At 53.5% G+C, this 230,686-nt stretch carries 198 protein-coding genes, 1 tRNA gene, 5 pseudogenes and 1 riboswitch (2 of these 205 only partly in view); of the genes and pseudogenes, 99 read left to right on the top strand and 105 right to left on the bottom strand.

Annotation, left to right across the window (positions count from 1 at the left end; all coding sequences use genetic code 11):
- The 4 genes from moeB to pyk all read right to left on the bottom strand — a co-directional run.
- Nucleotides 1–373, bottom strand: partial view of a molybdopterin-synthase adenylyltransferase MoeB gene (moeB, locus tag M0646_RS09470; RefSeq protein WP_286625487.1) — the beginning only. Its footprint begins 800 nt before the window's first position; only the first 373 of its 1,173 coding nucleotides appear in the window; its start codon is at nt 371–373; its stop codon lies off the left edge, out of view.
- Between the two features lie 70 nt (nt 374–443).
- Nucleotides 444–1,796 (bottom strand): DUF3370 domain-containing protein, encoded by a 1,353-nt coding sequence (locus M0646_RS09465; RefSeq protein ID WP_286625486.1) that lies wholly within the window; start codon nt 1,794–1,796, stop codon nt 444–446.
- Nucleotides 1,797–1,805: 9 nt separating this feature from the next.
- Nucleotides 1,806–2,525, bottom strand: coding sequence for an SIMPL domain-containing protein (locus M0646_RS09460; protein WP_399374380.1), 720 nt, complete (start codon nt 2,523–2,525; stop codon nt 1,806–1,808).
- A 70-nt stretch (nt 2,526–2,595) separates the two neighbouring features.
- On the bottom strand, nt 2,596–4,029 hold the full coding sequence (pyk, locus tag M0646_RS09455) for a pyruvate kinase (protein WP_149820273.1): 1,434 nt from the start codon (nt 4,027–4,029) through the stop codon (nt 2,596–2,598).
- Between the two features lie 127 nt (nt 4,030–4,156).
- Here pyk and M0646_RS09450 point away from each other — a divergent pair, with 127 nt between their 5' ends.
- The 3 genes from M0646_RS09450 to M0646_RS09440 are packed head-to-tail and all read left to right on the top strand — an operon-like array spanning nt 4,157 to nt 8,529.
- Entirely contained in the window at nt 4,157–5,881 is a 1,725-nt protein-coding gene (locus tag M0646_RS09450) for an ABC transporter permease subunit (RefSeq protein ID WP_286649579.1), read from the top strand.
- Between the two features lie 9 nt (nt 5,882–5,890).
- Complete coding sequence (locus M0646_RS09445; RefSeq protein WP_286649578.1) at nt 5,891–7,027, top strand: anhydro-N-acetylmuramic acid kinase; 1,137 nt, start codon at nt 5,891–5,893, stop codon at nt 7,025–7,027.
- Nucleotides 7,024–8,529: an NAD(P)H-hydrate dehydratase gene (locus M0646_RS09440; RefSeq protein WP_286649577.1), complete on the top strand. Its 1,506-nt coding sequence runs from the start codon at nt 7,024–7,026 to the stop codon at nt 8,527–8,529. Before M0646_RS09445 ends, M0646_RS09440 begins: the two co-directional genes overlap by 4 nt.
- Here M0646_RS09440 and gatB read toward each other — a convergent pair.
- Both gatB and M0646_RS09430 read right to left on the bottom strand, forming a co-directional pair.
- Nucleotides 8,512–10,014 (bottom strand): Asp-tRNA(Asn)/Glu-tRNA(Gln) amidotransferase subunit GatB, encoded by a 1,503-nt coding sequence (gene gatB / locus M0646_RS09435; RefSeq protein WP_286627182.1) that lies wholly within the window; start codon nt 10,012–10,014, stop codon nt 8,512–8,514. The genes M0646_RS09440 and gatB overlap by 18 nt on opposite strands.
- A gap of 271 nt (nt 10,015–10,285) precedes the next feature.
- Nucleotides 10,286–11,434: a citrate synthase gene (locus M0646_RS09430; protein ID WP_149820265.1), complete on the bottom strand. Its 1,149-nt coding sequence runs from the start codon at nt 11,432–11,434 to the stop codon at nt 10,286–10,288.
- 245 nt (nt 11,435–11,679) lie between these two features.
- Between M0646_RS09430 and bchB the strand changes: the two genes are divergently transcribed.
- From bchB to M0646_RS09380, 10 genes are all read left to right on the top strand, one after another.
- Complete coding sequence (gene bchB, locus M0646_RS09425) at nt 11,680–13,206, top strand: ferredoxin:protochlorophyllide reductase (ATP-dependent) subunit B (RefSeq protein ID WP_286625481.1); 1,527 nt, start codon at nt 11,680–11,682, stop codon at nt 13,204–13,206.
- 72 nt (nt 13,207–13,278) lie between these two features.
- A complete protein-coding gene (locus tag M0646_RS09420) occupies nt 13,279–13,662 on the top strand; it encodes a hypothetical protein (protein ID WP_149820263.1) in 384 nt (127 codons plus the stop codon).
- 44 nt (nt 13,663–13,706) lie between these two features.
- Nucleotides 13,707–14,996, top strand: a complete 1,290-nt coding sequence (gene ahcY / locus M0646_RS09415) for an adenosylhomocysteinase (protein WP_149820261.1) — start codon at nt 13,707–13,709, stop codon at nt 14,994–14,996.
- A 354-nt stretch (nt 14,997–15,350) separates the two neighbouring features.
- On the top strand, nt 15,351–16,913 hold the full coding sequence (locus M0646_RS09410; RefSeq protein ID WP_286625478.1) for a ferredoxin--nitrite reductase: 1,563 nt from the start codon (nt 15,351–15,353) through the stop codon (nt 16,911–16,913).
- 22 nt (nt 16,914–16,935) lie between these two features.
- Nucleotides 16,936–18,255 (top strand): CmpA/NrtA family ABC transporter substrate-binding protein, encoded by a 1,320-nt coding sequence (locus M0646_RS09405; RefSeq protein ID WP_286625477.1) that lies wholly within the window; start codon nt 16,936–16,938, stop codon nt 18,253–18,255.
- Nucleotides 18,256–18,267: 12 nt separating this feature from the next.
- Nucleotides 18,268–19,113, top strand: a complete 846-nt coding sequence (gene ntrB / locus M0646_RS09400) for a nitrate ABC transporter permease (RefSeq protein ID WP_149820255.1) — start codon at nt 18,268–18,270, stop codon at nt 19,111–19,113.
- Nucleotides 19,114–19,178: 65 nt separating this feature from the next.
- Nucleotides 19,179–21,173 carry a nitrate ABC transporter ATP-binding protein gene (locus M0646_RS09395; protein WP_286625476.1) on the top strand — a complete coding sequence of 665 codons (1,995 nt, stop codon included), beginning with the start codon at nt 19,179–19,181 and terminating at the stop codon, nt 21,171–21,173.
- Nucleotides 21,174–21,192: 19 nt separating this feature from the next.
- Nucleotides 21,193–22,008, top strand: coding sequence for an ABC transporter ATP-binding protein (locus M0646_RS09390; protein WP_149820251.1), 816 nt, complete (start codon nt 21,193–21,195; stop codon nt 22,006–22,008).
- A gap of 7 nt (nt 22,009–22,015) precedes the next feature.
- Nucleotides 22,016–24,439, top strand: a complete 2,424-nt coding sequence (locus M0646_RS09385; RefSeq protein ID WP_286649576.1) for a molybdopterin oxidoreductase family protein — start codon at nt 22,016–22,018, stop codon at nt 24,437–24,439.
- Nucleotides 24,440–24,475: 36 nt separating this feature from the next.
- Entirely contained in the window at nt 24,476–24,931 is a 456-nt protein-coding gene (locus tag M0646_RS09380) for a nitrate reductase associated protein (RefSeq protein ID WP_286649575.1), read from the top strand.
- Nucleotides 24,932–24,935: 4 nt separating this feature from the next.
- Here the strand turns inward: M0646_RS09380 and M0646_RS09375 are convergent, their stop codons facing one another.
- The 14 genes from M0646_RS09375 to M0646_RS09310 form a co-directional block, all read right to left on the bottom strand.
- Nucleotides 24,936–26,075 (bottom strand): putative sulfate/molybdate transporter, encoded by a 1,140-nt coding sequence (locus tag M0646_RS09375; protein WP_286649574.1) that lies wholly within the window; start codon nt 26,073–26,075, stop codon nt 24,936–24,938.
- Nucleotides 26,076–27,128, bottom strand: coding sequence for an anthranilate phosphoribosyltransferase family protein (locus tag M0646_RS09370; protein ID WP_286649573.1), 1,053 nt, complete (start codon nt 27,126–27,128; stop codon nt 26,076–26,078).
- Complete coding sequence (locus M0646_RS09365; protein ID WP_286649572.1) at nt 27,109–28,017, bottom strand: LysR family transcriptional regulator; 909 nt, start codon at nt 28,015–28,017, stop codon at nt 27,109–27,111. Before M0646_RS09365 ends, M0646_RS09370 begins: the two co-directional genes overlap by 20 nt.
- A gap of 350 nt (nt 28,018–28,367) precedes the next feature.
- The gene (locus M0646_RS09360; RefSeq protein ID WP_149820239.1) at nt 28,368–28,553 is read right to left on the bottom strand and encodes a DUF2283 domain-containing protein; all 186 of its coding nucleotides are present in this window, start codon (nt 28,551–28,553) and stop codon (nt 28,368–28,370) included.
- Nucleotides 28,541–28,876, bottom strand: coding sequence for a DUF4258 domain-containing protein (locus M0646_RS09355; protein WP_286649571.1), 336 nt, complete (start codon nt 28,874–28,876; stop codon nt 28,541–28,543). Before M0646_RS09355 ends, M0646_RS09360 begins: the two co-directional genes overlap by 13 nt.
- Before the next feature lie 89 nt (nt 28,877–28,965).
- Nucleotides 28,966–29,412, bottom strand: a complete 447-nt coding sequence (locus M0646_RS09350) for a molybdenum cofactor biosynthesis protein MoaE (protein ID WP_286625473.1) — start codon at nt 29,410–29,412, stop codon at nt 28,966–28,968.
- 7 nt (nt 29,413–29,419) lie between these two features.
- A complete protein-coding gene (locus tag M0646_RS09345; protein ID WP_149820235.1) occupies nt 29,420–29,674 on the bottom strand; it encodes a MoaD/ThiS family protein in 255 nt (84 codons plus the stop codon).
- A complete protein-coding gene (moaC, locus tag M0646_RS09340; protein ID WP_286625471.1) occupies nt 29,658–30,716 on the bottom strand; it encodes a cyclic pyranopterin monophosphate synthase MoaC in 1,059 nt (352 codons plus the stop codon). Before moaC ends, M0646_RS09345 begins: the two co-directional genes overlap by 17 nt.
- A gap of 4 nt (nt 30,717–30,720) precedes the next feature.
- Entirely contained in the window at nt 30,721–31,686 is a 966-nt protein-coding gene (gene moaA / locus M0646_RS09335) for a GTP 3',8-cyclase MoaA (protein WP_190278050.1), read from the bottom strand.
- Nucleotides 31,687–31,691: 5 nt separating this feature from the next.
- Nucleotides 31,692–32,867, bottom strand: a complete 1,176-nt coding sequence (locus M0646_RS09330; RefSeq protein WP_286625468.1) for a molybdopterin molybdotransferase MoeA — start codon at nt 32,865–32,867, stop codon at nt 31,692–31,694.
- A gap of 13 nt (nt 32,868–32,880) precedes the next feature.
- Entirely contained in the window at nt 32,881–33,558 is a 678-nt protein-coding gene (locus M0646_RS09325; RefSeq protein WP_149820227.1) for an urease accessory protein UreF, read from the bottom strand.
- Complete coding sequence (ureE, locus tag M0646_RS09320) at nt 33,548–33,982, bottom strand: urease accessory protein UreE (protein WP_149820225.1); 435 nt, start codon at nt 33,980–33,982, stop codon at nt 33,548–33,550. The genes M0646_RS09325 and ureE overlap by 11 nt, the downstream gene beginning before the upstream one ends.
- Entirely contained in the window at nt 33,982–37,164 is a 3,183-nt protein-coding gene (locus M0646_RS09315) for an ATP-binding protein (RefSeq protein ID WP_286625466.1), read from the bottom strand. The genes ureE and M0646_RS09315 overlap by 1 nt, the downstream gene beginning before the upstream one ends.
- 59 nt (nt 37,165–37,223) lie before the next feature.
- Entirely contained in the window at nt 37,224–41,849 is a 4,626-nt protein-coding gene (locus M0646_RS09310) for a glutamate synthase-related protein (protein WP_286649570.1), read from the bottom strand.
- 379 nt (nt 41,850–42,228) lie between these two features.
- Between M0646_RS09310 and gyrA the strand changes: the two genes are divergently transcribed.
- From gyrA to M0646_RS09290, 4 genes are all read left to right on the top strand, one after another.
- Nucleotides 42,229–44,790, top strand: coding sequence for a DNA gyrase subunit A (gene gyrA / locus M0646_RS09305; protein ID WP_286649569.1), 2,562 nt, complete (start codon nt 42,229–42,231; stop codon nt 44,788–44,790).
- Nucleotides 44,787–45,776 (top strand): hopanoid-associated sugar epimerase, encoded by a 990-nt coding sequence (gene hpnA, locus M0646_RS09300; protein ID WP_286625462.1) that lies wholly within the window; start codon nt 44,787–44,789, stop codon nt 45,774–45,776. Before gyrA ends, hpnA begins: the two co-directional genes overlap by 4 nt.
- A 49-nt stretch (nt 45,777–45,825) precedes the next feature.
- Entirely contained in the window at nt 45,826–46,908 is a 1,083-nt protein-coding gene (locus tag M0646_RS09295) for a class I SAM-dependent methyltransferase (RefSeq protein ID WP_286625460.1), read from the top strand.
- Nucleotides 46,909–47,027: 119 nt separating this feature from the next.
- On the top strand, nt 47,028–47,477 hold the full coding sequence (locus M0646_RS09290) for a hemerythrin family protein (protein ID WP_286625458.1): 450 nt from the start codon (nt 47,028–47,030) through the stop codon (nt 47,475–47,477).
- A gap of 9 nt (nt 47,478–47,486) precedes the next feature.
- Here M0646_RS09290 and M0646_RS09285 read toward each other — a convergent pair whose 3' ends face one another.
- From M0646_RS09285 to M0646_RS09275, 3 genes are all read right to left on the bottom strand, one after another.
- Complete coding sequence (locus M0646_RS09285; RefSeq protein WP_286625457.1) at nt 47,487–49,223, bottom strand: diflavin flavoprotein; 1,737 nt, start codon at nt 49,221–49,223, stop codon at nt 47,487–47,489.
- A 428-nt stretch (nt 49,224–49,651) separates the two neighbouring features.
- On the bottom strand, nt 49,652–51,022 hold the full coding sequence (dacB, locus tag M0646_RS09280) for a D-alanyl-D-alanine carboxypeptidase/D-alanyl-D-alanine-endopeptidase (RefSeq protein ID WP_286625456.1): 1,371 nt from the start codon (nt 51,020–51,022) through the stop codon (nt 49,652–49,654).
- On the bottom strand, nt 50,988–51,443 hold the full coding sequence (locus M0646_RS09275; protein ID WP_399363233.1) for a GNAT family N-acetyltransferase: 456 nt from the start codon (nt 51,441–51,443) through the stop codon (nt 50,988–50,990). Before M0646_RS09275 ends, dacB begins: the two co-directional genes overlap by 35 nt.
- Before the next feature lie 299 nt (nt 51,444–51,742).
- Between M0646_RS09275 and M0646_RS09270 the strand changes: the two genes are divergently transcribed.
- Genes M0646_RS09270 through M0646_RS09260 form a run of 3 tightly spaced genes read left to right on the top strand, consistent with a single transcriptional unit; the run spans nt 51,743 to nt 55,288 of the window.
- A complete protein-coding gene (locus M0646_RS09270; protein ID WP_310829036.1) occupies nt 51,743–53,470 on the top strand; it encodes a succinate dehydrogenase/fumarate reductase flavoprotein subunit in 1,728 nt (575 codons plus the stop codon).
- A gap of 4 nt (nt 53,471–53,474) precedes the next feature.
- On the top strand, nt 53,475–54,524 hold the full coding sequence (locus tag M0646_RS09265) for a TrkA family potassium uptake protein (protein WP_149820205.1): 1,050 nt from the start codon (nt 53,475–53,477) through the stop codon (nt 54,522–54,524).
- Nucleotides 54,521–55,288: a TrkA family potassium uptake protein gene (locus tag M0646_RS09260; RefSeq protein WP_149820203.1), complete on the top strand. Its 768-nt coding sequence runs from the start codon at nt 54,521–54,523 to the stop codon at nt 55,286–55,288. Before M0646_RS09265 ends, M0646_RS09260 begins: the two co-directional genes overlap by 4 nt.
- Here the strand turns inward: M0646_RS09260 and M0646_RS09255 are convergent.
- The 5 genes from M0646_RS09255 to psbH all read right to left on the bottom strand — a co-directional run bounded on the left by M0646_RS09255 (nt 55,285) and on the right by psbH (nt 58,562).
- A complete protein-coding gene (locus tag M0646_RS09255) occupies nt 55,285–56,103 on the bottom strand; it encodes a carbohydrate ABC transporter permease (RefSeq protein WP_149820201.1) in 819 nt (272 codons plus the stop codon). The genes M0646_RS09260 and M0646_RS09255 overlap by 4 nt on opposite strands.
- Before the next feature lie 120 nt (nt 56,104–56,223).
- Nucleotides 56,224–57,441, bottom strand: a complete 1,218-nt coding sequence (locus M0646_RS09250) for an ABC transporter permease (protein ID WP_149820199.1) — start codon at nt 57,439–57,441, stop codon at nt 56,224–56,226.
- Between the two features lie 60 nt (nt 57,442–57,501).
- Nucleotides 57,502–58,119 (bottom strand): aminoacyl-tRNA hydrolase, encoded by a 618-nt coding sequence (gene pth / locus M0646_RS09245; RefSeq protein ID WP_286625453.1) that lies wholly within the window; start codon nt 58,117–58,119, stop codon nt 57,502–57,504.
- Nucleotides 58,120–58,124: 5 nt separating this feature from the next.
- Nucleotides 58,125–58,358, bottom strand: a complete 234-nt coding sequence (locus M0646_RS09240; protein WP_149820194.1) for a TatA/E family twin arginine-targeting protein translocase — start codon at nt 58,356–58,358, stop codon at nt 58,125–58,127.
- 3 nt (nt 58,359–58,361) lie between these two features.
- A complete protein-coding gene (gene psbH / locus M0646_RS09235) occupies nt 58,362–58,562 on the bottom strand; it encodes a photosystem II reaction center phosphoprotein PsbH (RefSeq protein ID WP_149820192.1) in 201 nt (66 codons plus the stop codon).
- 86 nt (nt 58,563–58,648) lie between these two features.
- Between psbH and psbN the strand changes: the two genes are divergently transcribed.
- Nucleotides 58,649–58,780 (top strand): photosystem II reaction center protein PsbN, encoded by a 132-nt coding sequence (gene psbN, locus M0646_RS09230; protein ID WP_011057227.1) that lies wholly within the window; start codon nt 58,649–58,651, stop codon nt 58,778–58,780.
- A 2-nt stretch (nt 58,781–58,782) separates the two neighbouring features.
- On the opposite strand, the gene M0646_RS09225 is transcribed toward psbN, so the two are convergent.
- Nucleotides 58,783–59,361, bottom strand: a complete 579-nt coding sequence (locus M0646_RS09225; RefSeq protein ID WP_149820191.1) for a photosystem I assembly protein Ycf4 — start codon at nt 59,359–59,361, stop codon at nt 58,783–58,785.
- 226 nt (nt 59,362–59,587) lie between these two features.
- Between M0646_RS09225 and clpB the strand changes: the two genes are divergently transcribed.
- Complete coding sequence (clpB, locus tag M0646_RS09220; RefSeq protein ID WP_149820189.1) at nt 59,588–62,203, top strand: ATP-dependent chaperone ClpB; 2,616 nt, start codon at nt 59,588–59,590, stop codon at nt 62,201–62,203.
- Nucleotides 62,204–62,275: 72 nt separating this feature from the next.
- Here clpB and M0646_RS09215 read toward each other — a convergent pair whose 3' ends face one another.
- A complete protein-coding gene (locus M0646_RS09215; RefSeq protein ID WP_206201141.1) occupies nt 62,276–62,746 on the bottom strand; it encodes a hypothetical protein in 471 nt (156 codons plus the stop codon).
- A gap of 11 nt (nt 62,747–62,757) precedes the next feature.
- On the bottom strand, nt 62,758–63,204 hold the full coding sequence (locus M0646_RS09210) for a hypothetical protein (protein WP_149820185.1): 447 nt from the start codon (nt 63,202–63,204) through the stop codon (nt 62,758–62,760).
- Nucleotides 63,205–63,735: 531 nt separating this feature from the next.
- Here M0646_RS09210 and M0646_RS09205 point away from each other — a divergent pair.
- The 15 genes and pseudogenes from M0646_RS09205 (at nt 63,736) to M0646_RS09135 (ending at nt 80,337) form a co-directional block, all read left to right on the top strand.
- Nucleotides 63,736–64,986, top strand: a complete 1,251-nt coding sequence (locus M0646_RS09205; RefSeq protein WP_149820181.1) for an MFS transporter — start codon at nt 63,736–63,738, stop codon at nt 64,984–64,986.
- 9 nt (nt 64,987–64,995) lie between these two features.
- Nucleotides 64,996–65,745, top strand: coding sequence for a creatininase family protein (locus M0646_RS09200; RefSeq protein ID WP_286625450.1), 750 nt, complete (start codon nt 64,996–64,998; stop codon nt 65,743–65,745).
- Nucleotides 65,746–66,630 (top strand): alpha/beta fold hydrolase, encoded by an 885-nt coding sequence (locus M0646_RS09195; RefSeq protein ID WP_286649567.1) that lies wholly within the window; start codon nt 65,746–65,748, stop codon nt 66,628–66,630.
- Nucleotides 66,631–66,668: 38 nt separating this feature from the next.
- Nucleotides 66,669–66,742, top strand: a tRNA-Pro gene (locus tag M0646_RS09190).
- 103 nt (nt 66,743–66,845) lie between these two features.
- Nucleotides 66,846–67,895, top strand: coding sequence for a hypothetical protein (locus M0646_RS09185; protein WP_286625448.1), 1,050 nt, complete (start codon nt 66,846–66,848; stop codon nt 67,893–67,895).
- Between the two features lie 227 nt (nt 67,896–68,122).
- Nucleotides 68,123–69,337 (top strand): glycosyltransferase, encoded by a 1,215-nt coding sequence (locus M0646_RS09180; RefSeq protein ID WP_286625447.1) that lies wholly within the window; start codon nt 68,123–68,125, stop codon nt 69,335–69,337.
- Between the two features lie 4 nt (nt 69,338–69,341).
- The gene (locus M0646_RS09175; RefSeq protein ID WP_149820152.1) at nt 69,342–70,427 is read left to right on the top strand and encodes a glycosyltransferase family 4 protein; all 1,086 of its coding nucleotides are present in this window, start codon (nt 69,342–69,344) and stop codon (nt 70,425–70,427) included.
- A gap of 5 nt (nt 70,428–70,432) precedes the next feature.
- Complete coding sequence (asnB, locus tag M0646_RS09170) at nt 70,433–72,391, top strand: asparagine synthase (glutamine-hydrolyzing) (protein WP_286625446.1); 1,959 nt, start codon at nt 70,433–70,435, stop codon at nt 72,389–72,391.
- A gap of 17 nt (nt 72,392–72,408) precedes the next feature.
- Nucleotides 72,409–72,981 carry an EpsG family protein gene (locus M0646_RS09165; RefSeq protein WP_286649566.1) on the top strand — a complete coding sequence of 191 codons (573 nt, stop codon included), beginning with the start codon at nt 72,409–72,411 and terminating at the stop codon, nt 72,979–72,981.
- A 75-nt stretch (nt 72,982–73,056) separates the two neighbouring features.
- Nucleotides 73,057–73,904 (top strand): annotated as a pseudogene (locus M0646_RS09160) (IS630 family transposase).
- Nucleotides 73,894–74,421, top strand: a complete 528-nt coding sequence (locus M0646_RS09155) for an EpsG family protein (protein WP_286649565.1) — start codon at nt 73,894–73,896, stop codon at nt 74,419–74,421. Before M0646_RS09160 ends, M0646_RS09155 begins: the two are co-directional and overlap by 11 nt.
- A 1-nt stretch (nt 74,422) precedes the next feature.
- Nucleotides 74,423–75,580: a glycosyltransferase family 4 protein gene (locus tag M0646_RS09150; RefSeq protein ID WP_286649564.1), complete on the top strand. Its 1,158-nt coding sequence runs from the start codon at nt 74,423–74,425 to the stop codon at nt 75,578–75,580.
- Between the two features lie 69 nt (nt 75,581–75,649).
- Nucleotides 75,650–76,927: a Vi polysaccharide biosynthesis UDP-N-acetylglucosamine C-6 dehydrogenase TviB gene (gene tviB, locus M0646_RS09145; protein ID WP_315863185.1), complete on the top strand. Its 1,278-nt coding sequence runs from the start codon at nt 75,650–75,652 to the stop codon at nt 76,925–76,927.
- A gap of 27 nt (nt 76,928–76,954) precedes the next feature.
- Nucleotides 76,955–77,971 carry an NAD-dependent epimerase gene (locus M0646_RS09140; RefSeq protein ID WP_286649562.1) on the top strand — a complete coding sequence of 339 codons (1,017 nt, stop codon included), beginning with the start codon at nt 76,955–76,957 and terminating at the stop codon, nt 77,969–77,971.
- A gap of 17 nt (nt 77,972–77,988) precedes the next feature.
- Nucleotides 77,989–80,337, top strand: a complete 2,349-nt coding sequence (locus M0646_RS09135) for a polysaccharide biosynthesis tyrosine autokinase (RefSeq protein ID WP_286649561.1) — start codon at nt 77,989–77,991, stop codon at nt 80,335–80,337.
- A gap of 4 nt (nt 80,338–80,341) precedes the next feature.
- Here M0646_RS09135 and M0646_RS09130 read toward each other — a convergent pair whose 3' ends face one another.
- The 7 genes from M0646_RS09130 to egtC form a co-directional block, all read right to left on the bottom strand.
- A complete protein-coding gene (locus M0646_RS09130) occupies nt 80,342–80,785 on the bottom strand; it encodes a hypothetical protein (RefSeq protein ID WP_286625441.1) in 444 nt (147 codons plus the stop codon).
- Complete coding sequence (locus M0646_RS09125) at nt 80,766–82,400, bottom strand: 2-isopropylmalate synthase (RefSeq protein WP_149820138.1); 1,635 nt, start codon at nt 82,398–82,400, stop codon at nt 80,766–80,768. Before M0646_RS09125 ends, M0646_RS09130 begins: the two co-directional genes overlap by 20 nt.
- A 73-nt stretch (nt 82,401–82,473) precedes the next feature.
- On the bottom strand, nt 82,474–83,496 hold the full coding sequence (locus tag M0646_RS09120; RefSeq protein ID WP_286649560.1) for a sirohydrochlorin chelatase: 1,023 nt from the start codon (nt 83,494–83,496) through the stop codon (nt 82,474–82,476).
- Between the two features lie 32 nt (nt 83,497–83,528).
- A riboswitch (cobalamin riboswitch) is annotated at nt 83,529–83,670 on the bottom strand.
- 35 nt (nt 83,671–83,705) lie between these two features.
- On the bottom strand, nt 83,706–85,232 hold the full coding sequence (locus M0646_RS09115; RefSeq protein ID WP_286649559.1) for a peptide ligase PGM1-related protein: 1,527 nt from the start codon (nt 85,230–85,232) through the stop codon (nt 83,706–83,708).
- A gap of 130 nt (nt 85,233–85,362) precedes the next feature.
- Nucleotides 85,363–85,779, bottom strand: a complete 417-nt coding sequence (locus tag M0646_RS09110; RefSeq protein ID WP_286649558.1) for a hypothetical protein — start codon at nt 85,777–85,779, stop codon at nt 85,363–85,365.
- A gap of 162 nt (nt 85,780–85,941) precedes the next feature.
- Complete coding sequence (locus M0646_RS09105) at nt 85,942–87,054, bottom strand: SUMF1/EgtB/PvdO family nonheme iron enzyme (protein WP_286649557.1); 1,113 nt, start codon at nt 87,052–87,054, stop codon at nt 85,942–85,944.
- A gap of 7 nt (nt 87,055–87,061) precedes the next feature.
- Nucleotides 87,062–87,844, bottom strand: a complete 783-nt coding sequence (gene egtC / locus M0646_RS09100; RefSeq protein ID WP_149820127.1) for an ergothioneine biosynthesis protein EgtC — start codon at nt 87,842–87,844, stop codon at nt 87,062–87,064.
- Nucleotides 87,845–87,984: 140 nt separating this feature from the next.
- On the opposite strand from egtC, the gene M0646_RS09095 reads away from it, so the two are divergent.
- The gene (locus tag M0646_RS09095; protein WP_149820125.1) at nt 87,985–88,695 is read left to right on the top strand and encodes a DUF2232 domain-containing protein; all 711 of its coding nucleotides are present in this window, start codon (nt 87,985–87,987) and stop codon (nt 88,693–88,695) included.
- On the opposite strand, the gene fni is transcribed toward M0646_RS09095, so the two are convergent.
- The 9 genes from fni to M0646_RS09050 form a co-directional block, all read right to left on the bottom strand.
- Complete coding sequence (gene fni, locus M0646_RS09090) at nt 88,692–89,720, bottom strand: type 2 isopentenyl-diphosphate Delta-isomerase (RefSeq protein WP_286625433.1); 1,029 nt, start codon at nt 89,718–89,720, stop codon at nt 88,692–88,694. The genes M0646_RS09095 and fni overlap by 4 nt on opposite strands.
- 69 nt (nt 89,721–89,789) lie before the next feature.
- A complete protein-coding gene (locus M0646_RS09085; RefSeq protein WP_286649999.1) occupies nt 89,790–90,926 on the bottom strand; it encodes a geranylgeranyl reductase family protein in 1,137 nt (378 codons plus the stop codon).
- A 56-nt stretch (nt 90,927–90,982) separates the two neighbouring features.
- Nucleotides 90,983–91,873, bottom strand: coding sequence for a cation diffusion facilitator family transporter (locus M0646_RS09080; protein ID WP_286649556.1), 891 nt, complete (start codon nt 91,871–91,873; stop codon nt 90,983–90,985).
- Nucleotides 91,874–91,896: 23 nt separating this feature from the next.
- The gene (gene ctpC / locus M0646_RS09075) at nt 91,897–93,198 is read right to left on the bottom strand and encodes a carboxyl-terminal processing protease CtpC (protein ID WP_286625427.1); all 1,302 of its coding nucleotides are present in this window, start codon (nt 93,196–93,198) and stop codon (nt 91,897–91,899) included.
- 117 nt (nt 93,199–93,315) lie between these two features.
- Nucleotides 93,316–93,654, bottom strand: coding sequence for a hypothetical protein (locus tag M0646_RS09070; protein ID WP_190278045.1), 339 nt, complete (start codon nt 93,652–93,654; stop codon nt 93,316–93,318).
- A 68-nt stretch (nt 93,655–93,722) separates the two neighbouring features.
- Entirely contained in the window at nt 93,723–94,610 is an 888-nt protein-coding gene (gene argB / locus M0646_RS09065; protein ID WP_149820119.1) for an acetylglutamate kinase, read from the bottom strand.
- 19 nt (nt 94,611–94,629) lie between these two features.
- Nucleotides 94,630–95,100 (bottom strand): SRPBCC family protein, encoded by a 471-nt coding sequence (locus M0646_RS09060; RefSeq protein ID WP_190278334.1) that lies wholly within the window; start codon nt 95,098–95,100, stop codon nt 94,630–94,632.
- 179 nt (nt 95,101–95,279) lie between these two features.
- Nucleotides 95,280–95,525, bottom strand: coding sequence for a chlororespiratory reduction protein 7 (locus M0646_RS09055; RefSeq protein WP_149820114.1), 246 nt, complete (start codon nt 95,523–95,525; stop codon nt 95,280–95,282).
- 63 nt (nt 95,526–95,588) lie between these two features.
- On the bottom strand, nt 95,589–96,188 hold the full coding sequence (locus M0646_RS09050) for a CAP domain-containing protein (protein WP_286625425.1): 600 nt from the start codon (nt 96,186–96,188) through the stop codon (nt 95,589–95,591).
- Between the two features lie 184 nt (nt 96,189–96,372).
- Here M0646_RS09050 and groL (M0646_RS09045) point away from each other — a divergent pair, with 184 nt between their 5' ends.
- Nucleotides 96,373–98,004 (top strand): chaperonin GroEL, encoded by a 1,632-nt coding sequence (gene groL / locus M0646_RS09045; RefSeq protein ID WP_286625424.1) that lies wholly within the window; start codon nt 96,373–96,375, stop codon nt 98,002–98,004.
- A 67-nt stretch (nt 98,005–98,071) separates the two neighbouring features.
- Here groL (M0646_RS09045) and bchD read toward each other — a convergent pair whose 3' ends face one another.
- Complete coding sequence (bchD, locus tag M0646_RS09040; RefSeq protein WP_286649555.1) at nt 98,072–100,081, bottom strand: magnesium chelatase ATPase subunit D; 2,010 nt, start codon at nt 100,079–100,081, stop codon at nt 98,072–98,074.
- A gap of 114 nt (nt 100,082–100,195) precedes the next feature.
- On the opposite strand from bchD, the gene M0646_RS09035 reads away from it, so the two are divergent.
- The gene (locus M0646_RS09035) at nt 100,196–100,558 is read left to right on the top strand and encodes a hypothetical protein (protein ID WP_149820106.1); all 363 of its coding nucleotides are present in this window, start codon (nt 100,196–100,198) and stop codon (nt 100,556–100,558) included.
- A 51-nt stretch (nt 100,559–100,609) separates the two neighbouring features.
- Complete coding sequence (gene petM / locus M0646_RS13140) at nt 100,610–100,711, top strand: cytochrome b6-f complex subunit PetM (protein WP_011057256.1); 102 nt, start codon at nt 100,610–100,612, stop codon at nt 100,709–100,711.
- 14 nt (nt 100,712–100,725) lie between these two features.
- On the opposite strand, the gene M0646_RS09030 is transcribed toward petM, so the two are convergent.
- Genes M0646_RS09030 through M0646_RS09015 form a run of 4 tightly spaced genes read right to left on the bottom strand, consistent with a single transcriptional unit; the run spans nt 100,726 to nt 103,547 of the window.
- Nucleotides 100,726–101,655: an AEC family transporter gene (locus tag M0646_RS09030; RefSeq protein WP_286625421.1), complete on the bottom strand. Its 930-nt coding sequence runs from the start codon at nt 101,653–101,655 to the stop codon at nt 100,726–100,728.
- On the bottom strand, nt 101,618–102,349 hold the full coding sequence (gene cbiM, locus M0646_RS09025; protein WP_226971935.1) for a cobalt transporter CbiM: 732 nt from the start codon (nt 102,347–102,349) through the stop codon (nt 101,618–101,620). The genes M0646_RS09030 and cbiM overlap by 38 nt, the downstream gene beginning before the upstream one ends.
- Nucleotides 102,307–102,789: a carboxypeptidase-like regulatory domain-containing protein gene (locus tag M0646_RS09020; protein ID WP_286625419.1), complete on the bottom strand. Its 483-nt coding sequence runs from the start codon at nt 102,787–102,789 to the stop codon at nt 102,307–102,309. The genes cbiM and M0646_RS09020 overlap by 43 nt, the downstream gene beginning before the upstream one ends.
- A complete protein-coding gene (locus tag M0646_RS09015) occupies nt 102,786–103,547 on the bottom strand; it encodes a DUF4382 domain-containing protein (protein WP_286625418.1) in 762 nt (253 codons plus the stop codon). The genes M0646_RS09020 and M0646_RS09015 overlap by 4 nt, the downstream gene beginning before the upstream one ends.
- Nucleotides 103,548–103,715: 168 nt before the next feature.
- Between M0646_RS09015 and M0646_RS09010 the strand changes: the two genes are divergently transcribed.
- The 7 genes from M0646_RS09010 (at nt 103,716) to M0646_RS08980 (ending at nt 108,258) form a co-directional block, all read left to right on the top strand.
- Nucleotides 103,716–104,300 (top strand): thylakoid membrane photosystem I accumulation factor, encoded by a 585-nt coding sequence (locus tag M0646_RS09010; RefSeq protein ID WP_286649554.1) that lies wholly within the window; start codon nt 103,716–103,718, stop codon nt 104,298–104,300.
- A gap of 41 nt (nt 104,301–104,341) precedes the next feature.
- Nucleotides 104,342–104,527 (top strand): hypothetical protein, encoded by a 186-nt coding sequence (locus M0646_RS09005; protein ID WP_149820101.1) that lies wholly within the window; start codon nt 104,342–104,344, stop codon nt 104,525–104,527.
- Nucleotides 104,528–104,537: 10 nt separating this feature from the next.
- The gene (locus tag M0646_RS09000; RefSeq protein WP_149820099.1) at nt 104,538–105,281 is read left to right on the top strand and encodes a dienelactone hydrolase family protein; all 744 of its coding nucleotides are present in this window, start codon (nt 104,538–104,540) and stop codon (nt 105,279–105,281) included.
- 172 nt (nt 105,282–105,453) lie between these two features.
- Nucleotides 105,454–106,128, top strand: coding sequence for a hypothetical protein (locus M0646_RS08995; protein WP_149820097.1), 675 nt, complete (start codon nt 105,454–105,456; stop codon nt 106,126–106,128).
- Nucleotides 106,129–106,139: 11 nt separating this feature from the next.
- Entirely contained in the window at nt 106,140–106,508 is a 369-nt protein-coding gene (locus tag M0646_RS08990; protein WP_286649553.1) for an Npun_F0494 family protein, read from the top strand.
- An 86-nt stretch (nt 106,509–106,594) separates the two neighbouring features.
- The gene (gene acsF / locus M0646_RS08985; RefSeq protein ID WP_149820092.1) at nt 106,595–107,737 is read left to right on the top strand and encodes a magnesium-protoporphyrin IX monomethyl ester (oxidative) cyclase; all 1,143 of its coding nucleotides are present in this window, start codon (nt 106,595–106,597) and stop codon (nt 107,735–107,737) included.
- A gap of 272 nt (nt 107,738–108,009) precedes the next feature.
- Nucleotides 108,010–108,258, top strand: a complete 249-nt coding sequence (locus tag M0646_RS08980; protein ID WP_190278043.1) for a hypothetical protein — start codon at nt 108,010–108,012, stop codon at nt 108,256–108,258.
- Here M0646_RS08980 and M0646_RS08975 read toward each other — a convergent pair.
- Nucleotides 108,200–109,189 (bottom strand): carbohydrate kinase, encoded by a 990-nt coding sequence (locus tag M0646_RS08975; protein ID WP_286649552.1) that lies wholly within the window; start codon nt 109,187–109,189, stop codon nt 108,200–108,202. The two genes, M0646_RS08980 and M0646_RS08975, sit on opposite strands and share 59 nt — an antisense overlap.
- Before the next feature lie 114 nt (nt 109,190–109,303).
- Here M0646_RS08975 and ndhC point away from each other — a divergent pair, with 114 nt between their 5' ends.
- The 4 genes from ndhC to M0646_RS08955 are packed head-to-tail and all read left to right on the top strand — an operon-like array spanning nt 109,304 to nt 111,652.
- Nucleotides 109,304–109,666, top strand: coding sequence for a photosynthetic/respiratory NAD(P)H-quinone oxidoreductase subunit C (ndhC, locus tag M0646_RS08970; protein ID WP_149820086.1), 363 nt, complete (start codon nt 109,304–109,306; stop codon nt 109,664–109,666).
- Nucleotides 109,667–109,700: 34 nt separating this feature from the next.
- The gene (locus M0646_RS08965) at nt 109,701–110,207 is read left to right on the top strand and encodes an NAD(P)H-quinone oxidoreductase subunit J (protein ID WP_149820084.1); all 507 of its coding nucleotides are present in this window, start codon (nt 109,701–109,703) and stop codon (nt 110,205–110,207) included.
- A gap of 6 nt (nt 110,208–110,213) precedes the next feature.
- Entirely contained in the window at nt 110,214–111,338 is a 1,125-nt protein-coding gene (gene dprA, locus M0646_RS08960; protein ID WP_399374805.1) for a DNA-processing protein DprA, read from the top strand.
- A 29-nt stretch (nt 111,339–111,367) separates the two neighbouring features.
- Nucleotides 111,368–111,652, top strand: coding sequence for a DUF3288 family protein (locus M0646_RS08955; protein WP_286649551.1), 285 nt, complete (start codon nt 111,368–111,370; stop codon nt 111,650–111,652).
- Here M0646_RS08955 and M0646_RS08950 read toward each other — a convergent pair.
- The gene (locus tag M0646_RS08950; RefSeq protein WP_286649550.1) at nt 111,649–112,215 is read right to left on the bottom strand and encodes a J domain-containing protein; all 567 of its coding nucleotides are present in this window, start codon (nt 112,213–112,215) and stop codon (nt 111,649–111,651) included. The genes M0646_RS08955 and M0646_RS08950 overlap by 4 nt on opposite strands.
- A 108-nt stretch (nt 112,216–112,323) precedes the next feature.
- Here M0646_RS08950 and M0646_RS08945 point away from each other — a divergent pair, with 108 nt between their 5' ends.
- Nucleotides 112,324–113,097 (top strand): WecB/TagA/CpsF family glycosyltransferase, encoded by a 774-nt coding sequence (locus M0646_RS08945; RefSeq protein ID WP_286625409.1) that lies wholly within the window; start codon nt 112,324–112,326, stop codon nt 113,095–113,097.
- Here the strand turns inward: M0646_RS08945 and M0646_RS08940 are convergent.
- On the bottom strand, nt 113,065–114,312 hold the full coding sequence (locus M0646_RS08940; RefSeq protein ID WP_286625408.1) for a YcjF family protein: 1,248 nt from the start codon (nt 114,310–114,312) through the stop codon (nt 113,065–113,067). The genes M0646_RS08945 and M0646_RS08940 overlap by 33 nt on opposite strands.
- A 359-nt stretch (nt 114,313–114,671) precedes the next feature.
- Here M0646_RS08940 and hisA point away from each other — a divergent pair, with 359 nt between their 5' ends.
- Together hisA and M0646_RS08930 are read left to right on the top strand one after the other, a co-directional pair.
- Entirely contained in the window at nt 114,672–115,445 is a 774-nt protein-coding gene (hisA, locus tag M0646_RS08935; RefSeq protein ID WP_286625407.1) for a 1-(5-phosphoribosyl)-5-[(5-phosphoribosylamino)methylideneamino]imidazole-4-carboxamide isomerase, read from the top strand.
- Between the two features lie 38 nt (nt 115,446–115,483).
- Nucleotides 115,484–117,295: an ABC transporter ATP-binding protein gene (locus M0646_RS08930; protein WP_286625406.1), complete on the top strand. Its 1,812-nt coding sequence runs from the start codon at nt 115,484–115,486 to the stop codon at nt 117,293–117,295.
- On the opposite strand, the gene ppk1 is transcribed toward M0646_RS08930, so the two are convergent.
- Entirely contained in the window at nt 117,292–119,490 is a 2,199-nt protein-coding gene (ppk1, locus tag M0646_RS08925; RefSeq protein ID WP_286627179.1) for a polyphosphate kinase 1, read from the bottom strand. The two genes, M0646_RS08930 and ppk1, sit on opposite strands and share 4 nt — an antisense overlap.
- A 132-nt stretch (nt 119,491–119,622) precedes the next feature.
- On the opposite strand from ppk1, the gene lysS reads away from it, so the two are divergent.
- The 3 genes from lysS to M0646_RS08910 all read left to right on the top strand — a co-directional run bounded on the left by lysS (nt 119,623) and on the right by M0646_RS08910 (nt 122,336).
- Nucleotides 119,623–121,143, top strand: coding sequence for a lysine--tRNA ligase (lysS, locus tag M0646_RS08920; protein WP_286625405.1), 1,521 nt, complete (start codon nt 119,623–119,625; stop codon nt 121,141–121,143).
- A 76-nt stretch (nt 121,144–121,219) separates the two neighbouring features.
- Complete coding sequence (gene clpS / locus M0646_RS08915; RefSeq protein ID WP_149820068.1) at nt 121,220–121,501, top strand: ATP-dependent Clp protease adapter ClpS; 282 nt, start codon at nt 121,220–121,222, stop codon at nt 121,499–121,501.
- A 28-nt stretch (nt 121,502–121,529) separates the two neighbouring features.
- Nucleotides 121,530–122,336 (top strand): CPBP family intramembrane glutamic endopeptidase, encoded by an 807-nt coding sequence (locus tag M0646_RS08910; RefSeq protein WP_149820066.1) that lies wholly within the window; start codon nt 121,530–121,532, stop codon nt 122,334–122,336.
- Here the strand turns inward: M0646_RS08910 and M0646_RS08905 are convergent.
- The 5 genes from M0646_RS08905 to M0646_RS08885 form a co-directional block, all read right to left on the bottom strand.
- Complete coding sequence (locus M0646_RS08905; protein WP_286649549.1) at nt 122,308–123,636, bottom strand: 16S rRNA (cytosine(967)-C(5))-methyltransferase; 1,329 nt, start codon at nt 123,634–123,636, stop codon at nt 122,308–122,310. The genes M0646_RS08910 and M0646_RS08905 overlap by 29 nt on opposite strands.
- Nucleotides 123,627–124,085 carry a DUF3531 family protein gene (locus tag M0646_RS08900; RefSeq protein ID WP_286649548.1) on the bottom strand — a complete coding sequence of 153 codons (459 nt, stop codon included), beginning with the start codon at nt 124,083–124,085 and terminating at the stop codon, nt 123,627–123,629. Before M0646_RS08900 ends, M0646_RS08905 begins: the two co-directional genes overlap by 10 nt.
- Nucleotides 124,082–124,642 (bottom strand): glutathione S-transferase family protein, encoded by a 561-nt coding sequence (locus M0646_RS08895; RefSeq protein ID WP_206201204.1) that lies wholly within the window; start codon nt 124,640–124,642, stop codon nt 124,082–124,084. Before M0646_RS08895 ends, M0646_RS08900 begins: the two co-directional genes overlap by 4 nt.
- Nucleotides 124,643–124,735: 93 nt before the next feature.
- On the bottom strand, nt 124,736–125,371 hold the full coding sequence (gene bioD, locus M0646_RS08890) for a dethiobiotin synthase (protein ID WP_286649547.1): 636 nt from the start codon (nt 125,369–125,371) through the stop codon (nt 124,736–124,738).
- A gap of 100 nt (nt 125,372–125,471) precedes the next feature.
- Nucleotides 125,472–126,113 (bottom strand): L-threonylcarbamoyladenylate synthase, encoded by a 642-nt coding sequence (locus M0646_RS08885; RefSeq protein ID WP_149820056.1) that lies wholly within the window; start codon nt 126,111–126,113, stop codon nt 125,472–125,474.
- 183 nt (nt 126,114–126,296) lie between these two features.
- Between M0646_RS08885 and M0646_RS08880 the strand changes: the two genes are divergently transcribed.
- Genes M0646_RS08880 through M0646_RS08855 form a run of 6 tightly spaced genes read left to right on the top strand, consistent with a single transcriptional unit; the run spans nt 126,297 to nt 131,936 of the window.
- Nucleotides 126,297–127,280 carry an alpha-ketoacid dehydrogenase subunit beta gene (locus M0646_RS08880; RefSeq protein ID WP_286649997.1) on the top strand — a complete coding sequence of 328 codons (984 nt, stop codon included), beginning with the start codon at nt 126,297–126,299 and terminating at the stop codon, nt 127,278–127,280.
- A 2-nt stretch (nt 127,281–127,282) separates the two neighbouring features.
- Nucleotides 127,283–128,713 (top strand): protein translocase subunit SecD, encoded by a 1,431-nt coding sequence (secD, locus tag M0646_RS08875; RefSeq protein ID WP_286649546.1) that lies wholly within the window; start codon nt 127,283–127,285, stop codon nt 128,711–128,713.
- Complete coding sequence (secF, locus tag M0646_RS08870) at nt 128,710–129,663, top strand: protein translocase subunit SecF (RefSeq protein ID WP_149820052.1); 954 nt, start codon at nt 128,710–128,712, stop codon at nt 129,661–129,663. Before secD ends, secF begins: the two co-directional genes overlap by 4 nt.
- Before the next feature lie 6 nt (nt 129,664–129,669).
- Entirely contained in the window at nt 129,670–130,356 is a 687-nt protein-coding gene (locus tag M0646_RS08865) for a phosphate ABC transporter permease (RefSeq protein ID WP_286625396.1), read from the top strand.
- Between the two features lie 45 nt (nt 130,357–130,401).
- Complete coding sequence (locus tag M0646_RS08860) at nt 130,402–131,124, top strand: DUF3120 domain-containing protein (protein ID WP_286625395.1); 723 nt, start codon at nt 130,402–130,404, stop codon at nt 131,122–131,124.
- 44 nt (nt 131,125–131,168) lie between these two features.
- The gene (locus M0646_RS08855; RefSeq protein ID WP_149820048.1) at nt 131,169–131,936 is read left to right on the top strand and encodes an E3 ubiquitin ligase family protein; all 768 of its coding nucleotides are present in this window, start codon (nt 131,169–131,171) and stop codon (nt 131,934–131,936) included.
- Between the two features lie 7 nt (nt 131,937–131,943).
- On the opposite strand, the gene M0646_RS08850 is transcribed toward M0646_RS08855, so the two are convergent.
- The 10 genes and pseudogenes from M0646_RS08850 to M0646_RS08805 form a co-directional block, all read right to left on the bottom strand.
- Nucleotides 131,944–132,270: a hypothetical protein gene (locus M0646_RS08850; RefSeq protein ID WP_149820046.1), complete on the bottom strand. Its 327-nt coding sequence runs from the start codon at nt 132,268–132,270 to the stop codon at nt 131,944–131,946.
- A gap of 144 nt (nt 132,271–132,414) precedes the next feature.
- Complete coding sequence (gene psaM / locus M0646_RS08845) at nt 132,415–132,510, bottom strand: photosystem I reaction center subunit XII (protein WP_011056052.1); 96 nt, start codon at nt 132,508–132,510, stop codon at nt 132,415–132,417.
- 105 nt (nt 132,511–132,615) lie between these two features.
- Nucleotides 132,616–133,206, bottom strand: coding sequence for a PepSY domain-containing protein (locus tag M0646_RS08840; RefSeq protein ID WP_286649545.1), 591 nt, complete (start codon nt 133,204–133,206; stop codon nt 132,616–132,618).
- On the bottom strand, nt 133,203–134,360 hold the full coding sequence (locus M0646_RS08835; protein ID WP_149820042.1) for a HAMP domain-containing sensor histidine kinase: 1,158 nt from the start codon (nt 134,358–134,360) through the stop codon (nt 133,203–133,205). The genes M0646_RS08840 and M0646_RS08835 overlap by 4 nt, the downstream gene beginning before the upstream one ends.
- Entirely contained in the window at nt 134,361–134,810 is a 450-nt protein-coding gene (locus tag M0646_RS08830) for a hypothetical protein (RefSeq protein WP_149820040.1), read from the bottom strand.
- A gap of 117 nt (nt 134,811–134,927) precedes the next feature.
- The gene (locus tag M0646_RS08825) at nt 134,928–137,348 is read right to left on the bottom strand and encodes a GH116 family glycosyl hydrolase (RefSeq protein WP_286649544.1); all 2,421 of its coding nucleotides are present in this window, start codon (nt 137,346–137,348) and stop codon (nt 134,928–134,930) included.
- Entirely contained in the window at nt 137,324–137,716 is a 393-nt protein-coding gene (locus M0646_RS08820) for a Fur family transcriptional regulator (RefSeq protein ID WP_149820036.1), read from the bottom strand. Before M0646_RS08820 ends, M0646_RS08825 begins: the two co-directional genes overlap by 25 nt.
- Before the next feature lie 43 nt (nt 137,717–137,759).
- Nucleotides 137,760–137,981, bottom strand: a pseudogene (locus M0646_RS08815) (SAM-dependent methyltransferase); the annotation flags it as partial.
- Between the two features lie 133 nt (nt 137,982–138,114).
- On the bottom strand, nt 138,115–139,425 hold the full coding sequence (locus M0646_RS08810) for a folylpolyglutamate synthase/dihydrofolate synthase family protein (RefSeq protein ID WP_315863166.1): 1,311 nt from the start codon (nt 139,423–139,425) through the stop codon (nt 138,115–138,117).
- On the bottom strand, nt 139,395–140,027 hold the full coding sequence (locus M0646_RS08805; RefSeq protein WP_206201218.1) for an MORN repeat-containing protein: 633 nt from the start codon (nt 140,025–140,027) through the stop codon (nt 139,395–139,397). The genes M0646_RS08810 and M0646_RS08805 overlap by 31 nt, the downstream gene beginning before the upstream one ends.
- A gap of 418 nt (nt 140,028–140,445) precedes the next feature.
- Between M0646_RS08805 and M0646_RS08800 the strand changes: the two genes are divergently transcribed.
- The 5 genes from M0646_RS08800 (at nt 140,446) to purU (ending at nt 147,430) form a co-directional block, all read left to right on the top strand.
- Nucleotides 140,446–141,270: a carbohydrate ABC transporter permease gene (locus tag M0646_RS08800; protein WP_226972052.1), complete on the top strand. Its 825-nt coding sequence runs from the start codon at nt 140,446–140,448 to the stop codon at nt 141,268–141,270.
- A 187-nt stretch (nt 141,271–141,457) separates the two neighbouring features.
- Nucleotides 141,458–141,769, top strand: coding sequence for a co-chaperone GroES (groES, locus tag M0646_RS08795; protein WP_149820030.1), 312 nt, complete (start codon nt 141,458–141,460; stop codon nt 141,767–141,769).
- A 68-nt stretch (nt 141,770–141,837) separates the two neighbouring features.
- Complete coding sequence (groL, locus tag M0646_RS08790; protein ID WP_286649542.1) at nt 141,838–143,475, top strand: chaperonin GroEL; 1,638 nt, start codon at nt 141,838–141,840, stop codon at nt 143,473–143,475.
- Between the two features lie 174 nt (nt 143,476–143,649).
- Nucleotides 143,650–146,511 (top strand): excinuclease ABC subunit UvrA, encoded by a 2,862-nt coding sequence (uvrA, locus tag M0646_RS08785; protein ID WP_286649541.1) that lies wholly within the window; start codon nt 143,650–143,652, stop codon nt 146,509–146,511.
- Nucleotides 146,512–146,554: 43 nt separating this feature from the next.
- Nucleotides 146,555–147,430, top strand: a complete 876-nt coding sequence (purU, locus tag M0646_RS08780) for a formyltetrahydrofolate deformylase (protein ID WP_206201223.1) — start codon at nt 146,555–146,557, stop codon at nt 147,428–147,430.
- 7 nt (nt 147,431–147,437) lie between these two features.
- Here purU and M0646_RS08775 read toward each other — a convergent pair whose 3' ends face one another.
- The 5 genes from M0646_RS08775 to M0646_RS08760 all read right to left on the bottom strand — a co-directional run bounded on the left by M0646_RS08775 (nt 147,438) and on the right by M0646_RS08760 (nt 151,364).
- The gene (locus tag M0646_RS08775; protein WP_226971930.1) at nt 147,438–148,217 is read right to left on the bottom strand and encodes a type ISP restriction/modification enzyme; all 780 of its coding nucleotides are present in this window, start codon (nt 148,215–148,217) and stop codon (nt 147,438–147,440) included.
- The gene (locus M0646_RS13135; protein WP_315863165.1) at nt 148,162–148,389 is read right to left on the bottom strand and encodes a type ISP restriction/modification enzyme; all 228 of its coding nucleotides are present in this window, start codon (nt 148,387–148,389) and stop codon (nt 148,162–148,164) included. Before M0646_RS13135 ends, M0646_RS08775 begins: the two co-directional genes overlap by 56 nt.
- Before the next feature lie 96 nt (nt 148,390–148,485).
- Nucleotides 148,486–149,124, bottom strand: a complete 639-nt coding sequence (locus M0646_RS08770) for an Eco57I restriction-modification methylase domain-containing protein (protein ID WP_286649540.1) — start codon at nt 149,122–149,124, stop codon at nt 148,486–148,488.
- 28 nt (nt 149,125–149,152) lie between these two features.
- A complete protein-coding gene (locus M0646_RS08765; protein ID WP_286649539.1) occupies nt 149,153–149,887 on the bottom strand; it encodes a hypothetical protein in 735 nt (244 codons plus the stop codon).
- Nucleotides 149,820–151,364: a DEAD/DEAH box helicase family protein gene (locus M0646_RS08760; RefSeq protein ID WP_286649538.1), complete on the bottom strand. Its 1,545-nt coding sequence runs from the start codon at nt 151,362–151,364 to the stop codon at nt 149,820–149,822. The genes M0646_RS08765 and M0646_RS08760 overlap by 68 nt, the downstream gene beginning before the upstream one ends.
- A 125-nt stretch (nt 151,365–151,489) precedes the next feature.
- Between M0646_RS08760 and M0646_RS13215 the strand changes: the two are divergent.
- The 4 genes and pseudogenes from M0646_RS13215 to M0646_RS08745 all read left to right on the top strand — a co-directional run.
- Nucleotides 151,490–151,594: pseudogene (locus M0646_RS13215) on the top strand (IS630 family transposase); the annotation flags it as partial.
- Nucleotides 151,595–151,696: 102 nt separating this feature from the next.
- Nucleotides 151,697–153,439 (top strand): M48 family metalloprotease, encoded by a 1,743-nt coding sequence (locus M0646_RS08755; protein ID WP_286649537.1) that lies wholly within the window; start codon nt 151,697–151,699, stop codon nt 153,437–153,439.
- Nucleotides 153,440–153,463: 24 nt separating this feature from the next.
- The gene (locus M0646_RS08750; protein ID WP_286649536.1) at nt 153,464–154,891 is read left to right on the top strand and encodes a YdiU family protein; all 1,428 of its coding nucleotides are present in this window, start codon (nt 153,464–153,466) and stop codon (nt 154,889–154,891) included.
- Entirely contained in the window at nt 154,888–156,081 is a 1,194-nt protein-coding gene (locus M0646_RS08745; protein WP_286649535.1) for a lipid-A-disaccharide synthase-related protein, read from the top strand. Before M0646_RS08750 ends, M0646_RS08745 begins: the two co-directional genes overlap by 4 nt.
- Nucleotides 156,082–156,158: 77 nt before the next feature.
- Here the strand turns inward: M0646_RS08745 and psbC are convergent, their stop codons facing one another.
- The 3 genes from psbC to M0646_RS08730 form a co-directional block, all read right to left on the bottom strand.
- Nucleotides 156,159–157,544, bottom strand: coding sequence for a photosystem II reaction center protein CP43 (gene psbC, locus M0646_RS08740; protein ID WP_190278038.1), 1,386 nt, complete (start codon nt 157,542–157,544; stop codon nt 156,159–156,161).
- Nucleotides 157,528–158,586, bottom strand: coding sequence for a photosystem II D2 protein (photosystem q(a) protein) (psbD, locus tag M0646_RS08735; protein WP_149818344.1), 1,059 nt, complete (start codon nt 158,584–158,586; stop codon nt 157,528–157,530). The genes psbC and psbD overlap by 17 nt, the downstream gene beginning before the upstream one ends.
- Before the next feature lie 400 nt (nt 158,587–158,986).
- Complete coding sequence (locus M0646_RS08730; RefSeq protein WP_255451641.1) at nt 158,987–159,121, bottom strand: hypothetical protein; 135 nt, start codon at nt 159,119–159,121, stop codon at nt 158,987–158,989.
- On the opposite strand from M0646_RS08730, the gene rbfA reads away from it, so the two are divergent.
- Nucleotides 159,120–159,506, top strand: coding sequence for a 30S ribosome-binding factor RbfA (gene rbfA / locus M0646_RS08725; protein ID WP_286625378.1), 387 nt, complete (start codon nt 159,120–159,122; stop codon nt 159,504–159,506). The two genes, M0646_RS08730 and rbfA, sit on opposite strands and share 2 nt — an antisense overlap.
- On the opposite strand, the gene M0646_RS08720 is transcribed toward rbfA, so the two are convergent.
- The 3 genes from M0646_RS08720 to M0646_RS08710 form a co-directional block, all read right to left on the bottom strand.
- Nucleotides 159,503–160,390: a sulfite exporter TauE/SafE family protein gene (locus M0646_RS08720; protein ID WP_149820014.1), complete on the bottom strand. Its 888-nt coding sequence runs from the start codon at nt 160,388–160,390 to the stop codon at nt 159,503–159,505. The two genes, rbfA and M0646_RS08720, sit on opposite strands and share 4 nt — an antisense overlap.
- Before the next feature lie 103 nt (nt 160,391–160,493).
- Nucleotides 160,494–161,036 carry a rhodanese-like domain-containing protein gene (locus M0646_RS08715; protein WP_286625377.1) on the bottom strand — a complete coding sequence of 181 codons (543 nt, stop codon included), beginning with the start codon at nt 161,034–161,036 and terminating at the stop codon, nt 160,494–160,496.
- 63 nt (nt 161,037–161,099) lie between these two features.
- Nucleotides 161,100–161,798, bottom strand: coding sequence for an MBL fold metallo-hydrolase (locus M0646_RS08710; RefSeq protein WP_024124642.1), 699 nt, complete (start codon nt 161,796–161,798; stop codon nt 161,100–161,102).
- Between the two features lie 201 nt (nt 161,799–161,999).
- On the opposite strand from M0646_RS08710, the gene M0646_RS08705 reads away from it, so the two are divergent.
- The 5 genes from M0646_RS08705 (at nt 162,000) to M0646_RS08685 (ending at nt 168,639) form a co-directional block, all read left to right on the top strand.
- Nucleotides 162,000–163,463, top strand: a complete 1,464-nt coding sequence (locus M0646_RS08705) for an FAD-linked oxidase C-terminal domain-containing protein (protein WP_149820010.1) — start codon at nt 162,000–162,002, stop codon at nt 163,461–163,463.
- Complete coding sequence (cobW, locus tag M0646_RS08700; protein WP_286649534.1) at nt 163,463–164,479, top strand: cobalamin biosynthesis protein CobW; 1,017 nt, start codon at nt 163,463–163,465, stop codon at nt 164,477–164,479. Before M0646_RS08705 ends, cobW begins: the two co-directional genes overlap by 1 nt.
- 6 nt (nt 164,480–164,485) lie before the next feature.
- Entirely contained in the window at nt 164,486–166,822 is a 2,337-nt protein-coding gene (locus M0646_RS08695) for an NAD-binding protein (RefSeq protein WP_286649533.1), read from the top strand.
- Between the two features lie 276 nt (nt 166,823–167,098).
- Nucleotides 167,099–167,737 (top strand): FHA domain-containing protein, encoded by a 639-nt coding sequence (locus M0646_RS08690; protein WP_286649532.1) that lies wholly within the window; start codon nt 167,099–167,101, stop codon nt 167,735–167,737.
- Nucleotides 167,737–168,639: a tRNA (5-methylaminomethyl-2-thiouridine)(34)-methyltransferase MnmD gene (locus tag M0646_RS08685; protein WP_286649531.1), complete on the top strand. Its 903-nt coding sequence runs from the start codon at nt 167,737–167,739 to the stop codon at nt 168,637–168,639. Before M0646_RS08690 ends, M0646_RS08685 begins: the two co-directional genes overlap by 1 nt.
- On the opposite strand, the gene M0646_RS08680 is transcribed toward M0646_RS08685, so the two are convergent.
- Nucleotides 168,632–169,375, bottom strand: a complete 744-nt coding sequence (locus tag M0646_RS08680; RefSeq protein WP_149820000.1) for a M50 family metallopeptidase — start codon at nt 169,373–169,375, stop codon at nt 168,632–168,634. The two genes, M0646_RS08685 and M0646_RS08680, sit on opposite strands and share 8 nt — an antisense overlap.
- 17 nt (nt 169,376–169,392) lie before the next feature.
- Nucleotides 169,393–169,887 (bottom strand): translation initiation factor IF-3, encoded by a 495-nt coding sequence (infC, locus tag M0646_RS08675; RefSeq protein WP_220131114.1) that lies wholly within the window; start codon nt 169,885–169,887, stop codon nt 169,393–169,395.
- A gap of 276 nt (nt 169,888–170,163) precedes the next feature.
- Between infC and M0646_RS08670 the strand changes: the two genes are divergently transcribed.
- From M0646_RS08670 to M0646_RS08660, 3 genes are all read left to right on the top strand, one after another.
- Nucleotides 170,164–171,372: an efflux RND transporter periplasmic adaptor subunit gene (locus M0646_RS08670; protein WP_286649530.1), complete on the top strand. Its 1,209-nt coding sequence runs from the start codon at nt 170,164–170,166 to the stop codon at nt 171,370–171,372.
- A gap of 6 nt (nt 171,373–171,378) precedes the next feature.
- Nucleotides 171,379–174,513: an efflux RND transporter permease subunit gene (locus M0646_RS08665; protein WP_286649529.1), complete on the top strand. Its 3,135-nt coding sequence runs from the start codon at nt 171,379–171,381 to the stop codon at nt 174,511–174,513.
- Nucleotides 174,514–174,576: 63 nt separating this feature from the next.
- A complete protein-coding gene (locus M0646_RS08660; protein WP_286625362.1) occupies nt 174,577–177,012 on the top strand; it encodes a DNA topoisomerase (ATP-hydrolyzing) subunit A in 2,436 nt (811 codons plus the stop codon).
- Here M0646_RS08660 and tilS read toward each other — a convergent pair.
- Both tilS and ccsB read right to left on the bottom strand, forming a co-directional pair.
- A complete protein-coding gene (gene tilS, locus M0646_RS08655; RefSeq protein WP_149819992.1) occupies nt 176,933–177,967 on the bottom strand; it encodes a tRNA lysidine(34) synthetase TilS in 1,035 nt (344 codons plus the stop codon). The genes M0646_RS08660 and tilS overlap by 80 nt on opposite strands.
- A 13-nt stretch (nt 177,968–177,980) precedes the next feature.
- A complete protein-coding gene (gene ccsB, locus M0646_RS08650) occupies nt 177,981–178,940 on the bottom strand; it encodes a c-type cytochrome biogenesis protein CcsB (RefSeq protein ID WP_286649528.1) in 960 nt (319 codons plus the stop codon).
- 183 nt (nt 178,941–179,123) lie between these two features.
- On the opposite strand from ccsB, the gene M0646_RS08645 reads away from it, so the two are divergent.
- Nucleotides 179,124–179,906 (top strand): YaaW family protein, encoded by a 783-nt coding sequence (locus tag M0646_RS08645; RefSeq protein WP_190278036.1) that lies wholly within the window; start codon nt 179,124–179,126, stop codon nt 179,904–179,906.
- Here M0646_RS08645 and M0646_RS08640 read toward each other — a convergent pair.
- From M0646_RS08640 to M0646_RS08625, 4 genes are all read right to left on the bottom strand, one after another.
- Nucleotides 179,903–182,902 (bottom strand): DEAD/DEAH box helicase, encoded by a 3,000-nt coding sequence (locus tag M0646_RS08640; protein ID WP_286649527.1) that lies wholly within the window; start codon nt 182,900–182,902, stop codon nt 179,903–179,905. The two genes, M0646_RS08645 and M0646_RS08640, sit on opposite strands and share 4 nt — an antisense overlap.
- Before the next feature lie 9 nt (nt 182,903–182,911).
- Entirely contained in the window at nt 182,912–186,796 is a 3,885-nt protein-coding gene (locus tag M0646_RS08635) for an EAL domain-containing protein (protein WP_286649526.1), read from the bottom strand.
- A 161-nt stretch (nt 186,797–186,957) separates the two neighbouring features.
- Entirely contained in the window at nt 186,958–187,680 is a 723-nt protein-coding gene (gene trmD / locus M0646_RS08630; RefSeq protein WP_149819981.1) for a tRNA (guanosine(37)-N1)-methyltransferase TrmD, read from the bottom strand.
- Nucleotides 187,680–188,789, bottom strand: a complete 1,110-nt coding sequence (locus M0646_RS08625; protein ID WP_286625356.1) for a S49 family peptidase — start codon at nt 188,787–188,789, stop codon at nt 187,680–187,682. The genes trmD and M0646_RS08625 overlap by 1 nt, the downstream gene beginning before the upstream one ends.
- A gap of 171 nt (nt 188,790–188,960) precedes the next feature.
- Here M0646_RS08625 and pipX point away from each other — a divergent pair, with 171 nt between their 5' ends.
- Together pipX and gor are read left to right on the top strand one after the other, a co-directional pair.
- A complete protein-coding gene (gene pipX, locus M0646_RS08620; RefSeq protein WP_190278331.1) occupies nt 188,961–189,230 on the top strand; it encodes a transcriptional coactivator PipX in 270 nt (89 codons plus the stop codon).
- Between the two features lie 47 nt (nt 189,231–189,277).
- Complete coding sequence (gor, locus tag M0646_RS08615) at nt 189,278–190,663, top strand: glutathione-disulfide reductase (protein WP_286625355.1); 1,386 nt, start codon at nt 189,278–189,280, stop codon at nt 190,661–190,663.
- Here gor and ctpA read toward each other — a convergent pair.
- From ctpA to M0646_RS08600, 3 genes are all read right to left on the bottom strand, one after another.
- Nucleotides 190,650–191,888 (bottom strand): carboxyl-terminal processing protease CtpA, encoded by a 1,239-nt coding sequence (ctpA, locus tag M0646_RS08610; RefSeq protein WP_286625354.1) that lies wholly within the window; start codon nt 191,886–191,888, stop codon nt 190,650–190,652. The two genes, gor and ctpA, sit on opposite strands and share 14 nt — an antisense overlap.
- Before the next feature lie 65 nt (nt 191,889–191,953).
- A complete protein-coding gene (truB, locus tag M0646_RS08605) occupies nt 191,954–192,817 on the bottom strand; it encodes a tRNA pseudouridine(55) synthase TruB (RefSeq protein WP_286649525.1) in 864 nt (287 codons plus the stop codon).
- Nucleotides 192,817–194,256 (bottom strand): TolC family protein, encoded by a 1,440-nt coding sequence (locus tag M0646_RS08600; protein WP_286649524.1) that lies wholly within the window; start codon nt 194,254–194,256, stop codon nt 192,817–192,819. Before M0646_RS08600 ends, truB begins: the two co-directional genes overlap by 1 nt.
- 147 nt (nt 194,257–194,403) lie before the next feature.
- Here M0646_RS08600 and M0646_RS08595 point away from each other — a divergent pair, with 147 nt between their 5' ends.
- From M0646_RS08595 to M0646_RS08570, 6 genes are all read left to right on the top strand, one after another.
- Nucleotides 194,404–195,042: a class I SAM-dependent methyltransferase gene (locus tag M0646_RS08595; protein ID WP_286649523.1), complete on the top strand. Its 639-nt coding sequence runs from the start codon at nt 194,404–194,406 to the stop codon at nt 195,040–195,042.
- 164 nt (nt 195,043–195,206) lie between these two features.
- Nucleotides 195,207–196,082, top strand: coding sequence for a class I SAM-dependent methyltransferase (locus M0646_RS08590; RefSeq protein ID WP_286625350.1), 876 nt, complete (start codon nt 195,207–195,209; stop codon nt 196,080–196,082).
- Nucleotides 196,083–196,302: 220 nt separating this feature from the next.
- Nucleotides 196,303–199,173, top strand: a complete 2,871-nt coding sequence (gene gcvP / locus M0646_RS08585; protein ID WP_286649522.1) for an aminomethyl-transferring glycine dehydrogenase — start codon at nt 196,303–196,305, stop codon at nt 199,171–199,173.
- 96 nt (nt 199,174–199,269) lie between these two features.
- A complete protein-coding gene (locus tag M0646_RS08580; RefSeq protein WP_286625347.1) occupies nt 199,270–200,721 on the top strand; it encodes a cytochrome ubiquinol oxidase subunit I in 1,452 nt (483 codons plus the stop codon).
- 11 nt (nt 200,722–200,732) lie between these two features.
- The gene (cydB, locus tag M0646_RS08575) at nt 200,733–201,746 is read left to right on the top strand and encodes a cytochrome d ubiquinol oxidase subunit II (RefSeq protein ID WP_286649521.1); all 1,014 of its coding nucleotides are present in this window, start codon (nt 200,733–200,735) and stop codon (nt 201,744–201,746) included.
- A gap of 176 nt (nt 201,747–201,922) precedes the next feature.
- On the top strand, nt 201,923–202,753 hold the full coding sequence (locus M0646_RS08570) for a Tab2/Atab2 family RNA-binding protein (RefSeq protein ID WP_149819960.1): 831 nt from the start codon (nt 201,923–201,925) through the stop codon (nt 202,751–202,753).
- A 1-nt stretch (nt 202,754) separates the two neighbouring features.
- On the opposite strand, the gene M0646_RS08565 is transcribed toward M0646_RS08570, so the two are convergent.
- From M0646_RS08565 to M0646_RS08550, 4 genes are all read right to left on the bottom strand, one after another.
- Complete coding sequence (locus M0646_RS08565; RefSeq protein ID WP_286649520.1) at nt 202,755–204,245, bottom strand: hypothetical protein; 1,491 nt, start codon at nt 204,243–204,245, stop codon at nt 202,755–202,757.
- 9 nt (nt 204,246–204,254) lie between these two features.
- Nucleotides 204,255–205,301, bottom strand: a complete 1,047-nt coding sequence (locus M0646_RS08560; protein ID WP_286625342.1) for a PstS family phosphate ABC transporter substrate-binding protein — start codon at nt 205,299–205,301, stop codon at nt 204,255–204,257.
- 80 nt (nt 205,302–205,381) lie between these two features.
- Nucleotides 205,382–206,746 carry a glycosyltransferase family 2 protein gene (locus tag M0646_RS08555; protein WP_286649519.1) on the bottom strand — a complete coding sequence of 455 codons (1,365 nt, stop codon included), beginning with the start codon at nt 206,744–206,746 and terminating at the stop codon, nt 205,382–205,384.
- Entirely contained in the window at nt 206,667–207,674 is a 1,008-nt protein-coding gene (locus tag M0646_RS08550; RefSeq protein WP_149819954.1) for a radical SAM protein, read from the bottom strand. The genes M0646_RS08555 and M0646_RS08550 overlap by 80 nt, the downstream gene beginning before the upstream one ends.
- A 256-nt stretch (nt 207,675–207,930) precedes the next feature.
- Here M0646_RS08550 and M0646_RS08545 point away from each other — a divergent pair, with 256 nt between their 5' ends.
- From M0646_RS08545 to M0646_RS08535, 3 genes are all read left to right on the top strand, one after another.
- Nucleotides 207,931–208,242: a Mo-dependent nitrogenase C-terminal domain-containing protein gene (locus M0646_RS08545; protein WP_149819952.1), complete on the top strand. Its 312-nt coding sequence runs from the start codon at nt 207,931–207,933 to the stop codon at nt 208,240–208,242.
- A gap of 66 nt (nt 208,243–208,308) precedes the next feature.
- Nucleotides 208,309–211,086, top strand: a complete 2,778-nt coding sequence (secA, locus tag M0646_RS08540) for a preprotein translocase subunit SecA (protein WP_149819950.1) — start codon at nt 208,309–208,311, stop codon at nt 211,084–211,086.
- A 172-nt stretch (nt 211,087–211,258) separates the two neighbouring features.
- Nucleotides 211,259–212,914: a phosphodiester glycosidase family protein gene (locus tag M0646_RS08535; RefSeq protein WP_286625338.1), complete on the top strand. Its 1,656-nt coding sequence runs from the start codon at nt 211,259–211,261 to the stop codon at nt 212,912–212,914.
- On the opposite strand, the gene M0646_RS08530 is transcribed toward M0646_RS08535, so the two are convergent.
- Nucleotides 212,911–214,065: a M23 family metallopeptidase gene (locus tag M0646_RS08530; protein WP_286625337.1), complete on the bottom strand. Its 1,155-nt coding sequence runs from the start codon at nt 214,063–214,065 to the stop codon at nt 212,911–212,913. The two genes, M0646_RS08535 and M0646_RS08530, sit on opposite strands and share 4 nt — an antisense overlap.
- A 61-nt stretch (nt 214,066–214,126) precedes the next feature.
- A complete protein-coding gene (locus M0646_RS08525) occupies nt 214,127–215,452 on the bottom strand; it encodes a cobyrinate a,c-diamide synthase (protein ID WP_286649518.1) in 1,326 nt (441 codons plus the stop codon).
- Nucleotides 215,453–215,608: 156 nt separating this feature from the next.
- Between M0646_RS08525 and M0646_RS08520 the strand changes: the two genes are divergently transcribed.
- Together M0646_RS08520 and M0646_RS08515 are read left to right on the top strand one after the other, a co-directional pair.
- Nucleotides 215,609–217,807: a phosphoketolase gene (locus M0646_RS08520; protein ID WP_286625335.1), complete on the top strand. Its 2,199-nt coding sequence runs from the start codon at nt 215,609–215,611 to the stop codon at nt 217,805–217,807.
- 6 nt (nt 217,808–217,813) lie between these two features.
- Nucleotides 217,814–219,004: a Coenzyme F420 hydrogenase/dehydrogenase, beta subunit C-terminal domain gene (locus tag M0646_RS08515; protein WP_190278035.1), complete on the top strand. Its 1,191-nt coding sequence runs from the start codon at nt 217,814–217,816 to the stop codon at nt 219,002–219,004.
- A gap of 72 nt (nt 219,005–219,076) precedes the next feature.
- On the opposite strand, the gene psbA (M0646_RS08510) is transcribed toward M0646_RS08515, so the two are convergent.
- Nucleotides 219,077–220,159, bottom strand: coding sequence for a photosystem II q(b) protein (gene psbA, locus M0646_RS08510; RefSeq protein ID WP_149819938.1), 1,083 nt, complete (start codon nt 220,157–220,159; stop codon nt 219,077–219,079).
- Nucleotides 220,160–220,471: 312 nt separating this feature from the next.
- Nucleotides 220,472–221,554, bottom strand: a complete 1,083-nt coding sequence (psbA, locus tag M0646_RS08505; protein ID WP_149819936.1) for a photosystem II q(b) protein — start codon at nt 221,552–221,554, stop codon at nt 220,472–220,474.
- 263 nt (nt 221,555–221,817) lie between these two features.
- On the opposite strand from psbA (M0646_RS08505), the gene M0646_RS08500 reads away from it, so the two are divergent.
- Entirely contained in the window at nt 221,818–223,005 is a 1,188-nt protein-coding gene (locus tag M0646_RS08500) for a TRC40/GET3/ArsA family transport-energizing ATPase (RefSeq protein ID WP_286625334.1), read from the top strand.
- 19 nt (nt 223,006–223,024) lie between these two features.
- Complete coding sequence (locus M0646_RS08495) at nt 223,025–223,726, top strand: ABC transporter ATP-binding protein (protein ID WP_286649517.1); 702 nt, start codon at nt 223,025–223,027, stop codon at nt 223,724–223,726.
- Here the strand turns inward: M0646_RS08495 and M0646_RS08490 are convergent.
- Together M0646_RS08490 and purD are read right to left on the bottom strand one after the other, a co-directional pair.
- Nucleotides 223,723–224,016, bottom strand: coding sequence for a DUF3082 domain-containing protein (locus tag M0646_RS08490; protein ID WP_286625332.1), 294 nt, complete (start codon nt 224,014–224,016; stop codon nt 223,723–223,725). The two genes, M0646_RS08495 and M0646_RS08490, sit on opposite strands and share 4 nt — an antisense overlap.
- The gene (purD, locus tag M0646_RS08485) at nt 224,013–225,317 is read right to left on the bottom strand and encodes a phosphoribosylamine--glycine ligase (RefSeq protein ID WP_286625329.1); all 1,305 of its coding nucleotides are present in this window, start codon (nt 225,315–225,317) and stop codon (nt 224,013–224,015) included. The genes M0646_RS08490 and purD overlap by 4 nt, the downstream gene beginning before the upstream one ends.
- A 589-nt stretch (nt 225,318–225,906) precedes the next feature.
- Here purD and M0646_RS08475 point away from each other — a divergent pair.
- Nucleotides 225,907–226,537, top strand: a pseudogene (locus M0646_RS08475) (transposase).
- On the opposite strand, the pseudogene M0646_RS08470 reads toward M0646_RS08475, so the two are convergent.
- A pseudogene (locus M0646_RS08470) lies at nt 226,490–229,358 on the bottom strand (BPTD_3080 family restriction endonuclease). The pseudogenes M0646_RS08475 and M0646_RS08470 overlap by 48 nt on opposite strands.
- On the bottom strand, nt 229,358–230,686 hold the 3' portion of the coding sequence (locus M0646_RS08450) for an ATP-dependent endonuclease (protein ID WP_286625323.1). The gene runs 609 nt beyond the window's last position; the window shows 1,329 of its 1,938 coding nt (coding positions 610–1,938); its start codon lies beyond the right edge, outside the window — the gene reads right to left on this strand; it ends in the stop codon at nt 229,358–229,360. Before M0646_RS08450 ends, M0646_RS08470 begins: the two are co-directional and overlap by 1 nt.

Raw genomic sequence — 230,686 nt, 5'->3', positions numbered from 1 at the left:
TCTCAAGGGCATTGGCGGCGCTCAAGCGAGTTTCGTAGAGATCCACTTGGCAGTAGGGATTGATCTCAAGGATGCGGTGCTTGGCCGATTGAATTTTCGGCTTGCCCACCCAAGAGGTGCCGTGGATCACCTGCCGTTGCAAATTGGAGCTATCCACCACATCAAAATCTACAATGCCAAGGCGGCCAATACCGGCAGCGGCGAGATAGAGCAGCAGAGGTGATCCCAATCCACCCGTGCCAATGCAAAGCACGCTGGCAGCTTTGAGGCGTTTTTGACCCTCAACACCCACCTCTGGCAAAATCAGATGGCGGGAATAGCGTTCATAGTCGTCTTTCGTGAGTTCAATCGTAGAAAGGTCTGGATTTAGCATGGTAGCCCTTCATAAAAAATGCGGCTGATCTAACCCGATCAGCAAGGGTGAGGGGATTTTCTTATTTTACTTAGGGGCGCGACAGAGGATCTGCCAAGGTTTCAATTGTCAACACTTGGGGGGGGGTCGCATCCGGCGGATAGAGCAGGGTGAACTGTACCCAGCGGATTTCTTGGGGTTGTAGCGTGAGCCGCACGAGATCGTCCCCCTGCTGGCCCTGACGTTGGACAAGGTGAATGATTCGACTTTGGGGGGTGCCTTGATCATCGCGGAAGCGCAATCGGATACTGCCTCGGAAAAAGATGCGGGTGGGTGGTTCAGCAAAGAACCGTAAGCCCCTGGCGGGGGCGTCGAATTTGATGGGGGTTTGGAGGGCAAGGCGCACGGTCTGGGGGCGATCGCTGGTGTTTTGTAGCGGTAGCACCAGATCATATTCAATGCCATAGTTGCCATGGGCAGCATAGGCCGTATCGGGATAGCGCACCACGAGGGGAGCCGTTTGCACTTGTCCTGTGCCCAAGCGCCCTGCCACTAACGAACTAATGGGATAGGAGAAGGCGGTACCCGCGGCGGGAATCGGAATCGGTTGTTGTTGGGGATTGTGCCAGCGGGAGCCAAGGGCGACACCCGCCACTCGGCCATAGATAATGCTGCCCCCTTGATCGGGGGGGGTGGGGGCGCGATCGCGGGGGGTGACCAATTCCCCTGCCGTCAGTGTCTGCTGCCATTGCTCTAGGGTCGGCGGTTCATTGCCAAAGCGGGCTAAACTGGCGAGGTAGAGGTTGCCACTACTGCGGGCACGAATCAGCAGCGAACGGCCATTGAGGGGGGGGTCGAGTCCCTTGACCGGAATCGGTAAATTGGCGATCAGGGCATAACTGCGTGGGGGAATCATGATTTGTGCGGGCCATCCCGATTGCCGCCGTTGTCGCAAAATATCCAGCATGACGCGATCGCCCGGACCAGCAAAAACTTGGCCGAGATCATTGGCCTGCTGATTGGGCAGAGGACGAAAGGGCGCATCCGGCTGACTCAAGTAACTGGCGGCATGGATCAAATTCACCGTTACCGGTTCAGAACTGGGGTTGTAGGCGAGAATCCCTAGGTAGAGGGTCGTGAGATCCTGCGGGTCGCGGGGCTTCGCAATATGGTGGGCAAAAATATCAAAGCGATCGCGAAAAGCAAAGTTCAAGTGGGCACTAGGAGTTGCTTTGCCCTCTGGCGGAAATGTGGACAGGAGAATCCCTGATCGCTGCACCACCTCTGGGCTATTGCTATTCAACACAGGCACCTGATCAAGGGCACCCGGTAAAGGGAGCACTTTTTGCGGTTTTTCAATTGTTGCCGGCGCCTGAGCTAGCACTGGGGAAATGACAACCAAGGCCGCACCGCTCCCCAAAAACCAACGGAAATGAACAGACATTACCGAGACCTAGTAGCTCATTTGCAGCGTTACACTCGCCTCTACCTGTAATTCCCCGGACACCACAGGGGTGCTATCGGCCATGTTTGCTGCGCGAACGGCAAGGGGTCTTGGCGGGGGTGCCGCCTGATTAATTTGAATGCTCACCACTTGGCGCGGTTGGAGATTGAGGGCACTGAGTACCGCTTGGGCTTGACTTTGGGCATCTTGGGTCGCGCGCTGCAGGGCAGTGCGTTGGGCAGCGGCAATCGTCGCCTCTGGTGCGGTGAAGCTAATATTGTCAATCGTGGTTGCGCCAGCTTGGACAGCAGCATCAAGAAGGGGCCCCACGCGATCGCTAGCAATGCGAAAACTCACCGTATTGCGCCCGATATAGCCCACCAGTATCCGCTGATTGTTGGTGTATTGATAATTGGGACTGAGGCTCAGCCCCGTGGTTTGCAGTTGACTGACTTCCCGTGCCCGCAGAACCGCCAAAACGGCATTGGCTCGCCGCGCCACCTCTTGCTGTACCTCTTGAGCCGTGCGACCTTGCACCTCGACCCCTAGGCTGACTTGGGCAAGGGTTGCTGAAATGGCTTCTGTGCCTCGACCTGTAACCGTCAGGGTACGTTGGGCTTCTTGGCTCACGGCGGGTCGCTCAGCAACCACCACAGATCCCCCAACAAGAAGCGCGGCAAGACTGAGGGTATAAAAAGGCGTTAACGGATGTTTCACAGCGGTATTCACCACAGCTCAGCAAAAAACTCATGAACCTTGTTTCTCTCCAGACCGCCTCCCACTGGGATTCTGTTCCCCTTTAGGCGCTAATCGTATGAATTTTAATAAAATTCGTTCCTTGGGGAGTTTGGGCAGGAATGCCGCCCAGAATCAAAATTTTATCGCCCTCAGTGACCATCTGGCGCTCCTTGAGTTGGTTTTCAGCCACGGCAATCATCCCTTCAAACGTCATAGGCAGCGTTTCCAAAAGAATCGGCTTCACACCCCAGAGCAAATTCATCCAGTGATAAACGCGGGGGCGATCGGTAAAGGCGACAATCATGGGTTTCACCCGTTCCCCAGAGGCAATGGTTGCGGTATAGCCCGTTTCCGTAAAGCAGGCGATCGCCCGCAGATCGAGGATTTGAGTAATGGTGGTTAAGGCTTCACCTAGGGCATGGGTCTCATCATTGCGGTAGGCGGGCATATTGTCAAACTCAAGGTGCGGCTCCACATCCGCTGCAATCCGCGCCAACATCTTCACCGCCTGCACAGGAAAAGCCCCCACAGCAGATTCGCCCGACAACATCACCGCATCTGTACCATCAAGAATGGCGTTGGCGACATCACTGGCCTCTGCCCGCGTCGGTCGGGGATTGTGGATCATACTCTCTAGCATTTGGGTTGCCGTAATCACAGGAATACTGCGGTAGTTGCACTCGCGAATAATTTGCTTTTGCAGCAGCGGCACCTTCTCTACCCGCATCTCCACACCGAGATCGCCCCGCGCAACCATGATTGCATCGGCCACCCCTAAAATCGCTGAGAGATTTTCCACTGCTTGGGGTTTCTCAATTTTTGCCAGTACGGGCATATCACTGGCACCGTGGGCCGCTAAGTACTCCCGCAACTCCCAGAGATCCTCAGCTCGGCGCACAAAACTCAGGGAGATAATATCAACCCCCTGCTCAATGCCAAATTGAATATCCTGCTTGTCTTTGTCTGTGAGGGAAGGCAGCCGCAGATTGAGATCCGGCAAGTTTACCCCCTTACGACTTTTGAGCGTGCCCCCCTGCACCACCCGGCAGGTGACCCGATCTCCCGCAATGGCCTCGACCACCAATTCCAAGAGGCCATCATCCAAGAGCACCTGCATCCCCGGCTGCGCCTCTTCGGCAAGATAGGGATAATCAATGCCAATGCCTTGTGTCTCTTCCTCAGTGAGCGGCACGAGGTGGACTTGCTCCCCTTCCACTAATTCAATGCTCCCTTCAGGAAGCTGACCAACGCGAATCTTCGGGCCTTGCAAATCTTGCAGGAGTGTCAGGGGCGTTGCTGCTTCATTGGCCACTTGTCGCAGCAGGGCAATGGTTTCGGCATGATCTTTATAGTCACCATGGGAGAAATTTAACCGTGCCACATTCATGCCGGCGGCGAGCATCTGCTGAATCACTTCCCGCGATCGACTGGCAGGGCCAATGGTGGCGACAATTTTGGTGCGACGAAACAGCATAGGAGAGGGGGATAACTTCATGCTCTCCTAAATCTTAGGCATAGGTCAGGGAATCCGGTGGTGTTCTGGCTTGCATTGGACATTAACTTTTGTGGCTACAGGGATGTGGCTATAATTTGCCTCGTGGAGACTACCGCTGGAGGCCGCGATGGCACGCCCCCTTACCCCCGATAATCAAACGCTGAATCGTGCTTGGACTTGGCAAGATGGCCTGATTATTTTGGCCTTGATTGCCCTGATCTTTTGGATTGTCAACACGGCTGCGCAGTTTACAGGACAGTATGATCCCACGATCACCATTGAGCTGAGTCCAGCGGTCTTGCCAAGTTACACCGCTCAAACGCTGCTGCGGATGCTCATTGCCTATATCATCTCCTTGGTGTTTAGCATCCTCTATTCCTATATTGCCTACTACAATCGCACTGCTGAAAAAATCCTGCTGCCGCTGCTGGATATTCTGCAATCGATTCCCGTGCTGTCGTTTTTGCCGGGGGTGGTGCTGGCACTGATTGCCCTCTTTCCGGGGAGCCGTATTGGCGTGGAATTGGCGGCCATTATCCTCATCTACACGGGGATGGCTTGGAACATGACGTTTAGCTTTTATCAGTCTTTGATTAGCGTGCCTCGGGAGCTGCGGGAGGTGGCAAAAATTTATCGGCTGGGGTGGTGGCAGCAGGTGTGGACGCTGGATTTGCCGGCGGGTGCCATTGGCCTGATCTGGAATAGTGTGATGTCAGTGGCGGGGGGCTGGTTTTTCCTGATGGCGATCGAGTCCTTTACCATTGGCGAGAAAACCTTTACGTTGCCGGGGTTAGGTTCCTATCTGGCGGAAGCAGCCAACCAACAGGACTATGCAGCATTGGCCTACGGTCTGGCGGTATTAATTGGCATCATTATCGTGATTGATATTCTGGTGTGGCGCCCTCTCATTGCTTGGGGCGAAAAATTCAAGATGGAAATGGTCGAGGCGGAGAATGTTCCTAAATCCTTCGTTCTTGATTTCCTGCGGCGATCGCCCACGTTGCGAGCCTTCCACCAAAATATCTTTGCCCCCGTCTGGGAACGACTGGATGAGCAGTTGCGCCCCAAACACCCACGTCAATCTGTTGCCCCCCAGAATGACCAAGGCAACTGGCCGATAACCCCCATCATTTTGCTGATTTTTGCCACCTTCGTGGGTTGGGGAGCGATCGCCTTTTTGCGGCAAATGTTTGGTGTCAGTTGGCAAGATTGGCAGCAAATTGGTCTAGGGGCGGTTCTGACCACGGTGCGGGTAGTGGTGGCACTGGTTCTCTCCCTACTGTGGACAGTTCCAGTGGGGGTGGCGATCGGTCGCAATCCCCGTGCTGCTCAAGTGTTGCAACCCATTGTCCAAATTGCGGCATCGGTACCGGCTACGGCGCTGTTTCCAGTGCTGCTGTTGGCGCTGGCCAATGTGGGTGGGGGTTTGGAGATTGGCTCTGTGGCTCTCATGATGCTGGGAACTATGTGGTACATCCTCTTTAATGTCATTGCCGGTGCCCAGGCGATTCCCACGGAATTATTTGAAGCAGCGGTGGTCTATCAACTCTCTTGGTGGCAGCGGTGGCGCACCCTGATCCTGCCCGGCATTTTTCCCTATTTGATTACGGGCATCATTACGGCGGTAGGCGGCGCTTGGAACTCCAGCATTGTCAGTGAATATGTGGAATTTCAGAATCAAACGGAGCAAACCCTTGGCTTGGGGGCCACGATTTCTGAGGCTAGCGTTCGGGGGGATTTTCCCCTACTGATGGCCGCCACGGCAGTCATGTCACTATTGGTGGTTTTGACCAACCGCTTGGTTTGGCGCCCCCTCTACCGCTTGGCGGAAACGAAATATCAACTGTTGTAGGCGCAGACTATGCGTGTCATTGGCCTGATGAGCGGAACCTCGGTGGATGGGATTGATGCGGCCTTAGTTGCATTGGCGGGGGGCGATCGCGACCTTGAGGTACAGGTGCTGAATTTTTGTACGGTGCCCTATCCCACAGCCCTACGGCAGCAGATTCTCGACATTTGTGGCGCAAAACCCTTGACCCTTGCAGCGTTGGCGGAGTTGGATGAGGCGATCGCCGAGGCCTTTGCCCTTGCAGCACAAACGGTTCAACAGGGATATCCCCGCGCAGATCTCATTGGCTCCCACGGTCAAACGGTCTTTCATCGCCCCCCCACGGGCGATCGCCTCGGCTACAGCCTACAACTGGGACGGGGAGATTGGATTGCTTGGCGCACGGGGATTACCACCATTGCTAACTTTCGTGCTCAGGATATTGCCTCGGGGGGTCAAGGAGCGCCCCTCGTGCCTCGGATCGATTGGTGTCTTCTCAGTCATCCCACGGAAGTCCGCTGTGTGCAAAACATCGGTGGCATCGGCAATGTTACCTACTTGCCGCCTCAACGAGAGGATCCTGAGGGCAAAGGGGTCATGGGTTGGGATACAGGTCCCGGCAATGTGCTGCTTGATCTGGCCGTAACGGAGTTATCGGGGGGTGAATTCACCTACGATGCCGATGGGGCATGGGCGCGGCAGGGCAAAATTATCGATCCACTGGTAGAGCACTGGCTGCAAGACCCCTTCTTTCAGCAGCCGCCGCCAAAGTCCACAGGGCGAGAATACTTTGGTCTGCCCTTTTGGCAGCGATGCCGCACTGAGGCTGCTGGTCTGGCGCCTGCGGATCTTCTGGCCACACTGACGGAATTTACGGCTCGCAGTATGGTTGAGAGCTATCGCCAATTTTTGCCCCAAAAACCGCAGCGGATCTTCCTCTGTGGCGGCGGTGCCCACAATCGTTTTCTCAGGGAGCGCCTTCAGATGCATTTAGGAGACATTCCCGTGGAAACCACTGCGACGGCGGGCGTACCGGTGGATGCCAAAGAGGCGATCGCCTTCGCTATTCTCGCCTACTGGCATGAGTTGGGCTTGCCGGGGAATTTACCCCAAGTCACAGGTGCGCGCCAAGCGGTTCCCTTGGGTCAGTGTTGGATTGGACAGTCATGAAAACAACCTTTCCAGCCATTGTCACCACGGCTGAAATGCAGGCAATCGAGGGGGCGATGTTCAATGCCGGCTTTCCAGTGCCTGCCCTGATGGAAAAGGTGGGACAACGCCTCAGCGACTTTCTCCAGCATCAGTTTCCACGGTATTCCCGTGTTGGGGTTTTGGCCGGTCCGGGGCACAATGGCGGCGATGCTCTGGTGGTGGCGCGGGAACTATGGCACCGCGGCTATGGGGTGCAGGTCTGGCAGCCCTTTGAACGTTTGAAACCCCTGACGGCGGATCATGCCCGCTATGCCCGCTTTCTCGGTCTGCCCTTTGTCGAGACGGTGGACAGCTTGCAAGAGGTTGACCTGATCGTGGATGGTCTTTTTGGCTTTGGCCTAGAGCGGGAACTGACGGGTGAACTTGCCGCTGCCATTGACCAAATCAACACGTGGCGGCAACCACGGGTGAGTATTGATGTCCCCTCGGGACTCCACAGTGATACCGGGGCAGTTTTGGGTACGGCAATTCAGGCTGATCGCACCCTCTGTTTAGGACTGTGGAAGCGGGGGCTACTGGTAGAGGAAGCACAGCCTTGGGTGGGGCAGGGGGTGTTAATCCCCTTTGATATTCCTGCGGTGGTGATTGAAGCGGTGTTGGCGACTGCGCCCCGGCGATATTGCTTAGATGCTTCCTGTTGGCAAGAATTGCCCCTGTCGCGATCGCCCATTACCCACAAGTATCAGCAGGGACAACTGTTACTCATTGGCGGCTCTGCCCAGTTTGGCGGCAGTATTCTCCTCAGTGCCCTCGCCGCCCGCTGTACGGGTGTGGGAATGCTAGTGGTGGCAGTGCCCCAGTCCCTGAAGTCCCTTGTGCTCTCACGAGTCCCCGATGCCATTGTTGTTGGCTGTCCAGAAACAGCGAGGGGGGCGATCGCTGGCTTGCCGGAACCACTAGACTTGAGCAAGTTCTCAGCCATTGCCTGTGGGCCGGGGCTAACCCCTGAGGCGGTGCCCGTTGTGGAAACCGTTCTCGGTGCCGGGCAACCCCTTGTCTTGGATGCCGATGCTCTGAATATCCTAGCGACGCTCTCGCCATGGCCGCTGCCAAGTCCGACCATTTTGACCCCCCACTATGGCGAGTTTCGGCGCCTGTTTCCAGACCTTGTCACCGGCGATCGCCTTGATCAAGTGACCGCCGCTGCGAGCCGCAGTAATGCCATTGTTCTTCTCAAGGGCGCACGGACAGCCATTGCCTCTCCGAAGGGTGACCTCTGGATCAACCCCCACAGTACCCCTGCCCTTGCCCGAGGGGGCAGTGGCGATGTCCTCACAGGGCTTATTGGCGGTCTTTTGGCGCAGCAGGAAGCCCTCAGCGCAACCTATGGTGGGGTTTGGTGGCACGCTCAAGCAGGCCTTCAGGCAGAACGAGAGGCCACTGCCCTAGGGGTCTATCCTGAACAACTGATTGCCCACCTGTTACCGACGCTGCACGCTGCTCTAACTGCTGGGGTTTAGCTTTTTGGCCAAGAGTTGATTGGTCAGCTTCGGGTCGGCTCGCCCTGCTGTTTTCTTCATGATTTGGCCAACAAAGAAGCCCTGAAGTTTTGTCTTGCCCGCGCGGTATTGTTCCAGTTCATTGGGGTGCGCTGCTAGCACTTCATCAATCATTGCCTCTAGGGTAGCGACATCAGAGATTTGACTGAGGCCTTTTTTCTCGACAAGGGCTTTGGGGGAGCCGCCTTGAGCCAGTAACTCCGGCAGCAGATCCTTGGCCATTTTGCTACTGATAGTGCCCGCCTCAATCAGTTGGATCAGTTCCGCCAATTCAGCAGGTTTCAGAGGCAGTGCCTCGATCGCCAGTTTTTGTTCCTTGAGATAGGCGGTAATATCCCCCATGATCCAGTTGGCCGCTAATTTCGGGGGTGCCCCGGCGGCAACGGTGGCCTCAAAGTACTCGGCAACGGCTCGCTCATCGGTGAGGACGCGGGCATCTTGGGGGGGCAGGCCCCACTCGGTCTCGTAGCGGTGCCGCTTTTGCGCTGGCAGTTCAGGTAGAGCCGCACGCCAAGTGGCCAGTTGCTCAGCACTGACTTCAATGGGTCCGAGATCGGGTTCAGGAAAGTAGCGGTAGTCACTGGAGCCTTCCTTGACCCGCATGGTGCGCGTTTGCTGCGTGGCCTCATCCCAGAGGCGGGTTTCTTGAACGATGGCTTCGCCCGCTTTGACGGCAGCGACTTGCCGCTCAATTTCATAGTCAATGGCGCGTTGGATGGCACTAAAGGAGTTCATATTCTTAATCTCGACCTTGGTGCCAAAGGTGGCGCTGCCCACGGGGCGCACGGAGATATTGACATCGCAGCGCAGCGACCCCTCCTGCATATTGCCGTCGCAAACCCCCAAGTAACGGAGAATGCGCCGCAGTTCTTGGGCATATTCGGCAGCTTCTTGACCCGTGCGCAGATCTGGCTCAGAGACAATTTCCACAAGGGGCACCCCTGCCCGATTCAAGTCCACTAGGGAGTAGGTGGAGCCAGACAGGCGATCGCTCCCCGCGTGAACCAGTTTGCCGGCATCTTCCTCCATGTGCAGGCGAGTAATGCCAATTTTTTTACGGTGGGCGGTGCCGTTGTCATCCACCAGTTCAATCTCAAGGTAGCCATGCTGGGCAATGGGCAGGTCGTACTGCGAGATTTGATAGTTTTTCGGCAAGTCGGGATAAAAATACTGCTTGCGATCGAATTTGCTGTAGGGGGCAATCTGACAATTGAGGGCTAAACCCGCCTTCACCGCATACTCGAGCACCTTTTCATTCAACACAGGGAGTGTCCCCGGCAAACCCAAACACACTGGGTCAATGTTGGTATTCGGGGGTGCCCCAAACTGGGTCGAGCTAGACGAGAAAATTTTGGTTTGGGTACTCAGTTGGCAGTGAATCTCTAGGCCAATCACCGCCTCGTAGGTGAGACTGGCGGGATCCACAGGGGTGGGTTCAGGCGCAATGGTTGCTGCCTGCTGCGTCGAGGTTGATGGGGTGGATTTCGCCGTTTTTGATGTTTTTGAGGTTTTCGATGCTTGCTGTTTGCTTGATTTTGCCTTTGCCATCAGAAACTCCACAAGGGTACCGCCACTATAAAGCAGCTTACAGCCCTTTTCCCAAGGATGGAACACGCTAAGGCTGTGAAAGCAAGTACAGGAGAGTATTTGATTGCCCTAGGTCTATATCCATTTTCAGAAAAGGACTGTCTTCAGGGGGGGAATTGAGGATCAAGAGCTAGGGGCGATGATTGCGCTCCTCCATGGGCACATAGGGCTGATTGTGGGCACCCGTATAGACTTGGGTGGGGCGATAGATGCGATTGGCCTCCAGTTGTTCTTTCCAGTGGGCTAGCCAACCGGCCACGCGGGCAATCGCAAACACAGGCGTAAACAGATCACTAGGAATGCCCAACCGCCGATAGACAAGCCCCGAGTAAAAGTCCACATTGGGATAAATCCCCTTGTAACTGAGGTATTCACCCACCACTTCTTCCAGTTTCAGGGCAATGTCGTAGTAGCGATCGCCGCCAAACTTATCAAACAACTGTTCCGCCAACTTCTGTAAAATCGTGGCGCGGGGATCCTTGACCTTATACACGCGGTGGCCAAAGCCGGCAATTTTGATCTTATTCTGGACGCACTTTTCCACATAGGGACGGACATTCTCCACGCTGCCGATTTCTTCGAGCATATTGATCACATCTTCATTGGCGCCCCCGTGGAGTGGCCCTGCCAGTGTACCCACCGCTGAAGCAACCACAGCGTAAGGGTCTGTCAATGTCGAGGCCGTCACCCGCGCCGAGAAGGTAGAGGCATTCATCGTGTGCTCGGCATGGAGAATCAAGCAAATATCAAATACCCGTGCCGCAAAGGGATCGGGACGCCGCTCATTGAGCATGTAGAGAAAGTTGGCCGCATAGTCCAGCTCATCACAGGGCATGACCGGATCATTCCCCTTGCGAATCAGTTGAAACGCCGCCACCATTGTTGGAATTTTGGCCAAGAGGCGGATGACTGCTGCCCGAATGTACTCCGGATCGTCGAGGGCCCGCCGCGAATAGAACAATCCCAAGGCTCCCGCCGAGGCCTGTAGGGCATCCATGGGATGGCCACTGTCGGGAAAGCATTTCATCATGTCGCGAATGCGATATTTCACGCGGCGATGGTAGGTAATATCGTGCTCAAAGGCTGCCAACTCCTCCTTGCTCGGCCAGTAACCCCAAATCAAGAGGAAGGCAGTTTCCAAAAATGTGCTTTTCTCCGCTAGTTCCTCAATCGGGACACCGCGATACTCAAGAACGCCTGCTTGGCCATCCACATAGCTAATGGCCGACTGAGCAACGGGAATACCGTCAAGACCGGGGCTAAATTCGCAAGCAACCATGCGTGGGTGTCCTTAAAAGGGGCAAACTGAATTGGAATTGCAGTATTGATCAATTTTAGGGGAGAGGGGAAAGATGTTGGTATGGTGAACGACCCCACTGCATAGGCGGATAGGGAATTCCGTGAGGTTTGTTAAGGGACATTCCCACTTCATTCAAGTTTTGTAACGTTTTGGCGGGCGAGGGAAAGAGCCTCGCTACGATCGCGATCGGACATCAAAATGCCTTTGCCCAAGGAGTTGACGCGATGAAACTTGCCTACTGGATGTATGCAGGGCCTGCCCACATTGGTACTCTGCGCATTGCCAGTTCCTTCAAAAATGTTCATGGCATTATGCACGCGCCCCTTGGGGATGATTACTTCAACGTCATGCGATCGATGCTCGAGCGAGAGCGCGACTTTACGCCTGTTACGGCCAGTATTGTCGATCGCCATGTCTTGGCACGCGGCTCCCAAGAAAAAGTGGTGGACAATATCACCCGCAAAGACACTGAAGAGCACCCTGATTTAATTGTGCTCACCCCCACCTGCACCTCTAGCATTCTTCAGGAAGACTTACAAAACTTTGTCCAACGCGCCAGCCTCAGCACCACTGCCGATGTCCTCTTGGCGGATGTCAATCACTATCGCGTCAATGAATTGCAAGCCGCCGATCGCACCCTTGAGCAAATCGTGCAGTTTTATATTGACAAAGCCCGCCGCCAAGGCACCTTAGTGACCAGCAAAACCCCCACCCCTAGCGTCAACATTATTGGCATCACCACCCTCGGCTTCCACAATCAGCATGACTGCCGCGAGCTGAAACAACTCATGGCCAACCTTGGCATTCAGGTGAATCTGGTGATTCCTGCGGCGGCCAGCGTCCACGACCTTGCCCGACTGCCCCAAGCATGGTTTAACCTTGTCCCCTATCGGGAAATTGGCGGCCTCACCGCCCAGTACCTAGAAACGGAATTTGGCCAGCCAAGCGTGAAGATGACGCCGATGGGTGTGGTGGAAACCGCCCGCTGTATCCGTGCCATTCAAGCGGTGCTCAATGCCCAAGGAGCCAATGTGGACTACGAAGCCTTTATTGAACAGCAAACACGGGAGGTGTCCCAAGCCGCTTGGTTTTCCCGCTCCATTGACTGCCAAAACCTCACCGGTAAAAAAGCAGTGGTCTTTGGGGACAATACCCATGCAGCGGCAATGACCAAAATTCTCAGTCGGGAAATGGGCATCCACGTTGTTTGGGCGGGGACGTACTGCAAATACGATGCCGATTGGTTCCGCGCAGAGGTGGCGGGCTTTTGTGACGAGGTACTGATTACCGATGACCACACGGTGGTGGGGGACGCGATCGCCCGCGTTGAACCCGCGGCCATCTTTGGCACCCAAATGGAGCGCCATGTGGGCAAACGCCTCAACATTCCCTGTGGTGTTATTGCCGCGCCCATCCACATCCAAGACTTTCCCGTCGGCTATCGACCCTTCCTTGGCTACGAAGGTACCAACCAACTAGTGGATTTAATTTACAACTCCTTCACCTTGGGCATGGAAGACCACCTGCTGGAAATTTTTGGTGGCCACGACACCAAGGAAGTGATTCACAACGGGCTTTCCGCCGACTCGGATTTGACATGGACCGCGGATGGGCTAGCGGAATTAAACAAGATTCCCGGCTTTGTGCGCGGCAAGGTGAAGCGCAACACCGAAAAATTTGCCCGCGAACAGGGGATTAGCGAGATCACCGTAGAAGTGCTCTATGCTGCCAAAGAAGCCGTGGGGGCTTAAGTTTCACCTCTGGAACCTGCATGAACCTGACCCTTGCAGCGTATAGCGATTGGCATTTAACAAGCAATTGCTATGGTATTGCTGAAACGTTTCATTGCCCTTGGTTTACTGGCAGCAGGGGTAGGGTTTGCACCGGCTGCCCTTGCGCAGCGAGTTCCGCGTTTACGCCAAGGGATGAGCTATGCCGATGCCCGCCAACGCCTCCTTGATCGCGGTTGGCAACCCGTAGTTAATTCGGCAATGGTGAATCCGACAACGACAACCCCGATTGTGGCCTATCTCCTCAGTCAAGGCTATAGCGAACTGATGGGTTGTCAACTCATGGTGGGGGTGGATATCTGCACCTTTCAGTTTCGCAATCGCAAGGGGCATCTGTTGGAAATTGGCACCGTGAATTTGCTCATTTTCCCCGGCGGCACGGTGACCAGTTGGGTACTGCGGAAGAATTCCCCTTAGGCGATTATAATGGGGAGCCGTAACCTTTTGTCAGGAACCGCAGTATGGTGTCTTCTCCGATTAAACCTGAAGCCTCTGTTCGTCACGATGTCAAAGATTTGAGCCTTGCGCCCTTAGGGCAGCAACGCATTGAATGGGCCAGTCGGGAGATGCCAGTGCTGCGCCAGATTCGCGATCGCTTTGCAAAAGAAAAGCCCCTTGCCGGTATTCGCTTGGCCGCCTGCTGCCATGTGACCACAGAAACCGCCAATCTAGCGATCGCCCTCAAAGCCGGCGGTGCTGACGCGGTTCTTATTGCCAGTAATCCCCTCTCCACCCAAGACGATGTCGCCGCTAGCCTAGTGGTGAACTACGGCATCCCGGTCTTTGCCCAAAAAGGGGAAGACACCGCCACCTATATGCGCCACGTCAATATTGCCCTTGATCACCGTCCCAACATCATCATTGATGACGGCTGTGATGTGGTTGCCACCCTCGTCAAAGAGCGCCAGCACCAACTCAGTGACATTATTGGCACCACTGAAGAAACCACCACTGGCATTGTCCGCCTCAAGGCCATGTTCCGCGATGGCGTCCTCACCTTCCCCGCCATTAATGTCAACGATGCCGACACCAAACACTTCTTTGACAACCGCTACGGCACCGGTCAATCCACCCTAGATGGCATCATTCGGGCAACGAACATTCTGCTTGCCGGTAAAACCGTTGTCGTGGCTGGCTATGGCTGGTGCGGTAAAGGGACAGCGCTGCGGGCACGGGGCATGGGTGCCAATGTGATTGTGACGGAAATTGATCCCGTGCGGGCCATTGAGGCAGTCATGGATGGCTTCCGGGTGATGCCCATGATCGAAGCCGCGCCCCTTGGGGATATTTTCATTACTGTAACTGGGAATAAGCATGTGATTCGCGCCGAGCACTTTGCCGTCATGAAAGATGGGGCAATGGTAGCCAACTCCGGTCACTTTGACATTGAAATTGACCTTGCCACCCTGAAAACCCTCGCCAAGGAAGTCCGCGTCGTGCGCAACTTCACCGAGGAATACATTCTCCCCAGTGGCAAGTCCATCATTGTTTTGGGGGAAGGGCGACTGATTAACCTTGCGGCTGCTGAAGGCCACCCCGCCAGTGTGATGGATATGAGCTTTGCCAACCAAGCCCTTGGCTGTGAGTATCTTGTCAAAAATAAAGGTCAATTGGCGGCCGGCATCCATCCCATTCCCGCAGCAGTGGATCAAGAAATTGCCCGTTTGAAACTCCAAGCCATGGGCATTGCCATTGATACCCTCACTGCGGAACAGGTGGAGTACATGAACTCTTGGACTTCTGGCACTTAGACCCCCCATCCACCTGCAAAATCATTAGAACGTTGCGTGCTGCGTCCTAGCTAGGGCTAATCTCAGGGTGCAGCTTTTTATTTATTTTTTAATTTATTGTCATCAATAGCCTTTTTCTAAAATAGCGGCTACCGCAACCGGATGTCATCTTTTTATAGAGCAATTTGGGCTGTTTTAGTTGTTTGGGTAGATTAAGTCCCCCGCCCTGAAGTTAAGGTTAGATACAGTTTTGGCATATTTTTAATACGAAAACTGTATAGCGACAAAGAAAATGTAGCAAAATTTACAAATGTTCATGATTGACCTGCCTAAATTGGGTGTTCAAGTAACCCGTTGAAGACAAGGGCAACAACCGTGAGCAACAAAATTGAAGCCATTAAAAAAGAGAAAGATGTCTTAGCGGTTAAACAAGAGCTAGAGAAATTCGCAGCCATGGGCTGGGAAAGCATTCCTGAAGCTGACCGCGATGTTCGCCTCAAGTGGCTTGGGATTTTCTTTCGCCCCGTTACCCCCGGCAGGTTCATGATGCGGCTGCGGGTACCCCATGGGATTCTCACCAGTCAACAACTGCGAACCCTTGGCGAAATTGTGGACCGCTATGGTGAGAACGGCAATGGTGACATCACCACCCGTCAAAACATTCAGATTCGCGGTCTGCCCATTGAGGATATTCCCGAAATCATAGAGCGGCTGCAAGCCTGTGGCCTGACCTCTGTGCAATCCGGCATGGACAATGTGCGCAACCTCACTGGATCGCCAGTGGCGGGCATTGATGCGGCCGAACTCGTTGATACTCGCCCCCTGATTATGAAATTGCAGGCGATGATTACCAACAACGGTCAGGGGAATCCGGAATTTAGCAATCTACCCCGCAAATTCAACATTGCGATCGAGGGGGGGCGGGATAACTCTGTCCATGCCGAAATTAACGATGTTGCCTTTGTGCCTGCCTATCGGCAAGGGCGTTTGGGCTTCAATGTTTTGGTCGGTGGTTTCTTCTCTGCTCGGCGTTGCGCTGCCGCTATCCCCCTCAATGCTTGGGTGCCTCCCGATGATGCTGTGGTGCACCTCTCACGTGCCATCCTTGAAATTTTCCGTGACCATGGCCTACGGGGCAATCGGCAAAAAGCGCGGCTCATGTGGCTGATTGATGAATGGGGTATCGAAAAATTCCGGGCAGCAGTGGCCGCTAAACTCCCCTTTGAACTCCTCAGTGCCGCTCCCAAGGATGAAATTGACTGGGACAAGCGAGATCATCTGGGGGTGCATTGCCAAAAACAGCGGGGGTTGAACTATGTGGGACTGCATGTGCCCGTAGGGCGCCTCTATGCCACCGATTTTTATGAATTGGCACGGCTAGCTCAAGTCTATGGCCAATCGGAAGTGCGGCTGACAGTGGAGCAAAATCTGATCATTCCCCATGTGCCTAGCGCTGTTTTACCAAGCCTGCTGCGCGAACCCCTCCTCACTAAGTTTCGGCCGGAACCACCGCCTTTAGAACGTGCCCTCGTTTCCTGCACGGGTGCTCAGTTTTGCAACTTTGCCCTCATTGAAACCAAAAATCGTGCCCTTGCCCTCGTCCGCTGGCTGAATCAACAACTGGTGCTCCCTCAACCGGTGCGCATTCACTGGACCGGGTGTCCTAACTCCTGTGGTCAACCCCAAGTGGCCGATATTGGCCTGATGGGTACAAAAACCCGTCGTAACGGCGAAACCGTGGATGCCGTGGATTTGTACATGGGTGGCAAGGTCGGTAAGGATGCCAAGCTGGGCACCTGTGTGAAAAAAGCGATTCCCTGTGATGAACTGCCGGAGGTACTGCGCCAACTGTTGATTGATCACTTTGGTGCTCAGCCCATCAGTTCACATACGCTGCAGGTTCCGATACACGCTGAATTAGCCTTGTCGATTGTTTAGGAATTAAAGGATTTGTAAACCAATGGTGACTTTCTCCCGGCGTCACTTTCTCGTGACCGCTGCGGTTACAACGGCCATGACATTGATCTCCCACGGTTGTGGTAATAGCCAGCAAACTAGTGATGTTGCCCAACCCACCACCCTAGCGGAAACTCCAGAAGTGATGGGAGCGAAACTGGGCTTTATTGCTCTGACGGACGCGGCTCCCCTGATTATTGCCAAGGAAAAGGGCTTGTTTGCCAAGTATGGGATGCCCGATGTGGAGGTGATTAAGCAGGCTTCCTGGGGCGTGACCCGCGACAACTTGGTCTTGGGTTCTGCCGGGGGTGGCATTGATGGTGCCCACATTCTTACACCAATGCCCTACCTGATGACCGTGGGAACCATTACCGGTGGCAAACCTGTACCCATGTATATCTTGGCGCGGTTAAACACGAATGGTCAGGGAATTGTCTTGGCCAATGCTTACAAGGATCTCAATATCAGGACTGACAGTAGCCCCCTGAAGGAGGCCTTTGCTAAAACCCGTGCTGAACGGCGTGCCCAGAATCAGCAAGAGCAGATCAAAGTGGCAGTGACATTTCCAGGGGGCACCCATGATCTGTGGATGCGCTACTGGCTGGCTGCCGGCGGCATTGATCCTGAGAAGGACGTTTCTGTGATCGTTGTGCCTCCTCCGCAAATGGTGGCCAATGTGAAAACTGGAACCATGGAAGCTTTCTGTGTGGGTGAGCCATGGCCACAACAAGCGGTGAATCAAAAGGTGGGGGTTGATGCTATTACCACGGGTGAATTTTGGCAGGATCATCCTGAGAAATCGCTGACTTTGCGGGCGGATTGGGTTGATCAGCATCCGAAGGCCACTAAAGCTCTATTGATGGCTGTGATGGAAGCACAACAGTGGTGTGACCAACCTGAAAATAAACCAGAAATGGTCAAGATAATTGCCCAGCGGCAATGGTTGAAGGTACCCGAGAAGAATATTTTGGATCGCTCCCTCGGTAAGTTTGACTTTGGCAATGGCCGTACCTTTGACAACCCCGATCTAGCGATGAAGTTCTGGCGAGACAATGCCTCTTATCCCTACCAAAGTCATGATCTGTGGTTCCTGACGGAGGACATTCGCTGGGGGTATTTGCCGCCGGATATGGACACTAAAGCTCTCATCCAAAAAGTAAACCGTGAGGATCTGTGGCGCGAAGCCGCTCAAGCGATGGGGGTGCCGGCAGCGGAAATTCCCACCACCACCTCTCGGGGCGTGGAGACCTTTTTTGATGGTGTGGCCTTTGATCCCCAAAATCCTCAGGCCTACTTGAGTGGTTTGGATTTGAAAAAAGTTTAGAGGTAAAGAGCAATGGCAAGTTCTTCTATGGGTTTCACTCAATCTCGACGGCGGCGCTGGTTAAAGCATCTCAAGAAGTCAGCGATGTTCCGCAAAGTGGTACTGGGTAGTTTGGGGGTGCTGTGTTTCTTGGTCATTTGGCAGTTTGTCTGCATGGCGGGGCTACTTCGCCTGCCAACGCCCCTCACTGTTATTACTGAAACTTGGGGGTTGATAGTTGATCCCTTTTATCAAGGGAGTGGCACGGATGTGGGGTTGGGGTGGCAAATTCTCTCCAGTCTGCGGCGGGTGGCCGTTGGCTTTTCCTTGGCAGCAGTCATTGGGGTGGGGCTGGGGATGCTGATTGGCTCTAGTCGAGTGCTCTACGATGCAGTGGATCCCATTTTGCAGGTGTTGCGTCCGGTGCCCCCCCTTGCGTGGTTGCCCATTTCCTTGGCGGCTCTGCGGGACAATGAACCGGCAGCGATTTTTGTGATCTTCATTACCGCCATTTGGCCAATTATCATCAACACGATTGTCGGTGTGCAGCAAATTCCCAAGGACTACAAGAATGTGGCACGGGTGTTGCAGCTCTCCCGCAAGGATTATTTCCTGAATATTCTCGTACCAGCAACGGTGCCCTATGTGTTTACGGGGCTGCGCATTGGCATTGGGCTGTCCTGGTTGGCGATTGTGGCAGCGGAGATGCTCATTGGCGGTGTCGGCATTGGCTTCTTTATTTGGGATGCCTGGAACAGTTCTCTGATTAGTGAAATTATTGTTGCCGTGATCTATGTCGGCATTGTTGGCTTGGTCTTGGATCGCTCGGTGGCCTTTGTGGGTTGCCTGCTCAGCCACGGTGAAGAGGTGCATTCCTAGCTCCCTCACGTAACCCATCCTCCCCTCTCTTCCCCTTACTGTCGAACATTAGGTTGTTTAACCCTATGGCCAAGTCTTTACCGTTTATTGAAATTGACCATGTGGATCAGGTTTTTGATCTGCCCGGGGGCGATCGCTACATTGCTCTCAAGAATATCCACCTCGAAATCCAAAAAGGGGAGTTTATTTCCCTTGTCGGTCACTCTGGCTGCGGCAAGTCCACGCTCTTGAATATCATTGCTGGCTTTCAGCGGCCTAGCAGTGGTGGCGTGGTGATGGCAGGACGGCAGGTGACGGAACCGGGTCCCGATCGCATGGTGGTGTTCCAAAACTATTCGCTGTTGCCTTGGAAAACGGTGTACCAGAATGTGGCCTTGGCGGTGGCGGCGGTGCTGGGGCATTTGAGCAAGGCAGAGCAACGACAGCGGGTAGAGGCGGCGCTGGAACAGGTGCACCTCAGTAAAGCCCGCGAGAAGTTCCCTGCCCAACTGTCGGGAGGAATGAAGCAACGGGTGGCGATCGCCCGTGCCTTGGCGATTCAACCGGAGGTACTCCTGCTGGATGAACCCTTTGGTGCCCTTGATGCTTTGACGCGAGGCTCTTTGCAGGATGAGTTGATGCAAGTGTGTCAGGGCAGTCAAACCACCTGCATTATGGTCACCCATGATGTGGATGAGGCACTACTGCTTTCGGATCGCGTGGTGCTGCTCACCAACGGCCCTGAAGCCCACATTGGCCAAATTCTCAAAATTCCCTTTGCCCGTCCCCGCAATCGCCATGACGTGCTCAACCATCCCAGCTACTATGGCCTGCGCAATGAGATGATTGCCTTTCTCAATCAGCAGAAACGCCGCCGTCCCTCCTTGACGGTACCGGCCATTGCGCCAACTACCCCCGTGGAACTGACCCTTGGCTTTATGCCCCTCATGGACAGTGCCCCCCTCATTGTCGCCAAGGAAATGGGCTTCTTTGCTAAGTATGGTTTGGAGTCAGTCACGCTGCATCGCGAAGAAAGCTGGCAGGACTTGGTGATGGGGGTGATCGCGGGTCGCTTGACGGGCGCTCAACTGTTGGCGGCCATGCCCTTAGCCATGACCTTGGGGTTAAACGGTCAGCCTTCACAACCGCTGATGACCTCGTTGGTACTGAGTCGCAATGGCAATGCCATCACCTTTAGTCGCCAGTTGTGGCAGCAGGGGGTGAAGACTGCTGAAGATCTGCGCGCCTATATTCAGCGCACGGGCGATCGCCCCCGGCTGGGAGTGGTTCATGCCGCATCAATGCACAACCTCCTGTTGCGGTACTGGCTGGCCGCCGCTGGCATTGACCCCGATTACGATGTCGAGTTGTTGGTGATTCCCCCCTCCCAAATGATCTATCACCTCAAGGCCGGCCATATCAGTAGCTTTTGTGTCGGTCAACCGTGGAACTCCCATGCAGTGCGCGAGGGTATTGGGGTGATTGTCGCTACGGATTTGGAGATTTGGTCGGGGCACCCGGAAAAAGTTGTGGGCATGCGTTCCGATTGGGTGCAGGCCAACCCGCAGCTACACCAAGCGTTGGTCAAGGCATTGATCGAAGCCTGTGAGTACTGCGATACGATCAAACATCGCCCCGAAATTGCCCAACTGCTTTGTCGGCCAGAGTATGTGGGGTGTACTCCTGAGGATGCCTATGCCGGCTTTGTGGAACCCCTTGATCGGGGGGATGGCATTGTTGCTGCTTTTCAACCCCGGTTTCACCAGTTCTATGTGGATCGCTCTCCCTGTCCTGGGCGGTTGGAAGGGCTGTGGATCATGACCCAATTGGCTCGCTGGCAACTTACGCCCTTCCCGAGAAACTGGCTAGAAATTGTTGAGCAGGTGCGGCGAGTCGATCTCTTTGGGGCGGCAGCGCGGGAACTGAAGGTTGTAGATAATGAGCCAGATCGTTCTGCCTTTGCTCTTTTCGATGGACTGCCCTTTGACCCCGATAATCCCCTTGGCTACATTGAGGCGGCTGCGATTCGCCGTGGCCTTGATATTCGCACTGTTGATCCCCAAGAGGTTGTTGCTGTCTAGGTATTTTTGAGAGAAGTCTATGGAAACCCTCTATCGTCTTGATCCCCATTTAACGGCCACCCAGCATCTACGCATTGATGGGGTGAGCAAAGCCTACCCTACGGCTAATGGCGACCATGTGGTACTTGAGGATATTCACCTTGAGGTGAGCAGCGGCGAATTTGTCTGTTTCATTGGCCATTCCGGCTGCGGCAAAACCACACTCTTGAATATGGTTGCGGGTTTTACAGCACCAACACGAGGGGAAATTACTCTCAATGGCGTGCCCGTGCGCCGTCCGGGGCCGGATCGCATGATGGTGTTTCAAAACTACGCGCTGCTGCCTTGGTTGACGGCCTATCAAAATATTGAGCTAGCAGTGAAGTCCGTCTATCCCCAGAAAACTCGCCAACGCCGGCGCCAAATTGTCGAGGAGCACTTGGAACTGGTGGGGCTAACAGCGGCTGCCCACAAACGCCCTGCTCAACTGTCGGGGGGAATGAAACAACGGGTGGCGATCGCCCGCGCCCTCGCCATTCGCCCTGAAGTGTTGATTTTAGATGAACCCTTTGGTGCCCTCGATGCCATCACGAAGGAGGAGTTACAGGATGAACTCTTAAAGATTTGGCGCAGGCACCGACTGACGGTACTGATGATTACCCACGACATTGATGAGGCGCTGTACCTCGCGGATCGGGTGGTGATGATGACCAATGGCCCTGCCGCCCGCATTGGCGATATTGTGAAGATTCCTTTTCCGCGGCCACGGCAGCGATCGCAACTCCTTGAGGATCCGCAGTACTACGATCTCCGCAACCAAGTGGTTGACTTTCTGTACACGCGGTTTGGGCACTAAGTAGCGTATGAGTACCCCACGGGTTGGCTCGTTAGCCGTTCAGTCCAGTCGTTACCTCTGCTACTACCGCAATACCAGCGAGAGCGTTCAGCAGATTTATTTGTCAAATCAGCCCACTTGGCAACAGGTGGTGTTTCCGAGGCAAGAGCTTTTTTTCTATGGCGATGCTACAGCGGATCTGATCATTTGCTCGGAGCAAGGGGTCAGGTGCTGTTCCTGTGAATTCCTGCGGGTTGAGGAAAAAGGGCGTGCTGTGCCTGAACCAAGTGAGCCAGTGTCCTCGCTGTGTCCCTACTGTGGGGTGGGCTGTGGCTTAGAAGCAGTCCCTCAAGGCAAGGGAGCCTATAAAATTCGGGGCGATCGCCAGCATCCCTCCTCCCAAGGTATGGTCTGTGTCAAGGGGGCAACTATTCTAGAAGCCCTTGATCGCGATCGCTTGGTCTACCCCCTGTGGCGGGAGTGTTTGGATCAGCCCTTTACGGTCATTTCGTGGGACGAGGCCATGACCCGCCTTGTGGAACGCATCCAATGGGTGCGCCGTGAGCGGGGCGCCGATGCCATTTGTATGTACGGTTCCGGTCAATTTCAAACCGAGGACTACTATGTGGCGCAAAAGCTGATCAAGGGCTGTTTGGGTACGAACAACTTTGATGCCAACTCGCGGCTATGTATGTCCTCGGCAGTGTCGGCCTACATGGCCAGCTTCGGTGCTGATGGCCCCCCCTGCTGCTACGACGATTTGGAGGCCACCGATTGTGCGTTCCTCATGGGTACTAATACTGCCGAATGCCATCCCATTGTCTTTAATCGTCTGCGCAACCACCACAAGCGCGATCGCCGCGTCAAGCTGATTGTGGTCGATCCGCGGCGCACCCCGACAGCGGAAGTGGCGGATCTGCACCTTGCCATCCGCCCCGGCACGGATATTGATCTGCTCCACGGCATTGGCCATTTGCTACTGCAATGGGGACAGATCGATGCTGAGTTTATAGAGGAGTGTACCCAAGGCTTTGCCGAGTATGTAAAGCTGCTGGCGGCCTACACCCCAGACTGGGTAGCGAAACGCTGTGGCATTGCTCAAAGTGATCTAGAACAGGCGGCTCGCTATTGGGGGCATGCCCAAGCGGTACTCTCCCTCTGGTCAATGGGCATTAACCAGTCTGCTGAAGGGACGGCCAAAGCTCGTTGTCTCATCAATCTCCACCTGTTGACGGGGCAAATTGGCCGCCCAGGGAGTGGTCCTTTTTCGCTGACGGGGCAACCCAACGCCATGGGGGGGCGCGAAGCCGGCGGCTTGAGCCATCTGTTGCCCGGCTATCGCCAAGTGACGAATCCACAGCATCGCCAAGAGGTAGAGGACTTTTGGGGACTGCCGCGAGGGCAAATAAGCGATCGCCCCGGTCGCACGGCATGGCAAATTGTCGAAGGTCTAGAACAGGGAGAAGTGGGTCTGCTGTGGATTGCGGCCACCAATCCTGCGGTTAGCTTTCCCCATTTAGAACGTGCTAAAGCCGCCTTTCTGCAATCCCCCTTTACGGTCTACCAAGATGCCTACTTTCCCACTGAAACAGCAGCCTATGCCCATCTGATTTTGCCGGCGGCGCAATGGAGTGAGAAAACAGGTGTGATGACCAACTCTGAACGCCGCGTCACCCTTGCCCCCGCCTTTCGATCGCCCCCCGGTCTGGCTCGCCCTGATTGGGAAATTTTTGCTGAGGTGGGGCGCCGCTTGGGATATGGGCATCTCTTCCCATTTGTCGATGCCGCTGCCGTCTATGCTGAATTTGTCCAACTCACTGCCGGTCGCCCCTGCGATCAATCGGGTCTGAGCCACGAACGCCTTGCCCATTTAGGCGCCTTGCAGTGGCCCTGTCCTGCCGGTATGGATGATGAAGAAGCCCGCAAACCCAAACGCCTCTATACTGACTGGCGATTTCACACCCCCAATCAACGGGCATATTTTTGCCTTGCTCATAGTCAAGGGGTGGCTGAACCCACCGATCACATCTATAGCTTTACCCTGACAACGGGTCGTCTCTACGGCCACTGGCACACGCAAACCCGTACCGGTCGCATTGCCAAAATTCAAAAAATGCACCCCGATCCCTTTGTGGAAATGCACCCCGACGATGCCGCAAACTTACATCTCAAAGACGGAGATTGGGTGGAGGTGCGATCGCGCCGCGGTCAAGTGTGCCTGCCGGTCATCCTCACCAAGGCCATTCGTCCGGGCACTCTCTTTGTACCCATGCACTGGGGCTTTCTCTTTGCTGATAGCGGTGAGGCAAACCAACTGACCCATCCCATTGCCTGTCCGGTCTCAAAGCAGCCAGAACTCAAAGCCTGTGCGGTGCAGGTGCTGCCCCTGAAGTTGCGGCAGACGCCCCATACCCCCACCATGCAGGAAAGCGGCACTGCCCTCAAGCAATGATAGAATCTGATTCCCTGTGGAGGGTTATGGCTATTGATGTCCCACTTCTTTGAGTTTGAGGCCGAATTCACGGCTTCGTTACGCTGTATTCCAATGATTGTTCGCTATAAACTAGATTTATGTGGGGTCAAGCTGAAGCTGCTCCACTGGCATCAACTTTCCCAAGAACAGCGACAATGGCTCGTGGTGACTCCCTGCGACACCCCCGAAGCTCAGGCAGACTATCGTCAGCAACTGCGGGATTGGGTGACCCACACCCATGGAACCCCACCGAGTGATATAGAGATTCCCCAACCCTACCCTTGGGACATCACCACTGAACTGCCAGAGACAGTGCAGCAACAACTGACCAAGGTACCTCACCACAGCTTGACGGTGGAAAAATGGTCAGCCCTGACCCCCCTCCAACGCTTTGCCCTTGTGAAGCTCAGCCAGCCCGGCCACGAGAATCGCAATTTTTGGCCAGCATTGCAGGAATTTGGTCTGGCCTAGAGGGCTAGGAGAGTTGTAGTGGCATTTTTCTGCTGAGGTAGTACAGAGTTGTACCAACGAGGGTGCCCACTAAGAAGCCTTGGGGCACACTGAGGGCGATCGCCCCCACTAAGAGGGTAATCATCCAATTTGCGGGCATGGCGGCTTGATCTTTAATAAAGCCCATGAGTACCCACGCTTCAAACAAAAGAATGACCCCCAAAATCGAGAGGGGAAAAATTTCCAGCAGCTTATCCACACTGGAGCCAAAAAAGAGACCCAAGAGAAGGTAGAGACTGCCATAGATCACCACCGCCCCACCTGTGCGGGCACCAAGGGCATAGTGTCCTGCCAAACCGCTACAGCCATGGCAGAGGGGGACGCCACCAAAGAAGGGCAGGATCAAGTTGGTGAGGCTATACGTGAGGCCAATTTGGCGAATCGAGAGGGGGCGATCGGGAAAGAGATCGTGGGCAGTTTGCTGGGTTGCAATCACTGCATTGGCGATCGATAGGGGTAACTGCGGCAGTGCCAATAGCACGAGTCCGGGAATCAAGGCCTGAGGATCTAAAGGCCGCAGGTAGGGAAGCTGCCAAGCAATGGTTAACTGCAATTCGGGCTCAGCCAGAACACGGCTAATCGCTACACCCACCCCCAGCAATACCACCAGTAACCCTGCGGGAACTCCCCGTTCCTTGGGTAAAAGGAGCAAGATCAAAAAGCCCATAACACCCAACAGATAACCAAAGAGGTCACCCGCGGGCAAGTAGGTCTTGAGGGCAACGGCGGCTAGAGACAGTCCCAGTCCCAATTGACAGCCCCGCACCACGGGCTGGGGAATCCAGCGAGCCAGTCGGGTCAGGATTCCGGTGGAGGTTAACACCAACATCATTGCTCCTACCATCAGTCCCCCGGCCCAAAGGATAGATCCAGTGAGTTTTTCCGTGATCACAATTACAGCCATTGCCTTTAGGGGCTGCATCGGCATGGGAAGGCCATAGAATACCCCCGTGAGAATTTGCGCTACGCCAAACAAAGTGAAGACGTTAGCACTATCCAACTGGGCAGCAGTGATCATGCCCACCAACAGGGGCAAGTCCGTACCCAAATCACCAAAACTGCCACTGAGTTCTTGCCAATTAAAGCGCAGTCGCTCCCGCAACACCTATATCTTCTCCAACATGTTTTGCAATTTCTGTAGGTGTTGAGCCACCCGACCACTACGGAGGAGTTCGCTGCTGAGTGCGAGTCCGGAATTGAGACTATCGGCTTTGCCCCCCTGCCACAGGTAAAATCCACTATTCCAGATCACAGAGGTGGTGAGGGGTTGCTCCTCTGCGGCTAAAACAGCAGCCATCATTTTTGTAGCGGTCGTTGTCTCCTCTGACCAAGGCACATTACTGCTGGCCATACCATACTCTTGGGGATGGAGACGCAGGCGTTGCCAAGGAGGGTCTTGATCACGGGCAAGGCCGATAATGGCGGTGCGATCGCGGGGCAAATCACAACTGCCTTCAAGACCTTTGACGGTAGTAAATTCATGAACACCGTGGAGATAGAGGGCATCGCGCATGATCCCTTCCGTCGGCGGATGAACAAACCCTGCTACGAGGTGACTGCGCCCTTGGTAAGGATTCCAGATTAATTCCAATGTGGCAATGGGGGGACGTTTACCAATTTGCTGCCGGTAGGGGACTAGCCCTTGGGCTGCTGGAAAATGACGCGGGAGATAGACAAAACCTAAACCCGTTTGCTCTAGGCAGTGGGCAATTTGCTCTAGGGTTAGGGTTGACCAGTCCACCCCCAAACATCGCCACAGCTCAATGAGGGGAATGCCTTCTTTGGTGGGTATGCGATCGCCCCCGTGTTGAAGTACTGGAATCCCAGCAGCCGCCAAAACCAATGCTGTTAAAGGACTCAGGGGAAACGTGCGATCGCGACCATCGTAGGGCTGACTGAGGATCATCACGGGGCAACTGGTCTCAACCGCTGGAATTTTCGGCCCTAGCTCGTTGTAGGTATCGAGCATACCCGCCATCTCTTCCGAGGTGGGTCGCTTAATCCGATGAGCAATCAAAAACGCCCCAATTTGGGCAGGGGTTGCCACCTGCTCCAGCATGAGTTGCAACGCCAAGGCTGCCTCGGCGCGGCTCAGGTCTTTATGGGTGTGGGCACCACTGCCGACTTTTTTGAGCAGATCACGAAAGAGAAGACTCATGGGCAGCCTGCTGGCGGATCAATGTGAGCAATTGGGCAACGGGGGGTAAGGTCAGGCGATCGTGGGTGGTAATGGCCAACACCTGACGCAGGGGCAGTGGCGTGGATAAATCACGAATCACTAGGGCAGGATCGTGGAGCGCTTCCTTGAGGGCAGAGCGCGGCAGCAAGGCAACCATCTCACTTTCGCGGATCACAGCAATAAACGCATCAGGGGTGTTGAGTTCAAGAGCGGGTTGCCAAGGTAAACCCCGACGGCTAAATTCTTCAGCCACCAAGCGGCGCATGCTATAGCCATCCTTAAATACCACATGGGGAAAGCGAGCTAGTTCTTGCCATGTCAAGGTCTCATTAACAGCGAGGGGATGTTCAGCCGCCATTAGCACTTGCACAGGCTCACTGTACAGCGGTTCAATCACCCATTCCGACTGTTTTAAGAGGTGGCGATCGCCCATGACAATCGCTAGATCTACTAAGCTATCCTGCAAGACTTTGAGGGCGCGATCGCTCCCTAGGGCAGTCACCCGCAACTGCATTTGGGGAAATGCTTGGCAAAACGTCGGTAACAGCATGGGCAAAAAGTAGCGGCAAATGGAGTGAATAGCGGCAATGCAGAGTTCCTGCTGCTGGCCATTTTGCATGGCTTTGAGTTCCGCATTGGCGGCCTGCCACTCTTGCCAGATGCGATGGGCACGGCGCAAAAACAAGTCCCCCGCCACAGTTAACTTGGCGCGATTCGAGCGGTGCACAAGTTGCATTCCCAAACTTTCTTCTAGAGCTTGAATTTGCCGACTAATTGTGGGTTGCGTCACCCCACACCGCCGCGCTGCCGCTTGAAAACTCCCCGTTTCAGCAACTGCTAAAAAAGATTGCAACTGATCAAGTCGCATAATACTTGCTGTGTTCTCCCTCTGCGTCTATTTCTATTGATGCAATTGTGGCTCTTGTGGCTCTTAATCTTATGCAACTTTCGGATAGTAAAGGGTGTTGATTGATACAGTTTCTTGAAAATGTCCTACAGCATACCCTCTTGGTTCCAGCGCTGAATTAGGTAAACTGATTGGTCATACTTGCCCTCCCATACCCATTCTGTTTCTTCTGTGCGCCTTTGAGAGGTGGGAGTTGTGGGATCCGTAGGTAGATTGCTGAGGCATAATCAAGGTAAACAGCAAACGCAAAAAGGTTACTATTGATAATTTTAATTGTTATCTATAGACTTACTAAAGCAAAAACTATGAACTTAGGGGGCTATGGTTTCGAAGGTGATGCGGACAGGACCACTGGAAGGCGGTAAAAAGTTAAGTGTTTCAAACCCAATCACTTGCCCCTGCTGATCCTTCATCAAAATCACCTCATCTTGAGGGTTACCAAACCAAACGACCAAGGTGTTACCTGTGCGGTCATAAAATACTTTTACTTCTGCCATAGTAGTTCTCCTTCTTTAATTACACTAGTTCGATAGGCTGTGATTAGAAACCCTTCTCCATTTAAGCGCTTCGCTACAGTACAGACCCAACGCTTCGCACCATCATCACGATAAAACAAGTAAACCTGAGCATCAGCTTTGCTCAGACGAATTTCATTTGGGTCGCTTAAGGTGTTTTGGACATCGGCTAGACGGTCGCCCATGACTGGATGTTTGATTGTGACAATAAACTGCCAATACTCAGCCGTTGTGCGAACGAAAAAGCCGAGCGGACTAGTCACTTCAAACAAAATTTCAGCATTAGCGATCGCATCATTTTCCATCAATTGCTGTTCCGATCGCCATACTCATTGAAAAATCCGTGCCCACACTCAAGGGTTGGCGATCGCCACCATAGACATCATCTTACGTCCTAAAACGGACTGTTATGGTGATGCTCACGACAGTACACCCAACTGGCTGGTTCATCTAGATAGTATTCCTTTTTCCAAATGGGTAGGCGGTGTTTAATTTCATCAATGATGTAGGCCGCACCAGCAAAGGCTTGTTGGCGATGAGGCGCCGTCACCCCTACCCACACAGCAATCTCGCCAAGAGTTAGCGTTCCATAGCGATGGCTGGCGATCGCCCCCAGCAAGTCAAATTTCCCAATGGCTTCTGCTAGGATCTGTTCTCCTTCTTTAAGAGCCAAGGCGGGATAGACCTCGTATTCTAGGGCAGTGACGATCTTGCCGTGGTTGTGATTGCGCACCCAACCCTCAAAGCTAACAAAGGCACCGGCCCGCAAGTTGGCAAGGGGCTGCCACAACTGAGCTGGCTCTAGGGGAGTATTGGTTAGGGAAAATTGCTTGATCACCATCGCTTAGTTAACCCCCGGCAACAGGGGGAATAAAGACGACCTTATCTCCTGCTCGTAGGGGTTGATCCAGTGTTACAAACGTATCATTAGCCGCCACCTTAACATGGGTGAGATCAAGGGTAAACCCGTACTGGGTCTTTAGCTCTTGGTATAGGTCGCCATAGGTTTGGGCGGTGGTCACTCGCTCCTCCTGTTCCCGTTGGCTTTGCTCCCGCAACTGGGCAAAGTAGCGTAGGTAAATTGTTTTAGGGGCGTCGGACATGGTGGAGGGCTTCAAGATAGTCTTCAGGGGTGTTGATATTGGCAGTAATGGTTGGCTGGGGTGGGGCAATCCGCTGGCAGGGCGATCGCTGGAGAATTTTCACAGGGCAGTAGATCCCTTCTGCATAGGCGGCCTCAAATACCGGCAGAGCTTGGGGGGTATAAATGGCACACAATGGCTCTGGGAAACCCTCTTGGGGATGGTGATAGCAGGTGGCCACCACATCTTCGCGGTAATGGTGCAACAGGGGCGCAAGGGTTTCTGTGGTCAAATAGGGCAAGTCACAGGCCACCACTAACCAGTTCACGTGGGGATAGGCACGTAAAGCTGTTAGGATGCCGGCAATGGGGCCAATCTGAGGCAGGGTATCGGCAAGTGTTGGCAAATCGGCAAGGGGAGTCCCCTGCCATTGATTGGGTTGCGCTGAGAGAAAGACTTGTTCGCAGGATTGAGCCAACAAATTGTAGAGGTACTGGGCATGGGGTTCGCCGTAGTAGTCTAGCAGGGCTTTGGCCTGACCCATGCGCTGACTCTGGCCGCCAGTGAGCACAAGGCCGTAGAGGGGATATTGGCCGAGGGTTTTCTTGCCACCACTTTTCGCCAGCAGGCGCACCTCGCGAATCACAATATGGGGGCTGAGGGCTTTGGCCATGTCGTAGATTGTGAGGGCTGCGATCGCCACCCCATGCAGGCTTTCCATTTCCACGCCGGTGCGATCGCGGGTTTTGACCTCACAGCGCAGGCGAATTCTAAGGCCACTCTCAAGTGACTCGATATCCGTCTCAAAGCGACAACTGGTAATCGGCAGCGAATGGCAAAAGGGAATGACTTCAGCGGTGCGTTTTACCGCCATTGTGCCAGCAATAATCGCCGTTTGCACCACAGGCCCTTTCGTGAGAAAGAGATCTCCCCCTTGCACATAGGCCTGAAAGACCGGTGGCAATTCAATCAGGGCTTCTGCCACCGCTCGGCGATCGCTCACGGCCTTCTCGCTAATATCCACCATCTGGGGTTGTTGGTTCTCATTGATGTGGGAGAGCATCCTCCTAGCCTCCAATCTGGTGCATCGCATGGTGAACTTCTGCTCCGCGCAAGCTGGGTTTCATGCCCAACACTTGCTCATAGGCGGCATACCGTTCCCTTTGACTTAAGCCCCGTAGGGACACCCCCGCCTCCTTAAACAGGCACGCTCGCAGGACACCATCCGCAGACAAGCGCCAACGGGAGCAGTGGCCACAAAAGGGTTGGGATTCTGAAGCGATAAAACCAATCTGCCCGCCACAGGCCGTCTCAAAGTTAAACGAAGTGGAATCCAAAGGACGTGGCACAGGTCGCAGATCATAATGCTGACGCAAGCGCTCAATCATCGTGGCAGCACTAACAAAGCGATCGCCCCCCAAGTGGCAAGCATAGCCAATGCGCATCAGCTCCAAAAAGCGCACCTCAATCCCCAACCCCTTGGCGTACTCCACCATTGGCACCAGTTCGTGATCATTGACACCCGCCATAACCACCATGTTCAGCTTCACCTGAAACCCTTGGTGAACCGCAGTGGCCACCGCCGCCTTCACCGTTTCCAAGTGGTGGCCATGACTAATGGCGGCAAAGGTTTCGGGGTCTAGGCTATCCAGACTGATATTCAAACGCCGTACCCCATATTGTTCCAAGAGGGGCAAAAAGGGCACCAAGCGAATCCCATTCGTGGTTAAGCTTAGCTCTGGTACCCCCACTGCCACCAAGGCTGCGACAATCTCAGCAAACTCGGCTCGCAGGAGCGGTTCACCCCCCGTTAGGCGCACCGACTCAATCCCCAGTGCCACCAGTTCAGCCACAATCGTGGCATACTCTGTGGGGCTTAAATAGGTCTGGGGGGGCATAAAGGCGGCATCCACGGGCATACAGTAAGTACAGCGCAAATTACAGCGATCGGTAACCGACAGGCGCAACTTGCGAATGTGTCGCCCTTGGTTATCCAGCAAACGTTGGCTAGGGATAGCTGTGGTGACAACCATCCGCCCTAACTCCACGGAAAATAGCGATAGCACTCCCCAGCAGCAAATATCCCTTGCGAGGCAGGTAGCTCCAAGAAGCCATCACTGTCAGCCAAGGCCAAAAAATCACCAGAGTTTTGCATCGGACGGGGGTGGGCAATCAGTTCAGCAGTTTTTGTGGTTTCTAGTTTAACGGGTAAAAAGTAGGTTAAGGGCTGCTCAAAAGAGAAGGGAGTGGCCAAGCGGGCATAGAGGCGTGGCATGTCCAAAATATAGCGGTGTAAACACACCAAACTGGAGACGGGGTTCCCCGGCAAGCCAAAGACTGCCGTTTGCTGCATGTGATCCACCCCAAACCAGAGGGGTTTTCCAGGGCGCTGAGCGACACCGTGGATATATTGCTGCACGCCATGATCGCGCCACAGTTGCGGTAAATAGTCAAACTTGCCCTTGGAAACGCCGCCGCAATAAATCAGGAGATCGTACGCTTGGCTCGCTTGGCAATAGTGGGTTGCCAGTTGCAGCGGATCATCGGGTAAATGGGTGATACTGACGTGGTTGTACCATTGGCGCTTGAGGGCAGCCATTAGGGCGTAGGCATTGGAGAGGCGCAGTTGATGGGGTTGAGGTACGTGGTCTGGCGGAATCAGTTCATTGCCGGTGGCAACAATTTGAGTGCGGGGGGTGCGCTGGACACAAACTTCGCTCTGCCCCACAGCGGCAAGAATGCCCCAAGCCGGACTGTGTAGAGGGGTACCTGCCGCCAGCACCTGTTGACCCGCCGGCGCATCACTGCCACAGCGGTGGACAAATTGATAGGGCGACCACAGTTGGGCGTGGCGGATATGGGCAATGCCGTCACGAATTTCCAGAGCCTCGTAGGGAATGACCAGATCGCAGCCCTGGGGCAACGCGGCACCAGTCATCACTTCCAAGCAGGCCTGTGGATCCGTCAACGTGGGGGGTACCTCACCAGCAGGGACAACCCCCAGAATCGGGAAGGCACGCTGACCAGATCCATAGGCGGCCCACCGCAGGGCAATACCATCCATCATGATGCGGTCAATGGGTGGGTAGGGGCGATCGCTAGTAATGGCTCCCGCTAGTCGGCTGTACTGAGGCTCAGTCAAAGAGATGGTCTCTGTGCCCCAATCGGGCAAATGCTGCTGAATCAGGTCAACGGCTGTTTCGACGGAAATCATTTTCTAGACAGGATTAACTGCGAAATAGACGGCAGTAGAGCGTTTTGTGCTGCATACTGGCGAGGGCTAAGCCCAAGGTACAGCTTTCTAAATCATTGTCAGTCACATTTAAGCTCTGCTGCACGGTTTGCTGAATCTGGGGTTGAAGTTGGCGCAGAAGCACTTGACCCGCCGTCTGACCAAGGGGAATCAGTTTCACCGCTGCATTGATCAGAGTAGTGACCCAACTATGGAAATAGGCTAGAAGTGCGGTTTCTAGGGGAATGTCGGCAAGGGCAGCGGCAATGCAAAAGGCAACACTGACATTCCAAGGGTAGGGCTGACCAGTCTGAAGTTCTGGCGGTAGGCGATCGAGGGCAGCGACGAGGTTGATCAATGCTGTTCCCATTTGCCAATTTTGGGCACGCAGTTCGGCGCTTTCGCGGGCAGCCGAGAGCCACGCATTCCACTGGTGAACGGCGTCAAAATCACCCTTGGCGATCGCCCCATAGACCCGCCCCATCACTGCTGTTGCCAAGTGAGCACTGCCAAAAGTCAGTTCAAAGGTGAGCCAGTCCTGTACGGCGGCTGCTGAGGTGATCTTGTCTTGGGCAATCAGGGTCTCCAAGCCCTCGGAGTAGTTAAAGCCGCCAATGGGCAAAGCGGGACTCACCCGCTGCAACAAGGTTAACAGCGCTGACTCAGTGAGCATGGTACGCACCGCGTTCGGGACAAAAGGGCGCGACTTCAAACGTTACTATTAAGCCCCGCTGTTCCAGCATGGTTTGCAACACGGAATCTGCCCTCAAGCGGAGATAATCGGTGTGAATTTCCAAGGGGACGTGGCGATTCCCAAGGTGGTAGGCGGCCTGTAGAAGGTCAAGGGGAGTGGTAGCCATCACCTTTAGCGTGGGTTCGGGTTTGGCGTGAACCGTGACGACTACTGTGCCGTCCTCGTCCTGAAGGCGATCGCCCGGCTGTAACGTAATCCCGCGCGGCAACTTCAGATAGAGAGATTCCCCCTCATCACTGTGGCAATGGAGACGACTGCGACAGCGTTCCTCTGCGGTCAATAAGAGGTGCAACTGACGGGCATTTTCCAATGTTGTAGGGCAAAGTTGCGTCAGCGTGAACATCAAACCAGCGTCAACTCGACAATTTTATCAAAGCGGAATGTTTTCACCAGTTGTTGAAGGCCTGCAATCAAGGCGGCTTCTTCGGGTGGGATTTCAGCAATCAGTTCGCGAATGCGCTTGGCATTGAGCTTTTTGGCCGCTTCTTGGAGTTCAGCAATCCAAGGGCGGGGCATCACCATTAGGGCGGCTGGATCCAGCACCTGAGGACGGGGAGCGCTTGCGGGGGGCAGAGCATCCTCGTAGGCATACTCTAGATTTAACTGGGCGGCGAGTCGTTCAAAAATCGTTTGCGGACGGAAGGGCTTGGCAATGTAGTCATCACAACCGAGAGTCAGCAGTTCCTGTTTGTCCTGCTCAAAGCTACTGGCGGTCACCGCAAGAATTTTCGGGGCGCAGACGGCTTCGCCGCGCCGCAGGCGATCGCCCACTTCTTTCTTGATCTGTCGCGTTGCCGTTTTACCATCCATCACGGGCATGCGAATATCCATGAGAATGGCATGGGGCTGCCATTCTCGCCAGATCTCCACCGCCTCTTGACCATTGCCAGCTTCTCGACACTGAAAGCCGACAGGTTCTAGGAGCTGGGTCAATAATTGCCGATTTTCGGGCAGATCATCCACCACCAGAATGCGCACTGCTGAGGTGGGCGATCGCAGGCCAACAACGGTTTGTGCCCTTTCCTCCTCTAGTGCTTGGGGATCGCCAAGGCCAATGTTGATCTCAAAGTAAAAGTGACTTCCCTGCCCCTTGGTGCTGCGCACCTGAATATCACCCCCCATCAATTGCACAAACTGGCGACTAATGGCCAACCCCAGCCCAGTGCCTTCACTGACTTTTTTACTGCTATCGGTTTGGACAAAGGGCTGGAAGAGCATTTTCAACTCTGCCGGGGTCATGCCAATGCCTGTATCACTAACTTCAAAGGCGAGTCGCGGGGGTTCTTGGGCTTTATAGCTGACCTTGAGGGAGACGCCCCCCTCTTTGGTGAATTTAATGCCATTGCCCAAGAGGTTGACCAGCACTTGGCGCAGCTTCATTTCATCAGTGGTTACCGCCACCGGCAGATTGGCGGGCAAATCAAAGACCAGACGCAACCCTTTAGCTTCAGCTCGCACCTTGAGCATTTCTTCGAGGGTTTGCAGCATCCGCCGCAGATCAAAGGTGGTTTCCTGAAGCGTGATACGCCCAGCTTCAATTTTGGCCATATCCAGCACATCGTTAATCAAACCCAAAAGGTGTTCACCACTGCGGTTGATCTTTTCAAGGGTTTGCCGATGCTGCGGTGCAAGGGTGCGATCGCTGAGCAAAATTTGACTAAAGCCCAAAATGGCATTGAGGGGGGTGCGCAGTTCATGGCTCATATTGGCAAGGAAAATACTCTTGGCTTTGTTAGCAGCTTCTGCAGCTTCCTTGGCCTTGAGCAACTCTCGCTCCGCTTGATGACGTTGATGGGCTGCAAGGGCGATTGTGACAATATCCGCCACATTGGAGACAAAACTGCGTTCCTCCACCAGCCAAACCCGATGCTCGCCAATACTCTCAACACAGATCACCCCCAATAATTGACCATTGAAGATGATCGGCGCATCAATCCGAGAATACACCCTTTGCATCTTGGCATACTCCCGCAGTTCATGGGTGCGCGGATCCGTGAGTAAATCATTGACCACAAGGGGTTCACCGGTGCGCAGCAGCTTCAAGTACTCTGGATAGGGGGGCTGGGTGAGGTAGGTGGATTGAGTAGGGTTGTTGGCAGCAGGGTCGTACTGGACAACACATTTTAGGCGATCGCCCTGGAGTTCCCACGCTGAAGCCCGCTGGACGCGCAGTGTTGTCGCGGTTACTTGGATAATCTCCTGCAACGCCATACGGAAGTGTCCCTGTTGTACATGGGGAGATTGGCTCAGCTGCACCAGAGCCACATTGTGGTCATGAAGTACCCGTTCTTTTTCGGTCAGTTGTTGATTGGCCGCCTCAAGGGCAGCCGTCCGGTGAGTCACTTCTTCTTCGAGGCGTTGATTAAAGCGGTGGAGTTCACTAAAACTTTCCTGTAACTGCCCTGCCATATCCACAAAGGTGCGACCGAGGTTGCCCAACTCATCCTGAGTTGCGGTGTCCACCTCAGCGGCAATGTCTAGATCACCCACTGCAATTTTGTGGGCTGCAGCATTCAGCCGCTTCAGGGGGCGGACGATGTAGCCTGTCACTCCCCAAGTCAGCAAACTAATCAAGCCAAAGGACATCCCCAAAATCCACAGACCCGCCCACGTTTCTTCATGAATAAAGTCAAGCAGTGTGTCTTCATTGATACGAATGGCCAGACTCCAGCGTGCCTCGGGAATCGGCGCATAAAAGACCCACTGGCGCTCTTGGGAAAGCCAATCAGTGACCCATTGCTGTCCCCTTTGACCCGCCACCATTGCTCTGCCTAGGGCGGCAAGATCGCCGTGGTTGTTTTCCTTGGCAATGTAAAAAATAGATTGACCAATGAACTGGACATCGTTATGAAAGATAATCCGTCCCTTGCGATCCAAGACAAAGAACTGGCCTTCTTGGAGGGCTTGAATGTTCATGGTCTGCTGCAGGCTTTCTAGAGCGACATCCACCGTGGCGACGCCCTGAATTTGACCTTGGCGGCGAAAGGGCACCGAATAGGTCACCATCCAACTATCCCCCGCCCCCCGATCAAAATAGGGATCACTCCAGCGGGGCTGACCGCTTTGAATTGGCTCTGTGTACCAGTTCCATTGGGGTTGGGTGTAGTCGTAAATTGTTCCCGTATCCTTTTGCCGCCATGTGCCCTCCTGCCGATAAATATAGGGGCAAAAGAGGCGCTTGCGGGGAGAAAAGCTATAGGGAGTAAAGGCAATCGCCGATCCATAGACCAAGGGATTGACAGTGACATTGCGGCGCAAAAATGCATACAGCTGCTGTTCATCGACCTTGGGGAAGGTTTCTAGGGCATAGGCAGTGGTGGTTGCCAGTTGCGCCACCTGCGCCAGTGAGTCGTTAAATTGATCGGCGTAGAGGGACACCAGCGTTCCCTGCCACTTTTCATAATCGGCAGTACTGCGGCCAATCAGGCGCGCCCGAATGTAGAGGAAAAGGCCGGTGTAGATGACAACAATCGGCAGGAGCGTCCCCAGCAAGAGCTTATGGCGAAAGGATAGCTTGCTGAGCATGGCGATCGCCCTCCGTAGGCCTTCCCCTCAATTTTAGGCTGCCTAAAAAGACCAATCCTCTAGGAAAGGGGACTGAGCACTTTGCTGTCGCTGTCAGTGGCCACTTCACCCACCACTTCCGGGGTATTGGCTTCCGAAGGCGGCACCACCTGCCAGAAGAGGGGTAAATAGTGCTCCCACTGCTCCAGAATCATTGCGGCCTTGGCACTCCCCGTGCGCTCGTGGTGGGCAGTAATCAGTTGTTTGAGTTGGGCGGCACCAATGGCAGAGGTGACCCGCTGGAGTTTGACAATTTCGGGGTTGACCTTGGCGGGGAAGTTGCCGGCTTCATCCAAGATGTAGGCCAAGCCACCGGTCATACCGGCACCCACATTGCGACCCGTAGTTCCCAAGACCACGACCACCCCACCGGTCATGTATTCGCAGCAGTGATCCCCTGTGCCCTCGACAACGGCAGAGGCTTTGGAGTTGCGAACAGCAAATCGCTCACCGGCACGGCCATTGGCAAAGAGGAATCCACCCGTGGCGCCATAGAGACAGGTATTGCCAATAATCACGTTGTCCGCAGCCGCGTAGGGGGCATTGGCCGGGGGCTTGATAATGATTTCACCGCCGTGCATGCCTTTGCCGACATAGTCATTGGCTTCGCCTGTCAGATTGAGGATCATCCCCGGCAGGTTGAAGGCGCCAAAGCTCTGACCCGCACTGCCGCGGAAGTGGAGGGTAATCTGACCTTCAAAACCTGTGTTGCCATACTTTTTGGCAATGGCACCGGCAATGCGTGCCCCGACAGTGCGATCGGTGTTGACAATGGGCAGCTCTAATTCAACGGTTTGCTGCTTCTCAATGGCGGCTTGCACCTCTGGGCGTGCCAAAATTTCATCATCGAGAACGGCACCGTTACTGTGCACTGTTTCGTGCTGCAACCACTGGCGATCGCTACGGGTGTCGGGCAGCTTCGTCAAACAGTCTAGATTCAGGGGTGCAGTTTTCGTCAGGGTGACATCTTGACGAGGCACCAGCAGATCAGCGCGACCAATGATCTCATTGAGGGTGCGGTAGCCCAGTTTAGCCAGAATGGAGCGCACCTCTTCGGCAATAAAGAGGAAGAAGTTCACCACATGCTCAGGGATGCCGGGGAAACGCTTACGCAGTTCCTCTTTTTGGGTGGCCACGCCCACGGGACAGTTATTGGTGTGGCAAATCCGCGCCATGATACAGCCCTCGGCAATCATTGCCACCGAGCCAAAGCCAAATTCCTCGGCACCCATCAGGGCCCCCATAACCACATCCCAGCCACACTTGAGGCCACCATCCACCCGCAGAATCACGCGATCGCGCAGTTGATTTTCCAAAAGAACGCGGTGCACCTCCGTCAGCCCCAATTCCCACGGACTGCCGGCATGCTTAATCGAACTCAGGGGCGAAGCACCGGTGCCACCATCGTGACCGGAAATTTGAATCACGTCGGCGTTGGCTTTTGCCACCCCAGCAGCAATCGTACCAATACCAATTTCGGCCACTAGTTTCACGGAGACTTGCGCTTGAGGATTGATCTGGTGCAGGTCAAAAATCAGTTGCGCCAAATCCTCAATGGAGTAAATGTCGTGGTGGGGCGGCGGCGAAATTAAGGACACGCCCGGCTTCGATCGCCGCAGCATAGCAATGTAGGGGCTGACTTTCGTGCCTGGCAGTTGACCGCCTTCCCCCGGTTTCGCGCCCTGGGCAATCTTGATTTCAATTTGCTGGGCATTGATTAAGTACTCAGGAGTAACACCAAAGCGGCCGGAGGCCACCTGTTTAATCGCTGAGCTGGCGGTGTCGCCGTTGCGCAAGCCCCGCAGATGGGGAAATTGGGGCGAGTGCCCCTCAGCATCCACATCCGTCAGTACTTGGAAGCGAATCGGATCTTCGCCCCCCTCGCCAGAGTTGGATTTGGCACCAAGGCGGTTCATGGCGATCGCCAGCACCTCATGGGCTTCCCGCGAGAGGGCACCCAAGGACATGCCACCAGTGCAGAAGCGCTTGACAATTTCACTGGCGGGTTCAACCTCTTCGAGGGGAATACTGGGACGATCGCTCTGGAAGTCCAGCAGATCCCGCAAGGCTGTGGGGACCCGCTGCCGCAATTGGCGGCGATAGACCTCGTAGTGGTCATAACTGTTGCGGCTCACCGCCCTGTGGAGGGCCTTGGCCATCTCCGGATTATTCATATGGTACTCGCCCCCCGGACGGAACTGGATAAAGCCAAAGTTTTCCAGTTTTTTGGTTGTGAGTTCGGGGAAGGCCTTCTGGTGAAAAGCAATGGTTTCTTGAGCCAGATCCCGTAGCGTCAGGCCGCCCACGCGGGAAGTAGTACCAATAAAGGCCTTGTTGAGCAGGTCATCGCCAATGCCAATGGCCTCAAAAATTTGGGCACCGCGATAGCTAGCAATCAGAGAAATCCCCATTTTGGAGAGGATTTTCAGGAGCCCCTCTTCTACGGCTTTGCGGTAGTTGGCCTGCACCTGTTGCAGCGTCAGTTGGGGCAGCTTGCCCTTGGCCATCAGGCTTTGGGTGCGATCGCTATGCCACCACTGGCGAATCGTTTCCCAAGTCAGGTAGGGACACACTGCCCCCGCGCCATAGCCAATCAGGCAGGCAAAGTGATGGGTACTCCAGCATTGGGCTGTTTCCACGACAAGGGAGACGCGACGGCGAATGCCTTGGGCAATCAAATGGTGGTGCACTGCCCCCACCGCCAATAGGGGTGGGATATAGGACGTGTCGGCATCCAAAAGATGGGGTTCGCCAGCAAGGTTGTGGCGATCGCTGAGCACAAGAATTTCGGCGCCTCCTTTGACGGCGGCAGCAGCCTGTTCACAGAGCCGATTCACAGCGGCCTCAAGCCCCGCAGGCCCTTGGGCGATCGCAAACTGCGTTGAAAGGCGAGTCGTACCAAAGGGTGCTCTGAGAATCTCCTCTAGTTCCGCTTCGTTGATGAGGGGGGAACTGAGTTGCAGCAGGCGGGCATCTGCTGGGCTTTCGCTGAGCAAGTTCCCCCGCTTGCCAAGGCGAGTCACCAGCGACATGACCAGTTTTTCCCGCAGGGGATCAATGGCGGGATTGGTGACTTGAGCAAAGCGCTGCTTGAAGTAGTCGTAGAGTAGGTGGGGTTGTTGCGACAGCACCGCCAAGGGAATGTCATCCCCCATGCAGAAGGTGGGTTCCTTGCCATCCTTGGCCATGGCCTCAATGATCATTTCCACATCTTCGGCGCTGAAGCCAAAGGCCATTTGCTGTTGTAGGCAGGTTTGGCTTTCGAGGGTGGGGGTTTCGCCATAGGGTTGAGGGGCAAGTTCTTGGCGATAGGTTTTCAGCCATTCGCCGTAGGGTTGCTGCTGTGCCACCCGCTGTTTGATTTCCCAGTTGGTGAGGAGTTCTTGGTGTTCCAAGTCAACGGCAATCATCTGCCCGGGGCCAAGGCGGCCCTTTTCAATCACCGTTGCTTCATCAATTTGAATGCTACCCGCCTCAGAAGAGACAATCACAAGATCATCATTGGTGAGGGTGTAGCGGGCGGGGCGTAGGCCATTGCGATCGAGAGTGGCGCCAACAATTTTGCCATCGGCAAAGGCGACCAATGCAGGACCATCCCAAGCCTCTTGAAGGCCACTGTAGTATTCGTAAAAGTCCACCACCTCGGGGTGATCCGCCAAATCGGGCTGGTTTTGATAGGCCTCGGGAATCAGCATCATCATTGCCTGCAGGGGCTGCCGTCCCGATTGCACCAGCAATTCCAGCACATTGTCGAGGTTGGCGGAGTCGCTATTTTCGGCATTGACAATGGGCATGAGATCCGCAAAGGCTTCGCCCCAATAGGGATGGCTCAGTTGGGCGGCTCGTGCCCGCATCCAGTTGATATTTCCCAAGAGGGTATTGATTTCGCCGTTGTGTCCCAGCATCCGCATCGGTTGCGCCAAGGGCCACTTAGGCATGGTGTTGGTGCTAAAGCGGCGGTGATAGAGGGCAAAGGGGGTGATGTAGTTGGGGTTGCGCAGATCGTCATAAAACTGAGCCAGCACCACCGATCGCACCATGCCCTTATAGACAATCGTGCGGGTCGAGAAGGAACAAATATAAAAATCCTGTCGCCAGTCCGCTTTCGTTTGGGCGATCGCCCGCTCAATGCGCTTGCGGGTCAAATAGAGCTGCCGCTCCAGTTTATCGCCACTGGCTTTGCTCGAAGCCACAAAAAGCTGCTCAATCTGGGGCTGATTTTGTTTGGCCTGCACCCCCAACACACTGGGGTTTACGGGCACCGGTCGCCAGCCCAATAGGCGCAGTTCATTTTCACTGAGAACTTTTTCCACAATGGATTTGGCCGCTGCTGTTGCCGCCCCCTGAGGCAAAAAGATCATCGCCACCCCAATCCGCTGGCGGGGAATGCCAAACTCCGGCAACAACTCCCACGGAATCGCCGTCATGATGCCAGCCCCATCCCCAGAGTCGCGATCAGCACTACAGCCCCCCCGGTGTTCAAGGCAGGTCAATCCCTCAAGGGCTTGGGTCAAGATGCGATGACTAGCTACCCCCTTGCGATGGGCAACAAAACCCACACCACAGGCATCTCGCTCGGCCACAAGCCAAGGCTGTCCATGGTAACCAACTTGATGCACGGGAGAAGAAAAGGTGGATTGTTGCATGGGTCTGAAAGCGTTCAATCGACTGAGGGATGAAAACGTTGTCTTGGCAACAGCAACCGGCTCTAGGGACTGAAAAACGCCACGACTCGAACGGGGGAGCCAAGGCGACAGTATAGAGATTAGGGAGTGCTGGTGATGGGGCAACGTATAGGGTCTCTCGCTATTATAGGGGTTTCTCTTGGATCCAGAAACGCCAAAGCAAGAGATTGTTAAGGTTTGGCCATAGGAGCCGGCAAACCAGCGATCGCTGAGGCTGACTTGAGGGCTAGAACGCCGCAGCAGAGAGGGGTTAAGGTTGGCGTTCAGGCTGGCGTGATATCATTAAATTTTCCAACTGAACAACAAGGCTTCCCGATTAATTGCTTGGTAAAACACGCCCATGAGCTTTGCTGCTGATTCTTCTCGGATCATTCCCACTGAGTTGCGGGACGAAATTTCGCGCTCATACCTTGAATATGCCATGAGCGTCATTGTTGGGCGTGCCCTTCCCGATGCCCGCGATGGTCTCAAACCCGTACACCGCCGCATCCTTTATGCCATGCATGAGTTGGGGCTGACCAGCGATCGCCCCTTCCGCAAATGTGCTCGTGTGGTGGGGGAAGTGCTAGGGAAATATCACCCCCACGGCGATTCAGCGGTCTATGATGCCCTCGTGCGGATGGCGCAGGACTTTTCGATGCGTCACCCCCTCATTGAAGGCCACGGCAACTTTGGCTCCATTGACAATGATCCGCCGGCCGCGATGCGCTACACCGAGTGTCGGCTGCAAGCCCTAGCCACAGCAGCCCTCTTGCAGGACATCGAGCAGGAAACCGTTGACTTTGTTGATAACTTTGACGGCTCGCAGCAGGAACCCCTAGTTTTACCGGCGCGGATTCCCCAGTTGCTGCTCAATGGCACCGCCGGCATTGCCGTGGGGATGGCGACGAATATCCCGCCCCATAATTTGGGAGAACTGGTGGATGGGCTGGTGGCCTTAATTCATAACCCCCAGATTAGCGATCGCGAGCTAATGCGCTACATTCCGGGGCCTGATTTTCCCACCGGGGGGCATATCCTCGGCCAAGGGGGCATTGAAGAGGCCTACACCACCGGTCGCGGCTCGATGACGCTGCGGGCAGTGGCCACGATTGAAACCCTTGAAGCACCGGGTCGCCAACCCCGTGAGGCGATTATCGTGACGGAGTTGCCCTACCAAACCAACAAGGCAGCGCTGATGGAAAAAATTGCCGAGTTGGTCAACGAGAAAAAAATTGAGGGCATTGCCGATCTGCGGGACGAAAGCGATCGCGACGGCATTCGGGTGGTGATTGAGCTAAAGCGGGAGGCTTACCCACGGGTGGTGCTCAACAATCTCTACAAGCAAACCCCCCTACAGGTGAATTTTGGCGCCAATATGCTGGCGATCGTCAATGGCGAGCCGCAATTGCTGACCCTCAAACGCAGTTTAGAGGTGTTCCTTAGTTTCCGTGAAGAGGCGATCGCCCGCCGTACCCGCTATGCCCTGCGCAAGGCTGAAGAACGGGATCACCTGCTCCAAGGGTTGCTGGTGGCGCTGGCCAATCTCGATGCCGTGATTCAACTCATTCGCAGTGCCAGTGACACGGCCCTTGCTCGTCAGCAATTGATGCAAACCTATGCCCTCAGTGAAGCCCAAGCCGATGCCATTTTGCAGATGCAACTGCGGCGCCTCACGGCCTTAGAGGCGGAAAAAATTGAGCAGGAGCACGCAGACCTTCAGCGGCAAATAGCCGATTATCGCGATATTTTGGCCAATCGCCAGCGGATACTGGAGATTATTGAAAAAGAAGTCACCGAACTCAAGGCCAAGTTTGCCACGCCCCGCCGATCGCTCATTGTGCAAGCGGATGGGGAGATTAGCGACACCGATTTAATTGCCAACGATAAATCTGTCATTCTCGTTACCCAGCAGGGCTACATCAAGCGCATGCCCGTGGATACCTTTGAAGCCCAAAGTCGCGATGGGCGGGGACGCAAAGGGGCAGAGATTAAAGAGGATGATGCCGTTGAGCACTTCTTTAGCTGTAATGATCACGATCGCATTCTTTTCTTTAGCGATCGCGGTTTAGTCTATGCCTTGCCCGCCTACCAAATTCCCAGTGGCTCGCGCCAAGCCCGCGGCACTCCCATTGTCCAACTGCTGCCCATTCCCCGCGAGGAAAAAATTACCTCCGTCATTGCCGTCCAAGAGTTTAGTGAAGACGAGTATCTGGTGATGCTCACCCGCAAGGGCTTCATTAAGAAAACGGCACTAGCGGCCTTTAGTAATATCCGCACCAATGGCCTGATTGCCATTTCCCTTGAAGAGGGGGATCAACTGCGGTGGGTGCGGCGTACCCGCGAAGAGGACACCATTATCATCGGCTCGCGGCAGGGCATGGCCATTCATTTTCGCGCCAGTCACGATCAACTGCGCCCCCTTGGCCGTGCCACGCGGGGGGTCAAATCCATGAGCCTGCGGCCGGGGGATGAACTAGTGGGGATGGATATTCTGCCGGCGGCGATCGCCAACCGTTTTGCTACCCCCCCGGAGGATGACAGTGCCGAGATGGAAGACGCTGAGGAGACGGTGGCGCACAGTGAAGGCCCTTGGGTACTGGTCATCACCACCAATGGCTACGGCAAGCGGGTACCCGTGCAACAGTTTCGGCTGCAAAACCGCGCCGGCATGGGCATTACCGCCACCAAATTCAAAGCCAAAAGTAACGAGGATCAACTGGCGGCTCTGCGGATTGTCAATGCCGAGGATGAATTGATGATTGTCACCAGTCGCGGCATCATTATTCGCCAAAAGGTAATGGATATTTCCTCGCAGTCGCGATCGGCCACGGGCGTCCGTCTGCAACGCCTAGATGAGGATGATGTGATTGTCACGGCAGCCGTCTTGCCCCCCGGTAGCATGGAGGCCGCGGAAGATTGAGCACCACCGCCTTTCTCACGGGTGCCAGTGGCTTTGTCGGTACCCATGTGGCACAAGTCCTTGCCGAGAGGGGGTATCGTGTCCGTGCCCTTGTGCGCCAACCGCAGCAGGCTGCCCATCTCAAGGCGTGGGGTGTGGAGTTGGTGCAAGGGGATCTCCGCACCAGTGACCTCGTTGCCCCCATGCAGGGGTGCCAAGTGCTCTTCCATGTTGCCGCCCATTACAGTCTGTGGCGGCGCGATCGCCCCCTCCTCTATGCCGTCAATGTGGAGGGCACCCGTCGCATCTTAGCTGCTGCCCGTGAGGCTGGCATTGAGCGCACCGTTTACACCAGTTCCGTGGCCGCCATTGGGGTGGATCCCAGTGGCCAACCCACCACCGAAGCCTACCAAAGCCCCCCCGAAAAGCTGATTAGCGAGTACAAGCGCTCCAAGTACTGGGCAGAGCAGGTGGCTCACGCGGCGATCCGCCAAGGGCAAGATATTGTCATTGTCAATCCCAGTACCCCCATTGGCGCTTGGGATGCGAAGCCCACCCCCACTGGTGAGATGATCCTGCGTTTTTTGCGGCGACAGATGCCCTTTTATGTCAACACGGGGTTGAACCTGATCCATGTGCGGGATGTGGCGATCGGTCATCTCTTGGCCTTGGAAAAAGGCAAAACCGGTGAACGCTACATCCTCGGTCACCAAAACCTAACGCTGGCGGACATTCTAGAACGGTTAGCTGCGATCACTGGGCTGCCGCGCCCCTTGGGTGAAATTCCCGTGGTGATTCCCCTTGTAGTGGCTTGGTTTGATGAAGTGGTGCTGGGGTCTTTGGGCAAACCACCCGCGATTCCTGTGGATGGGGTGCGAATGGCACAGCAAAAAATGTTTTACGATGCCCGCAAAGCCGTGGCCGAATTGGGCTTGCCCCAGACGCCGATTGAGGAGGCGCTCCGAGACGCCGTGACTTGGTACCGCGAACGGGGGTACTGCCCTTAGGGTTTGCGATATAGTGAGGAATGGAAATTATGAAGTTTAGTTAAGAGCTATGTTGGTCGCGCCCTTTGCCTCTCAGTTACCCTTTGTGGAAGAGACGCTGCACAGTGGTTATCAAGCCTTGCAATGGGGCAAAAACATTTTTGCGATCGCCCACAAAACCCTGAGTGCGCGTCTTTTGAATACCTTCTTTCCCACCGAAGAGCGGACGCAACCCCTTAGCCCTGAATTGCAAGCATGGCTCAAGGAACGTTATGAAGCCCTACTCCAGCAGGATTGGCAGGATGCGGCGGCTGGCTTGTATCCCCCCACACTTCTCTTTGATGCCCCTTGGGAAGAGTTTTTGCGCTTTTATCCAGTGCTGTGGCTAGATTTGCCGCAGATGTGGCAGCGGGCGCGATCGCGCCAATTTCAGGAGTTTGCCAAAAACGTGCGCCTTGAAGACTATCCGCAGTATTATCGCCAAAACTTCCACTACCAAACCGACGGCTACCTCAGTGAAACCTCCGCCAACCTCTACGATGTTCAAGTGGAACTGCTCTTTGGCGGCACGGCAGATGCGATGCGGCGGCGCGTGATTGCTCCCATTGCCCAACATTTTGCCACTCATCCTCCTACGCCACCTGTACGCATTCTCGATGTTGCCTGTGGCACCGGTCGCACCCTGAAACAACTGCGCTATGGCTTTCCAAAAGCGGCACTCTTTGGCATTGATCTGTCGCCCACCTATTTGCGCAAGGCCAACTCGCTTCTTGCTACCCAGACCGGGGATTTGCCACAACTCATTCAGGGGAATGCCGAGACCCTACCCTACGTGGACAACTACTTTAGTGCTATCACCTGTGTCTTTCTCTTCCATGAACTGCCCGCCCCAGTGCGCCAAAACGTGATTAATGAATGCGCCCGCGTTCTCCAGCCGGGGGGTGTCTTTGTCATCTGTGACTCGATTCAAGCCTTGGATTCCCCAGAGCAGCGCCCGATGATGGAAAACTTTGCCAACCTTTTCCACGAACCCTTTTACCGCAACTACATCGAAGATGATCTCAACATCCGCTTAGAAAAGGCGGGCCTAGTGGTCAAAGAGGTGCAGCACCACTTTATGAGTAAGTATTGGGTGGCCCTTAAGGCTTCTTAGCCAAAAGTACCAGTCCGCTACACTTTGTAACGGTGCCCACCTCCTGCAATGCGGGACTGCTAGGCTGAACACAGTACGTCAAAATGTCTTTTCCCTGTGGCAGTCTGGAGGGTTAATTGATGGATGGGCTGGCATGGCAAGCGGAGTTTGTCTCTGGCTTGGCGGAAATCGATCAGGAACATCAGGCACTGCTGGAGATGTTGCAGCAGTTACGCTCGGCGATCGCTGAGGGAGCAACCTTTTCGCAAGTGAAGCTGCAATTACCAGAGTGCGCTAGCGAAACGGAACGCCACTTCCAGCACGAAGAAACTCTGATGGCTGCCGCCAACCATCCCCTCTATCTCTCCCACCGTGCGGCTCACCAAAATCTGCTACGGGATTTGAGTGGGGTGCTTGAGGAGGTGCAGGGTCATCCTGAAAAGCTGACGCCAGAGACGATTGAGGCGATTGGTGCCCTCGTGGTGCGCCATATTCGCGAAGAAGATCTGCCAATGCTCTACCTGCTCACCCATCCCGAGGAGCTAGCACAGCAACAAGCGGCTGAATTAACGGCTGAAAATGCGTTTTAGCTCCCTGTGCTAACTGCTGGTTTTGCGATGTTGGATTGCCGTTAAGCCACTGCTTTGCAGCAACTCACCACTCTCGACCACGGCGTAGATGAGCCAGTGGTTGCCACAGTTCATGCGGGATTCTACCGTACATTCCAAATAGGCAAGGGCATCGAGCAAAATCGGGGCACCACTCTCAGCGCTTTTGAGGCCAAGGGTGGCTAACTGTTGCTCACCAAGGCGTTGCGCCTGCTGAAATTGGCGAACGAGGGGACTGCCTTCCTTGAGAATATTCAAGACAAAGCGATCGCCCACCAAGCAGAGGCTTTCTGCCCATTCCTGCGGCAAGGACACTGTGATACCGGGGGGATTAAACGAGGCTTGGGAGACCGACGACACCAAAATCGCTGCCGCTTGGGTAAGGTGAAAACACCCTTCCGGTAGGGTGGTCAGAACACACAGGGAACCCACGACCCGGTTCATGGCTTGTTCGGTGCGATCCACCTGTGCCTCCACGAGACTGGGGGGGCGGACGGTGCGACTCTTGCGCAGTTTCTTCAGGGCTTGGGCAAACTCGTTGGCAGCAATTTGGCATTTTTCAAGATCGCTCGCCGTGGGGGTAAACTTCACCCGCAGCGTTTCAAAGCCAAGGGTATAGCCCGCATCAAGCAACTTTTGCTCAATGTCATCAATGGCCTCGCCACTCCAACCATAGGAGCCAAAGACCCCCGCCAGCTTGGTTTGGCTGCCCTCCGCCAAGATAAACCCCAAAGCGGTTTGCACCTGTGTCGGCATGTGTCCCCCTAGGGTGGGCGAGCCAATGATAAAGCCGTCGCTACTGTGGATCAGAGCTTGCATTTCTGCTGGGGGTGTGGTTTCACAGTTAATGGCTTCCACTTGAACGCCGGCGGCGGTTAAGCCTTGGGCGATCGCGTTGGCTAGAATTGCTGTATTGCCATAGGCAGAGGCATAGAAAAGTGCCACCTTGGTGTCCTGTTCCGTTTGGGCTTGGCACCAGTCGCGATAGTCCTGAAAGAGGCGGCTACGGCTAAACTTGACCATCGGGCCGTGGGCGGGGGCATAGAGGCGCGGTGGCGGTGTCAGTTCTACCAAGCGATCCAAAATACTTTCCACTTGGCGGGTTTGCGCCGCATGCAGACATTCAAAGTAGTAGGCACGATCCGCATCGAGTTTTTTCCACTGCTCATCGTAGAGGCTATCGCCACAGACATGGGCACCAAAGAGCTTATCGGTAAACACAATTTGATTCTGAGGATCAACGGTGATCAAGCCATCGGGCCAGCGGGGCGTAGCAGCAGCAATAAACGCCAGTTGGCGATCGCCCCCTAACTCTAGGGGTGTTTCCGCACGGGGAATCCAGAGATTCAATTGCTCGCCAAGGGTGGAGCGCAAGGTTACTGCCCCTGCTTTAGAGCAGACGATAATGATCTGGGGCGCTTTTTCCAGCAAAACCTTGACGGTCGCCAGACGGTTGGAGTTGACATGACTGAGAATCAGGTACCGCAGTTGACTCAGATCAATGTGCTGCTGGAGTTCCTGCAAATAAATTTGGGTAAAGGATTCCCCTGGCGGATCCAGCAGGGCGGGTTGGGGTGCTCGGATCAGGTAGGAATTGGAGGTGGTTCCCTGCTGACGGCCATACTCCACTTCAAACTTCAGCCGATCCCAAGTGCGCGATCGCAAGACCAAAACCCCAGGCGCAATTTCTGCGACTTGAACATCACGGGGACGAGTTTCCGTGAGCATTGGACACCTCCTGAAGACCTATCTGCGGTACTGCTATCGAAAATATCGAAATAGCACTGCCACTATAACGTAGTTTAATCGCCTAGGGAATTACCAGTAAAAACTTTTATTCTTGATCATTGATGTTTTATTTGATTATTTTTCAAATAGCAAAATCATTATTTCAAATCGCAAGGTTGTTAAGTCATGGGGATTCAAAAAATGGTTAACGCTTAAAAACTTGAATAATTTCCAATCCTATCAAATTAAGAGATTCAATGTTATGGTTTTTGATCTTTGTTTTTATATTTGCTTTATAAGCAGCATCAATAAATACAACCCTTTTTTAGAATATGGGGCACGTGACGGGTATGCAATCCTCTCCCGCCCTGGCAGTTTTGAGCCTGTGTCGGGCTGTAGTTCGAGTTACTGAATGGATGCGTTTTTTTTCAGCGGTGAGGACAGTTCTGCGATTGCGCCAGCAAAACAACTATGCGATCCAAACCAGCACGGAGTTGAGCCGTGGCCTCCCCCCCTTGATTGACCACAAGACTAAAGACGAGGGGGCGATCCTGCACGGGTTCTACATAGCCCGCTAGGGCAACGACGCCCCGCAGTGTGCCGGTTTTCGCCCAGACGCGATCTTGAGCTGCTGTATTACGAAAGCGCTGGCGTAACGTCCCCGATCGCCCAGCAAGGGGGAGCGATCGCCGCCACAGCGAGGCATCCTTTGTTTGCGTTATATGTTGCAGCAGCGTGACTAAACCATTGGGGGTCAGCCAATTTTGCCGCGAGAGTCCCGAACCATCCACTAAAACCGCCCCTTGGACACCGATGCGCTCTAGATAGCGTTGGCGATAGCCGGGTTGTGCTGCCTCCAGAGCGGCAAGGAGCATTTCTGCATAGAAATTGTCACTCTCTTGGAGAACCGGCAAAATTAAGGCTTCTAGGGGGGGTGAGGCATGGCGCACCAACACATCCGGTAGGGGGTCTGCTGTCTCCACTAAGCGAATCTGCCGGATGTGAATGCCCGCTTGGGCAAAGGCCCGCTGCACCTGTTGTTGAAGATAGGGGGCAGGCTGAGGGAGGGGAATGCGCATTTCTGCTGGCTCACTGCCGACGTGGAGTTGACCCCGCACAATGATCTGCTGGCCGCGCACCTCACTTTCTAGAAATTCCGGCTCAGAGGGAGCCACGGTGCGGGTCTCATTCACCACCTGAAAATGAGTCTGCGGCTGCCGTAGTACCAAGGGTTGCCCCAACTGTTGGGGTATGACCTCTAGGTTCAGGGCATTTTGATTGAGACTAAAGCGCGTCACTACGGCGGCATAGCCCATCGTCAGGTCTTCGATCGCCCATGTGGGTTCGATCGTTACGGGTGTGACACCGCCGATTTCCAAGATTGGAATCTGGCGAATCCCCTGCTGAGCAAGACGGCTGGCCATTTGTTGCAGGTCTTGGCTGCTGAAACTGGGGTCAAAACTGCCCTGAAGACGCACCGTTTTTTGGTCGGGCGATCGCGTGCTGAGGGTGGTCTCAAAGAAATGATTAGCTCCCCAATAGTCTAAGGCGGCAGCCACTGTCGTTAGCTTGACATTCGAGGCCACCAGAAAGAGCTTTTTCCCTTGGTAGTCGTAGAGAAGATCCCCCGTGGTTAAATCCCGCACGACCATGCCCCACTGACCCCGTTGCCATTGGGGATTTTGAATTTCCTGTTGCAGGGCACGAGCCAAATCTTGGCGGCAGAGACCGAAGGCGGCAGGTGAAACCAGCAGGACAATCAGACTAGCAGGGGGCAGAAGCCATCGAAGCCATGCCATGAAGCACTACGTCCTTGACATAGACGCGATCGCAACGCTGCGTTTCCACACCCGTCGCCGGCTGATAGCCCGCCTTTTCGTACAAATGGACAGCTGTAGTCATGATTGAGGCCGTTTCAATCCAGATTTTGCGGTAGCCGGCCGCTGCAATGGCTGCCTCCAGATGGTGCAGGAGAAATGTCCCTAGGCCTTGGCCGCGTACGCGGGGATGGAGATACATTTTGCGAATTTCGACAGCCGCTTCGCCCCGCTGAATGGGATAGAAGGCGATCGTGCCCACAACTTCCGAGGCCTGCTCCACTACCCAAAATTGTCCGCCCCGGCAGTGGTAGTAATCTTCAACGTGAACCACATCGGCATCGGCGCCTTCGGGTTGCCAAGAAAGGCCAAACTCACTGAGGACATTAGCAATGAGGTGCATGACCGCTGCGCGATCGCGATCGCACCAATGGCGCACCCCACAATCCCCATAGTGAAGAAAAAATGCACTCAAGGACAGCTGCCTCCCATAAAATTACAGTCCTTTTCACAGAGAGAGAACACGCACAAAAGCATCGAAACCGCTGTGCCCCCAAAAGAACTGTACTGCCACTCTAACGATTCAGCGTGAGGCTCGCAAGATCATTTTGCTACTGTTTTTATCTTTGTTTCATCTTTGCTGCCGCCGCCGCTCTCTTAATCGCCAACTTAGTATAGGAAAAGATGCTGGACAAACGGACGATGCAAGACTTTGGCGTTGTGATTGTCGGTGGTGGCTTAGCAGGCTGTCGTGCTGCTTTGGAAATTTGCCGCCTTGCCCCAGAGACCCCGATTGCCCTTGTGTCCAAAACCCATCCCATTCGTTCCCATTCCGTTGCTGCCCAAGGGGGCATTGCCGCTACGCTGAAAAATGTGGACAGCGAAGACTCTTGGGAAAGCCACGCCTTTGATACCGTCAAGGGGTCAGACTTTCTTGCGGATCAGGATGCCGTCGCCATTCTTGCCCAAGAAGCACCCGATGTGGTGATTGACCTTGAGCACTTGGGGGTGCTCTTCTCTCGTCTGTCCGATGGCCGTATTGCCCAACGTCCCTTTGGTGGTCACACGCACCAGCGCACTTGCTATGCAGCCGACAAAACCGGTCATGCCATTCTCCACGAACTCTACTGCAATCTCCTGAAATACAACGTCACCTTTTTTAGTGAGTGGTATGTGCTGCGGCTGATTGTCGAGGATCAGCAGGCCAAGGGGGTCGTTGCCTACCACATTGAAACGGGTCAACTGGACATTCTGCGGGCACCTGCCATTCTTTTTGCCACAGGGGGCTATGGTCGCGTCTTTAATACCACCTCTAATGATTTTGCCTCCACGGGGGATGGCTTAGCGATGACGGCACGGGCAGGCTTGCCCCTTGAGGATATGGAGTTTGTCCAATTTCACCCCACGGGGTTGTATCCAGCGGGGGTTTTGATTTCTGAGGCGGTGCGCGGTGAAGGGGCTTATTTGGTCAATGCCGAGGGGGAACGCTTTATGGCACGCTATGCCCCCAGTCGCATGGAACTGGCTCCCCGTGATATTACCTCGCGGGCGATCGCCATCGAAATTCGCGAAGGGCGGGGCATCCACAGTGACGGTTCTGCAGGGGGGCCTTTTGTCTATCTCGATGTCCGCCACTTGGGTCGCGAAATAATCATGAGTCGCATTCCCTTCTGTTGGGAGGAAGCCCATCGCTTGGCGGGGGTGGATGCGGTGGTGGAGCCGATTCCTGTACGTCCGACGGTGCACTATTCAATGGGGGGGATTCCGGTCAATGTCAATGGTCAGGTGCGTGCCAATGCCACGGAACTGGTGACCGGGTTTTATGCCGCTGGTGAATGTGCCTGTGTCTCGGTGCATGGTGCCAATCGCTTGGGGAGTAATTCCCTCCTAGAATGTGTGGTCTATGGCCGCCGCACCGGTGGGGCGATCGCCAAAGATTTACCGAGCTTGCCCCAACCCCAATTTGACCCCCAGCCCTATCTACAGGCAGCGGAGCAACAGATTCAGCACCTCTTTAGTCAAGCGGGGGATTTACGCATTGCCCAACTACGGCAGCAGGTTCAAGATTGTATGACCCAATACTGTGGCGTATTTCGCACCGCGGCTCTGATGCAGAGGGGTTTGGAAGAATTGCAGCGACTGAAAGCAGCCTATTCGCGGATTCGTCTCGACGATCGCCAGCGCTATTGGAACACAGAGCTGTTAGAGGCGTTTGAGTTAGCAAATATCCTCGTGGTTGCGGAAGTGATTTTGAGCAGCGCCCTTGCTCGCCAAGAGAGTCGTGGTGCCCACTTCCGTGAAGACTATCCGCAGCGGGATGATGTCAACTTCCTACGCCACACCCTAGCCACCTACCACAGCGACGGCATGAGGATTGACTATCTGCCCGTCACCATCACCATGTTTCCCCCCCAAGAGCGCAAGTATTAAAGCCATGCGACGGTTACCTGCGACCCCTGCCCTCAACCGTTTTATTATTGGCATCACCCTCTTTGTTCTGATCATGTTGGTGGCGGTGGTGGGCTACACCCGCTTTGGCTGGAACTGGCTCGATGCCCTCTACATGTACGTGATCACCGTCTTTGGCATTGGCTACAGTGAAGTGCGACCCCTGATTACGCCGGCGCAACGCTTCTTTAACATGCTGATCATTGTGGCCGGCAGTGCAGCAACGGTTTATACCATCGGTGCGGTGGTGCAACTGTTTACCGAAGGGGAGATCAAACGCCTACTGGATCTTCAGCGGGCAAGCCGCGACATCAACAAACTCAACCGCCATGTCATTGTCTGTGGCTTTGGCCGCATTGGTCAGGTGATGGCTCAGGAATTATCGGCATTAAAAACCCCCTTTGTGATTTTGGATGTCAATGAACAGCGCATTGATCTAGCGATACAGTTGGGCTATTTGGCCTATTTGGGGAGTGCGGCGGAGGAAGAAACGCTGCGCGTGGTGGGGATCGAGCGGGCGATCGCCCTAGCGACAGTGCTGCCCAATGACACGATCAATGTCTTTATTACCCTGACAGCGCGCTCCCTAAATCCGAGCCTGCTGATTGTGGCGCGGGCGAATTTGGCAAGCACAGAAGCAAAGCTACGTATGGCAGGAGCGGATCACATCGTCTTGCCGACAAAAATTGGTGCCAGTCAAATGACTAACCTGATTCGGCGGCCACGCATTGACTTTCTTGAGCAAACGGGCGATCGCGAGACCCTGAATGAACTGTTGAGCCACATTGACGCTTGCCTAGAGGAACTGGAGATTACTGCCGATTACCCTTACGTTGGCACGCGCTTGAGTGGCCTAGAGGTGCGCGGTCAGGGGGCGTTTATTATTGTTGGCCTGCGCAAAAGTGATGGCCAGTTGTTTTCCATCCGTGCCAATCCCCTTGTGGAAGTGGGCGATACATTGATTCTATTGGGGCATGCTCAAGATACCCCCAAGCTCATTCGCAAATATACTGCCCGCCCTCGCCACTCCCAATGACAACCCCCTCACATCTCGCTGGCCTTAAGGATCATGTCATCATCTGCGGCTATGGCTCTTTGGGTCGCAGTTTAGCCATGAACTTGGCCGCCGCTGCAATCCCTTTTGTGGTGATTGACAATCAGCGGCAGCGACTACGGCTTGCCCAGCAGTCCGGCCATCTGTTTTATCGCGGCGATGATCTCATGGATGAAAATGAGCTGTTGGCGGTGGGGGTAGATCGCGCTCGCACCTTGGTGGCTGTTTTGCCCGATGATGCCAGCAATGTCTTTATCACCCTGATTGCCCGTCGTCTGAATCCCAACCTCCAGATCTTGGCCTATGGTGAGTTGCCAGCCACGGAGTCAAAATTGCGCTTTGCCGGTGCCGATCATGTGGTCTTGCCCTCGAGTATCAGTGCCCAACGCATGGTGCAGCTCATTACTCGCCCGACAGTCTTGGATTTTCTTGAGGAAAAGGATGAGCGCAGTCACTTGATTGAGCTACTCAGCCAGCTCGATCTTCAGATTGAGGAGTTTACGCTGCCCTTGGAGTCCTCGCTGGTGGGGCTAGCGATCGCCGATGTGGAAGCGAAAGGCCGAGGCCGCTTTATTATTGTTGCTGTCCGCCATCAGAACGGTGCCTTGGTGACCCACCCCCCCTTAACCTTGCCCCTAGGGCCGGGGGATACCCTGATTGCCCTTGGCCGAGCAGCGGAAATTAAAACCTTCTTTCGCCAATATGCCCACCGCCAGCCAATTCGCTATCGCGGCCTAGGAAGCTAGCCCTTCAGGCCGGCAGTGGTTTGGGAGGGAATAATATATCGTTGCAAGAAAATAAACACAATGAACACGGGCACAATTGAAATCACCGAGCCAGCGGCAATGAGTCGCCAATCCAAAGAAAACGTCCCCGCTAGGGTGACCAGGCCAATGGGCAGGGTATAAAGTTCTGGCTGATCCAAGACCAACAGGGGCCAGAGAAAATCACTCCAAGCACCAATAAACACAAAAATGCCAAGGGTAACAAGGGCAGGGCGAATGGCCGGCAGCATCACAAACCACCACAGCCCCAATTCTGAGCAGCCATCGAGGCGAGCTGCTTCCTCTAGTTCCTTGGGCACCGCCATAAAGGCCTGTCGCAACAGAAAAATACCAAAGGCAGAGGCCAAACTCGGCAGAACCATTCCCAGATAGGTATTCCGCAGCCCCAACTGCACCGCCAAAATAAACAGGGGAATCATGGTGATTTGAAAGGGAATCATGATCGTGGCCAAAATGGCCGTAAAGATCACCTCACGTCCGCGAAAGGACAGCCGTGCCAAGGGATAGGCAGCCAAAGCAGAGGTCAGGAGATTGCAGGCCACCGTTAAGACTGCCACTAGGGTACTGTTGAACAGGTACTGGCCAAAGGGAGTCGTTTGCCAAACCGTGACAAAATTCGCCCAGGTTGGTTCGGCGGGCAGCCAGCGGGGCGGAAAGGCAAAAATATCTTCATTGGCAGACTTGAAGGCGGTACTGGTGAGCCACACCAAAGGGAGCAGCATGACGATCGCGATCGCCACCAACAGCAGGTAGGTCAAGCCTCGCCGCAGGGTCATCGCCGTGTCCAAAGATTGGTAAACATCATCAACAGGCCGCCAATGACAATGGCGATCGCAAGGCCGCCAGCCATCCAGTCTAGGGTTGTCGTTTCCATCGGTAATTTCCCAAGGGTACTTTTAGACACTGCGCAAGGCAACAATCGGATCCAGCCGCGCCGCCCGTTGAGCGGGAACCACCCCAAAGAAGAGGCCAATACTGCCCGAAACGCCCACAGCAAGAGCCACAGCAACGGGAGCAACCCCAGCCTCCAAGGGGGTCAGCATCGCCACTAGCATCACACCACCTACGCCCACTCCCGTGCCAATGAGGCCACCGAGAGCCGAGAGGATCATCGCCTCAATCATAAACTGTGCCAGTATATCCCGCTGTGTGGCACCAATGGCCTTGCGCAGGCCAATTTCTTGGGTGCGTTCGGTTACCGAGACCAGCATAATGTTCATAATGCCAATCCCCCCCACCAGCAGGGAAATGCCGGCGATCGCCGCCAACATCAAGGTCAAGGCATTGCTGATATTGCCAATGATTTGCAGAGCTTCCTTTTGGGTTTGAATCGTAAAATCGTCCTCATCAACAATTTGATGGCGCAGCCGCAGGAGGTTGGTAATCTGAAACTTGGCCGCATCAATGCTTTGCTCATCGCGGGCAGACACGGAGATAAAGGTTAGGGAAATCCCATAGGGGGAGCGCTGCCCCACAATCCGGGAAGACATCGTCGTAATGGGAATATAGGCGGCCTCATCCTGATTGTTGCCAAGGAAAGCACCCTTTTCGGCCATGACGCCAATCACTTCAAAGGAAAGATTCTTGATCCGCACCTGCTGGCCCACAGGATTTTCATTGATGAAGAGCTTCCTCGCCAAATCCGAGCCTAAAATGACGACGCGGCGATGCCGTTCCACATCCTCATCAGAGATAAAGCGCCCCTGCGCCACTGTAAAACTGCGCACAGAGGGAAATGTCGGGGTTGTCCCCACAATCAGGACATTGGTATTGCGCCCTCGATAGGTGACCCGTTGTTGCACTTGGATTTGGGGTGCCACTTCCTTAACGGTGGGCACTTGGGTGGCGATCGCCTTGGCATCCTCAAGGACAAGGGTTTGCGGCACATTAAACGTGCGGTTGCGGGCTTGGGGCGTCCCCGGCACAATAAAAAGCGTATTCGGACCAAGGGATTCAAACTGACTGGCGGCATAGCGCTGTGCCCCCTGACCCACACCGACCATGGCAATCACCGCTGCGTTGCCAATTATAATCCCGAGCATTGTCAGGCCACTGCGGAGCCGATTGGCCTTGAGGGTAGCGATCGCCATGCGTACACTTTCAGCAATGTCCATGATTCAGTGCCGAAAACACCTAATTTTTAATCTAACTTGGGATCTTCTTTCCCCTCAGGTTCAGGATTGCGGCAGGGGAATACTTTTGCCATTGTAGAGATTCATGGCCGCCTCAACCCCAGACTGAATACTTAACTCAATGGCCTCCACGGCAAGGTCGAGCACGGCGGGTAAAATCGCTAGTTCGGCGGCTGAAAAATGTCCCAACACAAAGGGCACGGCATTGCGCGGTCCCGTTTGTTGCTGCAGGCGATCGCCAAAGGCAATGCCCACCTTGAGGCGGGGAAACTGTTGCGAATGACAGTGTTGAATAATTGACTTAATGCCGTTGTGTCCCCCCGTTGAGCCACTCAGGCGCAAGCGCACCCGCCCTAGGGGCAAATCGGCATCATCATAGACGACAAGGGTTCGCTCAAGGGGCAGCTTATAAAAATTCAGCAGGGCATGGAGAGACTGCCCCGAACTATTCATATAGGTAGTGGGTTTGAGGAGGCGTACCTTTTGACCATGAATCAGAACCTCTCCTACCTCTCCCAAGAAGCGCCGCTGCGGGGTCAATTGCACCCTATACCGCTCGGCAAGGGCGTCAAGGACACGAAAGCCAATATTGTGGCGCGTTGTAGCATACTCTATCCCCGGATTCCCAAGGCCGACAATCACACAGGGCTGGAGTGCCATGCCACCTAAGCGGAGGGTTCCCGAGGCGATTCAGATTCTGCCTTGGCCTGCTGTTCCTGCTCGAGGGCAGCGGTCTGCCGCTTCATTTCATCTTGGAATTCGCGGGAGGCTTCCTCAAAAGCACGCTTTGTTTTGCCAAGGCTGCGGCCAATTTCCGGCAGCTTTTTCGGCCCAAAGATGAGCAGCGCCACCACCAAAATGACGATGAGTTCCGGCAGACCGATCCCAAAAACGTTCATGGATTATCCCAGTGCTTTCCAACTCACGTTAACACCATCGAGGATCAGTGTCGAGTTGTAGATTTGCAGAATGATCAGCAAAAAGACCAAAAATAGCCCCATAAAGACCGCCATCAAGGGAGTGGTACCCCAGCCGGGGGCGACTTTACCGTATTCAGAGTTCAAGGGGCGCAGAAGATCCCCGAGCCAAGTCCGTCGTGCCATAAATCCCTTTTTTGAACGAAATGAACAGCGTTTTAATGTTTCGTAATATTATAGAAGCACATCTTGCTCCCATTTAGTACGCTTCTATGGAACCTGCAACAGTTCTTAGCATTGCTCTCGCTGCCGTCTGCATTGGTGTCACTGGCTACTCCATCTATCTTTCCTTTGGCCCCCCCTCGAAGGAGCTAGCGGATCCTTTCGACGATCACGAGGACTAAAATCACAATCCCTCGACGGGAACTCCCAAAAAGCTGGCGATTGTCGCTCCCTGCGTCTCCAATTCCGCCAAGGGCAAGGGCGCACCTACGCGCGTTAGGGGAACTTCACCCCGGCCTTTAATCTTGAGGTAGAGGGCACGCTTGGGGTTGAGTCCCTCTTTAATGACAATTTTCACAGCTTGAACATCGCTGATCGGGCAGCTGACCTCAATGCGGCGGTTCTTACCGGGGAAGCCCCAACGGAAAATGCGCACAAAGCCCGTTTCTTTGTTGAACTCGTTAAAGCCACCGCCAATATCCCAGGCGATCGCCAGCCACAGATACGTTGCCAACAGCAGCGCCGCCACCCCATAAAAGCCAATGGCAATGCCTTGGGGAATAAAGACCAAATCAATTGGTTTCCCAATCGGCAGTAGGTTGCGGTGCAAATAGCTAGAAAGACCAGCCAAAAAGAAGCCCAAGCCACCAATGGAGACCGCTGTTGCCCAAAAGTAGTTACTAGGGCGACGGGAACCCAGCACCCTATAGCGTAGAATCGACTCTTGACGCGGGGATGGCTCAGTTACAGGGGAGTTCGTCATAGCTTGCGTTGCCAAAGTTAAAGCACTTTACATATTAAGAGAAATTGGGGGTATTCCTAAGGGAAGAATTTCTCTGCCCCACAATCCTCTGCATAAAAGCTAGGCTAGAACTACTCTTGGGTGGCTAATTCTACCTGTAGAGTAGGGAAGTCCGAAACAGCGTTTTTCTTGCAATCCATACAATATAAATAGTTAAAAAATGTAAAAAGGGGTCAAAGGGTTAGCTATGCAACCATCCAATCCAAATCAATTTACCGAAAAAGCATGGGCCGCGATCGCCCGCACACCAGATCTAGCCAAGCAGGCACAGCACCAGAATCTCGAAAGTGAACACCTGATGAAATCGCTGCTCGAGCAAGAGGGTCTAGCGACACAAATTTTCCAAAAAGCTGGCTGTTCGGTGCAGCGCATTCGCGATCTCACCGATGAATTCATTAACCGTCAGCCGAAAATCAGTAATCCCAGTGGCGTCTATCTAGGGCAGAGCCTCGATAAGCTGCTTGATCGCGCCGAAGAGGCACGCAAACAGTTTGGGGATGAGTTTATCTCGATTGAGCACTTGGTATTGGCCTTTGCCCAAGACGATCGCTTTGGCAAAAAACTCCTTCAGGAGGTCGGCCTGAGCGAAAAAGCCCTACGGGAAGCGATTCAGCAAATTCGCGGCTCCCAAAGAGTGACGGATCAAAATCCAGAGGGCAAATATGCGGCGCTGGAAAAATATGGCCGTGATCTGACGCTCTTGGCTCGTCAAGGGAAACTGGATCCCGTCATTGGCCGTGATGATGAAATTCGCCGTGTGATTCAGATTCTTTCCCGCCGTACCAAAAATAACCCAGTGCTCATTGGTGAACCCGGCGTTGGTAAAACCGCCATTGCCGAAGGCTTGGCACAGCGGATTGTGGCCGGGGATGTGCCGGATTCCCTGCGCGATCGCCAGTTGATTGCTCTCGACATGGGTGCCTTGATTGCCGGTGCCAAGTATCGCGGTGAATTTGAAGAGCGCCTCAAAGCAGTTCTCAAGGAGGTCACCGACTCCAACGGCCAAATCATCCTCTTTATTGATGAAATCCACACTGTCGTTGGTGCCGGGGCAACCCAAGGGGCGATGGATGCCGGCAACCTGCTCAAACCGATGCTGGCACGGGGGGAACTGCGCTGTATTGGTGCCACCACCCTTGATGAGTACCGCAAGTACATTGAAAAGGATGCAGCCTTAGAGCGGCGCTTCCAGCAGGTCTATGTGGATCAGCCCAGCGTTGAGGACACGATCTCCATCTTGCGGGGTCTCAAGGAACGCTATGAGATCCACCATGGCGTGAAAATTTCCGATACTGCCTTGGTGGCAGCAGCTACGCTCTCAACCCGCTACATTAGCGATCGCTTCTTGCCCGACAAAGCGATTGACCTCGTGGACGAAGCGGCAGCCAAATTAAAAATGGAGATTACCTCGAAACCTGAGGAACTGGATGAGATTGACCGCAAAATCCTGCAGCTGGAAATGGAGCGGCTCTCCTTGCAAAAAGAAACCTCCGCTGCTTCGCGCGATCGCCTTGAGAAACTGGAAAAAGAGCTAGCGGATCTCAAGGAGGAGCAAAGCCGCCTCAATGCCCAGTGGCAAGCAGAAAAAGAGGTCATTGACCGTCTCCAAGCCATCAAAGAGGACATCGAAAAAGTCAATATCGAGATCCAGCAAGCGGAGCGCAACTACGACCTTAACCGTGCTGCTGAACTGAAGTACGGCAAGCTCACAGAACTGCACAAACAACTGGCGGCAGCCGAAGCCAAACTGCGGGAGATTCAAGTGGGCGGGCGATCGCTCCTGCGGGATGAAGTGACCGAGGCCGACATTGCCGAAATCATCTCCAAGTGGACAGGCATCCCCGTGAGCAAACTGGTGGAGTCGGAAGCCCAAAAACTGCTCCACCTTGAAGAAGAGTTGCACAAACGGGTTGTGGGTCAAGATGAGGCGGTCACCGCAGTGGCGGAAGCCATTCAGCGCTCCCGTGCCGGGCTAGCGGATCCCAACCGTCCCATTGCCAGCTTCATCTTCCTTGGGCCAACGGGTGTCGGTAAAACGGAATTGGCCAAAGCCTTGGCGGCCTTCATGTTCGACACCGAAGAGGCGATGGTGCGGATTGATATGTCCGAGTACATGGAGAAACACGCCGTATCGCGGTTGATTGGGGCGCCCCCCGGTTATGTGGGCTATGACGAAGGCGGTCAACTCACGGAAGCCATTCGCCGCCGTCCCTATGCCGTGGTTCTCTTCGATGAGATCGAGAAAGCCCATCCTGATGTCTTCAACGTGTTCCTGCAAATTCTTGATGATGGCCGTGTCACCGACTCCCAAGGGCGGACGGTGGACTTCAAGAACACCATCATCATTATGACCAGCAACATTGGTTCCCAGTACATTCTCGATGTTGCCGGCGATGACAGCCGCTACACGGAAATGTACAACCGCGTCATGGAGGCAATGCGTGCCCACTTCCGCCCCGAGTTCCTCAACCGTGTGGATGAATTTATCATCTTCCACAGCCTGCGTAAGGATCAATTGCGGCAAATTGTTCAATTGCAGGTGCAGCGGTTGCAGCAACGCTTGAGCGATCGCCACATTAACTTGTCCCTCACAGAGAAGGCGATCGACTTCTTGGCCGAAGTGGGTTATGACCCTGTCTATGGTGCCCGCCCGCTGAAACGCGCCATCCAGAAACAACTGGAAACCCCCATTGCCAAAGCTATCCTACGGGGCGACTTCTTCGATGGCGATACGATTCTGGTGGATGTGGGCGAGAACGAACGCCTCAGCTTCCAGCGTCAAGCGGAACTGGTAACCGTTTAGGTGCAACTGAAACTGATTCAAGAGGGTTGGGTTGGGGCTTTCCCCTCAGCCCTCTTTTTTTGACCAAGCGTTTTAGTAGCCTCGGTCAAACAGGGTAATCTTGGCCAACAGTCCTGCCACCATCAAAAAGAGAGCCACTAGCAGTGCCCAGAGGCGGTTTTCCGTCGAGCCTTGACGCTTCCCTAAGTCCACTAACTGCTCACGATTGGTTTGCACCTCCAAGCGCACTGCCTCAATTTTGGCTTCTATAGTGTTGAATTTCTCGTCAATCGTGTTAAACTTTTCGTCAAATTTTGCTTCCAGCGTGTTCAGCTTCTCTTCAAACTTGGCTTCTAGTGTGTTGAACTTTTCTTCAAATCTGACTTCTATAGCATTCAATTTCTCATCTACTATCTGGAACTTTTGATCAATCGTATTGAATTTCTCACGGATTTCCGCGTGACCGACTTTCACCTCAAGGGTAAGTTCCGCCAGTTGGGACTGCATAGCCTTCATGGTCTCGAGGACTTCTGCGAATTGAGACTGGGTGACGGGTTCACTCATGCTGCTCATCCTTAGACTTGGTCAAACAGGGTAATCTTGGCCAATAGTCCCGCCACCATCAAAAAGAGTGCCACTAGCAGTGCCCAAAGGCGATTTTCCGTTGAACCTTGACGCTTCCCTAAGTCCACTAACTGCTCGCGATTGGTTTGCACTTCCAAGCGAACCGCCTCGATTTTGGCTTCTATGGTGTTGAATTTCTCGTCAATCGTGTTAAACTTCTCGTCAAATTTTGCTTCTAGCGTGTTCAGCTTCTCTTCAAACTTGGCTTCCAGCGTGTTCAGTTTCTCTTCAAACTTGGCCTCCAGAGTCTGGAATTTTTGATCAATCGTGTTAAATTTCTCACGGATTTCCGCGTGACCGACTTTCACCTCAAGGGTAAGTTCCGCCAGTTGCGACTGCATGGCTTTCATGGTCTCGAGGACTTCTGTCAGTTGCGATTGGGTGACGGGTTCACTCATGGGTGGAGTTCAAGGGGACTTAAGTTTATTCTAGAGTGACCCAGCAATTTCCGTTTTTAACGTCTCCATAAATGCCGAATAATTTTGGTGGTTGGCTGGGAAGCCGAGTTATAGCCAAGTCTGGGGTAATGTGTCTGCAATAAACTGACGTGCTTCAGTACCATCGTCAGGCTGGCGATCGCCTCCTTGGTATTTCCCAATTGCTCCTCCAGCCAAGCCAGATTGCGACGATGATTTAGTTCTGCTTCTAAAACGATAATTTCTTATTGGCAGAAAATTAAATGGTTATTAACTCTCAGATGGTAGGGTGTTATATGCTACACAGGCAAGGGTGATTTTTCGTATTTTTACTTCCTCCTATCTGGTGATTTTTGCGACCTGTACTCCTCAGAATGCCCAAAACGAACCTCAAAGGATACAGAGACAGGGCAAACGCCGGCAAGGGTCTGACGGTATATTGGATTCAGACTGCCAGCCCCAATCTTTGGTAACGGTGAGGAAACTTGTGTTCATGGTCAGTGAGCAACAGCAATGGTAAGTTCTGGTCCCAAGCCCCGTCCAGAAGGGTTTGCTGCTCTGATGCGGAACAAGAATTTCCTCAAGTTATGGGGCGGTCAAATCATCTCCCAACTGGCGGACAAAATTTTTCTCGTCCTCCTAATTACACTGGCGGTTTCCTATGACGCCAGCTATGAACTGCCCGGCTCTAAGGCCTCAGCCGTAATGATTGCCAATACGCTACCAGCGGTCTTCTTTGGTTCAACGGCGGGCACCTTTGTGGATCGCTACCCGAAGCGGGAGCTAATGAGCATTACCAATATTCTGCGCGGGCTACTGGTTTTTGCTCTGATCTTTATTCCGAAGCGGTTTACGCTGCTGCTCCTGATTGCCTTTTCTGAGTCCATTCTTACGCAATTCTTTGCCCCGGCAGAACAGGCGGCGATTCCCCTGCTAGTGAAGGAGGAAAATCTGCTCTCGGCGAATGCCCTCTTTATCACAACAATGATGGGGTCACTTGTAGTGGGGTTTGCCATCGGTGAGCCATTGCTGAGTGGTGCTGTGGCCATAGGGGGTGTCTATGCCCGTGAAGTCGTTGTCGGTGCGCTGTACGTTATGGCGGGATTGGTTTTAGCCTCGATTCGCTACCGAGAAGCAGTTCATGAGCGCGATCGCCACCTCAATGTATGGCAGGACTTGCAGGAGGGGTTTCACTACGTGCGCAAAAATCGCCTCTTGGGGAATGCCATGCTCCAGTTAACGATCCTCTATTGTGTCTTTGCCGCCTTGACGGTGTTGGCCGTCAGTTTAGCCCAAGAAATTGGCCTGCGTCCTAATCAGTTTGGCTTTCTCTTGGCCGCCGCAGGGCTGGGGTTAATTTTAGGGGCGGGGGTTTTGGGCCAATGGGGGGAAAAATTGCATCATCGACCCCTGCCTTTGATTGGCTTTTTGGTGATGGCAGCCGTCCTGCTGGTCTTTGCCTTTGTGCATCATCTGTGGGTGGGTCTGGGCTTAAGTATTTTGCTGGGAATGGGGGCATCTTTAATTGGTATTCCCATGCAGACCCTCATTCAAGTTCGGACGCCGGCGACGATGCGGGGTAAGGTCTTTGGCTTCCAAAATAACATTGTCAATATTGCCCTCAGTGTGCCCTTGGCGATCGCCGGGATTCTTTCGGACTTCCTTGGCCTCACAGTGGTCATGGTGGGGATGGGGGGCGTGGTGGCGATCGCGGGCATTTGGGCATGGCGGAATACACGAGCCGTTCTTGAGGATGCGATTTAGGAGACAGGAATGCCCCTACTACACTTGAGTACTTGGCCAGAGGTCGAAGCCTATCTCAACACTTCCAAGGGGATGATTATTCCCATTGGCTCCACGGAGCAGCACGGCCCTATGGGTCTCATTGGTACTGATGCCCTCTGTGCCGAGGCGATCGCCAAAGGGGTAGGGGAAGCAACTCATGCCCTTGTTGCCCCGACAGTTTCCGTGGGCATGGCCTTACACCATACGGCTTTCCCCGGCACCATTAGTTTGCGCCCTAGCACGTTGATTCTTGTCATTCGCGACTATTTAGTGAGCTTGGTACGCGCAGGCTTTCAACGCTTCTTTTTCATTAATGGTCATGGCGGCAATATCGCGACAGTGAAGGCGGCCTTTGCGGAAACCTATGCCGTTTTGGCAGATCTGCCCATCCCAGAGGCGGATCAGGTGCGCTGTGAGTTGGCCAACTGGTTTATGTGTAGTTCAGTGATGCAACTAGCACGGGAATTGTATGGCGATCGCGAGGGTTCCCATGCCACCCCCAGTGAAGTGGCGGTGACCCAATTTCTCTATCCAGAGGCCATTAAACGCGTTCCCCTCAATCCCGAAGTCAACACCAGTCATGCCATCTACGGTGCCGCAGATTTTCGCCGCCGCTATCCCGATGGTCGTATGGGGGCAGATTCCAGCTTGGCTACCCCTGAGCATGGACAGCAATTCTATGAGCGGGCTGTTCAGGAGTTGAGCGATCGCTACCGTCAATTTCTGCAAGCCGACTAAATGACTTTCTCTCTCCCAGCTCAAACGTGGCATTGGCACGGTTACCCGATTCTCTATCGGCATCAAGGGACTCAGGGCATCCCCCTACTCCTGATTCACGGCTTTGGTGCCTCTAGCTTGCATTGGCGCAAAAACATCCCTGCCCTTGCGGCTCACCATCAAGTCTATGCCATTGATTTACTGGGCTTTGGTGGCTCCGCCAAACCCGCTCCCTCGGTCATCCCCTATACATTTGAGACGTGGGCAACCTTGGTTCTAGACTTTTGCCGCGAGGTCATTGGTCAGCCCACGGTTTTAATCGGCAACTCCATTGGCTGCGTCGTTGCTTTACAGGCCGCTGTTTTCCAGCCTGCATGGGTCAGTCAACTGATCCTGCTGAACTGCTCTTTGCGTCAGCTCCACGATCGCAAGCGATCGCAACTCCCTTTGTACCGCCGTTGGGGAACCAGCCTACTCCAGCAACTTTTAGGCAATCGCACCCTTGGCACCTACTTTTTCCGCCAAATTGCCCAACGCCGTACTGTGCGCCGTATTCTGCACCAAGCCTATGCCAACACTGCCGCCGTCACCGATGAACTGGTAGAGATATTACTCACCCCTGCCCAAGATAGGGGTGCTGCCGAGGTCTTCTTAGCCTTTGTCCGCTATTCCCAAGGTCCCTTACCCGAAGACCTGCTACCCCAGATTCCCTGCCCCACCTATTTCCTGTGGGGTGCCGCCGACCCTTGGGAACCCATTGATGAAGGGCAGAAGCTAGCTCAATTTCCCTGTGTGCAGGAGTTTGTCGCCTTACCAGAGGTGGGCCATTGCCCTCAAGATGAAGCACCTGAGCAGGTGAATGCCCACATTCTGAAATGGTTGGGCAAAATTTCCATCACTGACTAGGATGTTCTCTGAACTCGTGTTATACTGGTAAAGCTTAACGGGGCGTAGCGCAGCTTGGTAGCGCACCACTTTGGGGTAGTGGGGGTCGTGGGTTCAAATCCCGCCGCTCCGATTTTGAGAAGCCAGCCATGTACCTACTTGACACTAGACTAAGTGTATAATTTTGATATAACTCTAAATTGGAAAGGCTTGACTTCCTGAAGGATGTAAATGCAATGAACATAACTAAGGTAAAAAATGCAATTAAAAGAGTTCCTGTAGCCAGATATCTATATCAGAGGTTATACGGCAATTTCATCAAATTTCTATATCTTCCTAAAATTGAATCTGAAAAAGATACTATCCACTTCCTAGGCATAGATACAAAGCCTACTATTCTACCAGCAGTACTTGCTTACTCGTTGTCTAATGAGAAGTTTAGTCAAAATTCATTCTATGGTGTATCTAAAGTCATAAAGCAGTATGCAAATATTCCTGTAAAGCAAAGATTGATTGCTACGATTGAACATGGTCTTTACTTGAGTAATGATTTTTTTATTGATGATCTGTGTCCAGATACACGTGGAATCATTACATTTAGCCAGTACAGGAAAGAAATACTTTTGAAGTACACAAGCAAAAAAATAGTACCTATTGGCCCCTACATACATTATGCTGATTTGATTAACAGTCAAACTTTATTAGAAATCAAGCAAAATCTAGGAAATACTCTTTTATTTTTCTTGGCGCATTCATCGGGTCACAAAAAAGAAGTTGTAAGAGCAAAGTTTGACCACTTATCAGCATTAAACTATCTCAAACGATTAAAAAATGAATTTAAATCTATTGTGGTCTGTTTCTTCTGGTTAGATTGTAAGCCAGAAATAGTTTCTCTTTACTTAAAAGCTGGTTTTTACTGCACAACAGTAGGCCATAGTCTTGACTGGAATTTTATGAATCGTCTTAAGTCAATTATTTATCTTGCAGACGTTACAGCATCCAATGCTATTGGTACCCATGTGGGTTACTGTATCTATATGGGAAAACCGCACTGGCTATTCAAGCAACAAATAGACTATGATATACCACAAAGTCTCTACATTAGGGAATCTAAAGCTGTAAGTGACTATTACTCATCAATCGAATATCAGCAACTTGCTCGGCTTTTTGAAAAACACTCACAGACAATAACGGATGAGCAATATCAAATGTGTAATTTCTTATGGGGATTTGATCAGGTTAAGAATAAGGAAGAACTACGTTCAATCTTGCACGAATTTATATAAGATTGAGTCGATTATTTCTGCAGATTGTCTTAGTAGTTCTGGTTCCCGTGAGATTCTAGCTGATGGCAAATATGGTACGCTGGTTCCTGTCGGCGATGTCAATGCCTTAGCCAAAGCCATGACTGAAGCCCTAATGAGTTCACCAGAGCCTGAATTCCTAAAGCAACGAGCGGCTGACTTCTCGGTTGAAAAGATTGCCCAGCAGTATCTTAATGTAATGTTTCCCCATGAGCAGTAATGTACTCTATATTACCTATGATGGTTTGCTAGAGCCACTTGGCCAATCCCAAGTATTGCGCTACCTTGAAAAGCTAAGCGATAGTTACACTATCTACCTCATTAGTTTTGAGAAAGCTAAAGATTGGCAGAATGTTCTTGAGCGCCAGAGAATTCAGAAGAAAGTTCACTCCCATCAAATTCATTGGATTCCCTTAAAGTACCATAAATCTCCCTCTGTTCTGGCGACAACCTATGACTTGTTTCAAGGAATTACAGTAGCTTTATTTATTGCTGTTACAAGAAGGATTAAAATTGTCCATGCTCGCAGCTATGTTCCTTCTGTAATTGCCTTAGTCCTCAAAAAGTTACTACGCACTAAATTTATTTTTGACATGCGTGGCTTTTGGGCAGATGAGCGAGTTGATGGGGGTATTTGGCCTGTAAATAGTCAACTTTATCACTTGGCAAAATGGTTTGAAAAGCAATTTTTGCTCAATGCAGATCATACTGTATCACTCACAGAAGCAGCCATTTCTGAAATCAGCAAGTTTGAATATTTGCAAAACAAAAAGCTAAATTTTTCCTGCATTAGAACCTGCACAGATTTAGATATTTTCTCACCTGAAAATGAATCAGTAAATAATCATAAGCAAACGAATAATCTAGTAATTGGCTATATTGGCTCTATAAGTAATTGGTATTTATTCTCTGACGTACTTAAATTTATCTATTTTCTATACTCTATTGATAAAGACTTGGTCTCTAAATTTATCATTGTGACACGAACTGATCATCAAATAGTTCGTGAAATTATTAATCAAAGTAAAGTAAATTTGTTATCTATTGAAATTACTAGCTCTGACTATCAGGGTATTTCAGATATAATCAGGCAAATGAACTTAGGAATTTTTTTTAGGAAGCCAGCTTACTCTAATCTTGCTTGCGCCCCTACCAGATTGGGTGAATTTCTTGCCTGTGGCATCCCATGTGTAACTAATGATGGAGTTGGGGATATGACTCAGATCATTGAGCAAGAAAAAGTTGGGGTTATCTTAAGAAGTTTTGATGAATCCGCTATGCGTAAAGCCGCCGAAGAGATTTTAGAATTACTACAAGACGAACACTTGAGCCAACGATGTCGTGCAGCAGCCATTAAGTATTTCTCTCTTGAAGAAGGCGTAAAGGACTATCAAAATATTTATCAACAACTAGTAAATGAATAAAATAATGAATGTTTTGTTTTTGACTAGATACGATCGCGATGGTGCTAGTAGCCGCTATCGTTTCTTTCAATACATTAATTACTTAAAAGAAAGAGGGTTTAATTGTGAAATACTGCCCTTACTGAATCAGCAATATCTTCACCACCTTTATACTGGAGATTATAGAAAATATATTCACGCCCTAAAAGGTATATTTAACCGCTTAATTAAGCTATTGAGACTTAATCACTACAACTTAGTTATTCTTGAAAAGGAAATATTTCCTTATATGCCTTTCTTTATCGAGAATTATTTCATTCCGAACGTCCCGATTGTTGTTGATTATGATGATGCTATTTTCCATCAATATGACCAGCACAAAAACAAAATTATCAAATCCTTACTCTCTAGTAAGATTGCCTCCATCATGAATTCAGCGACTTTAGTGACCGCTGGCAATAACTATATTGCTGAGTATGCCCGCAATACAGGTGCGAGATGGGTTGAGGTCTTACCTACTGTTGTTGATCTTTCTAAATATACCTTTGTTCAAAATAAAATTAACGCAGAGCTGTCTCGCCTCAAAATTGTCTGGATTGGTACACCCAAAACCCAAAAGTATTTACTTCATATTGCTTCAGTACTGACTCGTTTATCTCAAATTTATAAAATTCAGTTAATCGCGATCGGTACCCATAATCTTCACTTGCCAAAAACTGAAGTTATCTCTGTTCCATGGTCAGAAGAAACAGAAGCTCAAGACATTGCCCAGTGCGATATTGGCATTATGCCCCTTCCCGATGAGCCTTGGGAGCGCGGTAAGTGTGGCCTCAAATTGATTCAGTATATGGCTTGCGGGTTACCTGTTGTTGCTTCTCCTGTCGGAGCCAATCTTGATATTGTTCAGCATGGTGTCCATGGCTTTTTAGCTTCTACAAATGAAGAATGGGCAACTGCCCTTGAAACCTTAATTCAAAATGCTGACTTGCGCACTAGGATGGGTCTTGCAGGCCGTCGCCGAGTTGAGCAGCACTACGCTCTTCAAGTGACAGCACCCAAATTGGCGCATCTGCTAGAGTCTGTAGTAGCCAAAGCTCAAGGAGTCCTCTAAGGCTTATGTGTGGCCTAGTTGGTTTTCTCAACGCTGCCTTTTTAGGTGACTGGGCAGCAACTATCCGCAAGATGAATGGCACCCTTTCCCATCGCGGCCCTGATGATGAGGGAGTCTGGATAGATGAGGCGGCAGGTATCGCCCTAGGCCACCGTCGTCTAGCAATTCTTGATCTTTCCCCCGCAGGACATCAGCCGATGGTTTCTGCTTGTGGCCGTTATGTCCTCGTCTTTAATGGTGAAATTTACAACCACCTTGAACTGCGTCAGGAGTTAACAGCCCTTGGTGCAGCCCCCCCTTGGCGCGGACATTCCGATACCGAGACGCTACTGGCGGCTTTTAGCCATTGGGGCGTGACCACAGCCCTAGAAAAGCTAGTTGGCATGTTTGCCCTTGCCCTTTGGGATCGCAAGACTCGTACATTAACCCTAGCTAGGGATCGCATAGGTGAAAAGCCCCTCTACTACGGTTGGGTCAATGGAGCCTTGGTTTTTGCCTCAGAACTCAAAGCGATTCGGGCTTACCCAGCCTTTGCTAACTTGATTAATCGCGATGCCTTAGCGCTGTATTTCCGCTATAGCTGGATTCCGGCTCCCTACAGCATCTATGAACATATCTGGAAGTTACCAGCAGGTACCTATCTCCAGTGGTCTGCTGAATCTCTCAGACCCAACATTCAAGGGACACCTCAAGCTTACTGGTCACTGCAAACCGTTATTGAAAAAGGGCTGACTCACACCTTTCAGGGGACAGAAGCAGATGCCGCTACTGAATTAGAGTATCTCCTGCGGCAGAGTTTGCAAGGGCAACTGTTGGCAGATGTTCCCCTAGGGGCTTTTCTATCGGGGGGAGTAGATTCTTCAACCGTTGTAGCCTTAATGCAAAGCCTTTCTTCCCAGCCCGTTAAAACATTTAGCATTGGCTTCTATGAAGATGCCTATAACGAAGCCCAATATGCTAAAGCAGTTGCCCAACACTTGGGTACCGATCACACTGAATATTACCTTACAGGTCAAGAGGCGCGGGATGTCATTCCCAAACTTACCCACCTTTACGACGAACCCTTTGCTGATTCCTCTCAAATCCCTACCCATCTTGTGTCAATGATTGCGCGCCAAGAGGTGACAGTTGCTTTGTCCGGTGATGGAGGGGATGAACTATTTGGCGGATACGTACGGTACCTTTTGACCCCTGCAATTTGGGGAAAAATAGAACGCTTGCCGAAACCAGTGCGCCGCACCCTTGCATCTTTGCTGAAAAAACTATCCCCTAGACAATGGGATCAGCTTTTTGGGGGACTCAGTATCTTTCTGCCTCAGAATTTAAGATATACAACCATAGGGGATAAAATCGCTAAGCTGGCTAAGCTCTGTGAAATGACCTCTGACAAAGAAGTCTATCTTTCTTTTCTATCACTGATTGATTTACCTTCTCAGTTCGTCCTTAATAGTCAAGAACCATTATTAATCCAAGAAAAGCTTGACCAACTGAGCCATCAACTGCCTTTTGAATCCTATATGATGGCACTTGATTTGCTGACCTATCTCCCCGATGACATTCTTGTCAAGGTCGATCGCGCCGCCATGGGAGTGAGTCTTGAGACCCGTATTCCTTTTCTAGATCATCGAATTGTTGAGTTTGCTTGGACACTCCCCCTTGAGATGAAAATCAGACAGCGGCAGGGCAAGCAGGTACTCCGTAAACTTTTGTATCGCTATGTCCCGCCGCCTTTGATTGAACGCCCTAAAATGGGGTTTGGTATTCCCCTAGCTCAGTGGTTGCGTTCTGAACTGCGAGACTGGGGAGCAACTTTGTTGAACCCAAACCGTCTTCAGCAGGAGGGCTACCTACACCCTGACCTTGTTTGGCAATACTGGCAGGAGCATCAAACAGGAAAACGCAACTGGGCAGGACAACTATGGGAAGTATTAATGTTTCAGTCATGGTTAGAGCGCTGTTTCTGAATATCTAGCCCTAGCATATGTTTCCCTATTTCTTTGTTTTCTTACTCACGCTAACACCATCGGTTATAGAAATGCCGAAGTGGTATTGGGTATTTCTTTTTAGTATTTATGTCGCTTTTATTGGTCTGAGATTTGAAGTTGGTGGAGACTGGTTTCAGTATATAGATGTACTAGAAGCTTCTAGATATCAGCCATGGGTAGGCTTTGAAGCTCTACTTGGTGACCCTGCCTATCACTGGATTAATAAGATTGCTGCTGCTCTTAATCAGGAAATTTATTTTGTAAACTTATGTGTTGCAGTGATTTACACAAGCTGTTTATTTGCTTTTTGTCAAAAACTGAAAAATCCTTACTTGGGTTTAACAGTTGCTTTCCCATACTTAACGACTGTTGTAGCAATGGGCTATACTCGCCAAGCAGGAGCGATCGCTTTAGAGCTACTAGCGTTAATGGCATTAGAATCCAATAAAAAAATAAATTCAATTCTGTTTTTTATTTTGGCATTACTGTTTCATAAGACAGCAATATTTCTGATATTAGTGCCGATATTAATGTTTTTATTTGACGTACTAAAAACAGGAAAAATATAGCCATTTCGAAAGGAGATGAGATATTTTCAAGAGGGATAAGCTATACTCAAAGAGTCATGAATGTTACTCAAGAATATGAGCTATAGCTTGGACTTACGAGAGCGGGTTGTCTCCTATATCAAGCAAGGTGGCAAAATCAGTGAAGCGACTCAAATTTTTCAGGTGAGCCGCGCCACTATCCATCGCTGGCTGAAGCGAGACGACTTAGCCCCCACAGTTGTCCCCCGTCGTCCTTGGAAGCTGGATTGGGCGGCCTTAGCAGCCGATGTTGCTGCCCATCCCGATGACCGTTTAATCGACCGTGCCCAGCGATTTGGCGTTCAAGTTTCCACCATTAGTTATGCCCTCGCCCAGATGGGCATCACCCGAAAAAAAAACAGATGCGTTACCAAGAACGGTGTGAAGAAGAGCGGCAAGCGTATCAACAGCAGCTCGACACATGGGTAGAGAGCCATGGGGAGGAAACGGTAGTCTATATCGATGAGACGGGGTTTGACTCTCGAGTAGAGTGTGAGTATGGGTGGTCAGCGCGAGGCCAACGAATTGATGGAGAGCGAGCGGGGAAGCGTCAGAAAAGAGAGAGTTTAGTCGCAGGACGGTATAGACACCAGAAAGACTTCATCGCCCCAATGCTGTTTTGCGGATACTTGAATGCGGTAGGGTTTGTGAGCTGGCTGAGTCAGTACTGTTTGCCGGCATTAAAGAGACCTTCGTTGTTGATTATGGATAATGCACCGATTCATCCGAAAGGGGCGATTCAGGAAGCGGTCAAAGCGGCGGGTCACGAGGTGTTATTTTTACCGAAATACTCTCCTGATTTGAATGTAATTGAGCACGACTTCAGTGCGCTGAAGCGAGCGCGGATGTATGCAGGGTCAAACAGTTCGATTGATGAGGTGATTCGCAAGTATTGTGCTGGATAATATCTCATTCTTGATTGGAATAGCTATAATTAATATTCTACTTGTGTTAGCATTATTATTGATAGCTCTATCTGGTGCAATTGCAATTACTAACATCAGCGATAGATTTTTAGTTCACTATATCGGAGCAGGGATGTCATCTTCAGGTGCTTTAATTCGACTATCCATGAATCTCTTACCTGCAACTATTTTTTTAATCGAATACTATACAGGGCATAATTTCTTTAGAACTTCTTCAAAAGTTTATCTTGCTTTATCTTGGCTAGTTATTTTTTCTTTTGCACTCTTGCTGACAGGTTCTTCAACTGCTGCCGATCGCCTTGCGCTGTACCTAATACCTATTCAGATCTATGTTCTAGGAAATCTGCCCTACCTCTTTCTGACTCAAAGCCGAGAAATATTTTATCGATGGATGCTTCTAGTACTTGGTTACAGTTTTTTAGTATTATGGGTATGGCTGCAATTTGCTGATCATGCTTTCGCGTGGTTACCCTATCGCATGTATCCTTTTATTTAAGATGGCAATCAAAGATCACTATAGAATACCCAAGCTAGATGGGTTGTCATTGATATTGCTTTGCAACAATGCTCAGATGTTAATTAATTTCAGAAGAGATTTGATTTTAGAATTAATTCATAGAGGTGCTGAGGTTCATTGTTTAGCTCCAGATTATACAGAAGCAGAAATTTCAAAACTAAATGAAATAGGTGCCAGATGTCATCATTTTTACCTTGTTCGTAATGGCACAAATCCTTGGCAAGAAATTAAATCTCTCTTCTCTATTATTAAAACAATAAAAAAAATTAATGCTGATAGTCTCTTGGCTATTAGCTCGAAGCCAATTATTTGGGGATTACTAGCCTCGAGATTTGTTGGTATAAAACTCCGCTTTGCATTATTCACGGGCTTAGGTTATGCATTTACTCTTGACCATCAATTAAAATCAAGAAAATTGAAGAGTATTCTCGTTTTTTTATACAGGATATGCTTACCTATTGCGGATAAAATTATCTTTCAAAACAAAGATGATTGTCATGAAATTACTCAAGCATGTGGCCTAAATCCTTGTAAAACTTTAATCATTAAAGGGACAGGCGTTAATCTTCAAGAATGGTCGTATTGCGAGCCTTTTTCTCGTCCATTAACATTTACTTTAGTTGCAAGATTACTCATTGAAAAAGGAGTATTAGAGTTTTTAGAGGCATCTAAATACTTAAAAGCTCTGTATCCTCAAGTTCGATTTTGGTTAATTGGTGGACTAGATAGCAATCCGGGGAGCTTATCTGAAGCACAAATTAAGGAATTTACAGAGCTTGGTATAGTTGAGTGGTTTGGCTTTGCTAATGTCAAAGAGTATCTACCCAGTACTAGTGTGTTTGTCTTACCTTCCTACTACCGTGAGGGTGTTCCCCGCAGTACGCAAGAAGCAATGGCTATGGGTCGACCAGTGATTACTACGGACGTGCTAGGCTGCCGTGAAACGGTTATTGACGGCTATAATGGTTACCTTATTCCGCCTCGGGATGTGAATGCTTTGATAACTGCAATGCGGAAATTTATTGAACAACCTAGTTTGATTCCTTCAATGGGGTATCATAGCTATCAAATGGCTTTGGACTTATTTGATGTCAAAAAGATTAATGCTCAATACCTCAAATTGCTCAGTTCATGTTAGTTTTATTAGGATATTGCAACTCTTTTCAAAAAAGTGAAAGATGCCGAAATTAGCGAAGGTGAGTGCATGATGCTTAATTTTTCTGATACTTTTAAGATTGCTGTGATTGGCTTAGGTTATGTTGGTCTTCCTTTGGCCGTTGAATTTGGCAAGAAGTACTATACTATTGGTTATGATGTTAATAGCCAACGTATCGCTGAACTTAAGCAGGGATATGACAGAACAGGAGAAGTCAGTGACACTGATTTGCAAGCGTGTTCCTTGCTAATGTACACAACCGATCTCGAAGATTTAAGAAAATGTAATATTTTTATTATTTCTGTCCCCACTCCAATAGATTATTACAAAGTTCCAGATCTTGAACCTTTAAGAAAAGCTTCCAAGAGTGTTGGTCAGATTTTATCACCTCAGTCTATAGTTATCTATGAATCTACTGTTTATCCGGGTGTAACAGAAGAAGTTTGTGTTCCCATCCTTGAGCAGGAATCCAAACTAAAATTTAATCAAGATTTTTTTGTTGGTTATAGCCCTGAACGAATAAATCCGGGGGATCATAACCATCGTTTAACCACAATTAAAAAAGTTACCTCTGGTTCAACACCTGAAGTTGCTGATTTAGTTGATCGCCTATATGCATCAATTATTCCAGCGGGAACACACAAGGCAAGCTCGATTAGAGTGGCCGAAGCGGCAAAAGTAATTGAAAATATTCAACGAGATATTAATATTGCTTTTGTGAATGAGCTATCTATTATTTTTCACCTATTGGGCATTGATACAGAAGAAGTGTTAGCTGCTGCAAGCACAAAATGGAATTTCTTGCCCTTTCGTCCGGGATTGGTCGGTGGCCACTGTATTGGCGTTGATCCCTACTATCTAACTTACAAAGCAGCAGCTTGCAATTATCACCCTGAACTGATTCTGGCTGGTCGCCGTATCAACGATAACATGGGCTTTTATGTAGCAGCGCAATTTCTGAAGTTACTCGTCAAAAAGGGAATTGACTTACCTAATGCTCGTGTACTTGTTATGGGACTAACCTTTAAGGAAAATTGCCCCGATTTACGCAACACACGTGTCGTTGACATTATCAAAGAACTGCAAAGTTATGGCCTAGAGGTTGATATTTACGATCCTTGGGTAGATCCCCAACAGGCCAAGAGAGAATATGGAATTTCCCTTATTGAAGAGTTATCTCATCAGTGGGACGGAATCATTATTGCTGTTGCCCACCAGCAGTTTCATGAAATGGGTAGTACTGGCATTCGTGCTCTCTTGAAAACACCGGGAGTTCTTTATGATGTGAAGTGGGTATTATCGAAGGAAGATGTGGACGGCCGCCTTTAGCTACTTTTTGTCATTTGAGGAATCAAGATGGATATTTTGGTGACGGGTGTTGCTGGGTTTATTGGCAATGCAGTAGCACTGGAACTACTTAAGCGGGGCGATCGCGTGATTGGTCTCGATAATCTCAACAACTACTACGATGTCAACCTCAAGAAAGCTCGCCTTGAACGCCTCAACCCCTTCACGGCAAGTGAGCAATTTGTATTTAGAAAAATCGACCTTGTAGATCGCGCAGAGTTGAACCAACTCTTTACAGACTTTGCCCCGCAACGGGTCATCCACTTAGCAGCGCAAGCGGGTGTACGCTACTCGATTGAGAATCCCTTGGCCTATATTGACAGTAATATTGTAGGTTTTATCCACATTTTGGAAGCCTGTCGCTACCATCAGGTAGAGCATCTCGTCTATGCCAGCACCTCAAGCGTCTATGGTGCCAATAAAAAACTACCCTTTTCTGTTCACGATAATGTTGATCACCCCTTGAGTCTCTATGCGGCCACCAAGAAAGCCAATGAACTGATGGCACATACCTACAGCCACCTCTATGACCTGCCCACTACTGGACTGCGCTTTTTTACCGTCTATGGCCCATGGGGGCGCCCCGACATGGCACTCTTTAAGTTTACGAAAGCCATTTTGAATAATGAACCGTTGCCTGTCTTTAATTATGGTAAGCATCGCCGCGACTTTACTTACATTGATGACATTGTCGAGGGGATTCTACGGGTGCTGGATCGACCTGCCACACCCAACCCTTCATGGAGTGGCGAAAATCCTGATCCGGCCACTAGTCTCGCACCTTGGCGTGTTTACAACATTGGTGCCCACCGCCCCGTCGAACTCCTACGGTATATTGAACTTTTAGAAACCTATCTTGGGAAGAAAGCGCAGTTAAATCTTCTGCCTCTGCAACCGGGCGATGTCCCCGATACCTACGCGGATGTGCTCGAACTTAGGGCAGACACAGGCTACGAACCCACAACTCCTGTTGAGATAGGTGTACAGCGATTTGTCCACTGGTATCGTGAGTACTATGGTACCTAACGAGTTGAGTTTGCCCTATGTCGAGTGAAAATAACCATCTGTCTTTGCCCTCTGAAGCCGCTCGGCCAAGTTTGTGGCAACCGCAGCCAATTGATAAGGTGACCATTGATCAAGTACTTCGCGGGCTGAAGCGGCGCTCAGCAGTTGGCATCTTGGCAGGTGCACTAGTCTCAATTGGCTTTTTGGGATACTCTTACCTCTTTTTGAGAAGCTATCGACACTCTGTGTTGGTGCAGGTTGAACCTATCCAATCCCCAAGCGCCCGGCCAGGAACATCTTTAGAGTCACTCCGTCAGCTTTCTCCAATATCCCTGCCCCTTTTGTCAGGTGAAACAAAAGGTGATGTGGCAACTTTGGTTCAGGTACTCAATAGCGATATCGTTTTGCGTCCAATTTATGAGAAATTTTTAGTAGCAAATCCTGATCTAGATCCAAAACAATATTCGTATCAATCTTTTATTAGATCCTTAAAAATCCAGCCAGCGAAAGCAACCTCAGGTAAGAGCCTACTAGATCAGTCAGGTCAAAAGATTATAGAAATCCAATTTTCTGCAAAAGAAAAAGAAAAGATAGAATCACTCCTAGGAATTCTTGTTGAAGAATTAAAAAGATTTAGTGAAGAAGAAAAGGAGAACCAAATAGCGGATAATCTGCGCTATGTTAACCAAGAAATTCAGAAGACCCTGAGTCAAATTGACGATCTAGAGGATCAACTTAACCAATTTCGCTTTCAGAATCAGGTAGTACGACCTGACTTAGTTGCTTCCCAGTTGAACTCTGTGAACTCTGGAAGCAGCAATCTTGAAACGTATCTTAGCCTTTTGGATAATTTGATCTCTGCAAGAAATGAAAATAGAGTAAAACTGGAGTCGGCTCAGGCAACGTTTAACTCCCTCGAAGCACAGTTAAGGTTGTCTCCTGCTGAGGCACTTGCTGCCGCCAATCTAGCTGCTTCTCAAAACTATCAGGAGTTGCTAACAAAATTAACAGAAGCAGAAACTAGGCTGGCTGGGGAGCAGGCCAAGCTGAATGAAAACTCACCGACGGTGCAAGCGCTACAGGAAGAAAAGCGACTACTGCTAGAGCAGGCCAGACAGCAAGCTCGACAGATTACGATTAGAAATCAGGATCAAGTTCGTCAACCCGAAACGCTGATTGGTTATCAAAGTGCCGTTTCTGAGTCTCTAATCGCGAAGTACATAGAGACCAGAATTGAGCTTGAAGCGCTGCGGAGGGCGGATGCTGAATTAAGCAACCAAATTCAGACCACTGAGGCAGAGATATCGCGAGTAATACGCCTTGCCAATCCTTACCGCAAGATGGAACAACGTTTTGCAGCAGCACAGGAAGCTCTGAGGTTATTACTGCAAACTCGACAGTCCCTCCAGCTGCAGATTGCGCAACGGGACTTCACATGGCGAGTCCTCTCAGATATTGACAACAAGGAAGAATATCAGGTAACCCCGCGTTTATTACGGGCACTGGTGATAGCCTTAATGCTGGGGGGAGTGTCTGGGCTGCTTTTGGCCCTAATCCTCGATTGGTTGGATGATCGCTTTCTGGAAGTGGAGCAAATTCGCCAACAAACCCCCTTACCGATTCTTGGCGAGATTCCTCTGACGAAGACATTTGATCAATTGGCCTTTAGTCGCCTAGAAACACCGTTGACGCTCTGGGGATTGCAGCACCGTTTGCCGAGTGCCACACCTGCTTTTAGGGAAAGTTTTTACTTCCTGTTGACGCAGCTAGAGTCGTTGGGATTGCCCCGCTCTTTGGCAATAACGGGTACAGTGGGCAAAGAAGGACAAACGACCCTTGCGATTTACCTTGCGGTTGCAGCAGCGGCGATGGGAAAACGGGTCTTACTGGTGGATGCCAATTTGCGTCAGCCCAGCATGCATCAAGGACTTGGCATTCCCAATGTCGCAGGCCTAGGGGAGTTGTTGCAAGGGGAAATGCCTTTTCCCCACTGGTTCAGTCTTTTAGCAAATCGTGCGGAAAGACTCTGGGTACTGACGGCGGGTCAGGTTCAGCAAGAGCCGATGATACTGCTGAGTTCTGCGCGGTGGTTTGATTTCTTGGAGGGCGCTAAGGATACCTTTGACTGCGTGATTCTGGATGTGCCGCCGATTTTGGCTGCTGCGGAGGCGCATCGGGTTCTGGCAGCGGTGGAGCGGGCCCTCTTGGTTGTGCGCTTAAAGAAAACGCGACGCGAAGCCTTTGCTCAGGCCCTGCAGGCTTGCGATCTGAGCTTACAGCAAAAGCTGCTTGGGATTGTCGTCAATGGTGTAGCTGTCAACCACCGAGATTTCAGAGGTTATCAGAACAGTGCTGCTGAGTCAGCGGTGGCACCCCTCTCTATCTAAGGTTTCACATCTCCCTTTCGGGGGACAAAATAGCCATTAAAACAGGCCCAAAGAGTAGGGCATGGGCAGCTAAGGTGAGGCCTGTCCAAAGCAGGGGAAACCAGCGCCAAACTCCTGCTTCTAGGGGCGGAAACAGGGCATAGGCTAGCCCGATGAGTGTCGGCGGTAAAATGATGAGCAAAATAGCTAACACAAGGGCAACAACGGTGACCTGAGAAGAGGGGCGGTGGAGCGATCGCCAGCCTGTACCTGTCCACTGCCAGCGAAAAGCGATCGCCCCATCTTCAAGGCGAGCCGTTTGGCGCTCAGGATCAAGGGTAAAAATGTGGCGGCAAAAGTTACAGGCATGGGTTTCCATGAGCACCATGGGGACAATTTGGCCATGGCGGCAAATAGGGCAGGGGTAGATGCCATGGCGCTCAAGGGGCTTAGGGAGTGGTTCCACCATGAACCTCAGCGGTCTGGGGGTGGAGGCGTTGTTGCTGGAGCCCGCGATAGAGACGATTGAGGGCATTCATATAGGCATGAGCCGAAGCAACAATAATATCCGTATTGGCGGCATGGCCCGAGTAAATGCGATCCCCGTGTTGCAGGCGAATGGTCACCTCGCCGATGGCATCAATTCCCGCAGTCACTGACTGCACGGAATACTCAATGAGGCGATTGGGAATTTGCACCACGCGGTTAATGGCACGATAGACGGCATCCACAGGGCCTGTGCCAATGGCGGCATCTGTCAGCTCCTCACCACTGGGCAGACGGATGGTTACGGTGGCGGTGGGGCGGGCGCGATCGCCACAGGAGACCTGCACAAATTCCAGCTGGTAGCCTTGAACATCAATGGCTTGGGTTTCATCTTTAACAATAGCTTCCAAATCCCAGTCGGTGATTTCTTTTTTCTTATCGGCCAGATCCTTGAAGCGCAAAAACGCCTTGTTGAGTTCCGTTTCACTGAGTTCAAAGCCCAGCTCGCGCAGGCGGGTGGCAAAGGCATTGCGACCAGAGAGTTTGCCCAAAACAATTTGATTGTCGGCTAGGCCAATGAGCTGGGCGTCCATGATTTCATAGGTTTGCTTGTGCTTGAGGACGCCATCTTGGTGAATGCCTGATTGGTGAGCAAAGGCGTTGGCACCGACGATCGCCTTATTGGGCTGAATCAGCATGCCCGTTAGATTTGAAACCAAGCGGGAGGTTTTGTAAATTTCGCGGGTGTTGATATTGGTCAGGGGTGCTTCTGATTCAGGGGGACGGCCAAGGAAGGGGTTAAAATACTGCCGCCGCACATAGAGAGCCATCACCAATTCCTCAAGGGCAGCATTGCCGGCGCGCTCCCCAATGCCGTTAACCGTACACTCCAGTTGCCGTGCCCCATTTTTCACAGCCTCAAGGAAGTTGGCAACGGCCAAGCCTAGGTCGTTGTGACCATGGACTGAAATGACGGCACGATCAATATTCGGCACGTTTTCCTTGATGCCTTTGATCAGGGCACCAAATTCGGCGGGGGTGGTGTACCCCACGGTGTCGGGAATGTTAATTGTTGTGGCACCGGCGTCAATCACCCGCTCCAAAACTTGATAGAGAAACTCAGGATCCGAACGCCCGGCATCCTCAGGGGAAAACTCAACATCATCCACAAAGGACTTGGCATAGGCCACCATTTCGGGGGCAATTTCCAGTACCTCAGCGCGGGTTTTCTTCAGTTTGTACTCTAGGTGAATGTCCGAGGTGGCAATGAAAGTGTGAATGCGGGGATAGTAGGCGGGTTTGAGGGCTTTTGCGGCGGCTTCAATATCTTGGCGGGTGGCACGAGCCAAGCCACAGATCACAGGCCCCGTTTCGGTGCCCACGGTTTCAGCAATCCGCTGTACGGCTTCAAAGTCGCCGGGACTGGCAAAGGGAAAGCCTGCTTCAATAATATCCACCCCCAGTCGGGCCAGTTGACGGGCGATCGTGAGTTTTTCATCCACATTCAGCGAGGCACCCGGAGACTGTTCACCGTCCCGCAGGGTGGTATCAAAAATCAACACCCGATCAACGGTCTGGGGAGGATATTTAATGCGCATAGACAAGCCCCATTCAAGCTTGAGAAAGAGTAGCAATTATTTCTACTCTAACATTTTCGCTGGGAAGCAATGTCTAGGGAACTTGCCAAATGCGTTGGTGATAACTGGGCAAGTGATCCAAGTCCACGGTTGATCCATGGTGATGGTGATGCCCCCCGTGATCATGGCTGTGGGAGGGGTGCTCATGATCCTGATGATGGTGGTGATGATGGCTATGGCCTGCCACCAAGCGGAATTTGCAGGCTTCACAGTTCATGGCCACCTGCCCCGTATGGGTTTCAATTTCCCGCTGCCGCGTGAGATAAAATAGTTGCGGATGCAGGCCAATTTCCGGTAGGTTCACGTATTCAACACTGGGATAGGCAGCTTGGGCTTCTGCGGTAAGGGTATAGATTTTCTTGACTAATGCCCCTGTAAACATGAAGTGGGGCAGGACAATGACGCGGCGGGGCTGGTAAAGATTCGCCCGCCCAAATCCTTCGGGTAGGCGGGGATGGGTAATGCCAATAAAGCAGACCTCAACGGTTTTGTAGCCACTGCCTTCCCAGAGCATGCGGGCTAGCTTAAAGACATCGCCATTGGCATCGGGATCACTGGAGCCGCGTCCCACCACTAGGAGAACGGTTTCTTCGCGGCCAATGCCTTGGGGATTAAATTCTGGTGAGTCCAAGCGTTCAAGGCGCGATCGCCACAGGGTTAAAATTTCGGGGGCAATGCCATAGTGGCGGCCATAGTGATAGCGCAATTGCGGAAACGCCCGCCGTGCCCAATCCAACTCATTGGTGACATCAAACTTATTGTGGCGAGCAGCAAAGAGTAAAACTGGCAGCACTGACAAGTCTGTATGACCTGCAGCAACACACCGGCTGAGCACATCAAAAATCGAGGGTTCCGTTAACTCCAGAAAACAGGGAAAAACAGGCCGGCAGGGATCCAGTTGATAATAGGCTTGGGCAAAGTCCAAAAATGCTTGGCGACCTTCCGGATCGCGCGTCCCATGACCGACGAGTAAAAGCGGTCGAGATTGGGGGAGAGGGGGTAAATCGAGGCTAAAACCGAGGGGATTGAGAATGGAATCGTTGAGCGTAACAACCACGTTGAAACTCCATGCCCGTGCGACGCAGGCAAACAGAGTGAACCACAGCAAGTAGGCATTCTGGCTGAGGGGGGTTCCCCATCACAGCTGCGGCACAGCACCAGACTTGCACTGGATTTTCCCTACAGGCTGCTCTTCACAGTGAACGTTGCCAATTGTAACGAGATTCTCAGACCCCTGTCTATGCGGGGGGTGGGCACATTAGGGACTTATAGCGCCGCAGCATCGAGAACGCCAATGGTCTGGTTGTAGATGGCTTGAGCTTCTTCGGGGGTGTTGCCAATGCTGACGAGTCCCAGCTTACCAAATTCCGAGAGTGCCCCCATGAGGTGAAAGACAGTGCCCGTTTCGGTGCTGGAATCAAAGTGGAGATGGTAGCGGGCAATCATATCTAAGAGATCATTGGGCAGGAGGCCGCGATAGTGGGGTTGGCAGAGGTTATCGGAGGCAATGTAATACTTGGGACGGCGGTGCTTGCTGTAAAACAGTCCAGAGGCTAGCTCATAGTGGCCATCGGTGAGAAACTTTAGGGTCATGAAGGGGTGCGTGGTACCACCCTTGCGCAGGTTAATTTCAATGGCGTAAAGCTCCCACCCTGCTGTTGTCTGGGTGGCAACAACGTCCACACCAAAACAGCCGATCACCCCCTGCTGTGCCAAGTACGTCCCTACCTTTTGCCCCAATTCTTGGAGTTGTTGGCGATAATCGGCATGGGCAGGAAATTCACAGCCAATGAAAATTTGACCTGTGGGGGCATTGAGTAACTGCTCATGGGTGGAGACAATTTCAACACTGCCTTTGGGGGTAATGCAGCCTTGGACACTGGGCGATCGCTTGACAGCACCTTCCACAAAGGCTTCGACAATCCCCCCCAGATCCATAAACCGCTGCCGATAGGAGAGCCAAGTTTCATTAGGCGCCTGAAAGACCATCTCCTCTAGGCTATTTTCAATCCGTTGTAGATGATCGGGGGTGTGTGGGCTGCCAAGGGGGCGCAGTGGGCGCAGATCAAGAAGAGCATTGCCTTCTCCGGAAAAAGCCTCATTGAGTTTCACCACTACCCGTTGCAGTTCAGGAGATTTCTCTTGGAGGTGAGCGATCGCGCGCACCAGTTCCGGTACCCTCTGCAAAAAACCGCTGCCCATCGGATGGGGAATGCCTGCAGCCGCAAAAAGTTCCCGACTGCCCGCCTTGGTTCCCCAGTAGAGGAGGTCGGGATCCGTCGAGTAGAGGGGAATGCCTAAGCGTACCGCCAGTTCCCGCTCCAAAGGGGTGGAGTTAAAACACACCATGTAGGCTTGGTTGGGACGCAGGGCTTGACGAATACGCTCCAAAAGGCGAGGCCGCTCTAAAATTTTCGCAGTCAAGGGTTTATCGGAGCGATCGTAGGTGGCCAGCAGCAGCAGGCGATCGCGGGCATGGGAACTGGGTACGCCGGGGAGTAAATCCAGATAATAGTCAATAATGCTGGGGTGCAGCGGCTGGGACGTCACGTAGATCATGCGGGTACGCGGATTCCGCAACTGGATCAGCGTATAGAGTTGCCGCTCCTCGTAGTGGGTGTAGCCGGTGATCTTGGCCAGCTCCGGTTGGGGAAAGCTCAGGGAAGGCACCACCACAATATCGCGCTCAATACCGCCGGGACCCTTGGGCAGTTCAGGAATAAACGTTTCTGTCCCGTCCCAGCACTCCAAGAGTCGCGTTTGCAGTTGGCGGAATTCCTCAGCAATTGACATCAAAACGCCCCTATGCCCTTGTCCCTAGTTTAGGGAGTTTGAGTCGCACTCATCGCTTGGGGGTCATCTTGTTCAAACTTTCTTTACTGAGGAACGGTACTTCGTTTGCTCAGCTTCAATAGCCAACAAACTAAGGTTTGCCATCAAGTTCAATGTACCTGACATGCACCTGAGCGGGGCGCAGAACAAAGGGATTTTGCCACTTGCCGGCAGGACTGGGGTACGTTTTTTCGGGATAGGAGAGCAAATCGCTGTAAACGGCGCTTAATTCAATGGGAATACCTGCTGGCACATTAGTCATCTTAAAGGTACATTGACCATCCTGAGCACCAGCGGCAGGACCAGTAGCAAATACCTTGATGGGCGGTAAATTTTGCGGTTTAGCAACAACTCGAATCGCTGAGCAGGCAGCCGGTGCAACATTGCCCATTTGATCGCCAAAAAAAATGCGGCCTTGCAGCGTTGCCGTGGGTAGAGCCAAAGCTCCGCTAGTTTGAGTGAGTGTCCCAGTGAGCAGTAGCAAGGTGGAAAGAGATAAGCGTTTCATGATGTGGCTCACGCTCCAGAGAAGGGGTGATGATTCAATCTTGGCGGAGCCTAGGAAGAATCCCAGTGAAGGCGATCACAGGATGGATGAGAACCGCAGCACAAAACATGAAGCTCACACCACCTGCTGACGCGCGGAGGGGAGAGTGCAGGCTAAACATGTTCAAATTTGGGCATCAGTGTCCCTTGGTGTAGAGATTGTTTCTTGGTGAACGTAGCGCGCTCCAGCAAACACCTCACGGGTGGTGCGGCTATACCAATTGCGAAATGAGGGTCGCTTGAGAACGGGGCGCGTCCAGTGACTGCCGCCCTTGAGGACAAAATGCTCGCCATCAAAGTAGGGCGCAGAATACCCCCGGTAGGGATAGCTCTGGAACCCCGGATAGGGGGCAAAGGGACTTTGCGTCCACTCCCAGACGTAGCCCTGATTCAAGAGTCCCTGCTGAGCAGCAATTTCCCATTCCCGTTCACTGGGGAGACGTTTGCCTTGGAAATGGCCATAGGCTTCGGCTTCGTAGAAACTAAGTCCCCACATGGGTAAGTCTAGGTTCTCAGGAATCGGGTAAAACGGTGAGGCAATTTCCTCTGCCTCTCGCCATTCCCAACCACTGCTGGACCACCATTCCCGCCGCTGATAACCACCCGCTTCCACAAAGGTGAGAAATTCCCGCCAGGTCAGCGGTGCCGCATCAATCGTAAAAGGAAGTAGTTCGACACTCTGGACTGGCTGCTCGTTATCAAGGGCTAAGAGGTCTTCACTGCCAATGACATACCCCCCAGCGGGAATCCGTTGGTGATCCTGTGGCAGCGATAGGTTAGGGGGTAATGTGGTCACAATCCCCTGCATCGCCAGCACCATTTGCATCGTTTCACTGTGTTGGGCTTCATGCTGCAAAATCCACCACCAGAGGCGGAGTTCTCGTTGCCACTGCTCGTCGCCAAGGCTGTAGAGGCGATCGCCCGTCTTTTGGCGAATCTCTGCTAAGTAGTCAAGTAGCTGGCCACGCGGCGGTAGATGCTGTCGTTCGGCCTTGGGGCGGCCATCGGCGGCATACCAATAGCGATCGCGATCGCTCACCCCTGAGGATTCTGGCAACAGCCAAAAGGCTTCTGTGTAGCCAATGTGTCCCAAATGCCATCCCACAGGGCTATAGAGGGGATGGGGCTGCGCACAAAGGACGGCCTCGCTCAACTCAGCCACAAGTTGGAGTGTAAATTGCCGCTGGTTCTGAAAGGCTTGCCAAAAAGTTCCCCGATCCAAGGGATTAAAAGGCACTGATATCTCAGAAGGCGTAAATTTCTGGTTCACTCTGCAAACTCATCAACAGCAATTTATTTTCCGGTAAAAGATACCACTCCGTTTGCTGATCTACCGGCTCTGAGGTGAGCTGAATTTTCTCGGCATCCTGACTCCAGTACAGGGTGGGGGGTGGTGTGCCCCGCGCACAGCGGGTGGCGAGAATATAGACGCCATCAGTCAGAATCATGGCGGCACTAACACTGGTACGCGCTGCCTGCGCTAGGGAAAAAACAATTTGCAGTGTTTGCCGCAGTACCATCAACGGTGACAGTTGCGGATTTAAGACCAATTCATTGCAGAAGAGGGCAAACAGGTGCTCAGAGTCTGTAGAGCCTTCAACAATGTTGTAACAAATATCCGACAGGCGATCGCGCATGGGGCGGTAGAGGGTTTGGCGAAAGTTCTCGATAAAGCCATTGTGCACCCCCAGCCAGCGTCCCCAGCGAAAGGGCTGCGTATTCGTCATTTGCACGGGTTGACCCGGTGTGGCACTGCGGACATTGGCCAAAAAACAGGCAGATTCAATGTAGCGGCTTAAATGCTCAGTAAAGTTAATATCATGCCACATGGGCATCGTTTGCCGATAAAGAAAGGGGGGCACATCTTGGCGGGCAGCATACCAGCCCACCCCAAAGCCATCGGCATTTAAGAGTCCCGCCGTCATTTCGCGGGGTTGATAACTTTGCACCAACAGGGAATGGGGAGCATCCACCAAGGCATGGGCAAGGGACGTTTTGCGCCCCATATAGGCATAAAGACGGCACATAAATTAACATGTAAGTTTGATAGGAATACCTTACCCCCGATTCTAACTTTCAGCAAAGGATTTTTCAGGGCGCTATATCCAGTTTGAGAGCTGGCAGTAAAGCTTGCTAGAGTGTAGAGAAAAAAGGTTATCTGCAATCAATGAACCCAACGGATTCCCTAGAGGATGATTTTCCTGACGTCGAAGCCATTGTGCCCCCTGAGCAGTCCCAAGCCTTGGGGCGATCGCAAATTCAGCGCACCCTTGTCATTACGGAAACGGCCTTCCTTGCCAGTACCGCTGCCCTGCTGTGGGTGATTAACTTTTATTTGCCCATTGGTCCAGTCTTGCGCCTGTTTTTTCCGATTCCCATCGCCCTCGTTTATTTACGCTGGAATCGCCGCGCCGCTTGGATGGCGGCCATTGTCAGTGCATTGCTCCTTTCTGTGTTGATGGGGCCACCCCGCAGTCTGCAATTTCTCTTGCCCCACGGCATGATGGGGGTCATTTTTGGCGGCTGTTGGGCCAAAAAAGAAGGCTGGGGACGTTCCATCCTCAGTGGCGCAGTGATTGGCACCGCAGGATTTTTCTTTCAGATTAGCCTTGTGTCCATTCTGCTCGGGGAAAACCTCTGGATTTACTTCAATCAGCAGGTCACGAATTTCATTGATTGGGTACTGGTCAATCTGAATTTGCTGCTGGAGCCAACGGTGACCCTGATCCAAGTTGTGGCACTGCTACTTGTCTTTTTCCAGTCCACGGTGTATGCCTTAGTGGTGCATATTTTGGCATGGACACTGTTGGAGCGATTGGGCAATCCGATTCCAGATCCGCCCCCGTGGCTGCGCACGATCCTTGAAGACCCCCGCTAGATCCTTTCGAGACAGCGGCGCTGATAGAGGGCTTGGGGGGTGGCACTGCCGGTACAAAACAGCACGGTTTTCAATTCCTCAAGGATAAAATCAATGCGTTGCGCAAGTGTCTCCTCTGATTGATGGGCGGCCTGCAAAAAGGGGCGCGCTAAACCGGCAAGACTAGCACCGAGGGCAAGGGCCTTGGCCACATCAATGCCATTTTGAAGTCCGCCAGAGGCAATTAGGGGCGTATCTGGTAGGGCAGGATGAATTTGCTCCAAGCACTGCGCCGTAGGCATGCCCCATTCGGCAAAGGCTGCTCCGAGGTACTGCTGACGCCCATCCTGAGCACGCGCCGCTTCCACCTTGGCCCAAGAGGTTCCCCCTGCCCCCGCCACGTCAATAGCGGCTACACCCACCTCCACGAGTTGCTTGGCCACGTCGGCACTGATACCATTGCCCACTTCCTTCACAATTACAGGCACCGGTAGGGCACGGCAGAGAACACCAATTTTCGTCAACAGTCCCTTGAAGTTGCGATCGCCCCCCGTTTGGACGGCCTCTTGTAGGGGATTGAGGTGCAAAATCAAGGCATTCGCCTCTAGGAGATCAATAATCTTTTGGCATTCATTGACGCCACAGCCATAGTTCAACTGCACCGCGCCAAGATTGGCTAAGAGGGGGATAGTGGGTGCCTCTTGACGAATGGCAAACGTGATCGCCACCTCTGGATGCTCCAGCAGCACTCGCTGGGAACCGACACCCATGGCAATTCCCTTTTGTTGCGCCACCCGGGCTAAGCGGCGATTGATGTCTCCCGCTTGGGGGGTGCCACCGGTCATGGAGGAAATCAGCAGGGGGGCAGCGAGTCGCCAGCCCAAAAACTCGACGCTCAGATCAATCTCGGCAAAGTCCAGTTCGGGCAGGGCACAATGGCGAAAGCGATACTTCTCGAAACCGGTGGTGATTTCTTGATGACTGACATCACCTTGAATACAAAGCTCGAGGTGCTCCGCCTTGCGCTGCTCAATGGGACTGCTCACCACTCGTGTTCCTAAAGTTAGGCTGCACCAACATTATAGAAGGCAGCTCAGGGAGCATCCCTATCGGCATTAACGGAAAACCGTCGGCACTCTCAACCCCGCTGCCAACAATTTCAGGCCATTGGCTGCTGCATCGCGGTAACGCAACTGACCGCAGAGAATTTGCCCCATCCGTTGCAGGGCGCTGGGACGTTTGATGGCCACTTCATAGGCCATGTGGGGCATCTGATAAAAAAGAGTCGCTAGACGTTTTGCCCAGACCATATCTGCTCCCCACGCCTGTTGGACTTGACGGGAATAGTCTGCGAGAGCCTCTGGAACACCATTGAGGGCGCGATCGATGGCTTGGGCAGCCAACATGCCGGTCAACAGCGAGGGACGAATGCCTTCGGCAGTAAACGGATCAACGATACAGGCGGCTTCCCCGGCAAGGAGGGCATTTTGGGTGTGCAGGCGCTGGTGCCGCTGCCAACAGTAGAGGGGGTGGCCATAGACCTTGACTTGACTGAAATCAACGCCAAAGGTTTCAGCATATGCTGCCCCGATCGCCCTCAGATTTTGCTTGCGTTTTAGGGAAAACGTGCCCACACCAATCGAGTAGCCCTCCCGTTTAGGAAAGTTCCAAATGTAGCCATTGTGAACGCGACCAAAGTCAAAGTGGGCTGCCCTCAGGGCATGATTGGGCATGGCTGCTTCAACCTCAATGGCTGCTCCTATACGCTGCTGACGATGTTGGAAGCCCAACCACTTGGCCATTGAACCTTTGGCACCATCACAGCCAATTAAATACTGCGCTGTGAAATCCCCCTTGGGCGTATGCACCTGCCAGCGATCGCCCCCCCACGTTAGACCTATAACGGGAGTTTGAGCCGCTACCTGCGCCCCCTGTTGCTGGGCCTGTTGAATCAGAAAATTATCAAAGACATCGCGGCGCACCATCCACACCGCTTGCTCTGGGGGCAGTTCTAGCACTTGCGCTTCCCCACCCTGCCACGTACAGACCATTTGCGTCAGCTTCAGCGAGATAGCAGGAGTAAAGTCAAAGTCAAACCAAGCTTGCACTTGGGGCGACACACCTCCCCCACAGGGCTTGTAGCGGGGCAGAGCTTCCTTTTCCAGAACCAACACCCGCCGGCCTCGCCTAGCCAAGTGATAGGCAGCTGCACCGCCCGCAGGGCCTGAACCAACAACAATGCAGTCGTACACCACAGGGTCACTCCTCAGTTGCTTTGCACAGATGCTCAAAAAATAACAAAAATCACCTAAGAGAAGCTGATCTGACTGGATTCGTAGTCGGGGGGTTCGACGTGGATGACAATGCGAGCCGGTCCATAGCGGTCTTGGAGCAGAGCTTCAATTTGCTCGGTAATGTCATGGGCCGTGGGAATATCTTCCGCCTCGACAATTAAGTGCATCTCAATAAACACTTGCCGTCCCACCATTCCCCGCGAGCTAATGTCATGGCAATTAACCACACCGGGCACGGTCATCACTAGCTCATGGATGGCTTCGGGGGCGATCGCCATCTCATCCACCAGCCAAGGAATGTTGCTTTTGAGGACTTCCCACGCACTCCAAAACACAAGGGCCGCGACGGGAAATGCCAACACCACATCCAACCAGGCCCAGTTGAAGGTCCACACCCCAATCAGCCCCAAAAGAACAATAATCGTTGTCCAGACATCGCTCAGGGTATGCTTGGCATCAGCAATGAGCACGGAATTATTCAGCTTGCGCCCCATGTGGTGTTCATAGAGAGTAAGGCCGATATTCATGCCAAGGACAAGGACCACAATCCACAGTTCTGCCCCTGTGATCGTCACGGCACTGCTTTTATGCAGCAGGCGCTCAACCGCACTTTGTAAAATCTCAAAGCACACCATGCCCAGAAAGGCGGCAATCCCCAATGCACCGAGGGCTTCAAACTTTTGGTGACCGTAGGGATGGTCGCGATCGGGATGGGGGTTAGCCCACTGCATGGCCACTAAGCCCAGTATGCTACTCCCGGCATCGGTCAAACTATGCAGGGCATCGGCTTGTAAACTCAATGAGTGACTGAGAACACCAACAATGGCTTTAATGGCCGTCAGGGCAACATTGACCCCTAGCGCCAAGAACAATACCCGCTGGGCTTGTCGGCGGTGGTCGGCCACGGTGCTCACCTAACTGAGTGAACTTAAGGATTGGCTGTCTGGGGAGGACGCGCTGATTGGGTGTTGCGTCGCTCCACTAGGATGCGTTCATTGAGAACCGCTAGCGCCCGTGTAAATTGAGGATCACGATCGGTGGCAATGTCATCGCGCGTCAGTTGTTCCCGCTGCTGCTCCGTGAGGGTGACTTCAATATCGGGTTCAATGCCCTTCTTGTTAATATCGCGACCACTGGGGGTAAAGTATTTGGCGATCGTTACCGCAATCCCTGCCCCTTCCCCCACGGGCTGGACGGACTGCACCAAGCCTTTCCCAAAGGTGCGTGTTCCCACCAACACGGCACGGCCATTATCCTGTAGGGCACCTGCGAGGATTTCGCTGGCGCTGGCCGAGCCGCCATCAATGAGAACCACAAGGGGCTTATTGGTCAAGAAGCCGCGACCGGCGCGTAAGCGTTCTGCTTCCCCTTGGCGATTGACCGTAGAGACAATATCGCCCTGCGGTAGAAACATGCGGGCAATTTCAGCACTGGCAAAGAGTAGGCCACCCGGATTGGAGCGTAAATCCAAAACATAGCCTTCAACGCCTTGCTTCTCTAACTCCCGAATGGCGGCGCGCATTTCTGCTGCTGCATTGGAGCTAAAGGTGACAAGGCGAATATAGCCGACAGGGCCTTGGGGAGTTTGGCGTAGGCTGAAGCGAACAGGATGAATTTCAATGCGGGCACGGGTGATCTCATAATTCAAGATTTGATCGCCCCGCTGGATCGTCAGGCGCACTTTTGTATTCACAGGGCCACGGATCATGCTGACAGCTTGGTTGAGATCCATGCCCTTGGTGGATTTGCCATCAATTTTCAGGATCACATCCTTGGCCATTAAACCCATCTCAGCGGCGGGACTCCCTTCAATGGGGGAAACCACGGTGATTTCTTTGGTCTTTTCGTCCTGGGTAATGGTGATACCTACCCCTGTGAGTTCACCAGAGGTTTCAATTTGCATAGAGCGAAACTGCTCCGGATCCATAAAGCGGGTGTAGGGATCATTGAGCTTCTCGAGCATTTCCCGTGCTGCCTTGTAAGCATCCTCGGGTTTGGTGTAGTTTCGAGAGAGAAATTCCCGCCGCACGGCACGCCAGTCATTGCCATTGAAGGTGGCATCAACGTATTCGCGGTCAATGACCTGCCACACTTCATCCACCAGTTCCTTAGGACTTTGGCGAAAACCTGCTAGGCTACGGGACCAGTGCAGACCCGCACCCGTGACAGCAACTAATGCCGTCATAACCACTGTCGTACTGACAACGAGCGTGCGGTGTGTGATGCCCATATGATTCGTCCTAAATTGTCGATCCTTTAGCCTACGCCCAATCTAGCACAAAGACTTGCCTTGGCCGTTGGCGATCGCAGGCTAAATTTTCCGACGCTCAGCAGGCTCCAAAAGTGCCTAGACCCCCAGTTGCTGGCGAATGCAGTAGTTCACACTTTCATCGAGAACCCGCTGTGCCCGCTGTTGGCGAGGAGATTGCGGTTGACCGCCGTTGGGATCAAGGGTTTGAAAATCAGTGTAGCTCAATCGCTGTTGAATGTAGTTGATGGAGCACTGACAAATGTTACCCATCATTGAACGGGGCACAAGGGGAGCCGATCGGCGGCCACGCTCGATGCAGGTATCCATAAAACTATTCACCGCCACTGGGGGGTAGGGTTGGGAAATGGCCCCTGCTGGCAGCGTCAGGCTAGTGGCTAAGCTGCTACTAATTAGGATTAAAGAGAATAATTTCATAAGTAATAGGCGCTTACACTAAAACATCCTCGTCATACCCTAGGACGCCCTTTTTCATGCAAAAAGTTTCAATCAATAAAGGCGCGATCGTAGGCTGCATTGGAACCCACGAGCATTGAGCCAATCCCCGAATCGGTAAAAATTTCCAGTAATAGGGCGTGGGGCACCCGGCCATCAATAATGTGCGCTGCTTTCACCCCTTGAGCGAGCGATCGCACGCAACAGGTGACTTTCGGAATCATCCCCCCAGAGACAACCCCCTCTTTAATGAGTTGCCGCGCTTCGGCAATATCAAGGCGATAAATGAGAGTACTAGGGTCGCGATAATCCCGTAAAATACCTGCGGTATCCGTCAGTAAAATCAGCTTCTCAGCCCCCAAAGCCGCCGCAATCTCGCCAGCAACAGTATCAGCATTGATGTTGTAGGCTTGCCCAGTATCATCGGCAGCCACACTGGAGATGACGGGAATATACCCCTTCTCCACTAGTGCCGTAATCACGCGGGTATCCACCCCCTGTACTTCACCGACAAAGCCGATGCTATCTTCCCCTTGGGCGCGGGCACGAATCAGGTTGCCATCTTTGCCGCACAGCCCCACTGCTTTACCACCCGCCTGATTGATCAGGGTGACAATTTCCTTGTTGACCCGACCCACCAAGACCATCTCCACCACATCCATCGTTGCGGCATCGGTGACGCGCAGCCCATTTTTGAATTGGGGTTCAATGTTGAGTTTGCCAAGCCAAGTATTGATTTCTGGGCCACCGCCATGAACCACCACAGGGCGAATCCCCACATAGGAGAGAAAGACAATATCGCGAATCACGGAATCCTTGAGCTGTTCTTCCTTCATGGCGGCACCGCCGTATTTGACCACAAAGGTGCGCCCGGCAAAGGCTTGGAGATAGGGCAGGGCTTCACTGAGAACACGAACGCGATCGCTATCGCTGAGCATAGAGTTTTCTTTTGTCCGTCTAAAAACCTAAGCAGGGATCAATGGGGGGCTGAGCAGAGGGGGGATCTTTCTCAGCAGCAACTGCTAAGCGGGCAGCCAACCCTGCCGCAGAATCGCGAATCAGCGACCAAATCAATGGCGCCAGCCACCCCCGCAACATCACTGAGCAAGAAATCTGACTCCCACAGACCGTTGATTCTAAACGATAGGTTACCCGTTCCTCTACCCCCGGCAAGACCAAAATGCGAATACTCAACAGTTTTCCCGGTGATACCCGTTCGACAAAAATCTGAATCGGCCACGGAATCCAACGGGTCATGGCTTGGAAAATAAACCCCGGCTTGGGTACGAGTCCGTAGGGCACATTCGTGCGCAAAATCAAGGGATGCCACGACACATCGGCCAAATTCACCACTTTGCGCCAGATCAAATCCACCGATGCAGAGCTAAGGGCTTGATAGGTGCCTGCCAACGGCCAGCTGTAGGTCATTTGCTGTTTTTTCTTTTGTTGACGACGGCGATCGGCCACAGTCTCGTTACCCTGCTATTCCTGACGATTTGGACACCACGAAAGAATAAATAATCGTCTGAACCCTTGATTGATCCAAGAGCCTTATCTATATTAGAACGGAATTTTCCGAGCAGGAGTTTCGTAACTCTGTGTAACGATTATTTTTCTAAACGCACGGCATACCACTGAAGGTAGCCACCATTGGGTAATTGCAGTTCACAACCCGTTGTCAGGAGGTAGTGGGCACGACTTTCCACATCGGGCAAAGCAAGCAGATCCGGCGTTAGGGCAACCTCGGTTCCTGTTAGATACTCCACCAGCTTGGCCTGTAGCTCCATCGGCGTGAGAAAGACTTCATTGCTGGCACTGGATTCGAGGACAACGTACATTTCTTCAGTGAACATAGCGAATGCGGTTAAGTTGACATTGATTACATTGGAAATTATCCGCGCAGCAACGCTCGGCCTTTACTGGGCTGGCAGTGCAAACATCTGTACAGCATAGACTTCTCCGCGTGCTGTATTCAAAGCAATGCCAAAGCCAAAGCGGGTAAATTCAGGCCGCAGGATATTTTGGCGGTGCCCCTCACTATACATCCAGCCTTTTTGGAAGCGCTCAATCAGCTTATAGTTGAGCACCAAGCCGGGGGTGCCCTTCTGCTCCATGATATTTTCACCGACGCCACCGCGTCCCCCCAAGGCGATAAAGCGATCCATTGGGGATTGCCCATCGGGATTGGTATGGCTAAAGTATTGGCGTTTGAGCATATCTTCGGCGTGGCGTTGTGCTGCCTCTGTGAGTAATTCATCGGCAACAAGGGGCGGCAGTCCATTGAGCTGGCGATCGCGATTCACCAATTGCAGGGCAAAGGCTCGTATTTCCGCAAGGGAGCGTTTTGGCTGAGCAGCAATGACATCCACCTGTGGAGCACCAATTTGCCAATCTTGCCCCCCTTGGCCATTGTTCAAGTAAAAATACTCCTTGGCCGCTGCAAGGGCAATGCCGAGCATTAAGGTGACGTACAAGAAGACCTGTAGGCGTTGTTGATTGAGGTGGCGGCCAGCCATGGCTGCGAAGCTTGTTAATCTATTGTCAGTCTATTGCCAGTGTACGCGAGCAAGTGCGGAATCCCCTACATTTTCTGCCATTGCCCTCAGCTGGTTTTCCACAGTACTGTAAACAATGGCTTGAAGCCTGCTAAGTTTGCAGTCCCTCAATCATGACCTCCAAGTTACTAAAGGATAGCCACCCATGGCAAAATTAGTCGCATTTCATGAAGAGTCCCGGCGATCGCTCGAACGCGGAATTAATGCCCTTGCCGATGCCGTGAAAATTACCCTTGGCCCCAAAGGGCGCAACGTGGTGCTTGAGAAAAAGTATGGCGCACCGCAAATTGTTAACGATGGCGTGACGATCGCCAAGGAAATCGAACTGGAAGATGCCTACGAAAATACTGGTGCCCAACTGATTCGGGAAGTGGCCGCCAAAACCAATGATGTCGTCGGCGATGGCACAACAACAGCGACCCTCCTTGCCCAAGCCCTGATCCGTGAAGGCCTGAAAAACGTGGCTGCCGGTGCTAACCCCATTGCCCTCAAGCGCGGTATGGAAAAAGCGATCAAAACCATTGTCGAGGGCATTGCCGAAGTGGCCAAACCTGTTGAAGGGGACATGATTGCCCAAGTGGCCACCGTCTCTGCCGGTAATGACCCCGAAGTGGGAGCCATGATTGGTGAAGCCATGGCCAAAGTCGGCAAAGATGGCGTGATCACCATTGAAGAATCGAAATCCCTGAATACAGAAATGGAAATTGTTGAGGGGATGCAGTTTGATCGCGGCTACATTTCGCCCTACTTTGTCACCGATCCAGAGCGGATGATTGTTCAACTCAACAATGCCTATCTGCTGTTGACGGACAAAAAAATTACCAGCATCCAAGACCTGATTCCCACCCTAGAAAGAGTGGCTCGCAGTGGTCGTCCCCTCGTGATCATTGCTGAAGATGTAGAAGGCGAAGCCCTCGCCACATTGGTGGTGAATAAACTGCGGGGCGTCCTCAATGTGGTTGCCGTGAAAGCCCCAGCCTTTGGCGAACGGCGCAAAGCGATGCTCCAAGACATTGCCATTCTCACGGGCGGTCAAGTCATTTCTGAGGAAGTGGGACTGACCCTAGATGATGTGGAAATCACCATGCTGGGAGAAGCCGCCTCCGTCACTGTGACCAAAGACACGACCACCCTGGTGTCGGAGAAGGGCAATAAAGCCGATATTGAAAAGCGGGTCGAGCAGCTCAAGAAGCAGTTGGCCGAAACCGACTCCGAATACGACAAAGAAAAGCTGCAAGAGCGCATTGCCAAGCTCGTGGGCGGCGTAGCGGTGATCAAAGTAGGAGCTGCCACCGAAACGGAATTGAAGGATCGCAAACTCCGCCTCGAAGATGCCCTCAATGCCACCAAAGCGGCAGTGGCTGAAGGGATTGTGCCCGGCGGTGGTGTGACCTTGCTTCACTTGGCCAGTCGCATTGATGCCCTGCTGCCTAGCCTCAGTCCCGAGGAACAAACAGGGGCACGCATTGTTGCCAGTGCCTTGGCAGCGCCAGTGGCTCAAATTGCTGACAATGCTGGTGTCGAAGGAGCCGTAGTCGTCGAGAATGTCCGTGCCGGTGACTTTAACTATGGCTTTAATGCTGCAACGGGCACCTATGAAGATCTCGTGAGTGCGGGCATTATTGACCCTGCCAAAGTCGTACGCTCTGCCCTGCAAAATGCTGGTTCGATCGCCGGCATGGTACTGACGACAGAAGCCCTTGTGGTCGAAAAACCGGAACCGAAACCGGCAGCTCCTGCGGATGGCGGTATGGGGGGCATGGGCGGCATGATGTAGGCTTACTGCCCCAATAGTTTGCTAGGTTCTCTCCTCTCTAACTGGGGGGAGAGTTTTTTATTGGTGGCTAAAATTGCAGGGCATTCTGTGTCACTTGGGCGATCGCCTGATCGGTGGCCTTGGGCAAATGGTAGTACTTACCCCCCGCTTGCCGTGCCAATTCTTTGCCCATACCCGTGGAAACAAACTTATTCTCGGTGTCAATCACCAAGAGCTTCAGACCCAAGGCTTGAATTTTAGCGGCAATTTCCAGTACTTCCGCTTTGACATCGGGCTTGGTCTCCGGCGGAATGGTTTCGCCAAGGGAACGGCTCAGGGGGATATTGCCTCGACCATCGGTAATGGCCACAATCATCACTTGACCAATTTCACCGCTTTGTTTGGCATTCAAACCCACTCGCACCGCTTGGGTCAGACCGTGGGCAAGGGGAGAGCCACCCCCACAGGGCAGGGTTTCAAGGCGTCGCCGTGCCGCTTCAATGGATCGGGTGGGGGGTAGGAGCACCTCTGCTTGCTCGCCACGAAAGGGAATCAGCGCCACCATATCGCGGTTTTGATAGGCTTGGGTCAATAGGCGTAAAACAGCGCCCTTGGCAGAATTCATGCGGTTCAGTGCCATTGAGCCAGAGGCATCCACGACAAAAATAATCAAGGCACCCGCTTTGCGTACCAAACGTTTAATTCGCAGATCACTGTTTTCAACAATGACGCGGCGTTGGGGTTGGCGTAGGCGACGGGATTTTTGGTAGGGAGCGGCGCTGCGCAGGGTGGCATCCACAGCAATTCGACCCCCTCGGCCACGGGGCAAAATGGGGCGGATATAGCGACCGCGATCTTGGGAATAAATGAGGCTACGGCTCCCCGATTTCCCTTGGCGCTGGGTCAGTTGGGCAAAGTAGAGCACCGACTCATCCAAGACTGTGCCATCGGCCTCAAAGACAAATTCCTCAGGAATGGGTGGCGTTTCCTGCTGCTCTTCCGGTGGTGTCTCTGGTTCATCGGGTTCTTCTTCGGGGTCAGACTGCTCATTCTCCGGCGGGGGCGGCGGTGGTGGTGGGGGCGGTTGATCCGGCGGCGGTTCCAGTTGCGTGGCTCGCGACACAATCACCAGTTCAACAGCGCGGCGTAGATCTTCGGCATTCACTTCACTACGGCCATTCAGGGCAGCATGGGCTTTGGCCACCCGCACCGCAAAGAGTTCTGCTCGATGGCCTTGAACACCGCCCCGTAGGGCTTCGGTGACCAGATAGGCAATTTGCTGCCGTTGAATTTTCACTTCCTTGAGCCATTCCCGCGCCAGAATAATTTGGGTGCGCAGATCCTCTAGCTCAGCATCGTACTGCTGCAAAAAGGCTTGGGGCGAATCAGCAAATTGGGTGGCATGATCCACCGCTGCAACCCGCTCATCTAAGCCCAGAACCGTATCCGCCGATAGGGCGATCGCAAACCGATCCAGCAGATGGGGTGGTACTTCTCCCTCATCGGGATTAAAGGTGGCAATCAACAGGGGACGACAGGGGTGATCCAGACTAATCCCCTCCCGTTCAATTTGGTTGCGCCCAGCACTCAGCACGGCCATCAGGACATTGGCTAGCTGCTCATCCAAGAGATTGATTTCATCCACATAGAGCACGCCGCGGTGGGCTGCCGCCAATAGGCCGGGCTGAAAGACCGCTTCGCCCCGCTGCACCGATTGACTCACATCCACGGCTCCCAAGAGGCGATCTTCGGTGACCCCTAGGGGAATTTGCACAAAGGGGGCTGGAATCACTTTGGTGGTCAAAGCGACATCGGGATGACTTTGGCGCCAAGCCTGCAAGCGGCTATCCCAGTCTTGAGGACGTTCGGGATCGGGGTTGGCAATGATCGGTACTGGGATCTCCCCTTGATCAATGACTTCAATGGGGGGCAATAGGGCATGAATACCCCGCGCAAGGACGGATTTGGCAGTCCCCCGCCGCCCCGCAATGATCACCCCCCCCAAACCGGGATCAACGGCGGCCAACAGCAGCGCCAATTTAATAGCCTCTTGACCAATGATGGCGGTGATGGGAAAGGGGGCGATCGCGAGCGTCATTGCATCCCTGTTGAAGGTAAACAGCAGTCGTCATCATCTATCTTACCGAGGGTGGAAACCCTTTCCCGCCTCCTTGGCTAGACTGGAGTTAGAAACCCATGGAGAACTCTCTTAATGAAATACTTTGGGCAGACAGTTGCTGCTGTAACCTTGTTAATCCTGACACCTCTGTCGGCACTGGCACGCCCCCTCTCCTGTCGCTCCTATGAAAGTACCTTTGTGGCCACGGAGACCCGTAGCTATTGGGTGAATATCTGTGGGGGCGATCGCCCCGCCTACTATATGGCACGACACAAGCAGGATCCGCGCCTATCAATTCGGCTGCCCCTGCGGGATTGGAGTCCTCAAGGGTACTATTTTGAAGCCGTCAATGGTGAGTACACGTATCTATTGACCAAAACACCCCGCGGGATGTTCTTGACCGTGAATCGTGGTACCCATGAGCTGCTGCGGGAACCTGTTTTGGAGCCGTGGTAAGCAAAGGAGCCAAATTGGTTAAAATGAGTTCTTGTTAGCTGAGGCCGCCCTATGGCAGAAGAGATTTTCAATACTGCGGTAATTACGTTTACGCTGGTTCTAGTTGGGTTAGGCGCAGGGTACCTGCTGTTGCGTTTGACCCCAGACGATTAAGCAACCCAATGCCCCTAGCCGGCAAAGAGCACCAGCCACAGGGGCAAGAAAAGAATTAAGGCAAAAAGACTAGTCAAAATTAAGCTGGCGGCAAAGGCGCGGTCTAAGTGATAAACATCCGCCAAGATCAGCGTCATAAAAGCGGGGGGCATGCCTGCTTGCAGCACCATTCCGAGGCGCGGCAGCCCGGTGACCCCAATCAGAGTTAACCCTACCCCCAGCAGCAGCGGCACCAGTAGCATCTTAATCGCCAGACAGGGAATGATGCGTTCCCAGCGGAGTTTGAGGGGAGCCTCACCGAGGCAAATACCCATGTAGATCAATCCAACAATCACCATTAACCATGCCAAGGTTAAGAGTCCCTGTTGAGCGATCGTCGGTAGAGGGTACTGTCGCAACAGCAGCCCCAAGCCCACACACCAGAGGGTTGGATTGCGGCCAATGTGCCACAGCAGTTTTGCGATGGAAATGGCGCGATCGCCAAAACTCGCCGCCACGCCAATGCCAGCACTATAGGAAATGAGGAGCGTCCCCATCAGATCAAAAAACAACGCCCAACTGAAGTGCTCTTGCCCCAGCAGTCGCCAAGTAATGGGAAAGCCAATAAAACCCGTGTTGCCCACCATGGTCGCCAAGAGAAAGCTGCCCTGCTCCTGCCGCGTGTGAGCGGGATATTGCTGCAACCACAGCCACGCCAAGCTGACGCCGATCCCCATTCCTAGCCACGCCAATAGCGGAGCCAACGTACTGTGACCCGTAATCGGGGTGGTGACAATAAAACTAAATGCCGTTAGGGGCGTCCCCACCCAGAACAACCCTTGCGCCAGCCAAGCCCCCGTCGTTGGTGGCAAAAAACGGCTACTGCCATAGCCAATGCCCATGCACAGAAAGATTAATCCGTAGAGTTCAGCGAGGGTCGGCAGTAGGGTAAGGAGAATTTTCACGGGAAAAGCATACGCCTTGGGACAGGAATTCTGGCTTGACTTTGGCCAAAAAGACCAGCAGTGAAGCCGTGACCACTCCCTCCAACATAGCAAGGGGCAAATGGGCAATCCCAATCGCAGCGATCGCTAGCCATTCCCGCTGTTGATCCAAGGGTGCTGGCAGGCTCAGGAGAATCACTGCGCCAAATAAGAGAACAGCCAACAGCACAGCCCCCGCCCCAAGGATAAACCCGAGGAGCGATCGCCCCTTTGACGGACAGCGATGCCACAGCCCCCGAAAAACAGCAGCGGCAAGGAGCGCTGGAATTCCCATGATCAGCGCATTGAGACCCAAGGTCGTCAGCCCGCCATGACCAAACATCACCGCCTGTAGAAATAATCCCACCACCACGGCTATCATTGCCCCTTCCCCCAAAAGAATCCCCAGACTGCCAAGGAACATGAGATGGACACTGGCGGGGGGCAGCGGGATATAAACCGCAGAGGCGGTAAAAAAGGCAGCGGATAATAGAGCCAAACGAGGGACGATCGCTAGCGGATCTACCGTTGCCCGCTGCAAACGGCGGCAAGACCACCACAGGAGACCACCGCTACCGGCATAACCCAGTCCACACCACAGGGGCGGCACTAAACCATCGGGGATGTGCATGACTACGACTCCACTGGCAGCCGCCGCCGCGACCAAGCAAAACAAGCCGTGCCAATGGCACCCCAGAGCACTGCCAAGATCATGACCGTGATTTGTGCGGGAGTGTATTGACTCAGGGAAACCGTTCTTGGCGGTTCGGGAACGGCGGTAAGAGCAACTTCAGCCGTTGCTTGGGCATGGGTCGCTACCGGAATCGTGAGTAGGCCGCCATGTCCCCCTTGGCGTACCTGCACCTGCCACTGACCGCGGCGATCGGGGACAAACTGAAATTCCCCTTGGGCATTGGTGGTACCACTGATGACGGCCTGTTGGGGGCGATCGGGGGCAAAGACTTGTACTGTGGCCCCAGCCATTGGTTGACCACTCTCGTATTGCGCCGTAACACGAATGACCTGCTGTGGCTGGTAGCGCAACTCAACCCCATGGGCAAGGGCTTGGGGAACTATCAGTCCTAAGGTAGCCACACTCGCTAAAACAGTTTTCATGAGGAAACCTCCCGACAGTGACCTTCGCCGACATGACCCAAACTCCGCAAAGCTGTCAGCAGTGTTTGAAATTCTTGGGGGCTGAGTTTTTGCTGTAATCCTGTCCAGTCAACCGTGACTCTCTCAGGGGTAGCGATCGCGGCAAAGGGGTCAAAGCCCAACGCGTCTCGATTGATCTCGGCGGTTGCCGGTTCAGCCCCATCACCGAAAAGATGATCAAAGTGGAGCGTAATCTCTAGCTCAGCGGAACTGTTCGCTGTGACTATTCCCTTGCGTTCATCGCCAATGTAGTCACCACAAACAAAGGCCAAGGGCTGATCCAACGTAATGTCAAAGGGCACCTTGAGATCGCGCCGCTGCGCCGTGCCCACCAGTTGTAAACTGGGTGCGAGGGTCTGCCACTGCAGGGCATTGAAGTGACCCACCGCCGCCGCAGCACTGCCTACAAGGGGACGCTGATCACTCACCAAATCCACCGTCATAGGATCGCTAAACACAACCGTCACTTCACTTGCGGGGCGATCGCCCGCCTCAGGATCGAAGGGAGGATGGGTTTGGTAGGCAGTCACCGTGCCCAACGTCAAATAGACATGGTCAAACTCGAGCTTCCAGCCATCTTTGCTTGTCCATCCCGTTTGCAAGCGCTCTTCACCATTGGCATAGAGTAGGAGAGTGCCCTTTTGCGAGGCGGGCGCACAACTCGCCAGTAGCGCTGTACTTAAAATCGTGACTATCCCTAAACGTTGGTACAGATTCATTCCTTTGATCACGTCGAAAAAAGCCCCAGAAAGAGCACCCCTGTAGCCAGTGGCAAAAGCAACAAAGAGACTTTTCCTACCTTAGAAGGTGTAGCATCGGTTCTACAATCCACAGGAGGGGGATGGCCTAGCGGTATAGTGTCTTTACAGAGCGTGATGGAGCGAAAAATGAAACGGGTTTGGGGCTGGTTAGGACTTGTCCTCCTGCTGTGGGGACTGTGGACAGCGCCGAGTTGGGCGGGGTTACAAGACGATCGCTACGATGGGAATATCTTTGCCCTCTACGCCGGCAATGGCTCTTTGGTACCGCCGAAAGTCACCCTAGAGAAATCGCGTCAGAGCGATCGCGCCACATTGCTGCTGTTTTATGTGAACGATAGCCGCGACTGCAAGCAGTTTGCCTCAACCATCTCCCAATTGCAGGGGTACTATGGTCGCGTCACCGATTTCATCGCCATTGATGTCGATGCCCTACCCTTTGGGGCGCAGTTCTCCGCCAATGAAGCGGGCTACTACTACAAAGGCCGGGTGCCGCAAACCCTGATTTTCGATCGCCAAGGCCAATTGCGGCAGGAATTTATCGGTGTGGTGCCCTTTGAAACCCTCGATGACACGTTTCGGGAAGTGTTTGATTTGCTGCCGCGATCGCAATCTCTGGAACTGCGGCCGCGCCCTGTGAATGAAATCAATGTGGAACTGGTGCCCCCGACACCTGTCAAAGGGAAGAAGCTGGCCAACGAAACGGTAGAGTAATAGTGAGCTTTGCAACGAGGTACAAGATAGCGAGGTACAAGATGGAGTTACCCACCCTACAGGAACGTCTAGCAGTTGTTTTGGCGAAACGGGAGAGCCTTAAAAAGCTCTTGGAACTCCCCGGTCATGGCACCCTTACCATTGACATTGAATCCGCCCTCGCCGAACTCGATGAATTGATTAGCGACTTCAAGCGCACGTTTCCAGACCTCGACATTCCTGCCTAGGAGGTTCACGATGGTGGAGATTACCAGTCGTTGGGTCAAGGTGGTCAATGGCGATCTGCTGATTGATGCCTACTTAGCCGAGCCTGTTGCCCCCGGCCGCTATCCGGCAGTGATTGTCTTTCAGGAAATTTTTGGCGTCAATGCCCATATCCGCGATGTGACCGAACGTATTGCCCGCGAAGGCTATGTGGCGATCGCCCCCGCCATTTACCAACGCTTTGCCCCCGGCTTTGAAACGGGCTACACCGCCGCTGATATTGATTTGGGGCGGCAGTACAAAAACCAAACCAAAGCCGCGGAACTCCTTAGTGACACCCAAGCCACCATTGCCTATCTGCGCGGCCTTGAAAATGTGGATGGGGATGCCATTGGTACGATTGGCTTTTGCTTTGGCGGTCATGTGGCCTATCTGGTGGCTCAGTTACCGGACATTAAAGCCACGGCCTCATTCTATGGCGCCGGGATGACAACCATGACCCCCGGCGGTGGCCTACCCACCATTGAAATCACACCGAAAATTCGCGGCACGCTCTATGCCTTCTTTGGCGATCGCGACCAAAGTATTCCCATGGAACAGGTGAAGCAAATTGAAACGGCGCTGCGCCACCACGGCATTCGCCACCACATCTTCATCTATCCAGCGGATCATGGCTTCTTCTGCGATCAACGGGATAGCTACGATGCAGCAGCAGCACGGGATGCGTGGGAACAAGTCAAAGAACTCTTCAACACCGTCCTACGGCAGCAACAGTAATCCTATCTTTACAGAACCTTTACTTTGACGCAGCTGCAGCGGAATGGGTTCAATACAAAGGGCTATAGTAAAAGTAGATTGCGTGTTCCCCATCGCCTAAACAATGCCAAAGGCAGTTGCCAAGCTTTAATATTCTTTTAAGTCATCTTCTTTATCCCCGCTGTTGCTGTCTATGACTACTCCTACCCACAAAGTCCTGCTGAAGCAGGGATCCCTTGTTCTCAAGCAGTGCAAAAAAGCCCTTCTTGAACGAGATATGGCTGTCCTTCAGCAGCAGGCACGCATTTTACAAGTTGCAGCAGTGGCATCCCGGCAAACGCTGATTGAGGCAGAAGCGCGGCTCTTGGAGCAGGCAGCCCAGCAAAATCAACCCCGGCGAGCAGCGGAAATTCTGATGAAAATCAAAGAATGCTTGGTTGCCCTAGCGGGGGATCAGCGTGACTTTGACAGCCTGCCAGGCGTGGCAGCAGAGACTGAGGCACCCGCGAAAAAGCCCCCCTTTATCCAGCGTCCCCATGATGACAGCTACACGAAACGCTTGGGGAACTATCTGGTTGAAGCAGAATTGGTGACACCCGCACAAATTGAGGTTGCCTTAGCCGATCAGCGAGCCACAGGGGCAAGACTCGGCGATATTTTGGTAGCACGGGGATGGCTGCGCAAGGGCACCATTGAGTTCATTATGGAGCGCGTGGTCTTACCCGATCGCCGTCGTCAGGAGGCAGAAACTCCCTCTTCGCCATCAACCTCTGCCGCAGCTCAATCGCCCCGCACACCCCCCGCCCCTGGTACGTCAGTGAATGACCGGGCAACCTTCATTGATACCAGCCACTTAAATTCTCTGTAGGTTTGGTGGCAGTGGCGATCGCGTATTCTCCGAAGGTTTTGGAACGGGGCGATCGCGCCCTGCGCTGTAGTCCCTTTTTGCCCCTCTTGTTTCAGACAATGCAGCAGCGGAGTGTGGCACTCCTAGAAATTGCGGGCGAAGCGGGTCTTCAATCGGGATTCACGCGATCGCCCTTGCCTGTGCTCCTAGCAGAAGCAGAGTTGGACTGGTTGATCCGCGTCGGTTTACTGCGCCGCGAAGTGGATGGCCAAGGCCTCACCGATCGCTATCGCCTCACTCCCTTGGGGCAACAGTTGATTCAACGTTATAGCCAACCCACATGGGGGGCCTCGTGGGGCGATCGCTGGCGCAATCAACTCAGCCGCTGGTGGAGAATGTAACGGTTCTGTAACGACCTGTAACGCATCGGTGATTTTCGCTACCATGCTTTATGAGTGCCGTTAGCAAGAGCGAGACGCAGCTTTTTATGGTTAATACCGTCGCCAAACCAGAGTTTGAAGAACTGCGGCCGGGCATCAAAGCCCCCGCCAAGGAAACCATCCTCACGCCCCGCTTCTACACCACTGACTTTGAAGCGATGGCCAATATGGACATTACTGAAAACAAAGCAGAACTTCAGGCCATCCTTGAGGAATTCCGCTGCGACTACAACCGCCACCACTTTGTGCGGGATGCAGAATTTGAACAGTCTTGGGATCACATTGATGGCGAAACCCGCCAGTTATTTATTGAATTTTTGGAGCGCTCCTGCACAGCGGAATTTTCTGGCTTTCTCCTCTACAAAGAACTCAGCCGCAAGCTCAAGGATCGCAACCCCCTATTGGCGGAATGCTTTGCCCTCATGTCTCGCGATGAAGCCCGCCACGCTGGCTTCTTGAATAAAGCGATGGCCGACTTTAACCTATCGCTGGATCTCGGCTTTTTGACGCAGCACCGCAGCTACACCTACTTTGAACCAGAATTCATCTTCTACGCCACCTACCTCTCCGAGAAAATTGGTTACTGGCGCTACATTACGATCTATCGCCATCTGGAGAAGCACCCCGAACATCGCATCTACCCCATCTTCCGCTTCTTTGAGAACTGGTGCCAAGATGAAAACCGCCACGGTGACTTCTTTGACGCCGTGATGCGGGCTCAACCGCAAATGCTGGATCGGCCGCGCACCTTCTGGCAAAAGATTAAGGAAATTCCCCTGTCCCTCTCTGGTAAGAAATGGGCACGCTACTTCATGGTCTGCTGGCTGCCACCAAAACTGTGGTGCCGCTTCTTCCTGCTCTCGGTCTTTGCCACAATGTACCTCAACGATTTGCAACGGGCGAAGTTCTATGCTGCGATTGGCCTAGATGCCCGCGAGTATGATCGTGAGGTGATTGCCAAAACCAATGAAACCGCAGGCCGTGTTTTTCCGGTGATTCTCGATGTCGATCATCCAGAATTTTATCAGCGGTTAGAGCGGTGTGTCGAAAACAATGCCAAGCTGACAGAAATTAGCAAGCAAAATGGCGGTTTTCTGAAGAAACTTCCCCTCTATCTCTCGAATGTGTGGCAAATGATCAAGTTGTTCTTGATCCCGGCCAAGGCACCCACGACGGCGGCGGTGCGTTAATTTCCTCTGTGGCTTAAAAATATACTGATCTCCATGGGTTGCGTCTGCGGACGTAACCTTTTTTTCACTTTTCCTACAATTGATGTCCGTATTATTACGGAGTGTTGCGGGAGTATGAAAAGAATCTAAAAGCACTTTTGACCACTGGGGATCGCTAAAACCTGCTTCCTAAGCCTCTTTGACCCTGTGATCGCTGCAAAAGTCGCTGAGGGCAATTTCATAGGATGGAAGGTAGAGAGCCTAAAGATTTTACTTCGGAGTTGATCCCCGCGATGGACAGCCCAATTCTCACTCCCACAACTTGCCGCTTTTGCCGCTTCTATTATTCCGAAGGGCGGCGTGGTGGTACCTGTGAAAAACTGAATGTGCCGGTGCGGGGGTTTTGGCGGGCCTGTCCCTTGGCGGCAGCCATCCCTAGCCGTGAACATCAGCCAGCGATCGCGACAAGCCCATCAACCACTGCTAGGGCGGTGAGTGCGTCCGTATTTTTCTTTGAGGATGATCCCGAAGCCATTGAGTGACCTCAGCAAGGGTGGGTTGACCAGCGATCGCCCCCCGTTTTGTCGTCACGAGCGCCCCCACCACCGTGGCAAATTCTAAACAAGCAGCCTGCCATTGGGGGTCACGGTAGGTTTCCGGGCTGCCCTGTAATAATTGGGCAATCCAACCCGCAACAAAGCCATCGCCGGCACCAGTGGTATCCACAACGGGCATGGTAGGGGGGTGTAATTCCCCTTGATTTCCGTGCCACCAGTAGTGAATAGTTTGATCCCCGTCAGTAATGACCACAGCATGGTCAGGTGCCGTCCCCCAAAGGGCACGATAGACAATTTGGGGATCACTGTCAGAGAAAAATAATTCCGCCTCTTCCTTGGCCAGTTTCAGGAAATGCGCCTGTGCTAAAAAAGGACGAAGGCGTTCAGGAGCAGCACTCGCATCCCGCCAGAAGATTGGTCGCCAGTTGGCATCAATGAGAATAAAGGCACCGTTGTACCGCAGTTGCTGGACTAGATGTTCAAGGGTGGTGGCGGTGGGTTCACTGGCGAGTCCGAGGGTGCCGGTGACGAAAAATCGTGCCCCAGCTAGGAACGATGGCGAGACTTGCTGGCCATAGAACTGCATATCGGCAAAGACAGAAGTTCCCCCTGGCGCAAATCCCACAAACTGGCGATCGCCCCCCACCAATTGAACGCGCACTTGCCGCGTCGGCACCCCAGCGACCCGCTCGACCGCTTCGATATTGACGCCCAAAGCGGCTAATTCGGCACAGGCTTGCTCCCCTAAGGCATCGTCGCCCACAGCCCCCAAAAAGGCCGCACTCACCCCCAACTTCACCAAACCACAGGCCACATTGGCCGGGGCACCCCCCAGAAAACACTGCGGGGGATCAGGGGGCACTTCTAAACAGTCAAAGAGGACTTCGCCAGCACAGAGGACAGTGGGTTGGGACATCGCTAATGATTCGCTATAGGGCAATTTAGTTTTTTCTATTGATCCCTAGCCTAGCGATCGCTAGGGGAGTGTGTCAAAATGGTAGCAATTCCAAGATCGAGGGACACTGCAACCGTGTTTGTTCTCAGTGGTTACGAGTATTTTCTTGGCTTTTTGATTATCTGTGGTCTGGTACCCGTACTGGCTTTAGCTGCCTCTGCGCTATTGCGTCCCAAATCCGGGCGGATGATCCGCTTGACGACCTACGAATCGGGGATGGAACCCATTGGTGGCGCGTGGATTCAGTTCAATGTGCGCTACTACATGTTTGCCCTCGTCTTTGTCATTTTTGATGTGGAGACGGTCTTTTTATATCCTTGGGCGGTGGCTTTCCATCAGTTGGGCTTACTGGCCTTTATTGAAGCCTTGATTTTCATTGCCATTCTGGTCGTGGCTCTAGTTTATGCGTGGCGCAAACGTGCCCTCGAATGGTCTTGAGTGAGTTGATTGCCTTTAGGTTGGAGTAGCGAACATGAGTGACACCCCCGAAGCCCCCATTGTTGAAGCTGGCCCTGTATGCCGCCTTCTCCAGTCTAAAAGCCTGAGTGTGGAATCCCTCGGTACCGATGCCTCTGGTGTAGAAATCATCAAAGTGGATCGCGATCGCCTGCTGGCGGTGTGCCAAGCCCTCTATGCCGATGGCTTTAACTATTTGCAGTGCCAAGCCGCCTATGATTCGGGTCCCGGCCAAGACTTGGTGAGCACGTACCACCTGATCAAGCTCAGTGATAATGCCGATCGCCCCCCAGAGGTGCGGATTAAAGTGTTTGTCCCCCGTGAGGATCCCCGTGTCCCCTCGGTGTATTGGATTTGGAAAACCGCCGACTGGCAAGAGCGGGAATCCTACGATATGTTTGGCATTGTCTATGAGGGGCACCCCAATTTGAAGCGCATCCTTATGCCCGAGGATTGGCTGGGCTGGCCGCTGCGCAAAGACTACATCACCCCTGACTTCTACGAGTTGCAGGAAGCCTACTAAGCTCCCTTGATTCCCGCTGATGCTGCCTATTGGTACAGTTGGTCACAGGTACCCGGCCTTGGCCCGGTGTTACTCAAACGCCTCTGGCAGCACTTTGGGGATTTGAAAACTGCTTGGGAAGCGTCCGTAGAAACCTTAGGAAAAGTAGAGGGGATTGGTGCCAAACTCCAAGGGGCGATCGCCCACTATCGTCAGCAGTGCCAACCCCTAGCTCTCTACGAGCACCACTGCCAGCAAAATCCCCACCATTGGGTGCTGAGTGACCCTCGCTATCCACCACTGCTGCGCGAAATTCCCGATCCGCCGCCCTTGCTCTACTATGGCGGGACTCGCATTTTAGAAATTCTCAGTCAACCCACACCAACTGTTGCCATTGTCGGCACCCGTGATCCTTCAGAATATGCCCAGCGTTGGGCGCACAAGCTGGGGTATGCCCTTGCCCAAGCTGGGTTTATTGTTGTTTCCGGCATGGCCGCAGGCATTGATGGCGCGGCGCATCGCGGCTCTTTAGAAGCTGGAGGTGCCACACTGGCCGTTTTAGCTACGGGTGTGGATATGATCTACCCACCGGAAAATCGTTCGCTTTATTACCAGATTCGTGAACGGGGGGGATTCTTGAGCGAGTATCCTAGGGGTGTGGGTGCCGATCGCCCCCAATTTCCGCGTCGCAACCGCATCATTGCTGGTCTGTGCCGTGCGGTGATTATTGCAGAGGCTCCCTACAAATCCGGTGCCCTGATCACTGCTCGCTATGCTGCCGAGTATGGTCGTGATGTCTATGTGCTGCCGGGGCATCTCGATAACCACCGTGCCAAGGGTGCCCTGAGTCTGGTGAATCAAGGGGCACAGATTATCTTGGGAGAAGAAGCTCTCCTCGAACAATTGGGGCATACACCCCCCCTCGATCCAACCCCCTTCTCAGCCCCACCCCCAACGCTATCGCCCCCCCAGCAACAAATTCTCGAGGCGATTCAACAACTGAGCCAAGGCAGCAATAGTGTTGCCTTTGATGACATTGTGCAGCGCGTACCCTTGGAAACAGGGGTGGTGATGGCAGAACTGATGCACTTGGAGCTAACGGGTTGGGTCGAGCAGCAGCCGGGGAATCGCTATCGCAAAACTAGCCGTTAAAGTTTCATCAATAAATCTTGGAGGGTAAAATGCCAAACTCCCAGAACCTACAACATCCCCGCGAAGCCCAAGATCGGTTAGTCCTCGAGCGCCTGCGACAAGAGGGCATCAGTGATTACAACTTGGCGGAATTGGGGCGATTGCTGATTCGCTATGATGGCTTCCCCGGTGCCGAAACCAATAAGAAGTTAATGGCAGAGCTGCTAGAAAAATGGCAACTCACGGAGGAAGAACTGTTTGAGCGTACCCGTGCCATTCACGCTCGCGGCGGCGTTTACAAGCTGGGCAGCGATAAGCGGGAGGACTGGACTTAGATGTCTTTGCCGTAGAGGCGCTCAAGGGTACGAAAGTCCTTTTCCGCTTCTTGCCAAAGGAGTCGGTTATCCGGATCGGCTTTCAGCGCGCGATGCAGGTATTCCCGTGCCGCTTGGGGCTGGCGATCGCGAATGAGTTGCCTCGCCCAGCACTGATAGGTGACGGCTTGCCACTGGCGTACTTCGGCATCTTGAGGCAGCCGACTGGCCAACCCTTCCACAAGGGATATGGCACGTTGATAGCAGCGATATTTGAGAAATTCCTGAAGTTGGCGATAGCTAGCGTGCTTCAGTTCAATCTCAAAGGCAGAGAGAGGCGGCGGTGGCTGCGGTGGGCGAGATTGGGGTTCTGATTTAACAGGGGTAGGCCGAAAGGTGGGCAGTCCTCGTACTAATTTTTCATAGGCCTGTTGGAGGAGAATAAACTTCTCATGGGCAGTGCGATCGCCAGGGTTGACATCGGGATGATAGCGTCGTGCTAGCCGTCGGTAGGCGGATTTCACTTGAGCTAAGGACGCCCCTTGTGGCAACTCCAGAATGCGATAGCACTCTTCTAAATTCATTCTGCAGGGCACAACATGACGTCTGCTTTGCATTGTCGGATGTTCACTTCGGTTCTGCAACCAATGTCCTACGCTGGAATCAAGTGAAACATGCGGAGTAGCCCCAGCGTGGAGTCGGCGCACATTTTAGGGACACGGATTGATGTCACCACCTACAGCCAAGCCTGTGATCTTATAGCTGAATGGATTAATCAAGGTAAGGGGGGCTATGTGGTGGCGACCAATGTCCATGTGGTCATGACAGGGGTGTGGCGATCGCCCTTTCAACGGGTGGTGAATGGTGCCCAACTGGTGACCTCTGACGGCATGCCCTTGGTGTGGGGCTTACAGCTGTTGGGCTTTCCGCAAGCAGAGCGGGTCTATGGTCCTGATTTGATGCTGGCGTTGTGCGATCGCGCCCAAGAGGAAGGCTGGCGTATTTTCCTCTATGGCAGTGAACCCCTCGTGTTAGAGCGGCTGCAACGAAATCTGCGAGAGCGCTTTCCCAAGATGCAGTTAGTGGGTGCCTACGCGCCTCCCTTTCGTCCCTTGACCCCTGAGGAGGAGGCCAGCGATCGCCAGCGCATTCTTGATAGCGGTGCTGATCTGGTTTTTGTCAGCCTTGGCTGTCCCAAGCAAGAGGAGTGGATGGCTCGCCAAAGCCCTTTTCTGCCCATTGTCTTGGTGGGTGTGGGAGCAGCCTTTAATTTTCACAGTGGCGTTGTAGCGCAAGCGCCTCGCTGGATGATGGCGATCGGTCTGGAGTGGCTCTTTCGACTCCTGCAAGAACCCCGCCGCCTCTGGCAACGCTATCTGATAAACAACCCCGCATTTGTTGTGCTTTTTGCCGCTCAACTCCTGCGTCACTGGCTAGGCCGACGGCAAGCCAAGAGACTGTCCTAGGGTTTGCAGGGGAGAGCGTCCCACCTGTTGCTGTGCCCACCGCAGGCTTTGCTGCAATCGAGTCACCAAGGGCAGAGATTTTGCTTGGGGAGCGGTCTCAAAGTAATGGATCAAACTCAAGCCGCTCAAGCGCAACACATAGGCTGCCGTTGCCCCCTGTAAACAGCTCCCTGCCAAATAGGTGAGGGAATTGCCCTTGAGCCACTGTCCTAGGGATTGCGTACCCAGTTCCACAGCCCCCAACTGCACCATTAGCCGCAATAGCTCCTTGGCAAGGGGTTCAGCATCCGCCAAGCGAAAGGAGCGTTGGTAGATTTGACCGAGATCCCACGTGAGGCGCACCAATAGCCCCCCGGCCATGACGAGATCCAGAAGCGGAAGAGGATTCACTGCCGTTGCCGCTGCTGCCAGCCATTGGTAGCGTTCAATGATCGGGGTGGCTCGTTCTTGGCGATACTGGTTGAGGGCGGATTGCGCCTGTTGATGGAGTTGTTGGGCACGGCGATAGGTGCCGGCTAAGACCAGATTCGCTCGCTCTTGGGTGAGACAGTGCAGCACTGCGGAGGTGAGTTCTTGGGGATTGTGGGGTGTAAAGGGAATGAGTTGATCTTGTCCAATCTGGAGTTGTTGCAGTTGCTGCTGTAAATGCACTGCCACGCGATTGCAAAGCGCGCCCTTCGGGCGATCGCGCTCCTGCACCATTTCTGGATACCAGACCACAAGAACGTGATAATGGCTTGCTTGCAATACCCGCAGCATCTCAAACTCACTGGCGGTAAGGGCACCCGTTACGGTCAAAAGCACTAAGTCTGCTTGGGGCACCGTTGCCAATGTTTGCTGCTGAAACGTACAGCTATCGAGGGGTAGGGTAGCGACGGCATCGTACACCCGATTGAGAGCATAGGCCGATTGCCCGAGAACACAGACCTCAACCGTTGGGCTATCTAACCGCTGTTGGAGTTGGCTGTGGGCTGATTGTAGGGAGGCTTGGCGCTCTATCGGAAGTTCCTGCAAAAGGCTCCGCGTGTCTGCCAGTTGCTTTTCCAGTAATTGAGGATGCAGGGAAGGTTGAGGGGGAGCCACGTTTGGCGCAGCGGGCGATCGCCGCCAGTACCAATAGCCCAACCCTAGACCAAGAATCAGCAGCCATCCCCACGGATGGTCATTCACCCAGCCACTCAACAACAAAAGAATAATGGCGGCAGCAACAGCCATGTCCTTGTACCCCAAGCAAATCCTTTGTTTGTTAGCTTACCTTGACTGGTGAGCAGCACTCAAATTCCCAAGGCTCGAGGAAATGCAGCCTGAATTTTCTGTCCGCCTATGAAAGTTTCCCCACCTGCTGCGCGAGGATATGGGGGACATGTTCAAACGGAATCCTATTAAATCTGTTGCATAATCACGCGATCGCCACAGGAATTTAGACAGGGCGCGGCCTTCGATGGGTGGCTCTTGTCAATTCAGGAACGGAGGGGACTATGTTAGCAATCCTCCGATGCGCTTCACCCCTTGTGACTGCTAGGATGGGAGTTACGCTCAAATTTTCAATTTTTCAATAAGGATTTCTGACGCCAATGGATGTTATCCCCGCCATTGATTTACTTGACGGCAAATGTGTGCGCCTAGTGCAAGGGGACTATGGTAAGGTCAAGGTTTTTCATGATGATCCTCTAAAAGTTGCCCTCTACTGGCAGCGGTTGGGTGCTCCCCGCTTGCATGTCGTTGACCTAGATGCAGCCAAAACGGGCGAACCGCGAAATTATGATCTGATTGCCAAGATCGTCGCCTCCCTTGAAATTCCTGTGCAGGTGGGGGGTGGCTTGCGATCGCGCCAAGCAGTGGCTGATCTCTTTCTCCAAGGCGTCAATCGTGCCATTTTGGGTACCGTGGCTCTTGAGGATCCAGAGCTAGTGGCCAGTTTGGCCACAGAATACCCCGGACGCATTTGGGTAGGGCTGGATGCTCGCGATGGCTATGTGGCAACGCGGGGCTGGCTAGACACCTCAACGATCTTGGCCACCGATCTTGCCCAAAAAATGGCAGCAATGGGGGTAGCAGGGTTTGTTTATACCGACATTCAGCGGGATGGCACCCTCCAAGGGCCGAATATTCCAGCCCTGCGGCAGTTATTGGCGGCAACTGATCGCCCGGTCATTGCATCGGGTGGCGTGGGTTCCCTCACGGATATTCTCAGTCTCTTTGCCCTCAGTCCCCAAGGGTTATCGGGGGCGATCGTCGGTAAGGCACTTTATACCAAAGCAGTGGATTTGCGGGAAGCGGTTCGGGCGGTCGGTCAAGGTCGCTGGCAAGATATTCCGCCAGATTTGGGAAGCACGACTTGGGCATAAGTAGCCTAAGATCAAGGCGTTGTTACCTCTAAAACGGAATGTTAAAGCACCCTGCACTGCGCTCCCTTGGCAAAATTTGGCGACTACTGGATCGGGGCGATCGCTGGCAACTGATAGGCCTTGGCCTATTGATGCTAATTAGCAGCCTTTGGGAAGCCTTGGGGGTGGGTTTGGTGCTGCCCTTTATTGCTGTCGTCGAAAAACCGGAACGCTTAAATGCCCTCCTATTTTGGCGAGCGGTTCCTCTAACCACTGCAGAGCAATCCCAGTGGCTATTGATCCTCAGTGCTGCCCTAGGGCTTTTATATGTGGGCAAGAACCTGTTTATTGCCTTGAGCACCTATCTTCAGTTGGAGTTTCTGAACAGTAAGTACCGCAAGTTCTCAAGTTTATTATTGCAATCCTATCTCTACAAACCCTACACATTTCACCTGCAAAACAATACTGCTAAACTAATCCAGAATGTAAATACTGAAATAAATAATGTTTTTAATTTGTATCTCCTGCCTTTATTGGTTATTTTTTCTGAATCTCTAATTGTTTTTGCCATATTTTCAGTCATTATTTGGAGTAACCCTCTCATCTCAATCTTGGTTATTGCTCTAATCTCAACCCTATCCTTGCTTTTCTTTCAAGCCTTTCGCCATAAGCTCAAGGAAGTGGGTCAACGTCGCATTGATTATGCTCAAAAATCGATCCAAAGTATTAGTGAGAGTTTGGGCGGCATCAAAGAAGCGAAAGTCCTAGGTCGCGAGCAGCAATTCCTGAAGACCTATGCTGAAAACATGATTGAAGACCGCAAAGCAAACTTAATTTTGCAGTTTGTTCAGCAGTTGCCCCGTGCTTATTTTGAAACATTAGCCGTTCTCACAATTATTCTTATTGTTATCCTCAACTTGCTTCAGCGGGGCAACGTGGCACAAGTTCTGCCGCTAATTTCTCTATTTGCAGCTGCAGCGTTTCGTCTGTTGCCATCGGCAACTCGCTTAACCAACAACCTTAACTACGTTATTTACTATTCTGCTTCTGTCGATTTGTTGTATGACGATCTTTTAGAAGCCAGAATGTTGCAGGCTCCCTCTACCTCTGCTGCAGCAGCAGCACCAATTTTTCAGGATCGCTTAGAACTGATTGATCTGCACTACACCTATCCCAATGCCCCTCAGCCAGCCCTCTGTGGGGTTTCTCTCACAATTAAACAGGGGGAAATGGTTGGCTTTGTCGGAGCTTCAGGGGCAGGGAAAACCACAATTGTCGATTTGATTTTGGGACTCCTAGAACCTTCCCAAGGGGATATTCGGGTGGATGGTGAGAGCATTTACCGCAACCTTGCCCAATGGCAACGGCAGATTGGCTATATTCCCCAAACCATTTATCTTTCCGATGACACGCTGCGCCACAACATTGCCTTTGGCTTACCGGCAGAGGCCATTGATGAAACCGCCCTGTGGGCTGCGGTAGAGGCAGCTCAGTTAGCCACCTTTGTCCATACCCTGCCAAAAGGCCTAGACACTGTTGTCGGTGAACGGGGGGTGCGCCTTTCGGGAGGACAGCGCCAGCGAATTGGCATTGCCCGCGCCCTTTACCACAACCCCTCAGTGCTCATTATGGATGAAGCAACAGCGGCTCTTGACAATCAAACGGAAGCGGGAGTGATGGATGCGATTCAAGCCCTCAGTGGTGCAAAAACCATTATTATGATTGCCCACCGCCTCAGCACTGTCATGGCGTGCGATCGCCTGTACCTAATGGCCAATGGCCAAGTGGCGGCTGTCGGGAGCTACCAAGAACTCCTGCAAAACAGTCCAGACTTTCGAGCCATGGCGCAAGGGTATGCAGGCGCTAGCTAGCGGCTCGCTTCTACTTCCTTGAGGGTACGTGCCATTAAAACACTGTGGGTACCGCGTTCGGGTTCGCCGGAGGCTGGCTGTCGTTGCTGGTAGGTGCCATCGGGTTGCAGCTCCCACGCTTGGCGATTGTCTGCCAACATAATTTCAAGCAGCTCTTTGAGTTCCAGTTGAATGGTTGGATCTTGAATGGGGGTAATGGCTTCTACGCGGCGGTCTAAGTTGCGCGATCGCCAGTCGGCACTGCCAATGTAGTACTCTGGCTCGCCATTGTTGCCAAAGTAAAAAATCCGTGAGTGCTCCAAAAAGCGGCCAATGATACTAATCACCCGAATGCGATCGCTCACCCCCGGTACCCCCGGCCGCAGACAGCACATGCCACGAATGATCAGATCAATTTCTACCCCTGCTTGGGACGCCTCATAGAGGGCACGAATCACCTGCGTATCTGTGATCGCATTCATCTTGGCAATAATCCGCCCCGGTTGACCATTGCGGGCGTGTTCAATCTCACGGTAAATCAATTGCAGCGTGCGATCGCGCATTGTGACCGGGGCAACGAGAAGCTGGCGATAATCCCGTTGGCGGGAATAGCCCGTGAGCACATTAAAGAGTTCCGAGAGATCCGCTCCTAACTCGTCACGGCAGGAAAACAGCCCCAAGTCCTCATAGAGGCCAGCAGTTTTGGGATTGTAATTGCCTGTGCCAATGTGGACATAGCGACGAATTTGCCCCGCCTCTTGGCGCACAACCAAAACCGTTTTTGTGTGGGTCTTTAGACCCGGTACGCCATAGACCACGTGGACGCCCACTTTTTCCAGCTTCCGTGCCCAGAGGATATTGTTCTCCTCGTCAAAGCGCGCCTTCAGTTCCACCAAAACCGCCACCTGTTTGCCATTCTCTGCCGCCTTAATTAGCGCACTGACAATCGGCGAGTCACCCGATGTGCGATAGAGGGTCATCTTAATCGCCAGTACCTGTGGATCATGGGCCGCCAAGGTAATAAAGCGCTGTACTGTTGCTGCAAAGGAATGGTAGGGATGGTGAACGATAATGTCCCCCTCGCGAATGAGACTGAAGAGTTCATTGGCCACGGCTTCCCAATAGTCAGTGCCGAGGGTGGTAATTTCGCTGCTGGTGTCAAACATCGATTCCCGTTCCTCTACCCGCTGGAAACTGGAGGGAACTTGGGGTTGCCACTCCGGATCCTTGAACTGGGGCAAGGGCAATCCCATAAAGGCAAACAAATCATTCAAGCACAACAGACCATCGAGTTCATAGACATCAATCTCCTCGAGATCCATCTCTTCCATCAGGGTTTGCCTCAGCAGGGGCGGAATACCGCGCTGCACCTCTAGGCGCACCACCGAGCCAAAGCGACGCTTGCGAATTTCCTGTTCAATGGCAATCAGTAAATCATCCGCCTTGTCCGTTTCTAGTTCGAGGTCAGCACTACGGGTAATGCGAAAGGCAAAGTAGGCCTGAATCTCCATCCCCGGAAAGAGGGCACTGAGGTTGTGGGCAATAATTTCTTCGAGGGGAACGCCTAGCCAATGGGCACCTTGGGGCGAGTGCAAATGTTGGGGCAGGGCAACAAAGCGCGGAAACCGATTCGGTACCTTTACCCGTGCCAGTCGCTCTTGGCCAGATTCGGGATCACGGATCAGAACCGCAAGGTTGAGGCTGAGGCTAGAAATGTAGGGAAAGGGGTGCGCCGGATCGACTGCTAAGGGGGTGAGCACCGGAAAAACTTGCGCTTGGAAGTAGTCGTTGAGGTAGGCCTGCTGCTCAGGGGTCAACTCATTAAAGCGGGTGAGAAAAATCGCTTCCTTGGCCAAGAGAGCACGCAATTCTTGGTCGAAATAGCGGTGTTGCTCCGTAACGATTGGTAGCAGATATTGCCGCACTGCTTGTAATTGCTCCGCTGGGGGCATGCCATCGGCTCCCCCTTGAACAATGCCACTTTCCACTTGCTGCTTCAAGCCCGCCACCCGCACCATGAAAAATTCATCTAAGTTGGAACTGAAAATGGCCATAAATTTCAGCCGCTCTAGGAGCGGTGTGCGGGGGTCATAGGCCTCGTGGAGTACCCGCTTATTAAATTCCAGCCAACTGAGGGAGCGGTTGAAGTAGTACTGCGGATCATGCAGATCAATGGGTTCGGGAGTTTTACGGCGAGGGGACTTCGCGGGGGGCATGGCCGTTTGTTCTTGTTCATTGGTCACACTAACTTCCACTGTACTCGATTCCCCTTTAGCAGCGTTGGTACCGATTCCAGAGCGTACAATGAGAAGGTTAAGGTTTGCTAATCGTGGAGAGTTTCTACCAATATGGCCGACGTGGGGGCAACGGGAGCCGAAATTCGGGCAACACGGATTGAGAAAGCCAAAACACTGCAAGCACAGGGCATGAACCCCTATGCCTATCGTTGGGAGCGCACCCATACTGCAGCAGTTCTGCAAGAAAAATATGCTCACTTGGCCGCTGGCGAAGCGGTGGGCGATCGCGTCAGTGTCGCCGGTCGGATTATGGCGCGGCGCGTCTTTGGCAAGCTGGCCTTTTTTACACTTCAGGACGACAGCGGCACAATTCAGCTTTACCTCGATAAGCAAACCATTAGCCAAGGCATGGGGGAAGCCGCCTTTGCCGATTTGAAACACCTGACGGATGTCGGCGATATCCTTGGCGCTGTGGGCACCCTCAAGCGCACAGAAAAGGGTGAACTCTCGGTTGTGGTGGAATCCTACACCATGCTCACGAAGTCATTGCTGCCTCTGCCGGACAAGTGGCACGGCCTCACCGATGTCGAAAAACGCTATCGCCAGCGCTATGTGGATCTCATTGTCAACCCCCACGTCCGCGATACCTTCCGCAAGCGGGCGCTGATTACTGCCGCCATTCGTCGCTACCTCAATGAGCAGGGCTTTATTGAAATTGAAACGCCGGTGCTACAGACGGAAGCCGGGGGAGCCGAGGCGCGTCCTTTCATTACCTATCACAACACGCTGGAGATGCAGCTTTATTTGCGCATTGCCACAGAACTGCACCTGAAGCGCCTGATTGTCGGTGGCTTTGAGAAGGTCTATGAACTGGGGCGCATCTTTCGCAATGAGGGCATCTCAACCAAGCACAACCCTGAATTTACGTCCATTGAGGTCTATCAGGCCTACGCCGACTACAACGATATGATGACGCTGACGGAGGCAATCATCACCACAGCAGCGATGGAGGTGTTGGGTACGCTCAAGATGACTTATCAAGGGGAAACGATTGATCTGACGCCCCCATGGCGACGGGTGACCATGCACGATGCAGTGTTGCAAGCCACTGGGATTGATTTTCGCCAATTGTGCGATCTAGCAGCGGCGAAGAAAGCAGCCCAAAAAGCAGGGGTAAAAGACTTAGACGCCTGTGACACGATTGGCCGAGTGCTTAACGAAGTGTTTGAGCAGACTGTTGAACCGACATTGATTCAACCCACCTTTGTTCTTGACTATCCTGTGGAGATTTCCCCCTTGGCCAAGCCCCACCGCAGCCAACCGGAACTGGTGGAGCGATTTGAATTATTTATCGTTGGTCGCGAACACGCCAATAGTTTTTCGGAGTTAACGGATCCATTGGATCAACGGCAACGCTTGGAGGAACAGGCACGGCGCAAAGCGGCTGGGGATTTGGAAGCCCACAGTGTTGATGAAGATTTCCTCACAGCTCTAGAGCATGGAATGCCACCCACAGGAGGCCTAGGGATTGGTATTGACCGCTTGGTGATGTTGCTGACGGATTCGCCCAGTATTCGTGATGTGATTGCTTTCCCGCTGTTGCGTCCGGAATCGGCAAGTGGTCAAGTTTGATCCGTTTGCTAAAATCTTAAGCATATTTGCTGAATTCCTGATACTGAATGTCCACTGAATGGAGGCATGGCCAACAATGTCAGTGCAAACCATTGAAAAACCAGCAACCGTTCGCAAGTTGGCGCCCCGCTATCGTGTGCTCCTTCACAATGACAATGTCAATTCCATGGAGTATGTGGTGGAGGTATTGCTGAAGACTGTGCCGAGCCTCACCCAACCCCAAGCCGTGGATATCATGATGGAGGCGCACATGACGGGGGTGGCCTTGGTGATCACCTGTGCCCTTGAGCATGCTGAATTTTATTGTGAAGGCCTGAAAATGGCAGGGCTGACGAGTACCATTGAACCGACTGAATAAGCCACTTTTCGCTCAGTTTTGGCGGCAAATGATCCGCCGCCCCTTCTGGATTCGCATCTTTAGTTTTGCCCTAACGCTGGTGCTGCTGTGGCTGCCCATCGGCCTGAGTATCTATTTTCTTTGGGGTAAGGGCGGTGCTGCCAGCTTTGTCAATATGGGGCTGTTGTACCTCATCTTTATTCTCTTGCTGCGAGTCTGGGGACGGCGGGTATACCAACAGCGATCGCCCCTAGTGTTTTATGGCCTTAAGGGGGGGTGGAACTTTGGGCGGGATGCCCTGCTGGGCTGGCTGGCGGGGGTGTTTTTGGTTGCCCTGCTATTTCTCATCGAAGGACTTTTGGGCTGGGTAAGCTGGCAGGGGCTACCGGATCGCTTTGGGCTGCTGCTGTTGGATGGCGTCCTCACCGGTGTTGCTGTGGGCTTTGCTGAGGAATTGTTGTTTCGTGGCTGGCTGTTGCAGGAGCTAGAGCTAGAGTACCAACCATGGTTTGCCTTGGTGCTCAATGGCCTGATCTTTGCCGCGTTGCACTATCTGCATCCCTTGGAGGTCATTTTGGCCACATGGCCGCAGTTTTTCGGCTTGGCACTGTTGGGCTGGATTCTTGGTTTGAGTAAATGGATCTTTAGCGGACGATTGGGCTTTCCCATGGGACTCCACGGTGGCTTGGTCTGGGCTTATTTTGGTGTCAACGTGGGCAAATTGGTGAGCTATACGGGGGTAGCGCCAGAGTGGCTAACCGGCATCAATGGCAACCCAATCGCTGGCCTGATGGGGGTAGGTATTTTAATTCTGGTGGCTTTGGGGCTTAGCTACCGCGTCGCAACCGCACCATAAAAAAGCCATCCATATCATCCCGTTGCGGCCAGACGGTGATCCAGCCTGCGGGAGCTGCTTTTAGGGGAAAGTCTGCGGGGGGTGGTTCAATGTACCACTGGGGATGGTGAGCCAGAAAGTGCTGAATCTGGGCTTCATTTTCGGCTGGCTCTAGACTACAGGTGGCATAGACAAGCAGACCTTGGGGTTTCACCCAGTGGCAAACATTGGCTAAGAGTTGAGCTTGCAGGGGCACTAGTTCAGCCAAGCGTGTTCTCAGGGGTTGCCAGCGGCTATCGGCATGGCGGTGGAGGGTACCTGTACCGGAGCAGGGCACATCTAAAAGAACGCGATCGCCCATCGCTGCAAAATCCCCTGCCGTCGCACTATCAAGGGTGTGAATTTCAATGCTCTTCAGGCCGAGGCGATCGCGATTTTGCGCCAACTTCCGCAGGCGACTGGGGGTGCGATCGCAGGCAATGACGCGGCCTTGATCGGCCATCAACTCAGCAATATGCGTGGTTTTGCCCCCCGGTGCTGCACAGGCATCAATGACAACCTCACCGGGCTGCGGATCCAGCAGATGACTCACCCATTGCGCCGCCCGATCCTGAACCGACCAGTGACCTTCAACATAGCCGGGGAGTGCCGGCATAGCTTGGCCACAGTGGGGCAGGACGAGTCCTTGGGGCAAGTCGGGAATCGGTTTCAGGCTATAACCTGCTGCCTCAAAGTCAGCAATCAGTTGGTTAGTCGTTGTCCGCAATGGATTGAGGCGTAGATCGAGGCGAGGGGGTTGATTAAACCACTGACAGAGGGCAATGCATTCCTCTTGTCCTAAACGCTCCAACCAAGATGCAATCAGCTCATCGGGAAAGCTATAGCGACACCCCAGTTGGGAGACCAAGGGCAGGGGAGCAATGAGAGCCTCAAGGGGATCGCAGGTTGAACGGGTGTAACGGCGCAAAACGCCATTCACCAGCTTGGCAAAGCCGCCTAAACCCATCTCTTTGACCAGTTCAACGCTGGTGTCCACGGCAGCATGGGGGGGAACGCGATCCAGATAGCGCAGTTGGTAGAGGCCAAGGCGCAACACTAACTGTACCTTCAAGGGCGGCAGTTGCTGACAAAACCCCTGAACAAGGGTATCTAGGGTGCGCTGTTGGCGGATAGTCCCATAGACCAGTTCAGTGATCAGGGCGCGATCGCCTTCCTTGAGAGACCGCTGCTGCAACACCTGATGAAGTGCCACATCGGCATAGGCTCCCTTGGCCACCCGTTCTAGGGCATCGAGGGCAAGACGCCGCGCATTTAGTTCCACGCCGATTGTTCAATCATTTCCCGCTGTTCACTGGTGGCGATCGGCCATTCGGGGTTGTCACCGCCAATGACAAGCGTTTTTAAGGGTACATAGTCCTCACTAAATTGGCTGAGGGCATTAATCAGAACATCCAAGGCTAAAGCGTCACTGGTGCCCAAGTCAAACCAGCAGCGTGCCCAGCGATCGTTGTATTCAAACTCGCCCATATTGTGCATCACGGCCATCATCGAACTGTCAGCCTGGGCGCGATCGTACTCTAGGTGACTGAGGTCTAACCCCGTTTCCTGGACTTGCAGATTCTCAGCATTGAATCCCCCCAGCTTCCCGAGGAAAAACCACGAGTTAAAGACTTCCTCAAGGTACTGCTGCTCAACGGATGAAGGCGGTGCGGCAAATTCCACCCAAATCCATAAATCAAAGGGATCGACCTCACGAAAGATCACATTCATACCCCAGCCCCCAGTAAGCCTTTCTGGAATGCAGGCCGTTGTTGCAAGCGAGCCACGTAGTCCGCCACTGCAGGATAGGGACTCAAATCCACCTGAAAGAGCATCTGTAGATAGGCCAGCACTGACCCGAGGGCGACATCGGCAACGGAAAAGTCATTGCCGAGAATGTAGGATTGCCCCATGAGGGCGGTCTCAATGCCTTTGAGTAGTCGCGGCAGCTGGCGATCGCGCGTTTCAGGCGGAAACATTGCCTGTGTCAAGGTGGAATTGGCAAACAGCACCCACTGATAAACTTGGGCAGCGGCAGCCGCATCCTTGGGTAATTCACCGTGAACTTGGGCAAGATAAAGCAAAATCGCCCCCGATTCCCAGAGCACGACATCGCCATCAACAATCACAGGCACTTTACCCATGGGGTTGAGTTTGAGAAAGTCGGGCTGATGTTGCTCCCCGGCTTGTAGATCCATCAGCACAAATTCATAGGGAATTCCCAATTCTTCTAAATACCAGCGAACAATACTGGCGCGGGATTTAGCACCACCATAGAGCTTTAGCATAGGTCAGTTCAGCGATCTGTTGTGTCAATTAATCTAAGTCACTTTTATTATGCGCTTTGATCGGCCGCAAAATGATTTCTTGCCTCACAGTCCTCAACGCCAAAGCAGATGCAGCGGCCATTCGGCGACCATTTCCGCCAACTCCTCATTGGAGTGTTGACCACAGGGCAGCACCCCCAGCACGGGCACTTGGGTAAAACGGCTGAGAAATTCTGGTGGTGTCCACTGCGCAATATCCGTGTCGCTACAGGGGGTGACACAGTTGAGAATCAGACCGCGAATGTCCAGCTTGTACTGCCGCGCAAGGGCAATATTGGCAACAATTTGGGCGATCGCCCCCAAGCGCACCGTTGCCACCAAGACAATGGGCAACTTCCAAGCGGCTGCCAAGTCCGCCACCGTCCACTCCCAAGTCATGGGCGACCCTAGACCGCCAATCCCTTCCACTAAAAGGTAATCAAATCGCTGCTGAAGCTGCTGGTAGGTGTGCCACACAGAGGCTAAATCAATCGTGCGCTGTTCCAACTCGGCGGCAATGGGAGGCGCAAGGGGTGCTGCAAAACTGAGGGGACACACTTCACTGGCGGTTTGTTGTAGGGGCAGAGTTTGGCAGTAGTAGTCACCGTCTCCGATTTCGACCGCAGTACCGCTCTGCATTGGTTTGAGAATGCCCCAGCGTTCTTGAGGACGATAGCGATGGGCGTAAGACCACAGTGCCCGCGTGATCATCGTTTTGCCCACAGCGGTATCCACACCCGTAATCAGTAGGGACTGGCAATGCTGAGAAATAGTGACGCCCCCCTAACGCGAAAATGCTCAATCATTATATCTATTTCATTAAATGTGACGGCAAAATAATGTTGGGCAATATTGGTCGCAAGTCATCCACAGACACAGGGCCAAAGTTCATAATGGTTGGGTATTCAAGGGTGAAGTCCACGAGGGTTCCCCGCCGTCCATAGGCACAGCGCCCCCCATCCACAATCAGCGGCACTTGCTCGCCATAGTATTTTTGGGCGTCCTCAAAGCTGACAATGAGTTCCGTCCCCACTTTCACCGTTGCTGCCACCAAAAAGAAGGGCAAGGCACCCACGAGATCGTAGATAAAGCGATCGGGACAAGCGAGATAGACACAATCAAAACCCTGCATAATTTGTGGGTCTAGGTGGGGCTTGCCCTTGACAATCATAGTAACGGGGTAGGGAAAGTGAGCCAGCAGGGTTTTTGCCTCTTGGGAGAGGTCTGCCACTTCAGCCGCGCGATCGCCCCGGGTGAGAATGGCTAAGGGCTGTTCCGTACTAAAGTGCTTGAGACGACGCAGCTTTGCGATCGCCCTTGGACTCGTGCCGTTGACGACAAAGCTATAGACCGTGGCCATGGGCAGAATAATGACATGATCCTGCTGCAAGTGGGTTTGAATGGTTTGAAAGCTGCGAGTATCAGCGGGGAGCGATCGCGCCAAGGTGGTCATGTTTGGTACTCCGAAAATCATTAGGCGGTAAATGTGCCCTTGATCTCTAGTCTATGCTCAATAGGTTTTAGGGGGAGTTGAGAATAGATTGCGTTTAATGATGAGTCTGATAAGCATGATCGCAAGCGGTGCAGTTTCAACTACCCTAGGAAATAGTCCTTAATGAGTGTATGCCGCGCAACCATGGCCGAGACCTTCATGTTTAATGCCCTTCGTGCTGCCATTGATGAAGAAATGGAGCGTGACCCCACAGTGTTTGTGCTGGGGGAAGATGTGGGACATTATGGCGGCTCCTACAAAGTCACCAAAGACCTCTACAAAAAGTATGGTGAACTGCGTCTATTGGATACCCCCATTGCTGAAAATAGCTTTACCGGCATGGCGATCGGGGCAGCAATGACCGGCTTGCGTCCCATTGTCGAGGGCATGAACATGGGCTTTTTGCTCTTGGCCTTCAATCAAATCGCCAACAATGCTGGCATGCTGCGCTACACCTCTGGCGGCAACTTCAAAATCCCGATTGTGATTCGCGGTCCCGGCGGTGTTGGCCGGCAATTGGGGGCAGAGCACTCGCAACGTCTTGAAGCCTACTTTCAAGCAGTCCCCGGATTAAAAATTGTTGCCTGCTCAACCCCCTACAACGCCAAGGGCTTGCTCAAATCGGCGATTCGCGATCCCAACCCAGTGCTGTTCTTTGAGCATGTGCTCCTGTACAACCTCAAGGAAGACCTCCCCGAAGAGGAATACCTGCTGCCCCTCAATAAAGCTGAGATAGTCCGCAGTGGCGAAGATGTTACCATTTTGACCTACTCGCGGATGCGCCACCATGTGCTGCAAGCGGTGAAAACCCTTGAAAAAGAGGGCTACGACCCCGAAGTGATTGACCTGATTTCCCTAAAGCCTTTGGACTTTGAGACAATTGGTGCCTCGATTCGCAAAACCCATCGCGTGGTGATTGTCGAAGAGTGTATGAAGACGGGGGGCATTGGTGCTGAACTCTCAGCCTCGATCATGGAACGCTACTTTGACGAACTGGATGCCCCTGTGATCCGCCTTTCCTCCCAAGATATTCCCACCCCCTACAACGGTACCCTAGAGAATCTCACAATTGTGCAACCGCCCCAAATTGTAGCGGCCGTGCAGAAGCTGGTGCAGGGACAGGTTTAACCATGGGAAAATATCGCGGCTGGCTGATTGCCATTTTGGTGTTGCTGATGGCCGCCACGTGGGTCATTGTGCGCACACCGGCTCGACTGGGCTTAGATCTGCGGGGGGGTGCCCAACTGACGTTGCAGGTGCAAACAACGGATAAGGTGCCCCAAATTACGCCCCAAGTGCTGGCGGCAGTGCAAGGGGTGGTGCAACGGCGGATTGATGGCTTGGGTGTTGCCGAAGCTGTGGTGCAAACTGCTGGGGATGACAAGCTCTTGGTGCAATTGCCGGGGGTCACCGATCCTCAGCAGGCGGAACGGATTCTCAAGGGGACGGCACAACTGCTCTTTGCCGCCCAGAAGCCGGGCACAGAGGCTCAATTGCAAATTGAGCGGCAACTTCAGTCGCAACTGCTCTTGGAACAGGCGCAACTCTTAGCGGAGCAGGCTCAAAATGCCAATCATCCTGATGCCCTGAAGGAGATTGAGGCAAAGCTGGCCAAAAACCGTGAATCCCTTGAAAAAAGCCAGCAGGCGATCGCCCGCCTCTTCACGCCCTCGGATTTGACAGGCGCAATGCTCAGGGAAGCCTTTGCCAGTCCCGTCGCTCCGGGATCCCCGAACTGGAGTGTGATTGTCCGTTTTGACAGCCAAGGGGCTGAACTTTTTGCCCAACTGACCAAGGAGATTGCTGGCACGGGGCGCAGTCTGGGGATTTTTCTTGACGATCGCCTGATTAGTGCGCCAACGGTGGCGGTGGAATATGCAGAAACAGGGATTGTTGGCGGCAGTGCAGAGATTTCCGGTGGCTTCACTGCCCAAACTGCCAATGATTTAGCCATTCAGTTACAAGGGGGGGCGCTGCCCGTTCCCCTCGAGGTGGTGGAAAACCGCACGGTGGGGGCTTCGCTGGGTCAAGATAGCATTCGCGATAGCCTCTATGCCGGTTTGGCGGGCTTGGTGCTGGTGCTGATCTTTATGGTGGCCTACTACCGCCTGCCGGGATTGATTGCCGACATTGCCCTGATTCTCTACGCCATCTTTACCTATGCAGCGTTTCTGCTGTTTGGGGTGACGCTGACACTGCCGGGGATTGCGGGCTTTATTCTCAGTATTGGTATGGCGGTGGATGCCAATGTGCTGATTTTTGAGCGCACCCGCGAGGAGTTACGGGCAGGCAAAACCCTCTACCGTGCCGTTGAATCGGGGTTCGATCGCGCCTTTGCCAGTATTCTCGATAGCAATGTCACCACCTTGATTGCCTGTGCTGCCCTCTTTGCCTTGGGGACAGGGTTTGTGCGCGGTTTTGCTGTGACCCTTGCCATCGGCATTGGCATTAGTATGTTTACGGCTCTCACCTGTAGTCGCACGTTCTTGTTTTACGCCATTAGCATTCCCAGTCTACGTAAGCCCAATTGGTTCTGTCCAAAACTGGAGAGCTTTCGATGAGCTTTAGTGTCAATCGCCAGCGATCGCTCTGGTGGGGTTTATCCCTAGTAGTCATTCTCAGTGGCCTTGTGGCAATGGCCATCTCTTGGGTGTCCCTAGGAAGTCCCCTGCGCTTGGGCTTGGATTTTATCGGTGGCACACGGCTGCAATTTGAACTGGCCTGTAGCGCTATGCAGACCTGTTCTCAGCCGATTGATATTGATGTGGTGCGTCAAGTGCTTAATCAGCAAGGCCTAGGCAACAGCAGTCTGCAAATTATTGATCAGTACGGGGTGAGTATTCGGACGGTACCCCTCGATGTGGATCAGCGCACTCGCCTCAGTGCTGCCCTCACGCAGAAAATTGGTGACTTTGACCCCCAGAAAACGCAGATTGAGACCGTTGGCCCTACCCTTGGCGAAGAAATCCTGCGATCGGGGTTGCTGGCGCTTTTAGTGTCGTTTATTGGCATTACGATCTATCTCACGCTGCGTTTTCAGTTTGACTATGCCTGTTTTGCCCTTGTCGCCCTTGTCCACGATGTGTTGGTGACCACGGGGGTGTTTGCCATTTTGGGACTCGTGGCAGGGGTGGAAATTGACAGTCTCTTCATTGTGGCGCTGCTCACCATCATTGGCTTTTCTGTGAACGATACGGTGGTGATCTACGATCGCGTGCGAGAAACCCTGAAGCTCTACCCTGATCTCGGCATTAAAGAGGTGGTGGATCAGGCAGTGGTGCAAACCCTTGGCCGCTCGATTAATACCACCCTAACGACCCTGCTGCCATTGATTACCATCTTCATCTTTGGCGGCGACACGCTGCGCTACTTTGCCCTAGCGCTGATCATTGGTTTCACGACGGGAGCCTACTCCAGTATTTTTATTGCCAGTACCCTCCTTGCTTGGTGGCGCGATCGCCAGCCGCCTCGTCCCGCCACGAATACACTGGAGACAACGCCTACGCCCTAACTGGTTGTGCTCATTCCCCTCACCCAAGAAAAAGTCCGTCAATTGGTGCCACTGGTGGCCACGGGTTCCCAGTATCGCTATGTTTGGGGCAAACTTCAGGACTTTCTACGACGCTTAACCTTCTCTGTGGTAGCGGTGGCCATTGTTGCTTTTGGGTTGAATTTTTTAGGGGATAGCACCCAACTGGTTTTGGGTCTGATTGCAGGTCTCTATTGGCTCTGGGCACCGGCAGTGTTGGCCTCATTTCGCAATCGTCGCCATCGGCGGTTTCCCTATGGGGGTTTTTGGCGCGGGCGCGTCTTGGATGTCTATGTCACCGAAGAGCTAATCGGTAAAGAGGAAACCGTTGACGACAAGGGGCAATTGGTGATTATCGAGAACCGTGAACGCTGCTTGAATCTGGAGATTGGTGATAAAACCGGCTTTGAAACCAGAGTGCAGGCCAAGTTACTGCGTCAACATCGAGGGATTCGCCCCGGCGATGCAGCGGAAATGCTGGTTCTCTCCCGTCGTCCTGATCTGGCAGAGATTGAACTGATTTCTGAAGTTTTCCTGCCCCGCCATCGCCTCTGGATTGGCACCTACCCCATTTTGCAGCGGGATGCCTTTATTGATCTATCAGAAACACTGCGGCGCAAAGCGCGTTCAAAAGCCCCTCGGCGATCGCCCCGACCACGACGTTCCAGCCTGTGATACCTTAAAGGAAAGAAATAAAAGTTAACAATTCCTGATATTCCCTTGACTGCTCTTACGTCCCCCTCGGTTTTTCCTGCGCTGCGCCTTGGCTCACGTCTGGCTTGGTTCCTTTTTGGCTTTGCTGCCTTCTTGGTGTCGGTTCCCGTGTTTATTGAAGCGCCCCTCGTGCGGACACAGCCTTGGCTGAGTTTGGCTCTGACGCCGCTGCTTCTAGGCCTCAGTTTCTATCTCCAGCGTCAATCCCACTGCCGCTATTGGGGGGAGATGCTCTATGGATTTAGCTGGTGCTGGGGGGCAGGGTCGCTCTACTGGGGGTGGTTGCGCTGGGAACCCCTGTGGCATTTGCCCATTGAGGCGCTCCCCATTCCGCTCATGCTCTGGCACCTACGGCAGCGGCAGCAACTGGTGGGGGTGTTCTTTTTTTTGGGGTCTTTTCTGGGCACGGCCATCACCGATGCCTACTTTTACCTCATTGATGTGATTCCCCATTGGCGTGCGATTATGTACCTCGAAGGAGATTTGATCTCCGTTCAGGAGATGCTGGGGCAGGCGATCGCCCAAGCCCAAACCTTTAGTGGCCAGGTGTGGGGGGTTCTCTTGAGCCTGAGTTTACTCCTCATTGGTCTATTGCCCCTCTTTGAATCTCAGATTCGCCGTGGCTATCCCGCTGTCTTGCCCGTGTGGGGATTTATGGGCGCTGTCTTAAGTACACTCGTTGTTGATGGTCTCTTTGGCCTCACCATTGGTTTATTATCCTTGAGTTAAGACAGTTCTCTCTAAAACCATCAGAGAGGAATTGAGCGCCAGTCATGGGGGTTATTGCTCACCTTTGCTTAACGGGGTCGGCCTTTCTCTTTGCCCTTGAGGGCTATTATCGGCTGAAGTTAAAGGCAATGAAGGTGGCCAACCCTAGCTCTATTCGTGAGTTACAGCAATGCCAGCAACAGGTGGCTCAGGAAATCGGTAGCGGCAGTTGGCGCGAGTACGTGCAGGTGGTTGGCCAAGTCACCACGTCTCAACCCTTGCTCTCGGAAGTGAAGCGTATTCCCTGTGTTTATTACAAAACAATCATCAGCCGTGAGTATGAAAAAGAGGGGAGCGATCGCCACAATCGTCGAGAACGCCAGTCGGAAATTATTGGCCGCCATGAGCAGTCAACCCTATTTTTTCTGCGAGATCATCAGGGGGAAATTGAGGTAAACCCCCTCGGCGCTGAGATTGAAGCACTGCAGGTCTTAGACGAACTGCGGCCTGCGGATAAACCCCATTCCTTTGCCTTCTCCTTGGGGTTCTTGTCATTGAATTGGCGGTTTGGTAGCACGACGACGCTGGGTTATCGCTATCAGGAGTGGGTGCTGCCCTTGGGGCAACCTGTTTCAGTGGTGGGCATGGCCTCGGATCAGGGGGGGATACTCCGCCTGCAAAAGCCACAAAAGCGGGGACAAAAATTCATCATTTCCTTGAGTGTTGAGGATCAACTTAGCCAGCAGTACAAGCGGCAAAAACGGAAAATGACCTATGCGTCCCTCAGTGCTGCCCTCTGTGGTGTCTGTGGTTTAGTCTTGGCCTTGTTTTAGGCTGGGCTTAGTCCGGTTCTTGCTTGGGGTTTTTAGGTTGTACCCAGATGATCCGCCGCTGATTGGCAGCAATTAAATTGGCCTCCTCTTGGGCAATGCGCTGCCGTGCTTGGGGTTGGCGATCGCGCTCCTGTTCCAGTTGCAATTCCTTAACTCGTGCCTCCAGCTGCGCCACTTCTGCTTCGAGGGCATGGAGCTTTTGCAGTTGACTGAGTTGATAGGGCACCAGCTTGGCGATCGCCCCTAGGGCAAAGGCGAGCAGGATCAGATTCACTGCAATTTTGGCACCCGCTTCCCAAGCGATCGCAGGAATTTTTCGAGGAGAGTGAACCATGACTAAACCATGAACGGCGAGTTGTCTATCAGTATAAAAAGAAAAAAGCAGCCCCCCTGTCTTAGCAACAACATCGGGAACCGCCTGATAAATTTTAGTTTGGAGAAATGACGTTATGCAGCCAGTTAGCGATAACAGGTGCAACTACTTGTACAACTCAGTGGACAGCCGAAATGCCAACACCGCAGGCAGCAGCGCAATCACAAGGGCAACGTAAACTTGGGTATCGGTCAGCGCCATGAACAACTCCTTTGTGGAATAACAGTCGCGATCAAGTGCTGTATTTATTACTCCATAGGCGCTTACCTTTGGCAACGCCTGCTCATAGTTTGTAACATTTCGCAGCTAGGTCTCCGGGGTCACCCTAGGACGCCAGTGGGGCAGCCGTCGCAGGAGAGTCAGCATCGAGAGTCCCGTGGCCAGAAGTGTCAGCAAACTCAGACCCACCAAAAGAACATAGAAGGGACGCCCCACCTCGCCCCAATAGGTTCCCTGATGCAGGCTCAGGAAAATCGCCGCCTGTTCTTTGGAGAGGCCAAACCAGTTGCGGCCAAGGCGATAGGCTATTCCCGTCGTGGCACTCACGAGCAAGGGCAATGCTGCAATGGCAGCCAAAAGATGATGCAGCCGCCGTGCTGACCACTGCGCAGGCAGCGATCGCCCCCACAGGAGACCCAAACCCGTGGCAATGATTCCCAGCAAGCCTAAACCAATGACCAATACATAGAGCGGCACGCCCCATTCCCCCAGATAGCGGCCTTCATGAAGGGTCATCATCGCCCGCCCAAAGTCTTTAGATAGCCCAAACCAACTGCGTCCAAGACGATGGGCGATTCCCGTTGTGGCGGAGATCAATAGGGGTAGGGCAAAGATCGCCACAAGGAATTGATGCCCCTGACTGCTGATTTTGGCGAGGCGCTGTTTCAGAGCACTCATCGTTCCACCTTCATTGGCAAGGGAATTGTCAACGTAAAGGCCGTACCGCGATCGCCCTCGTAGGGACTGGTGACCCGCAGACTGAGACCATAGGGACGCAGCAGATCTTGAGCAATTGCTAAGCCAAGGCCACTGCCCTCAATCCCACTGTCGGCTTGAATCCCGCGGTAGCCCCGTTCAAAGAGGCGCGGCTGCACCTCCAGAGGAATTCCACAGCCGGTATCCCAAACCGTTAACTCTAAACCTGCAGCTGTGGGGGTCAAGTGCAGACCAATCGTGCCGCCTTTGGGGGTGTACTTAAAGGCATTGTCTAGCAGATTCCCCACCACCTCCGGAAGCACCCGTTCCTCTAGCCAGATCGGGGGGAGTTGGGGTGGCATTTCGACCACAAAGGTTTTGCCTTCCATTTCCGCACGGGCTTGGGCGGCGGTGATCAGCGGCGAGAGGGTTTCAACTAGATCGAGGGGTTTACCCGCAAGGGGTAGGGGCTGGCTGCCCGTGAGGACGGGAATATCGTTGCCCTGTTGGCGATAGTCCTCCAACAATGCCATGAGCCGCTCTGTTTCCTTGGCAATGCCTTCGGCGAGGGGGCGCCCCTGGTGATCGGGTTCCAACCGTTTGAGCAGGAGCTTGACAAAGGTGCGAATGGCGGCCACGGGATTGCGCAGTTGATGGAGCAGGTCATCAAAGCGCTGTTGCTGCTGATCCAGTGTGCTAGCAGGGGAGTGGCTGAGCCATTGTTGCCGTTGATCCAAGACGCAGGCGATCGCCAGTGTTTGCGCCACCTGTTGCAATTGTGCCTGCTCTGCCGCCAGCCAAGGACGGTGTTGCCGCTGCGCCACCAGTACCCCCAAGACCCAATTTTGGTACATCAGGGGCAGGATCAGTTGATTGGCCAAGGACGAGACGACCTGTTGAGGGCGATGGCTTAACGGGGTCTCTGCTGCTTGCGTTGGCGGTGGTAGGGTTGGGGGAAACGGTAAGCTCAGGGGGGGTGCCGCCTCTGGATAGACAGCAACGGGAGACCATGAGGGGGAGTCGTTAAGGGTTTCACTCAGATAGACCGCCAGTGAAGAGGCACCCAAGCTGTTAACAACGAGTTCTAATTGGGTACGACAGAGGGCAGCAAATTCTTCACTGGCTGGCCAGAGCATCTAGGCAGTAACCCCGGAGTGACTCGACGATTGTGGAAGCAGCGCTTGAAAATCACCACTCCCCTTTGTATATTCTTCCAGCAATTGCTTTTCAATGGGAAGCAGGTTGGGATCCGGGTCAGCCTCCTGTTCTTTGAGGGTTTCTTCAATGAGTCCCATCTGCTCCTCTGCTTCAGCAAGGGCACTGAGCAGTTCTTCATTGATGGGGGCATTGCCGTTTTGACTCACCAGCAACTGGTAGCGATCGCGCAGGTCGTTGAGTTCCCGCTGCAGGGCTTCTTTTTCAGCAACGAGTTGCTCACTCATCTGCTTGTAATATTTGAAGGCCATCAAAAAGGGGACGAGCTTTTCCCGCAGCGTCATGTGGTCAATATCGAGTTTGGTATAGCGTTCTGCCAGTTGGCTATAGGCTTGGCACAGACGTAGGTAACGTTGGCTGAGGTTATCCATAGGTTATCTAAAGAAGTGGCTGTTGACGCGCTACCCACTATCATAGACGGGCAGCCCATTGGTCACCATTGTCGCGGCTTCACAAATTGAAACAATGTAAAATAGATTACAAAACTTTTAGGTGGCTCGTGATCCCCGGCTGACGAGAGCCAGTGCCCAGATGGCCATGGGTCGCAGATACATACAGGCACGGAACGTCCCATTGGCCGTAATCGCCTCCGGTGTACGAAATTGCAAACCATTGTCGTAGACTTGGCGGACAACTACTTCGGCTAAATGCCATGCTTCGCGGGTCATACCCCGCAGCCACAAAAAAGCGGCCAAGCCAAAGTTAATCCCTGTCCAGACTTCAAGGGGATGGGTAGCGTGGGGGTTTTCGGGTTGACCATTGGGCAATAAACCATTGGCGGCACCCAACTGGCCATTGTGAAATTCGAGAAAACAGGTGTCGTAGATTTTTCGCAGGGCGCGATCGCAACAGTCTGGGGGCACAATATCCGCCAAACCCAAGAGTTGGGCATAGAACTGACCACAGAGCTGATCCGCCATGATCACATCGGAACCACTGCCGGTATCAAGACGGTAGTACTCGCCATTCCACAGCAGTTGATGGTAGCGGGGGCGAGCTTGCTTGAGCCACTGGCGGTAGGTCTCCACCTGCGGTTGTTGGAGAATCGTGCCGAGGGCGATCGCTGCCTCGAGGGCTGCCAACCACAAGCCACCACAGTAGGCACTGACCCCCTGTAGCTTCCAGTCATCGTAGGTTTGATCCGGGGCACCGCCATTTTCTGGCAGGCCATCGCCATCGCGATCAAATTGTTTCAAATAGGCCAAGGCCGCCACCACTGCCGGCCAGCACTCGCGCGCAAACTCGAGATCCGTCTGCCCAGTAAACAAAAAGTCGCGATAGACCAAAAGGACAAAGTCAGAAGCTAAATCCTTCCAAAGATTGCAGTCCTGATAAGCAGTGTAGTTCGTCCTTTCCCAAGGATGCTCATTGGGCGCACCGAGATCGTGGGGCACGGCATTGGCCAGTTTGCGAGGGGCTTTGTAGGCGGTTTCGGGGTCACCGCGATAGAAGTAGCCAATGATTCTCCGGGTGGGATCAGCGGTGGGAATCGCCCGCGCAAAGGCACGCATTACGGATTTTTCCAGTTCTGGCCACAGTTGCAGCAGGGCAAAGGAGCCATAGAGCCGCACATCCAGACTTTCATACCAGCGGTAGTCAAGGCATTCTAGAACGGCGAACTGCCCCACGGGGTCGCGATCGCTGGCGGTACTCCAAAGAGTTCCACCACTACTGAGGACGTATAGCTCATTGCACAGAGCCATCTTGAACCAGTCGGGCCAATCGGGGTGGGTGAGAATTGGCGCTTGCCAAGTGCGAATCTGCTGTTGCCATTCCTTGTAATGCTCTAGGCCACGGGCGGCAAGGGTGATAGCATTGGTGCCACTGCGATCGCAAAAATCCGTGTAGCGACGGTAATAGATCACGCCCTTGCCAAACTCAGTCACAGGAAAGTCCCACGCCAAGACCACGGGAATTTGTTTTGTTTCCCTAGGTGCCAAGGCAAAGCGCACCGCAAAGGCGGCGGCCACCTGTTCTCCCGCTGCCGCTGGGGTTGGATCATTGACAATTGGTAGGGAACCATCCCCCAAAAATGATTGCCACAGTTGTGCCCCATCCCCCTCTGGCTGCCAGCGACTACAGCCAAAAAACTCACCAAGGCCTGTGGGAACCAATGCTGCCCATTCACCATCGCCTTCTTGGGGTGGGTTCGGGTGGGGCGTACGGCGCAGTCGCCAACCTTGGTAGAACTCTGTTTGAATCAGTTCATTAAAATTGCCGTCACTTTGACCCCAAGGGGGCGTGTAGGTATAGACGGGGCTGCCATCATCGCGGATTTCAATGGCAGAGGAAGGGGTGGTATTGCGAAACCAACCGACGGTATTTTGCCATGAAAACATCAAGCTGAGGGTGAGGGGCTGATCCGTGGGATTGCTAAACGTCCACAGAAACACTGCCACGGGGTAACTGGTTTCTTGGTAGTTGTGGGGCAGAATCGGTGAAAACTGTTCGCAGGTGATCTCAGCCTTAAAGACCCCCTCATAGACAAACCAACTGCGGGGATAGCGGGCAGCGTAGATACCTTTGCCAGCCGGATACCATTGCCAAGTGCTGAGGCGGCCATCGCTAGGGGGAGTCCCTAGGGCATAGGCCTGTGTCTGCTCTCCCTGCTCAAAAAGACTAAATTGACAGGCCGCTAGGGTGCCAAAAATGTGCTCTCCGCCGTCAATATGCCAGAAATTAAAATCCCCAGCAGAAGAACGGCCAATGCAACCTGCGCCAAACCCCCCCAGCGGCATGCCATGCCAAGGGCCATCGTCTAAATTGCTGGCATAGCGAACGCGGTAGGGATTTTCCCAGCCTTGGGCGATCGCCCGTGTCCAGGTACAGTTGGCAAATTCAATCACACCACTTTCCGAAGACGCGCCTGATCCAGAATACCGCTTCAGCGCTGCGCCATCACTTGGCACTTGGCACAAAGACCGAAAAACTCAAGGGTATGGTAGAAAATCTCAAAATGGTAGGACTGTTGTAGCTCAGCTTCTAAGTGCTGGACTGGGCAGCAGTTAATCTGAATCGATGCCCCACAGTGCAAACAGGTGAGGTAGTGTTGATCCTGCTGCACGAGGCTATAGACCAATTCGCCACTGGGCAACGCCCGTGCTTGCACCTCACCATTGATGCGCAGACTATCGAGGGTGCGATAAACCGTTGCCAGTCCTAGGGGAGTTTGCCGCTGCCGTAGTTCCAAAAATAGTTCCTGTGCCGAGAGCGCTCGGCCACTGGCTCTAAGGGCATCGAGAATAATGACTTGGCTACGGGTGCGTCGCGGCGGCATAGCAATAGGACAACGTTACCTTGATTTTACCGTTCCGCTCCGGTGGCAGATGGCAAAAAATAACAATAATCCCATCCCACGCATTTTCACCAAGGTCAACATCCCGCAGATCGCAGTGATAGGTAGTAATGGAAACTCCCCGTTCTTGAGCAAGATAGACGGCATTACGCCCTTCCCCTTCGGCGAGGGAGAGAATTTGCCCTTGGGGCACAAAGTCATGGGCATGGGCTTTGAGGAAATCGTTTGGCTCTGTGCCGTAGAAATAAGTGTCTCCTTATCAATCCGTTGGCATGAGTGCCCCTAGAGAGGTTCTGGCGGGGATGACTTTCGGGTCATCTAGTCAAGACTCTGTGAACGGGGAATCTCCTGCTATACGCCTAGCGTTAGCGGGATGAGCGTCAAAGTCTAGTTGCTTGAGAACCTTTGCTTGCGATCGCCCCCAAAACGCCAGCAATTAAGTAAAGGGAGCCACAGACCACACAGCGATCGCCTGCCCTATCGAGTGCCTCAGTCACCTCCTTAAAAAGACGGCATTCCCCTAACTCAGGGCAACAGGTGTAGGCAAGTGCCTTCAAGTCCTCTAAGTCAGCGCTAGCGTGATCCGGTACGGGTACCAACCACAGGCGATCGCCCCCTCGCAGGAGATGTTTGAGAATCCCCTCATGATCCTTATTGGCGAGCATCCCCACCACCCATGTCACCTCTGTCCAGCCCAGTTGATCCACGTATTGCCGTAGGTAGGCGGCGGCAGGAGCATTGTGGGCACCATCAATGAGCAGTTTGCGCCCTTGCCACTGTAACCATTGCAGTCGTCCCGGCCAGCGGGTTTGCGCCATTCCCTGTTGAATCGCTTCTCGGGAAATCTGCCAGCCTTGAGATTGTAACTGTTGTAGCGTGGCGATCGCGATCGCTGAATTGACCAACTGCATTTCTCCAGCCAAGGGCAAGGGGTACTCCATCCCCCTCCAAATCGCCCATCCCGGCCGCTTTGCACACCACTGCGCTGGTTCTGGCCAGATCGCTGGGCACCCCAAAGCTTCCAAACGCTGCGCAATCACCGCCTCTGCCTCGGGGGGAACAGGGCCAATGACGGCTGGCACGCCCGGCTTGAGAATACCTGCTTTTTCGCCAGCGATCGCCCCCAAGGTATTGCCCAACCGCTGCCAATGATCCCAACCGATGGAGGTAATCACACTCACCAAAGGGGGCTGACATACATTGGTCGCGTCCAAGCGCCCCCCCAAGCCCACCTCTATCACCGCCACATCCACCCGCTGCTGGGCAAAATACAACCATGCCGCCGCCGTGATCACTTCAAACTGACTGGGGGGATAAGCCACCTGTGGCAGTACCGCTTCAATTTGTTGAATCAAGGTCAAAAAGACCTCAGGGGCAATGGGTTCACCATCGACACAAATCCGCTCACACCAACTCAACAGATGGGGTGAAGTATAACGCCCCGTGCGATAGCCCGCCGCCCGCAAAACACTATCCAAATAGGCACACACCGACCCTTTGCCATTTGTCCCCGCAACGTGGATCAAGGGCACCTGTAACTGGGGAGACCCCAAAGCACTCAGCAGCGCTTGGATGGGTTCAAGGCCAAGGCGCACCCCAAAGCGGGCGTAGGGACTTAGCGCCGCCGTCAGCGGATCACTCACAGCCTGATTGAAGCAGATTAGCGGGGTTCGCGGCGACCATTGCGCCATGTGGCCACAATGCGGGAGCCATCCGGTAGCGTAAAGACCCCCTGTCCTTCAAATAAGCCATTGCGAAACTGTCCGGCATAGCTTGTGCCATCTCCGAAGGAGAGCGTTCCAGTTCCATGATACTTGCCCGCTAGAAACTGCCCCTCATAGCGGGTACCGTCGGGAAAGGTGAGCACCCCCTCCCCATGGTATTGACCATTGAGAAACGTGCCCTCGTAGCGTTGACCATTGGCCAGTTGGAGAGTGCCCTTGCCATTGAAGATGCCATCCACAAAACCCCCTTCGTAGCGTCCCCCATCGGCATAGGTGAGCACCCCCTGACCGTGGTAGCGTCCATTGCGAAATTCCCCTTCATAGCGGTTGCCATTGGCCATTGTGAGGATACCTTGGCCATTAAAACGACCATTGAGCAATTCCCCTTTGTAGGTGCTGCCGTCGGGAAGTGTCATGGTAACATCCCCGGTGACACGCCGCCCTTCATAGACGGCAATTTGGGCAGTTACAGGAGCTAAGTGCAGGGTTGCACATCCTAAACCAACAAGGCAAGAACTCATCACCCAGCGGTAAATAACAGCAGGATTTGGGTTGTACAGATGAGTCATTACTGGACACTCCACAAGGGTGGACAATTGCAACTTCTCTAACTGGCACAGCTTGTCTCCTATGCAAACTTGGGGAGGAAACTCAAAGCTTTGTCTTGGAATCGGTCTCTGTGCCTGCAGCACTTTGAATAAGCAAGTCCTCAGGAGGGTGGTCAAACACTCTCTTGCGAGACGCAAAGGGTGGTATAGTGCTCCCTTGATAGCGTCTTGAGCAAAATCTTGATTGCAAGGATGTCCTCAAGCGCCCTCCCAACCCCCTGAGTGGGGCAGATAAATCTCTATGAAAGGGGGAAGGAGAATGTACCTCACTGGCAGTTAAAGCAGGGATGAGGGAGAATTGGACATGCAGCCCTCGCCAAGAGGCTGGCTTTCCGAAGGGCGCAGGGTTTTGTTTGGGGAGCGGAAGGTTGTGGATGGGCTGAAACGGCTCTTGGGCAGGGGTCACTCCTTGGGGTTGACCCTAGTATTGACACTGGGGGCGTTGCTGGTTCTCAGCCCCCTACTGGTGGTGCTCTGTACGTCGGGCTGGCCACCGGGAACCCTACCTACCCAATTGTTGCCACCCCAAGGCTGGACATGGCAGAGCTATCAGGCAGCATGGCAGCAGGGACACTTTATCTTGGCCTTTGCCAACTCAACGTTTGTGGCTTTGGCGGTAACGGCGCTCCAGTTGGTGACCTCAGCCCTAGCGGGTTACGCCCTTGCGCGACTTTCGTTTCCGGGGCAACAGACGATGTTGCTGCTGATGCTGGCAACCCTAGTGATCCCATTTCAACTTTTGGTAATCCCAATTTTCCTCATCCTCAAGGCGGGTCATCTGATCAATACCTATGGCGCCTTGATCTTGCCGACGGCGGCCAATGGCTTTGGCGTCTTTTTGATGCGGCAGTTTTTTCTCACATTGCCCGTTGCCCTTGAGGAGGCCGCCCTCTTGGATGGAGCCAATCGCTGGCAAGTGCTCTGGCATATTCTCTTGCCCCTGAGCCGACCGGCCTTGGTCACACTCTTTATCTTCACCTTCATTGGGGAGTGGAATGATCTCTTTAAGCCCTTGGTCTTTACCACCAAGCCAGAGCTGATCACGGTGCAGCTTTCCTTGGCCAATTTTCAGGAGCAGTTCACCAATGATTGGCCGTTGATGATGGCGGCGGCGGTGATTGCCACTGTGCCGGTGATGATTTTGTTTATCTTGGGTCAGCGGCAACTGATTCGCGGCATTGCCACAACGGGACTAAAGAGCTAAAGTTCCGTTCGGAAAACCGTACTGCAACAGGAGTTGCGATCGCCAACCGTCTCTCGCTACATTAGCACTCGAAGGGTGAGAGTGCTAAACAATTGCAAGTGATGCTCTTGCCCCCCAGAAACTGCGCGATGAGCCGTGCAGTGAGTGCTATCAATCCATACTCTTAGAATTGGGAGAACAGTACGCTATGGCAGCCGTATCTCTAAGCGTTTCAACTGTGAAGCCTTTGGGCGATCGCATTTTTGTCAAAGTCAGCGAAAGTGAAGAACGTACCGCAGGGGGCATCCTCCTGCCCGACAACGCCCGTGAAAAACCCCAAGTGGGCGAAGTGACCGCCGTCGGTCCTGGCAAACTCACTGAAGACGGCAAGCGTCAGCCCATGGATGTGAAAGTGGGGGACAAAGTGCTGTACTCCAAATATGCCGGTACTGAAGTGAAACTAGCGGGCGAAGACTACGTTCTCCTCTCGGAAAAAGACATCTTGGCCATTGTTGGCTAAGTCGCTGACACTCCTTCATTTCTGTGCGATTTTTCATCACTGTTGAACGATTGAGGTAGGAAACACCTATGGCGAAGCGCATTATCTACAACGAAAATGCTCGTCGTGCCCTCGAAAAAGGGATGGACATCTTGGCTGAATCCGTGGCCGTGACCCTTGGTCCCAAAGGGCGGAACGTGGTTCTGGAGAAAAAATTTGGCGCTCCCCAAATTGTCAACGACGGGGTGACGATCGCCAAGGAAATTGAACTGGAAGATCACATTGAAAACACCGGTGTGGCGCTGATCCGCCAAGCCGCCTCGAAAACCAATGATGCTGCCGGTGACGGTACAACTACGGCAACGGTTCTTGCCCATGCCATGGTGAAAGAGGGGCTGCGCAACGTGGCTGCCGGTGCTAACCCCATTGCCCTGAAACGCGGGATTGACAAAGCCACCCACTTCCTTGTCGAAAAAATTGCTGAACATGCCCGTCCGGTGGAAGATTCCAAAGCCATTGCCCAAGTGGCAGCGATCTCTGCCGGTAACGATGAAGAAGTGGGTCGGATGATTGCCGATGCCATGGACAAAGTGGGCAAAGAAGGCGTGATCTCCCTCGAAGAAGGCAAATCCATGACCACCGAACTCGAGGTCACTGAGGGGATGCGCTTTGACAAGGGCTACATCTCCCCCTACTTTGCCACCGACACCGAGCGCATGGAAGCGGTGCTTGATGAACCCTTCGTGCTGATCACCGACAAGAAAATTACCTTAGTGCAAGATCTGGTGCCGATCCTCGAACAAGTGGCTCGCGCCGGTAAGCCGCTGGTGATCATTGCTGAAGACATCGAGAAAGAAGCCTTGGCGACCCTCGTGGTCAACCGTCTGCGCGGTGTCTTGAATGTGGCTGCGGTGAAAGCTCCCGGCTTTGGCGATCGCCGTAAAGCAATGCTCGAAGATATTGCCGTCCTCACAGCGGGTCAAGTGATCACCGAAGATGCCGGTCTGAAGCTGGAAAATACCAAGCTGGATATGCTCGGTAAAGCTCGCCGCATCACCATCACCAAAGATCACACCACGATTGTGGCCGAAGGCAATGAAAAAGCCGTCAAAGCTCGCTGCGAGCAAATCCGTCGCCAAATCGAAGAAACCGACTCCAGCTACGACAAAGAAAAACTGCAAGAGCGGTTAGCCAAACTCGCTGGTGGTGTGGCGGTGATTAAAGTCGGTGCTGCCACTGAAACTGAAATGAAAGATCGCAAACTCCGTCTGGAAGATGCGATTAACGCCACCAAAGCCGCGGTCGAAGAGGGGATTGTCCCCGGCGGTGGTACCACCTTGGCTCACTTGGCGCCTGAGTTGAGCAACTGGGCGGCTGAGCACCTGACGGGTGAAGAACTGATTGGTGCCAACATTGTTGAGCGTGCCCTTAGCGCTCCCCTGCGTCGCATCGCTGAAAACGCGGGTCAAAACGGTGCCATCATTGTCGAACGGGTCAAAGAAAAACCCTTTGATGTGGGTTATGATGCCGCCAAAGATGAATATGTCAACATGTTCGATGCTGGTATCGTTGACCCTGCCAAAGTCACCCGCTCGGCTCTGCAAAATGCGGCCTCTATTGCCGGTATGGTGCTGACCACCGAGTGCATCATCGTTGACAAACCCGAACCCAAGGACAACAATCCTGCGGGTGCCAGTGCCGGCATGGGCGGTGACTTCGACTACTAAGCCCAATCCAGCGGTGAATCCCTCAGACTCACTGGGTTCACCGCAAGTAACCTAAGTCACACTCACAGCGGGGAAACCACACCCCGCTTTTTTTATTGGATGGTGCCAAACGGGTCTGGCAGCGTTGCTATAATAACCCTCAAGTAACGTTTTTTAACATTCGCAGTTTGCAGCATGGGCGATCCAGTGCCTACGGGTGAAATTCGGGTTCGGGGTGCACGGCAGCATAATCTGAAAAACATTGACCTCGATCTGCCCCGCGATCGCCTGATTGTGATGACAGGGGTTTCTGGTTCCGGTAAGTCCTCTCTGGCCTTTGACACGATTTTTGCTGAAGGGCAACGCCGCTATGTGGAGTCCCTCAGTGCCTATGCACGGCAATTTCTCGGTCAGTTGGATAAGCCTGATGTGGATGCCATTGAGGGGCTGAGTCCAGCGATTTCCATTGATCAAAAGTCCACTTCCCACAATCCTCGCTCGACGGTGGGCACAGTCACGGAAATCTATGACTACCTGCGGCTGCTCTATGGCCGTGCGGGTGAACCCCATTGCCCCCATTGCGATCGCTCGATTCGCCCCCAAGCCGTTGATGAAATGGTGGATCAGGTGATGCAGTTGCCCCCTCAGACCCGCTTTCAAGTCTTAGCACCCATTGTCAAGGGCAAGAAGGGCACCCACAAGAAGCTGCTAGCGAGTCTAGCCAGTGAAGGTTTTGTGCGGGTTCGGATTGATGGTGAGGTGCGCGACCTCAGTGATGCCATTGAACTGGATAAAAACCATGCCCACACGATTGAAATTGTTGTCGATCGCCTTGTGCTGAAGCCGGGGATTGAGGAACGCTTAGCGGACTCGCTGCGAACGGCGTTGCACCATGCCAATGGTACGGCAATGGTCAGTGTGGTACCCCGCGAGGGTGAGGCTGAGGGTCAAACGCTCCTATTTTCCGAAAATTTTGCCTGTCCGGAGCATGGGGCCGTGATGGATGAGCTATCGCCGCGGCTCTTTTCCTTTAACTCCCCCTACGGTGCCTGTCCAGAGTGCCATGGCTTGGGCTATTTGCGCAAATTTAGCCCGGAGTTGATTGTCCCCAATCCTGAACTACCGGTCTATCTGGCGATCGCCCCCTGGGCCGAGAAAGAACACGACTACTACCTTGCTCTCCTCTGGGGCATTGCTGAAGCCTTTGGCTTTGACATCCATACACCGTGGTACCGCCTCACGGAGTTGCAACGGGAAATTATCCTCTACGGCACCGATACCCCAATTCTCATCCCCGCCGATTCCCGCTATCGCAAACGGGACTACTACCGCCAATTTCAAGGGGTGATCCCAATTTTGGAGCGGCATTACCGCGAAGCCACCTCTGAGGCCTACCGCCAAAAGCTGGAAGAGTACCAAGTCAATCAAACCTGCCCCGCCTGTGGTGGTCAACGCCTAAAACCCGCCGCCCTAGCAGTGCGCTTGGGGCAATATCGCCTCACGGATCTCACCAGTGTCTCGATTCGCGAGTGTTTGGCACGGCTGCGATCGCTCCAACTGAGCGCCCGCCAACAGCAGATTGCGGAGCTGGCCCTGCGGGAAGTGACCGCGCGATTACAGTTTCTCGTGGATGTGGGACTAGATTACCTGACGCTGGATCGCAGTGCGGCCACCCTCTCTGGTGGTGAAGCCCAACGCATTCGCTTGGCCACTCAAATTGGCTCTGGCCTGACGGGGGTGCTCTATGTCCTTGATGAACCCAGCATTGGCTTGCATCAGCGGGATAACGATCGCCTGCTGCAAACGCTGTTTCGCCTGCGGGATTTGGGGAATACACTCATTGTTGTCGAACACGATGAGGACACGATCCGCGCTGCCGATCACATTGTTGATATTGGCCCAGGGGCGGGGATCCACGGCGGCCAGATTGTGGCTCAAGGCAGCCTAGAGGCGATTCTCAATCATCCCGACTCCCTGACGGGGGCTTATCTGTCGGGGCGCAAGCGCATTGAAACCCCCAGCGATCGCCGGCCGGGGAATGGTCAATCCCTGATTCTCAAACAGGTATCTCGCAATAATCTCAAGAACATCACCGTAGAAATTCCCCTCGGTAAGCTGGTGTGTCTGACGGGGGTATCGGGGTCGGGAAAATCCACCCTCATGCACGAAGTCCTCTATCCTGCCCTGCAGCACCATCTTGGTCACAGTGTGCCGCTCCCCAAGGGACTTGGCGAGATTGAAGGCTTAAATGCCATTGACAAGGTGATTGTCATTGACCAGTCTCCCATTGGTCGTACCCCCCGCTCGAACCCTGCCACCTACATTGGGGTGTTTGATGTTATCCGTGAGGTCTTTAGCCAAACCGTGGAGGCCAAGGCACGGGGCTATAAACCAGGGCAATTTTCCTTCAATATCAAGGGCGGACGCTGTGAAGCCTGCGCTGGCCAAGGGGTCAATGTGATTGAGATGAACTTTTTGCCCGATGTCTATGTGCAGTGTGAGGTGTGCAAGGGGGCACGCTACAATCGCGATACCCTGCTAGTGAAGTACAAAGGCTGCTCGATCGCCGACGTTTTGGATATGACCGCCGAGACGGCACTGGCCTTTTTTGAAAATATCCCCAAGGCAGTGAGCAAGCTGCAAACCCTCGTGGATGTGGGCTTGGGCTATCTCAAACTAGGGCAAACGGCACCCACCCTCTCTGGGGGCGAAGCCCAACGCTTGAAATTGGCGGCTGAACTGTCGCGCCGCGCCACGGGCAAAACGCTCTACTTGATTGATGAACCCACCACGGGGCTATCTTTTTACGATGTGCATAAACTCCTCGAGGTGTTGCAGCGTCTCGTGGATAAGGGTAACTCGATTTTGGTGATTGAGCACAATCTGGATGTGATTCGCTGTGCCGATTGGATTATTGACCTTGGACCAGAGGGGGGCGATCGCGGCGGAGAGGTGGTTGCCGTCGGCACCCCTGAAGCGGTGGCACTGGTGCCCCAATCCTACACAGGGCAGTACCTCGCCAAGGTGTTAAATCGCGCCGCCAGTCCTCAGCAGTAGTAGAATACAGGTTGCTCTGCCTTGCTTTATTCCCTTTATTCCTATGTCCATGCCCACCATGACCCTCTGCATTTCCTGTCCTGATCAGCGGGGGTTAGTGGCCAAGTTGGCGCAGTTTGTCTATCGCTACAACGGTAACATTGTTCATGCTGATCACCACACGGATGCTGTCGCGGGCATTTTTCTCTCCCGCCTCGAGTGGGAACTAGAGGGCTTTGAAATCCCCCGCGATCAGATTGCTGCCACATTTATCAACTATGCACAGCGGGAAAAAGTCTTTGCCAGTTGGCAAGGGGTGCGCTGGCAGTTGCGGGCGTCGGATATTCCCTATCGCTTGGCCATTTGGGTGAGCCGCCAAGATCATTGCCTGTGGGATTTGCTGCTGCGGCAGCGAGCGGGGGATCTCTTTGCGGAAATTCCCCTGATTATCAGTAACCATGAGCATTTACGTCCCATTGCCGAACAGTTTGGCATTGACTTTCACTATATCCCTGTAACGCCAGAGACCAAGCCCCTTGCCGAAGCCAAGCAGCTGCAACTGCTCAAGGACTACAACATTGATCTGGTGGTGCTGGCCAAGTATATGCAGGTGCTCAGTCCAGAATTTATTGAGGCCTTTCCCCAAGTGATCAACATTCACCATTCATTTTTGCCTGCCTTTGCGGGGGCGAATCCCTACCACCGTGCCTATGAGCGGGGGGTAAAAATCATTGGTGCCACGGCCCACTATGCCACAGCGGATTTAGATGAAGGACCGATTATTGAGCAGGCAGTTGTGCACATTAGCCATCGCGATACGGTGGCAGATCTGATTCGCAAGGGCAAGGATTTAGAACGGGTGGTCTTGGCACGGGCAGTACGGCTGCATTTGCAAAATCGGATTCTGGTGTATGGCAATCGCACGGCAGTCTTTGCCTAGGCGCTAATCAGGGGGCAGTTGCCTTTTTGCTGAGGAGCTTGAACTTTGGAAGCTGTTGGACAATCTGGAGCGTTTCGACGCTCACTCGCACCACGCGCTTCAGTAAGTCAATAATGTAGCGGGGATCTGCTGACCAGTCGTTGGGGTCATTGCGAATTTGGCTGTCTTTATCCACAGTGACTTGATAGTGATCCATCACCCACTCGATGGCAGGCTTGCCATTCACCACATAGTCATAGGCTTGAAGAGGAATCCCCGTTAGGGTGACATAACGGTTGTAAATAATCGTGGTCTTATCCACCTGCTGCCCTTTTTTGGCAAAGCGCATCTTTTCAACGCGATAGAAGGTTTTGGCATCAGTGGTCAGGGGGGCTGCCAACTCAGTGAGGGGGTAGGGGTCAATGGTTTCATAGTGGAGATGCCAGTGAGCCAACTCTCGGCCTGCCTTGCTAAAGCCCCAAAAATCTTCAACGTAGGGAATGCGCGGCAGCATCTTTTTCAGGTCATTGGCGTAGCGTTGGCGATAGTCAGGACTGTGCAAAATGCCATAAACGTAGTAGAAAATATCCTCTTTACCGATTTGGGTATCCCCGTAGGTGTCGCGAAAGACTTTGAGGATGGCATCATTGATATTCTCTTTCTGGCGATAGCCCGTTGATGTGTTGCTCTCAAATAACGATCCCTGTGGCGTGGCTTCAACTTTTTCATAGGTATAGAGGGGAAAACATTGGCTATTGGAAATTAACTCTAAGTCGGGTACTGATGCTTTTAGGGTCTGTATTGACAAAGGAATCAATGGCTTGATGGCGTTCTTGTTGTGTGAGTGATTTATTTTCAAGAAATGCTTTGAATCGCTCAACCTCTGAATTGTAGAAGTCAATCATTCGGTACATATTTTGATGTAGAGAGACCTGTGAAAAGTTATAACACCATGTATCTCTACTCGTTACAATACCCATTGAATAAATATTAAAAATACAGTATCCTAATTTAGGATTTTTATCACCTAAAGAAACAAAGTTTTCAAACTCTGGATTGCGAGCATTGATCCAATCTTACTGCTCATTGGGTGTAACCTCTTGCCAAGGTAGGGTTGTGTAGTCACCAAAGGTGGCAATCTTGCTTAGTTTCTCTTCCCGACTCAGATAATAGCCAATATCGTGATAGTAAATTTCATGATTGGTTTTGGCAGGATTCTTGATCAACAGGGTAATGGCAACTGTATTTGTACAACCTTGACCAAAAATTTGTCCCCCCTCTTTCTTAGCTCGCTCACCAGAAGTTTTCTGTCCTCTTAGTCCCCGCAGATTAAAGACATAGACACTGGTAAACTCATCAGCAAGACATTTGCGCAAGCCATCCATTGCATTGCTGTCAATAAAGGAGCCGTTTGTCACAAAGGCAATCACGCCTTTTTCCCCTAGACGATCCGTTGCCCAGCGAATAGCACGAATATATGAGTCATAAGGACTTCTTTTTAAAGTCGCGTTAGAAAATTTTGCATAAGTCTCAGCAATCTTTTTATCAAGTCTCTGGTATTTTAGATTTTTGTTACTATCATTTTCGCTCTTTTGCCCTGCGGAATAGGGCGGATTGCCAATGATCACGGTGATCTTTTCTTGTTTCTGCGCTAAAACGCGGCGATTGTTTTCAGGGAAGAAGGCTTCATTGAGGGTGCCCTCGTGTTCATACATTTGAAACGTATCGGTGAGGACAATGCCGTTAAAGGCCGTTAAAGGGGGCGTAGTGTCCTGTAAGGCTAGCGTAGGCGGTCTCAATGTTGATGGCCGCAATGTAGTAGGGCAGTAGCAGAATTTCGTTGGCGTGGAGTTCGCGGCTGTACTTGGTGGGCACAGCTTCGCGGGGAATCAAGCCACTCTGGAGCAACCGCACAATAAAGGTTCCCGTCCCCGTAAAAGGATCGAGGATATGCACATTCTCTGAGGCTAGACTGAGGCCAAATTCCTGCTGGAGCGCTGCATCGGCACTGCGGATGATGAAGTCCACAATTTCCACAGGGGTATAGACAATGCCCAACCGCTCTGCCATTTTCGGAAAGGCCAGCTTAAAGAATCCCTCATACAACTCAATGACAATTTTTTGCTTGCCCTGTAGGTTGTCAATGCCGCTGGCACGCAACTTGACGCTGGTATAAAAGTCCTCTAACTTGGCGGTTTCCTTGTCGAGAGCCTGCCCCTCTAGCACCGCAATCATCGTCTCCATCGCTGCCGAAACGGGGTTGTACTGGCTAAAGGCATAGTCGGCAAAGAGGGCATCAAAAACGGGTTTGGTAATGAGGTGCTGCGACAGCATCTCTATGGTGGCGGCTGCGGTAATGCTGGGGTTGATGATCTCCTGCAAACTGGCGACAAAGGCATCAAATTGGGCCCTAACGCTGGGATTTTTGGCGATGATGCCCTCCATGCGCGTGCGATGGTGATCGGCAATGATGGCCACATCCTTGGCCCAGTCCTCCCAATACTGGCGATCGCCACACTTTATGCACCACCTTGGCGTAGAGGGCTTCTTTCCACTCCTCCAGTTCTGGCCAGTGAAACGCTAACTGCACGGGTGTGAGGTCGTTGTCAATTTCTTCACTGTCTTCACGGCCACCCCCAATCCCAATCACATCAATTTGCGGGGGTCGCTGCTGATTGAGTGCCAGCTTGTTGACAATGGCATTAAAGCGATCGTCGTGCGCCCGTACGGCCTCACCAAAGCCCAAGCGGTGCAGTTCCTTGCCATAGATGGCTTCCTCATCCATCGAGCAAAGGGTGATGTTTTCTTCTAATGCCTTGCTCTTGGCGCGATCGCCATACAGGCGCGGTGTTGCCGTCATATAGAGGCGTTTCTTGCCTTGGACGTGCTCTTGACGGTGGACGCGGGTAAATTGCGATTCCTCTTGGCTAGAGAGAATCACGCCCGTGGTGCGGTGAGCCTCATCGCAGATGATCAAATCAAAGGGGGGTAGGCCAGCCTTTTGGGCGGCAGTAATGCTCTCAATCGATTGATAGGTGGAGAAAATCACCGTCATCTTGTTGGTTGCTGCTGCTGCCCCCTTGCGAATCTTCTCGCTATCGGTGGTTGCAGGAAAGGGTAGATCACTGGCTTTGAGGTCTTCGCTGTCTGTGCGCCGCCCCACCTTCACATCGGAGCAGACGGCAATGGGATGTAGGGGAATTTCTGCTTCGGCAGTCCACTCCCGCAAACTCTGAGACAGCAACGAAATCGAGGGCACCAGAAAAAGCACCCGTCCCCCTTTGCCCACCATCCGCTCAGCAATTTTCAAAGCCGTAAAGGTTTTGCCCGTGCCACAGGCCATGATCAGCTTGCCGCGATCGGCGGTTTGCAATCCTGCGATCACATTGTCAACGGCTATTTGCTGGTGGGGACGCAATTCCTTGCGGGGAAGGCGTTTGAGAGAATAGCTTCCCTTGGCATCTTGGAGCCGCTGGCTACCTGTGGGTATGGTGTCGCTAGAAAACTGCTCCCAATCAATGGGGCTATTGGCGAGGTCGTGTACCGTGAGGCGATGGACGGGGACTTTTTGATTGTCAAGAGTTTTGTTCAGATTCTCTGACCAGCGATCGATGGTAGAGACCAAGAGCCGATGACTAAATTCCGCCTTGCCCGAGGCTGCCAAAAAGGAATCCACATCACTTTTGCTGAGAGTATGCTCAGGATGGTAAAACTTGCACTGAATCGCCCAAAGCTCGCCACTGATCCGTTCTTTGGCCACCAAGTCAATGCCAATGTCGCCACTATTGCCCCGCTGCGGATACTCCCACCACAGCCACACATCGCTAAATAAATCCTGATAGTAAGGGTCAGTGCGAAAGTAAGCCTGCATCAACCGCTCAAAGCGATCGCCCAAGTGCCGTTTTGACTCTGCTGCTGCTCGAAACTCCGCCAAAATATCATTGATCGTAGTCATGAGACTTGTCGCACTGCTAATTTTTTTTGTAATACAGCCCTTTTCTCAAACAGGCGATCATCTCGCCCTAGGGGCTTTCAAGGTTTGAGGCCTCTTGTCTTCAAGAATTGCAGGAGGTCACTCCTTTGAATGTGATTGAGCACGACTTCAGTGCGTTGAAGCGAGCGCGGATGTATGCAGGGTCAAACAATTCTATTGATGAAGTGATTCGCAATTATTGTGCCGAATAGCGTCTCATTCTTTATTGGAATAGATATAATTCTAACGACGACCCAATTCACCCATGCCTAGTGATTAGACTATAAAGCATCAGGTGGCTTGAGGACAGTTTCATGGTGCAAGATGGGTTACGCTACTGGTCGCTGGGTATTGTCCTTCTTTTAGGGGTGGGTCTTGAACCGGTTAGAGCAGCAGAGATGTCCCTACCCCAAACGGGTGTAGCAGAGGAGGAGTTGATTGCTCTCATAAAAGAAGACCCCTTTGCCCAAGCTCGCCTGCCGCAATCTGAAGGCGCTGCTGTCGATCTATTGCCGCTGCCACCCCAGCCCTCCGCAGAAGTCGTTCCGCCTGTAGAATCCCCTGCCCCCCTACCCACGAGCACTGAGATCAAGGGTGATTCAGCAGCCCCCTCTGTGGAACCTGCACTAAGAACAACTGACAATTCGCCAGAGGCTTCAACAACAGTGGAACTGACAGCAGAGCAAGCCGCACAGGAGGCGCGTTTAGCACTTCTACGGGAGGGCGATCGCCACTGGCAATTGGGAGATACCGTCACAGCCCAAACCTATTACCAAAAGGCCAAGGCTGACCTAGATTTGCCACCGCCCCGTGTCACCCCCCCCGCCGTACTGGAAATTAGTCAACTGCCCCCCGCTGCCCAAGTCTATTGGCGAGAAGTTCAAGGGGGTTCCCAACTCTACAGTGCCCAAGCCGTGCCCCTGCGGCTGTTGGTGGAGCAATTCCCAGAGTTTATCCCCGGCCAAGTGCGCTTCGCTGAGTTTCTAGCGCAGCAGGGTTCCCTCAAAGAGGCCTATGCCCATCTCGAAAAAGCCGCCAGCCTCTATCCTGATCAACCCGATATTCAACGTAGCCTCGTCACCCTCTACGATCGCCAGCAACAGTGGCTAGAAGCCGCCCTTGCCGCCCAACGTTTTGCCCTACTGAATCCTGACCACCCCGCCACACCCGAATTTCAGCAACTAGCCGCAGAGCGAATGCAACGGTTCCGTCGTCGCCTTCAGGGACAACTGCGCGAAGGCATGATTGTCGGCGCCCTCACTGGACTGGTGGGTGTGGCACTCACGGGCAATCCCTTACTATCCTTGGACTCAATTCAAATGATGGCCTTGATGATGCAGGGAGAATCTGCCCTAGGCCGTTCAGCAGCACAGCAAATTAGCCGCCAAGTCAAGCTCCTTGAGGATCCTGAGGTTCAAGCCTATGTCAATGAAGTGGGGCAACGCCTCGCCAAAGTGGCCGGTCGCAATGAGTTTGAGTATGAGTTTTTTGTGATAAAAGATAATGATCTCAATGCCTTTGCCCTGCCAGGAGGCAAGATTTTTATCAATTCCGGTGCAATTCTCAAAGCCAATACCGAGGCAGAACTTGCTGGCTTACTGGCTCACGAAATTGCCCACGCGGTGCTCTCCCACGGTTTTCGCTTGGTCACCCAAGGCACGGCCACTGCCAACTTGACGCGGTTATTACCTGCTGGTGGCTATGTGACAGGGATTCTCGTGACTAGCTATAGTCGAGAAATGGAGCGAGAGGCGGATATTTTGGGCACACGGATTCTGGCGAGGGCAGGCTATGCCGCTGATGGCCTACTGAACCTCATGCACACCCTCAAGAAGGAATACCGTCATCAGGAGCCACCGTTACCATGGTTTTCTACCCACCCACCGACCAATGAGCGCATTCGCTATATCCGTGGTTTGATGCGCGATCGCGGGTACACCCCCTTTGCCTTTGAGGGGGTCGAACGCCATCAACAAATTCAAGCGCGCTTGCGTACCCTTGTGGATCCCCCCAATCCCAAAAAGTCCAAACGGGAAACTGCCAAGACGCCGCAATAGCTGAGTCCGCTTTGAATGTTCTGAATGTCTCGACATTGCTTTCAAAACCTTGAGTACGAACCCGCATTTCTCTCCCTAGGGGAAGAGTACTGGGACGAGGTACAGGCGGCAACCTTTCCGCAGCATATTCTGCGTTTTCGCAATGATGCCCTCTTACCCCTGATGGGTCTGAATCCCGCCAAGGTAACTGATGCTGACTTTATTGCGGCCTTTGGCCAGTTTCAGGGGCGTGAACCTTTTTTAGCAATGCGTTACCACGGCTACCAATTTGGGGAATACAATGCTCGCTTGGGGGATGGCCGAGGGTTTCTCTATGGTCAGTTTCGCGGTGTGGATGGTCAACTGTATGACCTTGGCACGAAAGGATCTGGCACCACACCCTATTCGCGGGGGGGAGATGGTCGCCTGACACTCAAAGGCGGTGTCCGTGAGGTTTTGGCCAGTGAACTGCTGCATCGCTTGGGGGTGAGCACCTTTCGCAGTCTCAGCTTGGTGGAAACGGGAGAATCCCTCTGGCGAGGGGATGAGCCATCGCCGACGCGATCGAGTGTCTTAGTGCGCCTTGGCCGTTCCCATATTCGCTTTGGTACCTTTGAGCGGCTCCACTATCTGCGGCGACCGGACTTGATTCGACGGTTGCTCGACCACGTCATTGACTACTACTACCCCCACTTGCTAGAGATCCCAAACCCCAAGGAACGGGATTGTGCCTTTTATCGTGAGCTAGTGGCACGCACAGCGGATCTGGCGGCGCAGTGGTTGGTGGCGGGGTTTTGCCACGGTGTTTTGAACACCGATAATATGGCCATTACGGGCGAGAGCTTCGACTATGGTCCCTATGTCTTTTTGGAGCACTATGATTTGGGGTTTACAGCCGCCTACTTTGACTACTATGGCCGCTACGCCTACGGCAATCAACCAGCAATTTGTGCTTGGAATTTGGAGAAGCTGCAAATCCCTCTGTCTTCAGTAATGCCCCTTGAGGAAATGCAAGCTGCCCTAAAGACCTTTGGCGATCGCTGCCAAACCACCTACTTGAAACTCATGCTCAAGCGCCTCGGTTGGGCAGATCTTCCTCTAGAAATTGGCCGTCCCTTAGTGGCAGAGACCCAAGCTTTTCTCAGCCGCAGCACCATCAGTTATCCCCAATTCTTTGTCAGCCTACGGCAAGAATTCTCCCCTGAGTGGGCTGTAGATCCCAGTCATATCTTTCGTAACAGCTCAACCCTCACGCCAGCAGATCAGAAATTGCTAGAGGCTTGGAAAAGAACCTATTTTGAGCTACTTCAGCAAGCCACGCCGTTACAACAAGCCGCACTTCCCCAAACCCTAGCGGCTGCCAATCCCCTTGTTATCCTGACTCGTCCGCAGATTGAACACATTTGGCAGGCCATTGATCAGGCGGATGATTGGTCACGATTTACTACAGCCCTTGAGTTGATGCAGGCATGAAGCGACTCCTTTGCCTGAGTAATGGCCACGGTGAGGACGCGATCGCCAGCTCGATTTTGCAGGCCTTGCGGCAGCGGTGCCCACACTTAGACCTAATGGCGTTGCCCTTGGTGGGCTTAGGGTCTGCCTATACGCGGCTGGGAATTCCTGTATTGCAGCCCGGAAAAATACTCCCCTCTGGGGGCTTTATCTACATGGATCTGCGACAGCTATGGCGGGATCTTAGAGCAGGGCTGCTGGGACTGTTGGGGGCGCAGGTTCGTGCTATTCAGCGTTGGCAGCGATTCTCTGCAGGGCATCTCTTAGCGGTGGGGGATATTGTGCCTCTACTGCTGGCCTATGGCACAGGGGGAACCTATAGTTTTATCGGCACTGCTAAGTCTGACTATTACCTATATGACCCGACGGGGCGTCCCTATCGTTGGGGCATGGGCTGGGCGGGGAGTGACTACCTGCCTTGGGAACGATGGTTGTGGCGATCGCCCCGCTGTCGAGGCATTTTTGTCCGTGATGAGTTAACCGCTAAAGGGTTGCGGCAATTCGGTTACACGGTTCACTACTGTGGCAATCCCATGATGGACTTAGTGATGCCACCCCCTGAGCGATCGCCTTTTACGACTAGAACCATTGTGCTACTGCCGGGGTCTCGTGCCCCTGAGGCCTACCGCAATTGGCAGCAGATCCTACGGGTACTGGCGCCCTATGCCGATCAGCCGCTGACCTGTCTTGCCGCTGTCAGTCCCAGCCTTGATTTACGGATGCTTGAGCAAAGCCTTGAGGGTTGGCAACCCATCGCCAGTGCATTACCCCAGACCAGCGCATGGCAGTTGGGTCAGCAACAACTGATTTTAAGTTCACATCACTTTCGTGAATTTCTGCATTGGGCCGAAGGGGGCATTGCCCTCGCCGGCACAGCCACAGAGCAGTGTGTGGGCTTAGGGAAACCCGTGATCACCTTTGCGGGTGCAGGCCCCCAGTTTACCCGTGAGTTTGCTAGTCGCCAAAAACGCCTTCTCGGAGACTCGATTTTCCTACTCGATGATCCTCAAGGAGCCATCCCGACCCTTTGGCAGATTTGGGAAGATGCGACTTTACTTGCGCGAATTGCCGCCAATGGCAAAGAACGCATGGGCGACCCCGGAGCGAGCGATCGCATTGCTGAGCAACTGTTAAAAATACTCGGCAATTGAGTCCTGCTAAAAAAAAGACCCCCATCCGTAGATGGGAGCCAAGGAGGATTGAGTTTAGTTAGATGAAGTCAGTGACTCTAATCAAGGCTCGGCATCGAGAGTACGGGTTCAGACTCACGGTCAATCCCCTTCTCGAAACCAGCCGCCGCGGCACGGGCACGACCCGCATGCCACAGGTGACCCACTAGGAAGAAGAAGGCCAAGACAAAGTGGGACGTAGCCAGCCAAGAGCGGGGTGACACGAAGTTCACCGAGTTGATTTCGGTGGCCACACCACCCACGGAGTTCAAAGAACCCAGAGGTGCATGGGTCATGTACTCAGCGGCACGACGCTCTTGCCAAGGCTGAATGTCATTTTTGATCTTGTTGAGGTCAAGACCATTGGGACCGCGCAACGGCTCCAACCAAGGACCACGGAAATCCCAGAAGCGCATTGTTTCACCACCGAAGATGATTTCACCCGTGGGAGAGCGCATCAGGTATTTACCAAGACCGGTGGGGCCTTGAGCCGAACCGACGTTCGCACCCAATTTTTGGTCACGGATCAAGAAGGTCATTGCCTGAGCCTGAGAGGCCTCTGGACCCGTAGGACCATAGAATTCACTGGGATAGACCGTGTTGTTGAACCAGACAAAGCAGGTGGCAATGAAGCCCATCATGGACAGGGCGCCCAAGCTATAGGACAGATAGGCTTCCCCAGACCAGATAAAGGCACGGCGTGCCCAACCAAAGGGCGTCGTCAGAATGTGCCAGATACCACCAGCAATGCAGATCAAACCGATCCAAATGTGACCACCGACAACGTCCTCAAGATTGTTGACGCTGACGATCCAGCCCTCACCGCCAAAGGGAGACTTCAGCAGGTAGCCAAAGATCACCGTGGGGTCAAGGGTGGGGTTGGTAATGACACGGACATCGCCACCGCCGGGTGCCCAAGTGTCATAGAGGCCACCAAAGAACATGGCTTTGGCCACCAACAGCAGGGCACCAATACCGAGGACGATCAGGTGGAAACCGAGGATCGTCGTCATTTTGTTTTTATCTTTCCAGTCGTAGCCAAAGAAGGAGGAGTATTCCTCAAGGGTTTCAGGGCCACGAATGGCATGGTAAACCCCACCAAAGCCGAGAACAGCAGAGGAAATCAGGTGCACCACCCCGACCACAAAGAAGGGGAAGGTGTCCACGACTTCACCCCCAGGGCCAACGCCCCAACCAAGGGTGGCAATGTGGGGAATGAGGATCAGCCCTTGCTCGTACATTGGCTTCTCAGGAATGAAGTGAGCCAACTCGAACAGGGTCATGGCACCGGCCCAGAAAACGATCAGGCCAGCGTGGGCGACGTGAGCACCCAAGAGTTTGCCGGAGAGATTAATCAGACGAGCATTACCGGCCCACCACGCGAAACCGGAGGATTCTTGGTCGCGATTGGTGGCAAAAATCGAGTTACTAGAGAGCGTTACCACGGGGGAGTACCTCTTCTGGGAAGACAAAGTTTTCATGGGGTTGGTCTTGGGGCGCCATCCAAGCGCGAATGCCCTCGTTCAAGAGCAGGTTCTTCGTGTAGAACGTCTCAAACTCAGGGTCTTCCGCGGCCCGAATCTCCTGCGAAATAAAGTCGTAAGACCGCAGGTTCAACGCCAGACCCACCACGCCAATCGCACTCATCCACAGCCCCGTTACGGGCACAAACAACATGAAAAAGTGCAACCAGCGCTTGTTCGAGAAGGCAATCCCAAAAATTTGGCTCCAGAAACGGTTCGCCGTCACCATCGAGTAGGTCTCTTCCGATTGGGTGGGGCTAAAGGCACGGAAAGTGCTGGCGCCTTCGCCATCTTGGAAGAGGGTGTTCTCCACTGTGGCACCGTGGATGGCACACAACAGGGCACCGCCGAGCACACCGGCCACCCCCATCATGTGGAAGGGGTTCAAAGTCCAGTTGTGGAACCCTTGGAAGAACAGCAGGAAGCGGAAGATGGCAGCCACCCCAAAGCTGGGGGCAAAGAACCAACTGGATTGCCCCAGGGGATAGATCAAAAAGACGCTGACAAAGACGGCAATGGGGGCACTGAAGGCAATGGCGTTGTAGGGACGGATGCCCACCAAGCGAGCAATTTCAAATTGCCGCAGCATGAAGCCAATGAGGCCAAAGGCGCCGTGGAGGGCGATAAAGGTCCACAGACCACCGAGTTGGCACCAGCGGGTGAAGTCCCCTTGGGCTTCGGGACCCCAAAGGAGAAGAAGGGAGTGCCCCATGCTGTTGGCGGGGGTGGAAACGGCAACGGTGAGGAAGTTGCAGCCTTCGAGGTAGCTGGAGGCGAGGCCGTGGGTGTACCAAGAGGTCACAAAGGTGGTACCGGTCAGCCAGCCCCCGAGGGCAAGGTAGGCGCAGGGAAACAGCAGGATGCCTGACCAGCCGACAAAGACAAATCTGTCACGTTTGAGCCAGTCGTCGAGGATGTCAAACCATCCCCGTTCTGCTGGCGCTCGTCCAATCGCGATCGTCATGGAATTAAATCCTCTTGCAGATATAGATGCCAGATTTAGAACCTTACAGTTGCTGGTAGGGCGTGATCGGCTCTCTAAAACTTAGGAGCGATCGCTCCAGCATCCTGTTAATTTGGCTTCATAAATAAGAAACCCATCCCTCGCTAACGCTTGAGCTAGTAGGTGGTTTTACCTAGTTGCTGTTGGCGTTCACCAAGGGTAGGTTAAGCTTCCCATCAGCATTTGCTGCGGGAGAACTATATTAACGTGATAGCGGAATTCTTACGAAATATCAAGGTGATTGTTGCCTAGTTTCTCAGCTTTCTCATTTTTGAGCAGGGGTCGCAATCTAGCAAGAGAGCAGGAAATTCAGTCCTCAACTTGCAGAGAACGTCAGCAAGAAATGTTAACTTTTGTAACACTACTGCCAGCGGTTGCTGCCATAAAAGTCTTGAGCGATCGCCCGCCAACCAGAAACAGAGGGATAGCTGTCTTGATAAGATAGGAGAGTTGCAGGATAGTCTTTGCCAACAACCGAGAAAAGGAGGCCCGCCATGGCGACCGAACGACGGGTGGCACGGGTAGCAGAATTAATCAAACGGGAAGTAAGCCAGTTGTTAATGTATGAAATCCGCGATGAGCGCGTGGGGGCGGGCATGGTCAGTGTCACCGATGTGGAAGTTTCCGGTGATTTGCAGCACGCCAAGATCTTCGTCAGTATCTACAGCACCGACGAGGTACGCCGCTCAACGATGGCTGGATTGAAGGCGGCTTCAGGCTTTGTGCGACGGGAATTGGGGCAACGCATTCGCCTGCGGCGGACACCGGAGGTCGTCTTTATTGAGGATCGATCGCTGGAACGGGGCAGTCGCGTTCTTTCGCTACTCAATCAAATTGGGCAACAGCAGAGTGCTGCAGAGACTCCTGAAACAGAGTCTTAGGTGCGGCTTGGTCTTGCGGGAACCGATGCAGTAAGGTAGTGCCTCGGCGGTAGGGAGGAACTTTTGCTGCGCTGGGGAGGTGCCAGTAGGGTTTTCAGGATCACAAAGGCCGCAATGCCAATTAAGAAGTAACCAAAGCCCTGCTGAAGTCGCTTGGCAGAAATGCGGTGACTGAGATAGCTACCGATAACAGAACCACCCGCAGAGGCTAAGGTGAGGGTCAGGGTCAAGCGTGGATCCAAACTCACTGTGCCCAGATAGCCCCAAACCGCAGCCACGGAATTGGCGGCAATAATCAACAGGGAGGTGCCGATCGCCTGCCGCATTGGAATTTTGCCCAATAAAACAAGGGCAGGCACAATGGCAAATCCCCCACCCACTCCCACCAACCCCGTCAGAATACCCACACCAATGCCTTCGGTGGGTAGCCACAGCCAACAGTACTTACAGACTGGGGGGGCATAAAGCTGGCTTTCAAGAGAACTTTCCGGCGGGGTGAGTTCAGGGGCAGGGGGACGCTGTTGCCGCCGAATCATTAAAATAGCCGCCACCATCATGGCAACGGCAAAGAGTAAGAGTTGCACCGTATCGGTAATCCAAGGCAAGGCTGCCAGTCGCGCCCCGAGATAGGCACCCATCATGGTTGCCGAACCAAAAATCAGTGCTAGACGCAAATTAACGTAGCCGCGCCGCCACTGGGGAATCACTGCCAGTAAGCTGACGCTGCCGACAATCACAAGCGTCATCGGGATCGCGACCTTGGTTTCAATGCCCATGACATAGACCAGCACTGGCAGGGCAAGGACAGAACCGCCGCCCCCCAATAGACCCAGACTCAAGCCGATGGCGATCGCCAGACCATGCCCTATCCAGTAGCTCAGCATGGGTTACAGCCCTTTTCACTAAGATTTATCACGCTCACCACTTTGCAAGCTAGCGTAGGAGAGGATCTCATCTCTCTGTTTTTCATGCTTCAGAAAAGGGCTGTTATTTCACCTGTGGGCGATTGAAGGGCAGCAGCGCCAACAGCCGCGCTAGGGTACAGACTCCTGTGACACCGGCAAAGACCAAGCCAGCACCGACAAAACCTGCTAGGAAGAAGAACCCCGGATGAACGGCAAAGCCGAGAATCACCCCGCTGAGAATCAGACTACCAGCCACAATTTGCACCTGCCGCATCAGGCTGATGGGGGCACCAACTGCACCCGTGATCGGATAGCCCCCCTGTTTCCAGCGTTGAATGCCCCCTTCGAGGTTTTTCAGGTTTTTGAAGCCCCGACTGGCAAGGGTTTCGCAGGCCATGCGCGATCGCCGGCCAGATTCACAATAGAGCACCACCGGGGTGTCAGAATTACAGGGGGGTTCAAGTTCCTTCACATTGGCCAAAGGACAGAGCAGCGCTCCCGGAATGTGGGCATTGTTGTATTCGCTTGGCTCCCGCACATCAATGAGCAGTACCTGCTGGCGTTGCAGGGCATCGTGCAGTTCAGCCGCAGAAATGAGGGGAGACTCAGTCGTTGTTGTGGTCATCGTCGTTGGTTCTCCAGTGGTTACTCAGGGTTGGCTAGACAGGGGCGATCAGGGGTCAAAGGACTAGACGGCAGCGGCAACCATGCCACACTGTTGGTTAGCGGGCACCGCTTCCATAATTTTCTTAGGATCCGGCAGGTTCAGGTTGGCCATGAACTCAATGAACTGCTGGCGATCGCGACCGACAAAGCGGGGATTAAAGCGTTTTTCTTCACCAATGGTGGAAACGGTGTGACCGCGATAGTCATGGCCGGGATAGACCAATGTGGTGTCTGGGAGCGTAAAGAGCCGCTGTGTTACCGCATCGTACATTGCGCCTGCATCGCCACTTTGGAAATCAGTGCGGCCACAGCCACGGATAAAGAGGGAATCCCCCGTCAATAGGTGGGTGCCATTCACGAGGAAGGCCATGTGGCTATCGGTGTGCCCCAAGGTGGCGATCGCCTGAATCGGAATGCTACCGACGTGAATCACTTCACCGTCTTTAATATAGCCATCGGCGCAGTCCACATGGGCATTTTCGGGCACAAGGGTTTTGCAGCCTGTGCGTTCGCGGACTTTGCCCGCCCCGGTAATGTGGTCGGCGTGGACATGGGTTTCGAGGCAGTAGCGCAGTTTCAACCCCAATTGCTCAATTAACTGCACATCCCGATCCACCTGTTCAAGGACGCTATCCACCAAGGCGGCCTCACCCGTGGCTTCATCGGCAATCAGGTAAGAATAGGTCCAAGTGTCGTAGTCAAAGAGTTGGCGAAATAGCATAGCGGACTCCTTTATGGGGTAAAGCGTGAGGGGACTCATTCAGCCTGAAAGCTAGACTTAAAACGGTTACTACTTCAGCTTAGTGATCCTAAATATAATTTTATAACTATTCAGTAAAGAAATGTCAAATCCCCCCTGCCCCCATTTTTCCAAAGGAGAGCCAATTTAGGATAAAAGTAAGGCAGTTTCAGAGCACTGGGGATGTCCACACTACAGCAAATTACCCCTTGGCAGCGGGTCACAGAGGAGCTAACAGCCATTGTCGGCAAGGGGAGCGTCATCAGTGATGCAGCAGAAGCCCTTGTGTATGAGTGCGATGGGCTATCCATGTATCGGCAACGACCCAAACTGGTCGTGCTACCGCAAACCACTGCCCAAGTCTCTGCCATCCTCAAGGTGTGCGATCGCTATCGGATTCCCTTTGTTGCCCGTGGCTCAGGGACGGGGCTATCGGGGGGAGCCTTACCCCACACCGAGGGGATTCTCATCGTCACTTCTCGCATGAACCAGATTTTAGACATTGATCTGGCCAATCAGCAGGTGGTGGTGCAGCCGGGGGTGATTAATGCGTGGGTCACTCAAGCGGTAGCCGATCAGGGGTTTTACTATGCCCCCGATCCCTCGAGTCAAATTATTTGCTCCATTGGCGGCAATGTCGCCGAGAACTCCGGCGGTGTCCATTGCCTGAAGTATGGCGTGACCACGAATCATGTGCTGGGACTGACGGTGGTGTTGCCCAATGGTGAGATTGTTGAACTGGGGGGTGCGGCGCCAGAAATGCCCGGCTATGATCTTATGGGGGTTTTTGTCGGGTCTGAGGGCACTCTCGGGATTGCCACGGAAATTCGGCTGCGCATTCTCAAACAGGCGGAGGCAATCGCTGTGCTATTGGCGGACTTCACCACCATTGAAGCGGCCGGGGAAACAGTTTCCGCCATTATCCGTGCCGGTATCATTCCCGCTGGCATGGAAATTATGGACAACCTGAGTATCAATGCCGTTGAGGACGTGGTGGCCACCAATTGCTACCCCCGCGATGCCGGCGCGGTCTTGCTGGTGGAAGTCGATGGCTTGGAGTCAGAAGTACCGATTTTGCAGGAGCGAGTCACACGTATTTGCTATGAACAGGGGGCACGCCATGTAACCGTTGCTACAGAAGCTGAAGATCGCCTCCGCCTTTGGAAAGGGCGCAAAGCGGCTTTTGCGGCTGCTGGTCGTCTCAGTCCCAATTATTTTGTCCAAGATGGGGTGATTCCCCGCAGTCAACTGGCCACCGTCCTCAGGGAAATTGAACAACTGAGTCAGCGCAGTGGCTATCGCATTGCCAATGTCTTCCATGCTGGGGATGGCAATCTGCATCCCTTGATTCTCTACGATCAGGCAGTACCGGGCGCGCTTGCGGAGGTGGAGGCCTTGGGGGGGGAAATTCTCAAGCTCTGTGTGCGCTTGGGGGGCAGTATTTCTGGGGAACATGGCATTGGTAGTGATAAGGCCTGTTTCATGGGTGAGATGTTTAGCCCAGCAGATTTAGAAACGATGCAGCAGGTGCGCTGCGCCTTTGATCCCAAACGTCTGGCCAACCCTGAAAAAGTGTTTCCGACACCGCGAACCTGTGGGGAAGCGGCTCATCAACTCAAAGACTTTCCCAACATTGAGGCATTTTAATGAGTGCAAAAATCCCAGTCACGATTATTACCGGCTTTCTTGGTAGTGGTAAGACGACCCTGATTCGGCAGTTGCTTCAGAAGGCAGCGGGCAGGCGCATTGCTGTGATTGTGAATGAGTTTGGCGATGTCGGTATTGATGGCGAGTTGTTGCAGTCCTGTTGCGATCGCACAGCGGGCATTTGGGAACTCACCAACGGCTGTCTGTGTTGCACAGTGCAGGAGGAATTTTTGCCAACGATGCAGACCCTCTTGGCACGGCGGCAGGAGATTGATCACATTGTGATTGAAACCTCTGGACTCGCCTTACCCAAGCCGCTCGTGATGGCTTTTCGTTGGCCGGAGGTGCGCCATGCGGCAACCGTTGATGGGGTGGTGACAGTGGTGGATGGCGTTGCCTTAGCAGCTGGTCAAGTGAGTGCTGATCTGGAGGCGCTCTTTGCCCAAAAGGCCGCTGATCCTAGCTTGGAGCATGAGGACACCCCCCTTGAGGAACTCTTTAATGATCAACTGGCCTGTGCCGACTTGGTCATCCTCAGCAAGGCGGATCAACTGACTCCCGATCAGGCAGAGCTGCTCATCGCTGAACTGCGCACTCAATTGCCCCCACGGATTAAGCTGCTGGCGGCTCACCAAGGACAGGTGCCGGCGGATCTGCTGCTGGGATTTAATGCAGCGGTGGAGGAGAATTTGGGGCAGCGACCCAGCCATCATGACTTTGAGGAGGAGCATGACCACGACGCGGAGATTCAAGCGGTTTGTTTAGAGCTGGGGGCTTGGGATCTGCAACGCCTACGTCAATCCCTCGAGCGATTGCTGCAAGTACCTGACATTTACCGCGTTAAGGGCTTTGCGGCCATTGAGGGCAAGCCGATGCGTCTGGTGGTGCAAGGGGTGGGTCAACGGTTAGACTTGTTTTACGATCGCCCGTGGCAAGCGGCAGAGTCACGCCAAACTCGTGTGGTGGTGATTGGTCGTCAGTTGGATCCACAGGAGTTGCTGTCCCATTTTGGCTAGGAGGCTATGGCCAGCCTTGAGGATGTCATTGACCGCCAACTGCGCCAACTATTGGGCAGCAAGGCCACTTGGTTCATTGATATCGGCGATCGCCACCTCAGCATCTGGGTTGAATCGACAACTTTAGAGCCAACAGATTTAGATCGCCTATCTAGGTGGGGCAAGACCCTTTGGCAGCAGTGGCAACGGGGTAGTGTTCTTATTTTTGCTGCTGAGCCTCGTCAACCGTTTCCCTACTGGTGGACATCCTGGTCTGTTGCCTCAGCCACACCGCAGGCCACTCAAATAGGCGAAACGACTGCGGGCGATCGCTTTATTATCTGCGGCCTTGGCAGTTTGGGGCAATTTTGTATCCAAAGTCTGCGCCGCTTTGCAGGTGAGCATTTGACCCTAGAGATTCGTGCCATTGAACGCCACGCCAACATTGAGTGGGAAATTCCGCAGTTGACGGAGTTGCTCAGTGAACCTGTGATCATCGGTGATTGCCGGCAAGAGGCGGTTCTGAAAGCGGCTGGGATTGATCGCTGTCGTACCTTATTAGCAGTTACGAGTGATGAGGCCACCAATATTGCCACGGCGATTGTGGCTCGGCGCTTAAATCCCGATGTCCATCTTGTGGTGCGCTCTAGTCGCGATAATCTCAACGCCCTTCTAGAGAAAAAACTGGGGAGCTTTGTGGCGCTCAATCCCACGGAACTACCAGCTCCTGCCTTCGCCCTTGCAGCCCTTGAGGAAAATATCCTTGCTGCGTTTACGATTGAGGGTCAGCAGTTTCGGGTGTTGCAACAAACGATTACCGCTGAGAGTCCCCTCGTGGGTACGCCTGCCCACCGCTGGCAGCGCCGTCACCAACGCCTGATTAGTATTCGCGCCTGCCATTCCCAATCCTCAATCTTCCAGCCGACTCGTCCCCACCGCCTTTTTAACCATTGGCCACCGGATTTACTCTTTGAGGTGGGCGATCGCCCGATTTGGATTGAACGGGTAGAAGTGGTGAAATCCTTGCCCATCCCTGACCCCAATCCCATCCAGCGCCTCATTCAGCAGGTGCGCCAACTGCCTGAGCAGGTAGAACAATTCTGGCAGTGGATCCATGGCGATCGCTCTCGTGAGTTGATCTTCAATGGCCTTTGGATGGGCAGTGGTCTGTGGCTTGTGACCGCGATCCTGCTGCGCTACAACGTCCCCGAACTCACATGGCAAAAGGCCTTTGCTGCCGGCTTTATTCTCCTTTTGGGGGGCTTTGGCGATGTCTTTGGCGGGCTAGAAAACGATCCGATTCCCCCTTGGCTGCTGGTGGTCTGTATTTTGGTGGCGATCGTTAGTCTCCTCTTTATTGTCGGTGTCTTGGGACTTTTGGCGGAAAAGCTGCTGCAAGCGCGGTTTGACTTTCTCAAGAAACGTCCCCCCCTGCCCACGGCGGATCACGTGATTGTTGTTGGCTTAGATCGCATTGGTCAACAGGTGGTGCAAATCCTACGTGCCTTCCGTCAACCCCTCGTGCTACTGGTGGACAACCCAGAGCAAACTCAGCTTTTTGAAGACCTGCCCATGCTCCTTGGCAACATTCCAGAAAAGCTCCCCCAAGCCCATTTGGAGACCGCCAAAAGTGTGGTTCTCACCACTGCTGATGAAATGTTGAATCTAGAGGCAGCCCTAATTGCCCGCCAAGCCACGGAGCAGCGGGAATCCCCCATTGGGTTGGTCATTGGCATCTATGATCCCAGCCTTACTAATGATCTGCGGGATCTCCTACCCCGTGCCCGCCCCCTCTGTGCCTATGCCCTTGCTGCTGAGGCCTTTGCCGGTGCCGCCTTTGGCGAAACAATGTTGGGTCTGTTTCAAATTGATCAGCAGACGGTACTGATTGCCGATTACACCGTTACTGCCGGCGACACCCTTGAGGGCAAGTTGATTGGCGAGGTGGCCTATGGTTATGCAGTCATCCCCATTTTCTACAATCGCCATGAGCAGTTCCTCGGCGGTGAGATCAGTCATCAGTTTTTGCCCAGTGATACGCTGCAACTCACGGCGGGCGATCGCCTGATTGTTTTAGCAACCATTGATGGCCTACGGCGCATTGAACAGGGCAAAATGGCGCCCCGCCGTCTCTGGCGGCTTTGGGTGGGTCAACCGCGCAACGCGGAAGCTGCCCTAGAAATTGGCAATCTGATCACCAAGATTACGGGTCTGCCCCTGCTGCGATCGCGCACCTTTATCCAGCAACTGCCTGCGACATTGACCCTCGCACTTTACGAACCCCAAGCCTTTCGCCTCGGTCAACAACTGCAAGCCCTAGCCCCTGTGCGCCTCTTTCCTTTGGTGGCTCAGGAAACCGCGTAGGTGAAAATCGGCCTCACCGTTTCACCCCAACCGATGCCATGGGGGAGGTCTCATGCGTTTGTTATGTTGGTTAGGACACTATGCGCCGTCAGCCCCTCTATCTTGAAGGCACAACCATTGGCACAGCGGCGTTAATGCCACACCGTAGGTTCTAGTTTCTGAGCCTCTTATTGATAGGGGATGATCGTTGCCCTTAGCTTTTGTAGTATCTTTGGGAATTCTAGTCCTCAGGCTAAGATATTGATTAGCAATCGTCAATTAATCTAAGTTGTTCCCATGAGTGGTAACCGTGAGCACCATCTACTCAACATTGAGGATGAAACGGGTAAGCGCACGATCCCTTTAGATGCGGCAACCTACTCCATTGGCCGCGATGTCACCAATGCGATCGTGATTCATGGTCATACGGTTTCACGGCAACACGCCCTGCTGCTGCGGATTCCCTCACCAAATGGCTATCGCTATCGCGTCGTGGATGGGAATGCCGATGGTAAGCCCAGTGCCAACGGTATCCTAGTGAATGGCCAGCGGGTGCAAAGCCATGAGCTAAAAGATGGAGATGAAATTAACTTTGGCGGATCCGTTAAGGCGCACTATGCCACTGTGTCCATGGGCGAGGCGGAGTTTATTAAGTATTTGAAGAGCGTCAACTATCACAGCATTAAGGCCGTGCCCATGACCTCAACGATTACCCAAGCTGAGGAAGGTGCAGAAGAAGAAACGGAATTTAATGCCACGCCCCCATCGCTGCCAGCCAATGCTACCCCAGCGTCAGCACCCGCCCCTAAATCCTCTCCCCCTTGGTTACTGATTGTTGGCGGCATCGTCATTGTCCTTTTGATCACGGGAATTGGCGTTGTGACCATGAACCGACCACCTGCCCCCCAACCAGAGCCCCCCACGCAAACCCAGTGATGGCCTATTCCCAAAACTTAGCTGCTGCCTTGCACTCAATGTGGCAACCCCAACCCACAGCAGACGGCTCTTTTACGTTTTATTCTCCAGAGTTTGGCGAAACGTTCCATAGTCTTGGGGGAGCGCGTCAGGAAGCCTTTGAAAAGTTCGCGATCGCCACCGATCTGCCCCGCAAAGCCCAAGCTTCTCATCTGCGCCTTTTGGACATCTGCTATGGTTTGGGCTACAACACAGCCGCTGCGTTAGAGGTTATTTGGCAGCACAATCCCACCTGTCAGGTCACCGTCATCGGTCTAGAACTGGATCTGGGCGTTCCCCAAGCAGCTTTAGCGGTCATGCCCCCTTGGCCAGCATCGGTTCAAGGGATTCTTGAGGGACTCGCTCAGCAACAGCAGGTGACCACCCCCTCCTGTGAGGCACGGCTTTTAATTGGTGATGCCCGCCAAACCATTCAAGACCTTGTTCGCCAAGGATTCCAAGCAGATGCGATTTTTCTTGATCCCTTTTCACCGCAGCGCTGTCCGCAACTCTGGACGGTAGAATTTTTGCGTCTAGTGGCTCAGTGTTTGGCGCCTGCGGGGCATTTGGCCACCTATTGTCGTGCTGCTGCCGTTCGTGCCGCTTTGCAGGCGGCGGGTTTACACCTTGGGACGCTGCCGATTGTTGCCCCCCAGCACAGCCATGAATGGGCACAGGGAACCGTGGCTCGCTGGCAAGCCGATCAGCTTATTCCCCTGTCGCTGATGGAGCAGGAACATTTGCAAACCCGCGCGGGTATTCCCTACCGCGATCCGCACCTGCGGGATAGTGCGGAGATGATTCGATCGCGCCGCCAAGCGGAGCAACAAACCGCTAACCGTGAATCCACCAGTCGTTGGCGACACCGCTGGGGCATTACTTAGACCGGGTATAGGCCACCTTGAGACTCCACAGCAGCAACCCCAAGGTCATCACAGAAATCAGCGCCCCCCACAGCCAATAGGGGAGCCAGAGGTACTGTTGGAGAAGCCCTGTATCGGAAAGCTGCCCCCCCGGCATGGCATAGGTAAAGAGGTAGTCCACCTGCTGAAATGTGCTAATACAGGCCTGCACCCCAAGGAATTGAATCGAAATGCCCTTGAGCCAGCGATTGCCGCGATAGGCCACCAGCAGAATGGCAATCCCCACCAACGTCATGAAGACAATGCCAAAGAGCGATCGCACCCACAGCAGCACTGAGGCGAGAATCATTATTCCTAGGGCTTTGAGGCAAATATCTGTGGCGCGATGAGAGCGGCTCGACAAAATAAAGACACTGCCAGCGATCGCCGGTCCTAGAGGTCCGCCAATGGCGACTAAGCCATGTCCCAAATTGCCCAGCAGCACCTCGCCCCCATAGCGCGCAAATCCTGAACCACTGGGATAGATGACTAATTCGCGAAAGTAGCCCCCCAACAGAATCGCCGTCAGGCCATGCCCCATCTCGTGGAACCATGTGGCCAAGATTGTAAAGGGATACAGCAGATAGTTCCCCAAGGGAATCTGCCAAAGAAGAATCGTGACAAGGGCGGCGATCGCTAGCAGCAGTGCCGAACGGGGTTTCTCATGGTCTGAAATATCCAGCGGGGTAGATTTGGAGTCTGGACGAAAGCCAAACATACGCCCCCCAGCATTGATTACCGCTTCGGTGCCAAAAACATGATCATATTGCGCCCCTCTTGCTTTGGTGCCTGCTGCACTTCGGCCACCGCTTGCAGGTCATTGGCCATGCGGTTGAGGAGTTCTTCTGCCAAATGGGAGTGTTGAATTTCCCGCCCTCGGAAGGTCACAGTGGCCTTCACCTTGTCTCCAGCCTTAAGGAAACGCTCGGCGCGGTTGATGCAAACGTTGTAATCGTGTTCTTCGATTTTGTAGCGCATCTTCACCTCTTTGACATCGGAGGTGTGCTGCTTTTTGCGGGCTTCCCGCGCCTTCTTTTCCTGCTCAAAGCGAAACTTGCCGTAGTCAATAATTTTGCAAACGGGTGGATCTGCCTTGTCACTGACGAGAACAAGATCAAGTTCCTTTTCACGGGCGATCGCGATCGCCTCTTGGGACGACATAATCCCCAATTGGGAACCATCACTATCCACCACCCGCACCCGAGGAAAACGGATGCGCTCATTAATCATGGGTTGTTCTTGCTGTGTTTTCTTGGTAAGAGCCACTGGTACCTGTACTGTCGTTGATAAAGGTTGGCGCAAGGACTGTCCTAGCCTCTAAGGTGAGCCAGCAATGACCCCCTGCCCCTTGCTCTACATCTTAGCGGAGGAGTGCCAATAGGAGCTATTCTCTATTTCGCCTAGATACACAGAAACTAATTATCAAAGCAGCACTCGCCATAGGCGCCCCTAGGCTAGACTGAGGATATTTATTGCCCACTCTGGGTGACATTTAAGGTCTGAGGTATGGTGCAACGGCAACTGTTCACGTCAGCTCTCCTAGGCAGTCTTTGCTTCCTCGCTACCGCCTGTGGCCAACCAAAGGCAACGGCTCCCCCACCAGCGGCACGGGTGAAACTTGCGGCGGTTCAAACGGAAACCCTTTCGCAAACCGCTGTTTACAATGCCTCTTTGCAATCCCGTGAGTCGATCACGCTACAACCCCAAGTTTCCGGTCGAATTGCGCAAATCAATGTTCAAAACGGCCAGTTTGTCACTCAAGGTCAGCCCCTCCTTCTCATTGACCCCTCAGAACAGCAAGCCGTTGTGGCCAGCAACTTAGCTGCGATTCAATCCGCCCAAGCCAATGTAGAGAATGCCCGCTCGATCCTCCGCGCCCTTGAAGCCCAGCGCCGCTCCAATCTGGCCACCGTAGAGTTCAATCGGATTCAAGCGGAACGCTATACAGCACTCTTTGAAGAAGGGGCTGTTTCCAAAGAACAAGCGCAATCCTTCATCACCAGCTTTCGCACTGCCCAAGCAGCACTCCAACAAACCGAGGCGGATATTCGTGCCCAACAGGCTACCATTGCCCAGTTAGAAAAAGTCCTCTTGGCTGCCCAAGCCAATGCCCAGCAGCAGGCCGTTGTCCTGAATTGGTTTCAGGTGCGTGCTCCCTTTAGTGGTGTTGTCGGCAATATTCCCCCCAAAGTGGGCGATTTTGTAACGCCCCAAACCGACCTCCTCACCCTGACCTCAAATCAACCCCTAGAAGTCTATATCCAAGTGCCCATTGAGCAAATCCCCCGCATTCGGATGGGGACGCCAGTGGAATTAATAGACATGAATGGCAATGTCGTCGGTACGAGTTCCGTCTTTTTCATTGCCCCCAATACCACAAACAATACCCAAACCATTTTAGTGAAAGCGCTCTACGACAATACGCGGAATAATCTCCGTGCCGATCAACAAATTCAAGCCCGCATTATTCTCGATCAGCAACCGGGGATTTTGGTGCCGACCACGGCTGTCTCCAATCTTGCCGGCCAAAACTTTGTCTTTGTTGCCGAAAAAGACGCCGAGGGCAAAATGATTGCTAAACAAAAGCCCATTCAAGTGGGGGCAATCCAAGGAAATAGATATCAAGTTTTTGAAGGCCTCAAACCGGGAGAGCAAATTGTTGTCTCGGGAATTCAGCGCCTGCGCGATGGTGTGCCTATTACTCCTGAGTCTTAAAAGAGCATGATTAGCGATTTTTTTATTAAGCGCCCGGTTTTTGCCACGGTTTGTTCTCTGCTGATTATTCTGGTGGGGACGATCGCGCTGCCAACGCTGCCCATTGAGTATTACCCTAACGTTACACCGCCAACAATTCAGGTGTCTGCTAACTATGCAGGTGCCAACGCTGAAACCGTTGAAACGAATGTCACCACGATCTTAGAAACGCAAATTAATGGCGTGAAGGGGATGGATTACATTGACTCCAGCAGTAACAGCTTTGGCAACAGCAATATCACGATCACCTTCACTGAGGGCTATGACGAAAATATTGCTGCTGTTGATGTCAATAACTTAGTGGCATCAGTCACCTCCCAACTGCCACCAGAGGTCATCAACACTGGGGTAAATGTCAGCAAATCCACAAATCAGATTGTTTTGGCCTTAGCCCTATACCCAGAGGAGGGATACAACTACGACGCCACATTCATTAGTAACTACGCGACCCTCTACGTGGTGCAACCCCTGCAACGTCTGAAGGGGGTAGGGCAGGTTCAGGTCTTTGGTCAACGCACCTATGCCATGCGGATTTGGCTTGATCCCAATCGCTTAGCCAGTCGCGGTCTGACGGCTCAGGATGTGGTGCGTGCCCTCTCCGATCAAAATGTCCAGGTGGGAGCCGGGATTATTGGTGCCCCCCCAGCACCAGAGGGACAGGAGTTTCAAATTTCCATTCAAGCCCAAAGTCGCTTGGCCTCAGAAGAAGAGTTTGCCGACATTATTATTCAGCGCGGCGACGATGGTTCCGTGATTCGCATTCGCGATGTCGGTCGCACCGAGCTAGGGGCACAAAACTACAACACCAACTTTCAGTTTGATGGCCGTGACGCCGTTGGGATTGGTATCTATCAACTCAGTGGTGCCAATGCTCTCGACATTGCCCGCGCTGTCGCAGCGGAGATGGCTGTTTTAGCTGAGAAATTTCCCCCCGGTCTGAAATGGAGTGTGGGCTTTAGCACCACCGACGCAGTGCAGGAGTCGATCAAAGAGGTGGTCATTACGCTGATTGTGGCCATCATCCTTGTGATTGCCGTGATCTTTTTATTCCTGCAGGATTGGCGTGCCACGATTATTCCGTCGGTAACGATCCCTGTCTCCTTGGTGGGCACCTTTGCCTTTATGAAGGCTTTTGACTTCTCAATCAATAGCTTGACCATGTTTGGTCTGGTGCTGGCCACGGGGCTGGTGGTGGATGATGCCATTGTGGTCGTGGAAAATGTCACCCGTCTCATGGAAGACGAGGGCATGACCCCCCAAGAAGCCGCCAGTCGCTCGATGGAGGAAGTGACAGGGGCATTGATTGCCACCTCGTTGGTGATGATGGCGGTCTTTATCCCTGTGGCCTTTTTTCCGGGGGTCACTGGGCGGCTCTATCAGCAGTTTGCTTTGACGATTGTTTTTGCGATCGCCCTTTCTACGTTTAATGCTTTAACCCTCTCTCCCCCTTTGTGCGCCCTGCTCCTGCGGCGGGAACGCCCCCCGATGGCGAACTTTATTTTGTTTCGCTGGATTAACCGCTTTCTCGATACAATGCGACGGGGCTATGAACGCAACCTGACTGTGGTCGTGCGCCTAAAATACTGGGTGCTGGCAGGCTTTGTGGCACTGCTGGGGGTGACCTACGGGCTGTTTCAGATTGTTCCCGGTGGCTTTGTCCCCCAAGAGGATCAAGGTTATTTTGTTACCCTTGTGCAATCGCCTCAGGGGGTGTCCCTCGAATACACGAGCAATATTGTCTTCAAAGCAGCGGACGCGATCGCCCAAAATCCAGCGGTCGAACATACCTTTGCCATTGGCGGTTTTAGCTTCTTCGGCACAGGTTCAGACAAGGGGATTATCTTTACGAGTCTCAAGCCTTGGTCACAGCGGCCAACCCTTGATCAGTTGCTGCCCCAGTTTCAGAAGGCCGTCGTGGGTGAACTCGGAGCAGTGGTGTTTGCATCCAATGTGCCGACCATTAACCTTGGTGGCAGCGGCCTTGGCGGCTTTGATATGCAGGTGATGGATCAGCAGGGTCTCGGCCTTGAAGCCCTTGCGAGTTCAGTGAACGAGCTAATCCTCAAAGCCAATGCAACCCCTGGCCTTGTGTCAGTGAATACCCCCTTTGCCATTAATGCCCCCCAGTTAAATGTAACGGTCGATCGCACCCGCGCCCTTGCCTTGGGGATTCCCCTCAAGGACATTTTTAATGCCATGCAGATTTACTTGGGGTCGTTATACGTTAACCAATTCACGATTTTTGCCCGCAGTTACCAAGTGATTGTGCAGGCGGATAAGCAGTTTCGCTCGAATCCCGATGACATCAACCGCATCTATGTACGCTCGGAGCAAAATGCGCTCATTCCCCTCAGTAATCTCGTCACGATTGAACAGGTCTCGGCACCGCCGATTATTTATCACCATAACTTGTTCCGTTCGGCGGAGGTGACTGGTCAAAATGTGCCACCCCTCAGTGATAGTCAAGCGATGATGACAATGGCATCCTTGGCTCAGGAGGTTCTCCCCAATGGCATCGGCTATAGCTGGACGGGGTTATCCCTAGAGTCCACCCGCTCCGCAGGCCAAGCACCGTTGATTTTTGGCCTTGGTCTCGTGTTTGTGTTCCTCGTGCTCTCGGCGCAGTACGAAAGCTATATTGACCCCTTGATCATTATCCTTTCGGTGCCTTTGGCGATCATGGGCGCTTTGTTGGCACAGTGGTTGCGGGGGCTGAGTAATGATGTATTTTGCCAAATTGGTTTGGTGATGCTGATTGGCCTCGCCAGTAAGAATGCGATTCTGATTGTGGAGTTTGCCAACCAAATTCGCGAAAGCAAGGGCACGTCCATTGTCAAGTCGGTGATCAATGCCGCCGAGGAACGGCTGCGCCCCATTTTGATGACGGCCATCTCCTTTATTCTGGGCATTTTCCCGCTGGTCATTGCTACGGGTGCTGGGGCAAAATCCCGTCACTCCTTGGGAACAAGTGTCACAGGTGGCATGCTTGCAGCCACATTTCTCAGTTTCTTTGTGGTGCCGATCATTTACATCCTCATTAAGGAACTAGTGGCGCGGCTGACCAAGGAGAAGCTTGAGGAAGCAACCCCAACGGAGTCTTAACTTACTTTACAATTCGCAAAACTCTTGTATCGTGGGGAATGATCCTTTGGCTCGTTCGTGATCATGCCCAAACAACTGGATTTGCTGACCTCTGGACAGGTGATCCCAACACCACTGCACAGTGAAATGCAACGCTCCTATCTGGAGTACGCCATGAGTGTGATTGTGGGGCGGGCACTACCAGATGTGCGGGATGGGCTAAAACCAGTGCATCGGCGGATTCTCTATGCCATGTATGAGTTGGGGTTGACGCCCGATCGCCCCTTTCGCAAGTGTGCACGGGTGGTGGGGGATGTGCTGGGGAAATATCACCCCCACGGGGATCAAGCGGTCTATGAGGCACTGGTGCGCTTGGTGCAGCCCTTTAGCAGTCGCTACCCCCTCTTGGCAGGGCATGGCAATTTTGGCTCCATTGATGATGATCCTGCGGCGGCAATGCGCTACACGGAAACGCGCTTGGCAGCGATCGCCCACCGCACGCTACTGGAGAATATCAGCGACGCCATTGTGGATTTTGTCCCCAACTTTGACAGTTCCCAAGAGGAGCCCTTGGTGCTGCCGGCGCAACTGCCAATTTTGCTGTTGAATGGCGCAACGGGAATTGCTGTGGGCATGGCCACAAACATTCCACCCCACAATCTGGGGGAAGTGGTGGATGCTCTGATTGCGCTTATTGACCGTCCCCATCTCTGCCTAGAAGAACTGCTCACCCACCTGCCGGGACCGGACTTTCCCACGGGGGGTGTGATTGTGGATGGGGCAGAATTGCTGCGCGCCTACGCCACGGGTCGAGGGACGATCACCCTGCGGGGGGTGGCCACCCTTGAGGATATTCAGCCCGGACGCGGCCGCCACCGTCGCCAAGCAATTGTGGTGACAGAGCTACCCTATCAGGTGAATAAGGCGGCATGGATTGAGAAGGTGGCGGATTTGGTGAATCAAGGTCGCCTTGAGGGCATTGCCGATCTGCGGGACGAAAGCGATCGCGAGGGGCTGCGGGTGGTCATTGAACTGAAGCGGGATGCCTCAGCGGCACAACTCTTGGAGCAACTCTACCGCCTAACCGCACTACAAGTGACCTATGGCATCAACTTGATGGCACTGGTGGGCAATCAACCCCGCCAACTCTCCCTTAAGGAGATTCTCAGTGAGTTTCTTCAATTTCGCGAGCAGACCCTGCTACGGCAATATCGCCATGATCTCGAAACGGCTCAAGCCCGCCAGCATGTGGTGACGGGACTCTTAATTGGCCTCAATGCCGTGGATCAGGTGATTGAGATTTTGCGATCGGCAGCGGATGGCAGTACTGCCCAGCGGGAATTGATGACCCGCTTGGGTTTGAGCGATCGCCAAGCCAGTGCCCTGATTGCCATGCCCCTACGCCGCCTCACTCAACAGGAGCGCCAAGACCTGGAACGGGAACAGGCGGAGCTACAAGCGCGGATTGCCCAGTTGGAAACCCTGATTAGCCAGCGTCCTGAGCGCCTCAAGGCACTGAAGAAAGAATTGCGGCAGTTAAAGAAAGCCTTTGCCGATCCCCGCCGCACTCAAATCCTCACGGCAGCGCCGCTGCTCCCCACCCCCGTGGAGACCAATGATCGTGACGATACGCCCCTCTGGGTCGAAGTGAACCATCGCGGTTACGGGCGCTGTCTGTCCCAGCGCAGTCGGGGGAGTCTCCAATTGCAAACGTGGCTACCGTGGTCAGAGCCATTGCCTTTGGCCTTCTCGGTACAGGCCAAGGATCGCCTGTGGGTGTTTACGGAAAGTGGCAAGGTCTATCCGCTGCCCTTAGAGCGATTACCCGTTAGCAGCCGCCGTGAGAGCGATCGCGGTCAACCCCTACTGACTCTCTTGCCGGAGTCGGCGCAAGGGGAAACCCTCCTGACGGTCTTGCCCAGTCAAGCCCCAGCAGAGAAGCTGATTTTGCTGACGCGCCAAGGCCGCATTAAGGTCATTCCAATCTCAGATCTGCAAGACCTGAGCGGGCGCGGTCTGCAACTGATGAAACTCAAGGCGGGGGATGCCCTCGGTTGGGTACTGCCTGCAGATACGGATCACTTAGTGTTGGCCACCTCGCGGGGGCGGGTCTTTCACTTTTTCATCCCCGACATTCCCGCTTTGGGGCGGCTGAATCTAGGTCAAGCGGCGGTGCGCCTCAGTGGGCAAGAAACCTTGGTGGGGGCGATCGCCCTGTCGGAACCGGAGAATGTGATCCTCATTACTGCTTCAGGCCTTGGTAAACAAGTGCCGCTGCCCCTAATGGAAGTTGTGCCCCTTGGTCATTTAGGCCAGTTGGCGATGCCCCTGCGGCAAAAAGCGGATCGCTTGGCGGGCATTGGCCGTGGCGGTAGCCCCCTGGCACTGGTGACGAACCAAGAGCGAGCCTGGATCACCAACGGCGAAGAGATCCCCATCCTCAATAAAGAGGCGGTGGGGGTGGCGATCGCTCCCCTTGATCCGCAGGAACAGATTCAGGCGGTGGTGCCGTTGGCCTGATCAGTTCAAGCCACTGACCACAGACCCGCAGGTGGTACCCCCCCGGCAGCGTTGAGGTTTGGCTGCCATTACCTGCCGTGATCAGAGGACGCACCGCTTCAATTAGGCTGAAATCAATGCCCCGTTTCAGGTGCTGACGCAAAAATCGCTGGATCAAGCGGCGTTGCAGCGCAAGGGGCAATTCCCGTAGGCGCAGCCGCTCCAAGGCAGGGGGATGCTCGCGGATCACGGTGGGGGCAAGACGCTCCACCTCAGCCTCGAAATAGGCGCGATCGCTAGCCAGCAGTTCAGCGGTTTGGGCAAGCACCTCTTCCACATTCGGATTAAAGTGCGCTTGCAGATAGGGAATTAACTCCAAACGCAGCCGATTGCGGCGATAGTTGAGATGGTGGTTCGTTGCATCCTGCCAGACGGGTAACCCGTAGGTTTGGCAAAAGGCAGCCGTTTCCGCTCGCGTCATCCCTAGGAGTGGACGTACTAACTGAATCGCACCCAAAGCACGGCTAGGTAAGAGGGTGGCTAGGCCATCGGGGCTGGTGCCGCGCAGTAGATGTAGTAGGAGACTTTCGGCGCGATCGCTCTGGGTGTGGGCGGTCACCACATGGGTACAATTCAGAGCCTTGGCCACGGTCTCAAAGACTTGGTAACGCCATGAACGGGCTGCGGCCTCAGTTTTCGGCAGCGGCGGCGCACTCACCACCTCACAGGGCAGGTGCCATTGCTGCGCTAGCGCTTGGACGAAATTTGCATTGGCAGCGCTATCTGCCCGCCAGCGGTGATCACAGTGGACAGCCACCAAAAACCACTGCCAGTGGAGCTGTAGATCCAGTAGCAGGCGCGTTAAACAAACGGAGTCTTGACCCCCCGACAGAGCAATGAGGATGCGTGACCCCACAGGGAGCCATTGTTGGGTTTTTAAGGTGGTATGCAGGCGGGCGTGGTAGATGCCCCACACTTGCAATAACCGACTAGAAGAACCAACCGTAGGAGTGTAGGCCTTTCCCCAGTAGGTTCACCCCTAAGTAGCAGACCCAGACCACCCCAAAACCAACGGTAGCGAGAATCGCGGGCTTGCGTCCCTGCCAATCGCGGGTCATGCGGGCATGGAGATAAGCTGCATACACCAGCCAGACAATCAGTGCCCAAGTTTCTTTGGGATCCCAACTCCAAGGGGCACCCCAAGCCTCATTTGCCCAGACCGCACCGGAGATAATGCCGATGGTCAGCAGTGGGAAGCCAAGACCAATCATGCGGTAGCTCAAGTTATCGAGGGTTTCAGCTAAGGTGAGGCGTTGCAAACTCAATTGCAGGGTGGGTTGGGTGAGTACCGTGGTGCCGCCGCCCCCAGTCGAGGGTTCTAAGGAAGGTTCTGGCGTGCGACTGCGGAAGCTGCCTGTGCCCACGGAGCTGCCCTTAAGGCTGACGGGTTTGCCCCATGTGACCACTAGGAAGGCGATCGCCAGCAGTGACCCCACCATCAAGGTGGCATAGCTGAGCATCATCACACTGACGTGCATCATTAACCAGTTGGACTTCAGGGCAGGCACCAGAGGCGCTGACTGTTGCATTTCCGGGGGGAGCGAGAGAGCCGCAAAAGCCGTAATTCCCATGGCAACGGGTGCAGTAACAACCCCCACAAGGCGCTGGCCACTGATGGACTCGGCGACAAAGTGCATGGCTGTCAAACCCCAGCACAGGAAAAAGAGGGATTCATAGAGATTGCTGATGGGAAAGTAGCCCCCCTCAATCCAACGCGCCGCCAGCAGGCCCGTAATACAGAGATTGGCGATCGCCATCCCCGTGCGACCCGCAGCCGTGAGAACAGGCCATTGGGGAAACGCTGCCCCACACCAGTAGAGCAACATCGTGATCAAAAGCACCGCAAAGGCACTGTTATCGAGCCAACCTTCTAGGGTTAATAAATCCATAGCTTTTTATTTTGCCAGCCTGCTACTCTTTTGTATTGTACTGTCCGAACCGTGCTTTTCTGGGATAGTGGCGCATCTCCCATTCTTGTGAAAAGGGCTGTACCACAATTTCAGCCTGAATCCCTATAATCAGGGGTGAAGAATCATCATGTTCTATTGTGCTGCTGCTGGAGCGAGAACCCCATGAACGAGCTACGGGCTGCGCTGGAATTGGCGACGGAGGAGGAGTTGCAAGACCTAACCGAAATTCTGTTTCGTCGTCGGCTCAATCCCTTGGACTATCTCACAACGCCGGATCCCATTGCCGTCCAAGCTCAGGATCGCCAAGCATGGCTGGATGATATTGAGGAGCGGTTTCGCTTTTTGGCGGCAGATGGTCTGACAGTACTCAAGGGCAAAGCACAGCAAATCAGCTATCGGCAAACGTTGATGCGGGTCTGTCGCTATCTGAAAATTAAGTTTTCCCCCAGTTGGACAGTCCCCGAACTGGAAATGGAAATCTTCTTGAATGTGTTGCAGCGGATGTGGAAAAAGCTGGGGGATGAGGATCGCAAGGTCTTGGCTGCCCAAATCCAAGATAGCTTGCCCGAACTGCGCAACGGCCACCCGATTTCCATGGAAACTGTACGCCTGATCCTAGAGGGAGGCGCGGCGATCGCCATCAGTTCTGTTGTCCGCTCCATGGTGGTGCAGCAGGTGGCTCGTCAATTTGCCATTCACTTTGCTGGGTACAAGCTCTCCATCACTCCCTTGGTGTCTCGGGGCGCTGCCGTGGGAGCCGCTAAATTTGCCCTCGGTCGCAGCGTCTTAGCCTTTGCCAGTACAGCTTTGTGGGTGTGGTTTATTGCCGACTTGGGTTGGCGTGCCATTTCCACCAACTATGCGCGCATTATTCCCACCATTTTCGCGATCGCCCAAATTCGCCTCCTACGCGGTGAGCAGGCATCCCAGTGGGCAATGGCCTAGAGTGTGATCACCCGCTCTTTGTCCAGGGTGAGCAGTTGCCGCAGTTGATCGAGATTGAGTTCGGTTAACCACTGTTCGCCACTGCCCACAATCATGTCCGCAAGCGCTTTTTTCTGCTCAATTTGCTCGTGGATCTTTTCTTCAAGGGTACCCGTGCAGACAAATTTGTGGATTTGGACAGTGCGGGCTTGGCCAATGCGGAAGGCGCGATCGCTGGCCTGATTTTCAACGGCAGGGTTCCACCAGCGATCGTAGTGAAAGACATGATTGGCACGGGTGAGATTTAAGCCCACGCCCCCCGCTTTTAAGGAAAGAATAAAGACCGTGGGTGCCTCAGGATCGTGCTGAAAGCGTTCCACCATGAGTTCTCGCTGGGCTTTGGGGGTGCGTCCCGACAGGAAAAAGACCTCCATCTGTAGCGCCTTTTCGAGATAGGTTTTCAGGTGGGTGCCAAATTCGGCAAATTGGGTAAAGACAAGGGCGCGATCGCCCACTTCCTGAAGCTCTTGCAGCATTTCTATGAGGCGTTGCAATTTACCCGAGCGATCGGGGGCATAGTCTTCCTGCTTGAGATACTGCGCCGGGTGGTTACAGATTTGCTTGAGTTTGGTCAGCGTAGCCAAGATATGGCCGCGCCGCTGGATACCTTCACTATTTTCAATGGCAGCAAGGGAGTCTGCCACCACCGCAGTGTAAAGCTGCATCTGTTCTAGGGTGAGACCGCAATAGACCAGCATCTCCTGTTTTTCGGGCAGGTCTTGGATAATGCTGCGGTCAGTTTTCAGGCGCCGTAGAATGAAGGGCTGAACATAGGTGCGCAGGGCGTTGAGGGAGGTGGTGTCGCCATAGCGTTCAATGGGTCGCACATAGCGGTGCTGAAAGTAGGTGCGATTGCCCAAGTACCCCGGATGCAGAAAGTCCATAATCGACCAGAGTTCAAGGAGACGATTCTCTAGGGGGGTTCCCGTCAGGGCAATGCGAAACTGGGCGGAGAGTTCCCGTGCCGCTTGGGACTGCTGGGTGTTGGCATTCTTGATGTTTTGGGCTTCATCGAGGACCAGATGCTGCCATGACACCTGTTGCAAGGTGGTGCGATCGCGCTGGAGAAGGGCATAACTGGTGAGAATCAGATCGTGAGTTTCGACTTTTTTCAGAAATGCCTTGCCCTTGGGGCGATCGCTGCCGTGGTGGACGTAGGCACGCAATGTCGGTGCAAATTTTTGGCACTCCCGTAGCCAGTTGCCCAGTACTGAGGTGGGACAGATCAACAGTGTCGGTCGGTAGGCACGTCCTGCTTCCTTGAGGTGGAGCAAAAAGGCCAACAGTTGAATCGTTTTCCCTAAGCCCATATCATCGGCCAAGCAAGCCCCCAACCGCCAGCGTTCCAAGAAACTCAACCACGCCACCCCTCGCGCTTGGTAGGGACGCAGTTCCCCACAAAATTCCTGCGGTGTCGGCACTGGATCAAGGGTTTGTTTACCCGTGAGGCCATCGAGTAGTGCCTGAAGAGCAGCATTGGCGTCTAGGCCGAGAATGGGTAACTTGGCCACCGTCACCGTATCCCCGGTGGCAATGCGCAGCGTATCGGCAAGGGAGAGCTGGGTCTTTTGGGGAGACTGGAGAAACTCTTGAGCGGCCTTCACCTCGTGGGGACGCAGCAGCACCCACTCACCATTGAGATAAACAAGGGGACTCTCTTGGCGGCGCAGTTGCTCAAAATCTGCTTCCGAGAGGGGATGCTGCCCCAACTGTAATTGCCACTGAAACTGCATCAAGCTCTCAATACTCAAGCCGCTGGTGGCGGTGGGCGGCAATGAAGCAATCATCCTCAGACCCAAGCGATGCTGGGCGCTATTGCGGCGCAAACTCGGCGGCACAATAATTGCAACCCCCTGCTGCTCAAGGAGCGGAATGGCACTTTGCAAGAAGGCATAAACTTCCGTGGTTTGCAGCGTCAGACCCACAGGGGAGGGTTCTTGGAGACTGCGATCGAGGGGACGATAAATGCGTGAGGCCAAACCCAGTCCCCGCAGCAGGGTTTCTTGGGGCTGCCAGAGCACTTGTCCGTGATAGAGGAGGGACTCTTGCGTACATTGCCAAATCTCTGCCGCCGCCAGCATCGTTTCCGTTTCGCCCTCCGTTTGTAGGCCAAAGGCCAAGCGCCAATCACCCTCGGCAGTATCTGGGGGCACCAGTTGCAGTGCCAAGCGCCATTGGGGGCGCAGATCCAACTGCTCGCGGTAGGGTTCTTGCCAACGCTGGAGCCGTTCCACAAAAGAAGGCGGCAGTTCCGTTGCTTGCCCTGTTTTGAGGAAAGTCAGCCAGTGGCTGTGGGCTTTGGCTAAGCCCACTTTGGGCAGCTCTAGGGAGGCGAGGACAGCGTGGAGATAGCCCTGCAACGTGTGGTGTAAAAAATCCGCCAATAGATCGGTGGCATGGGGCGGAAACCGCAGCGCCGTGGCATCCCCTTGGTAACAACGACACAGATGCGGCATCCGTTGGCTAAATTGGCGAAAGCGATCGCGATCGCCCCCGTGGGTGAGCAGAATCCGCCACCCTTCAGCCGTAGGCAAGTATTGGCCGCGCACAATTAAATCCAGTAACCAGCGACTAACGTGCAGCCAATAGCGCAGATCATCGCCAATAGCAGCGCTTTCGCGACCCTGAAGACCCAGTTGATGTAGTTGCTCTAAAACCCCTGAGGCAGGAATCGCCCAACCCGGCACCTGCCAGAGAAACAGCGGTTCGCCGTTGACTTCCGCTAGGGGAGGCGGTAACAGGTGATGCTCCTGAATCTGTGCGGGCAAAGCAGCATAGGCAACACTCGGATCGGCATTGACAAGCGGAGGGGTCTTCAGTTGGGTGGCATAGGGATAAACAGGCACAGCAGTCGGAACCCAAGGCGTGATTGCCTGAGTGAGCGATCGCCATTCTTCTGCCCATACAAAAAAGCGCGGCGTCGGCGTTGCCAGCCACGTCCCACGGAAAACAGCCATGCCAATATTTTAGTGGGCTTTCAGGAGGGATGCGAGGGCTTCAGCAGGCATGGGTCGGGCAAAGAGATACCCTTGACCATAATCACACCCCAGTCGCTGCAGGATGTGCAGTTGCTCGTGGGTTTCAATCCCTTCGGCAATGACGCGGTAGCCCAACTCCTGAGCAAGGACTAAAATCATCTTGGTAATTTTGAGGTTGCGTTGGTTGTTTTCCAATTGCTGGACAAAGGCGCGATCCACCTTTAGATGGTGAATCGGTAGGCTGTGGAGATAACTCAGACAGGAATAGCCCGTTCCAAAATCGTCAATACTAATTTCAATGTGGCGCTCCCGCAGTGACTCTAGGAGACTCAGCATTTCACTGCCCAATTCAAGGGCGATGCTTTCGGTGAGTTCTAGAACCAACTGTCCTCTGCCCAAGGGATACTGTTGCTGAATGCGGCTAAGGTGGTGGCGGAAACTGGGGTGCTTCAGTGTCTTGGCCGAGACATTCACACTCAGGATCAAGTTGGCTGCCCCTTGGGACTGCTGTTGCCACAACCACAACTGTCGACAAGCCTGCTCCAGAACCCACTTGTCAAGGTCAACAATCAGCCCCGTATCCTCAGCAATTGAAATGAAAGCACCCGGCAGAATCAGTCCCCGTTCAGGATGTTGCCAACGCACCAAGGCTTCCATGCCCACCAGTTGTTGATCCGCCAAATTAAAAAAGGGCTGATAAAACAGCTGCAGTTCTCCATGGCTGAGGGCATGGCGCAGATCGTGTTCAAGGTGGAGGCGCTCTAGCACCTGTTCGTACATCTGGGCATTAAAGATGGCGTAGCGTCTTGTGGGATGAGCCTTGGCTTGATACAGGGCAATATCGGCATCCCTGAGGACAGCAAAAGCCGTTTCATAGTCGTTTTGGGCAAAGACCACACCAATACTACTGCTGAGGAAAATTTGCCGCTCCTCTACGACCAAGGGTTCCTGGAGGCAACGGGTAATTTGCTCGCAAAGGGCAATGGCACTCTCCAAGTGAGGTAAAGCGGTTGCCAAAATCACAAACTCATCTCCGCCGAGGCGAGCCACAATATGCCTATTTTCGATGAGACGCCGCAGCAAAGTGGCAAAGGCAATGAGCAGGCGATCGCCCACTGCATGGCCGAGGCTGTCATTGATCACCTTAAAGCGATCCACATCCAAAAACAGCACCGCATAGTGAAGCTCAGGATTGCTTTGAGCTGCGGCAATTGTGGCTGCCAACTGCTCCATGAAGTAGAGGCGGTTGGGCAACCCTGTCAGGGGATCGTGATAGGCCTCATGCTCTAGCTGAAATTGCACCTGTACCCGACTGGTGACATCGCGGGAACTGGTCTGCAACTGTTGCAATTGTCCCTGACTGTCGTAGCGGGGCTTGAAGAGGGTTTCTAGCCAGAGCAACTCCCGATTCGCTGTCCAAGCTCGATGGGTGATGGGCCAAAACCGCTGCTGCTGAATCATCTGTTGCAGTTCCTGCTTGACCCGCGATCGCTCTTGGGGATGGCACAATTGCGTAAAATGCTGACTAATGAGCCTCCCAGAAGACCAACCCAAGAGGGTTTCATAGGAGGGACTAACATACAAACACCGACCCTCGCGATCTAAAAGGCACACAATATCGGTCATGTTTTCCGCCAGCAGTCGATAGCGTTCTTCGCTTTCGCGCAGCGCCAGTTCAGCAGCTTTGCGTTCGGTAATATCAATATGGGTACCCACCACCTTAGAGGGGCGACCCTGGGCATCCCGAATTAACACGGCATTGCTGTGGAACCAGCGGTAGCTACCATCCCGGTGGCGCAGGCGAAAATCAATGTCATAGTCCGCTTCACCGCGCAGAAATTGCTCGTAGGCCGCAAGGGCGCGATCGCGATCCTCGGGGTGCAGTCGCTCCTGCCAATCTGCACAACTGAACGCTTCAGCCGTAGGTAGATCGCCCAGCTGGGCTCTGTGGGTCGGCGAAACAAGCATGGTTCCCGTAGAGAGGTCATGAAAATAAAAGCCAATCTTGGAAGCACGGATAGCCACCTCTAACTGGGCCTGCTGCTCCTTGAGGCGCTCTTCGGCCAAATGGCGCTCAGTGACATCCAAGATCACGGTGTACCAGACCACGGCCCCATTAGCCGCCGCTGTGGGCTGTCCGGCGCCCTCTAGCCAGCGCACTTCACCGCTGGTGGGATGAATAATGCGCCATTGCCAAAACCATGGCGTCAAATTTGCCGCAGAACAGAGAACCGATTGCCATGTGGCTTCCCGATCCTCTGGATGCACCAGCTGCCACAAACTTTCACCATCCTCAGCGGCCACCGCCGCGGGGATGCCCCAAAGACGTTCGCACATTGGATTCAGATAAAATACCCGATTGCGACCATCGGGGTACTGTTCATAGCGAAACAGGGCACCAGGGAGGTGAAGAGCCGTCAAGCGAAACCGTTCTTCACTCTTGCGCAATGCCGCAGCCAGACGGGAACGTTTAGCCAGTTCTTTGCGGGCTTGGGCGTATAGATTGGCCTGGTAAACCGCCACCTCCAGTTGGGTGGCAATGGTACGCATAAAATTGATTTCCACTTCTGACCACGTATGGGTTTGGTGCGGCATAAACAAACTCAGGCTGCCCCAAGGGCGCTCTTTAACAATCAAAGGCACCAGTAACCATGCCCCCGGCAATTGTTCCGCAAGGGCTCGATTCACTGCATCGGTCAGTTGGCAGGTGTCGGCGATGGCAACCACTTCTCCTGCCTTCAGCCGTGTGGCCAAGGGATTGTCCTGATCTGGGATTTCAAAGCCCAGAAACTGGGGGGTATTGGGATCGCTGTGATATTCAGCAACCGGCTGCCACACCTGCCTTTGCGGAAGGTAGCGAACCACACAGGCATCCCATCCCAGCCCTATTTCCACAATTTCCCGCACAGCGGTGCCAAAGATGGTTTCAAGGTCAAGGGAATTGCGCAGGGCTTGGATGACCCGATTGAGAGCCTGCTCACGCAGTAATTGATTTTTGAGCGCAGTAACATCTCGGCCGACGGATTGAATCCCACTGAGGGAACCATCAGCCGTAAAAACCCCTGAATTCAGCCACTGGATCCAGCGACTCCCTTTTTGGGGATGAGGTAGGCAACTTTCGCAGGTAAATAGGGGCGCAGTGGGCGTAAGCTGCATCACCTGTGCTTGGAAACAGACGGCATCTTCACAGCAGACCAACTCCCCTAAGGGGCGACCAATGACTTCAGCAGCAGAACAGTTAAAGAAGCGGCAGAAGGCCTCATTGGCAAATAGGATGGTGGTATCTGGGTGCAGGAATAAAAGAAAATCACCTTGGTCTTGGAAGATGCCGGAGTCACACTGCCCAGAATCGGGCTGCTGCTGACGAGAACAGGCAAGCCCTTGGGGCTGTGTTTCCTGAGGTTGGCGCCCAGTAATGTCCTGAAACGTGAGCACAATACACTGCAGATTGCTGCTGGGATCAAAGATGGGGCGGGCTTGGATTGCTAGGGTTAATCGCCGATCGCTCAACAGCAGATCTACGCCCACAGAACAGGGTTCTAAACGCTGGCGGACTTGCCTATTGGGCAACTCTTCCTTGGGATAGGGGCGATCGCTACCGCAGTAATAAACCTGCAGATTTGCCCAAATGTCGGCTGCCGCCACTTGGGGATCCGTCACCGCCAAGAGCCTTCGGCCAAAGGGGTTAATGTAGCAAATTTCCCCCGCAGGATCAGCAAGAGCCACAGCAATTGGTAACGCCCCTAGGATTGCTGTTAGGTAGTGCCCCCCATCACTTTTCCCCATTCCATCTGACCGGTCGATCACTGAATCTGCACCGCCACTGGCATTGGGGGTGGCAGGCCTTAGGAAAGTGGGGAACAAACTATCCATAGGATTAATCGTAGGAAGTTACTGGGGCTCCTGACTAAAGCTAACCGCAGCAGCTTTCGGATTAGACATTATAATTACGATGATACTTGCTATTATTTTTTTTTTTTTTTGACATATAACTGATTTATAACTGATTTTCTTAAGAAGTATAAAGTAATTTCCTATTCTCCTTCCTTGGTTTTGAGTGTGGCTTCCTGCTGAGCCAGCCAGCGCGCATACAGATCTGGGCGGCGTTGGTGAGTGCGTTCAATTTGCTGTGCCCGCCGCCAAGCCGCAATTTCCCCATGGTGACCAGAAAGTAAGACCGGCGGTACCGTCCACCCCCGAAACTCTGCGGGTCGAGTGTAGTGGGGATAGTCCAATAGACCGTCCTCAAAACTGTCTTGATGCAGGGAAGCCGCTTTGCCCACCGTGCCGGGCAGCAGTCGCAGCACACCATTGAGAATCACCAGAGCTGGAATTTCCCCACAGGTCAGGACAAAATCGCCAATGGAGATTTCTTGGGTCACCAAATGCTCGACGACCCGCTCATCCACGCCCTCATAGTGACCACAGAGAATCACTAGTTGATCTCGCTCCTGCGACCAATGCCAGAGGTGCTGTTGGGTCAGGGGTTGCCCTTGGGGGGTGACATAGATCACTTCACGGCGGGGCAAGGAGGGCAGCGATTCCACCGCCGCAAAGAGGGGTTCAGGCTTCATCACCATGCCCACACCCCCCCCGTAGGGTTCATCATCCACCCGCTGGTGCTTATCAGTACTAAAGTCACGCGGATTGGTCAGGACGACCTCGGCAATCCCCCGTGCCAAGGCTTTGGCCATTAAGCCACTGCTGAGGGGGGAGGCAAAGAACTCTGGAAAGAGGGTAATAATATCGAAACGCATCACTGGGGACGGCACGACAGGGAACCATAGTAGGCAAGGGCGCGCAATTGGCTGAGGGCACACAGTTGCTCTTGTTTCCACACCTGCTGGGTTTCTGGTGCTGGGGGAGGTGACTGAATGCCAAAGAGTTGATTGATCAAAGGGGAGCGATCGCGCCGAAAACCTACGACCGCATACTCTCCTTCCTTGAGCTTGGCAGCACTAGCAAGGGCACTGAGGGTGTCTGGACGGCTGCGGGTGCCATCAATGAGGCGATAGCGCTGCGCCTGCTCGTTACTGAAAATCATCGCACCCATTTCGTTGCGAATAACGCTGGGATCAATGCCCCGTGCCTGCGCCACATGATTAATAAACTTGCTGTACTCCTGTTCAAGGCCGGCTTGGAAGACCTCAATTTCTTGGGGGGTGAGGCGACGGAAGGGATTGCCAATATCTTTGCTACGACCGGCGCTCAGTGTCCGTTCTTCAATACTGTTGGCAGTAACGCCTCCCATCAATAGGCCATTATCGAGACTGGTGGGGCGATCGTAGTAGAAAACACTAGGGCCGAGAATGCCAATACTGCCAATCATGCTGCCGTGATCGGCGTAGATCCGATCCGCTGTCACCATAGCCCAAACGCCACCGGAGGCAGAAATGCCCTCAATAAAGGCATAGACCGGTTTTTGGGTGGCTGCGCGGTAGCTCCTAATACCTTCGGCGATCGCCTGGGAGCCAAAGATCGTGCCGCCGGGAGTGCTGATATTAACAAAGACGGCCTTAATCGTTTCGTCCTTAGCGGCCTCTGCCAACTGCTGCTGCACTTCATAGCCGTAGGTGACACCGACAAGGGGCGCAAAGAAGCTATCTTCTTCGTTTTGCGGGCTACCGAGAATTGGCCCAGTAATGTCAATTCTGAGAATGCGATCGCGACTGCTCTCCTTGCCGCTGACGTGCTCGTAGGGACTGGTTTCACTAGCAGGTGCCAACAAGACTCCGAGGAGGGCAAAGAAGATCGTGGCACTGAAGCCCACCACCCCCAACGTGAAAAAAAACGTCAGCGTGCCAAAAAAGATCACACCACAGCGGTGAAACACACTGGGCCAAAAGGGGGGAAGGGAGCGCGTCATAGAGGAGGAAAGGGTTTAGTATAATCTGAAAAGTTTTCAGTCAAATGTTTTACTTATTTTAGCCTCCCCCTGCGGTTTTCTCCTGTTTTTGCCCCTCACAAGCCACCCTTGCCGTGTTGACCTGTCACGATCCTTTTGCGAGGTAGATTCTCTCTACTAATGAAACCCTCGATGACCGCTGAGCAGTATCTCAATCACCCCACCTTTGGCTTGCTTTATGGGGTGTGCCCTATTGATGAGCATCGGCAACTCTTTACAACGTTGTATGCCCAGCGGCTTTTCTTTATCGTCAACCAGCGGCCGACGGGGATGGCGTTTGAATCGATTAGTCGAACTGATGCGCGCATGCTCATTGAACAGCGGTTGCGATCGCTGCGCCGTCTTGGCAAAACTGCTGAATACCAAGCCCTACAAGCGATTCATCGCCAAGCCTTCATGTAACCCGATCCAGATTTCGCTAGACTGAGGCTAGGTTTTGGGGAGCAAGGATGAGCTACGACTATGACCTATTTGTGATTGGTGCCGGCTCCGGTGGCTTGGCGGCCTCAAAGCGGGCAGCTTCCTACGGCGCTAGGGTGGCCATTGCCGAAGGGGATAAAGTTGGCGGTACCTGTGTGATTCGGGGGTGTGTCCCTAAAAAGCTCATGGTCTATGGCTCCAAGTTTAGCCACCTCTTTGAAGACGCTGTCGGCTATGGCTGGCGCCCCGTTGAAGCCAAGTTGAACTGGGAGCGACTGATTCAAGCAGTGAACCAAGAGGTAAATCGTCTCAGCCAACTGCACATTAGCTACCTTGCCAAAGCCGGGGTCGAACTGCTGCCCTTTTTTGCCCGCTTTGCTGACCCCCACACCCTAGAACTCGTGGATCGCCAAGGACAGGTACAGCAGCGAGTGACAGCGGCGAAAATCTTGATTGCCGTCGGGGGGGAAGCGATTAAGCCCAATGTGCCGGGCATTGAACACAGCATTACCTCGCGGGAGATGTTTTTGTTGCCCAAGCAGCCAAAGCGCATGGCTATCCTTGGGGGCGGCTACATCAGTGTTGAGTTTGCCGGCATTATGCAGGGACTCGGCACGGAAGTCATTCACTTTCTGCGGGGCGATCGCCCCCTGCGCGGCTTTGATCAAGACATTCAAGATGGTGTCTATGAGGGGATGCTTCGCCACGGCATTGATGTCCGTCCCCAGTGCCACATTACAGGCTTGAAGCTTACCAAGAAGGGCAATATCCGCATTCGCTACGAACAGCAGGGGCAAGCCTGTGAAACTAAAGTTGATACGGTGCTGTGTGCCGTGGGGCGTGCGCCCAACTTGCAGGGGCTGGGTCTTGATCAGGCGGGGGTGCATCTTACGGCCAATAGTCAAGGGATTGTCGCCATTGCTGTGGATGAATACTACCGCACCAATCAAGAACACATTTTTGCTGTGGGGGACTGCACTAACCGCGTCAACCTCACTCCCATAGCCATTGCCGAAGGACGCGCCTTTGCTGATACGCAATTTGGTAATCTACCGCGCACCTTGAGCTATGAGAATATTCCCTCGGCGGTGTTTTCCCAGCCGGAGGCGGCTTCGGTGGGGCTGTCTGAGGCGCAGGCCAAGGCGAAATTGGGGGAAGAGAATGTGAAAATCTACCGTGCGGCCTTTCGCCCGATGTACCACAGTCTCACGGGTCGAGATGAAAAGGTGATCGTCAAATTGGTGGTGGAGAAAAATACGGAGTGGGTGCTCGGTGCCCACATGGTGGGGGACAATGCTGCTGAGATTATTCAAGGGATCGCGATCGCCCTCAAAATGGGCGCCACCAAGAAGGACTTTGATGCCACGATGGCCATTCATCCCTCGACGGCGGAGGAGTTTGTCACCCTGCGTTAGCAGCGACTTGAACCGGACTGTGGAGCAGCTCTAGGGCCGCCAGATATTGGGGATCTGCTGCTGTACCCATGGCCACCAGACTCTCGGGAGCATCGAGAACCCGCCAATCTGGCTCAATCCCCACTTTGTTGATGTTGTGGTGATTAGGGGTTTCGTAGTGGGCAATGGTAACCGCAAGACCAGCGCCATCACTGAGGTTAAAGAGGGACTGAATCGAGCCTTTGCCAAAGGTGCGATCGCCCACCAGTCGAGCACGGCCATGATCTTGCAGGGCAGCGGCTAAAATCTCACTGGCACTGGCGGTTCCGCCATTCACGAGGACGACGAGCGGGTCATGGGTGAGGGCACCGCCATTGGCATTGAGGCTATCAATGATCCCTTGGCGATCGACGGTATAGACAATGACCCCCGAATCCAACCACAGTTGAGCAATTTCCACCCCCGCCTGCAACAGTCCCCCCGGATTATTGCGCAGATCAAGAATGTACTCCTCCACTCCCTGCTGCTCTAGCATTTGAATGGCTTTGCGCATCTCTGTGACCGCCATAGCGCTAAATTGACCAAGGCGAATATAGCCAACGGTGTGCCCCTGCACTTGGCGAACCTCAGCCATGACCGGATTAATCTCAATGTGTCCCCGTTTCAGGGTGATTTCTTGAGGAGCTTCACTGCCCCGTTGTAACAACAAATGCACAGCAGAACCGGCGGCTCCCCGCATTCTTTCGGCGGCTTCATCAAGGCTGAGCTGGGTGGTGGAGACGCCATCAATGGCAAGAATGCGATCGCGGGGTTGAATCCCCGCTTCAGCAGCAGGGGAGCCATCAATCGGGGCAATGACTTCGAGGATACCGGTTTCAGGGTCAGTGCTAATTTGCAAGCCGACACCAGTGAGTTCCCCAGCTGTGGTGGTTTGCAGGCTACGAAATTGGGCGGGGCGCAGCAGCCGTGTAAAGGGATCCTCTAAACTCGCCAACATGGCTTGAATGGCCTCATAGGTCGCCTCGCGATTGGGTAGGGGACGTTTCAGCGCCTTTTCGCGCACCAGCCACCAGTTTTGGCCATTAAAAGAGGGATCCACGTAGGCTTGGTTGACAATGCGCCATGCCTCATTAAAGAGTTTTTGTTCCTCCGTTAGGGCGATCGCCGAGTCAGTGGGGAAAATGCCCCAGACTCCCACCAAGACCACTAAACAACAAATGAGACGTTGCAGCCAACGAACCCCCATTCCTTCACCTGCTGATTGCTTCTTTTTCCTAAGCTAGCACTAGAAAAATGTTTCGGAAGACACCGTTATGCCTTGAGAACCACCTTAGGATGCAGGCGATCGCCCCCACTCACCCCGATTCCCACACAGGTAGCGGCAAAGGTGACGCCCACGAAACTCTCCGCCGGCGGCAGCCCCTCACCAATCACGGCGCGGCCATGATACCAGTCGTTGAGTTGTACTGCATTGAGTTCAAGCCACGGTAGATGTGAGAGAACCGCTTGGGGCGGGCGCAGTGGTAAATGCTCTGGCGAAATGCTTTCTAGGGAATGGCTCTCCTCAATCCTCAGGCCACCACTTTCAATCCGTTGCAGGGCTGCCAGCGTTCCGCCGACACCCAAGGCTGTTCCCAAATCACGGGCAAGGGCGCGAATATAGGTGCCACCGCCACAGGTAATGCGCAGGGTCAATTCTGGGTAGTATCCTGCTTGCCAATCTAAGACATCAATGCTGTACACCTCAACGATCCGCGGCGGCACGCTCACGGCTTCACCCGCACGGGCACGGGCATAGAGCCGCTGACCATCCACTTGAATTGCACTGTAGGCGGGGGGATATTGCTCAATCTCGCCAATGAATTGGGGAAGCTGTTCCTCAATGGCCTCAAGGGTGAGGTAACTGGCAGCTTGTTCTTGGCAAATGTCACCCGTAATGTCATCCGTGGTTGTGGTGATGCCAAAGCGCACCGTGCCAATATAGGCCTTGCGATCGCTTAAATAGGGGAGGAGTCGCGTCGCTGCACCAAGGGCGATCGGCAGTACCCCTGTAGCCATCGGATCCAAGGTGCCCCCATGACCGATGCGTTTGAGCCGCAGCCGCTTTCGCAGTTCGTTAATGCAGTCGTGGGAAGTGCAGCCAGCAGGTTTATTCAGATTCAAAAAACCAAACATCAAGGCGTTGCCGTCAAGGGTAAGCCACTCACAAAGCGTTGCAGGGCAGCGATCGCTCGGTTGTAGTCAATGGTAGAACTCAACAGATTGCTCTGGGCTTGAATCAGAGCCGTTTCTGCATTGCTCACCTCCGCTTGGGTGCCAATCCCTGCTTGGAAGCGCAGACGGGCAAGGCGGAGTCCCTCCGTGGCTTGGCGCACCGCCACTTCATTGGTGCGGATATTTTCTTGGCTGGATTTGAGCGTGTAGTAGGCCTGCTCCACTTGGAAACGAATCAAATTCCGAAAGGCCGCATACTGAGCTTCAGCGATCGCGGCAGCGCTTTCCTGCTGGGCGGCACTGGCACGGGAAACCCCGCCATCAAAGAGGGTCAGGTTCATTTGACCCCCAACGGTATATCCCCAACGGGGTGCCCTCCCATCTGTGAGGCTATCAAGGGTGTTAAAACTTCCGCCGGCCACCAACTGCGGTCCTAGATTCCCCAAGGCCACCCGGCGTTGCTGCAGTGCTGCATTCCGTTGGGTCAGTTGTTGTTCCAGTTCCACGCGATTGCGAAAGGCGAGGGCAATGCTCTCCTCAAGGGAGAGTTTCCATTCCCCAACTACCCGAATGGGGTCAGCGGCGCGCACATTCACCTTGTCATTGAGACTGAGCAGCTGTGCCAGTTGGCGTTGAGCGGTTTGCAGTTGGCTTTGGGCTTGCACGAGTTGCTGTTGGTTATTGGCCAGTTGCACCTGTGCTGTGAGGACATCAAATTGCGTGCCTAAGCCAGCCCGTTCGCGGGCGATCGCATCCCGTAAGCTGATTTGGGAGTTTTGTACCGCTGCTTCGCCAATGCGCACCAGCGCCTCCGCCTGTTGAATGTTGTAGTAGGCATTGGTGACATCCTGCCGCAGTTGTTCAAATTCTCGCTGCAGATCCAGTTCGGCATTGCGCACCTGTTCCTGTGCTGCTTTGATACTGCCATCCCGTTGGCCAGAGGTGAAAATGTTGTAGCCCAGTTGCACCGTGCTGGTCCAAGTATTGCTGGTGGGGTTGGTTCGCAAGGGGGGTGGTAGTTGGGCATTTTGCAGCCGAATCGCTGCTGAATCTGTGCGACTAATCCCCAATTGCAAGGAGATGCTGGGATAGAGAGCCGCCGCCGCTTGGCGCAGAACGGCCCGACTTTGTTGCAGTTGTGCCTCAAGGATTTGCAGTTGGCGGTTATTCCGCCGCGCCAGTTCAATCGCTTCGTTGAGGGTAATGGGGCGATCCAAATCAATTTTTACTTGATCGGGACGACTGGGGAGATGGAGGGGATCGGGATTGGGATTGAAGGGCAGGAGATCGGTGGCCGTAGGGTTGGGTTGGGCGATCGCCCCCCCGCTCATGGTGATCAAGACCCCCACAAGGCTCCCCAGCAGCAGACTGCTTTGTTGGCAGATGGATGGTTGACCCATGCTCACTCCCGACACCGTTACAACTACGGATTCTCGCTACCACATAAGACTATAACAGTCCTTTCTCAAGGAATCGTTACCCAAAAGGCGGTACACTGACACTCAACTGGTTCCAATTCTGCAAAATTCAAGGCTTGATCCAGCGCTGTGGCAACCATTTTACGCACTTGGAGCTATCAATATCCGTGGCTCTACGACACCATTAGTGCCCTCGCAGCAATAACGGTCGGGGGGAGCGATCGCCTGCATCGGTTGGCTTGGCAAGATTTGGACTTACCCCGCAGTGTCGTGGTTTTAGATCTCTGCTGTGCCCATGGCGTTGTCACTCAAGCCTTAACTCAAGCCTTTGATCAGGTCACTGGTTTAGATGCTTCCCCGAAGGCGATCGCCCGTGCTCGGCAGCGCGTGCCCCAAGCCACCTATGTGGAAGCCTTTGCGGAGAAGATGCCCTTTGCCGATGCCACCTTTGATCTGGTACACACCAGCATGGCGCTGCATGAAATGACTGCGGAACAACTGCGTGCCATTGTGGCGGAAGTGTGGCGGGTTCTCAAGCCCGGTGGCTGGTTTGCCCTGATTGATTTTCATCGTCCCCAAGTGCCTCTCTTTTGGCCGGGGATGGCTCTCTTTTTCTGGCTCTTTGAAACGGAAACCGCTTGGCAACTGCTGCAAACGGACTTAGCTGAGCAGCTACGGTTACAGGGCTTCACTGTCGAGCGGCAGACCTACCACCTCGGGCGCAGCTTGCAGGTTCTCCATGCCCGCAAACCCTGCCCAAAGAATTAAGATATATGAACGATTTACAACACGAGTGCGATAGCGATGGTGGTATCAATTTATCTGAAGATAATGCTAGTATAACCCTTTTCAGGAGAATTGAACTTTCTCAGAAAGGTCAAAGGCTCTGTATAATATAATCAACACTATTTTAGGAAGGTCTATAAATATCTATGAAAACCCATTCTTATTGTTTACTTTGTCAATCTTCTAACATTCAAAAAATGAGAAGATACTACACTACACACAGACTTATAAAGTGCCAAGAATGTGGTTTTATTTTTATGGAGAGGGTTCCATCAGAGAATGAACTGAAAGAATACTATTCTACATATAGCTACGCAGAAGACAGGCCAATTTCACCAATTACGCTTAAACGATATCAAGAGCTTCTCAAAGAATTTGAAATTTATCGTCAGAGTAATCGAATTCTTGAGGTGGGATGTGGCAAGGGTGATTTCTTGATAGAAGCAAAGAAAAATGGTTGGGAAGTAGAAGGCACTGAACTTTCAGAAAAGGGAGTAGAATGGTGCATTCGCAAAGGAATCAAAGCTCAATACACTGATTTGAATGAAAGACTGTTTCCTCGCGATTATTTTGATATCATCATTGCTATAGAGGTAATTGAGCATATCAATAAGCCTAGAGAGTTTGCTCGTCAGATTGCTAGTTTTTTACGCCTAGGGGGTCTTTTCTACTGCACCACTCCTAACTTTAATTCGTTGGCAAGGTATTTTCTTCAGGAGAACTATTCAGTAATTCATTATCCAGAACACTTATGTTACTACACGCCAAAGACTCTTAAAAAGCTAATGTCTGAACATTCTCTTTTTCCTAAAAAAATAAAAACAACAGGAATTGACTTTGATAGACTATTTCCAAGAAAGGAAGCAACACCTCTAAAGTTTGATAATGAAACTATTAGACACCACACGGAAAGTAGTTGGATTCTGAAGATGACCAAACGAACCGCTAATTTTATGTTAAATATCACACGCTTAGGTGCGACAATTAGAGGCTACTTTATAAAATCCTACAGTTCAGAATAGATTTTAATCATAAAATACTTTGAGATACAATAAAAACCGTGAAAATCTATCGTACAGCGATCTTATCCATTTTAATGTGTTTAATTCATGGGAAAAAGGCTGTGACATACGTTTGAAGCAGACCTACCACCTCAGGCGCAGCTTGCAGGTTCTCCATGCCCGCAAACCCTGCTCAAAGAATTAAGATATATGAACGATTTACAACACGAGTGCGATAGCGATGGTTAGTTCACTGCCCCAACTGGAGATCAACTTAGAGACCGATGCCGAATTTGTCGCGCGGCACATTGGTATCACGCCCAACGATCTTCCCAAAATGTTGAGCCTGTTGGGGTATGGCAGCCTCAAGGAGCTGATCACTGCCGTCATTCCCCCGGAAATTCGCTTGCAACGCCCTCTCGCTCTGGGTGAAGGTCTCAGTGAAACAGCAGCCCTGCAAAAATTACGCACCCTTGCCCAGCAAAACCAAGTTTGGCGCAGCTACATCGGCATGGGCTATTACAACTGCATTACGCCGGCGGTGATTCAGCGCAACATTCTGGAAAACCCCGGCTGGTACACCCAGTACACCCCTTACCAAGCGGAAATTGCCCAAGGACGCCTCGAAGCCCTCCTCAACTTTCAAACCCTTGTCAGCGATCTAACGGGCTTGCCCATTGCCAATGCCTCTCTCCTTGATGAGGCGACGGCTGCCGCCGAAGCCATGACGCTGAGCTTGAATGCCTGCCGTCAAAAGGGAGCCAACCGCTTCTTGGTGGCGCAGGATTGCCATCCCCAAACCCTAGCAGTTCTGCGCACCCGTGCCCTGCCCCTTGGCATTGAGATTGTGCCCATTGACCCGATCGCCAGTGAATTGCCTTGGAACAACGCCTTTGGTCTGCTCTTGCAATATCCCGCCAGCGATGGTGCGGTGCGATCGCCCGAAGCCCTGATTGCCGCTGCCCATAAACGGGGACTCTTGGTGACAGTGGCCACTGATTTGCTGGCCTTGACATTGCTGACACCGCCGGGAGAATTGGGGGCGGATATTGCCGTCGGCAGCTCCCAGCGTTTTGGTGTGCCCTTGGGCTATGGGGGGCCCCATGCCGCCTTCTTTGCCACCCGTGAAGAATTTAAGCGGCAATTACCCGGACGACTAGTGGGGGTTTCCCACGATGCCTTGGGTCAAAAAGCATTGCGCCTTGCCCTGCAAACCCGTGAGCAGCATATCCGCCGCGAAAAGGCCACCAGTAACATCTGCACTGCCCAAGTTCTCCTCGCAGTTGTTGCCAGTATGTACGCCGTCTATCATGGAGCCGCGGGGCTGCGGCAAATCGCTGAGCGCATCCATCAACGGGCAGTGACCCTAGCAGCAGGCTTAGCAGCAGCGGGCTATCCACTCTACCATTCTGAGTTTTTTGACACCCTACGCATTGGCTTGGGGAACCTGCCAGTACAGGTGCTCAAGGAGCGGGCAGCAGCGGCGCAAATCAACCTGCGTTACTTTGAGGATGGCAGTGTCGGCATCAGTTTGGATGAGACCACCACCGAAAAAGATGGGGCGGATTTACTGGCGCTCTTTGGCACAAGTCCTGTGGCAGTTGCCGCGGGCGATCGCCTGCCGCCAACCCTGAAACGCCAATCTGCTTACCTGCAGCACCCCGTCTTTCAGGACTACCACAGCGAACACGCCCTGCTGCGCTACATTCACCGCCTTCAGGCCAAGGATCTCTCCCTCACCACCTCGATGATTCCCCTTGGCTCCTGCACCATGAAGCTCAATGCCACTGCGGAAATGCTGCCCATCAGTTGGCCAGAATTCAATCAACTGCATCCCTTTGCCCCGGCTGAGCAAGCCCAAGGCTATCAGCAGCTGTTCCGTGAGCTAGAGGCAATGCTGGCAGAAATTACCGGCTTTGATGCCATTTCCCTACAACCCAATGCCGGTTCCCAAGGGGAATATGCCGGACTCTTGGTGATTCGCCAATACCACCACAGCCGCGGCGAAAGCCAGCGCAATGTCTGTCTCATTCCCACCTCCGCCCATGGGACAAACCCCGCTAGTGCCGTGATGGCTGGCATGCAGGTGGTGGCAGTCAATTGCGATGCCCAGGGCAATATTGATGTGGCGGATCTGGCGGCCAAGGCGGAAACCTATAGCGATCGCCTAGGGGCCTTGATGATCACCTATCCCTCGACCCACGGCGTCTTTGAAACGGGAATTCGCCAAATTTGTGAGATCATCCATCGCTACGGCGGTCAAGTCTATATGGATGGTGCCAATATGAATGCCCAAGTGGGGCTGTGCCGTCCGGCGGACTTTGGTGCCGATGTCTGCCATCTCAACCTCCACAAAACCTTTTGTATTCCCCACGGCGGCGGTGGGCCGGGGGTGGGACCCATCGGGGTCAAGGCGCATTTAGCCCCCTTCTTGCCAACCACACAGCTGATTCCCCAAGGATCGGAAATTGGCCCGGTGACTGCCGCCCCTTGGGGCAGTGCCAGTATTTTGCCGATTTCGTGGATGTACATTACCCTGATGGGGGGGGTGGGGTTGACACGCGCCACCGCAATTGCCATCCTCAATGCTAACTACATTGCCAAACGCCTTGAACCCTACTACCCGGTTCTCTACAAAGGTGCCCACGGTTTGGTGGCCCACGAGTGCATTCTTGATCTGCGTCCGCTGAAAAAATCCGCGGGAATTGAGGTGGAAGATATTGCCAAGCGGCTGATGGACTATGGCTTCCATGCCCCCACCATTTCTTGGCCGGTGCCGGGCACGCTAATGATTGAACCCACTGAAAGTGAAACCAAGGCGGAATTGGATCGCTTTTGTGAGGCGATGATTGCCATTCGCGCCGAAATTGCTGAAATTGAGGCCGGCGTCAGCGATCGCCAGCAAAATCCCCTGAAAAATGCCCCCCATCCCGCCCTGATGCTGGCCACAGAGCCATGGCCTTACCCCTATTCACGGCAAGTGGCCGCCTACCCCGCCCCTTGGCTGCGGGAGTACAAATTCTGGCCAGCGGTAGCCCGCATTGACAATGCCTATGGCGATCGCCACCTCGTGTGTAGCTGCTCAATGCCCATGACCCCGCCAGACTCTTAAGCAAAGCTGAAATTTTTGCAGCGGTTCGCCATTCTCCTTGTCACCGCTCAAAGGGGGTTGCTAAAAGTAAGGCAGATCAACCCCTAGGGTGGTGTTATGACCTTGGCTAGTCTCGATACCGTTGTTCTCTCCCGTTGGCAATTTGCCCTCACAGCCATTTTCCATATGCTCTGGCCCGTCCTCACCACGGGGATGAGCATTTATCTCGTGGTCATTGAGGGACTGTGGCTAAAAACCAAAAACCTGACCTACTATCACCATGCTCGCTTTTGGTCAAAGCTGTATATCCTCAACTTCGGGATTGGCGTGGCTTCCGGGTTACCCATGGCCTTTCAATTTGGCCTCAACTGGGCACCCTTCTCAGAAGCAGTGGGGGATTTCTTCGGTACCGTCCTAGGGTTTGAGGGCACCATGGCCTTCATGCTGGAAGCCAGCTTCTTGGGCATTATGATTTTTGGCTGGCAACGGGTACCGCCAGTGATGCATTGGATTTCGACCATCTGTGTCGCCTTTGGTGCCAATCTCTCCACCTTCTGGATTCTCTCGGCCAACTCATGGCTCCAGACACCAGCGGGGGGCGTCTTTGTCGAGGGTAAGTTCCGCGTTCAAGACTACTTCCAAGCGATCGCCAACCCCTTCATGGTCAAGAGTTTTTTCCACATGTTCTTTGCCACCCTAGAAACCTCGCTGTTTGTTATTGGCGGCATTAGTGCTTGGTATCTACTGCAAAATCGCCTGCCCAATTTCTTCACGAAATCCCTGAAGGTGGTGTTGGTGATGGCCTTGGTGATTGCCCCCCTACAGGTGTTTGTCGGTCACCTCAGTGCTGAGCAGGTCTATCACTACCAACCCGCCAAATTAGCCGCCATGGAAGCCCTGTGGGAAACGGTACCAGCGGGTACACCTGCGGACTGGAGTGTGATTGCTTTACCCAATGAGGCCGCCCAAGCAAATAGCTTGGAAGTGAAAATTCCCGGCCTGCTGAGCTACCTACTGGAGTTGAAACCGCAGTTAGACACACCGATCTTGGGCTTGAAGGAGTGGAACGCTAGCGATCGCCCCCATTTGATTGGCCTGATTTACTATTCCTTTCGCCTGATGGTGGCCATTGGTCTGTACCTCGCGGCTCTCGTGATCCTCACTGTTTTTGTCTGGTGGCGCACTGGCCTCGAGGGCGATCGCCTGCGCAATTACCAGTGGCTCTGGTGGGGCTGGATCTTTGCAGGACCCTTGGGATACCTTGCCGTCGAAGCCGGTTGGATTGTCCGCTGTGTCGGGCGTCAACCGTGGATTGTCTATGGCCAGTTGCGGACAGCAGAAGCGGCCTCCAATTTACCGCCCCAAGTGGTGCTTTTTTCCCTTAGTGGCTTGGTTGCCCTGTACACCATTTTCTTCTTTGCGGCTCTTTTCTTTGGCAGTCGCATCATCCAAAAAGGCCCCAATGTTGCCTTGCCGGTGCCGGGGCTGCACAATGCTGAACAACTGGAAATCCGCATCAAACTAGCAGAGCACCAACCGGATCGCCGTCCCCTAGAAACTCAACAATAAGGGAGTACACCATGGAACCGAATCCCCTTGCACCCTTGGAGCACTTTTTGCCGCAGGTATGGTTTTTTATCCTAGGGTTGTTCCTCTTTCTCTACATTCTCCTAGATGGCTTTGACCTAGGCATTGGCATTCTCTCCCTCACCAGTAGCGATGAACGGCGCCGCAATATCCTCATGACCAGCCTTGGCAATGTTTGGGATGCCAATGAGACGTGGTTGGTGCTGATGGGTGGGTCGCTCTTTGGTGCTTTTCCCTTGGTCTATGCCACCATCCTCAATGCCCTTTACCTACCCGCAGTGATTATGGTGGTGGGGCTAATTTTGCGGGCAGTGTCCTTTGAGTTTCGCGAGAATGCCAATAATAAACGGGTGTGGAACCTTGCCTTTGGCATTGGCAGTTTTTTGGCCGCCTTGGGGCAGGGCTTTGCGGTGGGCACTGTTTTTGAGGGCATCAAAGTAGATGCTGCGGGTCACTTTGCGGGCGGCATGTGGGATTGGCTGACGTGGCACTCGGTGTTGGTGGCACTGACGCTGATTCAGGGCTATGTGCTGATTGGGTCAACCTATCTGATTTACAAAACCACAGGTGAGTTGCAGCAAACCCACTACCGCACGGCCACGATTGCAGCTTGGACAACGTTTATCGGTGCTGTGTTGATTACCATTAGCGCCCCCATTTTCCATGAGCACCTGCGTGCCCAACTGTTTCAGCCACCGTTATTCTACATTTTTGCCGCGATTCCCATTTTGGGGGTGTTGCTGATTTTTCTATTGCTGCGTAGTTTACAAAAGCGTGAAGAAGTCATGCCCTTGGTGTGGACGTTTTTACTGTTTCTCCTGTCATTTATTGGCTTGGGCTTTGTGATTTTTCCGAACATCATTCCCCCCAGCGTCACCATTTACGAAGCTTCAGCCTCTCCCAGTGCCCAAGTCTTTATGCTGATTTTCGTCGCTTTCTTAATCCCGATTATGCTGGCTTATAACCTCTATAATTACCTCGTCTTTCGTGGCAAAGTTGTGGCCTAGGTATAGAAGGAATTCAGGCCTAAAACACCCTAGCCGAGGAGGCAAAACAAGGCACAATAGCAACAGATAGCCTTTTTCTCTCGCTTGAGGACGCATCAACAGAATTAGCGGCAAGCTGAGCGGCTTTCAATGGTTGTGAAAAGGCTGTTAACTTCCTTTGCTGCTCATTTCCGTCCATGTCCTGTTGGCAAGTTGACCTTTACCGTCGGCCTTTGCGTACCCCCAGTGGCCTTGATCTGTGGGAACTCGTGATTTGTGACCCTGAGGAAAATTTTTACTACACGGCTTTTTGCCCAGAACCCCTCGTGAGCAGTTCATGGCTGGCCACAGAGTTCAAAAGTTGCGGGCAGCCCCTACCGCAGCGGGTACAGGTTTTTCGTCCCCAGAGTTTAGGCCTCGTGGAAGTGGTTTGCCAAGAACTCAACCTTCCCCTCGAAGCCACCCGCCGCACCCCGGCTCTAAAGCACTACCTGTGCCAACGTGCTCAGGCGTATCCCAGTCTAAAAACCTACACCGGTGAAGCCTACGATCCATTGGCCATTGAGCAGCCGCCGCCATTGCCCCTGCCCGAGGATATTTGGGGAGATTCTTGGCAGTTTGCAGCAATTACTCCCCCCGACTTGGCACAACTGATGCAATATCCGCTGCGGATTCTGGCCTTTGAAATGGCAATGTTGCCAGAGGCTTTGGGCTTGGCTCCCGATACGTTGATTCCGGGAATTATTCTCTATGGCGGTCGCAAGTCCCTGAAGCTGGCGCGGTGGTTCCAAGAGCAACTGCCCTATCGCTTAGAGTTTGTGCCGGGGCGACCCTGTGGGGTGGTGTTGCACAGCGGCTTGCGCGATCGCTGGGTCTTTTTGACGTTTGACAATGCTGAGATTTCCCAAGCGGGAGAACTCTTTCGCGATCGCCTGCGCGCCACTCAGGGTCTGCACTTTCTCCTCATCCAACCGACTCCCAATGACACCACCTACACGGCTCTCTGGCTGCTCCAACCCCTTGAATAGCCTAAGGTTTGAGCCGTCCCTGTTCTAAGCTTTCCTGCAGGGCACGGGTTTCATCCAAAACCGTTTCAATGCCTTCAAGGTGGGTCTGCCGCACAAAATTAATTTTGATTTCCTCTAGCCACACCACCAGCAGATCTTGAATCACCTTGCCCACCTGTTCCTCTTGGAGTTCGGCGCTGAGGGTTTGGCCAAATTTTTGCGCCAGTTGACTCACCAGTAATGCCCCTTCGCGGGGTGGATTGCCTTGGTTTTTGCTCGCTTGCTCCAATAGCAGAAAGAGGCGATCGCTAATCTCCTTGGCAAGGGATTGGTGCCAGTGGCGGGGTAAGGCCTCAAGGGATGGAATTTCCAATAACCGCCGATAGGGGGGCGCTTGCCGCAGCACTTGATCGACACTGTAGGCCACTAAGCCTTCCACTTCTGGTCGCAGTTGGGGGATCACGCGGTAAATCACCACCTGCCCAACCAAGGCTGCCAGTTCCCCCAGTTCATCAATGTCATTGAGCGTCTTGCTCCCTTGGCCGCCAGAGACACGCAGTAGCCAGCGACTCAATTGGCCGCGACGGATTGCTTTTTGCAGTTGGGTGAGGACTTGCAGGACAACCACTTCCGAAATATCGGTGGCGATCGCTGCCACTAAGCCCTGAGAGGCCTGCCGTTCAAGACTATCAAGGCAAATAATATCCGCTTGATCAAGGCGAATCGTGACCGGGATAATCCGTAGCCACGCCCAAGTGGGTGCCAGCCACCAAAAGGGGAAAAAGAGCAGCACATCGTACCAGCGCCAGAACATAGCATCCCGCCAGCGGGCACCGCGATATTGGCGACTCAGCCAAAACGTGCGTCCCAAGAATTCCACAAAGAAGAGGAGATTAAAGGGAATATCAATGGCATCAAAGTGGTCAATAAAATCCCCATCTTCACCGTAGCGGCGCCAATAATTGGTAGCCATCAGGGGAATGATCTGCGCCTCAAACCAAGCAAGGTTGGTCTGCCAGTCCCGCTCATTGATGTACTCGTCACTCCAAAAACGCTCAAAGGACTGTTTAGAGGAGGCATTGCGATCGCCAAAGACCCGCAGCCGCATCAGGTTCTTGATCCGCTCAAGGGTGCCAGTCTTATTGGCAAGGGCAAAGGGGTTAGTATCCACCATGGTTTTGCTCTGCTTGCGCAACTCAGCCAAGAGTGCTTGAGTAGCTGGCGCATCGACCCCTTCAGCGGCAATGGTTCGCCGGAGTTGGTTGACCGTGTTGATGTACTGCTGGGTTGCCCGGTGGGGTTCGATGCCTTTGATGGGGTCATAGAGAGGGGTAATCGGCAAGGACTGGGGCAGATAAATCACCCGCTGAATCAGGGGAATGCGGACTTTTCCCAAAAGCCAGAAGTCCCGTAGGGGAATATAGGTGAGATCAAAGAGCACCAACAGAAAATTGGCGCTGGCAATGGCCACCATGATCCGCTCATAGGTTCGATTCAATGGTTTATCAAACATCTGGCTCCCCTAGCGCAAGCGGACATAGCCGGCTTTTTCAATTGTGGCTTGACCCTGATCCGTTAATAACAGGGCTGCATAGGCACGACCGGCTTGGGCATCCGGGCTATTGTCATCCTTGGCAATGACAAACAGGCGACGGGTAATGGGGTAACTGCCCTCCTGAAAGGCACGATAGTTCAATGTATTCCGCCGCTGTGGACATTGGGCAGAATCCACATAGGGTTCCTGATAGGGAGGAACGTACTGATTGGGCTGCCGCCCCAAAGGCAAGGGTCGCACACTGCACTGACCAACAATTTCCGGTGCCGAGGCATAGTAAATGCCGCCGGAGGTTGCCCCCACCCGCCGTAGGGCATCTGTGGTATCCCGCACCATCACCACCTTGGGACTGAATGGCTGGTTCCCCAAGACATCTTGGACGAAAAACTCTACCGTTCCGCCATCTTCCAGCCGCCGTGAAAAGGGAGTAATGGCTAGATTCGGACCGCCCACTTGGCTCCAGTTCGTCAGTTTGCCCGTGTAAATATCAACCACTTGTTGCACAGTGAGACCAGGAATCTGGAGGTTGGGATTGACAGCGATCGCGATGCCATCGATCGCCACCGGTAGTTCCAGCAATTTTATCCCTTGGCTCTGCGCCTGCTGCCGCTCCTGCTCATTGAGGGGGCGGGAAGACTGGGCAAAGGCCAGTTGATTATTCATTAACATGCGAATGCCACTGCCCGATCCGGGGGTGCCGGTGGGGGGATTGGTGTAGCGCAGGCGAAAATTGGGCCAAGCTAACTGAATCAGGGGATCGACATCGCGGCGAATCGGTGCCCACGTCGTACTGCCCCCGTATTGAAACGTACCACTGGGAACATTGCTGACATCGCTGAAATTCGCAGCCGCCATCTCTGGCGTACTCTGGGGTACCCCCAAGTTTTCAGTCACCTGTTCAAGGGGATTTTGATTGCCCAGTAACCGAATCACGAGCACCGCCCCCACCCCCAATAGACCACAGGTAAGGACAAGAGACACCAGCAAAGGCAGCAGGTTGCTATTGCGAGACATGGCAGAACCAGTCAAAACTCTGCCCCTAGCCTAGCTCAAGGTTGTCCCCGCACGGATCTTTTTTTAGCCAATGTTTAGGTTTAGACGCCGTGGTGCACGGTTTTTACCCACTTGAGACGCTTGGCGCGTACAGCCATTCGCAGTGTTGTTGTACTCACCACAGGCAACCAATGGAGCATGTAGAGGGTTCCCCGCAAACTCTGCCAAAATAGTTGCCAAATCCCCAGCGACTGCGTTTGAGGAATCCCTCGCAGCATCCCCACCATTGAAAGCGTAAAGCTCAGTGTCGTCAGGGGTACTAGCATCGGGCTGCGGTGACGCAGTAGAGCCATCAGCAGGTCGGGAATTGTGGCCGTGGGAATGGCGTATTTGATCAAAAACCAGCAGAGCACATCCCAGCTTTTTTGCCAGCCAAGGCGATTGCGCAGCAAGGGTTGCCAGTAGTCGAGATAGCTTTGGTAGCCGCCCTCGCCCCAGCGATTGCGTTGGTGCCACAGTGCCACGAGTGTGGTCACGCCTTCTTCCTGTACCGCTGGATTCATCAGCACGTCAATCTGCCAACCGTGGAGATGTAGCTTCAGACTGAGATCCAGATCGTCAGTAATGGTTTCTTCATTCCAGCCACCACAGCGCTCTAGAGCTTGCCGCCGCACAAATTGGCCATTGCCCCGCAGTTCGCCCATACCGCCACAGGCCACCCGCTGCTGTTGATAGTAGGCATCAAGGATCATTTCTGCCGCTTGGCCTTGGGTCAGCAAATTGATGTCGGCATTACTAATTGCTTTGCGCACTTGCACCGCGCCAACACTGGCCACCTGAAAGCGGTTGACCACCTGTTGCAGTAGATCTTGGGGTACGGTGGCATCGGCATCAAAGACGCCAATAATTTCTCCCCGTGTCAAGGGCAGGACTTGATTGAGGGCACCGGACTTACCCCCGCCCGCCCCCGGCAGCCGCCGCAGCACTTTGAGGTGAGGATATTGCTTTTGTAGTTCACTCAAAATATCGGGGGTGCGATCGCTACTGTTGTCATCAATAATCCACACCTCGTAGTGGGGATAATCCAAGCGGCAAAGGTTTTTGACGAGGCGACCAATCACCGCCTCTTCATTTTTCGCCGCTACCACCAAAGACACCATTGGCTGCACACTTTCTGTGGCCTCTAATGCAGGTAGCGTTTGCGGCTTGGCTCGCCAGTAGCGCAGTGTTTGCCAGCTCATGAGCAGCGTTAGGGCATAGATCAGCCAAATGCCACCCACAATCAGATGCAGGGCGATCGTGCTCCCCCAAATCAGAGAGAGCGCTAGGAAAGCCTTGCGACGGCGACCCTCAGAACGCGGTTGTAATGGAGGACTCTCTGGGGCATCAACCCACTCCGACAGGAGTTCGTCGAGGGGATCGGCTTCGTTGTAGAAACTGTTTTCGGGCCAGGAATTCTCCGGCATAGGTCACCTGATTGAGAAACCAGTACTTATCCACTCCCTTAAAGAAGCTGGGAATGAGATAACACCACACTGTGCAGCCTTCGCAGACGGAGAGTCGGCCTTGGGAGCGGCGATACTCCTCTACCACCTCGGAGGACTTGTACAGCTCGTACAGGCGACCATTGATGGGGACTCCCTTCTGCGCAAAGTGGTAGCACGGTAGCAGCAACTCATCATTGGGGGAAATGGCAATGACTGCATCCACCGCCTTGCAACGGGGATTTTGGGTATTGTTTCCCCCCGCACGGATGAGGGCTAATGCTGCCTTATTGTAACCAACATTGTTATACTTCTTCGCATTTTGTTCAATGTGGTCGGCAATTTCAGGGGTGGGGTTCTTCTTGTCGTTGTAGTTTTCATGGGCGGTAAAAGCGGGATTCAACCAAACCCGTACCCCTAGACTTTGGGCAAATTCGGCCACCTCACCAATCCGTTCATAATTTTGGGCAGTGACGGTGTGATTCAGCACTGGATATTCACCAAGCTCAAGGGCAATTTTGACGGACTCCACCAACGTGTCAAAAATTTTCACGCCCCGCGACTGATCATGGGTGGCCGCATCAGGCCCATCGAGGGAGAAGTTCAAGAAATCCACCAAGCCCTGAATTTCCCTAGCACGGCGGGGATAGAGAATCGTATTTGTCGTCATGCTAGTCATGAAGCCGAGACGCTTGGCTTCCCGGTAGATGGCTGGGGCATCGGCACGCAGCAGCGGTTCACCCCCCGTAAAGTCCACATATTTGACCCCCAAACGTTTCAAATCGCGCAGATTGGTTTGGATGGCGCTAAAATCAGCTTCTTTGCCCGGTTCCAGTGCCCAAATGTCGCAAAAGTGGCAGCGGGCGTTACAGCGGTAGGTCAGGTAGTAGTTAGCAACCAGTGGACGCATGGAGTCTCTTCCTTAACGAATTCAAGCAAGGCCAAGATGAATAAAGCAGTCAATGAGTTTATGCAAGCAATTGAAAAATTTCTAGACAAAACTTCATCAGAGTTTGAGTTGCTGAACAGTTTAGCACTCTGCTGAGCTGAGGAATGGAGATCTATCCCTGAAGCGGCTGCAAGTTTAGCAATGCTTATTATTGATAAAGATTTTTTATATTAAAAGCGTATTACTATTTGCCTAGATTATCTTTTACCGTGAGGGTATGCGCAATTGTGAGGATAGCCCCATGAATCAACGCCTTGCCCAACGCACGCCTACTTCTTTAACGACCAAAATCCGTCAGTGGCTAATGACTTATCCGATCACAACGCCAGCGATCGCCCACCGCATTTGCCGCCTTATTCCAGCCCAATGTCCCTTTGCCCGCACCCTCTCCCTCTTTGGTCGGCCAGTCATCAGCATTCCCCCTCTGTGTAAACTCAATCCCTTTTATGAAGAAGTCGTGATGCTGCGGTTTCGTGCCCTCACCTACCTCAGCGATGTCTGCCAAGAGGACATCAGCCAATACGTCTAGGCAGCGAGGAACTTGCAGTTGCTATACGATTAAAATGTATAGCTCTGTATCCATGGTGCCCGTCGCATGCTGAAAGCCCTATTTGGCGATCCCAATCAGCGCAAGGTTAAAAAGTATCAACCCCTTGTGGTCGAGATCAACCTGCTGGAGGAGCAAATTCAGCCCCTAAGCGATAGTGAGCTACAGGCGAAAACGGCTGAGTTTCGGCAGCGACTCGACAATGGCGAGACCCTCGATGATTTACTGCCCGAGGCTTTTGCCGTGGTGCGCGAAGCTTCACGACGGGTACTGGGGATGCGCCACTTTGATGTCCAGCTCATCGGTGGCATGATTCTCCACGATGGCCAGATTGCCGAAATGAAAACGGGGGAAGGAAAAACCCTCGTGGCCACGCTGCCGGCCTACCTGAATGCCCTGACGGGGAAAGGGGTGCACATTGTTACGGTCAACGACTATCTGGCACGGCGGGATGCGGAATGGATGGGACAGGTGCATCGCTTTTTGGGTCTGACGGTCGGGCTGATTCAGCAGCACATGGCTCCCCAAGAGCGGCAGAAAAGCTATGCCTGCGATATCACCTATGCCACCAACAGCGAAATTGGCTTTGACTACCTGCGGGACAATATGGCTACGTCCATGGCTGAGGTGGTGCAGCGTCCCTTCAACTACTGCATCATTGACGAGGTGGATTCGGTACTGATTGACGAAGCCCGCACGCCCCTGATTATTTCAGGTCAAGTGGAGCGTCCCACCGAGAAGTACCTCAAGGCGGCTGAAGTTGCCCGCCTCCTGAAAAAGGACGAGCACTACGAGGTGGATGAAAAGGCTCGTAATGTCCTCATGACCGATGAGGGGTTTATCGAAGCTGAAAAACTATTGGGGGTAAGCGATCTCTATGACCCCCAAGACCCTTGGGCACACTATATCTTTAATGCCATCAAGGCCAAGGAACTCTTTCAGCGGGATGTGAACTACATCGTCCGCAATGGTGAAGTGGTGATTGTAGATGAATTCACGGGACGAGTCATGGTGGGTCGCCGCTGGAGTGATGGCCTGCATCAGGCGATCGAAGCCAAAGAAGGCCTCGACATTCAAAATGAGTCCCAAACCCTCGCCACAATTACCTACCAAAATCTCTTTTTGCTCTATCCCAAGTTGGCGGGGATGACGGGGACAGCCAAGACCGAAGAGGCAGAATTCGAGAAAATCTACAAGCTAGAAGTGACGGTGGTGCCCACCAATCGCCCCAGTCAGCGGCGGGACTTTCCCGATGTGGTCTATAAAACCGAGCGGGGTAAATGGCTGGCCGTGGCCTCTGAATGTGCCGAGATTCACGCTACGGGTCGCCCCGTGCTCGTGGGTACCACCAGTGTTGAAAAGTCGGAGCTACTGTCGCAACTGCTGCGGGAGTTGGAAATTCCCCATAACCTGCTGAATGCCAAACCTGAAAATGTGGAGCGAGAGTCGGAGATCATTGCCCAAGCCGGCCGCAAGGGCGCAGTGACGATCTCAACCAACATGGCAGGCCGAGGCACCGACATTATCCTAGGGGGGAATGCCGACTATATGGCACGCCTCAAGGTGCGGGAATACTTTATGCCTCGCATTGTCATGCCCCCCAGTGACGACCCGATGATGCTATTGGGGCTGAAAATGGATCGCGGCGGTGGCCAAGGCTTTAGTCAGGCGGCGCAGAAAAACTGGAAAGCCTCACCGGGACTCTTCCCCTGCGAAATTAGTCAGGATGCGGAAAAGCTGCTGCGCCATGCGGTGGATGTGGCGGTCAAGACCTATGGGGAGCGCAGTCTGCCGGAGTTGCAGGCGGAGGATATGCTGGCGATCGCCTCGGAGAAAGCACCGACCCAAGATCCTGTGATTCAAGCCCTGCGGGATGCCTTTAACCGTATCCGCGAAGAATATGAGGTGGTCACCAAGAAAGAACATGAAGAAGTGGTGGCTCTCGGTGGTTTGCACGTGATTGGCACAGAACGCCATGAATCGCGGCGGATTGATAACCAGTTGCGGGGACGGGCAGGACGCCAAGGCGACCCCGGATCCACGCGCTTTTTCCTGAGCTTGGAGGATAACCTGCTGCGCATCTTCGGGGGCGATCGCGTCGCCAGTATTATGAATGCCCTGCGCGTTGACGAGGATATGCCCATTGAGTCGGGACTCCTTACCCGCAGCTTGGAAAATGCCCAGCGCAAGGTGGAAACCTACTACTATGACATCCGTAAGCAGGTCTTTGAATACGACGAGGTGATGAATAACCAGCGGCGTGCCATCTATGCTGAGCGGCGGCGAGTGCTGGAAGGGGAAGACCTCAAGGATCGGGTGCTGGAGTACGCCGAAAAAACCATGGACGACATCATTGCCGCCTATGTCAATCCCGATCTGCCGCCAGAGGAATGGGATTTAGAGGGCTTGGTGGCCAAAGTACAGGAATTTGTCTATTTGCTGTCGGATCTACGCCCTGAGCATCTGGCTCATCTCAGCGTACCGGAGATGCAGGCCTTTTTGCATGAGCAAGTGCGCACCGCCTACGAGCAAAAAGAAGCAGAAATTGAGCGCATTCAAACGGGTCTGATGCGACAAGCGGAGCGGTTCTTTATCCTACAACAGATTGACCTGCTGTGGCGGGAGCACCTACAACAAATGGATGCCCTGCGCGAGTCGGTCGGCCTACGGGGCTATGGCCAAGAGGATCCCTTGGTGGAGTACAAACGGGAGGGCTACGAATTGTTCTTGGACATGATGGTGATGATTCGCCGCAATGTCGTGTATTCTCTCTTCCAGTTCCAGCCCCAAGTGGCACCGGCATCCTCGTCCTCAGATCAGGCCTAGCTTCGTTTTCTCAGATCACCGTCTTTGGCTTGGAGCAATCTTTAACGCTGCGGGGTCAACTATACTGACGTAGTTTCAGTATGGATGTGCAGGGTTAAGTGTGGTTTCAAGGTCTGTTTGTTTAGTTTTTGGGAGTGCAATTGCTGTCGCGATCGCTCCCTCAACAATGGCAATGGCGCAGGTTATCGCCGGCGATCGCCTGAACTTAAATGGCCGCGACTATGCAGTGGCTTGGCAGCAGTGGCGCGATGACCAAAATCAACTGCGCATAGGGATTAGCGATGGTGGCCTTGCCAATCGCTTCGGGGTGCTCCTTGGGGATACTACAGACCCGTTTCAGCAACCAGTGGCTTGGTTTCAGCCGCAATTTAGCCCCTTGGCGGTGCGCTTTAGCCCCAACGGCATGTATCGCTACTTGGACATTACACCGTGGATTGAGCAATATCAGTGGCAGGTGCAACCCCAAGGCAATACGCTCCAGATCAGTACCCCCCCGGCACGGATTCTCAGTTGGCGGCAGGGACGACAACCTTGGGGCGATCGCTGGGTCTTTGAATTGGATCGCCCTACCCCTTGGCAAGTGAATCGGCTCACCTTTAGTCGTACTGGTCTCGCTCCCCGCGATCTTAGCCTGACGATTGAGGCGACGGGACAGTTGGCCACGATTCCCAATGTCAAAATTACAGCTACCCCCAATCGCACAGTCTTGGAAACACAAATTCCTAGCACAACTCGCCCAGTGGCCTCAATGCTGCTCAATCCACCGCGTCTGGTGATTGATTTTCGCAGGGATGCGCCCCCCCCGCGTACGATTCAATGGGCACCGGGGCTACGTTGGCAACAGCAAACCGTTACCCTCGGCAGTCGTCAGTTTCCTGTGGATCTGCTGATCATTAACCCTCAGCAGCCGGGGCTGCGTCTGCGTCCCCTCGGCATGACCCCCACAACCTTGGTGGGCTTAGCAACGGTGCCCGAACTGGCTCAACGCTGGCAAGCCGCAGCCGCCATTAATGCTGGATTCTTTAATCGCGATCGCCAAGCTCCCTTGGGGGCCATTCGCAGTGAGGGCAACTGGCTCTCAGGTCCGATTCTCAATCGCGGTGCCATTGGCTGGGACGATCGCGGCCAGGTGGTTGTCGGTCGCCTTAGTTTGCAGCAGCGGGTGAGGACGCCGGCCGGTACGGTGCCCATTGTCACGTTCAATTCTGGCTATGTCCAAGCCGGTCTTGCCCTTTATACCCCCAGTTGGGGCGCGAGCTACCAAGGGAAAACGGGCAGCGAAGTGGTGATTACGGTGCGCAATCAGCAGGTGGTGGGGCAGCAACCGATCAATAACAATCAAGCGATTCCTATTCCCGCAGATGGCTTTCTACTGGTGGCGCGTAACTTTAATTCCGCCTTGGCAAACTTCCCACCGGGAGCTTCCGTGCAACTGGAAACCACGGCTGTGCCCGCTGTTTTTAATAGCATTCCCAATATTGTTGGTGCAGGTCCCCTACTGGTGGATCAGGGGCGAGTGGTCTTGAATGCGGCACTGGAGCAATTTGGAGCGGGTTTAGATGCGCAGGCAGCCCCCCGCAGTGCCATGGGCAATCGCAATGATGGCAGCATTGTCTGGGTCGCCACCCACAACCGTGTTGGGGGTATGGGGCCAACCCTCGCCGAATGGGCACAAATTGTCCGCCAGTTGGGCTTGATCAATGCCGTCAATCTGGATGGTGGCAGTTCCACGGCTCTCTACATTGGTGGGGTCTTGGTGGATCGCCATTCGGTGACAACGACGCGGGTGAACAACGCCATTGGTGTCTTTTGGCAGCCAACCCCCTAGAGATAGGCCAAGGGATCGCTGGGTTCACCGTTCAGGCGCACTTCAAAGTGGAGGTGGGGGCCTGTTGAGAGTCCCGTCGAGCCAACCTCAGCAATGGGCTGTCCCTGCTGCACAAATTCACCTTCCCGTACGAGCAATCGCTGGGCATGGGCATAGAGGGTTGTCATGCCGCCGCCATGATCCAGAATCACAGTTTGGCCGTAGCCCCCTGACCAACCGGCAAAGATCACGGTGCCCGCTTCAGCAGCAAAGATGAGGGTGCCAAAATCTGCACCAAAGTCCACACCAGCATGAAATCGCCGTGTGCCTAAAATTGGGTGAATCCGCCACCCAAAGGGACTGGTCAGCGGTGCTTGAATGGGGTAGGCAAGACGACCACTGCGGGGAAGGGGTGGGGCGCCCCTAGGGACATAACCGAGGCGTTGGTTAATGAGCTGCTGAATGGCGGCACTATCACGGGCGAGTTGGGCTTCAATGGAGGCAAGGGCTTGGCGATCGCTCCGTAGGCGAGCAATGAGTTGCCGTTGGTTTGCAGCTTCGCGCTCATAGATGGCCTGTTGCTGTTGCAGTTGTTGGCGTAGGGCTTGAATGAAGCGCTGTTGCACTTGAATTTGTCGCTCCTGCTGCTGAAGTCGCTCGCGATCGCGAACCAAGGCGGCCAAGTGCTGGCGATCGCGCTCATAGACTTGACGCAGACGCCCCTGCTGCTCAAACCAGTCATTGAGCGTTTCCGCTTCAAAGATCATTGCCCACTGGGGAATCTCACGGTAGCGTTGGAGCCGCCGCAGGCGATCGCTAATCACGGCCACACTGGCTTCGTAGCGCTGGCTGAGGGTTTGTTGCTGTTCCTTGAGGTCTTTGAGCAGTTTTTCCGCTGCTTGCAGGCGATCGCTGGCCGCCATTAATTGCTGCGTTGTCGTATCCACATTGGTTTCCAAACTCTCAAGGCGATCGCTCGCCGCTGCCTCAAGGCGTTCGAGTTGTTGACGCTGCTGACCCACCGCCTGCTGGTGCTGCTGATGTTGTTGGATCACCCGCTGCCAATACGCCAAGTTTTGGGAGGGCGCCGTTGCCCAAGCCGCCAAAGTCACGCCTAGCATCACTAGCAGCCCAAGGCAAAGGTATAGCCCGTCGCGGTATTGCTTTGGCATTGACCTTCCCCAACACCACCCTACAAAAATACCTTCAAAAATTACGCTGCCGTGAGTCGCATTATCCAACCTTTGCTGCCTGCTGCAGAAAGCGAATCGCCCACTGCGGATTGCCGCCCCAATGGAGATGGAGATAACTGGCGTGGAGTCGAGAACTGCCCCAGCCCTCGGCTTGACCGTCCAATTGCCACAGCGGCGTTGGCGGCGGCACACTCAAACAGGAATAGTGAAATTCATGGCCTTGAACCCTCTCTCCTGCCCGCAGACACACCGTTGTTTGCAAAGCCGTGGCTTGGCGATAGCCGAGGGTGAGTTTTCTACCCATGTGGGCAACCGTCGGCAAGTATCCCACCAAAGGATAGTAGTGTCCCTCACAGGTTTGGATGCCTTGGCTGAGGTACATGAGGCCACCACACTCGGCATAGAGGGCTAAGCCCCCTTCAATGGCCTGCCGCAGTGATTCAAGGAACGAGTGATTCGCCGCTAGCTCTGGGGCAAACACCTCTGGAAAGCCACCCCCTAGGATCAACCCCTGTAGACCGGTGGGCAAGTGGGCATCCCGCAGGGGTGAGACCGGAATTAACGTTGCCCCTAAAGCGTGGAGCAGATCAAGGGTGTCAGCGTAGTAAAACTGAAAGGCGGCATCTTGGGCAATGCCAAGGGTGACTGGAGTCAGGGGGGAAACGCTAAAAGGGGGGGCTGCGGGGGTGGGGGCTGGGGCAAGGAGTGGCGTGAGGCGCTCCCAGTCAAAATAGGTGTTTCCTAAATGGGCAAGGCGATCGCCGAGGTGCTGAAATTCCCCTGATTCGTGGGGCGGCACTAAGCCGAGGTGGCGACTGGGGAGTGCCAAGGCCTGATCGCGATAGATGATGCCGAGAATGGGCACCCCAAGGGGGGCAAGGGCAGCTTCTAACATTTGCCGATGGCGATCGCTGGCCACGCGATTTAAGACCACGCCAGCAATCTGGAGGGAGGGATCATAGTGGCAAAAGCCATAGACCAAGGCCGCCACGGAAGCTGCCTGTTTTTGCACATCCAAAACCAGTAGGATGGGAGCCTGCAAGAGTTGGGCAATGTGTGCCGTACTGCCCTCATGGCTGCCCCCTCGGCCATCAAACAGCCCCATCACCCCCTCAATGAGCACTGCATCCATCCCCTGACTGTAATAGCCCACACAGGCGCGGACATAGTCAGCACTGGTCAAGACCACGTCAAGGTTACGGCAAGGCCGGCCACTGATAGCACTGTGAAACAGGGGATCAATGTAGTCAGGCCCCACCTTAAATGTTTGGACGCGCTGCCCCCGTGCCGTTAAGGCTGCATTCAAGGCCAAAGCAACCGTTGTTTTGCCGACACCACTGCGATCGCCCGCTATCACCAATGCCATCGTTAATCCCGTTCCCCAAGAAAAATCAATCTATGGCCACAATCCATCGCAATGCCTGCATTTCAGGGAGATTCCCTGCCCCAGCCGCCGTGAGAGCGCCCCCCACCCCTGTAAGATAGGAGACTAAGCGTGCAGTCAACAGTTGGGTCAGGGTCTATGACAGCGGTAACTTCGGTGCCCAGTTTCTGTGAAGGAATCCAGTATTTCGGCGACGATTGGCCAGATTGGCAACGGTATGGTCAAAGCCCCCTCCTCAATGACCAACAGAGCACCCTCACAGACTTAGACACCCCTGCGGCTGCCTATCAAACGCTCCTCTATGCCGACGCCCTGCGCTATCTAATTTTACAGATGACCGGCAGTAAAGCCTCAGGTCACCCCGGCGGGTTTGCCAGCCAAGCGGAAGCTTATGCCGCCCTAGTAATGCTGGGGCACAAGAACATCATCACCGAAGTAGGGCACCACGCCCCCGGCTTTTATGCCGCCCTGTTCTTGGATCGCTCCCTAGAAAAAATGGGTATTTATACGGTTCAAGACCTGCGCGATCGCTTCCGCGAAAAACATGGCCTCCTTGGCCACCTCTCTGGCTATATTCCGGGGGTTCTGGCCCCCGCTGGTCCCCTCGGACAGGGGCAGCACTTTGCCATGGCCGCCGCTTGGTTGCACCGCCAAACCCTCTTTCCCTGCACCTTGGGGGATGGTGGCCTAGGGGAACCCTATGTGATGAGCAGTATGGCCCACTTCCACACCGCTTTTCCTGAGGTGACCAACTTCCTGCCCATCCTCGTGTGGAACGGCTTTAGCCAAGAGCACCACAGTATGGTCTCCCGCAAAACCAATCCCGAAATGATGGCCTACTGGCACGGCAATGGCTTCCAAGAGGTGGTGCTGGTGGATGCCAAGGACTTTGACGACAGCGACCAAGAAGGGGATTACGTTGATAGCACGCTCTTTTCCTTTGGTCAGCGATTGGCCTTCATGCAGGCGGTGCTCAAGGGGGTACAGGAGGCGGCGCGATCGGCCCTCTCCGGCAAGTTAACGGTTTTTATCCTCAAACAACTGAAGGGCGCTGGCGTGCATGCCAAGGGGGCAAAATCCCACAATCTCTACGCCCAGCACACCCTCGACAACCCTGATATTGTCAATGCTCTCAAAGCCCGTGCCCTTTCCCCCGCTGCTTGGGAACTGGTGCGCCAAAACTGTGTTGCTGCGGCCGGTGGGCCAGCGGCGGAGGTGGTGGTTACTGAGCAGGTCTTAGATTTACCGCCCCTTGGGGAGATTGCCCTTGAGGCCTATGCCTTGGGGGAAAACAAAGTAGCCACAACGGCGATGGGGCGCATGGTGGCAGAAGTGGGACAGCGCGATCGCCGCTATCTGGTCACGAATGCCGATGGCAATGAGGCCTCTGGCATTGGCAACATCAACCAAGCCCTGAAGATCATTCACCCGACCACGGATCCCCTCTACAACCAAGTGCCCAATGGCCAAGTCTATGAACCCCTGAGCGAAGATGCCTGTGCGGGTCTGGCGGCAGGGCTGTGCTTGATGGGGAGCCGCAGCCTTTGGTGCTCCTACGAATCCTTTGCCATTAACGGCCTTCCCATTTGGCAAACGGTTACCCAAGCCATGGCTGAACTCCGTCGTCCCACACCCGCCACAGTGACCCTTTATACTGCGGGTGCCCTTGAGCAGGGGCGCAATGGCTGGACGCACCAACGCCCGGAAATTGAAGCCTACTACGCTGCCCTATTGCGCAATGGCAATGTCTTTGTCCTCTTTCCGCCGGATGCCAACAGCATTCAAGTGTGCTATCGCTGGGCACTCACAGCACAAAACAAGGGAATTGCCATCTTTGCCAGTAAAACACCCCTACCGGTGCGCACCACCTTTGCCCAAACCGAACAGGCCCTTGATGACGGTGCAGTAACCCTCTACGAGTCTGCCGCTGGTCGTGCCACATTGGTACTGGCGGTGCTGGGGGACATGATTTTGCAACCCGTGTATAATGCCCTGCCCCAGTTGGAGCAGCTTGGCTATCGGGTGCGGATTGTCTCGGTGATCAATCCCCGGCGACTGTACCGCCCCACGGATGTTGCTTGGCAAACCTGTGCTGAACCCGATGGTGGTTTTGCCGATGAGGCCACCTTCCAACGACTTTTTGGTGGTGATGCCCTTTTGGGAGTCACGGGCGGCCCTGCGGCACTGTTGGAGCCAATTCTTTTGCGTGCCACCTGTCCCCGCGATGTGTTGGCTTGGCAACGGGGAGAAACGACGGCTAGCCCCGCCGAACTCATGGCCTACAATGGCCTCACCCCCGAAGCGATTTGCGATCGCGCCCGTTCACTCCTGAAGTAAGTGCCCATGACTGCCGCCCATCAAAAAGCCCGTGCCCTCAAGCCCGGTAGCCCCCGCCCCGCCAAGGCGCTGTGCAGTGAGTGTGGTCTCTGCGACACCTACTATATCCACTACGTCAAGGAGGCCTGCGCCTTCCTCAATCAGCAGTTTGAGACTCTCGAGCAGCAAAGTCATGGCCGTGCCCGTGATCTTGACAATTGGGACGAGTGCTACTTTGGCGTTCACCAGCAGATGATAGCGGCTCGCAAAACCGAACCCATTGCGGGGGCGCAGTGGACGGGCATCGTCAGCAGTATTGCCATTGCCATGTTGGAGTCGGGACGGGTCGAGGGCGTTGTCTGCGTTCAAAATAGCGAAAGCGATCGCTTTACCCCCAAGCCCGTGATTGCCCGCACTCGTGAAGAGATTCTGGCCGCTCGCGTCAATAAACCGACCCTGTCTCCCAATCTATCGGTTCTCGAGCAGGTGGAGCAATGCGGCCTCAAACGCCTGTTGGTGATTGGGGTTGGCTGTCAAATTCAGGCGCTGCGAGCGGTACAGGACAAACTGGGTCTTGAAAAGCTCTACGTCCTGGGCACTCCCTGCGTGGACAATGTCACCCGTGCGGGTCTGCAAAAATTCCTTAAAACCACCAGCCGATCGCCCGAAACCGTGATTTACTACGAATTCATGCAGGACTTTCGGGTGCATTTCAAGCACAGCGACGGCTCCACAGAGACGGTGCCCTTCTTTGGCCTCAAAACGAATCAACTCAAGGATGTCTTTGCCCCCTCGTGTATGAGTTGCTTTGACTACGTGAATGGCCTTGCCGATCTGGTCGTGGGCTACATGGGCGCCCCCTTTGGTTGGCAGTGGCTGGTGGTGCGCAATGAGCTTGGCCAAGAAATGCTTGACCTCGTGCGCGATCAATTGGAAACGCAGCCCGTTACGAGTGCCGGCGATCGCCACGCTGCCGTGCAACAAAGCATTCCTGCCTACGATAAAGGCGTCACGCTCCCCATGTGGGCGGCGAAACTAGTCGGCCTAGTAATTGAGCGCATTGGTCCCAAAGGGCTTGAATATGCCCGCTTTTCCATTGACTCCCACTTCACCCGCAACTATCTCTATGTGCGGCGCAACTATCCCCAAAAACTGGCTGCTCACGTGCCCCCCTTTGCCAAAAAAATTGTTGATCAGTATCAACTCCCTGCTCAATAATCGCGACAAAAAAGCCCCCCTGTGGGGAGCGATATTTGGACTTATCACTAGAGAGGTTTAGGAGCGACCTGTTTAGGCTTCAATGCTTGGGGCAATCATCGCCACAGGAGCCGATTCACCGCTTGCCAAGTCGAGGGGGAAGTTGTGGGCATTGCGTTCGTGCATCACCTCAATACCAATGTTGGCGCGGTTGATGATGTCGGCCCAAGTATTGATGACATTCCCTTGCGCATCCACAACGGAGTGGTTGAAGTTGAAGCCATTGAGGTTAAAGGCCATCGTGCTAATGCCAAGGGCAGCAAACCAGATACCCACCACTGGCCAAGCGGCGAGGAAGAAGTGCAGCGAGCGGCTGTTGTTGAAACTGGCGTATTGGAAGATCAGGCGCCCAAAGTAACCGTGAGCCGCCACGATGTTGTAGGTTTCTTCCTCTTGACCGAACTTGTAGCCGTAGTTGGTGGACTCGGTTTCTGTAGTTTCACGGATCAGGCTGGAGGTTACCAGCGAACCGTGCATGGCAGAGAAGAGGGCACCGCCAAAGACGCCAGCCACACCCAGCATGTGGAAGGGATGCATCAGGATATTGTGCTCCGCTTGGAACACAATCATAAAATTGAACGTACCAGAAACCCCCAGCATCAAGCCATCAGAAAAGCTACCTTGACCAATGGGGTAGATCAACAGCACGGCAGTGGCGGCGGAAACGGGCGCAGAGTAAGCGACCGGAATCCAAGGGCGCATGCCAAGACGGTAGCTGAGTTCCCATTGGCGACCCATGTAGGCAAAGATACCGATAAGGAAGTGGAAAATAATCAGTTGGTAAGGGCCGCCATTGTAGAGCCACTCATCCAGAGAAGCAGCATCCCAAATGGGGTAGAGGTGCAAGCCAATGGCATTAGAGGAGGGTACCACTGAGGCTGTAATGAGGTTGTTGCCATAGAGCAAGGAGCCAGAGACAGGCTCACGGATGCCATCAATATCCACGGGGGGCGCCGCAATAAAGGCAATGACAAAGCAAATCGTTGCGGCAAGGAGCGTCGGGATCATGATTACCCCAAACCAGCCAATATAAAGGCGGTTTTCGGTGCTGGTAATCCAATCACAAAAACGCTCCCACAGATTCGCTGTCTGACGACGTTGCAGAACTGTAGTCATAGTCGTTATGAATCTATGAATAACAACAGAACTTAAGCAGCAGCAATGAACGCTGCAAGCTCTTATTTATTGATTATATGGTTATATTTCTGAACAGCAAGAGGTTTGAGGTCAACTTTTACAGAATCAAAAAACCTTTATCTATCCATTGACTTTTATCAATCTTTTAGATTGACGTTGGGCGGGTAGCAGCGTCTCTGAGACTTGGTTTTTTACCGTGTTGAGCGTGTTAATGCCTGTGGGCTATAACGCAATAAAAAACCGCCCCTAGTGCAGGAGCGGCTGTGTCAAAGTTCAGCAGATGAGCGTTACTTAGCCGTTGATGCTGGGAGCAATCATGGCCACAGGAGCAGACTCAGCGCTGGCCAAGTCGAGGGGGAAGTTGTGAGCATTGCGCTCGTGCATCACTTCCATACCCAAGTTGGCACGGTTGATGATGTCAGCCCAAGTGTTGATCACGTTGCCCTTGGCATCAATGACCGAGTGGTTGAAGTTAAACCCGTTGAGGTTGAAGGCCATCGTGCTGATACCCAGAGCGGTGAACCAAACCCCGACCACAGGCCAAGCGGCGAGGAAGAAGTGCAGCGCACGGCTGTTGTTGAAGCTGGCGTATTGGAAGATCAAGCGACCAAAGTAACCGTGGGCAGCCACGATGTTGTAGGTTTCTTCCTCTTGACCAAACTTGTAGCCGTAGTTGGTGGATTCCGTTTCGGTGGTTTCACGGATCAGGCTGGAGGTCACCAGCGAACCGTGCATGGCGGAAAACAGTGCGCCACCAAAGACACCGGCCACACCCAATTGGTGGAAGGGGTGCATGAGGATGTTGTGCTCAGCTTGGAACACAATCATGAAGTTGAAGGTACCGGAGATACCCAGGGGCATCCCGTCAGAGAAGCTGCCTTGACCAATGGGGTAGATCAAGAAGACCGCAAAGGCAGAGGCCAAGGGGGCAGAGTAGGCCACGCAGATCCAAGGCCGCATGCCAAGACGGTAGCTGAGTTCCCACTGGCGACCCATGTAGCAGGAGGCACCCAATAGGAAGTGGAAGACAATCAACTGGTAGGGGCCACCATTGTAGAGCCACTCATCAAGGGAAGCAGCTTCCCAAATGGGGTAGAAGTGCAAGCCAATGGCGTTGCTGGTGGGCACCACTGCACCGGTGATGATGTTGTTGCCATAGAGCAAGGAGCCAGAAACAGGCTCACGAATGCCATCGATGTCCACAGGGGGAGCAGCGATGAAAGCAATCACAAAGCAAATGGTTGCGGCCAGCAGGGTGGGGATCATAATCACACCGAACCAGCCCACATAGAGGCGGTTATCGGTGCTGGTCACCCAGTTACAAAACCGCTCCCACAAATTCGCGCTTTCGCGACGTTGGAGAGTTGTGGTCATAGTCGTGATAAGTCCAAATATATTTCCCGTTACAAACCCTTGAAAACAGTTATAAACTGCAAGGGCTTAAGCATTAACTTAATATTTGCCCCAAGGGATCGGGGAGAGGCCTAAATTATTGTTAGTAAAGCTAAATAAGTAGTTGTATTTATTTATTTTTCTTAATGATTTTATTTCCATTGATTGCGAGCGATCGCCCCCCCTGAGGACAAGCTCAAGGGTTAAGATGTTTTAAGCAACCGTGTTTAGGGCAGAGCCTTCCCATGCGCGTAATTTTAATGACTGGCAAAGGTGGTGTTGGTAAAACCTCAGTGGCGGCAGCAACGGGGTTACGCTGTGCTGAGTTGGGGTACAAAACGCTGGTGCTGAGCACCGATCCTGCCCACTCCCTTGCCGATAGTTTTGACCTCGAATTGGGGCATGTGCCTGTGCCTGTGGCCAAAAATCTCTGGGGAGCCGAACTGGACGCCCTCATGGAACTAGAGGACAATTGGGGCGCTGTCAAACGCTACATTACCCAAGTCTTGCAAGCACGCGGGCTAGAGGGCGTTCAAGCCGAGGAACTGGCAATTTTGCCGGGGATGGATGAAATTTTTGCCCTTGTGCGCATGAAACGCCACTATGACGAAGGCCAATACGATGTCTTAATTATTGACTCTGCCCCCACAGGCACAGCACTGCGGCTGTTGAGCCTACCCGAGGTGAGCGGCTGGTATATGCGTCGTTTCTATAAGCCTTTGCAGCGGATGTCTGTGGCCTTGCGACCGATTGTGGAGCCAATTTTCAAGCCCTTGGTGGGGTTCTCTTTGCCCGATCAAGAGGTGATGGATGCGCCCTATGAATTCTATGAGCAGATTGAAGCCCTTGAAAAAGTCCTCACCGACAACACCCAAACCTCAGTGCGCTTGGTCACCAATCCAGAAAAGATGGTCATTAAGGAGTCGCTGCGCGCCCATGCCTATCTCAGCCTCTATAACGTGGCCACCGACTTAGTCATTGCAAACCGTATTCTGCCGAACACGGTACAGGATCCCTTCTTTGCCCGCTGGAAAGAAATGCAGCAGCAATACCGTCAAGAAATTCACGACAATTTCCGCCCGCTACCGGTGAAGGAAGTGCCCCTGTTTGCTGAGGAACTCTGTGGTTTGGCGGCACTGCACCGCCTGAAGGAGACCCTCTACGCTGATGAAGATCCAGCTCAGGTCTATTACCAAGAGCAAACGATTCGGGTGGTGCCCAGTGATGGCCAGTACAGCCTTGAACTCTATCTACCGGGGGTACCCAAGGAAAAAATTGAACTGAACAAGACGGCAGATGAGTTGAATATCCGCATTGGTAACCATCGTCGTAATATGGTGCTCCCCCAAGGATTAGCAGCACTGCAACCGGTGGGCGCGAAAATGGAGGCGGACTACCTGAAAATCCGCTTTGCTAGTGCCACCAGTGGCTAATGCGGCTAATCAATGATTGATGAGACTTGCCACTGTGACAACAACTGGGCTGGCGATCGCCACCACCAATCTGACTAAAGTTTATCGTTCTGGCCATCACGAGACCCCTGTTCTTCAGGGCATTAACCTGCAAGTCCAGCGCGGTCATATCCATCTGCTAATGGGACCTTCGGGTTCGGGGAAAACCACCCTGCTCTCGATTTTGGCCGGCATTCTTGCCCCCACCAGTGGCCAAGTGGTTGTCTTAGGCCAAGAGATTACGCAACTGTCCAAGGCTGCACTGGCAAAATTTCGGCTGCAAAATATTGGCTTTGTCTTTCAGAGTTTTAATCTTTTCCCCGCCTTGACCGCACTGGAAAATGTTGAAATTGCCCTCAATCTTAAGGGCATTAAAGGTAAAAAAGCGAAGGAACAGGCAGCAGCGCTTCTCAAGGCCGTTGGCTTGGGCGATCGCCTTAACTTTGTGCCCGCAAATCTTTCTGGGGGTCAGAAACAGCGGGTGGCCATTGCCCGTGCCCTAGCGGGTGAGCCGCAGATTATTTTTGCCGATGAACCGACGGCTTCCCTAGATTCCCAAAATGGCCAACAGGTGATCAAAATTCTCTACAAGCTAGCAAAGCAAAAAGGCTGCACAGTGTTGATTGTTACCCATGATCCACGGATTACAGCCATTGCCGATCGCCTCACCAAAATCGAAGATGGCAAAATCAGCGACGGTTAAGCCTGTTCCCGTTGTCCCCAGCGTTCCCAAAGGAGTTGCAGCGTCAGCGCCACGAGACCCACGGCAATAATGCTAAAGACCCCCGTTGCGAGGGTACACAAGCCCACCACAAGGGTGCGCACGGCCACGGCCAAGCTATAAACCAGTTGATTGTGGTAGCTCACTGCGTGAGTGGCAAAGACGTAGGCGATCGCCCCTGTTAGCCGATAAAGGAGAATCCCCAAGGTGCCGGCAATGAGCGCACCGCTTAAACAGCGTAATGGGTTAGTTTTTGGGGGGAGAAGGGTCATGGACGGTATTCACCTTTGTGAGCCGATGATTCCAGAATACGGTAGCCAATGTCACGACGATAGTAGCAGTCAGCAAATTCAATAGCGCTGACGCCAGCATAGGCCTTGGCTTGAGCCGTGGCAAAATCAGGAGCCAAAGCGGTAATGTTCAATACCCGACCGCCATTGGTGTACCATTGCCCTTCCTGCCAGCGCGTTCCAGCATGGAAAACGAGAACCCCCTGCGCGATCGCTGCGGGAATACCCTGAATCACATCCCCCTTGCGGTAACTCCCCGGATAGCCCCCCGCCGCCATCACGACGGATAGAGCCACCTCATTGCGCCATTGCAACGCTCCCAAACTGGCTAAGCGTCCCTCGACACAGGCCAAGAGCACCTCAATCAGAGGGGTTTCCAAGAGGGGGAGGACGACTTGGGTTTCAGGATCACCAAAGCGACAGTTAAATTCTACCACGTAGGGATCCCCTGCGGACGTCACCATCAGACCGGCATAGAGCACCCCACAATAGTGGATTCCCCGATCCTGCAACGCCCCAAGGGCAGGTTCAAGAATCGTCTGTTGAATTCGTTGCATTAACTCTGGTGTCACCCAAGGGACAGGGGCATAGACCCCCATTCCTCCAGTATTTGGACCTGTGTCCCCTTCGCCAATGCGCTTATGATCTTGGGCGGGCAGCAGCGGCAGAATGGTTTTGCCATCGGTAACGGCGAGTACGGAGACCTCTTGCCCCTCTAGTACTGATTCAATGACCACCTGTTGACCAGCGGCGCCAAATTCACCCCCAAAAATCCGCTCGAGGGCAGCGATCGCCTCCCCTTCGGTGGCCGCTACCGTCACTCCTTTACCTGCCGCTAAACCATCGGCCTTAATGACAATGGGTGCCCCTTGGGCTTGAACATAACGAGAGGCCGCCTCATAAGTGTCAAACACTGCTGCTTTGGCCGTAGGAATCTGAGCCGCCTCCATGAGCGCCTTTGCCCAAGCTTTACTGGCTTCAATTTGTGCCCCTGCTTGGCTAGGACCAAAGACAGGAATCTTTAGCGCCTGTAGGCGATCGGCCAAACCCACTGCCAAGGGAACCTCTGGCCCGACAACCACTAAATCAACGTTATTCTCTTTGGCAAATTCACCAATACCCGTGAGGTCGGTGGCTGCAATGGCCACATTCTCACACCGCTCCAGGCAGGCTGTGCCCCCATTCCCCGGCAGACAATAGACCTGTGTCACGCGAGGAGAATCGAGTAATTTCCAAGCGATCGCGTGCTCTCGACCACCACTGCCAACGACAACGACCTTCACAGATGCACTCCAAAAAGATAAGCCATATTTTGAAATCAATCTTCAGGAGACTATCAAGTTTATCAGTCAATAGGCAACGTTCTCTCCAAAGGTAAAATGATTGGCTTATTCCTTTGCAGAAGTATTGAACAACAGTTTGAAGAGGTAGGAAAAAGAGAAGAAATATTGTATTCTTCCCTTAAAAGATTAAAAAACAGTCAATTTACTATGGCATCTTTTGGAGCTATTGTCAAGTCTATTCTCAGGCGCCTCAGCCCTTGCGACTATCCCGTCCTGAACTCACAACTGCTCTTCAAAATCTGGCTGACGTACATTTTGGACGCCAGCTTAAACAGTATGAGAGCCTTGTTTTATCGGCTCAATCAGTCAGGAATAACAGCCGTTTTCACAAGGATGACGAGAAACAGTAGTCTGGCTATGGCGTAAAGTTACGTCCTATCAAGATATTGACCCGAATAGGAAACGGCTGTTCAGGTAGATATAGCTATTTCGAAAGGGAGTGAGATATTTTCAAGAGGGATAGGCTATACTCAAAGCGTCATGAATGTTACTCAAGAACATGAGCTATAGCTTGGACTGACGAGAGCGGATTGTCTCCTACATCAAGCAAGGTGGCAAAATCAGTGAAGCGACTCAAATCTTTCAGGTCAGTCGCGCCACCATCCATCGCTGGCTGAAGCGAGAGGACTTAGCGCCCACGGTTGTCCCCCGTCATCCTTGGAAACTGGATTGGGCGGCCTTAGCAGCGGATGTTGCTACCCATCCCGATGACCGTTTAATCGACCGTGCCCAGCGATCGAGTGGAGTCTGAGTATGGGTGGTCAGCGCGAGGCCAACGAATTGATGGAGAGCGAGCGGGGAAGCGTCAGAAAAGAGAGAGTTGAGTCGCAGGACGGTATAGATACCAGAAAGACTTCATCGCCCCAATGCTGTTTTGCGGATACTTGAATGCGGTAGGGTTTGTGAGCTGGCTGAGTCAGTACTGTTTGCCGGCGTTAAAGAGACCGTCGTTGTTGATGATGGATAATGCACCGATTCATCCAAAAGGGGCGATTCAGGCAGTGGTGAAAGCGGCGGGTCACGCGGTGTTATTTTTACCGAAATACTCTCCTGATTTGAATGTGATTGAGCACGACTTCAGTGCGTTGAAGCGAGCGCGGATGTATGCAGGGTCAAACAGTTCGATTGATGAGGTGATTCGCAAGTATTGTGCTGGATAATGTCTCATTCTTTATTGGAATAGCTATATCCTGAATCTCACCGGGCGTCTTCGCTACTTCCGCGCGCCATCGCCCGAAGCCTCCGTGCGCGTTCACAGCTTCGCACCACTCTGCAAGATACTGACGCTTCGCCTCGTCCTGCTCCGTATCCTGACCCTTTGTTTCTAGAATCAGATGATCACCGTTCTTCAGCCGCACCAGGAAATCAGGCCGATACTTGCGCACCACACCATGATAAACGTAGAGCACTTCGAAGCCTAGGTGGTCATTCTTGACCCAGGCAGCCACCGCGTCACTGCTGTCGAGCGCGAAGGCGTCGGACGCTTCCCATGTGCTGTCGTAGACGCAGACGTTGATATGGGATTTCTCCGTGCGCTCGCAGGGCTTGCCCGTGTACCAAGTGCGCATCTCGCCTGTGGAGCGGATAGGATGATCGCGGTCGAAGACCGGCTCCAGCCGCCCGGTGGTTTCCTGCCGCACCGCCTCCCATATATGCTGCACCACCCGCGACAGGTTCAGCGTGATGATCAGCCGTCGGCGCAATTCGTCCTGCTCGAAAACAAGCGGCGAGATCACAATCCGGTCGGAGCGGATGAACTGCTCGACGATACGCACGAGCTGAGCCAACAACACCTCGCGGCTGCCCCGCCAAGTGCGCTTCATCTGGTCGAACACGTCCCGCGCGGTCTCGAAAATGATGCGTTGGGTGCGGAATTTCCCCGCCAGCCGCTCCAACTTGATGCGGTTGATCCGGGTGACGTCTGGCTTGCCTTCGAGGATCGGCGCCAGCTCGGCGACCTTCGCTGTCTGCGCCGCGTCCAGTTCCAATGGTCGCACCTTCGACCAGTCCAAGGTCAGCGTCGGTTGAAAGACGCGCTCGATGCGCACCACATTCGGCCAGCGGATCTCGAGCTGTGCCTTGGTCGGGTCTGGCTCAACGGCGGTCTTGGGCGTGGGCGGCGGTGGCGGGTCGTTCTCGCCGCCTTCGTGGGGCAAGAAGGTGAAGGGCACGCCGAAGATGTTGACGTATTCCGGCTCGAACAGCCCCGTTTCCGGGTCGACTTCGTACGAAGTGCGCCGCAAGCCGCGACCGACTACCTGCTCGCACAGCAGCTGCGACGTGAACGCCCGCAGTCCCATGATGTGCGTCACCGTCTTGGCGTCCCAGCCTTCGGAGAGCATGCCGACGGAGATGACGTTTTGGATTCTCTCGCCCGGCTGTCCCACCTTGCCCACCGTGTCCACCATCTGGCGCAAGCGCTCGGCCTGCTCTGCCTTGCTCAGCCTGCGCTCAATGGGGGCGTTATCCGAATCCGTCTCGTCTTCCTCGGTCTCCCTCTCCCCCTGAGAGAGGGCCGGGGCGAGGGCTTCTTCTTGCTTCTCCGCCTCATCGAGCACCTTCGAGTCGATATGCAGGATGCGCTCTGGGTCGCACAGTTCATCGATGTGGATGCGCCGCGAATCGAAGGCGTGCTTCACGCGCGCCGCGGTCTCGGTGCGGTTGCAGACGGTGATCATCACCGGCGGAACGGGCACTCCGGCTGTCTTCCATGCCTTCCACGTCTCGCACCAATCGTAGCCTAAAAGGTAGTAGGCGTTCAGCACTAGGTCGGGCAGCGGCTCCTCCGGCTGCGCCTTGCAGTTTAAGTCGTTCTTCACGTCCGGGTAGTTGTAGATGTGGTAAAGGTGCGACTTGTAGGTTTTAGCGTCGGGGACAGCATCGTCGCGCACCACCACGCGCGGGGTCTTGACTAGGCCAGACTCGATGGCGTCATTCAAGCCGAAGTCGCTAACGATCCAGTCGAAGAGCGCCTCTTCGCTGCTCTTTTTGCCCGAAGGCGTGAAGGGAGTAGCGGAAAAATCATAGCACCTGAGGATGCCCCGCGAGCGGTGCAGGCGATCCAGCCCACCGATCCACACCGTGGCCTCCGCGGCGCTATCCTTGAGATCCCGCTGCCGCAAATACTTTCCTTCCGCCTCCCAGTTCACACGCTAGGCGTGGTGAGCCTCGTCGTTGATGACCAGAAGGTTGCGCGCATTGGCCATCTCGCCCAGCACCTCGCGGGTATAGGCCTCGTCGCTTTTGACCCCGCGTTTGTCCACAGACTTGCGTTTCTTGATCTGTTCTTCGCTCTCCCAGGCGAGGGCGTGCCAGTTGCGCACCAGCACTTTGCCTTGGCGCAATTTCTCGAGCAAGGACGAGGGCTTCGTAGTAATTGCCGTCCGCGGCGGGGTAAAGCACTTCCAGACGCTTTTTGACCGTCAGCCCCGGGGCGATGACCAGCACGTTTTTGGAGAAACGGGCATCCTGCGGGTTGGCCACCTTGTTCAGGACCTGCCAGGCGATGACCAAGGCCATGACGATGGTCTTGCCCGAACCGGTGGCCATCTTGCAGCATTGGCGGATGTACTCGCCGCCATCGCCGAGGATTTCGATACCGATCCGCTCAGCGGGGGCGGCCTCGGTCAGCCAGATGAGCGTCTCCACCGCCTCCAGCTGGCAGAAGAAGAAGCGCCGCCGGTCAAAGTTTTCGGGGTCGGTCCAATGTTCCAGCAGCCGCCTGGTGATGCTGGTGACGCCCGGATAGCCCGCCTCGCGCTAGGCCTTGACGCGCGGGCGGATCTGGTTGACCAGCGGAATCTCGACGAAGATGCCCGGGTCATCGAAGGCTTTTGAGTCGGGCGTCGCCACCACGTACCCCGCCGGACGACGGCCTTCCACCAATTCGAAAGTGCGCGTCTCGCGGTCGTAACGCCAGTGCCGCTGCGGCTCCTCGTAGGGCGAGTTGATGATCAGGCGGTCAATGGTGGTGCTGGGCATCAATTTTCCTCTCTATTTTCATTCTTATTAGCAAACTCCATGATCTTATTGCAAAGCTTCTCGAGAGAATCCGATTTCTTGCCAGCATCCCAAGCTATCTGGAGTCTCGATGCAATGTGCAACGCGTTCTTCTGTAGATTCCCGGCAAACCCGTATTTAGCATCTGCCTCAGATCGAAACTCATCCCAGTTCTCTTTTCCAATCTCTTGCTCAACCACCTGCCCGATGTCTGAGGACCACATGACTACAGCGGCTCCCCAGAACGTACTGGTCGGGAACGGCTCAGGATCAGATACACCGCATAACTTGAGGATTGCGCTGTTGTTTCTGCGGCGTTGCTCCCTGCTTCCGTTTTTGTCCGGCTTGTCGCCGTCCGAATCCAGTACCGCGAGAGTCGGGATCTGCAGGCACCTGGCTACCGCGAGAGGTTGAAGCATCCGACTTTTTCCACCGGTGGGGACAATGTGACAGCCGAGTCGTCTGAACTCATCCCACCGGTTGAGCAAGTGAAGGTAGGTGGTCAAATATGCAGTATCCTCTAGCCCCTCGACGAATACGATCCTAGACGCGAAGAATATTTCGCTGAGCTGAGGCTGGAGTGCTTGATGGATCTTTGCCAACTGCTCGCTCGGTTCGACAGGTTGCTGGCCTTTCACAGCCGCAATTTGATTTGCCACCTCTTGATGGGTGGTCCTAGTAATAGACGAAGCACCATTGACCTTGCGGACCATCCGGACACTCTCGAATCTCTCACCTGATATGAAGTATGGACTGTGGGTTGTAACCAAGATTTGAGAGTTCTGTTCGCTCAGCTTCACGAGCACGTTATAAAGATGCCTTGCTTGTGGGGGATGCTGATAGAGCTCCGGCTCCTCACAGGCGAGAATCAGCCGTGGATCTGCGTCGTCTCTGTCAGAGAGTTCTTGGAGCAGTGCGAGAATAAACGAACGTTGAAGCCCGTGCCCGAAACGTGTAAGCTCCCCTTCAAACCCTGCCTCACCGAGAATGGCCTGAGCAAAAGGCTCATCAACACGTACCGCCTTTTCGGGGTCCTGGTACCATTGCACTCGAAGCGTTGCGTCTTGATGCGCCCACTGCACAAGCCGATTTCGCAGAGCTGTAGATATTTCGGTTAGCTGTGCCTGACTATCGGCAAGGAGTTGTCTGTACTTCTCCTGCATTTCCTTGCGGATGGGATCAAATGACTCGTTGAGGTTGACTTTGGACCGAACCGTGCGGCTCAAAAGCTTCCCTAGGGCTGTGTCCTTAGACTCTTTCTGCTCGCTAGCCGCTTCCTTCACTGCGGGCACGTACACCCACTGGATGTA

Source organism: Thermosynechococcus sp. B3 (assembly GCF_030323045.1).
In the GTDB taxonomy this organism is placed as follows: domain Bacteria; phylum Cyanobacteriota; class Cyanobacteriia; order Thermosynechococcales; family Thermosynechococcaceae; genus Thermosynechococcus.
The sequence above is the reverse complement of the archived record's forward strand: the minus strand, read 5'-3'. Positions and strand labels throughout refer to the sequence as shown.

Bases quoted from the DNA above. Each gene is read 5' to 3' on its own strand.
- M0646_RS09465 (WP_286625486.1), bottom strand. From the start codon at position 1,796: ATGTCTGTTCATTTCCGTTGGTTTTTGGGGAGCGGTGCGGCCTTGGTT.
- pyk (WP_149820273.1), bottom strand. From the start codon at position 4,029: ATGAAGTTATCCCCCTCTCCTATGCTGTTTCGTCGCACCAAAATTGTC.
- M0646_RS09450 (WP_286649579.1), top strand. From the start codon at position 4,157: ATGGCACGCCCCCTTACCCCCGATAATCAAACGCTGAATCGTGCTTGG.
- M0646_RS09445 (WP_286649578.1), top strand. From the start codon at position 5,891: ATGCGTGTCATTGGCCTGATGAGCGGAACCTCGGTGGATGGGATTGAT.
- M0646_RS09440 (WP_286649577.1), top strand. From the start codon at position 7,024: ATGAAAACAACCTTTCCAGCCATTGTCACCACGGCTGAAATGCAGGCA.
- M0646_RS09430 (WP_149820265.1), bottom strand. From the start codon at position 11,434: ATGGTTGCTTGCGAATTTAGCCCCGGTCTTGACGGTATTCCCGTTGCT.
- bchB (WP_286625481.1), top strand. From the start codon at position 11,680: ATGAAACTTGCCTACTGGATGTATGCAGGGCCTGCCCACATTGGTACT.
- M0646_RS09420 (WP_149820263.1), top strand. From the start codon at position 13,279: ATGGTATTGCTGAAACGTTTCATTGCCCTTGGTTTACTGGCAGCAGGG.
- ahcY (WP_149820261.1), top strand. From the start codon at position 13,707: ATGGTGTCTTCTCCGATTAAACCTGAAGCCTCTGTTCGTCACGATGTC.
- M0646_RS09405 (WP_286625477.1), top strand. From the start codon at position 16,936: ATGGTGACTTTCTCCCGGCGTCACTTTCTCGTGACCGCTGCGGTTACA.
- ntrB (WP_149820255.1), top strand. From the start codon at position 18,268: ATGGCAAGTTCTTCTATGGGTTTCACTCAATCTCGACGGCGGCGCTGG.
- M0646_RS09395 (WP_286625476.1), top strand. From the start codon at position 19,179: ATGGCCAAGTCTTTACCGTTTATTGAAATTGACCATGTGGATCAGGTT.
- M0646_RS09390 (WP_149820251.1), top strand. From the start codon at position 21,193: ATGGAAACCCTCTATCGTCTTGATCCCCATTTAACGGCCACCCAGCAT.
- M0646_RS09385 (WP_286649576.1), top strand. From the start codon at position 22,016: ATGAGTACCCCACGGGTTGGCTCGTTAGCCGTTCAGTCCAGTCGTTAC.
- M0646_RS09380 (WP_286649575.1), top strand. From the start codon at position 24,476: ATGTCCCACTTCTTTGAGTTTGAGGCCGAATTCACGGCTTCGTTACGC.
- M0646_RS09370 (WP_286649573.1), bottom strand. From the start codon at position 27,128: ATGAGTCTTCTCTTTCGTGATCTGCTCAAAAAAGTCGGCAGTGGTGCC.
- M0646_RS09365 (WP_286649572.1), bottom strand. From the start codon at position 28,017: ATGCGACTTGATCAGTTGCAATCTTTTTTAGCAGTTGCTGAAACGGGG.
- M0646_RS09360 (WP_149820239.1), bottom strand. From the start codon at position 28,553: ATGGCAGAAGTAAAAGTATTTTATGACCGCACAGGTAACACCTTGGTC.
- M0646_RS09355 (WP_286649571.1), bottom strand. From the start codon at position 28,876: ATGGAAAATGATGCGATCGCTAATGCTGAAATTTTGTTTGAAGTGACT.
- M0646_RS09350 (WP_286625473.1), bottom strand. From the start codon at position 29,412: ATGGTGATCAAGCAATTTTCCCTAACCAATACTCCCCTAGAGCCAGCT.
- M0646_RS09345 (WP_149820235.1), bottom strand. From the start codon at position 29,674: ATGTCCGACGCCCCTAAAACAATTTACCTACGCTACTTTGCCCAGTTG.
- moaC (WP_286625471.1), bottom strand. From the start codon at position 30,716: ATGCTCTCCCACATCAATGAGAACCAACAACCCCAGATGGTGGATATT.
- moaA (WP_190278050.1), bottom strand. From the start codon at position 31,686: ATGGTTGTCACCACAGCTATCCCTAGCCAACGTTTGCTGGATAACCAA.
- M0646_RS09330 (WP_286625468.1), bottom strand. From the start codon at position 32,867: ATGATTTCCGTCGAAACAGCCGTTGACCTGATTCAGCAGCATTTGCCC.
- M0646_RS09325 (WP_149820227.1), bottom strand. From the start codon at position 33,558: ATGCTCACTGAGTCAGCGCTGTTAACCTTGTTGCAGCGGGTGAGTCCC.
- ureE (WP_149820225.1), bottom strand. From the start codon at position 33,982: ATGTTCACGCTGACGCAACTTTGCCCTACAACATTGGAAAATGCCCGT.
- M0646_RS09315 (WP_286625466.1), bottom strand. From the start codon at position 37,164: ATGCTCAGCAAGCTATCCTTTCGCCATAAGCTCTTGCTGGGGACGCTC.
- M0646_RS09310 (WP_286649570.1), bottom strand. From the start codon at position 41,849: ATGCAACAATCCACCTTTTCTTCTCCCGTGCATCAAGTTGGTTACCAT.
- gyrA (WP_286649569.1), top strand. From the start codon at position 42,229: ATGAGCTTTGCTGCTGATTCTTCTCGGATCATTCCCACTGAGTTGCGG.
- M0646_RS09295 (WP_286625460.1), top strand. From the start codon at position 45,826: ATGTTGGTCGCGCCCTTTGCCTCTCAGTTACCCTTTGTGGAAGAGACG.
- M0646_RS09290 (WP_286625458.1), top strand. From the start codon at position 47,028: ATGGATGGGCTGGCATGGCAAGCGGAGTTTGTCTCTGGCTTGGCGGAA.
- M0646_RS09285 (WP_286625457.1), bottom strand. From the start codon at position 49,223: ATGCTCACGGAAACTCGTCCCCGTGATGTTCAAGTCGCAGAAATTGCG.
- dacB (WP_286625456.1), bottom strand. From the start codon at position 51,022: ATGGCATGGCTTCGATGGCTTCTGCCCCCTGCTAGTCTGATTGTCCTG.
- M0646_RS09275 (WP_399363233.1), bottom strand. From the start codon at position 51,443: ATGCACCTCATTGCTAATGTCCTCAGTGAGTTTGGCCTTTCTTGGCAA.
- M0646_RS09270 (WP_310829036.1), top strand. From the start codon at position 51,743: ATGCAAGACTTTGGCGTTGTGATTGTCGGTGGTGGCTTAGCAGGCTGT.
- M0646_RS09265 (WP_149820205.1), top strand. From the start codon at position 53,475: ATGCGACGGTTACCTGCGACCCCTGCCCTCAACCGTTTTATTATTGGC.
- M0646_RS09260 (WP_149820203.1), top strand. From the start codon at position 54,521: ATGACAACCCCCTCACATCTCGCTGGCCTTAAGGATCATGTCATCATC.
- M0646_RS09255 (WP_149820201.1), bottom strand. From the start codon at position 56,103: ATGACCCTGCGGCGAGGCTTGACCTACCTGCTGTTGGTGGCGATCGCG.
- M0646_RS09250 (WP_149820199.1), bottom strand. From the start codon at position 57,441: ATGGACATTGCTGAAAGTGTACGCATGGCGATCGCTACCCTCAAGGCC.
- pth (WP_286625453.1), bottom strand. From the start codon at position 58,119: ATGGCACTCCAGCCCTGTGTGATTGTCGGCCTTGGGAATCCGGGGATA.
- M0646_RS09240 (WP_149820194.1), bottom strand. From the start codon at position 58,358: ATGAACGTTTTTGGGATCGGTCTGCCGGAACTCATCGTCATTTTGGTG.
- psbH (WP_149820192.1), bottom strand. From the start codon at position 58,562: ATGGCACGACGGACTTGGCTCGGGGATCTTCTGCGCCCCTTGAACTCT.
- psbN (WP_011057227.1), top strand. From the start codon at position 58,649: ATGGAACCTGCAACAGTTCTTAGCATTGCTCTCGCTGCCGTCTGCATT.
- M0646_RS09225 (WP_149820191.1), bottom strand. From the start codon at position 59,361: ATGACGAACTCCCCTGTAACTGAGCCATCCCCGCGTCAAGAGTCGATT.
- clpB (WP_149820189.1), top strand. From the start codon at position 59,588: ATGCAACCATCCAATCCAAATCAATTTACCGAAAAAGCATGGGCCGCG.
- M0646_RS09215 (WP_206201141.1), bottom strand. From the start codon at position 62,746: ATGAGTGAACCCGTCACCCAGTCTCAATTCGCAGAAGTCCTCGAGACC.
- M0646_RS09210 (WP_149820185.1), bottom strand. From the start codon at position 63,204: ATGAGTGAACCCGTCACCCAATCGCAACTGACAGAAGTCCTCGAGACC.
- M0646_RS09205 (WP_149820181.1), top strand. From the start codon at position 63,736: ATGGTAAGTTCTGGTCCCAAGCCCCGTCCAGAAGGGTTTGCTGCTCTG.
- M0646_RS09200 (WP_286625450.1), top strand. From the start codon at position 64,996: ATGCCCCTACTACACTTGAGTACTTGGCCAGAGGTCGAAGCCTATCTC.
- M0646_RS09195 (WP_286649567.1), top strand. From the start codon at position 65,746: ATGACTTTCTCTCTCCCAGCTCAAACGTGGCATTGGCACGGTTACCCG.
- M0646_RS09185 (WP_286625448.1), top strand. From the start codon at position 66,846: ATGAACATAACTAAGGTAAAAAATGCAATTAAAAGAGTTCCTGTAGCC.
- M0646_RS09180 (WP_286625447.1), top strand. From the start codon at position 68,123: ATGAGCAGTAATGTACTCTATATTACCTATGATGGTTTGCTAGAGCCA.
- M0646_RS09175 (WP_149820152.1), top strand. From the start codon at position 69,342: ATGAATGTTTTGTTTTTGACTAGATACGATCGCGATGGTGCTAGTAGC.
- asnB (WP_286625446.1), top strand. From the start codon at position 70,433: ATGTGTGGCCTAGTTGGTTTTCTCAACGCTGCCTTTTTAGGTGACTGG.
- M0646_RS09165 (WP_286649566.1), top strand. From the start codon at position 72,409: ATGTTTCCCTATTTCTTTGTTTTCTTACTCACGCTAACACCATCGGTT.
- M0646_RS09150 (WP_286649564.1), top strand. From the start codon at position 74,423: ATGGCAATCAAAGATCACTATAGAATACCCAAGCTAGATGGGTTGTCA.
- tviB (WP_315863185.1), top strand. From the start codon at position 75,650: ATGCTTAATTTTTCTGATACTTTTAAGATTGCTGTGATTGGCTTAGGT.
- M0646_RS09140 (WP_286649562.1), top strand. From the start codon at position 76,955: ATGGATATTTTGGTGACGGGTGTTGCTGGGTTTATTGGCAATGCAGTA.
- M0646_RS09135 (WP_286649561.1), top strand. From the start codon at position 77,989: ATGTCGAGTGAAAATAACCATCTGTCTTTGCCCTCTGAAGCCGCTCGG.
- M0646_RS09130 (WP_286625441.1), bottom strand. From the start codon at position 80,785: ATGGTGGAACCACTCCCTAAGCCCCTTGAGCGCCATGGCATCTACCCC.
- M0646_RS09125 (WP_149820138.1), bottom strand. From the start codon at position 82,400: ATGCGCATTAAATATCCTCCCCAGACCGTTGATCGGGTGTTGATTTTT.
- M0646_RS09115 (WP_286649559.1), bottom strand. From the start codon at position 85,232: ATGTCAATTGCTGAGGAATTCCGCCAACTGCAAACGCGACTCTTGGAG.
- M0646_RS09110 (WP_286649558.1), bottom strand. From the start codon at position 85,779: ATGAAACGCTTATCTCTTTCCACCTTGCTACTGCTCACTGGGACACTC.
- egtC (WP_149820127.1), bottom strand. From the start codon at position 87,844: ATGTGCCGTCTTTATGCCTATATGGGGCGCAAAACGTCCCTTGCCCAT.
- M0646_RS09095 (WP_149820125.1), top strand. From the start codon at position 87,985: ATGAACCCAACGGATTCCCTAGAGGATGATTTTCCTGACGTCGAAGCC.
- ctpC (WP_286625427.1), bottom strand. From the start codon at position 93,198: ATGGGCATCACACACCGCACGCTCGTTGTCAGTACGACAGTGGTTATG.
- M0646_RS09070 (WP_190278045.1), bottom strand. From the start codon at position 93,654: ATGAAATTATTCTCTTTAATCCTAATTAGTAGCAGCTTAGCCACTAGC.
- argB (WP_149820119.1), bottom strand. From the start codon at position 94,610: ATGCTCAGCGATAGCGATCGCGTTCGTGTTCTCAGTGAAGCCCTGCCC.
- M0646_RS09060 (WP_190278334.1), bottom strand. From the start codon at position 95,100: ATGACCTACAGCTGGCCGTTGGCAGGCACCTATCAAGCCCTTAGCTCT.
- M0646_RS09055 (WP_149820114.1), bottom strand. From the start codon at position 95,525: ATGTTCACTGAAGAAATGTACGTTGTCCTCGAATCCAGTGCCAGCAAT.
- M0646_RS09050 (WP_286625425.1), bottom strand. From the start codon at position 96,188: ATGGCTGGCCGCCACCTCAATCAACAACGCCTACAGGTCTTCTTGTAC.
- groL (WP_286625424.1), top strand. From the start codon at position 96,373: ATGGCAAAATTAGTCGCATTTCATGAAGAGTCCCGGCGATCGCTCGAA.
- bchD (WP_286649555.1), bottom strand. From the start codon at position 100,081: ATGACGCTCGCGATCGCCCCCTTTCCCATCACCGCCATCATTGGTCAA.
- M0646_RS09035 (WP_149820106.1), top strand. From the start codon at position 100,196: ATGAAATACTTTGGGCAGACAGTTGCTGCTGTAACCTTGTTAATCCTG.
- petM (WP_011057256.1), top strand. From the start codon at position 100,610: ATGGCAGAAGAGATTTTCAATACTGCGGTAATTACGTTTACGCTGGTT.
- M0646_RS09020 (WP_286625419.1), bottom strand. From the start codon at position 102,789: ATGAAAACTGTTTTAGCGAGTGTGGCTACCTTAGGACTGATAGTTCCC.
- M0646_RS09015 (WP_286625418.1), bottom strand. From the start codon at position 103,547: ATGAATCTGTACCAACGTTTAGGGATAGTCACGATTTTAAGTACAGCG.
- M0646_RS09010 (WP_286649554.1), top strand. From the start codon at position 103,716: ATGAAACGGGTTTGGGGCTGGTTAGGACTTGTCCTCCTGCTGTGGGGA.
- M0646_RS09005 (WP_149820101.1), top strand. From the start codon at position 104,342: ATGGAGTTACCCACCCTACAGGAACGTCTAGCAGTTGTTTTGGCGAAA.
- M0646_RS09000 (WP_149820099.1), top strand. From the start codon at position 104,538: ATGGTGGAGATTACCAGTCGTTGGGTCAAGGTGGTCAATGGCGATCTG.
- M0646_RS08995 (WP_149820097.1), top strand. From the start codon at position 105,454: ATGACTACTCCTACCCACAAAGTCCTGCTGAAGCAGGGATCCCTTGTT.
- acsF (WP_149820092.1), top strand. From the start codon at position 106,595: ATGGTTAATACCGTCGCCAAACCAGAGTTTGAAGAACTGCGGCCGGGC.
- M0646_RS08980 (WP_190278043.1), top strand. From the start codon at position 108,010: ATGGACAGCCCAATTCTCACTCCCACAACTTGCCGCTTTTGCCGCTTC.
- M0646_RS08975 (WP_286649552.1), bottom strand. From the start codon at position 109,189: ATGTCCCAACCCACTGTCCTCTGTGCTGGCGAAGTCCTCTTTGACTGT.
- M0646_RS08965 (WP_149820084.1), top strand. From the start codon at position 109,701: ATGAGTGACACCCCCGAAGCCCCCATTGTTGAAGCTGGCCCTGTATGC.
- M0646_RS08955 (WP_286649551.1), top strand. From the start codon at position 111,368: ATGCCAAACTCCCAGAACCTACAACATCCCCGCGAAGCCCAAGATCGG.
- M0646_RS08950 (WP_286649550.1), bottom strand. From the start codon at position 112,215: ATGAATTTAGAAGAGTGCTATCGCATTCTGGAGTTGCCACAAGGGGCG.
- M0646_RS08940 (WP_286625408.1), bottom strand. From the start codon at position 114,312: ATGGCTGTTGCTGCCGCCATTATTCTTTTGTTGTTGAGTGGCTGGGTG.
- hisA (WP_286625407.1), top strand. From the start codon at position 114,672: ATGGATGTTATCCCCGCCATTGATTTACTTGACGGCAAATGTGTGCGC.
- M0646_RS08930 (WP_286625406.1), top strand. From the start codon at position 115,484: ATGTTAAAGCACCCTGCACTGCGCTCCCTTGGCAAAATTTGGCGACTA.
- ppk1 (WP_286627179.1), bottom strand. From the start codon at position 119,490: ATGCCCCCCGCGAAGTCCCCTCGCCGTAAAACTCCCGAACCCATTGAT.
- lysS (WP_286625405.1), top strand. From the start codon at position 119,623: ATGGCCGACGTGGGGGCAACGGGAGCCGAAATTCGGGCAACACGGATT.
- clpS (WP_149820068.1), top strand. From the start codon at position 121,220: ATGTCAGTGCAAACCATTGAAAAACCAGCAACCGTTCGCAAGTTGGCG.
- M0646_RS08910 (WP_149820066.1), top strand. From the start codon at position 121,530: ATGATCCGCCGCCCCTTCTGGATTCGCATCTTTAGTTTTGCCCTAACG.
- M0646_RS08900 (WP_286649548.1), bottom strand. From the start codon at position 124,085: ATGAATGTGATCTTTCGTGAGGTCGATCCCTTTGATTTATGGATTTGG.
- M0646_RS08895 (WP_206201204.1), bottom strand. From the start codon at position 124,642: ATGCTAAAGCTCTATGGTGGTGCTAAATCCCGCGCCAGTATTGTTCGC.
- bioD (WP_286649547.1), bottom strand. From the start codon at position 125,371: ATGATCACGCGGGCACTGTGGTCTTACGCCCATCGCTATCGTCCTCAA.
- M0646_RS08885 (WP_149820056.1), bottom strand. From the start codon at position 126,113: ATGACCACCTTGGCGCGATCGCTCCCCGCTGATACTCGCAGCTTTCAA.
- M0646_RS08880 (WP_286649997.1), top strand. From the start codon at position 126,297: ATGGCCGAGACCTTCATGTTTAATGCCCTTCGTGCTGCCATTGATGAA.
- secD (WP_286649546.1), top strand. From the start codon at position 127,283: ATGGGAAAATATCGCGGCTGGCTGATTGCCATTTTGGTGTTGCTGATG.
- secF (WP_149820052.1), top strand. From the start codon at position 128,710: ATGAGCTTTAGTGTCAATCGCCAGCGATCGCTCTGGTGGGGTTTATCC.
- M0646_RS08855 (WP_149820048.1), top strand. From the start codon at position 131,169: ATGGGGGTTATTGCTCACCTTTGCTTAACGGGGTCGGCCTTTCTCTTT.
- M0646_RS08850 (WP_149820046.1), bottom strand. From the start codon at position 132,270: ATGGTTCACTCTCCTCGAAAAATTCCTGCGATCGCTTGGGAAGCGGGT.
- psaM (WP_011056052.1), bottom strand. From the start codon at position 132,510: ATGGCGCTGACCGATACCCAAGTTTACGTTGCCCTTGTGATTGCGCTG.
- M0646_RS08840 (WP_286649545.1), bottom strand. From the start codon at position 133,206: ATGAGTGCTCTGAAACAGCGCCTCGCCAAAATCAGCAGTCAGGGGCAT.
- M0646_RS08835 (WP_149820042.1), bottom strand. From the start codon at position 134,360: ATGCTCTGGCCAGCCAGTGAAGAATTTGCTGCCCTCTGTCGTACCCAA.
- M0646_RS08830 (WP_149820040.1), bottom strand. From the start codon at position 134,810: ATGGATAACCTCAGCCAACGTTACCTACGTCTGTGCCAAGCCTATAGC.
- M0646_RS08820 (WP_149820036.1), bottom strand. From the start codon at position 137,716: ATGCCGCCGCGACGCACCCGTAGCCAAGTCATTATTCTCGATGCCCTT.
- M0646_RS08810 (WP_315863166.1), bottom strand. From the start codon at position 139,425: ATGGCGCAATGGTCGCCGCGAACCCCGCTAATCTGCTTCAATCAGGCT.
- M0646_RS08805 (WP_206201218.1), bottom strand. From the start codon at position 140,027: ATGACTCATCTGTACAACCCAAATCCTGCTGTTATTTACCGCTGGGTG.
- groES (WP_149820030.1), top strand. From the start codon at position 141,458: ATGGCAGCCGTATCTCTAAGCGTTTCAACTGTGAAGCCTTTGGGCGAT.
- groL (WP_286649542.1), top strand. From the start codon at position 141,838: ATGGCGAAGCGCATTATCTACAACGAAAATGCTCGTCGTGCCCTCGAA.
- uvrA (WP_286649541.1), top strand. From the start codon at position 143,650: ATGGGCGATCCAGTGCCTACGGGTGAAATTCGGGTTCGGGGTGCACGG.
- purU (WP_206201223.1), top strand. From the start codon at position 146,555: ATGTCCATGCCCACCATGACCCTCTGCATTTCCTGTCCTGATCAGCGG.
- M0646_RS13135 (WP_315863165.1), bottom strand. From the start codon at position 148,389: ATGGGTATTGTAACGAGTAGAGATACATGGTGTTATAACTTTTCACAG.
- M0646_RS08770 (WP_286649540.1), bottom strand. From the start codon at position 149,124: ATGTATGAACACGAGGGCACCCTCAATGAAGCCTTCTTCCCTGAAAAC.
- M0646_RS08760 (WP_286649538.1), bottom strand. From the start codon at position 151,364: ATGACTACGATCAATGATATTTTGGCGGAGTTTCGAGCAGCAGCAGAG.
- M0646_RS08755 (WP_286649537.1), top strand. From the start codon at position 151,697: ATGGTGCAAGATGGGTTACGCTACTGGTCGCTGGGTATTGTCCTTCTT.
- M0646_RS08750 (WP_286649536.1), top strand. From the start codon at position 153,464: ATGTCTCGACATTGCTTTCAAAACCTTGAGTACGAACCCGCATTTCTC.
- M0646_RS08745 (WP_286649535.1), top strand. From the start codon at position 154,888: ATGAAGCGACTCCTTTGCCTGAGTAATGGCCACGGTGAGGACGCGATC.
- psbD (WP_149818344.1), bottom strand. From the start codon at position 158,586: ATGACGATCGCGATTGGACGAGCGCCAGCAGAACGGGGATGGTTTGAC.
- rbfA (WP_286625378.1), top strand. From the start codon at position 159,120: ATGGCGACCGAACGACGGGTGGCACGGGTAGCAGAATTAATCAAACGG.
- M0646_RS08730 (WP_255451641.1), bottom strand. From the start codon at position 159,121: ATGGCGGGCCTCCTTTTCTCGGTTGTTGGCAAAGACTATCCTGCAACT.
- M0646_RS08720 (WP_149820014.1), bottom strand. From the start codon at position 160,390: ATGCTGAGCTACTGGATAGGGCATGGTCTGGCGATCGCCATCGGCTTG.
- M0646_RS08715 (WP_286625377.1), bottom strand. From the start codon at position 161,036: ATGACCACAACAACGACTGAGTCTCCCCTCATTTCTGCGGCTGAACTG.
- M0646_RS08710 (WP_024124642.1), bottom strand. From the start codon at position 161,798: ATGCTATTTCGCCAACTCTTTGACTACGACACTTGGACCTATTCTTAC.
- M0646_RS08705 (WP_149820010.1), top strand. From the start codon at position 162,000: ATGTCCACACTACAGCAAATTACCCCTTGGCAGCGGGTCACAGAGGAG.
- cobW (WP_286649534.1), top strand. From the start codon at position 163,463: ATGAGTGCAAAAATCCCAGTCACGATTATTACCGGCTTTCTTGGTAGT.
- M0646_RS08695 (WP_286649533.1), top strand. From the start codon at position 164,486: ATGGCCAGCCTTGAGGATGTCATTGACCGCCAACTGCGCCAACTATTG.
- M0646_RS08690 (WP_286649532.1), top strand. From the start codon at position 167,099: ATGAGTGGTAACCGTGAGCACCATCTACTCAACATTGAGGATGAAACG.
- M0646_RS08685 (WP_286649531.1), top strand. From the start codon at position 167,737: ATGGCCTATTCCCAAAACTTAGCTGCTGCCTTGCACTCAATGTGGCAA.
- M0646_RS08680 (WP_149820000.1), bottom strand. From the start codon at position 169,375: ATGTTTGGCTTTCGTCCAGACTCCAAATCTACCCCGCTGGATATTTCA.
- infC (WP_220131114.1), bottom strand. From the start codon at position 169,887: ATGATTAATGAGCGCATCCGTTTTCCTCGGGTGCGGGTGGTGGATAGT.
- M0646_RS08670 (WP_286649530.1), top strand. From the start codon at position 170,164: ATGGTGCAACGGCAACTGTTCACGTCAGCTCTCCTAGGCAGTCTTTGC.
- M0646_RS08665 (WP_286649529.1), top strand. From the start codon at position 171,379: ATGATTAGCGATTTTTTTATTAAGCGCCCGGTTTTTGCCACGGTTTGT.
- M0646_RS08660 (WP_286625362.1), top strand. From the start codon at position 174,577: ATGCCCAAACAACTGGATTTGCTGACCTCTGGACAGGTGATCCCAACA.
- ccsB (WP_286649528.1), bottom strand. From the start codon at position 178,940: ATGGATTTATTAACCCTAGAAGGTTGGCTCGATAACAGTGCCTTTGCG.
- M0646_RS08645 (WP_190278036.1), top strand. From the start codon at position 179,124: ATGAACGAGCTACGGGCTGCGCTGGAATTGGCGACGGAGGAGGAGTTG.
- M0646_RS08640 (WP_286649527.1), bottom strand. From the start codon at position 182,902: ATGGCTGTTTTCCGTGGGACGTGGCTGGCAACGCCGACGCCGCGCTTT.
- M0646_RS08635 (WP_286649526.1), bottom strand. From the start codon at position 186,796: ATGGATAGTTTGTTCCCCACTTTCCTAAGGCCTGCCACCCCCAATGCC.
- trmD (WP_149819981.1), bottom strand. From the start codon at position 187,680: ATGCGTTTCGATATTATTACCCTCTTTCCAGAGTTCTTTGCCTCCCCC.
- M0646_RS08625 (WP_286625356.1), bottom strand. From the start codon at position 188,789: ATGACGCGCTCCCTTCCCCCCTTTTGGCCCAGTGTGTTTCACCGCTGT.
- pipX (WP_190278331.1), top strand. From the start codon at position 188,961: ATGACCGCTGAGCAGTATCTCAATCACCCCACCTTTGGCTTGCTTTAT.
- gor (WP_286625355.1), top strand. From the start codon at position 189,278: ATGAGCTACGACTATGACCTATTTGTGATTGGTGCCGGCTCCGGTGGC.
- ctpA (WP_286625354.1), bottom strand. From the start codon at position 191,888: ATGGGGGTTCGTTGGCTGCAACGTCTCATTTGTTGTTTAGTGGTCTTG.
- truB (WP_286649525.1), bottom strand. From the start codon at position 192,817: ATGTTTGGTTTTTTGAATCTGAATAAACCTGCTGGCTGCACTTCCCAC.
- M0646_RS08600 (WP_286649524.1), bottom strand. From the start codon at position 194,256: ATGGGTCAACCATCCATCTGCCAACAAAGCAGTCTGCTGCTGGGGAGC.
- M0646_RS08590 (WP_286625350.1), top strand. From the start codon at position 195,207: ATGAAAACCCATTCTTATTGTTTACTTTGTCAATCTTCTAACATTCAA.
- gcvP (WP_286649522.1), top strand. From the start codon at position 196,303: ATGGTTAGTTCACTGCCCCAACTGGAGATCAACTTAGAGACCGATGCC.
- M0646_RS08580 (WP_286625347.1), top strand. From the start codon at position 199,270: ATGACCTTGGCTAGTCTCGATACCGTTGTTCTCTCCCGTTGGCAATTT.
- cydB (WP_286649521.1), top strand. From the start codon at position 200,733: ATGGAACCGAATCCCCTTGCACCCTTGGAGCACTTTTTGCCGCAGGTA.
- M0646_RS08570 (WP_149819960.1), top strand. From the start codon at position 201,923: ATGTCCTGTTGGCAAGTTGACCTTTACCGTCGGCCTTTGCGTACCCCC.
- M0646_RS08565 (WP_286649520.1), bottom strand. From the start codon at position 204,245: ATGTTTGATAAACCATTGAATCGAACCTATGAGCGGATCATGGTGGCC.
- M0646_RS08560 (WP_286625342.1), bottom strand. From the start codon at position 205,301: ATGTCTCGCAATAGCAACCTGCTGCCTTTGCTGGTGTCTCTTGTCCTT.
- M0646_RS08555 (WP_286649519.1), bottom strand. From the start codon at position 206,746: ATGCCGGAGAATTCCTGGCCCGAAAACAGTTTCTACAACGAAGCCGAT.
- M0646_RS08550 (WP_149819954.1), bottom strand. From the start codon at position 207,674: ATGCGTCCACTGGTTGCTAACTACTACCTGACCTACCGCTGTAACGCC.
- M0646_RS08545 (WP_149819952.1), top strand. From the start codon at position 207,931: ATGCGCAATTGTGAGGATAGCCCCATGAATCAACGCCTTGCCCAACGC.
- secA (WP_149819950.1), top strand. From the start codon at position 208,309: ATGCTGAAAGCCCTATTTGGCGATCCCAATCAGCGCAAGGTTAAAAAG.
- M0646_RS08535 (WP_286625338.1), top strand. From the start codon at position 211,259: ATGGCGCAGGTTATCGCCGGCGATCGCCTGAACTTAAATGGCCGCGAC.
- M0646_RS08530 (WP_286625337.1), bottom strand. From the start codon at position 214,065: ATGCCAAAGCAATACCGCGACGGGCTATACCTTTGCCTTGGGCTGCTA.
- M0646_RS08525 (WP_286649518.1), bottom strand. From the start codon at position 215,452: ATGGCATTGGTGATAGCGGGCGATCGCAGTGGTGTCGGCAAAACAACG.
- M0646_RS08520 (WP_286625335.1), top strand. From the start codon at position 215,609: ATGACAGCGGTAACTTCGGTGCCCAGTTTCTGTGAAGGAATCCAGTAT.
- M0646_RS08515 (WP_190278035.1), top strand. From the start codon at position 217,814: ATGACTGCCGCCCATCAAAAAGCCCGTGCCCTCAAGCCCGGTAGCCCC.
- psbA (WP_149819938.1), bottom strand. From the start codon at position 220,159: ATGACTACAGTTCTGCAACGTCGTCAGACAGCGAATCTGTGGGAGCGT.
- psbA (WP_149819936.1), bottom strand. From the start codon at position 221,554: ATGACCACAACTCTCCAACGTCGCGAAAGCGCGAATTTGTGGGAGCGG.
- M0646_RS08500 (WP_286625334.1), top strand. From the start codon at position 221,818: ATGCGCGTAATTTTAATGACTGGCAAAGGTGGTGTTGGTAAAACCTCA.
- M0646_RS08495 (WP_286649517.1), top strand. From the start codon at position 223,025: ATGAGACTTGCCACTGTGACAACAACTGGGCTGGCGATCGCCACCACC.
- M0646_RS08490 (WP_286625332.1), bottom strand. From the start codon at position 224,016: ATGACCCTTCTCCCCCCAAAAACTAACCCATTACGCTGTTTAAGCGGT.